Origin of the sequence: Actinoalloteichus caeruleus DSM 43889, assembly GCF_000429185.2 — a bacterium.
GTDB lineage: Bacteria > Actinomycetota > Actinomycetes > Mycobacteriales > Pseudonocardiaceae > Actinoalloteichus_B > Actinoalloteichus_B caeruleus.
This window is the reverse complement of record NZ_AUBJ02000001.1, coordinates 3,337,730-3,568,415: the sequence shown is the minus strand read 5'-3', so window position 1 is coordinate 3,568,415 and position 230,686 is coordinate 3,337,730. Positions and strand designations below refer to the sequence as shown.

The following is a 230,686-nucleotide window of genomic DNA, read 5'->3' as shown; positions in this document are numbered from 1 at the left end:
CTATCCCCTGAGCTACGAGGCCCTACCCGTCATTCCGAACATCACGTCAGATGCTCGGAATGACGGGCACAGCCTATCGTGCCGGGACTCCGGGAGAACGGCCGACCCCCGACGCGTCGGGCGGGCCCACCCGCCCGACGGCCCTTCCCGCCCGCCCGCACGTCGGCTCGGAGGCCGCCCACTGCCCGGCGATCACAGCTGGGGGCACGCTCAGCTGCCACTCAGGCTCTGCCGTGGCGTGAAGCCCTTGTCCTCCGGGGGAGGCTGCACCTCGACCCGGTTGCGGCCCTGCTGTTTGGCCCGGTACAGGGCGACGTCCGCCGCCGTGAACAGCTGGTCGAGCTGTGAGGGGCCGGCGGCGACCCCGATGCTCACCGTCGGGGGCCGGGTCGTCTTGCCCAACACCGTGCGCCAGTCGTGGGTGTCGACCGCCGCCCGGATCCGTTCCGCCACCACCGGGCCCGCGTCGAGCCTGTTCTCCGTGGCGTCCACGAGGAGGATGACGAACTCGTCGCCAGCCCACCGGGCGACCAGGTCGTCCGCCCGGCACTCCCGCCGCAGCAGCTGCGCGATCTCCCGCAGCGCCGCGTCCCCCGCGGCGTGACCGGCATCGTCGTTGACGTCCTTGAACCAGTCGACATCCACCAGCACCAGCCACGGAACGCGTCCCTTGGACGCCGTGCGCTTGATGAGTCGGGGCGCGCTGCGCTCCAGGCCGAGGCGGTTCACCAACCCGGTCAGCGGATCGCGGGCCGCGGCCTCCCGGGCGGCCACCGCCGCCCGGTGCGCCTGCACCGCCAGCCGGCGCTGTTCCAGCGCCTGCCCCATCGCTTCCTTGAGCGTCTCCGTCACCTTCCGGCTCGCCGCCAGGCCCCGTCGGAGCGCGTTGGCCTCCCCCCGGTGGTCGCCCAGCCCGGCGCAGATGTCGGCGAGGTCCTCGGCGAACCGGTGGATCAGGGTGGTGTCCCCGGTGCGTTCCACGCCGTCAAGCGCCTCGGCGGCGAGCGCCCGCGCCGGGACAAGGTCGTCGCGGTCCCGCGCCGAGCAGGCCAGTACCCACCGCGCCGTGGCCGCCGCCCACCCGTCGTCCGCCGCCTCGGCGAGCAGCAGCGCCCGGGAGCACTCCTCCTCGGCCTCGGCGAGACGGCCAACGCCCACCAGGGACCGCGCATGCGCCACCAGCAGGCTCCGGTGCACCCGACCGCCCTCGACCAGGGACAGCCCCTCGGCGAGGAGGCTCCGGGACTCGGCGAACACCGCCCCCGCGTTCTCGCTGGCCTCCTGCGACGCCAACATGTTCAACGTCCCGCCCAGCCGCTGGAGGCAGGCGGCCAACGTCGCGTCGTCCTCGGTCCCCCGGGCGACCTCGACCGAGAGCCGCAGCATGTCCAACGCGGCCCTGCGATGCCCCATCGAGTCGATGAGGTGGCCGAGCAGGCCGAGGGTGTGCGCGGCGGTGCGCCCCTCCGGGCGTTCCGCGTCCAGCTCCGTCCAGCCCTCGGCGGCTAGCTCCAGGGCCAGCGTGAGCCGGTCCAACCGCCAGGCCGCGATGGCCCGGTTGACCAACATCGCCACCCGGTGCCAGCCCGTGCGCGGGTCAGGCCGTTCGAGCACCGCGTCGAGCAGGGTGTTGGCTTCGTCGGTCTGCCCAGACTCGACGAGAAACCGCACCCTCTGGTCCTGCGACGGAATATGCTCCGTCAACGGCGAATAGTCGTGCTCACTCACCGACAGACATCTCCTGACCGACTTTCCACCTCGGCTTCGCTCGTACCCACAGGTGTTGTCGACAGGCTACTCGCGTAGCCCAAGAACAGGTGCCAGCATGTTGTGGTCCGGCGCCCACAAGTTCACCCATACCAGTGTCCGCGCAGCATACGGCCTCGCTGCTCCGTCACTGAAGGGTGGTGTTGCCTCCAGTGGGCAACTGAATGGCGCGCCTTATTGCCTGAGCGACGCTGCGTAGTGGTGGCCCTTGGTCGGAACGCTGCGTAACTGTTTGTCCCGCTCCGGAACTGCCGCCGTCGACCGCTGTTTCCGGCCCGCCGATTATCGACGCACCGCCCACGACCCCACTTTTCCCGAGCGCCATTTCCCGCTCGGGCGTGCCCGGCGGCGGCCGGACCCCGCCTGGGTACCCGAATCGTGCTGTTACGGTCCGTGCGCCCCGCCGGGACCGGGAGTAGGGGCCTGCCGTACCCCCGGCTCGACGTCGTCGTCGCCGCGGGATGGCGCGGCCGGGCGGTGGTCCGGTCGCCACGACCGACGATTCTCAGCTCGCTCTCAGGGCGAAAGGTAACACTGCCTTCATGCGCATCCTCGTAGTCGACGACGACCGGGCCGTACGAGAGTCGTTGCGGAGGTCGTTGCGGTTCAACGGCTACCAGGTGGAACTGGCCGCCGACGGGCAGCAGGCGCTGGCCGCGGTCATGGGGCTGGCCCCGGACGCGCGCCCGGATGCGATGGTCCTCGACGTGATGATGCCGAGGTTGGACGGGCTGGAGGTGTGCCGGCGCCTCCGCGGGGTGGGTGACGACCTGCCCATCCTGGTGCTGACGGCGCGGGACGCCGTCTCCGACCGGGTCGCGGGGTTGGACGCCGGCGCGGACGACTACCTCCCCAAGCCCTTCGCCCTGGAGGAGCTCCTCGCGCGGCTGCGCGCCCTCCTGCGGAGAAGAGGTCCGGCGAACCCGGCCGAGGACGAGGTCGACGTGCTGAGCTTCGCGGACCTCGAACTCGACACCGGTACGCGGGAGGTCCGGCGAGGCGAACGGCGCATCAGCCTGACCCGCACCGAGTTCGCGTTGCTGGAACTGTTCATCGCCCACCCCCGGCGCGTGCTGACCAGGACGCGCATCCTCGAGGAGGTGTGGGGCTATGACTTCCCGACCTCCGGGAACGCGTTGGAGGTGTACGTGGGCTACCTGCGGCGCAAGACCGAGGCGGGTGGTGAACCCCGCCTCATCCACACCGTTCGGGGGGTCGGCTACGTGCTGCGGGAGACACCTCCGTGACCGACGCCCACCGACCACCCCAGCGCACCGTGGGGATCGAACGCTGGAACGACTGGCACCAGCGGATGGCCCTCCGGACGCGGGTCAGCATGCTCGCGGCCATCTGCGTCGGGGCGGCCGTCGCGCTGGTCTCCCTCGGCGCCTACCTGGCCGTGCACAAGAGCCTCTACGACGAACTCGACCGGAGCCTGACCCAGCGGGCGACGCAGGCCGTGGGCGAGTCGATGGCGGCGTCCCAGCTGCGGTCCGCCCCGGCCGTCGTGCTGGTGGCCTCCGACGTGCAACTGGGGCTGGTGTACGCCAGCGGCGAGGTGCTCTCCGCCGGTACGCGGGCCCCGGCGACGGGTCGGGCCGAGCTGGCGGTGGCCCGGGGAGAGCTCCCCCGTTCGCTGCGCACCGACACCGCCACCGACACCAGGGTCATCGCCCTGCCCATCGGCACCGGGGCGGCCCTGGTCGTCGCCCAGCCGCTCGACTCGATCCGAGGAACCCTGGGGCTGCTCTCGGTGGTGCTGGCCGTCGTCGGCGGCGCGGGCATCGTCGTCGCGGCGATCGCGGGAACGGCGGTGGCCAGGGCGGCGCTGAAACCGGTGGAACGGCTGACCGCCGCCACGGAACGGGTCGCGACGACAGGTGACCTCAGACCCATCGTGGTGTCCGGCGACGACGAGTTGGCCCGGATGACGATGAGCTTCAACACGATGCTCGGGGCGGTCGCGGAGTCCCAGGAGCGGCAACGCCGCCTGGTGGCCGACGCCGGGCACGAGCTGCGCACGCCGCTGACCTCGCTGCGCACCAACCTCGAACTGCTGGTCGCCTCCAGCAAGCCCGACGCCCCCCAGCTGTCCCCGCAGGACAGGATGGAGATCTACGAGGACGTCCGGGCGCAGATCAACGAACTGTCCAACCTGGTGGGGGACCTCGTGGAACTCGCGAGGGAGGACGCGCCGCAGGTGGTGCACGAGCCGGTTGAGCTGGTCGACGTCGTCGAACGCGCCCTCGACCGGGCGCGACGGCGGGCACCCGGCATCGCCTTCGAGGTACGCCCGCACCCGTGGACCCTGCTGGGTGATGCCAACGCCCTGGAACGCGCGGTGCTCAACCTGCTGGACAACGCCGCGAAGTGGAGTCCCCCGGAGGGCACCGTGCTGCTGACCATGACCCCGGAGAACGACACCACCATCAGGGTGGAGGTCGCCGACTCCGGACCGGGCATCGCTCCCGCCGACCTGCCCCACGTCTTCGAACGGTTCTACCGGTCCCCGGAGGCCAGGACCCTTCCCGGGTCCGGGCTCGGACTGGCGATCGTGAGCCAGGCCGCCGAGCGCCACGGGGGGACGGTCCGCGCCGGGCGCGCCGACACGGGCGGCGCCCTGCTGACGCTGCGGCTGCCCGGCCGGGCGGGTGTGTGACGTCGACCCGGGTGCCGCCCCGACCCGCGCTGCTCCAGCCGGGTGCCGCCCGCACCGGGTGCCGTCCGCGTCGCTCCGGTCGCCCGCGCTGCTCCAGCCGGGTGCCGCCCGCGCCGCTCACAGGCTCGGGTTATCAACAGCGCGACCGTGACCAGTGGAAACAGCGCGGAACAGCTGAGTAGGCTGGCACAGGGGCCGCTCCCCCGGAGAGGGTGGGGGCTGCGTGGGGGACGTCCTGGTCGTCTCCCCCTCCTCCTCGGGAGCGGCTCGGAAGCGCTCCGCGACGTCTCGGTGGGGCGGCGGTGGGGGCAGTGGGACCGGCGGGACTGGCCACTATCGGACCCGAGTTCCGGCTGGTTCGGCATGGGCCGGCCATAGGATCGGGGCCGCTCATGGTCGTGTGCGAACGGGGGAGGAACCGGAGTGCGGCGAACAGTCGCCCAGCTGGCCGACGGCCGGGAGATCATCTACTTCGACGCCGATCCGGCGGCGCCAACGCGTGGCGCGTCCGACACCCGTGACCTGCCCCCCTACCAGCCGGCCTCCGAGATGCGCCGCGATCCGCTCAGCGGCGAGTGGGTGGCGATCGCCGCCCACCGCCAGTCGCGCACCTACAAGCCGCCGGCGGATCTCTGCCCGCTGTGCCCCTCCACCGCCGACCGCCCCACGGAGATCCCGGAGGCGGACTACGACGTCGTCGTCTTCCAGAACCGGTTCCCGTCCTTCGGGACTCCCCCCGGCGTTCCCGTGCCCGTGGGAGACGAGCGGGCCGCGACCGTGCTCGCCGGCGTCGACGGCGGCAGCCTGGTGCCGAGCCGCCCAGCCGTTGGCCGCTGCGAGGTCGTCTGCTTCACCTCCGACCACGACACGTCCTTCGCCCAGCTGACCCCGGCCCGTGCCCGCACCGTCGTGGACGCCTGGGCCGATCGGACGGCGGCGCTGGCCGCGACGCCCGGGGTCGAGGAGGTGTTCTGCTTCGAGAACCGGGGCGAGCAGATCGGGGTGACCCTCCACCACCCGCACGGTCAGATCTACGGGTACCCCTTCGTCACCCCCAGGACCGCCCGCCTCCAGGCCCAGGCGGAACGGCACCACGCGTCCCACGGTCGTCCGCTGCTGGGCGACGTGCTCGACGCGGAACGGGCCGCCGGAACGCGGGTCGTCGCCGAGAACGAGCACTGGACGGCGTTCGTCCCCGCGGCGGCACGGTGGCCGGTCGAGGTCCAGCTGGTGCCCCGCCGGCAGGTGGCCGACCTGCCGGCGCTCACCTCGGACGAGCGGGACGCCTTCGTTCCGCTCTACCTCGACCTGCTCGGACGCCTCGACCGGTTGCACGACCAGCCGTTGCCGTACGTGGCGGGCTGGCACCAGGCCCCCGTGCGGGCCGACCGGGAACGGTCCTGGTTGAGGTTGGAGGTCTTCTCCGTGCTGCGCGGCCCGGACCGGCTCAAGTACCTGGCGGGGTCGGAGTCCGGGATGGCGGTGTGGATCGGTGACGTGCTGCCGGAGCGGGTGGCCCAGCGGCTGCGTGAGCTCGGCTGAGGTTCTCCGACGCGGGCGCCCGGCCCTCCCCGGCCCGGGCTGGGACCGCCGGTCACGCCTCGACGCGGGTGGGTGCCGCCACGGTCCCGACACGCTCTGTGCGGAAACCAAGGAGGATCTCAGGCCCCTCTCAGCCGGACGGTGCACAGTTGTCCCATGAGCGATGAGACCTCGAAGCCGGAGAACGATCCCGACCGTTCCCCGGACCCCGCGTCGGGTGCGGGATCTGGGGGAGAGGCAGATCGCACGTCGCGGCCCAGCCCGAGCGAGGACGCCGCGGGGCACCAGCCCTCGGGTCGAGGCCCGGACGACCGTCCGGACGAGCAGGCGTCAGCGCCAGGAACCGCTGGCCTGGGCGGTCCGCCGGCCGCCGAGAGCGGGACGAACGGGGGATCTCGACAGCACGGTTGGGAGCCCGCCCCACCGCGTCACGGGGAGGACACCTCCGGACACGGCCACCAACGGCCGGGCGGCCAGCAGGAGTCACCGACCCCCCAGCGCTACACGCCCTACGGGCTGCCCTACTCGTCCTCGGCCCAGCACCACGGCGGCCAGTACCAGTACCCGGGCAGCCAGTACGGGGCGAGCTCCGGTGCGCACGGCGGCAGCGGCCAGCCCGGTCCGTTCCAGCCCGTGCCGGAGCACGGCTTCGGGAACAACCCGGAACACCACCGCCCGGCGGCCGCCGGGCGCGGGAAGGGAACCGGGCGGCTGGTGGCGGGGGTCGCCGCGCTGGCCCTGCTGGCCGGCGCCGTCGGTGGCGGCGTGACCGGGTGGATCGTCAGCGAACGGGCCGGCGGGGGCTCCTCGGTGAGCGCGCTCGACCAGCAGCCGCCCGCCCGCAACGCCAGCAACGCCCCGGAGGGGTCCGTGCAGCAGGTGGCGGAGAAGGTGCTGCCCAGCGTCACCCAACTCCAGGTGCGGGGACAGAGCGGAGCGGGTGAGGGATCCGGCGTGGTCCTGAGTTCCGACGGCCTGATCCTCACCAACAACCACGTGGTCGAACCGGCGGTCCAGGGCGGGCAGATCGTCGTGGCGTTCGCGGACGGCACCACGGCGCCAGCCGAGATCATCGGCCGCGACCCCTCGTCCGACCTGGCCGTCGTCAAGGCCAGCGGCGTCTCCGACCTGACCCCCGCCGAACTCGGCCGTTCCGACGACCTCTCCGTCGGGCAGGACGCCGTCGCGATCGGTTCCCCGTTCGGGCTCACCGGCACGGTGACCAGCGGCATCATCAGTTCCCTCGACCGCCCGGTGCGGGCGGGCGGCGAGCAGGGCACGGAGGCCACCGTCCTCGACGCCATCCAGACCGACGCGGCCATCAACCCGGGGAACTCGGGTGGGCCCCTGGTCGACATGGAGGGACGGGTCATCGGCATCAACTCCGCCATCTACAGCCCCGGCGCGGGCACCGGTCAGGCGGGATCGGTGGGACTGGGCTTCGCGATCCCGATCGACCAGGCCCGGCGGATCGCCGACGAGCTCCGGGAGAACGGCGTGGCGACCCGGGCAGTCCTCGGGGTGCAACTGGCGGTCGATTCCCGGCAGAACGGGGCCGACGTGGCGCAGGTCATCCCCGGCGGCGCCGCCGCCGAGGCCGGCGTCGAGGAGGGTGACGTGGTCACCAAGCTGAACGACCGGGTGATCCAGAGCAGCGACGCGTTGATCGCGGCCGTCCGCTCGGAGGAGCCGGGTGCGACGGTGACCCTGACCGTTCGGAACCAGGGCGGCGGCGACGAGCGGGAGATCCAGGTCACCCTGGGCAGTGAGACCGTGGGGTGAGAGCGGTGCCCGTGGCCGGGCCACGGGGAAGATCTGTTCACTCTCGGGGGAGGGTTGACGGAGATTCGGGCGACTTGCCCACGTTGGGTTACGGAGAGTGGTAGTTGATGGTGAACGACCAGATCTGGGCGACCGACATCGTGGACACCAGGGTCTTCGATCCGGTCACGCCCACTACGGTGACTCGCATGGAACGTAGCCCGCAGCGCTTGGGACGAGCCCTCGTCGTGATCGTCGACGACCGGGTGGCACAGGGGGAGCACGGGGACTCCATCGGCCCGTTGGTCACCGAACTCCTGGAGGAGGCCGGTTTCATCGTGGACGGCACGGTGGCCGTGGCCGGTGAGGTCGTGGACATCCGCAACGCGCTGAACACGGCGGTGATCGGTGGGGTGGACGTCGTCGTGACGGTGGGAGGGACCGGGGTGTCCCCCCGTGACGTCACCCCGGACGCCACCCTCGGGGTCCTCGACCGGCCGATCCCGGGCATCGCGGAGGCCCTGCGCGCCTCCGGGCTGGCCGCCGGCGCGGTGGACGCCGGCATCTCCCGGGGCCTGGTCGGTGTCTCGGGGAGCACGCTGGTGGTGAACCTGGCCGGTTCGCGGGCCGCCGTGCGGGACGGGATGGCCACGTTGACGCCACTGGTCACCCACGTGATCGAGGAGCTGTCCAGCCTCGACACCCCATGATCACGACGGGGACGTCCCAGCCCTGACGCGGTTCGACGGGAACGAGGACGAGGGACCGAGGGGACCGGAACGAGGAGGGAGGGGCCGGCCGCTGACGGGGCCGGCCCCTCCCCGCTTCCCGCGCCCGTCCGCACCTGACCGGGCGGTGGGCGCGGTGTCGAATCGGTCAGACGTCGGGACCTTCCCGCTCCCGGCCTCGCGCGCCGATCAGCGGTGGAACGATCACCGTCCCCGCCCGGCCGGGCACGGGTCACCATCACCGCGGAGGCCCGTTGCGGGCCCGCGCGCGTCGTGGCGCTGAGGTCGGGTCAGGCTCGCCCGTCCTTGTTCTGGCCCTCGTCGCCCGCGTTGGGGTCGAGCGCGTTCTCGACCTTGTTGCTCACGTTCTCGATGTGCTCCGTGTACTTCCCCCCGGTCATCTCGTCGACCTTGGACGCGGCGGCGTCCACTCCCTGGGCGGCCTTCTCCCTGGCCTGCTGAGCCAGTTCCTTGGCCTTGTCCAGGAAACCGTTCATCGATGACTCCCTCTCACACTCAGATGACGGGACGCGCGCGGCGGCGCGGCCCACCCACTCATCATCCCGCAACCGAGCGCTGATCCGCGTGAGCCGCTCGAGCGGGTGAGGGCGCCCGGACGGGAACGCCGGACGCGGTGCGAGGGCCGCCCGGCGCGGCAACCGGGGGATGGCCGAGCGTGCCGCCGGTCGGCGGCTACGGAGCGGACCGCCGTGGGCATGTGCTCCCGGGGTCGTTTCCCCACCGGGGCGGCCCCGACGGATACTGCGTGCATGGCAGAGCGGGACAGGCCCGAACGTGGTCGGCGGCGGGTGACCAGGCCGGCGGACGTCGTCGGAGAACTCCTCCCCGACACGACGTCCGACGAACGGGACGACCAGGAGCGCTACTGGCAGGAGCGGTCGGCGGAGGACTGGTACCGGGAGAACCGGCCACCCCACCACGACGGCGGGTGACACGCGACCCCCGCACCGGCGGGGACACCCGCCGTGCCGCTCCGAGCCGGCGTGCCGTCCACGGACTCCCGCCGTGCGCACCGGCCCCGGTCGCGTCGGTGTCAGCCCCGGTCCCGTTCGAGGACCGCGCCCTCCTCGGCGGTGCGCCGCTGCTCGCGCAGCAGGTCCCGGATCTCGGTCAGCAGTTCCAGCTCGGTCGGGGTCGCCGCGGCCGGCTCCTCGCCGCGTTGCCGGCGTTCCTGGAGCTTGTTCATCGGCAGCACGAAGATGAAGTAGACGACGGCCGCGACCATGAGGAAGTTGATGCCGGCCGTGATCACCCCGCCGAAGTCGACGGTGATGGGCGTGCCGTCCGGCGAGGTGCCGATCCTGATCCCGAGATTCCCCACGTCCGCCGGGCCGACCGCGTCGAGGATCGGCTGGATCAGGTTCTCGGTGACGGCCGTCACGATCGCCGTGAAGGCGGAGCCGATGACCACGGCGACCGCGAGTTCCACGACGTTGCCGCGCATCAGGAAGTCCTTGAAGCCCTTGAGCACGGGCCCTCCTTCGTTCTGGTGGTGTCGTCGTGTCCGGTGGCTCACGACGGGAGGCCGATCCCGCGCCCAACTGGCGCGCGGCGGGAACATCGCCCGCGCACCGAACGGGGTCAACCCTTGACCACGCAGGGGAGCGGATGATCAGCGCAGCGTGATCGTAATCTGCGTCCTGAGCGTCGCCGCCGCGACCTGGTGGCCGAGCGTCTCGGGAAGGGCCACCACGACGAACGAGCCCTGGGTGGCCGCGCCGTCGGCGTCGACGACCGAGACGACCGTGACATCCGTGGCCAGGACATGTCCAGCCCCACCCGGATCCAGTGAGACCAGATCCACCCGGGCTCCGGGGCGGACGAGGTCCACCACCGCCGGGTCGTGCGGGCGGACGGGTACCGCGATGTGGCCGGGACGCCCGGCCACCGTGAACCGCGCCTCGGTGAGGACCTCTCCCGCCTGGACGGGGACGAGGGGAAACCGGCCGGCCGCCTGGTCCGGCGCGGTCAACGCGGCGGCCGGGACCGCCTCGGGCGGCAACTGGGCGCCGCGCACGGCGCTCACGTCGACGGGCGTGCCAGGAGCGAGGTCCGTCGCCGCCACGAGCGTGGTCACGGTGTCGGCTCGCCCCTCGCGATGCGGCACGTCGTGCCCGGGGAGGAGCACGAGGCCCACCACGGCCAGCGCGGCGGCCACGGCGAGCCGGAGCAGGGTGACGGCGCGTGGCGGGCCGGACCACGGCGGGAGCGCGGCCCGGCAGCGTCGCCAGACCGAGGAGGAGAGAGAGCTGGCCCCACGTCCCGTCCCGCCGCGCATGTCACTGTTCCTCTCGCTCGTACCCGCTGGTCGCGGCCGAGATTACGAGGAAGGCGTCGATGGGGGCGGAGACAGCGGAGCCAGCTGTGGACAACCTGCGGGGTGGGGACAACCGCCGGTGAGCGTCCCCGAGCCCGGTGCCCGTCAGGACGTGCTGGCGGCCTTGCTGGACCCGCTCGACGCCGTGCTCTTGCCGGAGTCCGACGAGGACGAGTTCGAGGAGGACGAGGAGTTCGAGGAGGAACCGGAGTCGCCCGACTTCGTCGCACCCTCACTCGACGAGGAGGAACTCTTCGCGGCGGTCCCGCCGCCGGAGCTCCTGCTGTCGGTGCGGTAGAAACCGCTCCCCTTGAACACGACCCCCACCGAGGAGAAGAGCTTGCGCAGCTTGCCCTGGCACTCCGGGCACGCCGTCAGTGCTTGGTCGGTGAAGCTCTGCACCTGCTCGAACCGGTGGTCACACGCGGTGCAGGCGTACTGGTAGGTGGGCACGGTTCGTATCCTCCGTGAGCATCAATTTGGCACTCGCCTGGGGACAGTGCCAATACAGATAATGCGCCAAGGTCGTGCCTCCGCGCAAACACCCCCCGGCCCTCGGCTGGTCACCGGGGGAGGTGGAGCAACCCGCGTCCGGGAGTGATGACGCTGGTCAGCAGGGCGTCGTGCGGGCCGTGGGGCAGCTGGTCCACGAGTTCGGCGTCCCGGACCACGGCCGCCGTCAACGCCGACGGAGCGGCCAACGGGAGTGAGCGGTCGTAACAACCGCCGCCGCGCCCCAGCCGCACCCCGGCCCGGTCCACGGCCAGTGCCGGCACCAGGATCGCCGTGGCCTCGGACAGCGCCTCCGGGGCCAGGAGCGGCCCCGAGGGTTCCAGCACGCCGAGGTTGCCCGGGCGCAGCATCGCCTCCCCACCGTACTCGGCCCACCGCATCGGACCGTCCGGTTCGACCACCACCGGCAGCAGCACCCGGCAGCCGCCCTCGCGCAGGGCGTCCACCAGGTGGAGCGACCCCGGCTCGGTGCCGAAGGGCACGTGGGCCGCGACCGTGGTCCCCGCCCTGTCGCGGGCCACCTCACTGATGACGGCCGTGATCCTCTCCGCCTCCGCCCGTCGTTGCTCCGGCGGGACCGCCCGCCGGGCGGCCAGTAGCCGTCGTCGCCAGGTCCGCTTGGCCGAACTGGTTCCTTCAGGTGGCACATCATCCGCCCGGGTCACAGTGCGTCACGTTACGTGCGCAGTCGAGGCGCGCCTCGGATGGCTAGGCTCTCCGGGTATGAGCCCGACGAGCGCGTTCCAGACTGCCATCGTCCCTGCCGCCGGACTGGGTACCCGTTTCCTGCCGACGACCAAGTCCGTGCCGAAAGAGCTGTTGCCGGTGGTGGACACCCCCGCCATCGAACTCGTCGCGGGCGAGGCCGCGGAGGCGGGCGCGGAACGACTCGTGATCGTGACCTCGCCCGAGAAGTCGTCGGTGGCGCGCCACTTCGAGCCACGCCCCGAGCTGGAGCGGACGCTGGAGGAACGGGGCAAGACCGCCCTGGTGGAGAAGGTGCGCCGGGCGCCCCAGCTGATCAGGGCGGAGGTCGCCATCCAGGAGCAGGCCCTCGGGCTCGGGCACGCCGTCGCCTGCGCCAGGCCCAACCTGAACGACTCGGACGAGGCCGTGGCGGTGCTGCTGCCCGACGACCTCGTCCTGCCGACCGGGGTCCTGTCCCGGATGGCCGAGGTGCGCGAGCGCTTCGGCGGGAGCGTGCTCTGCGCCTTCGACATCCCCCGGGAGCAGATCTCCGCCTACGGGGTGTTCGAGGTCGAGGACACCGGTGTGGAGGACGTGCTGCGGGTGCACGGGATGGTCGAGAAGCCCGCCCCCGAGGACGCGCCGTCGACCTACGCGGCAGCCGGGCGCTACCTGCTCGACCGGGCCATCTTCGACGCGCTCGACCGCATCACCCCCGGTGCCGGTGGCGAGCTGCAGCTGACCGACGCGGTAGCGTTGTTGATCTCGGAGGGCCATCCGGTCCATGTCGTCGTGCACCGTGGCGGACGCCATGACCTGGGAAATCCTGGCGGGTTCCTGCGTGCCGCGGTGGACTTCGCGCTCTCCAACCCGGAGTATGGCCCCGAGCTGCGGGAATGGCTCCGTCACGTGGTGGCCGATCCCGCGGGCACGATCGAAGGGGGAACGCGGTCCAACTGACCGCGTCACGTTTGAACGACGGTGGCGGTGAGTTCGTGGCGATGAGGTCGGTAGACGAGCAGCTTGCGAAGGTACTCGCCGCCGCGGTCCGACCCTCCCCGGTGCGGGTGGCGATCTCCGAGGCCCAGGGGCTGCTCTGCGCGGAGGACGTCGTGGCCGAGCGGGCGTTGCCCGGCTTCGACCAGGCGGCGGTGGACGGCTACGCGGTGCGCAGCGTCGACGTGCAGGCCGCCGCGGAGGAGTCCCTGTTGATGCCGGTGATCGGCGAGATCGACGCCGGGTCGCGGCAGCCGCGCCGCCTGCAACCGGGGCAGACGGTCCGCGTCGGCACCGGAGCTCCCCTGCCCACCCTGGCCGACGCGGTGGTGCCCGTGGGCTACACCGACGAGAACCCGGCGAAGGTGACCGTGCGGCAACCGGTGCCCTCGGGTGCCTTCGTCCGCCGGGCCGGGGAGGACGTCCAGGCCGGTGACGTCGCGGTCCGTCGCGGGGCGGTCATCGGGGCCGCCCAGGTGGGCCTGCTGGCGGCGGTCGGACGCGGCAAGGTGCTGGTGCACCCCCGTCCCCGGGTGTCGATCATCTCCGTCGGTGAGGAACTGGTCGACATCGACCGGAACCCCGGCGGCGGCCAGGTCTACGACGTCAACTCCTACGCCCTCGCCGCCGCGGCCAGGGACGCCGGTGCCGAGGTGACGAGGGTGGGCATCGTCAGCACCGACCCCAGACGGTTGCACGAGGTCGTCGAGGGACGGCTGCTGCTCTCCGAGCTGGTCGTCATCGCCGGGGGCGTCGGCGGGAACACCGGGCACCAGGTGCGGGCCGCCCTCGCCGACCTCGGGGAGATCGACGAGTCCAGGGTCACCATGCACCCCGGCTCCACCCAGGGGTTCGGGCGGCTCGGTCCCGACAAGGTCCCGACCTTCCTCCTGCCGGGGAACCCGGTCAGCGCGCTCGTCGTCTTCGAGATCTTCGTCCGCCCGTTGATCCGGACGGCCCTGGGCAAGAACAACCCGCACCGCCGGGTGGTGACGGCCCGGCTGCTCGCGCCGATCGCCTCCACCAAGGGCCGGCGCGGCTTCCTCCGAGGGCAGCTGCTCCGGGACGGCACCAGCCAGGAGTACCTGGTGCAACCCCTGGGGGCCGGTGGATCACACCTGTTGGCCTCGCTGGCCGAGGCCAACTGCCTCATCCTCGTCGACGAGGACGTGACCGAACTGGGCGTGGACCAGGACGTGCACGTCAGCTTCCTGGCCCAGCGCGGCTGAGGGAGGACCCGGTGGTGACTGGCGTGGTGGCACGGAGGCCAGGAGGGCTCCGCTGAGCGCGACCCAGTTCAGCAGGCACCCGGGCTGGCCGGAGAGGCTCGGCCCGGTGATCGTGCCCGCCGGGGCGGTGGAACTGCGCCCGCCCCGGCTCCGGGACGGCGGGGCGTGGAGCTCGATCCGGCTTCGTGACCGAGGCCACCTGGAACGGTGGGAACCCAGTTCCCCCGAACGCTGGGAGGAGCGCAACGGGGTCCTCGCCTGGCCCAGCCAGTACGGGGCGCTGCGGCGGATGGGGCGGCAGGGCACCGCGCTGCCCTTCGTGATCGCGGTGAACGGCGAGTTCGTCGGCCAGTTGACCATCGGCAACGTGATCCGAGGGGCGCTGTGCTCGGCGTGGGTGGGCTACTGGGTGGCGAGCACCCGGGTGGGTGGTGGAGTGGCGAGTGCCGCGGTGGCCCTGGCCGTCGACCACGCCTTCCACGCCGCCGGGCTGCACCGGCTGGAGGCGACCGTTCGCCCGGACAACGGGCCCAGCCTCCGGGTGCTGGAGAAGGTCGGCTTCCGCAGGGAGGGCCTGTACCGCCGGTACCTCAACGTCGAGGGCGGTTGGCACGACCACCTGTGCCTGGCGGTGACGGTCGAGGACCTGCCCCGGGGCGCGGTGCACGCGCTGGTCACCCAGGGACGCGCCAGGCTGGCGTGATCTTGGCTACGTTCCGGGTGCGCCGCCCGCAGACCCGAAAGACGTTCACCGTTGACGGAGACGCCACCCATCGATGATCATTACGTGGCTGAGTGGTCGCGCTCGGTAGTCGTCGAACGCGACGCGGCAGAAGTCCGGGATGCGAGCGGCGCGGTGCGAGGGGTTCGGTGACCAGCCACAACAGAGTCAGGCCCCGCCGGGAGGCGGCAGGAACCCACTCGATGGGTCACTGAGCGACAAGGCGCACCGACGATTGCTGTCGATCCTGGTGGATGATCTCCAGGGCGATCAACCCCACACTTGCGGAACGTGGAGATTCCGGCGCGCCTCCGACGTAGGTGTGACTGGTGTGGCTAGCGTGACGAACGCAGGAGCGTGCTGTTCGTGGCTAGGGGGAGGTGGCGAGGCACGTTGAGTTCTCTGATATTCGTTGGGCTGGCGGTTGCGTGGCTCGTCGTGCTCGTGCCCATGATCGCGCGACGTCGTCGGGAGGTCTCGCGTACCGCTGATTCGGAGCTGGCGGCCAGGGTGGTGCGGCGAGGCCGGAGCGCCGATGCCGTGCCCGCCGCCAGGAATGAGTTCGAGGAGGAACTCAGCGTGCCGGAGAAGGAGCGGGACGAGGACACCGATCTCGACGACGAGGGCGGCGGGGAGCCCGGGAACGACGAGGATCAGTGGCGGTCGCTCAACGGCGACGACGTCCGCGCCGGCCGGCGGTACCGACCGGGGCGGGGGGGTTTCGACCCGGAGGCGGCGGCCAGGGTCGCCAAGGCGAAGTACGCGTTCCGCCAGCGAGTGGTGCTGGCGCTGATCACCCTGGCGGTCGTGCTCGCCCTGGTGGCCGGTTTCGCGGCGATGCCCATGCTCTGGTGGGCGCACGGCGCGGTCGACCTCGGGCTGCTCGGCTACCTCGTCTACCTGCGCAGGCAGGTGCGGATCGAGGAGGCCGTGCGCCAGCGGCGGGCGGCCCGCATCGCCGAGGCCGAGCGGCGTGCCGCCGAGGGCCACAGCCACGTGCGGCCGGTCGGCGGCGTGAGCCAGGGCGCGGGCGGACAGCGGACGGGTGGCTCCGTCGCCGGCTACGTCCCCGGCGCCACGCAGCGTCCCAACCACCACGGCGCCTTCGCCGTCGAGTTGGACGACGACGACCCCGCCTTCGACGAGTTAGACGTACCGCACCACCCCTACTACCGCCGAGCGGTCGGGGAGTGAGCGCGGCGCCCGGCTGGGTGGGGGTGGGTGCACCCCCCTCGTCCGGGCGCTGCTATGCTTTCGACGCACAACGGAACATGGGGCTGTAGCGCAGTTGGTAGCGCGTCTCGTTCGCATCGAGAAGGTCAGGGGTTCGATTCCCCTCAGCTCCACCATAGAGGGCCTACTGGCGCCTCGACTCCGCTTATCGAAGCAGGCCCGTCTCCGCTGGAGGCGGGCTTAGTGGTGTTCTGGGTGTCGGGCTGGACGGCGTGGTGGTGAGCACCGCGGGCGCCGTGCGTTCGTGCTCTGCGATGCGAGGTCCTCGTCGATCAGACGATCGTGGCGGCCCGTGCTTCCGTCGCCCGAGCAGGTCGCGCAGCCGGGTGGGTAGCGACGACGCGGCATGTGGGGCCGGCTCAGGGATCGCCCTCTGCTCAGCTGGATGTTGGGCGAGGGCGGCGGCCGTACCGCTCCCTGTGCGCGTGGACGAGGGTTCGCACGAGGCTCGGTTTGGGGGCGCGGCGAATGTTCCCCTTGGTGAAACGCGCCCTCGTCGGCAGGGTGTCCTGATTCCCGGTCGTCTTTCAGGAATGAGCGCGCGAAGAATCATTCCTCCCCTTCGGGAATCTCCCGATGGATGGTGGTGATCGTGACAGTGTCGCGTCCTATCTGGAGACGATTCGCCCTCGGTCGATGCTCGTGCTGGCTGACCAGGTCGGTGTGCTGGTCAGGCTGCCGCGTCGTCGTCACCGGTGCGCGGGCGAATATGAGCCGGGTATCCGGTGTGGGAACACCAAGGCGTTTCGGCGTGGCTGCTGAGATGATGTTCGCGCTGGGGCGGTGACGACGTCGGTGGGTCAGGGCATGTCGGTCCCGGGTCCACCGCCGAATGTCGGTATGCGAGCCGCGCATGGCAGCAGTGCGAAGGTATCGCTTGTCGTCATTCCTGTTCTCCCGCAGGGTTGTGGTGACCACCAGGTAGGGGATACGGGCACCGTGAACGAAGCGAAGAGCGGGTCGGGAGTGGGGCCGCTGATCTCGTTGACCGGAGTGGTGGTCAGGAAGGTCGGGCGAGTCCGTCGCGGCGTGGACGCGGTGCGATCGCGCGCCGGATTCCACTCGACACCACAAAGCGGAGTAGAGAACAGGGAACCAGCATGACCACGTGGTTGATCACGGGGGCTTCTCGCGGTCTCGGTCGCGAGCTCGCCGAACAGGTCCTGGAGCGCGGAGACAGGGTCGCCGCGACGCTTCGGGAGCCCGAGCGGCTCGACGGCCTCGTCGAGGAACATGGTGATCGGCTGTGGCGGAGGCAGATGGACGTCACTGACACCGCACGGATCGAGAAGGTACTCGGGGAGGCGTTCGCCGACCACGAGCGTATCGACGTCATCGTGTCCAACGCTGGTTACGGCGTCTTCGGTGCTGGCGAGGATCTCACCGACGCACAGGTCGAGCGCGTGATCGCCACCAATCTCACCGGCTCGATCCAAGTCGCGCGCCGAGGCGTCCCGTTGCTGCGTGACCAGGGTGGCGGGGTGCTCGTCCAGCTTTCGAGTATGGGCGGGCACATCACCTTTCCAGGATTCGCGATCTACCATGCCAGCAAGTGGGGAGTCGAAGGCTACTTCGAGGCACTCGCCCAGGAGATCGAGCCGTTCGGGATCAGGACCGTCCTCGTCGAGCCGGGCATGGTCCGGACGGGTTTCTACGACGCGGCCGAACGGGTCCCGGTCAGTGAGCCCTATCGCGGCGGGCCCGCGGACTTTCCCACACCGAAGGTCGACGGCATGGTCGGCAGCCAGTCGGGCGTCGCACACGCGATCATCGAGGCCGTGACGTCCGGTAACCCGCCCCTGCGGCTGCTGCTGAACTCGGATGCCTACGACGCCGTCACCTCCACCGTGCGGCGACGACTCGCTTCGTTGGAGAGCCAGCGGGACTCCTCCCGTGCGGCGGACGAGGAACGCACCCGGTGATGAGCGGAATCCGCCGCCACTGGAGCGGATACTTGCTGACATGTCCGAGGTGACGCTCGTTGGCTTGCGCGTGGTGGTGGAAGTCGCTCGACGAGGATCCTTCACCTCGGCCGCCGAGGCGTTGGGTTACACGCAGTCCGCCGTGTCACGGCAGGTCAGCGCGGCGGAACGCGCGGTGGGAAGCCCTTTGTTCGAGCGGCGGGCGCGCGGTGTCCAACCCACCGCGGCCGGTGAGATCCTCCTACGGCACGCCAGGAAGGTCCTCGCGCACCTGGAGGCGGCCGAACTGGAGGTGGCCGGCCTGCGGGACCGGATCGCGGGCCGGCTGGTCGTGGGGGCCTATCCGACGGCCGCCGCCGCGCTCCTGCCCCAGGCCATCGCACGCTTACGCGCGGCTCACCCGGCGTTGACGGTGCGGCTCTGGGAATCCGGCAGCCCCACTCAGATGCGCAGGCTACGGGCGAGGCGCATCGAGGTCGCGGTGGTGGCCGTCGGGGACGGGCTGCCCGACTACGACTTCACCGGCCTGCGCACCGAGGCGGTCCGCACCGGCAGCGGACTCGGCGTCGCGGTCAGCATCGATCACCCGTTCGCCGAGCGGGACGAGGTGGACACCCACGACCTCGCTGACCAGGTGTGGATCGTCGGTACGAGCAAGGAGGACGAACCGCAGTTCGGCGCGTGGCCGACGCTTGCCCATCCCACCATCGGCTACGGGACGCCAAGCTGGCAGACACGCCTGGGTCTCGTCGCCGCCGGTCTCGGCGTATCCGTCCTGCCCGGCCTGGCGGCTGGCACCGTGCCCCGGGGAGTGACGTGGGTGCGTGTTCGCGATACCGCGTTCGTGCGACGGCGCGAAACCCTGCTGGTCACGGACGGAGACCGTTCCGCCGCCGCCAGCGCCTTCATCCGCGCGGTTCGCGACGGGCTCCCCACCCCGGCCGAGGCGACCGAGCCACCCTCGTGATCCGACGAGCAGGATCGGCACCCGGGCACACGCCACGCAGGTCGGGCGGTCTTCCCGCGCTCCGACCTCGCACCGTCGGAGCAACGCGCTTCCTCGGTCCGGGTGGTGGTGAAACCAGGCGGTGGCGGGCACGTCTCGACCTGGTCGGGGGTGCATGTGTCTCTGACGTTCCCGCCGGGCCCACCGCGACCTGATGCGCCGCCGCCGGGACGCCCGGCTCACCCAGTGGGGCGCGTTCCTCGGAGGAAGCGGTCGACGGCGGCTTCCACGAGGTCGTCGAGCAGTTCCGGTTCGACGATGTCGCCGTTGGCGAAGGTCGCGAGTCCCTGGAGGGTGGCGAGTAGGACGATGCCGATGCGTTCGGGGTCCCCCGCCTCCAGCGCGCCCTGGTCCTGCCCCTGGACGATCAGGCTGTTGAGCAGTGTGAACGGTGCGGCCGCCGCGTCGACGACCCGTCGCGCGCCCGGTCGGTGCTTGCTGGTGTACATGAGTTCGAGCAGTGCGGCGTTCTCGGTGGCGAAGCGCGTGTAGGCCGTCGCCGCGGCGCGCAGACGTGCCGGGAAGCCGTCGCCGGCTGCCGCGAGGGCGGTGCGAAGGACGGCGTCGAGGCGGGCGAACCCCGCTTCGGCGAGCGCGTCCAGCAGCGCCTGGCGGTCGGGGAAGTGCCGGCGGGGTGCGGCGTGGCTGACGCCGACCTCCCTGGCCAGGTCACGGAGGGACAGCTGGTCGGAGCCGTGCTCGGCCAGGGAGCGCTCGGCCGCGTCGAGCAGGGCGGCGCGGAGGTTCCCGTGGTGGTAGGGGCGTTCGGGGGTCGTGGCTGGCACGCCCCGAGGGTAGCGAACCGTGTTTCCGTTGACGACATTGTTTCCAGTGGCTACTTTGTAGCTCATGACAACATTCAGTGCGTCGGACGTTCCTCCCATGGCCGGCCGGACCGTGGTCGTCACGGGGGCGAACAGCGGGATCGGCCGGGCGGCGGCCCAGGTGTTCGCCGCCAGCGGCGCCCGGGTCGTGCTCGCCGTCCGCGACGAGGGCAGGGGCCGGGAGGCCGCCGCCGCGATGAGCGGCACCGTCGAGGTCCGCCGGCTCGACCTCGCCGATCTCGCCTCGGTCCGCGCGTTCGCGGACGGGGTCACCGAGCCCGTCGACATCCTCGTCAACAACGCCGGCATCATGATGCCGCCAATGACCCGCACGGCCGACGGCTTCGAGTCCCAGATCGGGGTCAACCACCTCGGGCACTTCGCCCTCACGAACCTGCTGTTGCCGCTCGTCAGAGGACGCGTCGTCACGATCTCCTCCAACGCGCACCGGGTGGGGTCGATCGACTTCGGCGACCTGAACTGGGAGCGGAGGCCCTACCGGGCGATGGCCGCGTACGCGCGGTCGAAACTCGCCAACCTGCTGTTCACCTCGGAGCTCCAGCGGCGACTCACCGAGGTCGGATCGCCGGTGCTCGCCACCGCCGCGCACCCCGGTCTCGCCGCGACCAGCCTGCTCCGGAACAACGGCCAGCGGCGGGTCCTCGACCGAGCGCTGCGCGCGGTGACGGACCTGGTCACGCAGAGCGTCGAGGACGGCGCGCTGCCCACGTTGTACGCGGCCGTGGCGGACGTCCCTGGCGGCGCCTACGCCGGCCCGAGCGGTTTCCTGGAGGGACGCGGTGCTCCCAAGCTGGTCGGTCGTTCGGCGCGGGCGCGGGACACCGAGCTGGCCCGCCGCCTGTGGGCGGTGTCCGAGGAGCTGACCGGGGTCACCTTTCCCCGGCGGCGGCTCGAAGGCGTGCCCCGGACGGAGGCGGAGGCCTGAGCCGGGGTCGAGCGTGGCCTCCCGGCAGGTCTCGGGCTCGCTGGCAGGCCCGTGCTCAGGGCCCGGCGGTGGAGCTGGGATGGAGTTCCCGCCGGGTGCGCGCCGGTCGCGCCTCGCCCCGGCGGGGGAGAGGCCGGTCGCGGGTGCTCCGTTCCCGCCGGGAACGGGGACCGGCGAGCGAGCGCCTCCGATCATCGCCCGCGCTGTCGACGGAACACGGGGACCGGCGGCACCCGGTGCGCGAATGGTGACCCGCACGGGCGCACTCCCGTGGTGGATCGCCCGGGACCAGGCCGACGACTCCGCGCGGGTCCCGGTCCCGTCGCCGGACGTCCCGGCTTCCAAGATGCGGGGGGCGGTCCGGACCACCAGCCGAGGCCGCCCGGCGAGCCAGTAACCCCAGTCAGGAGTCCCCACCTGAGTGGCGAGGAACGAGCCAGGGCGCGCCCTGGCCCTCCGTGGCCTGGTGGCCGCCCGGTCAGGGAGGAGGCGACAGGTAGCCGCGGGAGAAGGCCACGGCCACCGCCGCGGCCCGGTCGTGCACACCGAGCTTCGCGTACACCTGGACGAGGTACGTCTTCACCGTCGACTCGCTGATGAACAGGTGCTTCGCCGCCTCCCGGTTGCTCGAGCCCCGGGCGATCAGCTCCAGCACCTCCAGCTCGCGCGGGGACAACGGTTCGGGGACGGGTTGGCGTACCTCCCGCAGGAGCCGGGTCGCGACGCTGGGCGCCAGCACCGCCTCGCCCCGCGCCGCCGCCTCCACGGCGCGGAACAACTCCTCCCTCGGCGCGTCCTTGAGCAGGTAGCCCGAGGCGCCGGCGTGGATCGCGGGCAGCACGTCGCTGTCCCTGTCGTAGGTGGTGAGCACGAGAACTCGGGAGGGAACCTCCCGCCGGGCGAGTTCGGTGATGGCCGTGACGCCGTCCGTCCTCGGCATCCGCAGGTCCATGAGGATGACGTCGGGGCGCAGCCGTTCGCCCAGGACGATCGCCTCCGCTCCGTCGCCGGCCTCCCCGAGGACCTCGAAGCGGGGGTCGGGGGTGAACATGCCGCGCAGGCCGTCCCGCACCACGGGATGATCATCGACGATCAGCAGGGAGATCACCGGGTTCCCCCGGTCGCCGGGATCGCGGGAACGGATGCGGAGATGGCGGTGCCACCCCCGGGCTCCGCCTCGATGTCGAGGCGTCCCGCCAACCTCCGCACCCGCTGCCGCATGCCGGCGAGGCCGAACCCGCCACCTGGGGAACCGTTGGCGCGCGGGGAGGTCACGTCGAATCCCACCCCGTCGTCCCGCACGTCCAACAGCACCCGGTCCGGGAGGTACGACAGGGTCAGTCCGACCCGACTCGCCCCCGCGTGCTTGGCCACGTTCGCCAACGCCTCCTGCGCGGTCCGCACCAGCGCGACCTCGACGTCGGTGTGCATGGGGCGGGCGTCGCCGGTGGTGGTCAGCACCGCGTCGACGTCGTGCGTCTCGCACCACCGGTGCACCACGGCCGCGATCGCCTCCGGTAACCGGGCGTCGGCGAGCAGTTCCGGTTCCATCGCGTGCACCGTCCGGCGGGCCTCGGTGAGGCTCTCGCGGGCCAGGCTCATCGCCTTCGTCAGGTGCCGTCCGGCCGTCGAGGGCTGGTCGAGGGTCTGCTCCGCGGCCTGGAGCTGGGTGACGATACCGGCCAGACCCTGCGCCAGGGTGTCGTGGATCTCCCGGGCCATCCGCTGCCGCTCGTCCAGCACGCCCGCCTCGCGGGCCCGCGCCAGCAGTTGGGCGTGCAGGTCCGCGTTCTCCTCCAGGGCCGCCTCCAGGCGCGCGTTGGCCTCGTGCGATTCGACCAGCGCCCGTGTCCGCTCGCGTCCGCGTCTTTCGGCCGTGTCCAACAGGGAGTAGCAGGACCCGGCCAGGACCACCGAGACCAGGGAGGTGACCGCCCACTCCCACCAGTCGCCGGTCAGGACGTTGTGCGCACCTCCCTGGTACGAGACGGACATGATCATCGACGTGGTGGCGGCGCCGAGGTACCGCCAGTGGCGGTCCAACCGTTCGAACGCGTGGACGTAGCCGATGAAGGCGAAGATGCCGTACCAGGGCGCGAGCACCACCAGGACCGCCGCCAACACGGTCAGCCCCGCGTAGTGCACCCTGGCCGGGGTGGGGTTCTCCCACCAGCGCGGGTTGGCGTCGAAGCAGGCCAGCCAGAGCGCGGTGGCGAGCGTGACACCGAGCACGCCCGGGATCTGGACGGGGGTGTCCCGTTGCGCCAGCGCGGCCGAGGTGCTCACGGCCAGCAGGACGTAGGGGAGGACGGCGAATGCGGTGCCGACCCGGTGGTCCCAGTCCCCGTGCGGCTCGGTCCCGATGCTCACGACTCACTCCCAGCGGAAGTACCGCGCGGCCAGGCCACCGGCCACGAGCGTCCACCCCAGCAGCACCGCCACGTGCGTGGCCTGGGGCCAGTGGCCGGCGGTGGCGTCCTGCAATGATTGCACGGCCGCCCCCAGCGGGGTGAGGTCGCTGATGGTCCGCAGGACGTCGTTCATCGAGTCGCGGGGAATCCACAGGCCGGCGAAGAACATGTTCGGGAACAGCAGCACCGTGCCGATCGCCCCCGCACTCCTGCCGCTCGGCGCCAGCGACGCGACGAGCAGCCCGACGGCGAACATCGCGGAGATGGTCAGCAGGTACGCGGCGAGGTGGGCGGCGAGGTGGCGGGGCAGCCCGACGTCGAACACGAGGCGGGCGGTGGCCAGCACGACGAGGACGGTGGCGACGGACAGGGCGGCGGACATCAGCAGTTGCGCGCCGAGCATGGTGAGGGGGCGCACGGGCGTGGTCCGCATCCGTCGGAGGACGCCCTTCTCCCGGTAGGAGGCGAACTGTTGGGGCAGGCCGGTCAACGCGAAGAGGGCGACGCCCAGCGCGACGATGATGGGCACGTACAGGTCGATGACCCGCAGCCCTCCGAGGTCCGGGATGGGTTCGCGGAACGAGGGGACCGCGCCGAGGATGACCAGCAGGGCCGGGGGAACCGCGAGGGCGAACAACACGCTCATCGGTTCCCGGAAGAACAGCCGGGTCTCGGTGGCGGTGAGCCGGTACAGGGCGGACAAGGGATCTCCTCAGGAGCTGGTGGGGCGGCCGGTGAGCGCGACGTAGGCGTCGTCGAGCGAGGTCTGCTCCACTCGGAGGTCCTCCGCGACGATCCGCTGTCGGGCGAGCGTGCTGGTCAGGGCGAGCAGCAGGTTTCCCGTTCCGGTCACGACGAGCTGGCCGCCGGCCCGCTCCACGGCCGTGACGCCGGGGATGGCGGCGAGGACGGCCCGGTCCACCGGCGCGGACGGCCGGAACCGGACCCGTTTGCGGTCGTCCACCCTGGCGACGAGTCCGGCCGGGGTGTCGATCGCGACGACCCGGCCACCGTCGATGATGGCCAGCCGGTCGCAGAGCCGTTCGGCCTCCTCCATGAAGTGGGTGACCATCAGGATGGTCACGCCCTGGTCGCGGATGGTCTCGACGAGGTCCCAGGTGTCGCGGCGGGCCACGGGGTCCAGGCCGGTGGTGAGCTCGTCGAGGACCGCGACCCTGGGGTTGCCGACCAGCGCCAGCGCGACGGACAGCCGCTGCTTCTGCCCGCCGGACAACCGCCGGAACTGGGTGTCGATCTTGTCCGTGAGGTTCAGGGTGTCGATCAACGTCCGCCAGTCGGCGGGATGGCGGTAGAAGGAGGCGTACAGCTCCATCGCCTCGCCGACCCTGAGCTTGTCGGGCAGTTCACTGGTCTGGAGCTGCGCGCCCAGCAGGTGCGGCAGTTCGCCGGTGCCCCCGTGCGGATCGATGCCGTGGACGCGCACGGACCCGCCGTCCGGGGTGCGCAGGCCCTCGACGCACTCGACGGTCGTGGTCTTGCCGGCGCCGTTGGGGCCGAGGATGCCGAAGATCTCGCCCTGGTCGACGGTGAAGCTCACTCCGTTCACCGCCACGTGGTCGCCGTAGCGTTTGACGAGGTTGTCCACCTCGATGATGGTCATGGTCGAAGCCTGACGCGTGCCCTGGTGCGACGGGACCGGTCACGCGGGCAGGGCTCGGTGTCCGTCCGGTGGGGGTGGCCCTCCACCAGTCGGTGGAGGGCGGGTGGTCCGGGGTGGGCGGTGCTCAGCCCGCGGTGGTGGCGGCCTCGGGTGCCGGCGTGTCCTGGTGAGCGGGCACCGAGGGCGGTGCACCCGGGCGACGAAGCCGACCGGGACGACCACAGGGCGCACAGTGCCGGACCGCCCCAGCCTCGGGAGCCGTCCTTCGCCAGCCCCAGCGTGACCCAGCCGGTGACGACGCCAGCCCGTCCGGATCGCCGGCGGCAGGCGGGCCGGTTCGATCGTCATGCGGTCGCCCCTCCACGCACCGGCTCCGTGCGGCGCGACCGGCGCCGGTTGGCACCCGTCCCCTCGTCCCGAGCGTGCGGCGCATCCGCCGTCGTCCGCTGAGGACGACGCGTGGGACACCAGTCCCGGTGGGACGGGGCGGCGGAGGAGCGTTGTCCCGGCACCTCCGGCCCCGTGCCACCGACCGGTCCGCGTTACACCGTCCTCTCCGGTCTCCTGGCGAGGACCTCCAGGTAGTGCGGGTTCGTCATGATCCCGAGGATGTTGCCGAACGGGTCGACCACCGAGGCGGTGACGAACCCCGCCTCACGCGGGGTCGGTGCCTCGTGGGAGGTGGCGCCCATGGCGAGCAGGGTGTCGTGCACGGCGGGCAGGTCGTCGACCGCCCAGTGGACGACCGCCCCCGCCGGCCGTTCGGTCGCGGCGTGTGGAGCCCAGTGGCGGGCTAGCAGGCCGAATTCGTGCTGGTAGTCGCCGATGCGGAACTCGATGTACGCGGGCGGCCCCTCTTCCGGCCGCACGAAGTAGGGATCGATGCCGAACAGCTTGGCGTACCAGGCCGCGGCGGCGCCGACGTCGTCGGCGAAGAAGGTGGTGGTGGTCAGTCCTCGCAGCATGGGTTCGCCTTCCGTTTCCGATGATCGCGGGGACGACCGTAGGAGGAGAAGTGCTCACCTCCTGGCCACTTTTCCCGGCAGACTCGGCGGATGCGTGCCGACCGCCTCGTCGCGATCCTCATGCTGATGCGGACCAGGGCCCGGGTGACCGCGGCCGAACTCGCCGCCGAACTCGAGGTCTCGGTGTCCACCGCCCGCCGTGACCTGGAGGCGTTGTCCTCGGCGGGTGTTCCCGTGTACCCGCAGCCGGGCAGACACGGCGGGTGGTCGCTGGTGGGCGGGGCGCGCACCGATCTGAGCGGGCTGACGGCGGGAGAGGCGACCGCGTTGTTCCTCCTCGCCGGGCCGGGGGTTCCGATGACCAGCGAGCTCCGCTCCGCCATGCGGAAGCTGTTGGCCGCGCTGCCCCGGACGTTCCGGGGCGACGCGGAGGCCGCCTCGGGTGCCCTGCTGGTCGATCCCGTGGCGTGGGGCGGGGCCGGACGGGTGCGGCCCCCGCTGCTCGGGACGCTGCGGGACGCGGTGGTGCGCGGGCGACGGGTTCGGCTGACCTACTCGGGCCGGTCGGAGTCGACGAGGCTGGTCGATCCGTGGGGGCTCGTCGACAAGGACGGCACCTGGTACCTGGTTGGCGGGACGGAGCGGGGGCGGCGCTCCTTCCGGGTGGACCGGGTGGTCGACGTGCTCCTCACCGACGAGGCGGCGCACCGGCCGCCGGGGTTCGACCTGTCGGAGGTGTGGGGGGAGGTGGTTCGTGACGTGGAAGGGCGGCGGTCCGGTGTCGTGGCGACGGTGCTCGTCGTGGCGCGGTACCTGTCCGCGTTCCGAGCGCAGTGGGGCCGGCACTGCGAGGTGGCGGGCGAGGGTGGGGACGGCCGGGTGCGGGTGCGGGTCTCGGCGCACCGGGCGGTGTCGGTGGCCGAACAGCTCGCGGGGTGGGGTGCTGTCGTGGAGGTGGTCGAGCCGGCGTCGGTCCGGGACGAGTTGGCCAGGATCGGCGCGGAACTCGTCGGGCGTTACGGACCGGCAGCGGAGCCGCCCGGGGGAGGAGGCCCGGGAGCGTGAACGTCCTTGGGCGGTGCCATGACTGGCCCGTTCGCAGCGGTGGTGGCTGCCGGGTGGCTCCTCGGTATCAAGGAGCCCACCGGCGATTTGCTAGTGCCTCGTCCGGGCCGGTGTCACATGCGGTCCGGGGCACTGATGCCGAGCAGGTTGAGCCCGTGTCGCAGGGTGCGTGCCGTGAGCTGGCAGAGGGCGAGTCGGTTGCCGCGAACAGGTTCTTCCGCGTTGAGGACGTGGCAGGCTTCGTAGAAGCTGGTGAAGGCGCGGGCGAGGTCGTAGAGGTATCCGCAGAGCTTGTGCGGCTCCAAGGTCTCGCCGACCTCGGTGAGGGCCGTGTCGTAGGCGTCGAGCTGGAGAGCCAGCGCCCGTTCAGCGGGCTGGAGCTCGATGGTCGGGTCGATCACGACGTGAGGGTCTCCAGCTTTGCGCAGGATCGAACGGATACGGGTGTGCGCGTACTGGAGGTAGACGCCGGTGTTGCCGTTGAACGAGACCATGCGGTCAACGTCGAAGGTGTAGTCCTTGATCCGCGAATTGGACAGATCGGCGTACTTGACCGCTCCGATGCCCGCCTGTTCGGCGATCTGGTCCAGTTCCTCAGCGGGGAGGTCGGGGTCCTTCTCGTGGACCACGGCGCGGGCACGCGCCACGGAGTCGTCGAGCAGATCCATCAGGCGGACCGTGCCGCCGGCGCGGGTCTTGAAGGGGCGGCCATCGGGGCCGAGGACGGTGCCGTAGGGCACGTGTGCCGCCTCGACGTTGTCGGTGAGCCACCCCGCGCGGCGAGCCGCCTCGAAGATCAGCTGGAAGTGCAGGGCCTGCCGGGAGTCCGTGACGTAGAGCAGGCGGTTGGATTTCAGGTCGTGGATGCGGTAGCGGATCGTGGCGAGGTCCGTGGTGTCGTAGCCGTAGCCACCATCGCGTTTGCGCACCATCAGGGGGATGGGGTTGCCGTCCGGGCCAGTGACCTCCTCGGAGAAGATCACGAGAGCGCCTTCGCTCCCCACGGCGATTCCCGCCTCAGTCAGTTCGGTCACGACATCGGCGAGCAGGTGGTTGTAGAACGATTCCCCAACCGAGTCGTCGGGCGTGAGCAACACGCCGAGCCGGTCGTAGATGTCGCGGAAGGCCCTCTCGGACTCGGCGACGATCTCCCTCCAGCGTGTGACGGTGTCGTGGTCGCCGGACTGTAGCGCGACCACACGGCGGCGAGACCGGTCGGCGAATTCCGGGTCGGCGTCGAACAGAGCGCGGGCGGTGCGGTACAGATCGTCGAGCGCGGAGGCGGCGGAGGTGCCCGGCTCCAGCTCGTCGTGGTGCCAGGTGGCTTCCGGGTGCTCGTCGAGGTACTGGATGAGCATCCCGAACTGGGTGCCCCAGTCGCCGAGATGGTTTTGACGGATGACTTCCGCTCCGAGGAAGCCGAGGACACGCGCGAGGCTGTCGCCGATGATCGTGGTGCGCAGGTGCCCGACGTGCATTTCCTTGGCGATGTTGGGTGCCGAGTAGTCGATCACGGTCCGCTGGCCCTCATTGGGGGTGCCGACGCCGAGACGAAGGCTGGCCAGGCGAGCGGCGAGCTGGTTCCAGATGAGCTGGTCGGGCACCGTGATGTTGAGGAACCCCGGGCCGGACATGTCGACACGTGTGATCGGCCCTCGGTCGCCAGCCACGGCCGCGATGAGCGCGTCGGCGAGTTCGGTGGGCCTGGTGCGGGCGCGCTTGGCCAGGGCGAGGGCTGCGTTCGACTGGAAGTCGGCGTGCTCGGATCGCCGGACGAGTGGATCGGCTCCGGCCAGCTCTGGGCGGGCATGGGCGATCGCCTGGGACACGCTGTCGGCGACCTGGCCGAGCAGCGGCAGCACCTCGTGGTTCGTCACTGAGTAACCCTCCTTCTCAGCGTTCATCGTCCCAAGGCAAGACGCCTAGCCTGTATGCGGTCCGGAGTTGACCCAGCGCGGAATGTAGCGATCGGTGATCGGCCTCGAAACCGACCGCCTCGACCTGGTGGCGGAGGCCGCCACCCGCGAGAACTGGACCAGCAGCAACGGAAAGGTGCCGCACATGCGTGATCTGCCCACGGCCGCCTGGCGCAAGTCGAGCTTCAGCGACGTAGGAGGCAACTGCGTCGAGGTCGCTCCACTGCGCGATGGCCGGATCGCCGTACGGAACAGCAAGCAACCGGAAGCGGGGGCGGTGTTGTTCACCCCAGCCGAGATGGATGCCTGGATCAAGGGCTGCAAGGCGGGCGAGTTCGACGACCTGGCAGGCACGGGCCGCTGACTCCGCGCGGTCTGCTGGAGGCTCGGGGACGGCCGGCTTGAGGGGGACTCCCACCGCGCGGTGATCTCGGTGGGAGTCCCGACACCGCTCCGCACTCGGCCCATCGGCGCGGTGGGTGATGTCGTGTTCGGGCACGCGTGCCCGGCGGCGGGCCACGGTGAGGCACGAACCTGCCGTGGCCCTGCCCCGCCCCCGGGGCTCGACCTGCTGGCTGGGCGGCTCCCCGTGACTCGGGGCGACCTCCGGTGCGCTACCGCCGGATGGCGTGGTCGACGAAGTCGAGCAGCGCGGGGATCTGGTCCACCAGGCGGGTGGAGTCGTCGACCGCCCACGAACCGAGCACGCCGTCGGCGCACCGCAGGATGATGGTCGCGACGCCGCGCGCGTCGAAGTCGCGGAACTCGCCGTCCCGTTGTCCTCGTTGGAGGATCTCGGTGAGCGCGTCGACCTCCTCGGTGAGCTCGCCGGCGAAGGCGGGCGAACCCTCGGGGGTGCGGTGGTTGGCCATGATCTGGCTCATGGCCAGGAACTCGGCGCGGTGTTCGGCGTAGAACTCCAGCTGTGAGCCGATCCAGGCCCTGACCTGGCCCGACGCGGTGCTCTCCGCCTCGACGTGGCCGCTCATGCGCTCCCAGCCCCGTTCGAAGAACTGGGACACCACCAGCCGGAGGATCTCGTCCTTGTTCTCGAAGTGGTAGGTGATGACGCTCTTGCTGATCTCGGCCTTCTCCGCGATCCGGGCGAGGGAGGTGCCGGCGTAGCCGAGTTCGGCGACGACCTGGGTGGCCGCCTCGACGATCTGGGCGCGGCGAGCTCGTTCGATGAAGGAACGGCGTGGCGGGTGGTCGTTCGGATCGGGGCGTTCTGCCATGCGCGGATCGTAGGCCGCGCCGGGAGCCCGTTTCCGGCTCCGCGCGTCCCCGGCGCTCATGTCGCGGCGTGGACGAACAGCAGGGCCAGCCAGGACCAGCCCAGGGTGATCACCAGCTTCTGGATGAGTCCCAGGCGGGCGGAGTCGTTCTCCCAGGCCTGGCCGAAGGCGTGGAAACCACCGAACAACGCGACCGTGACGGCCCCCGAGAACCAGGTCCAGAGTGGACCGGGCAGTGCGAAGGTGGCGACGAGGGAGGCGACGGGCAGCGCGGTGAACACGGCGGCGCCGGCGTGGTCGTGCAGCTGGTGGCGGCGGCTGACCTCGGTGGGCGTTCCCTCCGGGGTGCCAGGGGGATAACCGCGCATCGGATCCATCGGGAACACGCCGGAGGCCACCAGGGCGAGACCGAAGAAGCCGACCACGACGGCGAGGGGGACGCTGCCCACCTGCGCGGGCAGGGCGGGCGCGGCGGCGGTGATCAGCAGGCCGCAGACGATGAAGTTGGTGGTCTGGAGCCAGCCCCGGTCGCCGAGCGCGAGGGCGCTGACGGGGTGTCGGACAGGGCGGTAGCCCGGTCTGGTCAGGCCGTCCAGCAGGAACACCACGACGAAGGCCACCGCCGCTCCCGCGCCGGCCCAGAGCAGGGCTGTCACGAGCCGCTCCTGGCCTCGTGCGGTCCGGGTGTGGTCCGTGGCGTCGGCGGGGCGGGTGGGACGGGCCTGGCGGGCGGGGCGGGACGTTTTTCCGTACGCATGGACCGAATGTAGTCCAGTCGGACTGTTTCCGGGTCGCGTGGTCGGAAGCTGGCGTTGCGGGGTCGTGGGGTGGCTGGTCCGAGGGGGCGCGGGGTCGGACCGCCCGGAGTGGACAGCGGCCGGGGTGGACAGCGGCCGGGGTGGACAGCGGCCGAAGTAATTGTACGATGGTTCTAGTTGTCTTTATGTCCAAATACTTGGGGGACGCATGACTGGGATCTCGGACCGACTCGCCCCGCCCCGGGCCGGCGCTCGGGAGTGGTGGGGCCTCGCCCTGTTGGCGTTGCCCACCCTGCTGCTGGGGCTCGACGTGACCGTCCTGTACCTGGTGCTGCCGGGGCTGGCCGTGGAACTCGAGCCGAGCGCCACCCAGACGCTGTGGATCATGGACGCCTACGGTTTCCTCATCGCCGGCTTCCTGATCACGATGGGGACGCTGGGCGACCGGATCGGGCGGCGCCGACTGCTGATGATCGGCATCGCGGCGTTCGGGGTGGTCTCGGTGTTCGCCGCGTTCGCGCCGACCGCCGAGGCGCTGATCGTGGCGCGTGCCCTGCTCGGGGTGGCGGGCGCGACCCTCATGCCCTCGACCCTGTCCCTGATCAGCAACCTCTTCGTCGACCCGAGGCAGCGCGCGGTGGCGATCGGGGTGTGGGCCACCATGTTCGCCCTCGGGATGGCCGCCGGGCCGGTGCTCGGCGGAGCCCTGGTGGCCACCTTCTGGTGGGGGGCCGCCTTCCTGGTCGCCGTTCCGATCGCCGTGGTCGTCCTGGTCGCGGCTCCGCCGCTGCTGCCCGAGTACCGGGCCCCCCGCGAAGGCGCGTTCGACCTGCCCAGCGTCGCGCTGTCCCTGCTCGCGATGCTGCCGATCGTCTACGCGATCAAGCACGGGGCCGCCTACGGGGTCGACGCCGCGACCCTCGTCGCGGTGCTGGTCGGTGGCGTCTCCGCCGTCGTGTTCGTCCGCCGGCAGCTGCGGCTGCCCTCCCCGCTGCTCGACGTGTCGCTGTTCTCCAACCGGGCCTTCTCCGCCGCGCTGACCGTCCTGCTGGTGGGGCTCGTCGGCGTCGGCGGCGTCATGTTCCTCGTCACCCAGTACCTCCAGCTCGTCGAGGGCCTCTCCCCCGCCGCCGCCGGGCTCTGGATGGGGCCGCCGGCCCTGGCGATGCTCGTCGCGGCGATCGGTGCCCCGCTGCTGGCCAGGCGCTTCCGGCCGGGCCTGATCATGGCCGCCACGCTGGCGATGTCCCTGGTCGGCTACCTGTGCCTCGCCCTGGCCGGGACCGGGGAGCGGCTGGTCGTCGTGGTCGGGTTCGCCCTCGTCTACCTCGGACTGGGTGCCATGGCGGCCCTGGGGACCGACATCGTCGTCGGCGCGGTGCCCCCCACCAGGTCTGGGTCGGCGGCGGCCATGTCCGAGACCGTCCAGGAACTCGGGGTCGGACTGGGTGTCGCCGTCCTCGGGAGTCTCGCCACCGCCGTCTACCGGGCTCGGATCAACCCGCCCGCCGAGCTGGACCGGCCGGTCGCGGACGCGGTGGGTGACAGCCTGGCCGGAGCGCTGGCCGTGGCGGACGGGACGACGACGCGGGTGGTCGAGCAGGCGAGGATCGCCTTCACCGACGGGCTCAACCTGGCGGCTATCGTTGCGGGTGTGGCCATCGCGGCGGTCACCGTCCTGTGCGTCACCGCCCTCCGGCACATCGGCCCCTCGGGCGGTTCGGAGCACTGACGACCCGCCCACGGGAATGTCGGGAGTAGGGCGTGGGTGACGAGGGCACGACCACGGACGGGCGGCGGGTCCGAGGGCAGCGCCGGCGAGCCCAGATCATCGAGGCGACCCTGACCGTCGTCCGCCGGGACGGCGCGGCCGGTGTGACCCACCGCGCCGTGGCGAAGGAGGCCGGCATCACGACGAGCCTCACCACCTACTACTTCGCCACTCTCGACGACCTGCTGGTGGCGGCGCTCACGGAGGTCGCCGACACCTACACCGATCACATCCGCCGGATCATGGACACCAGCGACGACCCGGTGCGGGACTTCGCCGCGCTGGTCGCCGCATCGGCCGGGGAGGGGCGTGAGCGGGCCCTCGCGGAACGCGAACTGTCCACGCTGGCGGCGCGCCGACCCGCTCTCCGGCCGGTGGCGCGCCGCTGGCGCGAGCGTGTCGCCGACCTGGCGCGGCTCCGGACCTCCGACCCCCGCGCGGTGGAGGTGTTCGTGGCGATCGCCGAAGGTCTGTGCGCCGCGATCCTCCTCGACGAGGGCCGGGCGGACCCGGAGCACGTGCGCGCGGTCCTCGAACGCGCCCTGGTCGAGCGCTGACATCGAGCGCCGACCGGTCGACGGCTGACGCGGACGTCACTTCCGAGCCCCTTGTTCCCTTAGGTAAGCCTTGTCTAAGCTGCGCGGGTGATGATGGCGCAGCGGGATGCGATGACCGGTCGGTCCCTCGTGATCGGCTACGGCGGCTCGCCGGTGGTGTCGGGCGCGTCGATCGAGCTCGCCGCCGGACGGGTCACCGCGCTCGTCGGTCCCAACGGGTCCGGCAAGTCGACCGTCCTGCGTGGTCTCGCCCGGCTCCAGGCCCTGAGCGCGGGGGACGTGCGGCTCGGGGACGGCAGTGACGCCGCCGCCCTGTCCGCGCGGGACTTCGCCCGCCGGGTCACCCTGCTGGCGCAGAGCCGGCCGACCCCGGCGGCGGTGACGGTGCGGGAGGCCGTCGAGTACGGGCGGCACCCGCACCGCCGGGGCTGGCGGGGCAACGATGTCGGGGGGCCGGCCGCTGTCGCGCGGGCCCTGGAACTCACCGGCATCGCCGACCTCGCCGACACCGACGTCGACATGCTCTCGGGCGGCCAGGTCCAGCGGGTGTGGTTCGCCAGCGCCCTCGCCCAGGACACCGGGGTGCTGTTGTTGGACGAACCCACCAACCACCTCGACCTGCGGTACCAGATCGAGGTCCTCGAACTGGTGCGCGAACTCGCCGACGAGCACGGGGTGGCCGTCGGGGTGGTCCTGCACGACCTGAACCAGGCCGCGGCCGTCGCCGACCGCGTCGTCGTCATGTCCCGGGGCTCCGTCGTCGCGGACGGACCACCCCACGAGGCGCTGACCGGCGACCAGCTCAGCGAGGTCTACGAGATCGAGATCACCACGTCGGTCAACCCCGTGACCGACGAGCTGGACATCCGCTCCCCTCGGCAACGGGTCCGCCGGACCGTCGCGTCCTGACCCGATCCCACACCACCTCCGTACCGTGCTGACGGGGCGAGACCCCGCCGCGCGCGAAGGGAACCATGAGAACCTCACGAGCAGTACCCAGCCTGTTCGCCCTGACCGCGGTCGCCGTGCTGACCGCGGCGTGCGGCACCACCCACGAGGCGGCCACGACGACGACCGACCCGTCCGAGGGAGCGTCCGACCAGGCCGTCAGCATCGTCGACGCCCTCGGTGAGACCGTGGAGCTCCCGGCGCCGGCGACCCGGGTCGTCACCCTGGAGTGGATGCACACCGAGGTCGTCACCAGCCTCGGCGTCGACCCGGTCGGGGTCAGCGACGTCGCCGGGTACGAGAGCTGGGTGGGTGCCAGCGTCCCCCTGACCGGTGACCCCGTCGATGTGGGCGTCCGACGGGAACCGAGCGTCGAGGCCATCGCCGAGCTGGAGCCGGACCTGATCCTCGCGCCGGAGGGCGGGATCCCCGACGGGGCGATGGAGCAGATGGAACGCATCGCTCCCATCGCCTTCCTCGGCGGGTCGAACGCCTCCGATCCCATCGGCTCCATCCTCGAGGACTTCCAGAGCGTGGCCACCCTCCTCGGGAAGGAGGACGTCGCCGAGCAGGTCATCGCGGAGATGGACGAGACGATCGAGGCGAACGCGGCCGCGATCGAGGAGGCCGGTCTCGCCGGTACCCCGGTCGTCCTGGCCTCCCCGTACGCGGAGGGCGCGAACCTCACGATCCGCATGCACGGCCCGCGCACCGCCGTCCAGGCGGTGGCCGAGCGCATGGGGCTGGCCTCGGCCTGGGAGGACGAGGGTGACGACGCCTTCGGCCTGTCGAACATCGACATGGAGGGCCTGACGGCGCTCCCGGACGACACCAGGCTGCTGTACTGGGGCAACGACGACGAGGACGACGTGGTCGAGACGGCGATGGCGGGCAACCCGGTGTGGGAGAACCTGCCCTTCGTCCAGGACGGGAACGTCCACCGCGCGGCCGTGGGGGTCTGGGCGTACGGCGGCCCCGAGTCGCTGTCCGCCTGGAGCGACGACCTCGTCGCCCAGCTCGTCACCCAGTAGGAGTTCACGTCGTGACGACCGCTCCACCGGAGACGGCCCGGCGAGCCGATCCGACCAGCGCCGAACCCGCGGAGGGCACTCGCCGTCGCCCCTGGCTCCCGCTGCTGGTCACCCTCGTGCTCCTGGCCTGGCTGTCCGTGGCGGCCGCCGTGCACCTCACCCAGGGCACGGCGGCGCTGAGCGTGGCGGACCTGTGGGCCGTGCTCACCGGAGGCGAGTCGCTGGACACGGCCGCGGCGGTCGTCACGGCTTCCCGCGTCCCGCGCCTGCTGGCCGCCGTGCTGGTCGGCTGCGCGCTGGGCATCGCCGGCGCGAGCATGCAGGCGGTGGCGCGCAACCCGCTGGCCGCGCCCGACACCACGGGCGTCAACGCCGGCGCCCACCTGGCCGTCACCCTCGCCGCGGTGCTCGGCGCCCAGCTGGGGGCCGTCCCCAGCATCGCCGTCGCCTTCTGCGGGGGGCTCGCGGCCGCCGCCGTGGTGATGGGGCTGTCCGGTGGTGGGGCGGCGTCCCCGGTGCGGCTGGTGCTCGCGGGCTCGGCGATCACGTTGGGCCTGTCCTCGATCACCTCCGCCGTGCTGCTGTTGTTCCCCTGGGAGACCCAGGGGCTGTTCGCCTGGGGGGCTGGTTCCCTCGGGCAGAACGGGGTGGGCGCGGTTCGGGGTGTCCTGCTGTTCGCGCTCCCGGTGGCCCTCGCGCTCATCCTCATGGCCCGGCGCCTCGACCTGCTCCAGCTGGGGGACGACGCGGCCAGGTCCCTGGGCGTGCACGTGGGCCGCACCCGTGCCGCGATCGTGGTCCTCGCCGTGTTGCTGGCGACGAGCGTGGTCACGGTGACCGGTCCGATCGGTTTCGTCGGTCTCTGCGCGCCGCTGCTGGTGCGCCTCGTCGCGTCCCGGGTTCCGGGCCTGCGCCGGCACCGCACGTTGTTGCCGCTGGCGGCCCTCGCCGGCACCGCGCTGGTCCTCACCGCGGACATCGCGCTGCGCGCCACCTTCGGTTCGGTCAGCGGCGTGACGGTGCCCACCGGGGTGGTCACCAGCGTGATCGGCGCCGTCGCGCTCATCCTCCTCGCGACGAGGACCAGGTCCACCCTGGAACCCGACACGCTGATCACCATGCGTGGCGGCACCGGGTTCGGGCGCCGGCACCCCGGAGCGGTGCTGGCCGTCGCGGGTGCGGTGCTGGTCGGGTCCGTCGTGGCTGGCGTCCTGCTGGGCGACAGCACCGTCCTGCTCGGCGACCTGTGGAACTGGGCCACCGGGCGCGCCGCGCTGATCCTGGAGATCGTCCTGGACAGCCGGGTGCCGCGAGTGCTGGCCGCGCTCCTCGCCGGTGCCTGCCTGGGGCTCGCCGGTGCCCTCGTGCAGACGGTCACCCGCAACCCGCTCGCCGACCCGGGGATCCTGGGTGTGTCCAGCGCCGGCAGCCTGGGCGCCGTCATCGTGATCGTCGCGGCGGGCGCGCCCGCCTTCGTCCTCGTCCTCGGCGGCTCCCTCGCCGGGTGCGCGCTCGCCGGTCTGCTGATCTTCGCGTTGTCCTCCCGGGGAGGGATCAACCAGGGGCGGATGGTGCTGGTCGGCATCGCCATCTGGGCGGGCACGTCGGCGGTGACGACCCTGCTGCTCGTCCGCACCGACCCGTGGAACCAGAACAAGGCCCTGACCTGGCTGGGTGGCTCGACGTTCGGCGCGAGACCGGTCGAGCTGCTGCCGATGGTCGTGGCGCTGCTGGTGGCGGCCGTGGTGGTCGCGCGTTCGCACCGGGATCTCGACATCGTCCAGATCGACGACACCACCCCGAGGGTGCTGGGCGTCCGGCTCGACGCGAGCCGCGTCACGCACGTGGGTCTCGCCGTGCTCCTGACCGGGGCGGCCACCTCGACGATCGGCCCGATCGCCTTCGTGGGCCTGGTGGCCCCGCACGCGGCCCGGATCCTCGTGGGCAAGCGCCACCTGCACCAGCTCCCCCTCACCGTCCTGCTCGGCGCGGCCCTGGTGGTGATCGCGGACGTCGTCGGCCGGACCGCGCTCGCACCCGCGCAGTTGCCGGCCGGCCTGACGACCGCGGTCGTCGGCACCCCGTACTTCCTGTGGTTGCTGTGGCGGATGCGGGCCGGCCGGGGGCGGGGCTGACGGCGGGCGCGGGGGCCGGGGAGCCGGGGCACGGGCGACGAGGGAGAACGGCCGGTGAGGAGCGGATGGGTCTCCGGTGAGGAGGTCGACGACGTGCCGCCACGACCCCCGGTCGACGGCGGTCCCCTCGACTGGGGTGCCCTCGCGGCGAGCCTCACCGACGAGCTGGACGACTTCGCCAGGGCCACGCTGGACGGGGCGGGCGGCGAGCGGGTGTACGCCGTCGCGGTGCACCGCTTCCACGCCGAGCCGGGCGGGGCGATCTCCCTGCCCGTCTTCGCCGCGGCCGGCGAGGAATGGCTGGACCGGCAGGCCCCCGAGGCCCGGGAGGAGCTGCGCTGGAGCGCGGCCGACTGGCCGTGGCAACGCTTCGACGACTGGCGGGAGCCGGGGTCCTGGCTGCGGTGGGGCGAGCGGGTGACGGCGGAGGCGGTCCAGGGCGGCCTGGACCGGTGGCACGCGGCGCACCGGAGGTTCCTCGACACGGTCGTCCGCGCGTGCGAGCGGGTGGCCGCCGGCCTCGCCCGGGACTTCCCGCGCGCCCCGGTGGTCGTCCCGCTCGACCCGGAGGTCGAACCGCGGGGCCGGGCGATGCCCGCCTGGTCGTGGTCGGGACGAGCGGGTGGCACCTCAGACGTCGCTGAGCGGGGAGGCGGCCGCTGCTGACCGGGCGGCCGCCGAGGGCACCCCTCCTAGTCGAGGACGGTCCGCGTGCCCGTGATCTCCCGCAGGGCCGCCCGCAGCCGGACGTCGTCGGCGAGGCCGCCGCCTGGCCCGGGCACCCGCGCGTCGGACTCGAGGACCGGTGCGAGGGCGGCTGCGACCCGGGCCCGCAACGCGGGCCGGGGGGCGGACGCCTCCCGCACCGGCTCGGAGATCTCCTCCGCCACCCGCACGCCGTGGCCGGAGGAGATCGAGGCGGTCAGGGCCGAGAGGCCCCAGTCCACGGTGTCCTCCGGGGAGATCGCTCCCAGCGCCCACAGCGCCCGCACCGCGACGGCGGTGGCGTGGTGGTCAGGGCCGGACCACGAGGGGCGGCCGTTCCCGGCGACGTCCCGGAGCAGGTCCACCCAGCCGGTCCGCGACCGGGTGTGCCCTCCCACCAGCTCGTTGCCGAGCGCGACGGCCTCCGCGAACGGGCGCCCCGCCGCGTCCGCCACCGCCAGCAGGGTGGGCCACATCCGCTCCACGTCCTCGTGTTCCGCCACCGCGCGAGCCGCGACGAGCTGGCATTCCCGGGCCTGGTGGGAGGTGCGCGCGGAACCGTCGAGCAGCCGGAGGCAGGCCGCCCGGACGGCCGGCGAGTACCGCGTGACCCAGACGGCGAGCAGTTCGGCGTCGGCCCTGCCGTCACCCCCGACGAGTTCCCACGCCTCCTCGAAGGTCAACTCGTGTTCGTGCGGGTCGAGTACCGCCCAGGTGGTGAGGAGCCACGCCTCGGCCGCGTCGGAGTCCGGCCGGACCGACCGCAGCGCCCTGGCCGTGCGGCGGCGGAGGCCGATCGTGAACAGCGCGGAGTGGTGCGCGGCCGCCTTGGCCAGCACGCGGCAGGCCCCCGAGGGCGCCAGCGCCACCGACGCGAGCGCGATGCGCACCGTGTCGTCGGACTGGGGAAGACCGGCCACCAGGTCCAGCCAGCGGGGCGCGGCCCCCGGCCAGGCGGTGATGGCGCGGCCGGCGAGCGACACGAGTTCCCGGTGGGCCCAGGCCGGGTCGCGGCGGCCGGAGGCGCCACCGAACACGAGGGAGAAGGGGACCCGGGTCGTGCCGTCCTCGACGTGGGGTTCGTCGGGAGCTCGGAGCACGGCCTCGGCGAAGGTGGTCCACCTCGGGTCCCGTGCCCCGAACAGGACGGCGGCCCCGGTGGCCAACACCCTCGCCCGGTCCGGGTCGGGCACCGCGCCCGGGGCGGGGACCGCGCCGACGAGCCTGGCGACGCCGTCGCAGACCTCCGGCGTTCGTCCCCGCGCCCCGTGGCGGAGCTCGCCCAGGGCACCGGCGAGGACGATCGCCGCTCCGGTGGGCGGGGCCTCGTCGACGAGCCCCAGCAGCGCGTCCAGCGCCGTTCCGGCGGTCGACCGGGAGGACTCGGCCACCCCGACCCAGGCCGTCGCGAGGTCGGCGACCGGGACCGAACCCGTGTCCCGGAGCGACCGCAGCGCGGGTACGGCCGACGGGCCGGCGGCCCGCACCAGGGCGTCGAGCGACCGTCCCGCACCGCCTCCCGGGTACCGGTCGGCCTCACCCGGCCACAGCCGCACCAGGTGCTCGACGGCGCCGGGGAGATCGGTGCCGGTGGCCACCGCGCACCACGCGGCGGCGAAGATGACGCCGTCCGCGCCGGCCGCCACCACCACCCGGAAGTCCTCGGCGTCGAACGCGCCCAGCCGGATCAGGGGCTCCACCAGCGCGCTGGCCGCGCCGACGTCCCGTTCGTGGCCGAGCCGGCTCCGCAGCGGCCCGACGATCTCGGCGACCAGTTCGCGGTCGTCGACGTGGACCACGCACCCGTAGGCCGCCTCCCGGATCCGGGCGTCGGGGTCGTCCAGGATCGGGACCAGCGCGCGGACCGCGTCCCGCGCCGCGGACCGGGCGCGCTGGTCGAACAGCTCGAGGTCCGTGCCCGCCGGGAGATGGGTCGAGTCACGGCCGGCCCCGGTGGCGACGGCCTCGGTGTAGGCGCGCAGCAGCCGCAGCGAGCCGACCCTGCCGGGGCGTCGGGGGAGAGGGCCACGTGGACGAGCAGGGGGAGCGCGGCGATCGTGGCCGGGTAGACGCCGCCCTGGTGCAGGATCGAGCCGAACAGCTCGGTCGCGGCCTCCTCCCAGTCGTCGTCCCGGAGCCGTTCGATCAGTCCGGGGGTGTCCTCAGCCGGCCCGTAGGCGTGGACCAGGGTGGACCAGTCGATCGGCTGGGGTGGGGCGACGTCACGTGCGTGCACTCTCGAAGGCTAGCGACCGGGGGCCACGACGGACCTGGTCACGCGGTGGTCGGAGTACAACGGTGACCTGATCCCCGCGCACCCCGGGGTTCAGCCCGGAATGCGGACGGCGTGACCGCTGACCCGGATCCGAGGGTCGTCCGGTCCGACGCCGACGAGGAGTTCCCCTCGGCGTCCCATGTCCTCCCCCTGGATGATCCGGATCCCGCGCGGTCGCGGCACTCGTCCGACGGCGCGCAGATAACCGCCGAAGGCGGCCGCCGCGGCGCCGGTGGCCGGGTCCTCGACCACCCCGCCAAGGGGGAAGGGGTTGCGGGAGTGGACGGTGCCCTCGTCCTGGGACCAGAACAACTGGGTCGTCTGCCACCCGCGTTCGCGGCTCACCTCGGCCAGCGCGTCGAAGTCGTAGTCGAGCCGGGCCAGCCGTTCCCGGGTGCGCGCCCCGAGTATGAGGTGGTCGTTGCCGGCGAAGGACACGTGCGGCGGCCAGGCCGGGTCGAGGTCCTCGCGGGACCACCGGAGGGCGGCCAGCGCGTCGGTGACCTCCTCCTCGGAGGCGGGACGCGAGCGGCTGGGCACGCTCGTCAGGGTGGCGGCGGCGGGACGGCCGCCGTCGGTGGTGACGGGAACCGCGCCGGCGGGGGTGTCGAAGACCAGGCGCCCGGAGCGGCCGTGGTGCTCGGCGAGCGCCACCGCCGCGGCGACCGTGGCGTGACCGCAGAACGCCACCTCGGCCAGCGGGCTGAAGAACCGCAGGCCGTAGCGCTGGCCGTCGGTGTCGGTCGGGTTGAGGAAGGCGGTCTCGGAGTAGCCGACGTCGGCGGCGATACCGAGCAGGGTGTCGTCGTCGAGGCCCCGGGCGTCCAACACGACCCCGGCCGGGTTGCCGCCGGCGGGGTCGCTGGTGAAGGACGCGTAGCGCAGCACGGTGGTCATGTCCCCACGGTGCCCGCTGGCGGTCATCGAGTCCAACGATGAAGTCCGATGGCGTTCATCGAGGAAGCCGATACCGTGGCCAGGTGGACACGAACCTCCTCCGGACGTTCCTGGCCGTGGCCAGGACGGGGAACTTCACCAGGGCCGGTCTCGAACTGCACGTGGTGCAGTCGACCGTGACCAGCCACGTCAGGGCGCTGGAGTCCGAGCTGGGGGTCCGGCTCCTCGACCGGCTCCCCTCCGGAGCGCGCCTGACCCAGGTGGGTCGGCGGGTGGCGGAGCTGGCGAGGGGGGTGCTCGACGCCGAACACCAGCTGCTGCTCGGGGCGCGGGGCGGGGACGTGGTGGAGGGGGAGGTGGTCATCGGTGCCACCGAGTCGGTGTGTGCCTACCGGCTGCCGCCTGTCGTCGCGGGCCTGATGACGAGCTTCCCGGACCTGCGGGTCCGGCTGCACCCGCTCGGCACGGCCGCCGCGCTGCGGGAACTGTCCAGGGCCGACGGCGGGGTCGACATCGCGTTGGTGCTGGAGGAGGAGGTCGCCGGGGACCACGCCGTCACGAGGATAGGGAGGGAGCCGGTGGCCCTGGTGGCCGGTGCGGAACACCCGGCGGCCAGCGGGCCCCAGTCCTGGCACGACCTGGCCGGGTACACCTACTTCCTCATGGAGGAGGGCTGCCACTACACCGACCGGTTCCTGCGTGATCTGCGGGCTGCCACGGGCGGGCGGCCCCGGGTGACCCACTTCGGCAGCGTCGAGGCGGCCAGGTCCTGCGTGGAGGCGGGGCTGGGCCTGTCGGTGTTGCCGGTGGTGGCGGTGGGTGGGCCGCTGGCCGAGCGGACGCTCCTGCGGGTGGATGGCCCGGTGTTGGCGGAGGTGCCGCTCCTGCTGGTGACGAGTGCCCGCCGGTGGGCGTCCCCCGCGGTCACCGCGGTGGCCGAGGCGATCGCTCGGTCGGTCGGCCCGCCACCGCGCGGTCGGCTCTGAGGAGGCGAGTGCCCCGGCCCGGTCCGCGCCGTCGGGGAGGTCCCACCTGGCGGGGTTCGTGGTCGTGGGCGAGGACCGGGGTCCGCGCCCACCCACGGCGTTCCGCCCCCGGGCGCCCGGGGGCGGTGTCCGGCGCGAGCGGCCACACCCCCAGAGCGGGTCCGCTTCCGCCGGGCCCGGCCGGGTTGGGCCGGGTGTCGGAGGCGTCCTGCCGTCAGTGGCCGCTCGCGCCGAACTCGCGCGGCGAGTCACACAACACTGTTACTCGCGGGTCGAGAAGTCATCTGTGACGAACGACGCGGCGCGGGCTCGCCCGCCGCCGTCCTGTCCGGCCTGGTGGTCGGTCAGCCGACCGCTCGTCGCCGGTAGAGCACGGCCGCCAGCGGTACGGCCACCGCGGTGATCGCGGTCCACCAGATGACGGCGGCCACGCCGGCCCCGTCGGCGGGCACTCCCAACAGCAGTCCCCGGACGGCGTCGATGACGAGGCTGATCGGCTGGTTCTCCACGAAGACCCGCAGGGCGGTCGGCATGGTCTCCGGGGGGACGAAGGCGCTGCTGGCCTGGGGCAGGAAGAGCAGGATCGTCCCGTAGCCGCTGGCCGCGTCCACGCTGCTGGCCAGCAGCCCCAGCAGGGCCGCCAACCAGGCGAAGCCGAGCGCGAAGAGGACCAGCAGGCCGATCGCGAGCAGCCATTCCAGCACGCCGGCGGACGGGCGGAACCCGACCAGGAGCCCGACCAGGATGAGGGTGGTCAACGAGATCAGCGCACGGGCCACCGTGGCCACGACGTGGCCGACGAGGACCGCCGAGGCGGGCATCGGCAGCGACCGGAACCGGTCCACGATCCCGTTCGTCATGTCCTGGCTGACCGAGCTGGTGGTGGACATCGCGCTGATGCCGACGCCGATGGCGATGACCCCGGAGATCAGGTAGTCGACGTAGGCGCCTCCGGTGTCGATCGCACCGCCGAAGAGGTACCGGAAGATCAGCAGGATGCTGGTGGGCACGGCGACCGCGAGGACCACCTGTTCCGGACTGCGCCTCAGGTGCCGCAACCCCCGCCCGACGAGGACGGCGCTCGCCGAGGTGGCTCGGCGGACCGGGGAGGGCAGCGGCGGGGCCGGGGTGAGCCAGGGCATCGTCTGAACGCTCATCGCCGTGCCTCCACGGGGGCCGGGCCGGTGGACGCGCGGTCCTCGGTCAGGGAGAGGAACACGTCGTCGAGGGTGGGTTTGCTGACCTCGAAGTCGGCCACTCGCACGCCGGCGTGTCCCAGCCGGCCGATCAGGTGGCCGAGTTCGTCGACCCCGTCGACCGGGACGCTCAGCCTGGTTTCCCCGGTGTCCCGTGCTGCCTCGGATGGGAGCAGGAGCCGCGCCGCGTGGTGCCGTTCGGCCTCGGTGGCGAAGGACAGGTCGAGACGCGCGGTGCCGATCCGCCTCTTGAGCTGGTCGGACGTGCCCTCGGCTGCGATCCGCCCGCCGTTGATGAGGGCGACCCGGTCCGCCAGTTGGTCGGCCTCCTCCAGGTACTGGGTGGTGAGCAGGATCGTGACCCCGGAAGCCAGCAGTTCGCGGACGGTGTCCCAGAGGCTCACCCTGCTCCTCGGGTCGAGCCCGGTCGTCGGTTCGTCGAGGAAGAGCACCGGCGGACCGCCCAGCAGGCTGGCGGCCAGGTCGAGGCGTCGCCGCATCCCACCGGAGTAGGTGCGGACGGGTCGGTCGGCGGCCTCGGTCAGGTCGAAGCGTTCGAGCAGGTTCTGGGCGTCCCGGCGGGCGGCGCGACGGTCGAGGTGCCGCAGGCGACCCATCATCACCAGGTTCTCCCGCCCGGTCAGCAGGTCGTCGAGGGTCGCGTACTGACCGGTCAGGCCGATGGATCTGCGGACGGCGGCCCCCTCCGTCACGACGTCGTGGCCGTTGACGGTGGCGGTGCCCGAGTCGGGCTGGAGCAGGGTGCTGAGGATGCGGACGGTGGTGGTCTTCCCGGCGCCGTTGGGGCCGAGCAGGGCCAGCAGCGTTCCGCGTGGCACGCGGAGGTCGACGCCGTCGAGCACCTGGGTCGACCCGAGGGAGCGGCGCAGGCCGCTCGCCTGGATCGGAAAGGCGGTGGTGGTCATGTGGTGTCCCCGTGAGGTGTAGGGAGGCGGGTGACCCGCCGGAGAGAAACTGTGTACGTCGCACACTGTTGTGTGTATTTCATACACAGTTTTAGGATCGTCGTCAACCGACGTGATGGGTGGGCGATGACAGCGGACGGCGAGGACGCGCGGCCAAGCAGCCTGGAACTGCTCTGGCGGGACCAGATGGCACGACCGTCCCGGGGGCCGAAACCGAGGCTGAGCCTGACGAAGATCGTCGCCGCCGCCATCGCGGTGGCGGACGCCGAAGGGCTCGACGAGCTGTCGATGCAGCGGGTCGCGGCCGAACTCGGCTACAGCACGATGTCGCTGTACCGGTACCTCTCCGGCAAGGAGCAGCTGATCGACCTCATGGTCGACGCCGCGACTGCCGGCCCTCCCAGTGGGGCGGGCGCGCCCGGCGGCTGGCGGGAGGAGGTGGAGATCGTCTCCCGGGGCCTGGTCGACCTCTACGGCCGGCACCCGTGGCTGGTCCGGGCCCAGCTGAACACGCCGCCGATGGGTCCCAACCAGCTCGCGTGGATGGAGGAGCTGTTGCGCGCACTGGGCGGCAGCGGCCTGAGCGAGGAGGAGACCCTGCTCACCGCGCTGTTCCTGACTGGCGCGTTGCGCGACCTCTCCCGGATCAGCCTCGACCTGGGCAGTGCCCGTGCGGGCGACCCCTCCGGTGAGTCCGCCGCCCACATCCAGAACTACGCCGCCACGCTGGGCGCTGTCGTCGACCCCCAGCGGTACCCCAACCTGGTGCGCCTCATGTCGGCCGGGGTCTTCGAGGGCGGTGATGAGGGGCGCCCCGAGGACACCGGGAGCGCCATCGACTACGGGTTGGCCCGGATCCTCGATGGTGTCGAGGCGCGCGTCCGCGCGACACGCCGCGGCTCCGACCAGGAGGTCTGACCCGCCTCGTCGACCTCGGTGACCCGGTCGCGCCCGCCGGGGGGTCCCGCGTGTCCGCGTGACCGGGGTCGGGCTCCGGCGCGGCTCCGCCCGGCACGTGGTGCGTTCCTCCGGCTGGGCTGGCGGGGGGCGCCCGTTCCCGACGGGGCCCTCGATCGCGGGTTCCCGGGACGGCGTCGGCCCGCCCCCTGTCCCCGTGGGGCGGTTCTTGCCTGGGTCCCCCGTGGCGGTGGGGGGTTCGTCGGTCGTGGCGGGAACCTCTCGCCCACCCGGAGGGTCCGGGCTCCTGTCGGCATGGTGGCCCCGGGGGTTCTCGCGGTCAGTGCGCGCGCTTCCGTCGCAGGTCAGCGGCCTTCTCCTGGTGGTGGAGCCCCTTTCGTCGGTCGCACGCCGGGAATCGTCCTTGTCGTGTCTACTCCTCATGTGGTTCACTACATGAGTAACGAACCCAAGGACGCCGGAGGACGTACGTGTTCGATGACCGGAGTCCGATCTACCAACAGATCGCGGACAAGATCAAAAACGACGTGCTCTCCGGAGAGCTCTCGGCGGACACGCAGGTCATGTCGACCAACCAGTACGCGGCCTTCTACCGGATCAACCCGGCGACGGCGGCCAAGGCCTTCCGCCAGCTGATCGACGAGGGCGTGCTCTACAAGAGGCGGGGAATAGGGATGTTCGTCAGCGGGGAGGCCAGGCCGGTGCTGTTGGCCCAGCGCCGGGAGCGCTTCTTCCGGGAGGTCGTCGACGTGATGCTGGCCGAGGCGCGGGTCCTCGGCATCTCGCTCGACGACGTGGTGCGGCACATCGAGACCGGAAGGGGGACCCAGAAGTGACCTACTCGATCGAAGCCCGGGACCTGCGGCTGGACTACCGGGGATCCCCCGCGCTGCGCGGGATCGACTTCCGCCTCGCCGGAGGTGGGATCTACGGCCTCATCGGACGCAACGGCTCCGGGAAGACCTCGCTCTTATCGCTGGTCGCCTCCCTCGCGAAGCCCACGGCCGGCACCCTGCTCGTGGACGGGGAGGACCCGTTCGAGAACCCGAGGATCATGCCGGACGTCTGCCTGGTCCAGGACCGGATCAAGGACTCCGGTGACGAGATATGGAAGGTCGGGAGCTTCCTCCGGACCGCCGCCGCGCTGCGCCCCCGCTGGGACCAGGAGTACGCGGACCGCCTCGTCGACCTCTTCGAACTCCCGCGGCGGAAGCGGATCTCCTCGCTCTCGCTGGGGAAGAGGTCGGCGCTCAACATCATCGTCGGGCTGGCGTCCCGGGCGCCGGTCACGATCTTCGACGAGGCCTACGTCGGGCTGGACGCGCCCTCCCGCTACGCCTTCTACGACGAGGTGCTCGCCGACTACATGGCCCATCCCCGCACGGTGATCATGTCCTCCCACCTCGTGGAGGAGGTGGACTCGTTGTTCGAGGAGGTCCTCATCCTCGACGAGGGGCGACTGCTCGTGCACGAGGACACCGACGACCTCCGGAGCCGGGGAGTCAGCCTGACCGGGCCGGCCCAGGCCGTCGACGACCTGCGCCACGGCCTCACCGTCCTCAACGAGCAGGTCCTCGGCGGTACCAAGTCGATCACCGTCTACGGGGACCTCGACGAGGACGCCCTCTCCCGTGCCAGGGCGGCCGGCGTCGAGGCCGGACCGGTGCGCCTCCAGGACCTGTTCGTCCACCTCACCCGGAAGGACCGGCGATGACCACCACGACCCGACGTAGCCCCGCGCTCACGGTCACCCGCCTGGTCGCTCCCACGATGCTGTGGATCAGCGCCCTCTACCTCGCGATCGCCATCGCCGTCTTCACGGTCATCGCCTACGTGGAGCTGGGCCTCGGCGAGCGGACCGACGAATCCACCAGCCACGCGGAGCTCCTGGCCAACAGCTCCCCCCGCTTCTTCCTCGGCTCGCTCGCGCTCATCGTCACCAGCACCCTGCTCGCGCACTACCTGCCGATGGGAGTGACCCGCCGCCAGCTCTTCTGGGCGGGAACCACCCTGGCCCTCGGTGGCGCTGCCGTCGCCGCGGCGGTGATCGCCGGCCTGTTCCTCGTCGAGTGGTTCGTCCTCGACGGGACGGGCATCCCGATCACCTACCGCACCCCGCACCTGTTCGACGGCTCGACCCAGGTGGGCACGGTCTTCCTGGAGCACTTCATCGCCCTGGCCGCCTTCATGGTCCTGGGTTGGTTGATCGGCTCCGTCTTCGGCAGGTACGGCGGTTGGGGCGGGCTGGGACTCCTGCTGCCCTGCCTGCTGCTCGGGCTGCTGCCCGAGGCGTTGCTCGGCGTCGGCTGGGTCGGCCAGGCCTACGACGCGCTGGGCATCGAACCACTCCCCACGGCGGCCAGCGTCCCGCTGGGGATCGCCGCGGTCGCCGTGATGCTCCTGCTCAACCACCGGCTGATGCGGGACATGCCGCTGCGCCGGCCGACCTCCTGACACCAACCGGAACCACAGAGACGAGAGGGTGAACCATGACGGTGATCGACATCAGGGGTCTCCGCAAGAGCTACGGCGGGCGGGCGGTCGTCCACGACGTCGAGTTCAGCGTGGAGGAGGGGGAGATCTTCGGCATCCTCGGCCCGAACGGGGCGGGGAAGAGCACGAGCGTGGAGTGCCTGACCGGGCTGCGCGAGCGGGACGGTGGCGCGGTGAAGGTCCTCGGTCTCGACCCGGCTCGGGACCGGCAGGCCGTGCGGGAGCGGGTTGGCGTGCAGCTCCAGGAGAGCCGGTTGCCGGACAAGATCACCGTCGCCGAGGCGATGCGCCTCTACAGCTCCTTCTACCCGAATCCCGTCGACTGGCGGGACCTGGTGGACCGGCTCGGCCTCGGGGACAAGGTGAACTCCCGCTTCGGGAAGCTCTCCGGTGGCCAGAAGCAGCGCCTCTCGGTGGCGCTGGCCCTCGTCGGTCGGCCCAAGGTCGCGGTTCTCGACGAGTTGACCACCGGACTCGACCCGCAGGCCCGCCGGGACACGTGGGGGCTGATCGAGAGCATCCGGGACTCCGGGGTGACCCTGCTGATCGTCACGCACTTCATGGACGAGGCCGAGCGGCTCTGCGACCGGCTCGCCGTGATCGACGCCGGCCAGACGGTGGCCATCGACACCGCCGCGGGGTTGGTCCGCCGGTCCGGGCTCCCGCACCGCATCCGGTTCCGGGCGGTGGGGGAGCAGGTGGAGGACCTCGTCGCCCAGCTGCCGACGGTCAGCGGGGTGGAGCGGCGCGGTGAGCACCTGGTCGTCGTCGGCGGCGAGGACAGCCTGACCGAGATCTACGAGGCCCTGCACCTCAGGGGAGTCCGGGTGACCGACCTGCGGGTCAACCAACCCGGTCTCGACGACGCCTTCGTGGAACTGACCGGCGCCGACCGCGCCGCCGCCTGACGAACCACCCGTTCCGCACCTCCCGCCACCAACGCTCCGGCCCGCTCCCGGCCCGTGGTCGTCAGCACCGACCCCCGGGAACTCCTCCCGCCCCGCTGTCGGAAACCCGACCGGTAGGCGCACCGGCCCCCGGCCCCGGAGAACGGCGGGTCGCCCGCTCCCGCCTCGACATCCTGGTCGTCCGCCGAACGGCCGCTCAGCCGCCCGCCGCCCGCGGTCGGGCCGCCGGCTCGTCCCAACGTCCGTCCGGCGCGATCACCGCGCCACCACCGCTCACGTTCTCCTGGGGGACCACCATGTCCGCTGTCCGGACCACCGTCACCACCGAAGTCCGCCTCTTCCTCCGCGATCCCGTCGCGGCCGGGTTCGCCCCGATCTTCCCCGCGCTGCTGATGGTCCTGATCGGTCTGATCCCGTTGGGGGACGAGGACTTCGGGGGACGCGCGCTCATCGACATCTACGCGCCGATCGCGATCAGCATGGGCGTCGCGATGACCGCGCTGGTCAGCCTGCCCACCTTCATGGCCACCTACCGGGAGCAGGGGGTGCTCCGCCGGCTGTCGGCGACGCCGGCCCGGCCGTCGGTCGTGCTGGCGGCGCAGGCCGCCGTCAACTGCGGGGCGGCGGCCGTGTCGATCATCCTCGTCCACCTCGTCGGCGGCCTCGCGTTCGGGCTGAGCGCCCCAGGGACCCTCGTCGGTTACCTCCTCGTCCTCGTCCTGGGAATCGGCTGCCTGATGTCGCTGGGCCTGGTGTCGGCCGCGCTGTGCTCGAACGGCCGCGTCGCCTCGGGCGTGGGCAACGCCCTGTTCTTCCCGATGGCGTTCTTCGCCGGGACCTGGACCCCCGGGCCGGCGATGCCCGACCTGGTGCGGGCCATCAGCGACTTCGTCCCGCTCGGCGCCCTGGTCCAGGCCCTCGACGCCACGGTGGTGGGCGAGTGGCCGAGCCCGCTGCACGTGGGGGTGCTCATCGGGTGGACGGTCCTCGGGAGCGTGGTGGCCGCCCGGTTCTTCCGCTGGGCCTGATCCGGTGGGCGGGCGGCTGGTTCCGGGGTGGTCGGGGGCCGGAACCAGCCGTGGCGTCGCCGTGGGCGCGCCGGGTCCGGCCCGCCTCCCCCGGCCCCGATCCCGATCCCGCGCCCGACCGCGGGGTCAGCGTGGCCGGGGGAGGAGCAGGCGTGCCAGGGCGTTCCTCGGCGTCGCCAGCCGGTCCGCCTGGGCGACCCGGGACAGCAGGTGCGCGCCGGCGGCCACCCGTTGCGCGGGCCGGCGGCGCGCCCGGTCGTAGGCGCGGAGCCCGGCCGGGACATCCGATCCGTCGCCCACGCTGTCGGCCAGCGTGACGGCGTCCACCAGGGCCTGGCAGGCGCCCTGCCCCAGGTTGGGGGGCATCGCGTGCGCGGCGTCCCCCACCAGCGCCACCCGGCCGGCGACGAAGGACCGCAGCGGTGGGCGCAGCTCGTAGAGCCGGTTGCGCAGGATGGTCTCGCCGTCCATCGCCGCCAGCAGTTGGGGGACCGGGTCCGGCCAGTCCCCGAAGAACTGGCGGACGTGGGCCAGGTCGTCGGGCGGGGGCGGCGCGTCCTCGGGGCCGCGAATGGTGGCGTACCAGTTCGTCCTGCCCGGGGAGATGCCCGTCAGGCCGAACAGCGACCGCCGCCCCCAGATCTCACCGTGCCCCTCGACCTCGATGGGTGCCACGCCCCGCCACGCGACCCCCCCGGCGTACCGCACCTCGGTGCGGTCGCCGAAGAAGGCCGGCCGGACGACGCCGCGGATGCCGTCCGCGCCGACGAGCAGGTCGCAGTCGGCGAGCAGCGCGCTCGGGTCGTCGATCTCGGCCCCGAACCGGACGATGCCCTCGGGGACCGCCGCGTTGAGGGTGGCCAGCAACGTCGGCCTGGCGACCAGCACGGTCGGCAGGCCCGCGCGTCGTTCCATGCGTTCGGCGTCGGTGCCTCCCAGGACCCTGCCGGTCGAGGAACGGAGGACGAACGAACCCTGCCGGACCGCGACCCGCCGCAGCTCGTCCACCACCCCCAGCCGTTCCAGGGCCCGCTGCGCGGCGGGCCACATGCCCAGTGCGGTGCCCTCGGGGCGGTGGGCGTGGTCGCGTTCCCACACCGACACGTCCCACCCGCGATGTCCCAGCGCGGCGGCGCAGGCCAAGCCCGCGATGCCGCCGCCCACGACGACAGCTCGTCTTCCCATGCCCGTAAACTACACCTGTAGTGAGCAGTGGTGCGCGGGGATCCGGGAAGCGGCGGTCACCGTCCGGTGGCCACCGACACCGCAGCGGCTCGCGGGCGTGGACGTCCCGCTTCCCGAGCGGGGTGGCGGCCACCCGGAGCGGTGGCGGCCCGCTCCGCCTGCGACGCTGGCTCGTCACGAGAGGCCACGGGAGGAGTGAGGAGCGAGGTGGCGGAGGCCAGGGCGGTCCGACCAGGGAACCCCGACGGCGGGGCACGGGGGGCGCCTCCCCCGCCGCACCGACGGGCGGATCCCTCGTCCACCCGGCGGGACCAGGTGTTGGCAGGGGCGGTCCGGCTGCTGGCCGGGGGCGGTCCCCGGGCGCTGACCCACCGCGCGGTGGACGAGGCGGCCGGTCTGCCCGCCGGTTCGACCTCGAACCTGTTCCGCACCCGCGACGCTCTCGTCGCCGGGGTGCTCGACCACATCCTCGCCGAGGAGGAGGCACTCGTGGCGGGGGCCGCCGGAGCCCAGGCCCCGGCCACCCCCGACCAGCTCGTCGCCTACCTGGTCGGGTTCCTCGACCAGATGCTCGGCGTCGGACGTGACCTCACCCTCGCCCGTCGGGCGCTGTTCGCCGAGGCCGGGGTCCGCCCCGAGGTGAGACGGGAGATCACCGAACGCACCCGGTTCTTCTGGGAGCTGGGCGGCCGGTGGCTGCGCGGGCTCGGCGCGCCGGACCCGGAGCGCCGCGCCCGGTTGTTGCTGGCCATGATCGACGGGATCATCACCGAGCGGCTGGTCCGCCCCGAACCCCCGCTGGACGTCGAGGAAGCGGTGGAGCTGGTGCTGCGCGGGATCCTGTCCACCCCGTGACCGGGCACGGCCACCCGGGGAGCCGGGCGGCCCGGCCGAACCCGACCCCGGGCCGTCCCGCGCACCCACCGCCACCAGCACCCCCTGGCCCGGCGGGCCGGCTACCGCCACGAGGGCAGCCACAGCTCCGCGTTCCACCGCCACGGCGTGATCGGCTCACCCACCAGCACCGGCCACAACCACACGAAGTTGGCCACCACCAGTCCGACGTAGAGCGCCACCACCAGCAGGCCCGTGCCACGCCGTTCCGTTCCCCGGCGCGCCGGGCCGAGGATCTGGCCGAGCACCAGGGTCAGACCGAGCACCAGGAACGGCGCGACCGGGGTGATGTAGAAGAAGTACATCTGGCGGTCCAGGTTCGAGAACCACGGGAGCCAGCCCGCCAGGTAACCGACCAACACCGCCGTGTACCGCCAGTCGTAGCGGGTGACCGCCCGCCACAACGCCCAGGCCAGCATCGGGAACACCAGCCAGTACATCGCCGGCGTGCCGATCAGCATCAGCGCGCCCACGCACTCGTCCTGCCCGCAGCCGGTCACCGAACCGTCGTAGTAGTAGAGCATCGCCCGCAGCCCCATCGGCCACGTCCACGGCTTCGACTCCCAGGCGTGCGGGTCGTCCGGGTCGGTGACCAGGCCGTTGTGGAAGTCCAGCACGCTGCCGCTGTTGAACCACAACGCCCGCAACGCGTCGGGGACGAACCAGAAGGCGGACGAGGTGCCGACCCCGTCGCCGACCGCGTGCCGGTCGAAGGCCGTCTCCGACCCGAACCAGGCCCACCAGGTGGCCAGGTAGGTGGCGATCGGCACCGCCACGAACGCCCACAGCCCGGGTCCGAGATCCCGACGCGCCGCCCCGAGGAAGGGCCGGTCCACCCCGGCGGCCCGTCGGGCCGTGTAGTCCCAGAACACGCAGAGCACCGCGAACGCGGCCAGGAAGTACCCGCCGGACCACTTGACCCCGCAGGCCAGGCCGAGCAGCACACCCGCGCCGAGCCGCCACCACCGCACACCGAGCCGGGGGCCCCAGACGCTGTCCCCGGTCCGCCCCTCCCGCACGACGACCGCCAGGCGATCACGGACCTGGTCGCGGTCCACGAGCAGGCAACCGAACGCGGCGAGGACGAGGACCGCGAGGAAGATGTCCAGCATCCCCACCCGCGACTGCACGTGGCTCACCCCGTCGGCGATCAGCAGCACCCCCGCGATCCCACCGAGGAACGTCGAGCGGGTGAGCCGGCGACCGATCCGGACGATCAGCAGGATCGACACGGTCCCGGCGACGGCGGCGCTGAACCGCCAACCCCAGGCCGTGTACCCGAACAGCCACTCCCCGACCGCGATGAGGTGCTTGCCCAACGGGGGGTGCACGATGAGCCGGTAGCCGGGGTTGTCCTCCACCCCGCCGTTGCGCAGCACCTGCCAGGCGTGCGGCACGTAGTGCTTCTCGTCGAAGATCGGCGTGCCCTGGTCCGTCGGGTGGCCGAGGTTCCAGAAGCGGATCACCCCGCCGACCAGGGTGAGGGTGAGCGCCACGACCCAACCGCGCAGGCGGTCGGCGGGCATCGGCCGGTTGAGCCTGGCGAGCGCCGTCTCACGACCACCGTCGGGCGGTTCCACCGGCGGGATCTCACCCACGCCCACCACCCCCTCACCGGCGGGCGACGGGGTGGCCGTGGTGTGCGGTGCGGGGACGCTCACGGCGCCGATCGTAGGCTTGACCAAGTGGGCAACATATCCGGAACCGGTCGACTCGTTCTCGCCGCTACCCCGCTGGGCGACGCCGGCGACGCCTCCCCGCGACTCGTCGCCGCGCTGCGAACCTCGGACGTGGTGGCGGCCGAGGACACGCGGCGGCTGCGCGCCCTCGCCAGCACCCTCGACGTCGTCCCGACGGGGCGGATCGTCAGCTACTACGACTCCGTCGAGGCCGCCCGCACGCCGGGCCTGGTCGAGACCGTCCGGGACGGCGGCACCGTTCTCGTGGTCACCGACGCCGGCATGCCCAGCGTCTCCGATCCGGGGTTCCGCCTGGCCAGTGCCTGCGCCGAGGCCGGGTTGCCGGTGACCTGCCTGCCGGGGCCCTCCGCGGTGACCACCGCCCTCGCGGTGTCCGCCCTGCCCTGCGACCGGTTCTGCTTCGAGGGGTTCCCACCGAGGAAGACCGGGGAACGCGGCCGGTGGCTGTCCGCCCTGCGCGAGGAACCCCGCACCACCGTGTTCTTCGAGTCCCCGCACCGCCTGGCCGACACCCTGGCGCAGGCGGCGGAGCTCCTCGGGGCGCAACGTCCGGCCGTCGTCTGCCGCGAGCTGACGAAGACGCACGAGGAGGTGCGGCGGGGCGGTCTCGGGGAACTCGCGGCGTGGGCGGAGGCGGGAGTGCGGGGCGAGATCACCGTCGTCCTCGGCGGCGCCGAGGCCACCGGCGTTCCCGATCCGGCCAGCCTCGTGGGCGCGGTCGAGGAACGGGTGGCGGACGGCGAGCGGCTGAAGGACGCGGCCGCCACCGTCGCGTCCGCCACCGGGGTGGGGAAGAAGGAACTCTACGACGCCGTGCTGCGCTCCCGACGCGGCTGATCCCGCCGGCGCCGGGCGATATCGCGGCCCCACCCGAGCCCCCGGCCCCGAGGGTGGACGCGATGACGAGGGCCGGTGTCGGTCCACCGCACCCCTCGTGGATCCGTCGTCCTCGACGCCGGCGACTCCCGGCCCGCTCGCCCGGCCCGGGCCCTAGCCGGTCGGCCCACTCGGCCCGGTCGGCCCACTCGGCTCGTCCGGCCTGGTCGGCGGTGTGGACACGACGACCGAGCCCGCATGCCGTGGGCGGCCGGCCGATCTCCGCACGGACCGCGCCGGCTCCGGGTGGTCCTCCCCGACCCTCCCGAACCGCGGTCGACCCGACGTCCGGCCCGCGCCGGCCGCGGCGCGAGCCGGTCGGGAGACCGGAGCCGGAGCGGGGCCGGGCCAGGGCCAGCCGGCGCGAGGACGACCGACCCGGTGCCGGCACCTCGGCGGGGAACGCCGTGGTGCGCCCGCGAGGCCAGGCCGAGGGCAGCGGGGCGGGTACCCGTCCGGCGGCCCGACGGCGGCCAGGCGCGCGGCCACCCCGAGGCGGGGCGGCGATCAGGAACCGCCGTTCCGACCGGCCGGGTCGGAGCGGGGCCAGGAGGGGAGCACCGCCCGGAGCCCTGGGGCCGAGGCGATCTCGGCCGGGAGCGCGCCCGGAGGGCCGAGCGGGAGGACGCGGGGCCGGCCCTTCCTCAGGAGAGGTCGCGGAGGACAGCCCGGCCGTCCTCGGTGAAGGCCATGCCCGGGTTGTGCACGACGTCCCACCGGAAACCCTCCGGGTCGGCGACGTAGGCCTGGTAGCCACCCCAGAAGGCGTGCTCGGCGGGGCGGACCAGCGAGCCGCCGGCGGCGACGAACCGCTCGACGACCGCGTCCACCTCCGCCTCGCTCCCCACGTTGCACCCGAGGGTGAACCGACCGGGGCCCTCCTGCTCCAGGGGCGCGCCGCCCAGGTCCTCGGCGAGTTCGGCGACGCCCCACAGGCTGAGCAGCAGGCCGTGCCCGACCTGGACGAACACCGTGTCCTGGATGTCGGCGACCACCTCCCAACCCAGGCCGTCCCGGTAGAAGCGGCGCGCCCTGTCCAGGTCGCTGACGCCGAGCGTGACCACGGTGAGGTGCTGCTGTGCCATGACGTTCCGTTCCTTCCGCGCTGTCGCCCTCCGTGCGGGGCGACAGCGAGGCTAGGCGTGCCCGGGTGGCGTGTCGTGAACGAAACGGACATCCCGGCCGGATTCCCGTGAGCGGGTGACGGCGACCCCGGCGCACGCGGCCGGATCCGCCGACCCTCGGGAGGGCGGGCGGGCCGGCGGCGGGCGAACCACCGCCGGGGGCGGCGAGGGGCGGGTCGCGCTCCGGCCTGACCTCACCCCCGGACCTCGGACCGCTCCTGGTCCGCCAACAGCGCCAGCAGCGGTGCGGCCTTGGTGCGGCACTCCGCCCACTCCACCGCCGGGACGGAGTCGGCGGTGATCCCGCCGCCCACCCCCAGCGCCAGCTCGGCGCCACCCGGGGTGGGCGCGTACTCCAGGGTGCGGATCGCGACGTTCAGTTCCATCCCGGCCACCGGCGACACCAGGCCGACCGCCCCGCAGTAGACCTCACGCGGCGTCGCCTCCAGTTCGGCGATCAGCTCCAGCGCCCGGACCTTGGGCGCTCCGGTGACCGAGGCCGGCGGGAAGGTGGCGGCCAACAGCTCGGCGTCGGACACGCCCCGGCGGAGCTCGCCCACCACGGTGGACACCAGGTGCCACACCCCCGGGTGGGGTTCGACGCCCAACAGGGAGGGAACGGTGACACTGCCCGGCTGGCACACCCGGCCCAGGTCGTTGCGGGCCATGTCGACGATCATCACGTTCTCCGCGACGTCCTTGACCGAGGCCCGCAGCCGGCCCGCGTTCCCGTCGTCGGCGGGGCCCCGGCGGGGCAGCGTGCCCTTGATCGGACTGGTGCGCACCGTGCGGCCCCGGCGGGCCAGGAACAGCTCGGGGGACAACGACACCACCGCGCCCCAACCACCGGACAGGTAGGCGGCCCGCGCCGGCGCCAGGGTCGACACCCCCCGGACGAACAGCTCCAACGGGTCGCCCTGGAAACCAGCCCTGATCTCGGTGCACACGTTGGCCTGGAAGACCTCACCCGCGCCGATGGCGGCCAAGGCGCCGAGGACCGCCCCCTCGTGCCGTTCCGCTCCCGGTAACCGGACCGGGCTCCTCGCCGGTGGACCGGCCATCCCCGGATCGTCGCCGTCGCCGTCGCCCCGCACCGGGCACCCGTCGGCCCGGACCACCTCGGCCAGCTCGGCGGCCAGCGCCACCGGCTCCTCCCCGCCCGCCGGGACCAGTGCCTCGAACCACCAGTTCCCGTCCTGGTCGAGGCGCAGCACGTGGTCCGCGTACCCCCACACCGCCGCCGGCATCCGGCGGGCCCGGTCCCAGACCCCCGGGTCGGTGAGGCCGTAGCCCAGGTAGCCGAACCAGCCACCGCCCACCACCCCGGCGGGCAGCCCCGGGTCCTCGGTCACCGGCCAGGTGACCGGCCGGTGGAACGCCTCGGCCGGCGGCACCGGCTCCAGCCGCACCGACGGGGCGATCACCGCCGCCGACCCGAACCAGTCGCCGCTCAGGGCGGCGGGCCCCGGCGTCCCGCTCCTCGTGGCCCGCGCGCCGAGCGCGTCGAGCACCTCACCGGGCGTCGTTCCGCCCGGCACGTCCCAGCGCCACGCCACCGTTCGCACGACGGCCCATCCAACCCGGCGCGCCCACCGAAACCAAGCGGGGGTGACCGGCGCGACGGCCCGGGGAGGGGTGAGCCCCGGCCGTTCCGGTTCCGCCGGGCCGATCCGCCGACCCTGGCGGCGCGTCCGGCCCGCGCCGCCGGCGGGGCGGTGTCGTCACGACGTCCGCCCCGGCACCCGTGGGGGCCGGGGCGTCACGCGTCCGTAGGCTGAACGCATGAGTGCCCCCGTTCTGACCGCGGTGGCCTGGCCCTACGCCAACGGCCCCCGCCACATCGGTCACGTCTCCGGCTTCGGTGTCCCCTCCGACGTCTTCTCCCGCTACCAGCGAATGGCCGGGAACCGGGTGCTCATGGTCTCCGGCACGGACGAACACGGCACGCCGATCCTGGTCCAGGCGGACAAGGAGGGTCTGACGCCCAGGCAGACCGCTGACAAGTACAGCCGGATGATCGCCGAGGACCTGCGCGGTCTGGGCATGTCCTACGACCTGTTCACCCGCACGACCACCGGCAACCACTACCAGGTGGTGCAGGAGATCTTCCTGGCGCTGCACCGCAACGGTTACGTGACCGCGCGCACCACCACCGGCGCGGTCAGCCCCTCCACGGGACGGACGCTGCCCGACCGCTACATCGAGGGCACCTGCCCGATCTGCGGGTACGACGGTGCGCGCGGCGACCAGTGCGACAACTGCGGCAACCAGCTGGACGCGGCCGAACTGATCAACCCCCGGTCCAGGATCAACGGGGAGAAGCCCGAGTTCGTCGAGACCGAACACCTCTTCCTCGACCTGCCCGCCTTCACCGAGACCCTCGGGAAGTGGTTGACCACCAGGACCGACTGGCGGCCCAACGTCCTGAACTTCACCAGGAACCTGGTCGACGACATGCGACCCCGGCCGATCACCCGCGACCTCGACTGGGGAGTGCCGGTGCCGCTGGACGGCTGGCGGGACCAGCCCCTGAAGCGGTTCTACGTGTGGTTCGACGCGGTCATCGGCTACTTCTCGGCGAGCGTCGAGTGGGCCCGTCGATCCGGGGACCCGGACGCGTGGAAGGCCTGGTGGACCGACCCGAAGGCCCAGGGCCACTACTTCATGGGCAAGGACAACATCACCTTCCACGCCCAGATCTGGCCGGCCCTGCTGCTGGGGCACAACGGGACGGGGGACAAGGGGGGCAACCCCGGTGCCTTCGGTGAGCTGAACCTGCCGGACGACATCGTCTCCAGCGAGTTCCTCACCATGAGCGGCTCGAAGTTCTCCACCTCGCGCGGCACCGTCATCTACGTCAACGACTTCCTGCGGGAGTTCGGCCCGGACACCCTCCGCTACTTCATCTCCGTCGCCGGCCCTGAGACCCAGGACACCGACTTCACCTGGGAGGAGTTCGTCCGGCGGACCAACTTCGAGCTGGCCAACGAGTGGGGGAACCTGGTCAACCGTTCCGTGGCGATGGCGGCGAAGAACGTGGGCGCCGTCCCCGCACCGGTGGCCCCCACCGCCGAGGACGAACAGCTCAAGTCCCTGGCCAGGGGGGCGTTCGACGTCGTCGGCGGCCACCTCGCCCGGTCCCGCTTCCGGGCGGCGGCCACCGAGGCGATGCGGGTGGTCAGCGCGGCCAACAAGTACCTCTCCGACCAGGAGCCGTGGAAGCGCAAGGACGACCCGGAGCGCAGGGACACCATCCTGCACACCGCGCTCCAGGTGGTCTCGGACGCCAACACCATGCTGACGCCGTTCCTGCCGCACTCCGCGCAGCGGGTGCACGAGCTCCTCGGCGGGAGCGGTGTGTGGGCGGCGCAGCCCGAACTGCGGGATGTCGAGGACCTCGACGTGCCCGGCAGGGAGTACCCGATCCTGACCGGCGACTACGCGGCGGAGCAGGCCAGTTGGGAGTCCCGGGAGATCCAGCCGGGAACCCCGTTGAGCAAGCCGAGCCCGCTGTTCTCCAAGCTCGACCCGGAGCTGGGCGAGACCGGCCCGGAGTGGGCTCCGATCTCCTAGGGCGACCAGGCGCGACGCACGACGAGGCGGGACGGCGGCCACGGCACCGTCCCGCTTCCGCCGTGCCCACCGTCGGCCCGCCGCCGCATCCGTCCCGTGGAAAGGACCACGCCGTGAGTGACCGTCGCCAGCCACCGCCTGTCCCGGAACGCCTCGCGGCGGACACCGTCGACGCGCACACGCACCTGGACGCCTGTGGGGCGCGGACCGCCTCCGAGGTGGCCGCGATGGTCGACCGGGCCGCCTCCGCCGGCGTCACCCGGGTGATCACGGTCGCCGACGACCTCGGCTCGGCCCGGTGGGCGGTGCGGGCCGCGCACTGGGACCCCCGGGTGTTCGCGGCCGTGGCCCTGCACCCCACCCGCACCGCCGAGTTCCCGGAGCCGGTCCGCGAGGAACTGGCCGCGCTGGCGGCCGACCCGAGGGTCGTCGCGGTGGGGGAGACCGGGTTGGACTACTACTGGGACTACTCGCCACCCGCCGCGCAGCTGGCGGCGTTCCGCTGGCACGTGGCGCTGGCCAAGAGCGTCGGCAAGCCGCTGATGATCCACGACCGGGAGGCCCACGAGGACATCCTGCGGGTCCTGGAGGAGGAGGGGCCGCCGGAGCACGTCGTCTTCCACTGCTTCTCGGGGGACGAGGACTTCGCGCGGCGGTGCGTCGACGCCGGCTACGTGTTGTCCTTCGCCGGCACCGTCTCCTTCCGCAACGCGCGCGACCTGCACGCCGCCGCGGCGCTGGTGCCCGAGGACCAGCTGTTGGTGGAGACCGACGCGCCGTTCCTCACGCCTCACCCGTTCCGGGGACGGCCGAACGAGCCCTACTGTGCCGCCTACACCGTGCGGGAGCTGGCACGACTACGTGGTGTGACCGAACTGGCGGTCGCGGCGGCCGCGAACCGGACGGCGGACCGGATCTTCGGGTTGAAATCGGTCACGGAACCGACGTCCACTAGTGCGAACGAGTGAATTTTTGGGTGATCGCGAGCACAGCCCAGGTTGATCTCTTGGCCCCCACGCCGAATGCCGTTACGGTCCCGAGATCGTAAGCCGGGATGGGGACACCGAGGTGGCTCCGCCGACGTGCGCGGTGCACGCCTACCAGGCGTCACCGACCGCCCCGCCTCGCGCGACACCCGTGGCGGGCGGGCGGACGGCGCTCCGCCGCGTCGCGGGACAACCGGTCCAGTCGTGGTTCTGGCGTGGCCGACGGCCACGCGTCGGGGTTGAGGGACGAACCGCAACGACCCCAGAAACACCTTGAGCCGCCCCTGCCCGGAGGCACGAAGGCTGGACGACAGGTGAACAAACGCACGTTTCTGCGCGCGGTGATCGTCGCTGTCCTGACCGTCCTGATCGGTGGTTCCGGTACCGCGATCGCGATGGACAAGTCCATCACGCTCACGGTGGACGACGAACAGCGGATCGTCCGCACCTTCGCATCGACCGTGGCCGGCGTCCTGGCCACCGCGGGCTTCGAGGCCGGCGAACAGGACGCACTCGCCCCCGCGGCGCAGGCGACCGTCGTCGACGGAAGCCAGGTGGTCCTCAAGCGCGGCCGACTGCTCACCCTCCGAGTGGACGGCGAGGAGCGCGAGGTCTGGACCCACGCGCTGACCCTGGACGACGCCCTCAACGAACTCGGCATGCCCACCAACGACGCCGAACTCTCCGTCGACCGGCACCAGCGCATCCCCCTCGACGGGATGACGGTCGACCTGAAGACCTCCAAGCTCGTCACGCTCCTCGACGGCGCGGAGGACCCCCGCCAGGTGGCCACCACCTCGGCCACCGTCGGGGAACTGCTGGCGGACCAGGGGGTCGCGCTGGAGGGCGACGACGAGGTCACGCCCCCCGCCGACACGAAACTCGTCAACGACCTAACCATCGAGGTCACCCGGATCCGCTCCGAGGAACGCACCGAGGAGGTCGAGATCACTCCCGACGAGGAGCGGATCGACGACCCGGAGATGGAGAAGGGTGAGGAGGAGGTCGAGGAGGAGGGCCGCCCCGGGCTGCGCGAACTGACCTACCTGGTGACCCTCGTCAACGGCGAGGAGACGGAACGGGAGCAGATCCGCGACGAGGTGATCCGCGAGGCCGAGAACAGGGTCGTGCGGGTCGGCACCAAGCAGCCGCCGGCAGCGGATGCGCCCCCGGTGCAGGACGGAGGGGTCTGGGACCGCCTCGCCCACTGCGAGTCCACCGGCAACTGGCAGATCGTCAGCGCCAACGGGCTCTACTACGGCGGCCTCCAGTTCAGCAAGCCCACCTGGGACGCCTACGGCGGCCAGCAGTACGCCAACTACCCCAACGAGGCGTCCCGAGAACAGCAGATCGCCGTCGCCACCCGGCTCCGCGACGCGAACGGCGGCAGCTACGGCTCGTGGCCGGGCTGCGCCGCCAAGCTGGGGCTGCCCACGTGATGACGTAGTGTCTCGCGGAGTGAACGACGATCCGCGCGGCGGAACCCCGGCCGGGTCGAGCGCGCTGCTCGGCCCGGCCGACGTCCGTCGGATGGCAGAGCAGCTGGGCGTCCGGCCCACCAAGAAGCTGGGCCAGAACTTCGTGCACGACGCCAACACGGTGCGCCGCATCGTCGGCGCCGCCGACCTGCGTCCCGACGACGTCGTGGTCGAGGTCGGCCCGGGGCTCGGCTCGCTCACGCTCGCCCTGCTGCCCGCCTGCCAGCGGGTGCTGGCCGTCGAGATCGACCCGGTGCTCGCCGACCGGCTGCCGCGCACCGTGGCCGACCGCGCCCCCGAGCTGCGGGACCGGCTCACCGTGCTCCACGAGGACGCCCTGCGCGTCACCGGCGACCAGCTCGCCGGGGCCACCGCGTTGGTCGCCAACCTCCCCTACAACGTGGCCGTCCCGGTGGTGCTGCACCTGCTCGCGGAGGTCCCCACCCTGCGCACCGCCCTGGTCATGGTGCAGGCCGAGGTCGCCGAACGCCTCGCCGCCGGCCCCGGCAGCCGCGTCTACGGGGTGCCCAGCGTCAAGGCCGCCTGGTACGCCGACGTCCGGCGGGCCGGCACGATCCCCCGGGGTGTCTTCTGGCCGGTGCCCAACGTGGACTCCGGGTTGGTCGCCCTCCACCGCCGGGACTCCCCGACCGGCGTCGACCGCGACGCGGTGTTCCGCGTGGTCGACGCCGCCTTCGCGCAACGCCGCAAGACCCTCCGCGCCGCCCTGGCGGGCTGGGCCGGCTCCGCCGCCCGCGCCGAACGCATCCTGCTCGCCGCCGACGTGCCGCCGGCCACCCGGGGCGAGCAGCTGCCGGTGGACGGCTTCGTCCGCATCGCCCGCGCCGAACGCATCCTGCTCGCCGCCGAGGTCGGCTGAGCGCCACGCCCACCGGACCGGGCGGCCGCTGCTCGGCCGGTCCACTCGCCCGTGGTCCCGGGTGGCGGGCCCGGGTGGCACGTGCCACCCCGGCCCCGGTTCGACCGGCGGTCCCGGTGCCCGCCGTGGCCGCCGGGAGCGGCTCGGCGCTCGAGGCTCCCCGAACCCCGGTCAGTCGCGGCGCAGGCTCGCCTGGATGCCGTCCAGCAGGCAGCGCAACGTCCACTCGACGTGGTCGTCCAGGTCGTTGTCGGTGGTCGCGCCGACCCACCGGGAGAAGGCCGGGTAGCGGCCACCGGCCGTGACGGACGACAGGTAGGGCCGCACCGAGTCCCGGAGTTCGGCCTCGTCGGCCAGCCCGCTGGACCGGCGCATCCGGGTCTCCTCGGCGAGCTGGAGCGCCGAGCCGATCAGGTGGCCGTCGAGGGCCGCGGTGATGCGGGTGAGTTCCCGTGCCGGGAGGCCGAGGGGTTCCAGCGCCGCCAGCCGGAAGTCCAGGTAGCGCAGGGCGTTCGGGCCGAAGGGTGGCCGCAGGTGCACGAGTTCGCCGAACCAGAGGTGCCGCCGGATCACCGACCAGGCCCGGTGGCAGAGCGGTTCCAGCTCCGACCGCCAGTCGCCGACCGGTTCGTCCGGCACGGGGATCTCCCCGTAGACGGCGTCGATCATCAGGTCGACGAGGCCGTCCTTGCTGCCCACGTACCGGTAGAGCGACATGGGGGTGGACGAGCCCAGCTCGGAGCTGACCCGGCGCATGGTGACGGCGGCGGCGCCCTCGGCGTCCGCGACCGCGACCGCGGCCCGCACGATCGCGGCCCTGCTCAGCGTGGTCGTCGTCCGGCCCGGCGGCTCCGGCAGGGTCCATACGAGCGCTCCGGGCTGTCCGGGTACCGCGTTGCTCAAGGGACACCTCCTTCGCGCGCATCTAACCATTGGTGTACTAAGTACATGTGATGTACGACGTACACGAAACTGAGGTCCTGATCGTGGGCGGCGGTCTGGTCGGGCTGTCCGCCGCCCTCTTCCTCGAGTGGCACGGTGTCCCCGCCGTGCTGGTGGAGAAGCGGGACACCACGTCGCCGCAACCCAAGGCCCGCCGGATCAACCTCCGGACGATGGAACTGTTCCGCCAGGTCAACGCCGAGGCCGACGTGATGGCCGCCGCGGCGGCACTCGCGGACTTCGAGGGGATGGCGGCCGGCCGGACGCTCGTGGAGGCGGAACCGCTCTCCTGGGGGCACGGCGAGGACGACCCGGCACCGGAGATCTCACCGTCCGACTCCTGCCTCTGCGCCCAGGACACCCTGGAACCCGTGCTGCGCGCCCTGGCGACCGAACGCGGGGCCGACCTGCGGTTCGGACACCGCGTGCTGGAGGTGGTGGACGACGGCACCTCCGTCACCTCCACCGTCCGCGACCCCGACGGCCGCGTCGGTGCCATCCGGGCGCGGTACCTCATCGCGGCGGACGGCGCGCACAGCCCGATCAGGGAACGGTTGGGCATCGCCAGGAGCGGGCGAGGGACCCTGGGGAGGTCCACCAACGTCTACTTCGAGGCCGACCTCTCCGCGCAGGTGCGCGGCCGGGAGTTCAACCTGTGCCAGATCGAGCACCCCGAGGTGCCGAGCATGCTGCTCACCGTCGACGGGGTCCGGCGCTGGCTGCTCATGGCCGACCCGGCCCCCGGCCGGGACCACGCGGGTTGGGCGCGGGCGGTGCGCACCGCGACCGGAGTGCCCGACCTGGACGTGCGCATCCTCAGCGCCCTCGACTGGGAACCCGGGATGTTCGTCGCGGACCGCTTCTCGGCCGGGCGGATCTTCCTCGCCGGCGACGCCGCCCACGTCATGCCCCCCTACCTCGCCGCCGGTGCCAACACCGGCATCCAGGACGTCCACAACCTCGCCTGGAAGCTCGCCCGGGTGGTCTCCGGTACGGCTCCCCGATCCCTGTTGGACAGCTACCAGGTCGAGCGCCACTGGTTGGGGTGGCTCACCGCCGACCAGGCCAGCGCGCAGACGGCGAACCTGCGCCAACTGGGCGTGGAGTCAGGGGACGGCACCCCGTCGCACGACCCCGTGGCCCTCCTCATGGGCTACCAGTACCCGGCCGGCGCCTTCGTCCCCGACGGCTCCCTCGCGCCGCTCGACCGGTTGGGGCTCACCGGGCAGCCGGGATCGCGACTCCCGCACCACAGGCTCGGCCCGGACCGGTCGGCCCTGGACCTCGTCGGCAGGGGACTGACCCTGCTCGGCGCCAGCGACACGTGGGAGCGGGCCGCGTCCGCCACGCCCGGGGTCGAGCACCGCCGGGTGGACGACCCGGCCTGGGCCGCGAGCGTGGGCATCACCGGCACCGGAGCGCTGCTGGTGCGCCCCGACCACGTGATCGCCTGGCGCTGCCCGACGGCACCCCGGGACCCCGCCGACACCCTCCCCGACGTGGTGGCCGCGGTTCTCAGCGGTCGGGGCTGACCCCAGCCGGTCGCGACCCGGGTGACCGGCGCGCGGTCGGTCCGCGAGGACCGGCCGCCCGGCGCCCGGCTCGGACCACCGGCCGCCTTCCGCCGAACCCCCGAACCGACCGGCCTCGGCGGGTGGGGGCGGTCGCCCGGTCCCGGCGGGGCGGGACGACTCCGGCCGGCGGAGCACCGGCCGACCAGGAGGCCCACCGCCCCGTCCGTCCCCCTTCGCGGGTGGGGGCACCCCGCCGGAGGGCGGTGATCACCCTCGGTGCTCGTTAGGCCGGTCGGGCAGTGTGGCACAGATCTACCCCCAACTACTTGCGGGCGGACGTTTCCGTTCGGTTTACTCATCGCGACAGCCCATCCGGAGCGGCCGAGAGACCTGGCTCGTTGACGCCGCAGCAACCACCCGTTCGCGGGCAGGTGCTAACGCCAGGATCGATGGAGCGAGCATGTTGATCGCCACCGCCCTGACCCGACGACGCGTGGTCGACCACGGCCGCCGGACCACGTCCGGCTGTCCACTCATGGGCAGCTGAAGGACGTCACCGGTCCCGCGGAACACCCCTGGTCCTCGTCTTCTTCCTGACCATCCCACCCGTACCGCCGCGCCCTCGCGCGCGGTCGCGTGTGGCTGGCTGCCGTCGTGTGGAGCGAACAATGATCACTGTCGAGAACCTCACCAAGAGCTTCCCCGGTAAGGGCGAGCACGTGCTCGCCCTGGACGGTGTCTCCCTCAGCGTCCCGGCCGGAACGGTCTGCGGCGTCGTCGGCCCGAGCGGCGCCGGCAAGTCCACCCTCGCCCGTTGCGTCGCCCTGCTGGAACGCCCCGACCGGGGATCGATCCGCGTCGAGGGCGTCGACCTGGTGGCCCTGCGCGGCCGTGAGCTGCGGGACGCGCGTCGCCGGATCGGCGTCGTCCCCCAGGGCGACTCCCTGCTGCGGCAGCGCACCGCCGCCGGCAACGTCGCCCTCCCCCTGGAGAGCGCCGGGGTGGCCGCGCCGGCCCGGCGCGCCAGGGTCGCCGAACTGCTCGACCTGGTCGGCCTCACCAACAAGGCCGGCAGCTACCCCGACCAGCTCTCCGGTGGCCAGCGGCAGCGCGTCGCGGTCGCCAGGGCGCTGGCGGCCAGCCCCTCGGTGCTGCTCGCCGACGAACCCACCTCGGCCCTCGACCCGGAGACGACCGGCTCGGTGCTCGCGGTGCTCGACCGGGTGCGCTCCGAGCTCGGGGTGACGGTGCTCGTGGTGACCCACGACATGGCCGTCGTCCGCCGCATCTGCGACGATGTCGCGGTCCTGGAGGGAGGGCGGGTCGTCGAGCACGGCAAGGTGCTGGACCTGCTCACCCAGCCAGGCAGCCGGATCACGGCCTCCCTGCTCCCCGAGGTCGACCAGGCCGGCACCACGCCTCGCGAGATCGGCCAGTACGACGTGGTCGCCGAGGTGGTCCTCGTCGGGTTCGCCGCCGTGGGAGCCCTGCTCCCCGAGGCGGCGCACCGCCACGACGTGGAGCTGGCCATCCTGGGCGGTGGGCTCACCAGGCTCGGTGAGACACCCGTCGCCCGCTTCAAGATCGGAATCAACGGCGAGCGCTCGGAACGGGCGCTGAGCTGGCTCGCGGAACGGGACGCCGTCATCCGCCGCGCGCCACGCGATATCGGAGGACTTGCCGCGTGAGGGAACCCACCCCGTGGGACCGGGTCTTCGACCTGGTGATCAGTGCCACCGGGGACACCGTCTACATGGTCGGCATCGCCACCCTGCTCGCCGCCCTCGGCGGGATCCCCCTCGGCATCGTGCTGCACATGACCTCGCCGACAGGGCTGTCCCCTCGGCGGATCACGCACCGCGTGCTGGGAGCGGTGGTCGACGTCGGCCGCTCGCTCCCGTTCGTGGTGCTCCTGGTGGTGCTCAGCGCGTTCACCAGGGCGCTCGTGCAGACGACCATCGGCCCCACCGCGGTCATCGTGCCGCTCACGGTGGGGGCGGTGCCCTTCGTGGCCCGGCTCGTGGAGTCGGCGTTGCGGGAGGTCAACGTGGCCGTCGTGGAGGCGGCCATCACCACCGGGGCCAGCAGGCTCCGCCTCGTCCGGAGCGTGCTGCTCCGCGAGGCGGGGCCCGCCCTGGTCGCGGCGATCGGAGTCACGGCGGTCACCCTGATCGGCTACTCGGCGATGGCCGGGGTGATCGGCGGTGGCGGGCTCGGTGACCTCGCGATCCGGCACGGCTACCAGCGCAACGACGAGCGGATCCTGCTGGCGTCCGTGCTGGTGCTCGGCGGGCTCGCCTGGCTCACCCAGCTGACCTCGGACTTCATCGCACGCACCATCGACCGTCGACGGTCGGCGTTGCGGGTGTGACACCCGCGCCGCCCCCGCCACCGGGGAGCGGCACACCAGCAAGTACACCCGTGCCGGGGACGACCATGCCCGGGCGCGGCAGACGCGCCTGCCCACGGGCCGGCGCCAGGAGAGAGGAAACCGGGAGTGCGACACCGTTCCCTGACCGCCGTCGCCATCGCGGCCGCCGCCGTCACCACGCTCGCCGCCTGCGGGAACAGCGAGACCGCGTCCGACGGGGGCGGTGACACCGACACCCAGGCCCCGGTCACCGCCGACGGTCCGCTGCGCGTCGGCGCGTCCGTCACCCCGCACGCGGAGATCCTGAACTTCGTCCAGGAGGAGTTGGCCGCCGACGCCGGCCTGGAGATCGAGGTCGTCGAGTTCACCGACTACGTGCAGCCGAACACGGCGCTGCGGGACGGGTCGCTGGAGGCCAACTACTTCCAGACGATCCCCTACCTGGAGCAGTTCACGCTGGACCACGGTGGCGACTACGAGTGGGTCGAGGGCGTGCACATCGAGCCGCTCGGGCTCTACTCGGAGTCGGTCGACGACGTCGACGACCTGCCGGACGAGGCGGTCATCGGGCTGGCCAACGACCCGGCCAACCTGACCCGCGGCCTGCGGCTGCTCGCCGACAGCGGTCTGATCACGCTCGCCGAGGGCACCGAGGACAACGCCACCGAGCTGGACGTCGAGGACAACCCGAAGAACCTGCGCTTCCAGCCGCTGGAGGCGGCCCAGCTGCCGAGGAGCCTCGCGGACACCGACGCGTCGGTGATCAACGGCAACTACGCCATCGACGCCGGCCTCAACCCGACCGAGGACGCCATCCTCCTGGAGGACGGCGAGGAAAGCCCGTACGCGAACGGCCTGGTCACGCTGCCCGAGCTGGTGGACGACGAGCGCATCCAGCAGCTCACCGAGCTGCTGCGTTCCGAGGAGGTCCGCGAGTTCATCGAGGGGACCTACCAGGACGGCAGCGTCGTCCCGGCCTTCTGAGGCCAGCCCTCCCGTCGGGAGCGGTCATGACGTCCGTGCGGCCGTGACCGGAGCCCCCTCGGGAGCCGAGGCGCGATGCCGGCCCGCGTCCGCCGGATACCCTTTCCTGGTCGTGGCCCTGCTGGTTCACGTCCAGGGCTGGTGACGAGTCGTCCATCCCTCTCGGGGGAGGGGATGGACGACGAGCCCCCGAAGGGCGGGGGAGCCAGCCGCCGGACGCGGTCGAGGCAGCTCGTCGGGCCGCGCGTGCCTGGGAATGTCCCACCGTCGCTGTGATTCGACTCACCGCCCCCGGGTCGGCCGGGCGGCTCCTGCCCCGGTTCCGCGTCGGCCGCTGTTCGGGTGGATCTCGACGCCGTCGGTTCGGTGGACACCTCGTCAGGGCGGCCGGCCGCCGCCCGGACGGCCCAGCGCAGGGGACGAGCACGAGGAACACCGTTCGGAGGACGCCTGGACGCCCGGCGCGATCGTTGGCCGATCGTGGCCACCTGCCCGTTCGGGCTACCCGAACCGAGCGGTCGGCGCGGCGAGGCAGCGCGGTTCCGCTCTACGGAGAGTGATCCTCACCGGTTCGGGGGCGGAAGATCGGCCAAACGCCCGTAGGCTGCAAGGGTGCTGGCAGTAGTACCGCCCCCGGTGACCGTTCGAGCCCCGGCCAAGGTGAACCTCCACCTCGCCGTCGGTGACGCGCGGGACGACGGCTACCACGAGTTGGCGACGATCTTCCAGGCCCTGTCGCTGACCGACGAGGTCACCGTCTCCGTCGCCGACGAACCCGGGCTCGACGTGACGGGCGAGGGAGCGGACACCGTCCCCCTCGACTCCTCGAACCTGGCGTGGCGGGCCGCCCGGGCGCTCGCCGAGCACGTCGGCCGCGACCCGGACCACCTGAAGGTCAGGATCGACATCCGCAAGTCCATCCCGGTGGCGGGCGGCATGGCCGGCGGCAGTGCCGACGCGGCGGCCACCCTCGTCGGGTTGGTCAACCTGTGGCGGTTGGAGATGGGGCGGGACGAGCTGTCCGGTGTCGCCGCGACCCTGGGCAGCGACATCCCCTTCTCCCTGCACGGCGGCTACGCACTGGGCACGGGGCGGGGTGAACGGCTGGTGCCGGTGTTGTCCCGGCACACCTTCCACTGGGTCATCGCCCTCGCCAGTCGGGGTCTGTCCACCCCCGACGTCTTCGCAGAGCTGGACAGGCTGCGCCGGGAGGGCTCGCCGCCCCGGGTTGGTGGCGTGGAACCGGTGCTGGAGGCCCTGTCCTCCGGTGATCCGCTCCAACTCGCGCTGCTCCTGGGCAACGATCTCCAGGCGGCGGCGGTCTCCCTCCGTCCCGCCCTGCGCCGCACGTTGCGGGCCGGGGTCAACGCGGGAGCCGTGGCCGGCATGATCTCCGGCTCCGGCCCCAGTTGCGCCTTCCTGTGCACCGACGGCGACTCCGCCGTCCGGGTCGCCGCCGAGCTCTCCGGGGTCGGGGTCTGCCGCACCGTGCGGGTCGCGCACGGTCCTGTCCCGGGCGCCAGGGTGGTCAGCAGCGAGGACAGCCCGCGCCCTACCCCACCCCAGGTGCACGCCTGATCCGACCGGTCAGCGGTGGCGAGATCCCGCTCCCGGGCTCGGGCACGCCAGGGCGGCGTGCCGGAGTGGTCCTCCGCCCATCCCCCGGAGGGGGCGCGGGAGCGTCGACCACCGTCACCTCACGTCGATATCACCTGAACGTCGCAATTGATCGAAGTTCACTGCGCGGCGGGCACCCGATCTGTTTGGCTGCTGTGAACAGGGGGCGGGTCGCCGACGCCGGCGGGCACCGGACCCGGAGGGGGAGGAGCCCCGCCGGGTGGTGTTCGGCGTGGACAAGGGGATTCGTGCGAAGGGGACCGGCCACGCGCTGCCCGCTCCCGGCCCGGTGGGCCCTCCTCCAGGTCTCGGCCCGCCCACCGAGCCACCGCGACCAGACCAACCGAAACGGCTGACCATGTCCTTCTCGTTCCGACTCACCGCGCAGCAGTACGACATCCTCTGGGAGGACGGTGGCCTCGGCCGCCACCCCTACCCCTTACGGGTCAGGTCCCACGGCGAGACCATGGACGAGCGCGCGGAGATCCGCCGCCGTGTCTACAACCAGCTCGCCGCCTCCGGCCTCGGGGACGGGATTCGCGCCAACACGGAGGTCGAGGACGCCCTGCTGATGATGGCCCGGCCACCGTTGGCCGTCGACATGATCTGGATGACCGACCTGAAGGAACAGGGCGGGCACCAGGCCCTGCTGGTCGCCGGGAACGGTGAGGTCGGGTATCGGGTCCGGGGGGAACTCGGGGGTGGCATCCGCGTCGAGGAGATCAGGGCCAGCAGCCTCGTCTACTCGGCGTTGGCCCTGTTGCCCGAGGCGCCGGCGGCGTCGATCCCCTCGGTCACCCTGCCGATGCCCGCCGCCGAGCCGCGCCCGGCGCCGACGGGCCGGCACCGCCGGGACGACGAGATCGACGAGGACCACAGCTTCCTGGAGCAGGACCGCCCCCGGGCGGCGGGAGCGCAGAGCTCGGCTGTGCGGACCCTGGAACGGGTCTTCGAGAAGCCCCGGCTCCGTACCGGCCAGATCGGGATCACCGTCCGGGACCGGCTGGGGCGCACGACCAAGGCACCCCTGATCCAGTGGTCGGACACCGAGGACGGGCGGATCGTCAACCAGGTCTCGGAGTCCCCGAACGGGCGGGTGGCGAACTTCTTCGGCGCCGACCACCGGAGGTTCGCCCAGAAGCTCGGGGAGGCGATCACGGCGCTCCGCGAGGGGCGGTGACCGGCCGGCGCCCGAGCGGACCGGGGGAGGGGCGGTGGGCCCCTCCCCGCCCGGGGTCGCCGACCGCCCCGGCCGAGGGGCCCGGCCGCCAGCCCTCGAAGGTCCGGGGCCGGACGCGACCCTCCCTTGCGTAGGCTCGGAGGGAGTGACGGCACGGAACGTGGCCGCCGTCGGCGTCCTCCCCCGCACGGGGAGGTGGGCCGGGCGGCCGGAAGCACGGAGCGGCTCAACGCATGGTGAACCTCGTCAACCTGGAGGACGTGTCCAAGTCGCACGGGGTGCGGACCCTGCTGGACCACGTCTCGCTCGGTGTCTCCCGCGGCGAACGCGTCGGCGTGGTCGGCCTCAACGGTGGTGGCAAGACCACGTTGCTCGAGGTGTTGGCCGGCAGTGAGCCCCCCGACTCGGGCCGGGTGAGCCACGTGTCCGACCTGCGGATGGCCGTGGTGACGCAGCGCACCGAACTGGCCGAGGCGTCGACCATCCGGCAGGCCGTGCTGGAACCCCTGGGATTCGCCGCCGAGCACGAGTGGGCGGCCGACCCCAGGGTGCGCTCCGTGCTCGGCGGACTGGGCATCACCGACCGGGGGTTGGACACGCGCATCGGCACGCTCTCCGGTGGTGAACGACGCCGAGTGGCGCTGGCCGCCGCGCTCGTCCAGGAGCTCGACCTGGTGGTGCTGGACGAGCCCACCAACCACCTCGACGTCGAGGGTGTCCGTTGGCTGGCCGAACACCTCACCGCGCGCCGGTGCGCGCTCATCGTCGTCACCCACGACCGCTGGTTCCTCGACACCGTCTGCACCCGGACCTGGGAGGTCGTCGACGGCCGCGTCGAACAGTACGAGGGCGGCTACGCGGACTGGATCTTCGCCAGGGCGGAGCGCGGGCGGCAGGCCCAGGCCGCCGAGGACCGGCGGCGCAACCTCGCCCGCAAGGAACTCGCCTGGCTGCGGCGTGGCGCGCCCGCCCGGACCTCGAAGCCCCGGTTCCGCATCGAGGCCGCCGAGGCGCTGATCTCCGACGTGCCGGAACCCAGGAACTCGGTGCAACTGCTGAGCTTCGCGAAGCGGCGGCTCGGGCGGACCGTCCTGGAGATCGAGGACGCCGACCTGCGCGTCGGGGAGCGGTCCCTGCTGTCGCGGGTCACCTGGCGGATCGGTCCTGGGGACCGCATCGGCCTGGTCGGGGTGAACGGGTCCGGCAAGACGACCCTGCTGCGGCTGCTGGCGGGGGAGCGGGAACCCGACGGTGGCCGCCGCCTGCGGGGGCAGACGGTCCGGCTGGCCCACCTGCGGCAGGAACTGGACGACCTGCCCGGTGACCTGCGGGTCCTCGAAGCCATCGAGGAGATCGCCCAGCGGATCGTGCTGGGCAAGCTGGAGCTCGCGGCGTCCCAGCTCGCCGAACGGCTCGGGTTCCCCAAGGGGCGGCAGTGGACCCCGGTCTCGGACCTCTCCGGCGGTGAACGCCGTCGGCTGCAACTGGCCCGGCTGCTGATGGCGGAACCGAACGTCCTGCTGCTCGACGAGCCGACCAACGACCTCGACATCGACACGCTCCAGCAGCTGGAGGACCTGCTCGACTCGTGGCCGGGAACCCTCGTGGTCGTCTCCCACGACCGCTACCTCGTGGAACGGGTCTGCGACCAGGTGGTGGCCCTCTTCGGCGACGGAGTGATCACCGACCTGCCCGGGGGCATCGAGGAGTACCTGCGTCGACGCCAGGAGGACCTGGACTCGGGCCGGGGCGGTGGCGGGACGACCTCCTCGGTCTCCCCGGCCGGCGGCGGGAAGAGCGCCGCCGCGAAGGCGACGGCCGCCGAACAGCGCGCCGTCCGCAAGCAGCTCGCCAAGCTGGAGCGTCGGCTCGACACGCTGACGGCGAAGGAGGAGCGGATCAACGACTCCATCGCCGAGGCCGGCAGCGACCCGCACCGCCTGACCGAGCTCGACACCGAACTCCGCAAGGTCGTCGCGGAGAAGGAGGAGGTCGAGCTGGAGTGGTTGGCCGCCGCCGAACTGGCGGAGGGCTGAGCCGGGCGCCGGGAGCATGAGGGGCGCGTGGTGCGCGCCCGCCCACGTGGTCCGGAGTCCCCTCCTCGGGGCTCCGTGCTCGGTCGCGTCCCTGGCCAGGGGCGGAGCCGTGCCGCCGGTCCGGTCTCCGACGGAGTGCCGGCGCGATCCAGCTGGCATGGCATGCCGTGGTGGGGCGCCCATTCCGCGGCAGCGGTCCCCGGGGCGAGGGCGGCCGGTCCGCTCGACGTCCCCACGGCGTCGACCGTTGGCCGGCCGGCCCGCGTCCGCCCCCGCCATCCCCGGGCACCTCTCGGCGCCCGGGTGAGCAGCCGCCGGTGGCGTCCGGCGCGGCCAGGCCCGTCGATCGAGATGACTCCCAGCGAGTGCGCCGTCGAAGACCGCCCAGCACGTCGGGGACGCTGACCCCTCACGGCGAACTCGCCCCCGCGCTGGCTCCGTTCAGTCGTGCCGAGACGCCGGGGACGCCCCGGTGGAGTACTGGTCGATCGTGTTCTCCACGCTGTCGAGCAGGCGACCGAGGACGCGGTCGAAGTCGACGCCGTCGTCGAACGCGCCAGCCTGGTAGACCCGCGTCATCGTCGGATAGCGCTCGACGTCGAAGTAGGTCACCCAGAAACCGCTCCACTCCTGCCAGTACTCGCCGTACCCCTGGCCGGTCTCACTGCTCTCCGCGGCCTCGCGCGCGGCGGTGGAGGCGAGGCCCCAGACGAGCCCGTTGACGAGTTCGACCACCTCGACCACCCGATGTTCCGGCAGTCCGGTGTCGATCAACGTGCGGAGCCCGGCCTCGTCGGCGTCGAGCACGTGCGGTGCGAGCGGAAGCCGGGTCCGGTTGAGCGTGAGCATCCACGGATGTCGTCCGAGCAGCGCGTGCAGCTGCCTCGCGTACTGCTCCAGGGCGGGACGCCAGTCGGCCTCCGGGTCGGGGAGCTCGAAAGCCTCGTACGCGCGGTCGATCATGAGGTCGACGAGTTCGGTGCGGCCGGGCACGTAGGTGTACAGGGACATGGCGCCCACGCCGAGCCGCGCGGCCACCCCGCGCATCGAGAGCGCCTCGAGTCCGGACTCCTGGACGAGGCCGATGGCCGCGTCCACGACCGCGGTGAGGCTCAGCCGCGCCCGGCGCCCGAGCGGGGACGGCGTGGGGCGGTCCCACAGCAGGGCGAGTCGGCGGGCGACCTCCGCCGTGGACCTCGGCACCGCCTCGGGCGGCGGGCAGGCGCTCGCGGGCTCCGATGTTCCCTGCCCCGTCGGAGCGGACGTCGGTCTCCTGTCAGTCACGCGACCAGCCTCCCAGACGTCGTGCCCGGATCGCACAATCCTCGTGGCAATTCCCGTACATCGTATGTTAATGTCGCTCGTCATTTTCGGTACACCGTACGCGAATGAAGGTTCCCATGATCCACACTGAGGGTCTGACCAAGACCTTCCAGCGGGGGAAGCAGCTCGTCCACGCGGTGAAGGGGGTCGACCTCGACGTCGCGCCGGGCGAGCTCGTCGCCTTCCTGGGGCCGAACGGAGCGGGCAAGTCGACCACCCTGCGGATGCTCACCACCCTGCTCAGCCCGAGTTCCGGTAGTGCGAGGGTGGCCGGGGCGGACGTGCGCACCCAACCAGCCCTCGTCCGCCGCCGCATCGGCTACATCGGCCAGGGCAACGGCGCCGGGCACAACTACCGGGTCATCGACGAGCTGCGCGCCCAGGGCTCGTTCCACCGGCTCGCGCCGGCCGTGTCCCGCGAGCGCGCGGCGGAGCTCCTGCGCGCGCTACAGCTGAACGGGCTCGAGAAGCGCCCCGTCATGAGCCTCTCCGGCGGGCAACGTCGTCGCCTCGACGTCGCGATGGGTCTGATGAACCACCCGCCGCTGCTGTTCCTCGACGAGCCCTCCACCGGCATGGACCCGCAGGGGAGGGCGAACCTGTGGGAACACATCATCCGGATGCGCGATGACCTCGGCATGACGCTCGTGCTCACCACGCACTACCTGGAGGAGGCCGACGACATGGCCGAGCGCGTCATCGTGATCGACCACGGCACGGTCATCGCCGACGACTCGCCGGGCAGGCTCAAGCTCGACCACGCCGACGACGTGATCACCCTGACCTTCGGCGCCGTGGACGAGGCCGACGTGGCGAAGCGGGCGTTGCGGGCGGACCAGCGCTACGCCGACCGCTTCGAGGAGCGGGCCGGGGAGGCGGTCGTCCTCGCGACCGACCACGGCGCACGGCAGCTGCCGGGCATCCTCCACCTGCTGGAGGCGGCGGGAGCCCGCCCGGAGGCGGCGGCGATCCGAGAGGCCACGCTCGACGACGTCTTCCTCAACCTCACCGGCCGCAGCCTGCGCGAGGACGACACCCCCGACGCGGCGGAGGACGGCTCGGCGGCGGCCAGGACCGCGAACACCACGGACGGAGCGGATGCCGCATGAACGCCCAGACGATCGAACACGTGCACGCCGCCGACGAGGACGGCACGGGCGGCCGCATCGGTCGCTTCCTGAGCGACACGCGAGCTGTCTTCACCCGCGAGATCGTGGTCGTGCTGCGTGACCCGTTCTCGTTGGTCTTCTCCCTGCTCCAGCCGTTGGTGTTCCTGGCCCTGTTCGCGCCACTGCTGGGAGGCATGGTCGGCGGTGACGGGATCGGCGACGCGAGCGCCCTGGAGTGGTTCCTGCCCGGAGTGATCGTGATGATCTGCGTCTTCGGCACGGGCATGACCGGGTCGAACCTCCAGTACGAGATGCAGACCGGGTCCTACGAGCGCATCCTCGCCTCTCCGCTGTCCCGCGCGTCCATCCTCACCGGGCGCGCGCTCAAGGAGTTCGCGCCCCTGGTCGTCCAGGCACTGGTGATCACGCTGGTAGCCGTACCGCTCGGCGTCACGCCGCATCTCGCGCACGTGCTCGTCGGGATCCTCCTCCTGGGAGTGTTCGGCATCGGCCTCGGCGCGCTGTCCTACGCCCTCGCGATCGCCACGCGCGGGAAGGAATGGATGTTCTGGACGGTGCAGCAGTCACTGACCTTCCCCCTGCTCCTGCTGTCCGGGATGATGCTCCCGTTGGAGACCGGCCCGGACTGGATGCGGACCGTGGCACGGTTCAACCCGCTCACCTACATCGTCGACGCCGAACGAGAGCTGTTCATGGGCACCTTCGCCTCGTCCACCGTCCTGTGGGGCGCGGTGGCGGCGGCACTGACCTGCGCGGGTGGGCTGGCGGTCGGGATCCGGACGATCCGCCGCTCCGCCCGGTAGCCCGCGAAGCGCGGTCCCGGCCCCGGGGGGGTTGCCCCGTTCCGCACCCGTCACCGGTAGTCCGGCGGAAGCTGACCGGGACCGGACCCCGGCTCGGGGTGTCACCGCGTGTCGACCCCCGGGCTCGGGTGCGGCGCGGGCCGGCGGGCGCCGGGACGACGGCTGAGGCGTGGAACGCTTCCGGCGACGTCGGGACCTAGAGCGCGTGGAAGGTGTTCTGCGCGGCCTCCAGGCCGGTGGTGACCACCGCCTCCGCCGCGTCGGCCGCCCGGTCGACGAAGAACTCCAACTCCTTGCGTTCGGCCCCGGAGAAGTCCTTGAGGACGTAGGCGGCCGGGTCCATCCGACCGGGCGGTCGACCCACCCCGAACCGGACCCGGAGGTAGTCGCGGGTACCGGTCGAGGACGTGATGGACCGCAGCCCGTTGTGGCCGCCCTCGCCGCCGCCCGACTTCAACCGGATCGCCCCGTAGGGCAGGTCCAGTTCGTCGTGCACCACGACCGTCCTGGCCGGCGGGATCTTGTAGAAGCGGGCGGCGCCGACGACGGGGCCACCCGAGACGTTCATGTAGGAACGGGGTTTCGCCAGGACCACCCGAACGCCGCCCAGCCGTCCCTCGGCGACGTCGCAACCGCTGCGGTGGCCCTTGTAGCGGGCGCCGAGCCGGCCGGCCAGCAGGTCCAGCACCATGAAGCCGACGTTGTGCCGGTTCCCGGCGTAGCGGGGCCCGGGATTGCCCAGTCCCACCAGCAGAAACGGGGTGTCCTCGGTTGTCACGGCCAACCCTTTCCAGTCGAGGCCCGCGAGCGGACCGACCCTACCGGTGCCGTGCCCCGGGACGGCGGGGTCGCACCCCTGGCCCGTCGATCCCGGAACCGGACAGCACGGCCGGCCGGTGGCCTGACCCGGTCGGGGGCAGGGAACCGGTCAGCGGCCGCGTTCCCGCAGGGCCATCTCCACCAGGTCGAGCAGGCCGTCGACGTCGTCCCGGTGGTAGCCCCGCCGGCCGGTCGGCGGGCCGCGGAACGCGACCCGACGCACGTCCCGCGCCGTCAACCGGGAGTGCCCGTCCAGCGCCTCCACCACGAGGCGGAGGAACGAGTCGACCTCGTCCACGTCGTAGCCCCGGGAACGGAGCAACCTGGGCGACTTCCGGATGACCACGTTGCTCACGTCGGCGGCGGTCAAACCCATGGTGCGGGTGTCACATCCTGTCTGACGGCGAGCGGCGCACCCCGAATCCGGGGTGCGCCGCGCGTGCTCGGTGTCTCGTCGCTGGTCCGAACGCGGCCCGACCAGGAGGTCGGGCGCTCGGATCAGCTCTCCTCGGACTCGCCCTCGGCCGGAGCGGTCTCCTCGCCGGTGTCCATCTGGGCGGCCGTCGGAGAGGCCTCCACCTTGACCAGCAGGGTGGTGGGCTCACTGACCAGGGTGACGCCGGAGGGCAGCGGCACGTCGGCGGCCGTCACCTGGAAGCCCTCACGGGCGCCGGCGACGGAGACCTCGAAGGACTCCGGGATGTTCAGCGCGTCGGCCTCGACCTGGATCTCGGTGAGCTCCTGGTCCACCAGGGTGCCGGGGCCGGGCTCACCGGCGACGGTGACGGGCACGTCGACGGTGACCTTCTCGCCGCGCTTGACCAGCAGCAGGTCCACGTGCTCGATGTAGTTCTTCAGCGGGTGGGTGGTGACCGTCTTGGTCAGGGCCAGCTCCGACCCACCGTTGGCGATGTCGAGGGACAGGACGGCGTTGAAGCCCTGCTCCCGGACGACCCTGGCGAACTCCAGCGCCGGCAGCGACAGGTGCTTCGGGTCGGAGTCGTGGCCGTAGAGGACGGCGGGGATCTTCCCGGCGCGGCGGGTGCGGCGGGCGGCACCCTTGCCGAACTCGGTGCGCGGCTCAGCGGCAAGACGTACCTGGGACACGGCGATGCACTCCTTGCTGGGGATGGCGGCGGACGGTCGATCAGCGTCGTGGTCGCGGCGGCGCGGCGCGCTCGTCGTGACAGAGCGCGGCCAGAGCAGCCGCCGCGTCGATCACACCAGAGCGTGTACTGGCCTCGCCGAGGCAACCCGACAAGTGTAGGCCGGGGCGCGGAGCAGCGGGAACCGGGGGTAACTCCTGGTCCGCACGGCCCACGCCCACGGCCCGGTGGGCGGCCGGGGGTCGCCGCCCGGTCACGGCCCGTCGCCGCCCACCTGTTGGGGGAGGCCCAGCCGAACGGGACGGGCCGGCACCAGCCGGGCGTGCCGGCATCGAGCGGGTTCCAGGTAGTCCGCCGGCCTCGCCGGCCCAGCACGCGGTGCGCTAGCCCCGCACCGACCAGCGGGATCCGAGGTAGGCGGCGAGGGTGGCCACGCACCAGCAGCTGAGCGCGGCCCCGAGCAGCCCCCACCACGGGAGCACTGACCAGCCGCCCTCCAGGGCGAGCACGACGGCCGGAGCGAGCGCGACGACCACGAGGAGACCGAGCCCGACGCTGGTGGCGGTCACCGCCGAGGCGTGCGCGGCGACGGCCGCCCCCCGGAACCGGCGGCTCGCCCCGACCGCCGCCAGGGTCGCCAGCTCCCGCCGGGTCTCGCTGACCGACAGCGCGGTGGCGACCAGCGCCAACGTGCCGCCGAGCACCGCGAGGGCCAGCGCCGCGACCACCGTGCTCGTGGCGAGGACCCGCTGCGCTTCCGGGCCCCGCTCCACGCCGAGGCCGTAGTGCTGCCCGACGTCGGCGGTGAGCAGTGCCCGCACCCGGTCCTCCGTGTCGCGGGTGATGTCCTCTGCCGGCACGTAGACCAGGTAGGGGTCGGCATCCCAGATGAGGCCACGATCGGCGGCGGCGGAGGCGGAGAGCAGGGCCATCGGTGTCTGCGCGTACGCGACGTCGACGGGGGCGTGGACCGCCTCGAAGTCGAGGGTGTCCGGGGCGGATCCGTCCGACTCGGAACCTTCCACCCGAGCCGTGGCGGTGCCCGAGTCGTGGAGCCGGTCGTCGAGCACCAGGACGGCGCCCCGGCGGAACGCCGACAGCTCCGCCTCCGTGGCGGGGCGGTCGAGCAGTGCGGGCAGGTGCCGCTCCGGCGTGACGACGACCTCGGTGCGCCACTGTGGGTATCCGGTGTGGGCCAGGCAGTCATCCACGTGGACCAGGTCGCCGGCCCCCCGGTCCACGCAGTCCTCCACCGGGGTCGACAGGAGCAGCGCGCCGGCGCCTTCCGGGTGGTCCCGCCGCGTGTCTGGGGGTGTTCGCGCGGGGCGGAGGGGGATCACCTCGTCCGTGCCCGCCGCCTCGGCCAGCGCGGCCAGCGTCGCGTCGCCGACCGGAGCGCTGAACGTCACCCACATCGACCCGTGCGGCACCTGGGGGACGTAGGCGTCCTCGGCCTTCCTGGTCAGGGCGCCCATACCGACCAGCACGACACCCGCGAGCACGGTGGTGCTGACCAGGACCACCGCGACCGCCGTGGTCCTCGACGGCGTGCGCGCCGCCGATCGCGCGCCCAACCGCGCCACTAGCGGGAGCCGGTCCGCGAAACGCGCCACGCGGGAGGTCAGGGCGCCCATTCCGGTGCCGGCGGCGACGACGAGGAGCAGGGCGGCACCGGCCACCAGCGGCGGCGCCGCGAGCAGGGCGCCCCCGACGCCAGGGCCAACGCCGAGCCCACCAGGCCGGCGGTGAGCGCCGGGCGGAAGCCCTTGCCCCCCGAGCTGCCCGGCAGGTCACCCCCGTGCAGGGCGGCGGCCACGTCCAGCCGCGCGGCGGGCTCGGCCGCTGTGCGCGCCGCCACCACCGGAGCCGACAATCCGAGCAGGAGGAGGAGGCCGATCTGGACCGGGTCCAGCCGGATCGGCCCCCAGATCTGGCCCTGACTGGCCGCGAAGGGATCGGACAGCAGCCGGGCGGCGAGCACACCGACGAGAACGGCGGCGACGGTGGCGGCGAGTCCCAGGAGGACCCCCTGGTAGGTGACCACCCGCCGTCGTGCGGCGGGATCGGCGCCGGCGGCCGCCAGCAGGGCCGATTCCCGGGCCGTGCTGCGGACGACCACGGTGAACACCGCGAAGATGACGAGGGTGGTCTCCGCCACGACTGCGGCCGCGATGACCAGGAGGAGGCTTCCCGCCCCCTCGGAGCCGGGGTGGCCGTGGTCCAGCAGGGCGTCACCCCGGGACCGGACCTGCCACCCGGCAGCCGCCAGTTCTGGGGTCTGGACGATTTCCTCCCGCGCGTACCAGGCGACGGTTCCGGCGTACGTCGAGCCCGTGGCGTTCTCCTCGCCCCGCGTGGCCTCGGGGGAGTGGTTGGCGGCGGTGGCGACGTCGACGACGACGAAGCTCCGGGTCGTGGACCCCGCGTCCGACACGATCCCGGTGACGATGGCCTCCTCTCGGCGGTCGCCGAGCTGGACCGTGGACCCGACGGCCAGATCGAGCCGGTCCGCCACTTCGACGGAGACGGCGACCTCCCCGCCGCGTCGCGCGTGGCGCCCCTCGACGAGGAGGTAGCGCCCCTGGTGGATCTCCTCGTCGAGGTCCAGGCCGTGCCCATAGGAGGCGACCTCCCGGTCCCCGAGGCGTGCCGGCAGCGGGGTGGTGACCTCGGGCACGAGCGGCACCTCGCGTCCGAGGCTCTCGGCCAGCGCCGACTCCGCCGAGCGTAGCGCCGCGTCCACCCCGTCCGAGCCGACCAGTTCCTGGTTCACCAGCAGGGCGCCGGCCTGCCCGAGCCGCTGCTCGGTCGCGGCCTCGGCCGTCGGCTGCGACGTCGTCGCCAGCACCGAGGCCGTCACCGCCATCGTCAATGGAAGGAAGATCGCCGCCACGAGGAGGGCGGTACGCGCCTTCCGTCGCGCCAGGGACCGCAGCGCGAGGCGGAACAGGAGACGTGTCGCGGTCACGAGGAGGAACCCTCCCGCCCGTCGTCGATCACCAGGCCGTCCCTCATGCGCACGACGCGGTCGGCTCGGGCCGCGACCGCCTCGTCGTGCGTGACGACCAGGCACGCCGCTCCGTCGCGCACCAGGCCGACGAGGGTGTCGAGGACCTGCCCGGCGGCGGCGGAGTCCAGGGCGCCCGTGGGTTCGTCCGCGAGGATCAGCCCGCGTTCACCGCAGATCGCGCGCGCGAGCGCGACCCGTTGCCGTTGGCCTCCGGAGAGGGCGTCGGGGTGGCGTGCCGCGAGGTCGTCGATCCCCACGGCGGCCAGCGCCCGTTCCGCCTCCGTCCGCGCGTGTGAGCGCTTCCGGCCGTCGAGCTCGAGGGGCAGCATGACGTTCTCGATGGTGTTCAGGGTGGGGACGATGTTGTAGTCCTGGAACACGAAGCCGATGTGGCGCCGGCGGTGGCGGTGTGATGCGGAGTCCGAGAGGGACGCGAGGTCCACTCCCGCGACGACCACCGTCCCGGAGTCGGCGGCCCGCAACCCGCCGGCGACGGTGAGGAGGGTGGATTTCCCGCAGCCGCTCGGTCCCATGACGGCCGTGAGGGAGCCGGCCGCCACGTCCAGGCTGACTCCCCGCAGCGCGGGCACCGGTACGGTCCCGGATCGGTACGACTTCCGAATGTCCACTGCTCGCAGCAAGAAGGTTCTCCCAATGGGCCTCGGAGGACATCCCGCTGCTGGATACCGGATGATCGCTCCGCTGGGTCGGACCGACAAGGCTACTCATGGCGCCGACCCGGTGGGAAATTCCTGATCGTGGAAGGGCGGGTAGTGGGATTTCGGAAATCTCGCTCCGCCGCGGGCTACTCGAACCGGAGTGCGTCCCGCGATGGCCGGCCCTGTTCCCGGGTGCATCGCGGTGCGCCGGAATCCACGCTGGCGTGTCAGGCTCCGGATGGCGGCGCGGGCCAGGGCATCACAGGTCAGGAGGGTCGGCGACCACCGTACGGTCGTGGTGGGAGGACTCCCCCTGCTCTCCGGTGGGCGGAGGTCGCCGCGTTCCCCTGCTGCGCTCGTCGAGCCCGTGGGATTTCCGGAGCGGATGCTGGTCCCGTGCGCGCGGAGGCGCGTGCGAAGAGCTCTCCGGTAGGCGCACAACGTTCTCCGCGTGCCGACGATCGGGGTAGTGGAATGCTCCGCGAAGGCGAGTTGGTGAGTTTCCGACTCGATATTCCCTGAATTCCGCCCGCTGGGCCGGGGTGGCCGGGATCGCGTCCCGGCTGGATCACGGTGAGCCCCGCGAACACGTCGTGCCCCGGTGTCCCGGCGTCGGGATTCTTCCGTTCGGGCAGACGGGGTACTACGTTCGGTGCCATGTCTGACACGGTCGGTGCGGGATCGGGGCGGGTGGCGGACGACGGGCCACCCGTGCGGGCCAGGCTGCGCCAACTCGGCCCCGGGATCATGGCTGCGGCCACCGGGGTGGGCGCGGGGGATCTCGTCGCCACCCTGGTGGCCGGTTCGCGGTACGGGTACACGCTGCTGTGGGCGGTGCTGCTCGGCACCGTGCTCAAGATCGCGTTGGCGGAGGCGGTCGGCCGCTGGCACCTCACGTCCGGGCAGACCATGCTCAGCGGGTGGCGCCAGTTGGGTAGCTGGACGCTGATCTACTTCGGCGCCTACGCCGTCGTCTGGGGTTTCGTCTACGGGGCGACGGCGATGTCGGCGTCCGCGTTGCCGCTCAACGCGCTCTTCCCCGTGCTCTCCGTGCGGGAGTGGGGGATTCTGTGCGGCCTCGCCGGGCTCGGCATCGTCTGGTTCGGCCGTTACGCGCTCATCGAGAAGCTCATGACGGCGCTGGTCGGCGTCATGTTCGTGACCGTGGTGGGCACCGCGGTCCTGGTCGTCCCGAACCTCACCGCGATGGCCGGTGGTCTGGTGCCCGACCTGCCGCCCGGGTCGCTCGTGTTCGTCCTCGGCCTGGCCGGCGGCGTCGGGGGCACGATCACGATGGCGGCCTACGGCTACTGGACCCACGCCAAGGGCTGGCGTTCCCCCCGCTGGCTGGCGATGATGCGGCTGGACAACACGGTCGGGTACGTCACCACCGGGGTGTTCGTCGTCGCCATGCTCATCGTCGGCTCGGAGATGCTGCTGGGGCAGGACGTGCTCTCCGGCGACCGTGGGCTGCTGACCCTGGCCGACACCCTGGACGCCAACTACGGCGAGTGGGCCCGGATCCCGTTCCTGGTGGGCTTCTTCGCCGTGTCCTTCAGCTCCCTCATCGGGGTGTGGAACGGGGTCAGCCTGCTGTTCGCCGACTGGTGGCGGGTGTTCCGCCACCGCGAGGCGCCGCCGGCGGCACCGGCGGACGCCGGTGCCGAGGCCGCTCCCGCCGACCGGCCGGAGCCGACGCGGCGGGTGGAGGAGGCGGCCGCCGCCGGGGAGGTGGCCTTGCCGGCCCCGCCCAGCGGCCAGGCGGACCAGCACGACTACGACCGGAGGGCCGGGGAGCGCAGCACCGCCTACCGGGGTTACCTGCTGTGGTTGACCTTCCCCCCGATGGCGCTGCTCTTCCTCGACCGGCCGTTCCAACTGATCGTCGCCTACGGCGTGCTCGGCGCCCTGTTCATGCCGTTCCTGGCGCTGACCCTGGTGCTGTTGCTCAACTCGCGGCGCACCCCGCGCCCGTACCGGTCGCGTTGGGTGTCCAACGGTCTGCTGGGGGTGTGCGTGGCGCTGTTCGCCGTCCTCGCCGCGATCGAGGTCGTCAACCTGTTCTGAGGAGGGGCTGGCTGGTGGCGGGGTCCGGCCGGTCGTCGGGAGGAGCGCCCACCGGCCACGCGGCCCTCGGCTGGCGGGACGCGCGGGCGCGGTGGCACGCGTGCCGCCAGCTCGCCAGCGGAGGGTGTCGACGGACGACGGGCCCGACCGGAGGACCGGTCGGGCCCGTCACCTCGTGCCGGTCAGGCGTCGCCGTCGAAGAGGCTGGTGACCGAGCCGTCCTCGAAGACCTGCTGGATCGCCCTGGCCAGCAGCGGTGCGATCGAGAGCACCGTCAGACCGGGGAAGTGCTTCTCCTCGGGGATCGGCAGCGTGTTCGTGAAGATGACCTCGCTGGCCCCGCAGTTGGCCAACCGTTCGGTGGCCGGGTCGGAGAGGACGCCGTGGGTGGCGGCGATGACCACCTCGGCCGCACCCGCCTCCTTCAACGCCTCGGCGGCCTTCACGATGGTGCCGCCGGTGTCGATGATGTCGTCGATCAGCACGCACACCCGGTCGCGGACGTCACCCACGACGCGGTTCACCATGGCCTCGTTCGGCTTGAACGGGTCCCTGGTCTTGTGGATGAACGCCAGTGGACGTTGCCCGAGGGTGTCGGCCCACTTCTCGGCGAGGCGCACCCGGCCGGAGTCCGGGGAGACGACGGTGATCTCGCGGTTCTGGTAGGTCTTCGCCACGTGGCCGGCCAGCAGCGTCTGGGCGAGCAGGTGGTCGACCGGGCCGTCGAAGAAGCCCTGCACCTGGGCGGTGTGCAGGTCAACGGACATGATCCGGTCGGCGCCGGCCGTCTTGAACATGTCGGCGACGAGCCGTGCCGAGATGGGCTCGCGGCCCCGGTGCTTCTTGTCCTGTCGGGCGTAGGGGTAGAAGGGCATGATCACGGTGATGCGCTTCGCGCTGGCTCTCTTCAGCGCGTCCACCATGATCAGCTGCTCCATCAGCCAGGTGTTGATGGGAGCGCAGTGGCTCTGGAGTACGAAGGCGTCGCAGCCCCGGACCGATTCCTCGAACCGGACGAACAGCTCGCCGTTGGCGAACTCGTAGGCGGACTGCGCGGTGATGCCGACGTTGAGGTACTTGGCGACCTCTTCGGCCAGGTCCGGGTGGGCCCGGCCGGAGAACAACATCAGGTTCTTCTTGGGAGTGCCAGCCATCGGGCTCACGCGCCGGTCCCTCCGAAGCAGTCGTACCTGAGCAAGATCAACACCGCTGTTTACCTCTCAAGACGTTACGGCTCGGTGCCGCGACCTTCACGGCCCCACGAACGGTACCTGTCCGGGCGTTGGCGCTGCGACCACATGACGGGCCGACCACGTCACACATCGGCCAACGGGCTGCTCCCATCGGCCGCGCCGGTGAACCCCCGGATGGCGGTGCCGTCCCGGCCCGGCCCGGCGCCGGTCGACGGCGGGGACACCGGTCGCGCGCCCTGGTCAGCCGGGCCCGCCGGACGGACGGCGTCTCGGAGGTGGGCGGCTCCGTCCCATCCGGAGCGGGGACCGCGCCCGGCCACCGGCGAGCGGACGACCCGCCACCGCCCGGCGCGGGACCGGGACGACACCACCGGCCCAGCCGAGCGCCAGTCGGCCGCGAACCGGGCGCCGCCCGCCGACCGAGCCCGGCGGGTTCCGGGGCGGACGACCTCGGCGGGCCGTGCCCGGAACGGCGTGTCTCAGGCCTCCGGGTGCTCCCCCTCGGCGGCGCGGCGGGCGCGGGCCGCGGCCTCGGCGGCCGCGGTGCCCGGACGACGGCGTTCCACCCAGCCCTCCAGGTTCCGCTGCGGGCCGCCGGAGACGGCCAGCGCGCCCGGGGGGACGTCGCGGCGCAGGACCGTCCCGGCCCCGCTGTAGGCGCCGTCCCCGACCGTGACCGGAGCGACGAACATGTTGTCCGAGCCGGTGCGGACGTGGGACCCGACGACCGTGCGGTGCTTCTCGACCCCGTCGTAGTTGACGAACACGCTCGCCGCGCCGATGTTGCTGCACTCGCCGATCGTGGCGTCACCGACGTAGCTGAGGTGGGGGACCTTGCTGCCCGCGCCGATCTGGGAGTTCTTCACCTCGACGAAGGTGCCGATCTTGCCCTTCTCCCCGAGCTCCGCGCCGGGGCGCAGGTACGCGAAGGGGCCGACGGTCGCACCCGCTCCGACCACCGCCCCCGTGCCGTGGGTGCGGACCACCACCGCGTCCGGACCGATCTCGCAGTCCACCAGGGTGCTGTCCGGGCCGACCGTGGCCCCCGCGCCCACCGTGGTCGTCCCGCGCAGCTGCACGCCGGGTTCGACCAGCACGTCCCGCTCCAGCTGGACGTCGACGTCCACCCACACCGAGTCGGGGTCGACCACGGTGACCCCGGCGCGCATCCACCGCTCCACCAGCCGCCGGTTGAGCTCCGCGCCGAGCCGGGCCAGCTGGACCCGGTCGTTGACACCCTCGACCAGCCACGGATCGCCGCACACCAGCGCTCCGGCGCGGCGGCCGTCGCCCACGGCGATCCCGAGGACGTCGGTCAGGTAGCGCTCGCCCTGCGCGTTCGCCGTCCCGAGCCGCCCCAGCGCGTCGGAGAGGACCGCCGCGTCGAAGGCGTAGACACCGGAGTTGATCTCGGTGATCGCGAGCTGCTCGGGGGTGGCGTCCTTGTGCTCCACGATGGCGGTCACCGCGCCGTCGTCGTCGCGGGTCACCCGCCCGTACCCGGTGGGGTCGGCCACGACCGAGGTCAGGACGGTGACCGCGTTGCCGGCGGACCGGTGCTCGGCGAGCAGGGCGGACAGGGTGGCCCCGTCCAGCAGCGGGACGTCGCCGTAGCTGACGAGGACGGTGCCCGCGTCGGCCGCGCCGTCCAGGGCGGCGAGCCCGCAGGCCACCGCGTGCCCGGTGCCCAGCTGCTCCTCCTGCACGGCGAGCCGGATCTCGCGGCCCATCCGGTCGCCCACGGCGTCGAGGTGCGCGCCGACCCGGTCGCGGCCGTGGCCGATGACCACGGCCAGCTCGTCCGGCCCCAGCTCGGCGGCGGCCCGCACGGCGTGCTCCACCAGGGACCGCCCGGCGATCGCGTGCAGCACCTTGGGGGTGGACGACCGCATCCTGGTGCCTTCGCCGGCCGCGAGGATGATCGTGCTGACGGGGCCCGTTCCGGCCTCGTCGGCAACGGGACCGGCGCTAGCACCGTGACGCATCGAGGATCTCCCTCCGCGGTTCTCCGTGAGGTCGGGCGGCGGCTCCGGGGTGGCCGGGACGCGGCGGACCCACGGTCGTTCGCCCTTCAGGGTGCCTGATCCTAAGGGGTGGTCGCCGGCCGGGCCGCGCGACGGCCCACGGAGTTGATCTCCGCTGTTGGTGGGTCCGGACGCGGGGCGACCAGCCGCCGCGCGCGGGGACGACCTCGTCTCATCCGCTCGGGGGTTCCCACAGTTCGGTGGTCAGCTCGCTCACCGACTCACCGGTGGGCCCGGCGGTGAACACCTGGCTGCCACCACCGCGCTTGGCCTGGTACATGGCCGAGTCGGCCCTGGCCAGGACCTGCCCGCCGCTCTCCTGGTCCCCGGTGGCGACGACGCCGATGGACAGCGTCACCCCCCGCGAGAGGTCGTGGGGCAGCGCGGCGACGGCGCGCACGGCGCGGTTGAGCGCGATCTCCGCCTCCTCCAGGGTGGAACCGGGCAGCAGGACCACGAACTCGTCGCCGCCGTAGCGGGCGACGGTGTCGTCGGCCCGCAACGCGTCGCGCAGCGTGCTGGCCACCACGCGCAGCACGTCGTCCCCCTCGGCGTGCGAACACCGGTCGTTGACCCCCTTGAAGCCGTCGAGGTCGCACAGCGCCACCGCCAGCGGGTAGGCCTGGGGAGTGCGGATGAGGGAGTCCAGTTCCTCGTCCAGCGCCCTCCTGTTCGCCAGCCCGGTCAGGGGGTCCTGGAGCGCCTGCCGCGCCATCGCGCCGTGCTTGCGGGTCAGCCTCTCGTGTTCCCGGCGGGTCTGGAGGGTGCCGAGCCGGGTCTCCCGCAGCGTCCACAGCTCGTCCTCCAACGCCGCGTTGTACTGCTCGAGCGCGAGGGTGGCCGCCTCCCCGTCCTCCGGGCCGCAGAGGCGCGCGAACTCGCGGGCCAGCGAGAGCCACAGTGGTGGTTCGTTCGGGTCGCTGCTGACCTCCTCCCGGGCCTGGGCCAGCACCTCCAACGCCTCCGCCTCCCGGCCGTCGGCCTCAAGGCAGCGGCAGAGGGCGAGGGAGACGATGATCAGTTCGCGGGGGTAGCGGCAGCGTTCGTGCAGGAGGCGGAGGGGTTCGACGTGGTCGGGGGAGGGGCGGGCGAGGGCGTGCGCGGCACCGACCACCGGTACCTGTTCCGCGGCCGGTCGCTCCCGGGCGCGCGGGTGCAACGAGTCCCGCCACGGCCCCTCGACGGACACCGCGATCGCCGAGGCCAGGGCGTAGCGGTCGGTGGCCTCCTCGTACCGGTTGGCCCGTTCCAGCCGCAGGCCCCAGCCCAGCAGCATCCTGGTCCGGTTGATCAGGTGCACGGAGATGTGGTGCGGTCCGCCGCTGCTGCGGATGTGCTCGTGGGCCCTGGCCATCACCTCGTCGGCGAGCTCGTACACGCCGAGTTGGGTGAGCACGAGGGCGACGTCGGACAGCGCGGTCGACAGCAGCCGCTGCCACGTGCGGCGGTCCATCAGCGGATCGGGGCTCAGCTTCTCGTCGAGCATCGCCATGGCGACGGCCGCCTCGGTCAACGCGGCGTCCTCCTCACCGAAGGCGAGTGAGGCGCGGCCCCGCAGCGCGTGGGCGTCGGCCTCCAGGGCGAGCAGCCCGTGGCGGCGGGTGTGGGCGACGAGTTCGTCCAGCAGGGGGACGGCGCGGTCCTCGTGGCCCTTCGTCACGAGCCGCACGACGGAGGCCGCGCGCAGCATCTGCGCGATCAGGCTGGGCTCGCCCCGGCGCTGTGCCTCGGCGAGGAGGTCCTCGACCTCGTCGGCGACGTCCAGCCGGACGTTGCGTTCGCTGATCTGGGAGGTGGCGATCAGTTCGTGCGCCCTGGCGACCAGCCACGCGTCAGAGAGCTCCCCGAGTACGGGTGCCTCCTGCTGACCGGCGGTCTCCTCGTGCAGCTGTGCACACCCCCCACGGCCCCTGCGGCCGCTCGTCCGAACGTCGACCCCGAACCCGCTCGGCAGGGCACTGGCCTCACCGCTCCGCCGCCAGGATTCGAACCTGGACCATCGGAACCAAAATCCGAGGTGCTGCCTTTACACCACGGCGGATCGCCCGACAGCCGTGACCGTCGTGCCAGGACATGGTGACACGTCCCGACATCACGGGTGATGGTGGCCACCACCACCATCGTTGTCGAGGGTGCGACCCTACCCGTGCGGGCGGGGTCGCGTGGGGGTCACCGGCCCGTTCCCCCGCCGTGCGCGGGATTTCCCCCGCGTCCACCCCGCCGGGAGGATGTCGTCCCACCGCCCGGGTGTCACCGCCCGGTCGTCCTGGTCAGGAACTCCCGCACGACCTCCTCGTACCTGTCCCGGTCCTGGTTCCACGACGCGACGTGCTCGGCGCCGGGGAACTCGTGGTACTCCACGGGCCAGTCGAGGGAGTCGGCCGCGGCCGCGAGCGCACGCGAGTCGCCCACTGGCACGGTCAGGTCCTCGTCGCCGTGCAGCAGCAGCGTGGCCGGCCGCCGCTCCGGCGGGTTGGTGAGGAGGTCCAGGTCCGCGAACGACAGGCCCGTCCGCCACCCGGCCACGAGTTCGGCGACGCGGCCGAAGACCTTCGGCATGCCCCGGTTGTCCGCCTCCAGGTCCAGGGTGGTGGACCAGTTCAGGACCGGGGCGTCCAGCACGACCGCGTCCACCCGCTCGGCCAGCTCCGAGTTCCCCAGGGTCTGACCCACCAGGGCCCCGCCCATGGAGAAACCGACCAGCACGATCCGTTCCGCACCCTCGTCCACGGCGAACTCCATCGCCGAGACGACGTCCCGCCACTCGGAATGGCCCAGGTGGTAGAGCCCGTCCTCCGAGGCCGGGGCGATCTCGTCGTTGCGGTAGCTGATGAGCAGCCCGGGGATGCCCAGCTCCTGGAGCGTGGGCAGCACGCGGAGCCCCTCCGCCCGGTCCGCTCCCCGGCCGTGCACCAGGACGGCCCAGGTGCTGGCCGCGTCCTCGGCGGGCACCAGCCAGGCCGGGGCCTCCCCGACCTCGGTGGTCACGGCGACCTCCCGGTAGTCCAGGCCGAGTCCGCCCGGGTCCCGCCAGCCCTCCCGGTCGAGACGTGCCGGGGTCCCGGCCGCCGGTGGCGTGCCGGCGACGAGTTCCCGTGCGACCAGGCCGTCACCGGCGGGGGTGGGGTCGCCGAGCAGGGCGGTGCCCTCCGACCAGAACAGTCCCGTGGTTCCCGGCGACCTGGCCGCCGGCGAGTCCGCCAACAGCACGCTGCCCTCGTCCGCACCGCGCACCACCTCGGGGTAGGTCTCGGAGTAGCGGACGGGGGTGAGTAACTCCTCCGTGTAGTACCACCCCACCCCGAGCAGGCCGGTCACGCCGAGCACCACCACGGCGCCCAGCGACACGAACAGCACCCGGCGCCGCCGCCCGCTCCGCGCGCGGCGCGCACCCCGGCTCCGGGTCCCGGTGGGATGCGCGTTCTCCCCGTCGGGAGGACGTGGGGAGGTGGTCGCCGGGGCGGCGGGAGCTTCGGACGTTCCGGCGCCGAGTCGTTCGGCGGGGGGCCGGGCGGGGATGTCGTTCCCGTCCGAAGCGCGCTGTGCGCGCGACGCATCCTCTGGCATCGCAGCATCATGCACCCCCTGGCCCCGATCGCCTACCGGTTCCGGGCAGCCACACCCCCACTGGCCTCACGTCCCCGCTTAACTTACGCTGGCGTAGGTTACGGTTCCGTAGCCGTAGGTCCGTCCGCCCGAGCTCCGCTCGCGACCACAGGGGTGTGCCGCCGATGACAGCGACCCTCGAACCCGCCTCTCCGCCCGGTGAGAACCGTGGACCGAAGCCCCTGCTCCAGGGGGAGCGCTCCGCCGCGGCCCAGTTCTCGGTGTACCTGTTCGTCCTCGTCCCGTTCGCCGCGCTGATCGCGGCGGTCCCCCTCGCGTGGGGGTGGGGGCTGAGCTGGGTCGACATCGGCCTGGCCGCCGTCTTCTACGTGATCACCGGACTCGGCATCACGGTCGGGTACCACCGGCACTTCACCCACGGCTCCTTCAAGGCGAACGGCCCACTGCGGGTCGGTCTCGCCATCGCCGGCAGCATGGCCGTCCAGGGCCCGGTCATCACCTGGGTCGCGGACCACCGCCGGCACCACGCGTACTCCGACAAGGAGGGCGACCCGCACTCGCCCTGGCTGTTCGGCTCCTCCCCGGCCGCCCTCGCCAAGGGCTTCTGGCACGCCCACATGGGGTGGCTGTTCGAGTCGGGGGTCACCAACGCCGACCGCTTCGCCCCGGACCTGGTCGCCGAACGGCGCATCGTGCGGGTGCAGAAGCTCTTCTGGCTCTGGACCATCATCAGCTTCCTGCTGCCCGCAGTGCTGGGCGCGCTGATCACCTGGTCCTGGTGGGGCGGGGTGACCGCCTTCTTCTGGGCCGGTCTGGTCCGGGTGGCCTTCCTGCACCACGTCACGTGGTCGGTGAACTCGATCTGCCACATGATCGGCGAGCGCCCGTTCAAGGCCCGCGACAAGTCCGCGAACTTCTGGCCGCTGGCGATCCTGTCCTTCGGGGAGTCGTGGCACAACCTGCACCACGCCGATCCCACGTGCGCCCGCCACGGCGTCAAGCGGGGTCAGATCGACATCTCCGCCCGGGTCATCTGGTTCTTCGAGAAGGTGGGCTGGGCGACGAAGGTGCGCTGGCCCACGCCGGGGCGGCTCGCCAGGATCAGCGCGAACGAGGAGTGACATCCGGGTCCTCGGCGGACACGAGGCAGGGGAACACGGCGAATCGGTCAAAGGCTCCGCGTCGAAGCTCGGCGCGGAGCCCCCGCTTCTCGGGGCGGGTGATCGGCCCTAGGCTCCGGGGGTGGCGGTGCGACGGCGAGAGCGGGGGCAGGCCGTGACGGACGCCAGAACTCGGAAGGTCTCCAAACGGGTTCGGATGACGGGCAAGGAACGGCGGCGGCAACTGCTCGACATCGGCCGCGCGTTGTTCGCCGAACGCGGCTTCGACGCGGCCTCGATCGAGGAGATCGCGCACCGCGCCGGGGTGAGCAAGCCGGTGGTGTACGAGCACTTCGGCGGCAAGGAGGGCATCTACGCGGTCGTCGTCGACCGCGAGATGGAGGTCCTGCTCGACCGGATCATCTCCGCGTTGTCCGCCGGTCATCCCCGGGAACTCCTCGAACAGGCCGCGCGGGCGCTCCTGGACTACATCGAGGACTCGACGGACGGGTTCCGCATCCTGGTCCGGGACTCCCCGGTCGCGAGCGCCACCGGCACCTTCTCCAGCCTGCTCAACGACATCGCCAGCCAGGTCGAGAACATCTTCGGCCAGCAGTTCGCCGCGCGCGGGTACGACCCGGCGCTGGCCGCCCTGTACAGCCAGGCCCTGGTCGGCATGGTCGCGTTGACCGGTCAGTGGTGGTTGGAGGTGCAGCGGCCTCCCAAGGAGGAGGTGGCCGCGCACCTGGTCAACCTGGCGTGGAACGGGCTGTCCCACCTGGAACTGCACCCCTCGATGCGCACCGCCGACGACCGGGCCCCGGCCGAGCGCTGAGCCCGACGGGTTCGGCGGGCGGGTCCCCGTCTCGGCCGACCGGACGCGTCGTCCAGGAGCTCCCGCGGTGCCGGGCGGCTCGCGGTGCCGAGAGGCTCGCGCTGGCCGGGCGGACCGGGAACCCGGCGTGGGGCGGCCGTGCCAGCGCCCCGCGTCGGCCTCGGGGTCGGCCGGGCGGGTGGGACGCCGGTCTCCTGGCACCCGCCCGACCCCCCCCCTCACCCCCCCTCCCCCGCCCCTCACCCCCGCTCCCGCTCCGCGTGGCCGCCGTCGTGCCGCTCCCGTCTGCCCCCTTCTCCGCCGCTCCTGGGGGTGGCGCCGGGCGGGGACGTCGCCGACGCGCCGATGACGGACACCTGCCCGTGTCCGGCGGCTCCGCCCCCGGGCTCAGGCCGGGCTGACCCGCAACACGTGGTCGTCCTCCCGTTGGAGGTGGTCAGGTAGAGCGCTCCGTCCGGGCCGAGGTCGGCCGCGCGCAGCCGGCCGTGGGTGCCGTCCAGCTCCGGGGGAACGGTCATCCCGGTCACGGCCCCGGCCTCGTCCAGCTCGAACAGCAGCAGCTTGCTGCCCCGCAGGGCGGTCACCGCGACCATGCCGTCGAAGGGACCCCACTGCTCCCCGTGGAGGAACACCGCGTCGCACAGCGCCTCCGTCGTCGGCCCGCTGCTCCACGCGGCGGGTACCGCGTCCGGGAAGCGTTCCCGGTCGGTCATGGGGACGCTCTCGTCGTAGTCCTCCCTCGCTCCGCCCCGCGAGGGGTCCCACCCGTAGTTCGCACCCGGTTCGAGGAGGTTCACCTCGTCGTCGACGTCCGGACCGTGCTCGGCGACGAGGACCTGGTCCCCGCCCGGCCTCGGAGCCACCCCCTGCACGTTGCGGTGCCCGTAGGTGAGGACGAGGCGTCGCGCGGCGTCGTCGGCGTCGGCGAAGGGGTTGCCCTCGGCGGGCCCCCCGGTCGCCAGGTCGAGGCGGAGCACCTTGCCCCCGAGGCTGGTCAGGTCCTGGGAGGTGTCGGGACGTGCGGCGTCGCCCGTCCCGACCAGCAGCGCGCCGGTGCCGTCCAGCGCGAGCCGGCACCCCGAGTGCCGGCCGCTGTCGCTGATCGGCAGGCCGTGGAGCAGCGGGTCGGCCACCCGGTCGGCGCTGCCACCGTCGTCGTCGAGCCGCCAGGTCACCAGGCGCACGTCCACCGGCGTGCCGTCGGCGTCCTGGTGGGTCTGGCAGGTGGTGAAGCGCCGCGTCTCGGCGAAGTCCTCGTGCACCACCAGGTCCATCAGCCCGCCCTCGCCCTCGACGAACACGTCGGAGAGGTCGGCGTCCACCTCGGTGGTCGTCGCGCCCGGTTCGGTACCGGACACCAGGGTCAACCGGCCGGGGCGTTCGGTGACGAGCAGGCCGCCCTCGGGGAGGAAACCCACTCCCCACCCGTGTTCCAGCCCGCCCGCGACCTCCCGCACCTCCAGGCCGGCCGGCGGCGGCCCGCTCGGCGGCGGTGAACCGTCGGGCCGGTGGCCCGTGGCGTCCTCACCGCCGCAGGCGGTGACCACCAGGAGCGTCCCGGCTCCCAACACCCCGACGCCGACCCGGACGTTCCTCGCGAAGATCCCCATCGCCCCAGACTGCGCACACCGCGCCCCCCGGTAAACCCCGACCGGGCGGTTCTTCACCCGGAAGATCGAACGAACGCGACCGCCACCGGCGCGGGTCCGTGGGGTGAGGAGGACCGCACGGTGACGGACGCCCCGCCCGTCGCCGGCTACGCGCACCGGTCGTACGCTGTCCAGGAGACCCCTCCCGGGCGTGACTCGTCCCGGGCAGGGGTGTGTCCTGCGTTGCCGAGGGGATGTGCGCCGTGCCCGGTCCACTCGCTGGTCTGCTCACCACCATCCTGGCCGACGCCGGGTTCCGGGACGTCGTCCAGTCCGCCGGCACACCGGCGTTGCGCCTCCAGGGGCCGGCTGCCCTGCGACCGCTGGTCGCGGGAGCGCTGGCCGCCGACGACGGCGCCAAGCGGCCGGTCCTGCTGGTCACCACCACGGGCCGGGAGGCCGAGGAGAGCACCGCGGTGCTCTCCGACCTGCTCGGGGCCGAGTCCGTGGCGCACCTGCCGTCCTGGGAGACCCTGCCGCACGAACGGCTGTCCCCCCGGGCCGACACCGTCGGGGCCCGGTTGGCGATCCTCCGCAGGCTCGCCCACCCCGAGGAGTCCACGGCCGGCGCGCCGAGGGTGGTGGTGGCGACCATCCGCAGCCTCATCCAGCCGTTGGCGCCCAACCTCGGTGAACTGCGCCCAGTCCGCCTCCGGGTCGGGGAGGACCACGACTTCGAGGAACAGCTGGTCTCCCTGGCGGGCCTCGCCTACAGCCGGGTCGACATGGTCGAGAAGCGCGGCGAGTTCGCCGTGCGGGGCGGCATCCTCGACGTGTTCCCACCCACCGAGGAACACCCGCTGCGCGTCGAGTTCTGGGGCGACGAGGTCAGCGAGATCCGCCCGTTCTCCGTCGCGGACCAGCGCTCGCTGCCAGAACAGCGCCCCGAGCTCACCGCCCCGCCCTGCCGGGAGCTGCTGATCACCGAGTCGGTGCGCCAGCGGGCCGCCGCGCTGGCCGAGGAACACCGGGGTGACGCCGACCTCGCCGAGATGTTGGAGAAGATCTCCGGCGGGGTGCCCTGCGAGGGCATGGAAGCCCTCATCCCCGCGCTGTGCGAGGGCGAGCTCCAGCTGCTGCCGGACCTGTTCCCCCCGGACACCCACGTCGTGCTGGCCGACCCGGAGAAGATCCGGTCCCGTGCCGCCGACCTGGTGCGCACCGGGCAGGAGTTCCTGGAGGCCTCCTGGAACGCGGCCGGCGCGGGCGGTAGCGCCCCCATCGACCTCGGCGCCTCCGCCTACCGGGACCTCAACGAGATCGCCGAGCACACCCGCGAGTCCGGCCGCCCCTGGTGGACGCTGTCCCAGCTCCGGGTCGACGAGGAACTGGAGAGCGACTACCGGGGCGCCGACCCGGTCGAGGAGGGCCGTCCCCTCCGCCTCGACGTCCGCCCCGTCGACTCCTACCGGGGTGAGCTGGACCGCGCGTTCGCCGACCTGCGGGCGCACGCCAGCGCGGGCGGCGCCGCCGTCCTGACCTTCCCCGGCACCGGCACCGCGCAGCGGGCGGCCGCCCAGCTGCGGGAGGCGGAGGTCCCCGTGCGGTTGGCCGTGGACGGGCTGCCCGAACCGCCCGCCCCCGGCGTCGTGACCGTGACCAGGGCGTCGTTCGAGGACGGGTTCGTCACCGGCGAGAACGGCCTGGTGCTGCTCACCGAAGCCGACCTCACCGGGGGCCGAGGCGGTACCTCCACCCGCGACATGCGCCGGATGCCCTCCCGGCGCCGCAACGCCGTCGACCCGCTGGCGCTCAAACCCGGCGACCACGTGGTCCACGAGAAGCACGGCATCGGTCGCTACGTCCAGATGTCCCAGCGCACCGTGGCCGGCGCGACCCGCGAGTACCTGGTGCTGGAGTACGCGTCCAGCAAACGCGGTCAACCCGGCGACCGGCTCTTCGTGCCCACCGACCAGCTCGACGAGGTCTCCCGGTACGTGGGTGGCGAGTTGCCGACCCTGAACAAGCTGGGCGGCTCCGACTGGGCCAAGACCAAGAGCCGGGCCCGCAAGGCCGTCCGGGAGATCGCCGCCGAACTCGTCCAGCTCTACGCCGCCAGGCAGTCCGCCCCCGGGCACGCCTTCAACGAGGACACCCCGTGGCAACGGGAGCTGGAGGACGCCTTCCCCTACACCGAGACGCCCGACCAGCTCGCCGCCATCGACGAGGTGAAGCAGGACATGCGTCGCGCGGTGCCGATGGACCGGGTGATCTGCGGGGACGTCGGCTACGGCAAGACCGAGATCGCCGTGCGCGCCGCCTTCAAGGCCGTGCAGGACGGCAAACAGGTCGTGGTGCTGGTGCCCACGACACTGCTCGCCCAGCAGCACCTGAACACCTTCGTGGAACGGATGCGGTCCTTCCCGGTGACCATCAAGGGGCTGTCCCGGTTCACGGACGCGCTGGACTCCGAGCAGGTCATCGCCGGTCTCGCCGACGGTTCGGTGGACATCGTCATCGGTACCCACCGGCTCCTCCAGACCGGTATCCGCTACCGGGACCTCGGTCTGGTCATCGTCGACGAGGAGCAGCGGTTCGGCGTCGAGCACAAGGAGCACATCAAGGCGCTGCGGACCCACGTCGACGTCCTCACCATGTCCGCCACGCCCATCCCGAGGACCCTGGAGATGAGCCTGGCCGGTATCCGGGAGATGTCGACCATCCTGACCCCGCCGGAGGAGCGGCACCCGGTGCTCACCTACGTGGGCCACTACGACGACAAGCAGGTCGGGGCGGCGATCCGCCGGGAGCTGCTGCGGGAGGGGCAGGTCTTCTACGTCCACAACCGGGTGTCCACCATCGAGAAGGCCGCCCGGCGCATCAGGGAACTGGTGCCCGAGGCACGGGTGGTGACCGCGCACGGGCAGATGGGCGAGGACCGCCTCGAGAAGATCATCAACGGTTTCTGGGAACGCGAGTACGACGTCCTGGTCTGCACCACGATCGTCGAGACCGGGCTCGACATCTCGAACGCCAACACCCTGCTGGTGGAGCGGGGGGACCTGCTCGGCCTGTCCCAACTGCACCAGTTGCGCGGCCGGGTCGGTCGGGGCCGGGAACGCGGCTACGCCTACTTCCTCTACCCGCCGGAGCAGGCGCTCACCGAGACCGCCCACGACCGGCTCGCGACCATCGCCCAGAACTCGGAGCTGGGGTCCGGGATGGCGGTGGCGACCAAGGACCTGGAGATCCGGGGCGCGGGGAACATCCTGGGCGCGGAGCAGTCCGGGCACATCGCCGGCGTCGGCTTCGACCTGTACGTACGGCTGGTGGGTGAGGCGGTGGCCGCGTTCCGGCGCGGCTCGGGCATCGACGGCGCCGGGGAGGAGGAGCCGGAACTGCCCGAGGTGCGGATCGACCTGCCGGTGACCGCGCACCTGCCGCACGACTACGTGCCCGGTGAACGGTTGCGCCTGGAGGCCTACCGCAAGATCGCCGAGGCGGCCGACGCCGAGGCCCTGGACGCGGTGCGCGCCGAACTGGTCGACCGGTACGGGCGACCACCGGTCGAGGTGGAGCACCTGATGGCGGTGGCGGCGTTCCGCCAGCTGTGCCGCGACCGAGGGGTCTCCGAGGTGACGCTCCAGGGCAGCTCCGTCCGGTTCGCGCCAATGGAGCTGCGGGACTCGCAGCTCGTCCGGCTGCGGCGGCTGCACCCGAAGGCGACCCACAAGGCGGCGGTGCGCACCGTGTCGGTGCCCCGACCCACCGAGGGGCCGGCCGGGGGCAGGCTGGGCGCGCCGCCGCTGCGGGACCTCCCGCTGCTGGCCTGGTGCGAGCAGTTCCTGATCTCGATGACGGAACCGCGCCCCGCCGCCTCCACCGCCGGCACGTCCTGACCCCGTCTCCGGGGTGCGGGGCCGGTCGGTGGTGGTCGGTCCTCTCACCCCGGGAAGCGGCGTGGTGACGGAACGAGACGAGGAACTACGATCAGCTGGCTAACCGGATGCCGACCGTTCGTGAGAAGGTGTCGCCCGTGAGGACTACGCGCCGTTCCCTTCGTCCGACCGTCGCCGTGCTGGCCTCCGCCGGGGTGCTCCTCGCGGGCTGCGGTTCGGATCCCAGCCAGGTCCGGGCCGCCGCGATCGTCGGTGACACGGTCATCTCACTCGAGCACGTGCAGGACCGGTTGGACTCGATCTTCGAGCGGGACCCCGAGGTCCGCCGCCAGTTGGCCTCCACCGGCCAGATCGGCGAGGTCGGCAGGAACATCGTCACCCTCTCCGTGCAGCACGAGCTGATCAACGAGGTCGCCAGGCGGGAGGGGCTGACCGTCGACCAGGCCGAGGTCGACGAGCTCATCGACCAGCGGGGCGGCGCCGAGGCGGCCTCCGAGGGCACCGTCTACGACGCGTCGAACTTCCGGGAGCGGGTCGCCGACCAGCTGCTCATGCTGGAGCTCGGGCGCAAGTACTTCGACGGCATCGAGGTGGTCTTCGACTACACGCAGGCCGTCACCCGGGAGGACGCCCTGGAGAAGGCGGAGCGGTTGGCCGCCGACCCCGCCAGCATCGAGGAGATGGTCGCCGAGGACGCGGCGAGCGGGCTCCCAGGACAGCTCGACCAGCGCACGACCGCGGCCGAGCAGCCGCAGCTGGCCGGTCAACCGCTGTTCGGGGCGGCCCCGGGCACCGTGGTGGCGTTCCCCTTCGACAACCAGGGCGGGCAGTGGATGGTCGCCGTGGTCAAGGAACGCAACCTCGACGCCGCGACCGGTGAGCCCGGCCTGGCCGACTCGGTCGACCCGCAGACGTTGCAGTACTTCGGCTCCCGGCTGATGGCCCCGGTCGCCGACGAACTCGACATCAGGGTGAACCCGCGGTACGGCGTGTGGGACCCGGTGAGCCTGGGGGTGGCCCCGAACGCCGACGAGGTCGCCGGCATCCAGATCCCCCCACGTCAGGGGACCGCGACCGCCAACCAGTGAGTCAGCGGCGGCCGGGGGCAGCGGGGGTCCCCCGCGCCACCGGGCCGGTCGACGGCGTGACCGCACGGCCGGGAGGCCGGAAGACCACCACCCGGAGGGGGCGACGAGGTGTCCGAGGAGAACAGGGACAGGCGGGCTGCTCCGACGCTGGTCGAGGGCAGTGCCGTGCTGGTGGTGGAGGACCGGCCCGAACCGGGTGTCCCGGTCGCGGCCCTGCCCCTGGTGCGGGCCGCCCGGCACGTCCTCCTCGACCCGGACGTCCCGGCCTGGTTGGCCAGGGCGCTGGGCGGCGAGCCCACCCCCAAGCCGGCGGAGCTGTTGGCCCTGGCCACCCGAGAACCCGTCCTGCTCGTGGTGGTCGACGCGACCAGCCCGGGCGCCTCGGCGTTGCTGGAGGCCGGTGCCGCCGAGGTGCGGGGACCGGGGGAGGACGTCTCGCCGGATGCCTCCCCGGCCTGGAGCGGCGGCGCCGCCGGGCCGGGAGCGGCCCTGCTGGAGGCGGTCGCGGTGATGGACCGGCTGCGCTCGCCCGGGGGTGCCCGTGGGACGCGGAGCAGACCCACGAGACGCTGCGCCAGTACCTCGTCGAGGAGACCTACGAGCTGCTGGAGGCCATCGAGGACCGTGACCGGGGCGCGCTGCGCGAGGAGCTCGGCGACGTCCTGTTGCAGGTGCTGTTCCACGCCAGGATCGCCGCCGAGCACCCGGAGGCCCCCTTCGACATCGACGCGGTGGCCGCCGCCCTGGTCACCAAGCTCGTCGGGCGCCATCCGCACGTCTTCGGCGCCGAGTCCGCTGACCCTTCCGCGTCCCCGTCGGACGCCCTCGCGCAGCAGGCGCGGTGGGAGGAGCTGAAACAGGTCGAGAAGCAGCGGGAGTCCGCCGTCGACGGGGTGGCCTTCGGGCAGCCCGCCGTGGCGCTGGCGGCGAAGATCGCCGCGCGCGCGACCAAGGCCGGGGTGCCGGCGGAGTTCTTCCCCTCGGGTCCCGGCGCGGGGGAGCGGCTGTTCGCCGTGGCCGCCGAGGAACGGCGCGCGGGGGGTGAGCCCGAGGGCGAACTCCGGGCCGTGGCCCGAGCCTTCGCCGGGCGGATCCGCGCCGCCGAGCGGGCCGCGCGCTCCGTCGGACTCGACCCGCACCGGCTGGGGCCCGCCGACTGGGCGAGGTTCTGGCCGTCGGAGTGAGGGAGCGCACCGCCCCCGCACGCGGCTGACGCCGCCTCCCCTTCCGTGCCCGGGCCGGCTCGTGGTCCCCGTGAACGGACGCCCGCCTGGCCGACCACCGGACAGGCCGTCGTGCCCGGTCGGATTCGGCTTCGCCCACCCGGGAACGTTCGTCCCCGGCCGGCCGCCCGTGCCGCCCCGACTCTCCCGAGCGGGTGGCCGTCGCGGTGGCGGACGACGACCGGTCGCGCCCCCTGGGGCCGTCGGGCCGGGCCGCCAGTGGGGCGCCCGCCGGAGCCGACCTGGACCGCCAAGGGCCGGGAGGACCGGCGCCACGTGAGCCGCCTCGACCTCCGGCCAGCCGGCGCCAACACCGGACACCGCTCCTGACCAGCGGTCCACACCGCCGTGATCGTCATGGCGGCGGGACGCCCGAACGGGAAACCGGCCTCGCTCTACTCTGCTCTCGGTCGCGCTCAACGGCGAGGCGGCGGAACACCACTCGTTGCGTTACCAGAGCGGAGTACCCGAATGTCGCACGTTCCCGTGGCTGGCTGGCGCAAGTCGCGCCGCAGCACCTCGCAGACGAACTGCGTCGAGATCGGCTCCGGCCCCGCCGTGGTGGGCATCCGGGACACCAAGAACCGGGGGGCCGGGACCCTCTACGTGGAACCCGCCGTGTTCGGCGCGTTCCTCACCGCCCTCAAGGAGGGCCGCATCGGCACCGGACGCTGAGGCGGGCGTCCCGCCCCCACCGCACCTCCCCACCACGAGCGCCGAGCGCCCCTCCGGTGACCCCTTGGCGACGGTCGGCCAGGTGCCGAGCGCACCGCGCCGGGGTGGCCACGGACCGCCACCGAGTCGCCCGACGGCGTTTCCCGGGTGGGGAACGGCAATCATCCTGTTGGTGGGGGTGCCTCGTCGTTAGGGTGGCGGAGGTGAACATCGCCGGATACCTCCGCTTCCCTCATCTCCACGCGGATCTCCTCACCTTCGTCGCCGAAGACGATGTCTGGCTCGCACCGCTCGACGGCGGGCGCGCATGGCGGCTCACCGCCGACCGTGTGCCGGTGACCAACCCCCGGTTCTCCCCCGATGGCGGCCAGGTCGCCTGGACCAGCACGCTCGACGGTGGCCGAGCCGAGGTCCAGGTCATCGGCCTGGAAGGCGGGACCTCCCGTCGGCTCACCCACTGGGGAGCCGGGCGCAGCCGGGTGCTCGGCTGGCGGTCGGACGACTCCGGCGCGCTCTCCGTCGTCGCGGCCTCCACCGTGGAGTCCCACGGCGCCCGTTCGTGGGCCTACTCGGTTCCCCTCGACGGCGGGCCGGCCACCAAGCTGCCGTACGGGCCGCTCAACGACGTGTCCTTCGGACCCGACGGCCAGGTGGTGCTCGGCAGTTACACCATGCGGGACCCGGGGCACTGGAAGCGCTACCGAGGAGGCACCACCGGCAAGATCTGGCGGGACCTCGACGGGGCCGGGGAGTTCGAGCGCGTCCACTCGGAACTCGACGGCAACCTCGCCAGCCCGCTGTGGGTGAACGGTCGGATCGTCTTCCTCTCCGACCACGAGGGCGTCGCCAACCTGTACTCCTCGGAACCCGACGGTTCCGACCTGCGCCGGCACAGCGACCACGACCGGTTCTACGCGCGGTTCGCCAGCACCGACGGTCAGCGGGTCGTTTACCAGCACGCCGGTGAGGTGTGGTTGCTGGAGGACCTCGACGGCACTCCTCGGCGGATCGACGTCGCCCTGACCGGGGCTGGCGCGAACCGGCGCCCGACCACCGCCACCGCCAGCGACCACCTCGCCGCGGCGGTGCCGGACCACACCGGCCGGGCGAGCGCGGTCCTCGCGAGGGGCACCGTGCACTGGGTGAGCCACCGGGACGGCCCGGTGCGCGCGCTGTCGGCCACCCCCGGGGTGCGGGCCAGGATGCCCCGGTTCGTGTCCGAGCGGCAGGCCGCCGAGAACGCCCCGGCCTCGGTCGTCTTCGTCACCGACGCCGAGGGTGAGGACGCGCTGGAGATCGTGCCGGTCACCGGCGTGGAGCCGGGTGCCGAGCCCCGCAGGATCGGCGCCGGCCAGCTGGGTCGGGTGCTCGCGCTGGAGGTCTCCCCCGACGGCCTGACGGCGGCGGTCACCAACCACGACAACAAGCTCCTCGCCGTCGACCTGGTCAGCGGCCGCATCCGGGTCGTCACCCGCGCCGAGTCGAGCGACCCGGGGGACCTGGCCTTCTCCCCGGACTCCAAGTGGCTCGCCTGGTCCCACCCCGGCCCGGACCCGTTGCGGCACATCCGCGCGGTCAACCTGGCCGCGGCGGTCGGTGACGCCGACGAGCTGCCCGCCTCCTCCATCGTCGACGTCACCGAGCTGAGGTTCGTCGACACCGAGCCGGTCTTCACCCAGGACGGCAAGTACCTCGCCTTCCTGTCCGAACGGACCTTCGACCCCGTGTACGACGCGCACGTGTTCGACATGTCCTTCCCGAACGCCTGCCGCCCGCACCTCGTGCCGCTGGCGGCCCTCACCCCCTCGCCCTTCGGGCCGACCACGCAGGGCCGCCCCGCGCCTGGGGAGACGGGGGAGGACGGCGAGTCCACCGACAGCGGCGAGAGCAGGCAGGAGGCCACCGTCCTCAGCGTGGAGGGCATCGCCCAACGCGCCGTGCCCTTCCCCGTCGCGGCCGGGAACTACCACTCGCTGCTCCCCGTCAAGGGCGGTGTCGTGTGGCTGCGTGAGCAGGCCAGCGGTGTCCTCGGCGACGCCAGGCCCAGCCAGGACGCCAAGGCCGAGCAGGCCACGCTGGAGCGCTACGACCTGAAGGAGAACCGGCTGGAGGTCCTCGTCGAGGACGTCGACCGGGTCGCGGTCAGCGGCGACGGCACGAGGCTGCTGTTGACCGACGGGGGCGCGCTGCGCCTCGTCCCCGCCGACCGCAAGGCCGAGTCGAACGGGCCAGGCGGTCCGGTGGAGATCGACCTGTCCAGGGTCCGGTTCACCCTCGACCGGGGTCGGGAGTGGCGGCAGGCCTTCGACGAGGCGGGCCGCCTGATGCGGGACCGGTTCTGGCGGTCCGACATGGACGGCGTGGACTGGGCCGGTGTCCTCGACCGGTACCGGCCGCTGACCGACCGCCTCGGCAGCCACGACGACCTGATCGACCTGCTGTGGGAGACCCAGGCCGAGCTCGGCACCTCCCACGCCTACGCGGTCGCGCCCGGCGGCGGCGACCAGCAGCGGCGGCAGGGCAAGCTCGGCGCCGACCTGGTCAGGGACGAGGAGGGGAACTGGCGGATCGGCCGTGTGCTCCCCGGCGAGACCTCGGACCCGGCGGCCAGGTCCCCGCTGCTGGCCCCCGGCGTCGCGGTGCAGCCCGGCGACGTGCTCGTCGCGGTCGACGGCCAGCCGGTCGACCCGGTGACCGGCCCGGCGCCCCAGCTCGTCGGGAGCGCCGGGAAGGAGGTCGAGCTCACCATCCGCCCCGGTGCGGGCGGCGCGGTCCGCCGGGCCGTGGTCGTCCCGTTGGCGGGGGAGGAGGCCCTGCGCTACCAGGAGTGGGTGGCCGACCGCCGCTCCTACGTCCGGGAGCGGTCCGATGGCCGCCTCGGCTACCTGCACGTGCCCGACATGATGGCCGTGGGCTGGGCCCAGCTGCACCGGGACCTGCGGTTGGAGACCCAGTACGACGCCCTCGTCGTCGATCTCCGGGAGAACGGCGGCGGACACCTCTCGCAGCTCGTCGTGGAGAAGCTCGCCCGCCAGATCATCGGTTACCAGTTCGACCGGGACGGCCGCGGCCACGCCAGCTATCCCAGTGACGCACCGCGCGGACCGGTGGTGGCGTTGGCCGACGAGCTGTCCGGCTCCGACGGCGACATCGTCACCGGGGCCATCAAGGCGCTGGGCGTGGGCACGGTGATCGGGGTCCGCACCTGGGGCGGGACCATCGGCATCGACTCCCGGTTCCGGCTGGTCGACGGCACCCTGGTCACCCAGCCCGGCTACGCGACCTGGATGCGGGGTCGGGAGTGGGGCATGGAGAACCACGGTGTCGAACCCGACATCGAGGTGGTGTGCCGGCCCCAGGACTGGGCGGCCGGCCGCGATCCGCAGTTGGACACCGCGATCCGGGTCGCCCTGGAGCGGCTCGCCGAACGGCCGGCGACCGCGCCGCCGCCGTGGCCCAGCCCCCGTCAGGGCGGCTGACGCGAGGAGCCCCGGGGTGGACGCGGCGCGCCCGTGCTCGTGCCACCGGTGTCGTCGTGGCGCGGTGTCCTCCGCCCGCGACGACACCGGACGGCGCGGTGGCCCGGCGGACACCCGTCCGGCGGCTGCTCGGGGCCGGGAATCCCCTTCGGACGGTGGTGTCCGGGACCCCGGTTCCCCGGCTCCGCCCCGGATCCGGCGCGCACGGGGCGAGGGGTGCCGGTCGCGGTCCTCCATGCGCTACCGTCCCGGAGGCCATCACTGCGTGGCTCATCCGGACGCGACCGCGCGGGCTCCACGGGGCCCGGGTCGGCGCGAGTGAGGAGGACGGAGCGGTGTCGAACATGTCACCCGCCCCCGGGCGACGACGATGGGCCCGGTTGGTCATCGGGGGCGCCACCCTGGCGCTGGCGTCCTCGGCCCTGGTGGCCTTCGTGGCCAGGGACGACCCCGCCGACGGCAACTACCTCCAGGCCCTCGCGGAGGAGATGCCGGCCGTGGCGCCACCTGACCGGGGAGCCAGCCTCCCCCCGGTGTCCGTGGTCAGCGTCGACGGACCGACCCGGCTGGGTTCGCGTCCCCAGGACCAGCTCACCGGGTGGTCGGAGGCCCTCGCCGACCCCTTGAACATCCCCAGGGCCGCTCTCCAAGCCTACGGGTACGCCGCCGCGACCGTGCAGGCGGAGAACCCGTCCTGCGGGCTGACGTGGACGACGTTGGCGGCGATCGGGTCCTCCGAGTCCAACCACGGCCGGCACGGTGGCGCGACCCTGGATCGGACGGGACGTCCCAGCGAGCCCATCATCGGCATCCCGCTCGACGGGCGACCGGGGGTCAAGGAGATCCGCGACACCGACGGCGGTGAACTCGACGGGGACGACGTCTATGACCGCGCCGTCGGTCCCATGCAGTTCCTCCCCCAGACCTGGGCGGAGTGGGGGGTCGACGCCGACGGCGACGGGGTGGCCGACCCGCAGGACATCGACGACGCGGCGTTGGCGGCGGGCAACTACCTCTGCGACTCCGGTGGCGACCTGACCGAGTCGGAGGGGTGGTGGCGGGCGGTGCTCACCTACAACGAGAGCCGCGCCTACGCCACCGACATCCTCGAACGAGCCGAACGGTACGGACAACTCAGCCGCGACGTCCTGAGGTGAGGCCGCGCTCCCCGGGGCGCCCCGCTCCACACCACCCTCGGGCGCGGCTTCGACCGCCCCGGTCCAAGCCCCGGCTGGCGCTCCGGTCCCCGAGGAACGGGATGTTTCGGGCTACTCGTTCGTTATCGACCAGTAATCTGACGGCGTGGCCACCACTTTGCCGCTGCCCTCGCCCTCGACGCGTCCCCGGCGCCGTCGGCGGGGGCCAGCGTCCTTCCTCCGTTGGCTCCTCGTCCTGGCGTTGCTCGCCGGTTCGGCGTGGGTCGCGTTCCGGGTCCTCGACTTCGTGGACTCCTTCACACCGTCCCGGGGCGCGCCGGTGTCCACCCGCATCCCCATCGACCCGGCCGACGTGGAACCCCGCAGCGCCGTCCCCGCCGGCCCGGTCGCCGTTCCACCGGGCCCCGGGGAGGAGGCCGCGCCGCCGGCCGCGCCACCCGAGGTCGCGGAGCGGTCCGATCCGTCGGAGAGCGCCGCGCCACCACCACCTCCGGTGACGGTCGAGGAGTGGGCGGACCGGATGTCGACCGTGCTGGACGTCCCGGCCAGGGCGCTGCGCGCCTACGCGGCCGCGGAGGTCCGCATGCGCGCCGACATGCCGGCGTGCGGAGTGCGGTGGAGCACCGTCGCGGCGATCGGGCGCATCGAGTCCGACCACGGGCAGATCGGCGGGCGGACGCTGGAGGAGGACGGCCTGTCCTCGGAACCGATCTACGGGGTCCCGCTGGACGGCCGGCCCGGCATCCGGGAGATGATCGACGAGGACGCCAGCGCCGAGGCCGGGGAAACGGTCTACGTGCGTGCCGAGGGCCCGATGCAGTTCCTACCGTCCACCTGGGACATCTGGGGTGCGGACGGGAACGGCGACGGGGTCGCCGACCCACAGCACATCGACGACGCGGCCCTGGGCACCGCCCGCTACCTCTGCTCGGCCGGGGCCAACCTGGACGACGCCACTGACTGGTGGGACGCGGTGTTCGCCTACAACAACTCGGTGGACTACGGCCAACGCATCTTCGGCCTCGCCGAGCGGTACGCCACCATCGAGGTGCCCGCCCCTGACGGCGGTCCCGCACCACCTCGCGCCACCGCCGGGCCGGACACCGCGTCGAACGGCCGGAACCGGCCGGACGTCACCTCTCGAACAACGAGATCCGCGCCCGCACCTCGCCGAGCGCTTCCTGGTACTCGGGAGTGGGGTTCATCGACGCCGCCAGCCGGAGCTGGGTCCGTGCCTCCTCCAGCCGCCCCTGGCGTTGCAGGGTCCTGCCCAGGGCCAACCGCGCGTAGTGGTCGGTCGGGTCCATCTCCACCGCTGCGGCGAAGGCCGCCTCCGCGCGGCGGAGCTGCGCCGTGTAGTAGTAGGCCCGGCCGGCCAGCACCTGCACGCTGGGTTTGTCCGGGTTCTCGGCGAGCACGCGGTCCAGCACCCGCAACGCCTCGGCGGGCCGCCGCTGCTCCAGCAGCGCCTCCGCTCGGCGGAATGCCTCGTAGCTGTTCTCAGCCGTCATACTGTTCCCACGCTACGCCCGGAACCAGGCGTGTTCGACCGCCGTCCGGCTGGCTCCACCCGAGGCGGTGAGGTCACCGAGGGTGCCCGGCGACCGGCGGGGCGCGCGACCCAGGGGCCCGTGACGCGGGGTACCGCCGATCGGACGCTCCCCGTTGGAGTGATCGGTGGGGGGGGCGAGCGGGCCATCCGGCGGTTCCTCCCCCGCTCGGTAGTGGACGACCCGGTACCCCGTCACCTGGATGTGCGTGCCTCCACAGAGCGAAACTGGCGGCGGACTAGGCTCGACCGGAGTCCGTACCGAGGATGGTGAGGAGCACAGGTGGCAGTCATCGAGCAGGTCGGCGCCCGCGAGATCTTGGATTCCCGGGGCAACCCCACCGTCGAGGTGGAGGTGGCGCTGGACGACGGGACCCTGGCGCGCGCGGCGGTGCCCTCCGGCGCGTCGACCGGCGAACACGAAGCCGTCGAGCTGCGCGACGGCGACGCCGCCCGCTACGGCGGCAAGGGCGTCGAGCGCGCGGTGACGGGCGTGCTGGACGAGATCGGCCCCGAGCTGGTCGGGGTGGAGGCCATCGAGCAGCGGGTGGTCGACCAGAAGCTGCTGGACCTGGACGGGACGCCGGACAAGTCCCGGCTGGGCGCCAACGCGATCCTCGGCACCTCGCTGGCCGTGGCGAAGGCCGCGGCCGACTCCAGCGGTCTGGAGCTGTTCCGCTACGTCGGTGGCCCCAACGCCCACGTGTTGCCCGTCCCGCTGTTCAACATCCTCAACGGCGGCGCCCACGCGGACAACGACGTGGACGTGCAGGAGTTCATGATCGCCCCGATCGGCGCCGGCTCCTTCCGGGAGGCCCTGCGCTGGGGCGCGGAGGTCTACCACACGCTCAAGTCGGTGCTCAAGGGCCGTGGCCTGAGCACCGGCCTCGGCGACGAGGGCGGCTTCGCGCCGAACCTGGCCAGCAACCGGGAGGCCCTCGACCTCATCGCGCTCGCCGTGGAGAAGGCCGGCTACCGCCTGGGTCGGGACATCGTCCTGGGCCTGGACGTCGCCGCCACCGAGCTGTACGAGAACGGCACCTACACCTTCGAGGGCTCCCCGAAGACGGCCGAGCAGCTGGCGGAGTACTACGCGGAGCTGGTGGCCGCCTACCCGCTGGTCTCGATCGAGGACCCGCTGGCGGAGAACGACTGGGACGGCTGGGTGCACCTCACCGAGAAGTTGGGTGCCAACGTGCAGCTCCTCGGTGACGACCTGTTCGTCACGAACCCGGAGCGGTTGGAGGAGGGCATCAGCCGGCGGGCGGCGAACGCCCTGCTGGTCAAGGTCAACCAGATCGGCACGCTGTCCGAGACCCTCGACGCGGTGTCCCTGGCCCACTCGCACGGCTTCAAGACGATGATGAGCCACCGCTCAGGTGAGACGGAGGACACCACCATCGCCGACCTGGTCGTGGCGACCGCCAGCGGTCAGATCAAGGCGGGCGCGCCGGCGCGGAGCGAGCGCGTCGCGAAGTACAACCAGCTGCTGCGCATCGAGGAGACCCTCGGCGACGCGGCGCGCTACGCCGGCGAGCTGGCCTTCCCCCGGTACACCCCGGAGGCGTAGGCGGTGGCCCGACGTGAGCGGGAGCGGCCGGGTCGGCGGGGCACGTCCTCGCCGGCCCGGCCCAGCGAGCGCTCGCGGCGGACCCAGCGGAGCAGCGGGAAGATCACCCTGGTCAGCTCGCTGCGCCGGGTCGGGGTCCGCGCGCGCCGCACCCGGGGCGGACCGCGGACGGGCGGGGCGTTCGGGCTGTCCTCCACCCGGCGGGCGGCGGTGTTGGCGATGGTGGTGTGCGCCCTGGCGTTGAGCGTCGCGGTGCCGCTGCGCACCTACCTGTCCCAGCGCTCCGACGTCGCCGAGGCGGAGCGGCGCCTGGAGGAGCTGCGGACCGAGCGGGACGAGCTGGCTGCCAGACTGGACGAGTTGGCGGACGACCAGCAGGTGGAGGCCGAGGCCCGCCGCCGGTTGGGTTACGTCCGCCCCGGCGAGACGCCGTACATCGTCCAGCTGCCGCCCGGCCAGGAGCCGAGTGAGCAGGAGGACGAGGAGGACGACCAGGACCAGGCCTGGTACAGCAGGCTCTGGAACTCGATCACGGGAGATGGCTGAGATGAGCAGGGCCGAGCAGCCCAGGGTGACCGAGCCGGTGCCGGCCACCGACGAGGACCGGGCGGCGGTGGCCGAACAGCTCGGTCGGACACCACGAGGGCTGCGGGCGGTGGTCGCGCGGTGCCCGAGCGGCCACCCCGCCGTGGTGCGGACGAGCCCCCGGCTGGAGGACGGCACTCCCTTCCCCACGTTGTACTACCTGACCTGCCCCCGGTTGTCCTCCTCGATCGGCCGGCTGGAGGCGTCCGGCCTGATGCGGGAGATGACGGAACGGCTCTCCCACGACGAGGAGCTGGCCGCGCACTACCTGCGGGCGCACGAGTCCTACCTGGCGGAACGGGACGCGATCGAGTCCCTCGGCATCCAGGTCACGGCCGGCGGGATGCCGGGGCGGGTGAAGTGCCTGCACGTGCACGTCGCCCACGCGTTGGCGAAGGGCCCCGGGGTGAACCCCTTCGGGGACGAGGCCCTGGGCCTGCTCGCGGCCGAGTGGCCGACCGGCGAGTGCGCCGCCTGACCGGCGCCACCCGCGACGCGTCCTGAGTTCCCCGGGCCGCTCCCGGCCGGCCGGGTGCCGCGAAGCCGTCCGCGGGACCGCCATCCGCGTCGTCGGCTGACGACGTGACGGGCCACCTCCGCCGGGGCCGGCCGCACCCAGGTCCGGCTGGCGCGGCACTCCGGTCCCTCGGCCGTCCGCTGGTCGCCGCCGTCCCCGGGCCACCGCCCGCCCCCGGTGCTCGTCCGCGCCGCCCACCTGCCCGTCCAACGGGGCGGCTGACCTCCAGGTGGCTTCCCGCGACCGGCGGTGTGGCCGGTGGCCCTCCTGGGCCGGGTGCCCGTGCGTCCGCAGGGCACGGTCCTGGCGACGGTCCGGTTGCGGACAGGTGAAGGCTGGCTGACTGGTTCGCGCCGGCCCCGGCTCCGGGATGGCCGGGTCCACCGCCGCCCGGGCGGCGATCACCGGTTCGGGGGACCACGCGGAGCCCGTGCCCGCCGCTGGTCAGGGGCGGTGCCGGGCCTCGGGCCACCGGGGTGGCCGACGTGCGGGGACCACCCTTGTGGGGCCGGCCCACACGAGTGGTCCTGGCTCCCGTCTCACACGAGGACCACGAGGAAGCCGGTTCACTACTGCTGTGAGCTGAGGCAGACTGGCTCCGGCAGGTGGAGTTGGCGGAGGAGGGGCACCGGTGACCGACCTGAGTGGACGGGCTCCTGAGGGGGCGACTGGTTCGCGGCCGAGGTGGCTGTTCGGTCCGAACGGACGCCCGAAGCTCCCCGTCGTCGTCACCGCCTTCGCGGCGCTGTTGATGCCCTCCGCGGCGCTGGGCACGGCGACGCTCAACGTCGCGCCAGCCCTGGCGCAGGAGTCGGCGGACATCGCCCTGCCGGGCCCGGGCGGCGTGCTGGACCTGCTGCGCGACCCCCAGGACGGCGAGTTGTACGGGGCCGGCGGCCGACTGCCCGCCGGTGACCAGGTCAGCCCGGAGCTGCTCGAGGAGCTGCGGAACCGGGGCGGCGTCCCCGGTTCGCCGGGAGACCCCTTCAACGACCTGCCCGACGGCCCGCTCGGCATCCCGGCGATCGTGCTCGACGCGTACCGGAGGGCGGAGCGCGGCCTCGGCGAGACCCAACCCGGCTGCGGACTGCACTGGTCGCTGCTGGCGGGCGTCGGGCGGATCGAGTCAGGCCACGCCCGGGGCGGCAACGTCGACTCGGGGGGCACCACCCTCAGCCCGATCCTCGGCCCGCAGCTCAACGGCGGACCGGGGATCGCCGCGATCCCGGACACCGATGGTGGCCTGCTCGACGGGGACACCGTCTGGGACCGCGCCGTCGGGCCGATGCAGTTCATCCCGACCACCTGGGCCGCCTACGCGGCCGACGGCAACGGGGACGGGGTGGCCAGCCCGCACAACGTCTACGACGCGGCCCTCGCCGCCGGCCGGTACCTCTGCTCGGGCGGCCTGGACCTCCGGGTGCCGGACCAGCTCGCGGCGGCGGTGTTCCGCTACAACCGCTCCGACGCCTACGTCCGGGATGTCCTCCACTGGGCCAACGCCTACCGGAACGGGGTCACCCCGCTGCCGGGCGAGGACGTGCCGGCGGACCCGGACCGCAACCGCGACCCGGTGGCACCGCCGGCCAGTCCCCCCGGCGGTCCGGGCACGCCCGGCGAACCGGGAGGCGGCCAGCGGCCGGGCACCCCGCCCGGTGACGGAGGCGGACGGCCCACGAACCCGCCTCCGACCGATCCCGCGCCGCCGTCCAGCGAGCCGAGCAGGCCGCCGACGACGGCTCCGCCGACCACCACTCCGCCTCCGACGACGACACCCCCGACCACTCCGCCTCCGACCACTTCGCCTCCGACGACGCCGCCGGAGTCCTCGGAACCACCGGAGTCCTCCGTACCACCCGAGTCCTCGGAACCGCCGGAGTCCTCGGAACCGCCGGAGCAGTGCCCGCCGGGCAGCACGCGCCCGCCGGAGGACGACGCGGACGAGAGCACCAGCCCCACCCCGGCCCCCAGCACCACGGCGACCCCTGCGCCGACCGGCACCCCCTCCGTACCGGGCGGGAGCCAACCGCCCGAGGGCAGCGAGCCCCCCGGGGACGACGACGGTTGCGTCCCGATCGAGGATCCGGAGGACGGGGACCGCGACGAGGACGCCGTCGAGGGCGCGACCGCCGAGGACGAGCGTCGGCCCGGGGCCGACGGGGAGGACGGCGGGACCCCGGCGCAGGGGGGACTCGCCGCCCCGGCCGCCGTGCTCAGCCGCCCCGCCGTCGTGTCCCTCCCGCGCCGTCGGACCGGGAACGGCGAGTGGCCGAGTCCGTGACCACGCCGGTGCCGCGACCCCTGACACCGATGGACCACCGCCGTTGCAGACTGGACCTCCGTCCCCGCTGCTGAGGAGCCAGGTATGCCCAGAACGGCCGCGATCGACTGCGGTACCAACTCCATCCGCCTGCTGATCGCCGACGTGAGCGCGCGGGAGAGCGGGGGAACGACCCTGACCGACGTGCGCCGGGAGATGCGGATCGTCCGCCTGGGGCAGGGGGTGGACGCCACCGGCCAACTCGCGCCGGAGGCGGTCGAGCGGACCCGGGTCGCGCTCGCCGAGTACGTCGACATCATCGAGAGGTCCTCCGTCGACCGCGTGCGGATGGTCGCCACCTCGGCGACCAGGGACGCGCGCAACCGGGAGGACTTCTTCTCGATGGTTCGCGGCACGCTGGGAACCGAGGCCGAGGTCATCAGCGGTGACGAGGAGGCCCGGTTGTCCTTCGCCGGAGCGGTCGCCGACCTCGACCCCTCGGACGGCCCCTTCCTCGTGGTGGACGTGGGCGGGGGGTCCACGGAGTTCGTGCTGGGCGACTGGGATGGCGTCCGGGCGCGGGTCCGAGCCGCCCGCTCGGTCGACGTCGGGTGCGTCCGGCTCACCGAGCGCTGCCTGCGGGACGACCCGCCCACCGCCGAGCAGGTCGCAGCCGCGCGCGCCGTGGTCCGCGACATCACCGCCACGGCCTTCTCCGAGGTGCCGGTGGCCGAGGCCACCACCTGGGTGGGGGTCGCCGGAACGGTGACCACACTGTCCGGGCTGGCCCAGGGGCTGGCGGCGTACGACCCGGCCGCCATCCACCTGTCCCGGCTGAGCCACGAGCGCATCGCCTCGGTCACCGACTGGCTGGTCACCTCGCCCCACGCGCGACGGGCGGAGGAGAAGGTGATCCACCCCGGCAGGGTGGACGTCATCACCGGGGGAGCGGTCGTCGTCGCCGAACTCGCCGACCGGGTCCGGGCCACCGCCGGTATCGACGAGCTGGTGGTCAGCGAGCACGACATTCTCGACGGCATCGCCCTGTCCGTGGCCGGCTGACGGGTACCCACCGTCAGGTTGCCCCTATCGGGGGCTTAACCTGTCCGCTGTCCGGCGGATATGCGCTCAGCCTTCTGTAACGCTTCGTGCCTACGGTTGCTCTGGGTGTTTCAATGCGATCTGATTTTCGGGTGATCCTGTGGCGACTTCGTAATCCGTGACCTCTTGCTTGGCTGCGGATAGTGACTACGGTCGCTACATCGAAACCCGTCAAACGGGTCGGCCGCACCTGGCCGACCCCACCTGCCACGGCGACCGCCGTGGCACGAGCTGGAGGACGTTCCATGCGAGCAGGGCGAAGGACCGCCTTCGTCGCACTCCCAACGGCGGCCGCGCTGCTGTTGACGGCGTGTGGTGGAGGCGACAACGGTGGTGACAGTGCCGCCGACCCGAACTCCGAGGTGACCGTGTTCACCACGGAGCCGGAGAACCCGCTGATCCCGGGCGGCACCAACGAGACTGGCGGCGGCCGTGTGGTCGACACCATCTTCAGCATGCTCGTGCGGTACGACAACGAGGACGCCTCGTCGGTCAACGAGGTCGCCGAGTCCATCGAGGCGGACGAGGACGGTCGGGTCTTCACGATCACGATCAAGGACGACTGGAAGTTCCACGACGGCACCGACGTCACCGCCCAGAGCTTCGTCGACGCCTGGAACTGGGTGGCCTACGCCCCCAACGGCGCGCTGAACGCCAGCTTCTTCGAGAAGATCGAGGGCTACGAGGACGTCCACCCCGAGGACGAGGGCGCGGAGCCCGCCTCCGAGACCATGTCCGGGCTCGAGGTCATCGACGAGACCACCTTCCAGGTGACGCTCTCGGCCCCTTTCGCGATCTTCCCCGAGACCCTCGGCTACAGCGCCTACGCGCCGCTGCCCGAGGCGTTCTTCGAGGACCAGGAGGCCTGGGAGGCCGAGCCGATCGGCAACGGCCCGTTCCAGTTCGTCTCCCGCATCCCCGACCAGGAGATCAAGCTGGCCCGGTTCGAGGACTACGCGGGTGAGCAGCAGCCGCAGATCGAGAACCTGACCTACAAGGTCTACCAGAGCCTCGACGCCGCCTACACCGCCGTCGTCTCCAACGACCTCGACGTGCTCGACCAGATCCCGGTGTCGGCGCTGGCCGGCGACGCCTGGCAGACCGACCTCGAAGGCCGCACGCTGGAGGTCGACCTGCTCCTGAGCTACACCCTGAGCTTCCCGCTCTACGACGAGGTCTACGAGGACGTCAACCTCCGCCGCGCGCTCTCCCTGGCGATCAACCGCGAGGAGATGGCGGAGCAGATCTTCTTCGGCAACCGCCTGCCCGCGCAGAGCCGCGTGCCCGCCGTCCTGCTCGACGACCCCGAGGGCCAGTGCGAGTACTGCGACTACGACCCCGAGCGGGCCAAGCAGCTGCTCGCCGAGTCCGGCTACACCGGCGACGTGGGCATCACCTACAACTCCGACGGTGACCACCAGCAGTGGGTCGAGGCCGCCTGCAACAGCATCGCGAACACGCTGGAGATCGGCTGCAACCCGGAGCCGGTGCAGACCTTCAACGTGCAGCGCGAGATCGCCAACGCGCGCGAGTTCACCACCATGTACCGGACCGGCTGGAAGGCCGACTACCCGTCGATCGAGAACTTCCTGACCCCGCTGCTGCGCACGGGTGCCTCCTCGAACGACGGTGACTACAGCAACCCGGAGGTCGACGCCAAGCTCGACGAGGCCGACCAGGCCTCGTCGGTCGAGGAGGCCACCGAGCTGTACATGGAGGCCGAGCGGATGATCAACGAGGACATGCCCTCCATCCCGGTCTTCGACGACAAGGGCCAGGCCGGCCACTCGACCCGTGTCGAGAACGTGCACCTGAACCCGCTCCGTACGCTGGACGTGCTCTCGCTGTCCCTCGCCTGAGCCGACTGACCGGCACCGACGGGTCGGATCGCACGTGCGGTTCGGCCCGTCGGCGTGAGGGATCGAACACACCCCCCGCACCGACCTCGCCCGCCACCGTCACCGGACGGACGGGCTCGGACAGGTGAACAGGCCGGGTACCGTGGCCCAGATGGCACGGTCCCGGCCCTTCCGCCGTCCGGGCCCCACCCACCACGAACGGAACGGGGTTCAGGAGGACCCATGGGCCGCTATGTGGCCAGACGACTGCTACAGCTGATACCGGTCTTCATCGGCACGACGTTCCTGATCTACCTGCTGGTCTGGGCGCTGCCCGGAGACCCCTTCGCCGGCAAGTGCGGCGAACGCCCCTGCCCCGAGTCGTTCGTGGCAGTCATGCGTGAGAAGTTCAACATGGATGACCCGCTGTTCATCCAGTACGGCAAGTACCTGCTCAACCTGCTCCAGGGGGACTTCGGGGAGACCTTCTCCGGCACCTCGGTGGGCACGCTGATCAGCAACGCCTACCCGGTCACCATCCGGCTCGCGCTGATCGCCCTCCTCTTCGAGGCGCTGATCGGTGTCATCGCCGGCATCCTCACCGGCCTGCGCGGTCGGGGCTTCATGGACAACCTCGTCCTCGTCTCCACCCTGTTCCTGATCGCCATCCCCACCTTCGTCACCGGTTACCTGGTGCAGACCGTGTTCGGGCTCCAGCTCGGCTGGATCGCGCCGACGGTGTCGGGGAACGCGAGTTGGGGGGAGCTCCTGGCACCTGGATTCGTGCTGGCCAGCGTGTCGATGGCCTACGTGGCGCGGCTCACCAGGACCAGCATCGCCGAGAACAAGCGCGCCGACTTCGTGCGCACCGCCGTCGCCAAGGGGCAGCCGCAGCACCGGGTGGTGGGAGTGCACCTGCTCCGCAACTCGGCCATCCCGGTGGTCACCTTCCTCGGCACCGACCTCGGCGCCCTCATGGGCGGCGCCATCGTCACCGAGGGCATCTTCAACATCAACGGCATCGGAGGCCTGGTCTTCCGCTCGATCGCCCGGCAGGAGGGCACCACGGTCACCGGGGTCGTCGTGCTGCTGGTGATCGTCTACCTGGTGATGAACCTGCTCGTGGACCTGCTCTACGCGGTACTTGACCCGAGGATTCGCTATGACTGACCCGACGGCCGCGGCCAGCGCGGGCAAGATGGAGACCCGCGCACAGGAGGAGATCACCGCCGAGGGGCACGGCGCCCGGCCAGGCGGCGGAGCCGACGACGGCAAGCAGCGGAGCCTGTGGGGCGACGCGTGGGTGAGCCTGCGCCGCAGGCCGATCTTCATCATCTCGGCGGTCATCATCCTGTTCCTCACGGTGATGGCGCTCTTCCCCGGTCTGTTCACCTCGGTGGACCCGACCAAGGCCGATCTCTCCCTCGCCAGGCAGACGCCCTCCGCCGACGCGTGGTTCGGTTACGACCAGCAGGGCAGGGACATCTACGCCCGGGTGATCCACGGGGTTCGGGCCTCGCTGGTGGTCGGGGTGCTCGCCACCCTGGGCACCGTGCTGCTCGGCAGCCTCGTCGGCCTGTTCGCCGGCTTCTACGGCGGCTGGCTTGACGCGATCCTGTCCCGGTTCGCGGACGTCTTCTTCGGGCTGCCCTTCGTGCTCGGCGCGATCGTCATCCTGTCGACGTTCAACCCTCCCGGCACGCCCTACGGGCCGGTCCGGATCATCTTCCAGGTCATCTTCTCGATCGTCGTGCTGTCCTGGCCGGTGACGATGCGGATCATGCGGTCCGCCGCGCTCACCGCGAAGCAGCAGGACTACGTGAAGGCGGCTCGGGCACTGGGGGCGAGCCCGACCAGGATCATCTTCCGGCACCTGCTGCCGAACACCCTGGCCCCGGTGCTGGTCTACGGCAGCATCGCCCTGGGCACCTACATCGCCCTGGAGGCGACGCTGTCCTTCCTGGGCGTCGGCCTGCGGACGCCGGTGGTGTCCTGGGGCGTGATGATCAGTGACGCGAAGGAACTGCTCAGGATCGCCCCCCACATGCTGCTGTTCCCGGCGGGCGCGCTGGCCGTCACCGTGCTGGCCTTCGTCATGCTCGGCGACGCGGTGCGCGACGCCCTCGACCCGAAGATGCGATAAGGAGGTGCCGAACGTGTCAACGGAGGGACATCCGGCGGAACCGCCGAACGAGTCTCCGCTTCAGGACCCGGCGGCGCCGGCCGTCGTCCAGCAGGGTGCGGAACCGCTGCTGGCGGTCTCCGGCCTGCACGTGGAGTTCCGCACGCGGGAAGGCGTGGCCAGGGTCCTCAACGGGGTCCGCTACCACGTCGACGCCGGTGAGACGCTGGCGGTGCTGGGCGAGTCCGGCTCCGGCAAGAGCGTCACCGCCAACACCGTGATGGGCATCCTGGAGATGCCGCCAGCCGCGATCACGGCCGGAGAGATCCGGTTCCGGGGCGAGGACCTGCTCACCGCCACCGCCAGCCGGCGGCGGGAGGTCCGAGGCGAGGGCATCGCCATGATCTTCCAGGACGCGCTCTCCGCGCTGAACCCGGTGTTCACCGTCGGGTTCCAGATCGAGGAGCAGCTCCGGCAGCGCCGCGGCATGAGCAGGAGGGACGCCAGGAAGCGGGCGATCGAACTGCTCGACCTGGTGCGCATCCCCAACGCCAAGGGCCGGGTGCGGCAGTTCCCGCACGAGTTCTCCGGCGGGATGCGGCAACGGGCGATGATCGCGATGTCGCTCGCCCTGGATCCCGAGGTGCTGATCGCGGACGAGCCGACCACCGCGCTGGACGTCACCGTGCAGGCGCAGATCATGGACCTGCTCGCGGAGATCCAGCGCGAGCGGAACATGGGGATGGTCCTCATCACCCACGACCTCGGCGTGGTCGCCGAGGTCGCGGACCGGATCGCCGTCATGTACGCGGGGCGGATCGTCGAGGAGGCGGACGTCCACTCGATCTACCGCCAACCCGGCCACCCGTACACCCGCGCGCTGATGGACTCCATGCCGAGGCTGGACCAGCGCGGTCAGGAACTGAACACGATCAAGGGCCTCCCGCCGAGCCTGACCGCCATCCCGAAGGGCTGCCCGTTCCACCCCCGGTGCCCGATGGCGATCGACCTCTGCCGGGAGAAGGACCCCGAGCTGCTGCCGATCGCCGAGGGGCGCGTCAGCGCCTGCCACCGTAGTGATGAGTTGATGCGCGATGAGTGAGCCGATCCTCCAGGTGCGCGACCTGGTCAAGCACTTCCCCGTCAAGCGCGGGGTGCTGTTCCGGCGCACCATCGGACAGGTCAAGGCCGTCGACGGCGTCTCGTTCGACCTCAACAAGGGCGAGACGTTGGGCGTGGTCGGTGAGTCGGGGTGCGGCAAGTCCACCCTGGCCCAGGTGCTGATGCGCCTGGAACCGGCGACCTCGGGTACGGCGCTGTTCGAGGGCCAGGACATCTTCTCGCTGAACGGGTCGGCGCTGCGACGGCTGCGCCGGGACATCCAGATCGTCCTCCAGGACCCGTACACCTCGCTCAACCCGAGGATGACGGTCGGGGACATCATCGGCGAGCCCTTCGAGATCCACCCCGAGGTGGCCCCGAAGGGTGACCGCAAGGCGAAGGTGCGGGAACTGCTCGACGTGGTCGGGCTCAGCCCCGAGCACGTCAACCGCTACCCGCACCAGTTCTCGGGCGGTCAGCGGCAGCGGATCGGCATCGCCAGGGCGCTGGCGCTGCGGCCGAAGGTGATCATCTGCGACGAACCGGTGTCGGCGCTGGACGTGTCGATCCAGGCGCAGGTGATGAACCTGCTCGCGGAGCTGCGCCGCGAGTTCTCCCTGTCGTACGTGTTCATCGCGCACGACCTGTCCGTGGTGCGGCACCTCTCCGACCGGGTGGGCGTCATGTACCTGGGCCGCATGGTGGAGATGGGGACCGAGGAGCAGATTTACGAGCACCCCACCCACCCGTACACCCAGGCGTTGCTGTCCTCGGTGCCGGTGCCGGACCCGTCGCTGCGCGGCCAGCGGGAGATCATCCGGTTGACCGGGGACGTGCCCAGCCCGGTGTCCCCGCCCTCCGGGTGCCGGTTCCGCACCCGGTGTTGGAAGGCGCGGGACCTGTGCGCCACCGAGACGCCGCCGCTGGTGGACCCGGGGACGTCCCCGGTGGAGGGCGCCACCTGGCCGGGTGGTGACGAGGGCGCGTCGCACCCGAGTGCGTGCCACTTCCCGGAGGAGAAGCCGAAGGTCGTGGCCTGAAGACGGGTGGGGGTTGGTGGGCCGGGTGGTCCGCCAACCCGGCGGCCGGATGAGCCGGTGACGGGGCGGCGTTCCGCGCGGGACGCCGCCCCGCGTCATGCCGGTGGTCGGGGGCGCTGGCCCTACCGTCGGTTTCGGGGTGGTGCGAGGTGGTCGCGGGTGGTCAGGGGAGCTCGGCGATCGGTCGCTCCGGGCGGTCCAGCCACAGCACGTGCTGCCAGTCCCACGGTTCACGGACCGGTGAGCCCCTGCTGCCGCCGGGACACGCGTACCGCCCAGCCCTCGGCTGTGGGGTGGGCGTGGGCGGTAAGGGCCTCGAAACCGGGTTGGCCGGCGTCGTTCCAGGCCCGCACCGATCGCCTGAGCTGGTGGAGCAGGCGATCTGACCCGGCGTGGTGGATCGTGCCGTCCGGCCGTACCACTGCCGCGCTGTCGTGGCCGGCGAGGCCGATCCCCCACCCTTCGGGGTCGCCAGCGGTGGCGGCCTGGTCGGGGTGGGTGGCCAACACCCATGCCTTGAAGCCGTCGCGGTTCTCCGGGGCCGACGGCAGCGGGGTCATCGTGGGGGTGAGGTCGCGCAGGAGTTCGGCGGCAGCGGAGGGATGGGCGTGCAGCGCGGCCCCGCTGATCCAGCACGGTCCCTGGGGTGTGTGTCGTGCCGCGTCCACGTAGCGGATCGGGAGCCGGAACTCGGTGAGGACCCTCGCGTGCATCTCGATCATGCTGCCTGGGTGCGGGCTGAGCAGCCACGGTTGTCCTCCCGTGACGTGGCAGCGCAGTACGGCGTTGGCCAGGGCGACCTCGGCGACCTTGACGGAGGTGACGACGACCGCACCCGGTGTCACCTGCTCCATCCACGGTCGCGGCAGGACGTGCGGGGTGGCCCAGGCGATGATCCGGTCGTAGGGGCCACCGGCGGCCCACCCCTGGTACCCGTCGCCGACGCGCGGGTCGACGTTGGTGGTGCCCGCGCGCCGGTGCAGGTCGTGCGCCCGGGCGATGAGCGCGTCGTCGATGTCGAGAGTGACGACATGACCCGACGGGCCAACCGCGTGGGACAGCAGCGCCGAGGAGTACCCGGAGCCGGTGCCGATCTCCAGCACGCGATGTCCAGGGTGGGCGTCGAGGCGTTCGAGCATGAGCGCCATCAGCGACGGGGACGTGGAGGAACTGGTGGGTGTGCCACCGGCATCGTGGCGGGTGATCAACGAGGCGTTCGTGTAGATGGCCTCCAGAGCGGCGCCGTCCGTGGCCAGGTCGTGTTCAGCCCGCTCGCCGGACGGGTCGTGCAGGACGAACCGGCTGACGAAGGCCTCGCGTGGCACGGCCAGGAATGCTTCTTCCCACCGGGAGCCGCGCAGGAATCCGTCGGCGCTGAGCTTGTCGGTCAGCTGTCGACGCAGCGGGGCGCTGTGGTGCGTGGTCGGGGTCATGGGTTCACTCCGAGGAGTTCGTCGGCGAGCGCCCGCGACAGGGGGAACGCGGCTTTCCTCTCCTCGGAGGTGGTGAGCTGCCGGGTCGGAGCGCCGGTTGACCTGGTCACGCGCGGCTCGCGGAAGCACCGGACGGAGGCTCGCTCGACCGCGCGGCACGAGGGGCTGTCCACTGGGCCGGGGTTCGCCGGGCGTCGGGTGCGCGCCCGCGGGGAACGACCGGGCGGCCAGGGGGTCGCCACGAGGGTGGGCATCACGTCCATCTCGGATTCTTACCACGCGTGATCACGACATTTCGGACGGTGTTCGCCGTGGTCCGGGTGGCCGTCCACGGCTCAAGCACCAGCCCCGCCTGCTGGGGAAGCGGCCACCCTCGGTGTGCGGCCAGGGCGGATGGTCGCCGGCGCCGCCACGAGGAGGGCTCCCGCCGCTCAACCGGGGAGGGCCTCGATCGACGGGAGGTCAGGGGGCGCACCCGGTCCCGAACCGCGCCCACCTCGCTCTCGCTCGGGTGCTGGCGTCTCGCGCGCCTCCCACCCGGGTGCCCGACGAGGACGCGCCCGCCCCTCCCGGGAGGGCGAGCGGGGCGGGCGCGCGGTGTGCTGTCCGTCGGGGACGTCCTAGCCGTTCAGGGTGTTCTCGATGAACTCGGCGAGGTCGGCGGACTGCTGGACCCGGGACTCCTCGTGGACGTACATCATGTGCCCCGCCTCGTAGTAGCGGAACTCGACGTTGTCCTGGAGCGCGGCGGGGATCGGCAGGTGCGCGAACACGTGCTCGGCGGCGAAGTGCGGCGTCGCGCCGTCGTGGTAGCCGCAGGCGACGTGCACCCGCAGGTGCGGGTTGGCGCGCATCGCCGTCGCCAGGTCGTCCGTGGACTGGACGTGCGAGCCCTCGAACTCGGCGTAGGACCACGGCTGCACCCGACGGGACAGGACCTCGTAGGGCAGGTCGTTGTGGTAACCCAGCTCGGAGCGCAGGTAGTGGTTGAGCGCGGCGCTGTAGGGGCCGGTGATCGCGTTCATGCTCGGGTCGGCGGTGAAGCGCTCGAACGCGCCGTCGGCCTCCCAGCCCCGGAACCGCCCGTCCAGCCGCCCCACGACCTCGCCGCGCTCGCGCAGCAGCTCGGTGAAGAAGCGGATGTGCTCGATCCGCAGGTCCACCTGGTCGACGTACTTCTCCGACAGCCCGGTGAGCCGCGCGAGGGTGGCCACCGCGTCGGCGCGTTCCTCGCTGGTGAGCCGGGCTCCCCTGGCCAGCGCCCACGGGTAGTCCCTGGCCGCGTAGGCCTCGGCCTCGTCCAGCACCTCGCGCAGCGGCCGGTCGCCGTGCAGGCCGTGGTAGTGCGCGATCGCCGCGTAGGTGGGCAGGAACAGCGAGTAGGGCAGGTCGTTGCCCTTGGTGAAGCGGATGGTTCCCATGTCCAGCACGCTGGAGATCAGCAGCAGGCCGTTCAGGTACATCCCGTAGCGGGACTGGAGGTGGTTGGCCAGACCGGCGGCCCGGAGGGTTCCGTAGGACTCGCCAGCGAGGAACTTCGGTGACATCCACCGACCGTTGCGGCTGGTCCACAGCCGGATGACCTCGCCGATGGAGTCCAGGTCGCCCCGGAAACCGTGGAACTGATCGGGTTTCTCGCCTTCGGCCGCCCGTGAGTAGCCCGTGGAGACCGGGTCGATGAACACCAGGTCGCTGTGCGCGAGGAGGGTCTCGTGGTTGTCGGCCAGTCCGTAGGGAGGGGGGAGCAGGTCGCCGGCGTCGCCCATCACCACGCGGCGGGGGCCGAGCACCCCGAGGTGCAACCAGACGCTGGACGAGCCGGGGCCACCGTTGAAGGCGAAGGTCACCGGCCTCGTGCCCGGGTCGGCGCCGTCCAGCGTGTAGCTGGTCACGAAGATCTCCGCCTTCGGGCGGTGCCCGTCGAACACCCCGTCGGTGTGCACCTCCTCCCGTAAGACGACGCGACCGGTCGTCGCTGTGTAGGGGAGGGTCCGTTCACCCACGGTCAGGCTGTGCTGGGTGGTGACCAGGTCGTCGGTCGGGGTCTCCGCCGTGCGGGTGGCCGTCGCGTCGGCGGCGTGGTCCTCCCGCTCGCTCGGCGCGCTCGCGCCCTCGGTGTTCGCCATGCGCCGCAGCCTACGGAGCGGACGCTCACGAGCGCGAGAACCTTCCGGTCACGTGCTGCCGCCGGGACGCGGTGCCCGGACATCGGGGGTGCTCACCCTGGTGGCTCCGGACATGACGAACGGCTCCGGTGGGCAGGGTGGAGGTATGGAGGAGACACCCTGGCCCGCCGCCGTCGCGCCCACGCTGACGGGGATCGACGAGCTGGACGAGGTCCTGCCCACCTGTCGGGCCTGCCCCCGGCTGGTGGCGTGGCGGGAGGAGGTCGCGCGGGTGAAGCGGGCAGCTTTCCGCGACGAGGAGTACTGGGGGCGGCCGGTGCCCGGGTTCGGGCCGAGGGACGCGGCGCTGGCCGTCGTCGGCCTGGCGCCGGCCGCGCACGGCGGGAACCGCACGGGCCGCATGTTCACGGGGGACCGGTCCGGCGAGGTGCTGTACGCGGCGATGTACCGCGCTGGGTTGGCGTCCCGGCCGGACTCGGTCCGGCCCGGGGACGGCCTGACATTGAGGTCCACGCGAGTGACCTCACCCGTGCACTGCGCGCCCCCGGACAACAGGCCGACACCCGGTGAGCGGGACACCTGCCGCCCCTGGCTGGCCCGGGAGTTCGAACTGCTGGCACCCACCCTGCGGGCGGTGCTGGTGCTGGGCGGGTTCGGCTGGCAGGCGGTGCTGCCGGTGCTCGCCGCCGCGGGCTGGCGCGTCCCCCGGCCCCGCCCCGCCTTCGCGCACGACGCCCACGTGGTGCTGCCCTCCGCGTCGGAGGGCGGTCCACTGCACCTGCTGGGCTGCTACCACGTGAGCCAACGCAACACCTCGACCGGCCGCCTCAGCCCCGGGATGGTGGAGGACCGGCTCCGCGCGGCGGCGCGGGTGGCCGACATCGCGGAATGAACTGCCTCACGCTGAGCCAGGGGGACGAGGGCCGGTTAGCCCGTTCGTGGTAGCCCTTCCAGGGCGGCGATTTGTCCGGTTCCCCGATACGGATGGTGTTTGCGCAGGGAGTGGAGAGCGAGCCGGGTCACAATGAGCCACCACTGAACGGTTCGGGTGACGTCGCCGGTGCAACCATGGAGGCATGGCTGGTGTGAAGTCCGGACCGACGCGCATTGTGATCGTCGGCGGTGGATACGTCGGAATGTATACGGCCCTGCGCCTACAGTCAAAGTTGCGCGGGCGGGAGGCCTCTGTCACGGTCATCGACCCGCAGCCCCACATGACCTACCAGCCGTTTCTCCCCGAAGCGGCGGCCGGGTCGATCGAGCCCCGGCATGTGGTGGTCCCGCTCCGGCGCACGCTGCGCCGGTGCCACGTGGTGACCGGGCGGGTCACGCGGATCGAGCACGCCCGCAACGCGGTGACCGTCGAGAACCAGGACGGTGTGGTCGAGGAGATCGAGTACGACCAGCTGGTCGTCTCGCCCGGTTCGGTGGCCAGGACGCTCCCGATCCCCGGGCTCCCGGAACAGGGGATCGCCTTCCGGACGGTCGGTGAGGCCATCTACCTCCGCAACCACGTGCTGTCCCGGCTGGACCAGGCCGCCTCGACGCAGGACCCGGAGGTGCGCAGGAAGCTGCTGACCTTCGTGGTGATCGGCGGCGGCTTCGCGGGGATCGAGGCGCTCGCCGAGCTGGAGGACATGGCGCGCTACGCCGTCCGCTACTACCCCTCGATCAAGCAGTCCGAGGTCCAGTGGGTCCTCGTCGAGGCCGCGAACAGGGTCATGCCCGAGGTCAGCCCGAAGATGGGTGTGTACACGGTGCGCCGGCTGGAGGAGCGCGGGATCCGCTGCTACCTCGAGACCCGGGTGGAGAGCATGGTCGACGGTCGCGTCGTCCTCTCCGACGGCACCGAGTTCGACGCGGACACCATCGTCTGGACGGCGGGGGTGAAGGCCAACCCGATGCTCCGGGACACCGACCTGCCCCTCGACGAGCGGGGCCGGGTGCGCTGCACCGCCGCCCTCCAGGTCGAGGGGACCTCCGACGTGTGGTCGGCGGGGGACTGCTCGGCCGTTCCCGACCTGTCCAAGGCCGAGACGGACCCCAACGCGACGTGCAGCCCGTCCGCCCAGCACGCGGTCCGGCAGGCCCGTCAGCTCGCGGACAACCTGATCGCCTCGCTGCGGGGCAGGCCGACCCGCCAGTACAAGCACGCCCACGTGGGTTCGGTCGCCGGCCTGGGTCTCTACAAGGGTGTCGCCGACGTGTACGGGATCAAGCTGAAGGGCTTCCCCGCGTGGTTCATGCACCGCACGTACCACATGAGCCGGATGCCCACCTTCAACCGCAAGGTCCGCATCGTCATCGACTGGACGCTCGCCCTGCTGCTGCGCCGCGAGGTCATCTCGATGGGGCAGATCCAGGACCCCAAGGCCGAGTTCGCCAGGGCCACCGCCAAGTGAGTTGTGCCACCGAGGCGGAAACAGCGTGGTTCCCGCCCGGGTGCGCCGTTCGGTTGAGCGCGCTGCTCCGTTCGCCCGGACCCCTTCGCCACTTCATGTAGTAGTTTTTCATTCAACTCTCGCTCAGATGGTCCAGTCGAGCGATAATGTTTCCGGCTCAACTTGACAGTGAGTAAGCCGAACCCGAAACTACTGCCCGGTGATCCACTCCAAGGTGTGGTTTCGCGCGTCGGAAAGAGGTGATCCTCCATGTCGCTGAAAGAGCTGGCAGCGCTGCTCCGTTCGGGTCAAGCGGAGGACGGGGCGCTCGCCGAGTACGCGGCGGAGTACGCCAGGGAGCAGAAGATCTTCCGGAAGAAGGACGACTGACGTGATCTCCGCCGGCGGGGACGCGGTAGCGCCTCCGCCCGGTCAGGCCGATCCCGTTCCCCCACCCCCCTCGAGCGCCCTGGGCGAGGTGCTGACGGCTCCGCTGTTGCTCCAGGGCCAGGACTACTTCTTCCGCGCCCCGAGCACCTGCCTCGACTTCCAGGAGCGCATGTACGCGGCCGAGCTCGTCGACGAGGGCTCCGGCGACTCCACCGTCGACCCGCAACCCTGCGTCCTCGTGCTCGCCCGCGCCGCCGACATGGAGATGAACGAGCTCTCCCTGGCCCTGGCGGAGCGGGACATCCGGCTCGTCCGCATCGACGCCGACCGCTGCCTCGACCTACCGCTCACCGTCTACCCGGACGCGCCGCTCGTCGAACTCGGCAACCGGCTCCTGCGCCCCCTGCTGGTCTGGCGCCGCCACTTCGACATCGCCGCCGTCCCCGCCGACGGGCGCTCGCTGCGCGGTGCCTACGCCATCGAACAGTGGACCGCCGTGAGCGACTGGCTGTCCGTCCGGCGCGACTGGTGCCACGTCAACAGCCCCCGGCACACCCGCAACCTCGACCGGCTCAGCCAGCTGGACGACGCCGCCTCCTTCGGGCTCCGGGTCCCGCGCACCGCCGTGACCACCCGCCCAGCCCGCAACCGCCCCGGCGGCGGCCGCTGCCTGGTCAAGACCGCCGGTCGCCACCTGCTCGAACCCAGGCCCGGGGCGCTCCACGGGTTGTTCCCGCGTCCGCTCGACCCCAGCCGGTCCCGTGACGTCGTGGAACCGGCTCCTGTCATCGTGCAACAGCACCTCGACGCGGAGGAGGAACTCCGGGTCTTCGTCGTCGGAGGCGAGCTGATCGCCTACCGCGTGCGCAAGTTGGACCCCGCCCAGCTGTGGCAGGACCCGGACGCCGTCACCGTCGAGGCCGTCGAGACCCCCCGGCCGCTCGCCGCGACCCTGCTCGCGCTGGTCCGGCACTGGCGGCTCGACATCGCGGCGTTCGACCTGCTCGTGGTGGAAGGCGAACCGGTGTTCCTGGAGGTCAACGTCAACTGCGACTGGCGGTGGTTCGAGTACCGGGCCGAGGACACCAGGGTGTCGAGGGCCACCCACGAGTGGGTCGCGTCGAGGTTCCAGGAGCTGCGCGGTGCGTCTGAAGGTCGCTGAGCACACGAGCGCGCACCTCGCGGAGGGCCGGGTCGTGCTCGACGACTACCTGCGCCACCGGCAGTTCGAGCTGACCGCCCCCCTCGCTCGGCTCTGCTGGGAGTTCCGGTCCTTCGCCGACACCGACGAGGTGCTCGCCGAACTGGACACCGAGGAACGGGCTGCCGTGTGGCCGGTGCTCACAGCCCTCCTCGACGCGGGGCTCCTGGTCGCCGAGGGCACTCCGGAGCACCGCGCGGAGCAGCGGTTGCTCGCCGCCTGGCGCGACGGAGGACCCTCGGCGCGCCAGTTCCACTACGCGACCCGCACCCTCCGGGACACGCCCTACGCCGACGCCGACGAACAGGACCGCGCACTCGCGGAGAGGGCGGTCACCGACCCCCCGCCGTCCCCGCTCCTCCGCCGGCGGGACGGGAGGGCGGCCGGGGTCCCCCTCCCGCCGATCAGCGCCCAGTGGACCGGCGATCGGCCCGCCGCCACGCTGGCGGACGCGTCCGGCGCGCGCTGGGGTGAGCGGCCCCTGCGGGACGTGCTGCTGGCACGGCGCACGACCCGGCGGTTCCGCCCCCGGCCGGTCGACGCCGCGCGGTTGGGCGACCTGCTCGCCGTGCTCGCCGGTCCGGCCCCGGGCCGGCCGGGTCCGGACCAGGACGGCAACCTCTTCAAGTCCTCGCCCTCCGCCGGGGCTCGTCATCCGATCGAGGTGTACCCGCACGTCCGGAGCGTGGCCGGGCTCGAACCGGGGTGGTACCACTACGACGCCGCGGATCACGTGCTCGAACCCCTCGGGCCACCGTGGTCGGCGGGGGAGGTGGCCGAGGCCAGTGGCGGCCAGGAATGGGTGGGGGAGGCGGCGGTCCAGCTCTGCCATGTCGCGACGCTCGAGCGGACCTGGTGGAAGTACGACACCGCGCGGGCATATCGGATGGTGCAGATGGACATGGGCCATCTCTCGCAGACCGCCTACCTGGTGGCGACGGCGATGAGCCTGGGCGTCGCGTTCACCGCCGCGCTGCGCGACGAGTCCTTCGAGTCCGTGCTCGGCCTCGACCGGGACCGGGAGATCGTGCTGGGGCTCACCGCCCTGGGCTGGCCGGGCGACGACGCCGCCGCCGATTTGAGATCATGAGCACAGGTGAGAATGAGAGGTGTTGTCCCACTCCCCGTGGAGCGGCCCGGATGGCAAGATCCGGTGGAGTTCCGTACGACGCGCAGAACCAGACCGGGTGGTTGGTCCGGGCGGGCGACTTCCGTCGAAGTGGCCCCCACGCGAGCCGTCCAGGTTCTAGGCTGCGCGCTGCCCCCGTAGCCCAATAGGCAGAGGCAGGCCCCTTAAAAGGGTCCCAGTGTCGGTTCGAGTCCGACCGGGGGCACAACCCTGATCCAGACCGCGAGTCGGCGGCCCCGGTGGTCCGCGTCGCGATGTCGGTCGTGACGTCGGTGGCGGCGTTATCGAGCGTCGGTGTCCGTCCCTCCCCGGCGCGGTTCCTCCTGTCAGTCTTTCGGCAGGAAGTGACCCGTGGTTGATCCCAGTCCGCGAATTTCTCACCCGTAAGGGTGTTATCCGGCGAGGAGTGGCGCGGCGGCGACGGGCCTCTCCCACCCCGGCGTCGGCGTGGGGGACGCGCGCTCGGTCCTCCCACGGGCGTTGCCCGCTCCCGTCCGGTACCTGGCCGGGCCGGGGCGGGCAGTCGCCGAGCCGGCCCCCGCGAGCCCGACCGGTCCAGCGTGGCGGCATCCCCGGTTCGCCCCCTCCCAGGGGCCGGCGGCCGGCGAGCACGAGGACCGTCCGAGCGCGCGCTCGGCGGGAGGCGCACTCGCCGTTCCGCCCCGGGCGGCGGGTCGGAGAGCGGCAGGCGCCTCGTCGGCGCCTCGGCGTGGCCGGGGAGCGGGTCGTCCCGCCTCCGGAATCCCCAGGCCCCACGACCGGCGTGCCCCGACCACCACCCGCGGTCGCGGCGCCCTCGGTCCCCTGCGCCACCACGGGACCGGTGCCCGAGCGCGTCCGCGCGCCCGCCCGCCGCCGTTCGCCCCCGGTACGGCCCGACGCCGTCACAGGTCGATGCGGTCACCGTCCGAGGGCACCTCCACCCCGCTCGCCACCACCGCCGCGAACTCCGCCGACGCCGGGTCCACCAGCGGGTTGGTGTTGTTCAGGTGGGTGTACATCCGCCGTGTCCCCGGGTGGCAGCGCAACCGGTCGAGGGTCCCGTCCTCCCCACCCACCGGGAGATGGCCCATGCCGGACTGCCCACCGCCCCCGGGCAGTCCGGTGGCATGCCCCAACTCGTCCCCGGAGTAGAAGGTGCCGTCCAGCACCGCGCAGTCGGCCGCCGCCACCGCCTCGTCCAGCCGGTCCGGCCAACGCGACAGGCACGGCGCGTACAGCAGTTCCCGCCCCGCCGACCGGTCCCGCAGCCGGTAGGCGACCACCGACGGCCCGGCATCCCGTACCCCGGTCCGGTACCGGGGGCGCTTCTCGCTGATCGCCACCGGCGTCGCCGTCAGGCCCTGGCCCAGCTCCGACGCCACGCCCTCGGCCGCCTCGTTCCACCGCCAGTCCCCGTAGGCGTCGAGCACCGGTCGCAGGCCGAGGGCTCCGGCGGACGGCGTGGGTCGGTCCAGCGACGCCAGCACCGCGGCCGGAGCGTGCACCGGCAGCCCCCCGCACTCGCGCAACGAGAACAGCCCGAGCGTGTGGTCCAGTTCGGCGTCCGTCAGCAGGACACCGCGCAGCGGGATCTGCCGCCGCCCCGGCCCCGGCCACAGCTCCGGCGTCGCCACGAGCTGGGTGGGGAGGTCGGGGCTCGCGTTGAGCAGCCACCAGTTCTCGCCGTCCACCGACACCGCCGCGCCGTCCTGGCCACGGCGCATCGCCTCGGTCCCCGCCCTGGAACGGGAGCACCGGCCGCAGGCGCAGTTCCACTGCGGGAAACCGCCGCCAGCCGCCGTGCCCAGCAGGATCAGCCGCACGGGTCCACCACCGCCGGTCCACCGCCCGCACTCGGAACCCGGGGGACCCGGCCGGTCGGGATCCCACGCCACAGCGGTCGCCCGGCCGCCGGGTCGGCCACGCCGGAGTCCTCCGGGGCGTCGGCGAGCAGGGCGGCGGCCACCAGGTGCCGATCCGGGGAGAACCGGCAGACGGGGTCGGTGGCCCGCGCGTCGCCGGTGAGCTGGAAGGCCTGGCAGCGGCAGCCGCCGAAGTCGATCTCCCGTCGGTCGCAACTCCGGCACGGGTCCCGCATCCAGTCGGTGCCCCGGAAGGCGTTGAACACCGCCGACTCGTACCAGATCTCGGCCAGCGGACGGTCCTGGACGAACTCCGCCGGGAGCCCGGTGATCACGTCCGCCGTCGGGCAGGGCAGGACCCGCCCGGCCGGGGACACGGTGAACTGCCTGCTGCCCCAACCGTGCATGCAGGGTTTGGGGTACTCGCCGTAGTAGTCGGAGAGGACGTAGACGACTTCCATGCCGCCCGCCAACCGACGGGTCTCCGCCGCCACGACTCGGCGGGCGTTGGCGAGCTGGCGCCGGGTGGGCATCAGCAGCCGGCGGTTGCGCAGACCCCAGCCGTAGTACTGCGTGTTCGCCAACTCCAGCCGGTCCGCCCCCAGATCCTCGGCGAGCAGGATGATCTCGGCGATCCGGTCCAGGTTGCCCCGGTGCAGCACCACGTTGACCGTGAGCGGGAGGTCCAGCCGGCGGACCACGGCCGCCGCCGCGATCTTGTGGTGGTGCGCCCGCGTGCCGGCCACCCGGTCCCCGGTGGTGGCGTCGGAGTCCTGCAAGCTCAGCTGCACGTGGTCGAGGCCGCGCGCTGCCAGCTCCTCGGCGCGGGCCGGGGTCAGCCCGAGCCCGCTGGTGACCAGGCTGACGTAGCACCCGAGCCCGGAGGCGTGGCCCACCAGCTCCGCGAGGTCCCGGCGAGCCAACGGTTCGCCACCGGAGAGGTGCGTCTGGAGCACGCCGAGCCGTCGCGCCTGGTCGAGCACGGCGATCCACTGGTCGGTGGTCAGCTCGGACTCGCGGCGCACCAGCTCCAGCGGGTTGGAGCAGTAGGGGCAGTGCAGGGGGCACCGGTGGGTCAGCTCGGCCAGCATCCCCCACGGGGCGGCGACCCCGGCTCCGGTCCCGTCGGGGGCGGCAGCCCCATCAGGCGCCGTCATGGTCGATCCTGATCAGCCCCATGCCGCGCAGGGTGTCGAGCAGTTCGAGGATCTGCTCCGGCAGCACGCCGTCGAACTGCCCCTCCAGCGCACGCACGATCTCCCCGACCGGGCTGTGCCCGTCGCACCGCAGCAGCACCGCCTCGCCCGTCTCGTTGGGCAGCAGCACCCCCTCCGGGTAGAGCAGGACGTGGCTGTCCCGGCTCTCGTCCCGCATGAGCTTGACGCCCCGCCCCAGCCGGGGACGGGCCGCCGGGTCGATGCCCGCCGTCACGAGGTCACCGCCGGCCGCCGCGCGGCGTGGTCGATCGCGTCCAGCATCGCGTTCAGCACCTCGCACTTGAAGGCCAACGCGGCCACCGCCGCGTCCTGGGACCCCCGGTCGCGGCAGTGGGTCAACACGAGGTCCAGCGTCGCGGCTCCCTCCGGCCCGGTGACCTCGATCCTGGTCAGGAAGTAGTCGAGCGCCCCGCCGTCCAGCCAGGGGTAGTGCTCCCGCATGGCGAGCACCCGCCGCCGCATCAGGCCGGGGGCGAACATCTCCGTCAGCCCGGAGGCCACCGCCTCCTGCCAGGGACGGCAGCGGGCGAACTCGACGTAGGCGTCCACCGCGAAGCGGACCCCCGGCAACAGCAGGCGCTCCGAGCGCACGGTCTCCTCGTCGAGCCCGGTCGCCTCGGCCAGGCGCAGCCACCGGTCCATGCCGCCCTCCTGGCCCGGCTGGCCGTCGTGGTGGGTCACCCGGCTGATCCACTGCCGTCGGACCTCGCGGTCCGGGCAGTTCGACAGGATCGCGGCGTCCTTCCGCGGCAACATCCGCTGGTAGTACCAACGGTTCGCCGCCCACAGCTGGAGGTCCTCCTTCCGCAGGGCTCCCTCGTGCAGGGCGCGGTGGAAGGGGTGGTCGTCCCAGTACCGGGCCGAGAGGGATTCCAACCGCGATCGGAACTCCTCCCGGCCCAGCACCTCCGTCGGCGCGCCCGTCATCCGCGGGCCACGTAGCTGGTGACCTCCATCGGCGTGGCGACCGCCCGGAAGTCCGGACGGACCCAGGAACGTCGCGGGGCCGGAGGTCGGCCGGCGGACACCGGTCGGAGGTCGGTCGCGCGGTCGTGTCGTGTCACAACGGTCGGAAGGCGCATGATCCACGCTCCTCGTCTGGAGGTGACTGCCCGCCGGTCGGCGGCTGCTTCATGGTGCGTGACGACGGGTGCCCCCGCTATTCACGGCGGCCGCGCCGTCGGTTCGGTGCGAAAGGTCCGGTTCCTCCTTTCCTCGGCGACCGTGCGGGGACCTCGTTCGGGCACAGGGGGAAACGGGAGTTCGGGAAGTGACGACTCGCATGGCGGGAAGTCCGGCGCCGTCCTAGCTTCCGATTCGGGTGGCGGGGCACGTCCGGTCCACGTCGAACAGGGCGGGTGAGGACGAGTGGCCGCCACCCGTGAACCTCTGACAAGGAGGCGTGAATGCGGTTTCGACGAGGAACTCTGGGCGGTGTCGCCACCACGCTGCTGATGGTCGTCGCGGCCACCGGAACGGTGTCAGCACAGCAGGACCCGCCGGATTCCGGCGAGCGGCAAGCACAACCGGAGCAGGTGACGACGGGACTGACCGTGCCGTGGGACATCGCCTTCCTCCCGGACGGCTCACCACTGGTCACCGAACGCAACAACGCGCGTGTCATGCGCGTGGTCGACGGTTCCGTGGTCGAGGAACAACGCATCCTCGACGCGGCGACCGACGGCATCCAGGACGGGGTCCAGGGCATCGCCGTCTCACCCGACTACGAGACGGACGGATTCGTCTACGTCTACTACGCCACGGCCCAGGACAGCAGGATCGCGCGGTTCCGGCTCGGGGAGCAGCCGGAGCCGATCCTCACGGGCCTGCCCCGGGCCGTCTACGTCAACGGAGGGGCGCTCGCCTTCGGCCCGGACGGATACCTCTACGCGGGTGTCCCGGCCCGGTACCCGCACGACCCGAACGGCGGGTACGACGAGGCGCAGGACCTGAACTCGCTGCGGGGCAAGATCGTCCGGCTTCGTCCCGACGGGCGGCCCGCGCCGGGGAACCCGTTCGGGACCCACGTCTACTCCTACGGTCACCGCAACGTGCTGGGGCTGGCCTGGGACGACGGGGGCCGGATGTTCGCCGTGGAGACCGGTGACCACGGCGCCGACGAGCTCAACAGGGTTCGGGCCGGCGCGAACTACGGGTGGCCGGTCTGCGAGGGCCCCTGCTCCGACGGCCGGTACACCGATCCCGTGGTGCACTGGACTCCCGAGGAGGGCACGCCCGCCGGGCTCGCCCACGTCCGGGGAACCCTCTACGTGACGACGCTGCGGGGCCAACGGTTGTGGGAACTGCCGCTGTCCGACGGCGGTGAGGTCACCGACCGGCGTGCCCTGCACGCCCACGAGTTCGGACGACTGCGGGCGGCGGCCGCCGCCCCGGACGGATCGTTGTGGTTCGGCACGAGCAACACCGACCAGCTCGGTGGCGCCGCGCCAGGCTCCGACCGCATCCTGCGGCTGGGCTGACGGCGCGGACTCCTGGCCCCCTTCCCCGCGGCAGACCACCTGCTGCGGGGAAGGGTGTCCTCAGCCCTGGCGCTGCCCCCAGCCCGGACCTGGCCGAGGGTTCCGCCCCATCCGGGGGCCGGCGCCCGAACGGTCAGGCGGGCAGCGCGACGACGATGCGGTTGTCCTCGTAACCCAGGTCCCCGCCGTGCCACCGCCCACCGCAGGTGACGAGCACCACCCGGTGCGCGCCCTCCTGGCCGAAGAGCGCCTCCGCGTTGGCGGGCAGCTCGTTCTTGTGCAACGTGTGGATCGCGCTCACCCGGTAACGCCACTCCTCCCCCCGCTGGTCGACCACCGTGAACACGTCACCGAGCGTGGTGTCCCAGAGCTCGGCGAACGGGCCCCGCTGACCCCGGAAGTTCACGTGGCCCGCGAAGACGGAGGCCCCGGACGGCGCGCCGAGACCCATGCCCCACCAGGTCGCCTCCTCCAGGTTCTCCGGAACGGGCAGCACCCGGTCCGGTCCGACCTCGCGTCGGACCAGGGCGGCCGTGCCGCCCTCGGGGAGCCGGATGGTCCCCGGTCGCTGGGCGGCGACCGGTCGGTCCCCCGACGGGGGGCGGGGACCTGGCCCGGACTCCCGCGCCGGGGGAGGGACGGCGGGTCCGGTGGACGTGCCCGGGTCGCGGTCCTCGGCCTCCTCCCGCCCGGTCCCGGCCGGCCCCTCGTCCTGCTCCGGTGCCCCCGTCGGGGAGCCGTCGGGCACGCCGAGCGGTTTGGGCTGGTCACCGACGGCGGCCATGCTGTTGCCGAGCACGTCGTCCCCGGCCCGCACGACGGCGTCGACCGGGACGGCGCTGCCGGTGACCTGCACCGTGGGTGGCCAGTACAGGCCCCCGAGGATGCCGAGGCTCAGCACTCCGATCCCGACGACGGCCGAGGTCCGCTGGCGGGCCGACCTCGACCGTTCGGGGTCCGCGACCTCCCACTCACCCACGTCGAGGGCATAGGTGCGGCGGTCGTTCTCGGCGGGCGGGTCGACGTCGCCGTCGGCCCGCTCCGCCCCTCGCGTCTCATCCACCTGGTTGGCCCTCTCTGCCGACCTCCCGGCCGAGGGGGCGGCGATGTGGTCCGACGACCGGCTAGCGCTGGTCCCCGGAGGTCATCCGACGTCGCCACACCAGTCCGGTCGCTCCGGCCGCGAGCAGCACCAGGAGACCCAGGCTGGTCAGGGTGACCGGGCTGATCCGGTTGACCGTCTCCGAGGAGGCGGTGACCAGGTCGGCCTCACCCGCCGGGATCGTGCTCGGCACGGTCGGCGGGTTGGGCTTGTTGGCGATGGTGAGGGTCAGGGTGTCCCCCGCCTCCACCAGCCCGCAGGCCGTCGGTGGGTTGGCCGGGTCGAACTCCTCCTCGTACCCGGCGGGAACCCCGACTTCGACCACGCAGATCTCCTGCGGGGTTCTGAGGTCCTCCAGCCGCGCGTAGCCCTCCTCGTCCGTGGTCACCACGAGCGGTTCGCCGTCGGGACCCACGAGTTCGGAGTCGTCCTGCCGCAGGGCGGGGCTGCTCTTGTCGGCGGAGGTGATCCGCAGCTGGACGTCGGCCACCGGGAGACCGGTCGAGGCGTCCACCTTGGCGATCTCGACGGCACCGGGGGCGGTGCGGGCGGTCACCGCGGCCTCGGCCGTCACCGTGTCCTCGCCACCGGTGGTGACGATGCGCTGCACGTCGGAACCGTCCTGCGGGACCTTGATCCTCGGCTGGTCGGCCGGGGTCTGCACGCTGACGTGGACCGAGGGGTTCTCACCGGTCGGCACGACGTCGAACAGCAGCGGGCCGCCGTCCTCCGGGGTCCGCAGGTAGCGCACCTGGGGCTCGGGCTCGCCGCTGTCGTCCTCCTCAGCTCCGTCCTCGCCCTCGGGGGTCTCGACGGGAGCGGTGGGCTGGGGGGTCGTGGTGCTCAGGGGCTGGGTCTGCTGGTCGGCGGCACCGTCGGCCGGAACGCCCTCCGCCGCCTCCTCGGTGGCTTCCTCCGCGGCCAGGTCGGCGGCCAGTTCGTCGTTGACGCTCAGGTCCTGCATGAGGATCTGCCGCGCCGGTTCGGCCACCTCGGGGTCGGCCAGTTCCGCGTCGGTCAGGGTGACCTCGACGGGGATGTCGGGCACGCCGTTGCCCGCGGTGTTGAGCAGGTCCACCCGCCAGGAGTCCGGCTGACCGATGACCTGCTCCCCTTCGGGAGCCGTCAACGACACCTCCCAGGGGCCCCGGTTGACCTCGGCGTCGGCCTTCATCGCCTCCACCGCCTCCTGGGTCTCCGGCGGCAGCTCGTCGAAGTGGAACTCGACGTCGTAGGCGATCTCCCGGAACCCGTTGGACGGGTCCAGGTCGGCGGGCGTGCGGGGGGCGGCGGTCCAGCTGTGCAGCAGGTGCGCCAGCGCGGACGCCTCGTGGTCGGACTCCGTCCCGCTGTAGCGGAGCAGCAGGTAGGAGATGTTGGAGGAGATCTCCGGGGACAGCGGGTCGCCCCACTTCGTCAGCAGCTGGTCGCCGTCGACGTACTCCTCCTCGGTGTCCGGCGCGCGGTAGGAGTACTGCACGCACCAGACCTGCTCGCCCTGCCAGACGTAGGAGCCGACCCAGTCGTAGTCGTTGGGTTTCCCCTGGTAGGGCTGCGGCGCGGTCCGGTGCCCCAGTCCCTCCTGCACGGCCGCGGCCGCCGTGCCCGGCAACGCGACCAGCGCCGCGCCGGCCAGCAGGGACGCACTGGCCAGTCCCGCGGCCACTCTTCTGAGCATGAATGCTCCTCGGTGTCCAGAGTTGGTGTCCAAGGGCGCGGTCCGACATCACGGAGCGAGTGCCCCCGACGGAGCGCCGGCCAGGAGCCGTGACCTGCCGCCGGGTCGCGCGTAACGTGTGGCCACGCGTCGAGGTTTCGCTCCCGTGATGCTGGTCTGGTCGCGCGTCATGCCACAAGCCGCCACTCGGAGGATGTGACGACAGGGAGAAGTTAGCTGCCTGTCAGAGATCCTGTCCAGTGCGTCACGATCATGGGCGTCACCGACACCGTTGATCGACTACCCCGGGCAGCGGCGGTCACGCTGCGCCAGATCGGGGTCACGTACAACAACTGAATCACGACCTTGGTCACAACCCGGTGAAGTCCGCGCGGTCGGAGGGAGGATCGGGGCCAGGGGCATCGGAAGAACGCTCGGGTGTCGGTAAAGTCGCCTTTACTCGAGTTGGGGAACCCTACGACACGCGTCACCGTTGACTCGGTAACGGCGTGAGCACGTTCCAGGAGGGCACAGGTGCGCACAAGCAGTAATCCCGCGTTCCGCAACCTGCCGGCAAGCGGCGGTTACGCGAACTTCGACAGCGCCGGCTTCGGCCAGCCGGGCTATGCGGGTCAGCAGACCACGCAGAGCGCCGACGACCGTCCGATCACCGTCGACGACGTGGTGATCAAGACCGGTATCACCCTGGGCGTGCTCGTGGTGGCCGCCGTGTTCTCCGCGATGAGCGGCATCCCCGCGCTGACCTTCGTCGGTCTCATCGGTGGTCTGATCCTCGGCCTCGTGAACGCCTTCAAGCGGGAGCCCAGCAAGGTGCTGGTCCTCGCCTACGCCGGTTTCGAGGGCCTGTTCCTCGGTGGCCTCAGCGCCATGGTGGCGAGCTTCTTCCCGGACACGGCCGGTTACGGCATCGTCGCGCAGGCCGTCATGGGCACCATCGGTGTGTTCGCCGGCATGCTGGTCGTCTACAAGACCGGTGCGATCCGCGTCACCCCGAAGCTCACCCGCTGGGTGACGGGCGCGCTGATCGGCGTCGGCGTCCTGATGCTGGCCAACCTCGTCGGCAACCTCTTCGGCGCCGACATGGGGCTCCGCTCCGGTGGCACGCTGGCGATCATCTTCAGCCTGGTCTGCATCGGCATCGCCGCCTTCGTCTTCCTGCTGGACTTCAAGGCCGCCGACGACCTGATCCAGGCCGGTGCGCCCGCCAAGTACGGCTGGCAGATCGCCTTCGGCCTGACCATGACGCTGGTCTGGCTGTACATCGAGATCCTGCGCCTGCTCACCTACCTCCAGGGCGAGTGACGCGCGCCGCGTCCAGCGGACCCGAGCACACGGGAGAGGCCCCGGCGACATCGCCGGGGCCTCTCCTCGTTCCTGGGGTTCCCTCACCGGTGGCGGGAAGGCGTGCGCCAGCCCCGAGGTGCGGGATCAGGAGAGGCGTTCGACGATCATCGCCATGCCCTGGCCCCCGCCGACGCACATCGTCTCCAGGCCGATCCGCCGGTCGTGGGTGCGCAAGGAGTTCAGCAGGGTGCAGGTGATCCGGGCCCCGGTCATGCCGAACGGGTGGCCGAGGGCGATCGCGCCCCCGTTGACGTTCAGCTTCTCCAGGGGGATGCCGAGTTCCTGGTACGACGGGATCACCTGCGCCGCGAAGGCCTCGTTGATCTCGAAGAGGTCGACGTCGTCGACGGTCATCCCAGCCCGGGCCAGCGCCTGCCGGGACGCCTCGACCGGGCCGAGTCCCATGATCTCGGGGGACAGCGCGGACACCCCGGTGGACACGATCCTGGCGAGCGGGGTGATCCCCAGCTCCGCCGCCCGCCGGTCGCTCATCACCACCAGCGCCGCCGCGCCGTCGTTCAGCGGGCAGCAGTTGCCCGCGGTGACCCTGCCGTTCGGCCGGAACACCGGCTTCAGCTGGGCGACCCCCTCGTAGGTGGTGCCCGCGCGCGGACCGTCGTCCGCCTCGACGACCCGCCCGTCGGGCAGGGTGACCGGGCTGATCTCCCGGGCGAAGAAGCCACTGGCGATGGCGGCCTCGGCGAGGTTCTGCGACCGCACGCCGAACTCGTCCATCTCCTGGCGGCTCACCGCGTTGGCCAGTGCCAGGTTCTCGGCGGTCTGCCCCATCGCCAGGTAGACGTCGGGCAGCTCCCCGTCGAGACGGGGGTCCCGCCACTCCTCGGCACCGTTCTCGGCTGCGACCTGGCCGCGTTCCGCCGCCGCGTCGAACAGCGGGTTCCTGGTGTCGGGCAGGCTGTCCGAGTTGCCCTTCGCGTAGCGGGACACGGTCTCCACCCCGGCGCTGAGGAAGACGTCGCCCTCCCCGGCCCGGATCGCGTGCATCGCCATCCTCGTGGTCTGGAGACTGGAGGCGCAGTACCGGTTGACGGTCGTGCCGGGCAGGTCGTCGCGGCCGAGGAGCACCGAGACCACCCTGGCCATGTTGAACCCCTGCTCCCCGCCGGGGAGCCCGCAACCGAGCATGAGGTCGTCGATGGTGGCGGGATCGAGCTCCGGCACCTGGTCGAGGGCGGCGCGGACCACCTGCGCGGTCAGGTCGTCCGGGCGCAGCCCGACCAACGAGCCCTTGTTCGCTCGCCCGATCGGGGACCGGGCGGCGGCGACTATGACGGCTTCCGGCATCGAAGCCCTCCTTGGCTTGGTTCGGGAAACAGTCTCCTCACCGTGAAGTTACTGGAGAGTAGGTGGTGGCGGAAGGTGGACCCGGCGGAGCTGGCGCCCGCTCTGGCGGAGCCTCACCGTTCCAGCCGGACACCAGCGCGGCACCAGCACCCCGCGACCCCCGGTGCCCGGTCGCTCCGGGCGGACCGCGCCGGGGCGAGCCGCTCCGGTGGTCGAACCGGCTCCGTCACCCCGCGTTCCCGCCTCCTCGGGGTCCACCCGGAGGCCCGGGGCGGCGGCCGTCTGGCGGGAGGCCGCCGGTCCACCCCGCGTCACCGGGCCCGCCGCAGCCGTTGGTTGAGCTTCGCGATGATCCGGTGCGTCGGCCGGCGGGCCTCCGCCAGCCGGGACCTCGTCGGGTGCTGGGGTAGCGGACCGCCCTCCCACACCCCGGCCACGCTGCACAGCGGGGGGAGCAGGATCGAGACGGCCGTCGCGTAGCCGGCCGCGCTCGGGTGGAACCGGTCCGCGCTGAACAGCTCACCGGGCCGGACCAGGAACTCCGGTGAGAGCAGGTCCGCCAGCGGGACCGGGTAGGCGCCCTCCCGCTCCGCCACCCGCCGCTGCGCCCGCCCCAGCGCCAGGCTCCAGCTGCGCGCGATCGACCGGAGGGGCTGCGGGATGGGGCGGATCGCCCCGAGGTCGGGGCAGGTCCCCACCACCACGCCCACCTCGGCCTCCCGGAGCCGCCGGACCCCGGCGCCCAACAGCGCGGCCGAGGTGCGCAGCGGCAGCTTGGTCGTGACGTCGTTCGCACCGATGATCACCAGCGCGACGTCCGGACGCAGGGCCACCGCCCGGTCGACCTGTTCGGCCAGGTCCTCCGTCGTCGAACCGCTCACCGCCAGGGTCGTCAGCCACACCGGACGTTCCGCCTCCTCGGCGAGCCCACCGGCGAGCAGCACGGCGGGCAGCTGGCTGGCGTCATCCACCCCCAGGCCAGCCGCGGAGGAGTCACCCAGGACCGCGAAGGTCAGCGGTGCCGGCGAGTCCGGCAGCTCCTCGGCCCGATGCGGCCCCGTCCCGTCCGGCAGGTAGACGCCGTCGGCCCGGACCGGTTCCCGATCCGGGATGCCGATCACCTTCCTGGCCGCCCGGGACTGTCCTGACAGGAGCCCGTAGGCCGCCCCGGTGAGCCCGGTGACCGCTCCCGCCGCGAACGCGGCCACCCGGATCGCGCGCGAACCCAGCACTGCAGATCCTCCTTCCGCCGGACCGGACCCTGGACACCACCCGGTCCCGACGCTCGTTCTCCCTGAATCATCTACCCAATTCCGGGGCGAGGCGTGCCGCTCCGGCGGAAGGGGGCGGCAGTATGCGGCTGGGGCGGTGGGAAACCTCCCGTCAGCTCCGGGGATAAGCTCCGAATCCGACACCAACCGAGCCGGCAGACGAGTGGGAGTGGCACGCGGTGGACTACGCCGAGCATGTGATGGACCTGGTGGGCAACACACCGCTGGTGCGCCTGAACGCGGTCGCCGAGGGGCTCAGCCCGCTCGTGCTGGCCAAGGTCGAGTACTTCAACCCGGGCGGCAGCGTCAAGGACCGCATCGCGCTGCGCATGGTGGAGGCGGCCGAGAGGTCGGGGGAGCTGCGCCCTGGCGGGACCATCGTCGAGCCGACCTCGGGGAACACCGGGATCGGGCTGGCGATGGTGGCCCAGCGCAAGGGGTACCAGTGCGTGTTCGTCTGCCCGGACAAGGTCAGTGAGGACAAGCGCAACGTCCTCAAGGCCTACGGGGCGGAGGTCGTCGTCTGCCCGACGGCGGTGGCCCCCGAACACCCGGACTCCTACTACAACGTCTCCGACCGCCTCGTCTCGGAGATCCCGGGCGCCTGGAAGCCCAACCAGTACGCCAACGAGAACAACCCCGCATCGCACTACGCGGCCACCGGACCCGAGGTGTGGCGGCAGACCGACGGCCGCATCACCCACTTCGTCGCCGGTATCGGCACCGGCGGGACGATCTCGGGAACCGGCAGGTACCTCAGGGAGGTGTCCGGGGGCGCCGTGAAGATCGTGGGCGCCGACCCGCACGGCTCCGTGTACTCGGGCGGCACCGGACGGCCCTACCTGGTAGAGGGGGTCGGCGAGGACTTCTGGCCCACCACCTACGACCAGGACATCTGCGACGAGATCATCGAGGTGTCCGACGGCGACTCCTTCGCCATCACCCGCCGGCTGGCCCGGGAGGAGGGCCTGCTCGTCGGCGGATCCTGCGGGATGGCCGTCGCCGCCGCCCTCCGGCTCGCCGAGCGCTGCGGCCCCGAGGACGTCATCGTCGTCCTGCTCCCCGACGGCGGCCGCGGCTACCTCGGCAAGGTCTTCGACGACGACTGGATGGCCTCCTACGGGTTCCTGTCCCCCGACCACAGTGGAGCCAGCGTCGGCGAGGTGCTCCGCCGCAAGGACGGCACCCTGCCCGACCTGGTGCACGCCCACCCGAACGAGACGGTGGCCGAGGCGGTGGCTGTGCTCCGCGAGTTCGGCGTGTCCCAGATGCCCGTGGTCAACGCGGAACCACCGATCATGGCGGCCGAGGTGGCGGGCGCCGTCAACGAGCGGCGGCTGCTCGACGACCTGTTCGCCGGCCGCGCCAAGCTCTCCGACCGGGTGGAGGAGCACATGTCGGAGCCGTTGCCCACCATCGGGGCCGGGGAGTCGGTCAGCGCCGCGATGCGGGCGCTGGCGAACGCGGACGGCGCGTTGGTGCTGATGGACGGCCGCCCGGCCGGCGTGGTCACCCGACAGGATGTCCTCGGCTTCCTCGCCGGGCGCTGAGCGCCGGGCGTGGGGTGCTCGCCGGGTGGACGACGGGCGTCGTCGTCGGTCGAACCTGTCCCGTACTGGCATAACGCGGGCACGGCATCCGATACGGTGACCCGAACGTAATGCGGAACTGATCCACCTCTAGGGGGTTACCACCCGATGAGCGCCCCACAGCCGCCGCAGGGCGAGCAACCAGCACAGTCCGAGAACGCGGAGGGCGGCACCGCCAAGCTCCCGGAGCCGTCGGCGGTGACTCCGCCCGCCGTGCCCGAGGGAACGACGCCGCCGGCTGGCGGGGGCGAGTCGGCCGACCAACAGCCCCCCTCGGCGGAAGCGGCGGCGCCCGCCGCCGAGCCGGCCCTGGCCTCGCCGCCGCCGGCCGCTGGCGGTGCGCCGAGCGGGACCGACTCCACGCAGGTCGTGTCCGGGGCCGGTGCCGACCGGCCCTTGGAGCAGCGGACCAGCGTGGTGAGCGCCCCGTCCGCCCAGGACGCCAACCCGGACGCGACCCAGGTGGTGCGCCCCGGACAGCAGGCACCGGCCGCGGCCGCCGCGCCGTCCAACCCGGACGCCACCCAGGTCGTCGCCCCGGGCCAGGCACCGGCGCAGCCCGCGTACGGCCAGCCGCAGCCGGGGCAGCAGCCCGGGTACGGGCAGCCGGGGCAGCCGCCGCAGTTCGGCCAGCCGCCGGGTGGGTTCCCCCAGCAGCCTGGGTACGGGCAGCCGCCGCAGTTCGGCCAGCAGCCCGGCTACCCCCAGCAGCCCGGTGGGTATCCGCAGCAGCCCGGGTACGGCGCTCCCGGCGGCTACCCGCAGCAGCCGGGGTACGGCCAGCCGCAGCCGGGGCAGCAGCCCGGGTACGGGCAGCCGGGGCAGCCGCCGCAGTTCGGCCAGCAGCCGGGTGGGTTCCCCCAGCAGCCGGGTTACCCGCAGCAGCCTGGGTACGGGCAGCCGCCGCAGTTCGGCCAGCAGCCCGGCTACCCCCAGCAGCAGGGGTACGGGGCGCCGGCCGGTGGCGCCGACGAGAAGTTCCTCAAGCTCGCCATGTTCCTCACCATGGGGCTGATGGGCCTGAGCGCTGTCATGCAGGTCATCAACATGGTCACCTTCGGGCAGTTCGCGATGACCAGCTCCCTCGTCGGGATCGTCCTGGCGGCCGGTGTGGGCGCCTGCGCGTTCTTCGCCGGGCAGCAGGGCCAGGAGTGGGGCCGGATCGTCATCACGGTCCTCGCGGCGCTGGGTGTCCTCGGCGGGATCATGGCCCTGACGACCGCTTCCATGCTCGGCGGGATCTTCCTCATCATCGCGGTCGTCACCCTCCTCATCTGGGGTGGCATCCTCGCGGTCTGGTGGCTGCCGGGCACCACGCGCGCGATGAAGGCCAAGCGCGGTGCGGGATTCGCCCAGCAGCCGCAGCAGATGCCACCCCCGCCCGGGTACTGATCAGCGAACGGCGAACGGGGGAGCCCGGCGGCCACGGACCCGCTCAGCGCGGGACCTCGTCGCCGGGCCTCCGCCCGTTCGGGCCGGCCGTCGGCCGCCCTCGGGCTGCTCCAAGCGGAGTGGCCCCTGCTCTACCCTGGGCCGCATGAGTCAGACCTCCTCCGGCGAGCGGTTCGGATTCGCGACCAACGCCATCCACGCCGGGCAGGAACCCGACCCCACCACGGGTTCGGTGATCGTGCCCATCCACGCCACCTCGACCTACGCGCAGGACGGCGTGGGCGGCCTCCGCGGCGGCTACGAGTACTCCAGGACCGGGAACCCCACGCGGACGGCGCTGGAGGAGTGCCTGGCCGCCCTGGAATCCGGTCGCTTCGCCCGCGCCTTCGGGTCCGGGATGGCCGCGACCGACGCCGTGCTCCGCGCGGTGTGCCGGCCGGGAAACCACATCCTCATCCCCAACGACGCCTACGGCGGCACCTTCCGGCTCGTCGACAAGATCCTCACGCAGTGGGGCATCGAGTACACGCCCGTCCCGCTGTCCGACCTGGACGCGGTGCGCGCCGCCGTCCGGCCCACCACCCGCCTGCTCTGGTGCGAGACGCCCACCAACCCGCTGCTCACCGTCGCGGACATCGCCGGCCTGGCTGGGATCGCGGCCGACGCTGACGCGCGGCTGGTCGTGGACAACACCTTCGCCTCGCCCTACCTCCAGACCCCGCTCGCGCTGGGCGCCGACGTGGTCGTGCACTCCACCACCAAGTACCTCGGCGGCCACTCCGACGTCGTGGGCGGCGCCGCGGTCACCTCGGACCCCGAACTCGACGAGAAGCTGGCCTTCCTCCAGAACGGCGCCGGCGCCGTCCCCGGCCCCTTCGACGCCTGGCTGACCCTGCGCGGGCTGAAGACCCTCGCCGTGCGGATGGATCGGCACTGCGACAACGCCGAGCGCATCGCGGTGGCGCTCGGCGAGCACCCCCGCGTCCGCGCCGTCTACTACCCCGGTCTGCCCACCCATCCCGGGCACGAGGTCGCGGTGAAGCAGATGCGTCGCGGCGGCGGCATGATCTCCTTCCTCGTCGACAGCGAGGAGGCGGCGCTGGAGGTGTGCTCCCGGACGAGGCTGTTCACCCTGGCCGAGTCGCTGGGCGGCGTGGAGTCGCTGATCGAGCACCCCGGTCGGATGACGCACGCGAGCACCGCCGGTTCGCAGCTCCAGGTCCCGGCGGAGCTGGTGCGGCTCTCGGTGGGGATCGAGGACGTCGACGACCTGCTGGACGACCTGCTCACCGCGCTCGGCTGATCCGCGCCGAGCCGTGGCGCCCACGCGTCACACGACGGACGGCCCGCCCCGGGCCGAGCCCCCTCGGGAGCTCGACGGGACGGGCCGTCATCGGGACCGTCGTCAGACCAGGCTCGGCGTCGCGGGCCTGGTCATGGCTGCCAACGCAGGACCGCGTCGGAGCCGGGATGGTTGGTGTCGGGCAGCTGGCCGGCGTCGAGACAACTGTGGACGAGTTCCACGGCGCCGTCGCGCTGCTCGTAGTACGGAGTCTCCGCGCAGTCGGCCCGTGTGACGGTGATCACCGCCACGGCGGCCAACGCAGTGGCCGCGGCAACGCTCGACACCAGCGACAGCAACCCCGGATTTCGGGTCACCTGCACGGCCTTACCTCCCTGCGCAATTCGGGGCTGGTCGGACAGACTCGCTGTCTGCCAAGGGTACTAGCCTTTTTCGTTACCAGTTCGAGAAATATCCACCCCTGAGCTGTTCGGTCGACCGTCGCCGGCCGTTCGCCGAACCGGTGGCGCTCCCCCGCCGCCGGCGCCGACCACCGTCCCCCACTCGGCGCAACCGCTGGCAGGATATGCCTCATGCGACTGGTCAGCGTTGATCGGATCATGGCCGCCCGTGAACTGTTGGCCGGAGTGATCCGTCAGACGCCAATCATGCACTCCCGGGTTCTCAGCGAGCGCTGCGGGGGGCAGGTTCACCTCAAGTGCGAGAACCTCCAGCGCACCGGTTCCTTCAAGATCCGGGGCGCCTACACGAGGCTGCACGGCCTGACCCCCGAGCAGCGGGCCAGGGGGGTGGTGGCCGCGTCGGCGGGCAACCACGCCCAGGGAGTGGCCTACGCCGCCTCCCTGCTCGACACCCGCGCGACCGTCTTCATGCCGGAGGGCGCGCCGCTGCCCAAGCTCGCCGCCACCCGCTCCTACGGCGCGGAGGTGCACCTGCGGGGCGCCGGGCTCCAGGAGAGCCTGGTCGCCGCCCGCGAGTACGCGGCCGAGACGGGAGCCGAGTTCATCCACCCCTTCGACCACCCGGACATCCTGGCCGGTCAGGGCACCATCGGGTTGGAGCTGCTCGACCAGCTCCCCGAGTTGGCCACCGTGGTGGTGGCCACCGGGGGTGGTGGGCTGCTGGGGGGCGTCGCGGCGGCGGTGAAGGCGCGCCGCCCGGACGTCAGGGTGATCGGAGCCCAGGCCGAGAGCGCCGCCGCCTGGCCGGCATCCCTGGCCGCCGGCGCGCCGGTGCCGGCACCTGAGTTGCGCACGATGGCTGACGGCATCGCGGTGAAGGAGCCGGGGCCGGTCACCTTCCACCACGTCTCCACCCTCGTCGACGAGATCTTCACCGTCAGCGAGGAGGCCCTGTCCCGAGCGTTGCTGCTCTGCCTCGAACGGGCGAAGCTGCTGGTGGAGCCGGCCGCGGCCGCGGCGGTCGCCGCCGTGCTCGACCACCCCGGCCGCTTCCCCGGCCCCATCGCAGTCATCCTCTCCGGCGGCAACATCGACCCGCTCCTGCTGTCGCACGTCATCCAGCACGGCATGACCGCCGGGGGCCGCTACCTCGCCGTGCGGGTGCGGATCTCCGACCGGCCGGGTTCCCTCGCCGCCCTGCTCGCCGAGGTCGGCGAGCTGGGAGCGAACGTGATCGACGTCGAGCACTCCCGGATCTCCGGGGCGCTCGCGCTCGGCGACGTCGACGTCGCCCTGAGCCTGGAGACCAGGGGGCCGAGCCACCGCCACGAGGTGGTGGCCGGGCTCACCCAGGCGGGGCACGTCGTCACCCCCCAGTTCTGAGGTGACCGACCCCGCGACACAGGGCGGGGCCGACCCCGTGGCCGGCCCCGCCAGGCGTTCGCGCGCCGCGCTCAGAGGTTGCCGCGCCGCTCCTGCTCCCGTTCGATCGCCTCGAACAGCGCCTTGAAGTTCCCCTTCCCGAAGCCCAGCGACCCGTGGCGTTCGATCAGCTCGTAGAAGACGGTCGGCCGGTCCCCGACGGGTTTGGTGAAGATCTGGAGCAGGTAGCCGTCCTCGTCGCGGTCGACCAGGATGCCGCGTCGCTGCAACTCGTCGATGGGCACCCGGACCTTCCCGATGCGGGCGCGCAGTTCCGGGTCCTCGTAGTACGAGTCCGGGGTGACGAGGAACTCCACGCCCCTCGCCGTCATCTCGTCCACGCTCGCGAGGATGTCGTTGGTCGCGAGGGCGATGTGCTGGCACCCGGCCCCCGTGTAGTACTCCAGGTACTCGTCGATCTGCGATTTCTTCTTGCCGAGCGCGGGCTCGTTCAGCGGGAACTTCACCCGGTGGTTGCCGTTGGCGACCACCTTGCTCATCAGCGCCGAGTACTCGGTGGCGATGTCGTCCCCGACGAACTCCGCCATGTTCACGAAGCCGAGCACCCGGTTGTAGAAGGACACCCACTCGTCCATCCGCCCCAGCTCCACGTTGCCGACGCAGTGGTCCACGGCCTGGAACAACCGCTTCGGCGATCCCTCGGGCCGCTGGATCGTGCCGGCCCTGGCGACGTACCCGGGCAGGTAGGGGCCCTGGTAACGGGAGCGGTCCACCAGCGTGTGCCGCGTCTCCCCGTAGGTCGCGATCGCCGCTCTGCGGACCGTGCCGTGCTCGTCGGACACGTCGTGCGGTTCCTCCAGGACCTGGGCGCCCTGTTCCCTGGCGTGGGCCACGCACCGGTCGACGTCCGTCGTCTCCAGGGCGAGGTCCACCACCCCGTCGCCGTGGCGGCGGTGGTGGTCCAGCAGCGGGCTCTCCGGCCGCACCCCGCCGGTGAGCACGAACCGCGCGGAACCGGCCTTCAGGACGAAGGCCCGGTGGTCGGCGTTGCCGGTCTCCGGCCCCGAGTAGGCGACGAGTTCCATGCCGAAGGCGTGCTGGTAGTAGAGCGCGCTCTGGGTCGCGTTCCCGCAGACGAACACGACGGCGTCCATCCCCTTCACGGGGAACGGGTCGCGCGACTCGTCGTAGTCGACCAGCCCGACGAGCTGCCTCATCTGGTCGAAGCTGACATCGTCGATACCTGGTGCCGGCACGGTCTCGGTCATGGGTTCCTCCACTGCCCTCGAACGCTGGGATGGCGCTGGTTCGGTGGCGCCAGCATGAGCAGCCGCCGGCACGCTGCGCAACGCGATCACTTCGTGTTGCGCAGATTGCGTAGTCACGGGTCCTGACACCGGGGCAGGATGGGCAGGGTGCACAGGGAGATGACGTGACGTCGCGGGAACGGCCCATGCTCGACCGGCTCGACGCGCGCCTGCTGTTGTTGTTGACCGACCACCCGAGGCTCGGGGTCCTGGAGTGCTCGCGGAGGCTGAAGGTGGCCCGGGGCACGGTGCAGGCCCGGTTGGACCGCCTGGTGCGGCTCGGGGCGCTGACCGGCTTCCCACCGCAGATCAGCCTGCCGGCGCTCGGCTACGGGCTGACGGCGTTCGTGGTCCTGGAGATCGCCCAGGGCCGTCGGGACGAGGTGGTGTGCCACCTGCGGCGCATCGAGGAGGTCTGCGAGGTGCACGCGACCACCGGTGAGGGCGACCTCCTGGTGCGACTGGTGGCCCGCTCGAACGACGACCTGCAACGCGTCATCGACGAGGTGGTCTGCGCGGAGGGAGTGCAACGCACCTCGACCTCGATCGCGCTGTCCACCCCGGTGGCGCCCCGGGTCCGCCCGCTACTGGAACTGGTGGCCGAGCCAACCGCCTCCCACGACGACCCACCACCAGGACGCGAACCGGGGCCCGACCCAGCGTGGGTCGGGCCCCGGTCGGGCAGTGGGGGTCAGGCGGAGTAGGGCACCGCCTTGACCAGGGTGACCTTCATCCGGCCGCCGCTGGGCAGCTCGTACTCGCGGTCCTCGCCCTCCTTGGCGTCCAGCAGTGCCTCGCCGAGCGGGGAGTTGGGGGAGTACACCTCCAGGTCACCCTGGAAGCCCTCCTCCCGGGTGGCGAGCAGGAAGGTCTCGGTCTCGTCGTCACCGTCGTAGCGGACCGTGAGCACCATGCCGGGCTGCGCGATGCCGGACTCGGTCGGGGCCTCGCCGACCTTCGCCACCCGCAGCAGCTCCTGGAGCTGCCGGATCCTGGCTTCCAGCTGACCCTGCTCCTCGCGCGCCGCGTGGTACCCGCCGTTCTCCTTGAGGTCGCCCTCCTCGCGGGCGGCGTTGATCTTCTCGGAAATGACGGGGCGGCTCGCGATCAACTCGTCCAACTCGTGCTTGAGCCGGTCGAAGGAATCCTGGGTCAGCCAGGTCACCTGGGTCTCGCTCACGGTCACCACTCCTCGTCTGTCCCGGGCACGGGTACGCGCCCGCAGCTATCCGGGCTTCCCGCCGGATACGGAAAAACACGGCCCACTGGGGACCGTGCCGTGAGGGCAGGTTAGCACGACGACACCCGGCCCGTCGCCGATTTCGGAGCGCCGGACCGGTGCGTGAGCTGCGGTTCACCCGCTTGGCGGCACCTCCGAATCCGGCTCGACGGACGAGCCTCTGGTGAGGTATTCGGGCACGTCGTGGGAGCACCCGAAGACCTCACCCATGATGGGAGGTTTCGAGGTCAACACGGTGCTGGTGTGCCTCGCCGGGGACTCGCCCGGCGGGATCAGCACCTCCCGCCGGCCCGACTCGTCGCCGTCCGCCGACCGCGCCCGCAGGACGCACACCGCGCTGCGGCTCGGGTCGTCCCGCATCACGTCGAAGGAGATGCGCAACGAGTGGTCGTCCGGTGCGTCGAACGAGGTGTGGTCCGCCGAGACCGGCGGGCTGCCCCAGTTCTGGTAGGCCGTGACGGAGGCCCACAGGCCCACCATCAGCACCGCGACCCCGGTCAGGGCGCCCACCCAGCGGGGGAACCGGCGCGCGGGGGCGCGACGGTAACGTCCGGCGGGCCGGCCTGGTGCTCCGTTGCTGGTCACGGTCTACCTCGACCTCCGCGCGAGGTTGTCATGGCTGCCGGGAACAATGGTCCTCGGGACGACGTTAGCTGTAGTCGTCTGAGCAGTATCCCCGGACGGTCCTCCGCGACGTCCCGGCGGGTGCGGTTACGTGTAGCAGGAGGGACGTCGGTTCCGAGATGGCCGAAAAGCTGCGTCTGATGACGGTGCACGCTCACCCAGACGACGAGTCGAGCAAGGGAGCGGCGACGCTCGCCAAGTATGTTGCGGACGGTCACGAGGTGATGGTGGTCACCTGTACCGGTGGTGAGGCGGGCAGCATCCTGAACCCGGCCATGGACCGACCGGACGTGCTGGAGAACATCACCGAGATCCGCCGGGAGGAGATGGCGAAGGCCGCGGCGATCCTCGGCGTCCACCACCGCTGGCTGGGCTTCGTCGACTCGGGTCTCCCCGAGGGTGACCCGCTCCCGCCGCTGCCGGAGGGCTGCTTCGCCCTCACCGACCTGGAGGTGTCCACCGAGGCGCTGGTCCGGGTCATCCGGGAGTTCCGCCCGCACGTCGTCATCACCTACGACGAGAACGGCGGGTACCCCCACCCCGACCACATCCGCTGCCACGAGGTGTCCGTCGCGGCGTTCGACGCGGCGCCGGACCCCGACCGGTTCCCGGGCGCGGGGGACCCCTGGCAGCCGTTGAAGCTGTACTACTGCCACGGTTTCTCCAGGGCGAGGATGCAGACCTTCCACGACACGCTCACGAGCCGTGGTGTGGAATCACCCTATGCCGAATGGCTGGAGAGCTGGGATCCGACCCGCCCGGACGTCATGGAACGGGTGACGACGCGGGTCGAGTGCGCGGACCACTTCGAGACGAGGGACGCGGCGCTGTTGGCCCACGCCACCCAGATCGACCCGAACAGCCGCTGGTTCGCCGTGCCGGTCGACATCCAGCGGGAGGTCTGGCCGACCGAGGAATACGAGCTGGTCCGTTCGCTGGTGGACACCACGTTGCCGGAGGACGATCTGTTCGCGGGAGTGCGTGAGAGGGTGTCCGTGTGATGTGGTCCGCTGGAGCGATCGCCGGGACGATGGTGGCTTTCGGAGTCGACAACCCGGGAGGGCAGGGTGAGGACTTCGGCAAGTCCTCACCGGTCGCTCTGGTGGTACTGATCCTGTTCTTCGTCGCCGTGGGTTTCCTCGTCCGGTCGATGACCAAGCACCTGCGGCGGCTGCCCACCAGCTTCGACGAGCCGGGCTCGGCCCAGGGGGAGGAGCGGGGCGGGCCCGCCGGCGACGTGCGCGGCGCCGACTCCTCCGACCCGGACGCCCCGTCGGCGACCGCAGGCGAACCTTCGGCGACCAGCGGCCACACCGGGCGCTGAGCCCCGGCGGCACCGGGGCGGGAGGCCGCCGCGCACCGTCCCCGCCCCGCCCCTCGGGGTGCTCAGAAGAACCCCGAGGGTGGCGCCGGGGACGGTTTGGCCGAACCATCCCGGACGGGTGCGGAGGTGCCGGCGAAGGCATCCAGGTCGCTCCCCTCGACCAGCCGGGCCGGTGCCGGATCGCCTGAGACCAGGCGGGTGAGCGCCGCCACCGGCAGCGGCGCGTGCGACGCCACGAGCACCAGGTTGCCGAAACGACGACCCCGCAGCACCCCGGGCTCGGCGATCAGCAGCACCTCGGGGAACACCGCGCGGAGGGTCGCCACCTGCCCCCTGGCGAAGGCCAGCGGTGGTCCGTCGCCGACGTTCGCCCCGTAGACGCCGCCGGAGCGCAGCACCCGGCTCGCCTGCTCCGCGAACTCCACCGTGGTGAGGTGCGCGGGCGTCCTCGCACCCGAGAAGACGTCGACCAGCAGCAGGTCGGTGCTGTCCTGGCGGTGCCCGGTGAGCCACTCCCTGGCATCGGCGGCGCTGACCCGGACCCGCGTGCGGGCATCCAGCGGGAGGCGTTCCCGGACGAACTCGGTCAGCCTGCCGTCCGGTTCCACGGCCCGCTGCCGGGACCGGGGACGGCGGGCCCCCACGTAGCGGGCCAAGGACAACGCGCCGCCTCCCAGGTGGACGACGTCCACCGGAGCGCCCGGCGGGGCCGCCAGGTCGACCACGTGGGCCAACCGCCGCATGTACTCGAACTCCAGGTACTCCGGGTCGGCCAGGTCGACGTGCGACTGGGGGGTGCCGTTCACCAGCAGCGTCCATCCCGAGGAGCGGTCGCGGTCCGGTCGCAGCTCGGCCACTCCCTGGTCGACCTCCCGGCTCTCCGAGGCCCCGCCCCAGCGTTGCCTGCCCCGTTCCGTCGCCGACCCACGTGCTCTCACCGCCCCAGTGTGCCGGGACGCCCCGGCCGACGCCGAGGCCGCCCAAGACCACTCGCGGCCACGAGCGGAGCTGGTCCCGGCTCCCGGTCCCGCCTCCCGGTCCCGCTTCCCGGCCCGGCTCCCGGCCCCGGCCCGCCGGGCGACGGCGAGGCGGTCGACGCAGTAGCGTCGGCGGGGAGTGGGCCCGGGCGGGGCATTCGGAGGGGACGGGCCGCGAGGTCCCGGTCCGCCGCCTCCAGCCACCGGGTGATCGCGGACACCACGGAACCTGAGAGGGTGGCGGTATGGCTGACCGGCTGGCGAACGCGACGAGCCCCTACCTGCGGCAGCACGCCGACAACCCGGTCGACTGGTGGCAGTGGGGGCCCGAGGCGTTCGAGGAGGCACGACGCCGGGACGTCCCGGTGCTGCTGTCGGTCGGCTACGCCGCCTGCCACTGGTGCCACGTGATGGCCCACGAGTCCTTCGCCGACCCCGAGGTCGCGGAGCTGATGAACCGGCTCTTCGTCAACATCAAGGTGGACCGCGAGGAACGCCCCGACGTGGACGCGGTGTACATGGAGGCCACCCAGGCGATGACGGGTCACGGTGGTTGGCCGATGACCTGTTTCCTCACCCCCGAGGGTGAGCCCTTCCACTGCGGTACCTACTACCCGCCGACACCCCGGCCGGGACTGCCCTCCTTCCCGCAGCTGCTCCGCGCCGTGGGGGAGGCGTGGGCGGAGGACTCGGCGCGAGTCAGGACGGCCGCTGCCGACATCGTGGCCAAGCTCGCCGAGTACGGCGGGCCGCTGCCCGAGGCCCCGGTGAACGAGGAGGTGTTGGCCCGGGCCCGCACCGCCGTGATCGCCGACGTCGACACCCGCCACGGCGGGTTCGGCGGCGCCCCGAAGTTCCCGCCGTCCATGGTCCTGGAGTTCCTGCTGCGCCACGCCGAACGGACCGGCGACGAGGGAGCCCTGGCCGTCGCGCTCTCCACCGCCGAGGCGATGGCAAGGGGCGGTATCTACGACCAGCTCGCCGGCGGCTTCGCCCGGTACAGCGTCGACGCGCGGTGGGAGGTGCCCCACTTCGAGAAGATGCTCTACGACAACGCGCTGCTGCTCCGGGCCTACGCCCACCTGCACCGGTTGACCGACTCCCCGCTCGCGAGGCGCGTGACCGAGGAGACAGCGTCCTTCCTGCTCCGCGAGCTGCGCACCCCCGAGGGAGGGTTCGCCTCCTCGCTGGACGCCGACACCGACGGCGTCGAGGGGCTGACCTACGTCTGGACCCCCGAACAGCTGCGGGCCGAGCTGGGGGAGGACGCGGAATACGCGGCCTCCGTCCTCGCGGTCACCGAGGAGGGCAACGTCGAGGGTGGCGCGTCCACGCTCCGGCTACCCCGTGACCCGGAGGACCGCGACCGCTTCGAGCGGGTGCGAGCCCGGCTGTGGGCGGCCCGGAACGGCCGCCCGCAACCGGACCGGGACGACAAGGTGATCACCGGGTGGAACGGGATGGCGATCGCCGCGCTGGCCGAGGCGGGCGCGGCGCTGGACGAACCGTCCTGGGTGGCAGCCGCCGAGGAGGCCGCAGGGCTCCTGCTGGACCTGCACCTCGCCGACGGGCGGCTGCTGCGCGGCTCCCGGGACGGTGTCGCCGGGGCGGCCCTGGGTGTGCTGGAGGACCACGGCTGCCTGGCCGACGGACTGCTCGCCCTCCACCAGGCCACCGGTACCCGGCGATGGCTGACCGAGGCGCTGGGACTGCTGGACGCCGCGCTCGCGCTGTTCCAGGACGAGGAGGCGCCCGGCCGGTTCCACGACACCGGCGACGACGCCGAGGCCCTCGTGCGCCGTCCCTCCGACCCCGGTGACAACGCCACCCCGTCAGGCGCGTCCTCGCTGACCGGCGCCCTGCTCACCGCCTCAGCCCTGGCCGGCCCCGAGGCCGCCGGGCGTTACCGGGAGGTGGTCGACCAGGCCCTGACCCGCCACGGGATGCTGGCCGAACGCGCCCCCCGGTTCGCCGGGCACTGGCTGTCGGTGGCCGAGGCGGTCGCGGCCGGACCGGTGCAGATCGGCCTGGTACTCGCGCCGGATGACCCGCGCGGCCGCGAGCTCCTCGCGGTGGCCCGCCGCCACGCACCGGGTGGGGCGCCCGTGGTGGCGGCGGTGGCCGGTCACGACGGGACCAGCCCGCTGCTCGCGGGCCGTGGGCTCGTCGGCGGCCAGTCCGCCGCCTACGTCTGCCGGGGCTACGTCTGCGACCGGCCGGTGACGGGGGCCAGCGAACTGCGGGACCTGCTGCTCTCCGCCCGGGAACACTGAGACGGGTCGTGCGCCGGAGTGGCAGCGCCAATCGGTTGGCGTGACGTCGGAACAGCCGGGAGCGGCCACTGGATGGCGTGCGCCGCCTCGGGCCCAGGACCGTGTCCCCGCCGGTAGCGGACCATGCCTCGCTGGGTGGCGGGCACGTTCACGGCCGCGTCGCGCGTACCCGCCGGGACAGACCACCGAGCACGGTGACCACGGAGGGCCGGGTCCCGTCCAGCGTGGGGATGGCGGCGGACGGTCGGAGCTGTTCATTGATCTTCACAGGAGGGGGCTTCCCTTGCTAGCGTGAGGCGGTCGCGTGTGGTGTCCGCGACGCGCTGGGTGTCGAGTGGAGGAACCTCCCGTTGCCGGGAGGAGCCACGACGTACGACCCGCGCGCAGCCGCTTTCCGGGGGCGGTGACTCGTGCCCCTGGAGGTCGTGGTTGAGGCGAAAGCGACTGGTTTCCCGTCCCGCGATGGAGGATGCCCACCCCCGCAAGAACGATGTCGTCCCGGACCGCCGTTCCGATGACCCCGCACTCGATGCGGCGACCTCGGGGTGGGGTACCACCCTGAGGTACGCGCTCCTGCTCCTCGTGCGACGGGGGAGCGTCGGTCTCGGCGCGCTGTTGTTGCTCGACTTCGCGCACCGCAGCGGTGTGTTGTGACCGCTCGGGGCGGTGGGGGTGCGGTGGGGCCGCGGGGGCTCGTCGCGCCCCCGCGCGGCCCCTCAGGCGTAGAGGACGAGCCAGATCGCGACGTAGTGGGAGAGCGCCGCGAGGGCCGTGGCGGCGTGGAAGAACTCGTGGTACCCGAAGGTCTCCGGCCAGGGGTTGGGCCACCGCGTGCCGTAGAACACCGCGCCGAACGTGTAGAGCAGGCCGCCGACCAGTAGCAGGGCCACGGCGGCGACGCCCCCGACCTCGGCGAGGTCGGGGATGACGAAGACGGCCACCCAACCGAGTGCGACGTAGATCGGCACCCCGAGCCACCGAGGCGCGCGCGGCCAGGCGAGTTTGAGCACGACGCCCCCGACCGCCCCGCCCCACACCACGGCGAGCACCAGGCGCCCGGTGTCCGGAGGCAGGGCGAGGAGGGTGAACGGGGTGTAGGTGCCGGCGATGAACAGGAAGATCATCGAGTGGTCCAGCCGCTTCATCCACAGCCGGGCGCTCGCGCTGACCCAGTTCCGGCGGTGGTACAGGGCGCTGACGCCGAACAGGCCGAGCACGGTGATCGTGTAGACGGTGGTGGAGAGGGCCGCCCGGGCGCTGACCGTGGTCGCCGCCAGCACGATCAGCGTCACGCCGGCGCCGATCGAGACCAGGAACGACCAGAAGTGGATCCAGCCGCGAGCACGCGGCTTCGGCGGTACCGGTGGCGGGGCGATGCCGTTCGTAGCGGTCACGCTCCCGAGGTTACGGCACCGTAGGTTACGCGTCAGTAGCGAGTTCCCCGTGGCGGGGACGTCGGGGCCACCGGGTCCTCGGCTGGCGAGCGGTGCAGCACGTCCGGCACGTTCACCGGCCGGGGCCGGTCGGTAGGCTCGTCCCGTGGGTGTGCTGACTCGGACACGGGACGTGGTCTACGGGGTCTACGAGTGGCGGCTGAGGAAACACCTCGCCGGTCTGCCCGCTCCCCGCCACGTCGGGGTGATCCTGGACGGCAACCGGCGGTGGGCGCTGGAGGCGGGCTTCGCCGATATCAGCGACGGCTACCGGGCCGGGGGCCGGAAGATCGCCGAGCTCCTCGACTGGTGCGCGGAGGCGCGGGTCGAGCTGGTCACGCTCTTCATGCTCTCCAGTGACAACGCGAACCGCCCCAGGGAGCAGCTCCAGCCGTTGCTCGACGTGATCGCCGACGTCGTGGACCAACTCGCCGAGCCGACGAACCCGTGGCGGATCAGGATCGTCGGCGCGCTGGACCTGCTGCCCGCCGACACCGCGGCGCGCTTCTCGGCGGCGGAGACCAGGACGAGGGACCGCGACGGGGTCGCGGTCAACATCGCCGTCGGCTACGGGGGGCGGCAGGAGATCGCCGACGCGGTGCGCAAACTGCTGCACGACCGCGCGGACCAGGGGGGCTCACTGGAGGAACTGGCGGACGAGCTCAGCGCCGACCACATCACCCGGCACCTCTACACCTCGGGGCAACCCGACCCGGACCTGGTGATCCGGACGTCGGGCGAGCAACGGCTCTCCGGGTTCCTGCTCTGGCAGTCGGTCTACTCGGAGTTCTGGTTCAGTGAGGTGCACTGGCCGGAGTTCCGGAGGGTGGACTTCCTGCGCGCGCTGCGCGACTACGCCAACCGCCACCGCCGCTTCGGTTCCTGAACCCGCGCGGGGCGCGGCCGGTGCGGCTGGGGGGAGCCGGCCCGCCCGGGGTGCCGGTGACCCGTTCGCCCGAGTTCGGCGCGGGATCGGTGACGCCCAACCCCCGGACAGGCGAAGGGCGCCCGGATCGCTCCGGACGCCCTCCGGGGGCAACGCCGAGGCGTTACCTCACTTGCCCGCTTCGATCTCGACCTTGTTGTGGTCCAGGATCGGGGCGTTGGTGCAGTCGTTGATCTGCGGCGAGGCAACCGGAATGATCACGCCGAGGACCGCGACGTTGTTGCCGCAGAGCTGGATCGGCAGCACGCTCAGGTTGTTGTCGTTCAGAATGTTGATGCCGTCGTTGTCGTAGCTGTCGGCGCTCGCGACGGGGGCCAGCATCATCAGACCGGCTGCGGCGCCAGCCACAGCACCTGCCTTCTTCATCACGATGTTCTCCTCAGGGTCGTGTGTTTCGGGAGTCCCGGTGCGCTGTTGCTCGCGGCCCACAGCTGAGCGCTGCGCGAGCAGTCATCCCTTGCGGGACGACGGTCCCCGTGCTGGACGCGCCCGGCGTCGTGCCTGGGGTTCCCGCCTCGTCGGAACTGACCTGCAGGTTGTTCCGACAGCTCCTCCGCGGGCGTTTACGGTCTCCGAGCCACTCCCGGCGACCAGCTTCGACAAGGACATCCCGACTCCTTCTCCTCCGCCTTCCGGAACACGCCGTGGTGCACTGTGGCCCGAACCGGAATTCGGGTCTGGTGGGGCGTCGGACGCCTTTCGGAGGGAAAACTAACAGGGGGTCCCGCGAATCGAAAACCGGATCACACCATTGAGTGAGAAACAGTTTCATGTTATTCGGGTTCACCTCGTCGATGGTCATCCTGAAGGGTGAAAATAGGGGGAATATCGAGGTTCACTCGGATAAGCAAAATTCCAGCTCACGGCCTCGTGCGGTGATCACTCCGTGTGGTCGCCACAGGTAGGACGTGGGGGGACGGGTCCTGATGGGAGGGTCTCCATCTGCTAAGAGACCCGCCGACGGCACCCTCGGTCGTGACCCGCGCCCGCTCGGCGGCGGCGCACCGCCTCCGGCGCATGTGACGAGTCGCTACCGTGGTTCGGCCTCGGGGCAGGGCGTGCCGCTGAGGACTCGCGCTCCACTCCGGAGCGGTCCTCGGGCGGTCCGCCCGAGACCCCGGATCGCCTCACCGAGTGGTTCCGGCGGCGGTGGTTGATCCGCCCGAGGCGAGTCGACCGCCGACAAGCGCACCCGCTGCCGCGGGTGTTTCACCTGTTCGGCCCTGGACAACGGGCGAGGGGCGCGTGGTGGGACCGCACGTAGCGTGCGGGTTTCCGTTCACTGAATCACCTGCCTGGCTGCCTGTCACAAAGCTGTGCGCTTAGGTAGCGTCCGGAAGCGGTGGGTCGTGTCGGAGGCGGCCTGCCCCGGGAGGCCCTAGTCGTGGCAGTGATCGGTACGGCGGTGGAACCGTTCGTCACGAGCGCGGGGCCGGCAGCCGGCCCGGTCGGCTCGCGGCGGCGTTCGCCCGACGGCGTCACCGACGGCCACCTCTGGGCGGGCCCGGCCCAGCGACGTGCGGCCGCGTCCGCGTGGCCGTGAGGGAGTTGCCGTGACCGCACCCCGTACTTCGAGGCGATCCTCCAGCCGTTCCACCACCCCCGGCGCCGACGCGCCGGAGGCGGGTCCAGCCAGCACCCGGTCCACCCGGTCCCAGCCGAGCCGCGCCACCGGCCGCCGAAGGACCAGCACGACCAGGACCGGGACGGGAACGGCCTTCGTGCTCGACACCTCCGTCCTGTTGTCCGACCCGTGGGCCGCCACCCGCTTCGCCGAGCACGCGGTGGTGCTGCCCCTCGTGGTCATCAGCGAGCTGGAGGCGAAACGGCACCACCCCGACCTCGGGTGGTTCGCGAGAGAGGCCCTGCGGCTCCTGGACGACCTCCGGTCACGGCACGGTCGTCTCGACCAGCCCGTCCCCGTGGGGGACGACGGCGGGACGCTGCACGTGGAGCTGAACCACTCCGACCCCCAGGTGCTCCCGCCGGGTTTCCGCACCGACTCGAACGACACCAGGATCCTGGCCTGCGCCCTGAACCTCGCGGCGGAGGGACGCCGCGTCACCCTCGTCACCAAGGACATGCCGCTCCGGGTGAAGGCCGCCGCCGTCGGACTGCCCGCCGACGAGTACCGGGCGCAGAACGTCACCCCGTCAGGGTGGACCGGCACGGTCGACCTCGAGGTGAGCGCCGAGGAGGTCGACGAACTGTTCCGGGCCGGGAGCGCCGACCTGGAACAGGCACGCGAGCTGCCCTGCAACACCGGGCTCCGGCTGCTCGCCGGCACGGCGAGCGCGCTGGGCCGGGTCACCCCGGACAAGCAGGTGAGACTGGTCAGAGGTGACCGGGAGGCGTTCGGACTGCACGGGCGTTCCTCCGAGCAGCGCATCGCCCTCGACCTGCTGCTCGACCCCGACATCGGGATCGTCTCCCTCGGGGGCCGGGCCGGAACCGGCAAGTCCGCGCTCGCGCTCTGCGCGGGGCTGGAGTCGGTGATGGAGCGCCGACGGCACCGCAAGGTCGTGGTGTTCCGGCCGGTGTACGCCGTGGGCGGTCAGGACCTCGGCTACCTGCCCGGCACCGAGAACGAGAAGATGTCCCCCTGGGGGCAGGCGGTGTACGACACCCTCGGCGCCCTGGTGAGCCGCGACGTGATCGACGAGGTCACCGACCGGGGGATGCTGGAGGTCCTGCCGCTCACCCACATCCGAGGGCGCTCACTCCACGACTGCTTCGTGATCGTGGACGAGGCGCAGTCGCTGGAGCGGAACGTCCTGCTCACGGTCCTGTCCCGGTTGGGCAGCGGTTCCCGTGTCGTGCTGACCCACGACGTCGCCCAACGGGACAACCTCCGGGTGGGCCGCCACGACGGGGTCGCCGCCGTCATCGAGAAGCTGAAGGGGCACCCGCTCTTCGCGCACATCACCCTCACCCGTTCCGAGCGGTCGCCCATCGCGGCGCTGGTGACCGAGATGCTGGAGGTCGACGTCGCCTGACGGGACGGCGGCGGGCGCTCAGTCCAGCGCCCGCCGCCGGAACCCGGCGACGCCCAACGCCCCGAAGAGCAGGCAGGACAGCACGAGCACCGGAAGGCAGACGGCGAGCGGCATGTGCGGGACCTCCGGGGCCAGCTCCGCCCGCATCCCCTCGCTCGCGTAGGTCAGGGGGTTCAGCACGCAGATCCACTGGAACCACGGCAGCCGCTCCAGGGAGGGCCACGGGAACTGCGTCGCACCGGTGAAGATCAGCGGGGTCAACACCACCGCGAACAGCACGTTGATCCGCCTCGGCGGCACCGCGGTGCCCATGACGAGACCGAGGGAGGCACCGGCGAGCGCGCCGAGCACCAGCACGACGACCGCCACCGGCAGCCCGCTCGTCCGCCACGAGATCCCGCCCAGCACCAGCGCCCCGACCGGGATCATCAGCAGGGCCGCCACCAGACCGCGCAGCGCCCCGAACACGATCTTCTCCACGGCGACGAGCGCGACGGGCATCGGCGCGAGCAACCTGTCCTCGATCTCCTTGGAGAAGCTGAAGTCGAGCACCAGTGGCAGCGCCGTGTTCTGGAACGCGCCGAGGAAACCGTTGAGCGCGACGATGCCGGGCAACAGGACCTGGACGTAGTCACCCTGCACGTAACCGAGGTCGGCGAGCACCTTGCCGAAGATGAACAGCAGGAAGAAGGGCTGGATGAGCACCTGGGCGAGGAAGGAGGGCAGCTCACGTCCCGTGACGAAGACGTCCCGCCAGAGCACTGCCAGGAAGGTCCGCGCCGCGACCCGGTGCCGACCCGCTGGCCCAGGCGCCGCCACCGCCCCGCCCGCCGAGCCGCTCACCGCAGCTCCCGACCGGTGAGCTGGATGAACACGTCCTCCAACGTGCCCCGACCGATCGACACGTCCGACACCGTGCCCCCGGTCGCGGCCACCGCGCCCAGCACGGTGGGGAGCACGCCCGTCGGGTTGGCGTCGAGGTAGACGCGCAGCGCGCACGTCCGGTCCCCCGCCCGACCGGGGGCCGCCGGCGCGATGCCCTCGCCCGGCCCAGCCTCGGGCGCCTCCCGCCCGGGCGACTCGGGGGCGTCCCCCAGCCCCGCCGCATCCCCCGCCTCGTCCCGCGCCCGGTCGACGTGCTCGACCCGCAGCACCGACGGCACCCTGGACACCGCGTCCACCAGGCCACGGGGGTCGGCTCGCCCCGGTTCCACCACCAAGGTCAGGGTGTTGCTGCCGGGCAGCGAGGAGGTCAGGCCGGCCGGTGTGTCCAGGGCCAGCAGGCGGCCGTGGTCCACGATCCCCACCCGGTCGCACAGCTTGGCGGCCTCGGCCATGTCGTGGGTGGTGAGCACGACCGTCACGCCCTGCCCCCGCAGGCTCAGCACCCTGTCGTGCACGAACAGGCGCGCCTGGGGGTCCAGCCCGGTGGACGGTTCGTCGAGGAACATCACCCGTGGCTCGTGCATCAGGGCGCGGGCGATCATCAGCCGCTGGGACTGCCCGCCGGAGAGCTTGTCGACCAGACCTCGGCGGTGGTCGGCCAGGCCCATCCGTTCCAGCAGCTCGTCGGCCAGTCGGTTCCTCCTGGCGCGGGGGACCCCGTGGTAGGTGGCGTGGAACAGCAGGTTCTGCCGGACGTTGAGGGAACGGTCGAGGTTGATCCGCTGGGGGACCACCGCGAACAGTTGTCTCGCTCGTTCGGGGGAGCGGACCACGTCCACCCCCTCGACCTCGGCGCGGCCGGAGGTCGGTAGCACCCGGGTGGTCAGGACGCCGACGGTGGTGGTCTTGCCCGCTCCGTTGGGGCCGAGCAGGCCGAACACCTCACCGTGTTCGACGGTGAACCCCAGTCCGTCGACGGCCCTAGTGGGCCGTCGACGGTACTGTTTGACCAGGTCAACGACCTCGACAGCGTTGCCCATCCCGCCAGGGTAGGACGGTGCCCGGTGCTCGGCGACCGCTGCGGCCGGCCCTGTTCACCAGCCGGCGGGCAGCGGGCGACCCTCCGCGAAACCGGCTGGGGGAGTTCGAGGACGGGACGGACGTTGACCTACGGAGATCCGTTACGAACGCGGTTGCGGTGGCCCGCCACGCGCCCGGTTGGCGGCCCCGCCGGGTGCTTCGGCAGGGGAGGCGGGTCACGCGGACTTCAACACCTGGGTAAGGCGCGAGCGCGACTCGGCGGCACCGGTGACGTCCGCGCGCCTGCCCAACGCCCTGCGGATTTCGGCCAGGTCGTCCTTCGCCCGCCGCGATTTCAGGGGTGCCTCCGCGCTCAGCGCTCGCTCACCGTGGATGAGTCCTTGACTCGCGTCGCCAACGTTGAGTTCGAGGATGGCGAGCTTCCCCAGGGAGAACGCGCGTGCGCGGGCCTGGGTTGGCGAACAGCGGGCGATGGACCGGCGCACGCGGTCACGCGCGTCGTCGATGTGGGCAGGAGCAACGAGAACCAGGGCAACCGATAGCAGGAGGAGGGAGCTACGTGAGCTGGCATCACCTACCGGAGCACGTGCGGGACGTGGTGCGAACGCACCTCGGGCCCGTGGTGGCCGCACACCCGGTTCGTGCGGGGCAGTCCGCCGACGTCGCCAGCGTACTTGGCACGGCGGCCGGGCCCGACGTGTTCCTCAAGGCCGTGCGCGGGGTGTCGAAGCGGATGCGGTGGCTTCGCAACGAGATCACGGCCGCGCCTCTGACGGGCGGTCTGGCCCCCGCCGTGCTGGTGGCCGAGGACGTTGGGGAGTGGTTGGTGGTGGTGTTCGAGCATGTGCCCGGACGCGCCGCGAATCTCTCCCCGGGGTCCCCGGACCTGCCTTTGGTGGCTGAGGTGGTCAACCGCATCGGCCAGCGGCCGGGTTCGGGGCTGAAGCCGCTGCGCGTTCGGTGGGGTGTCACGGACTGGTGGTACCGGCTGGCAGCGGAAGCACCCGATGCGGTGGTCGGGTGGGACACGGACGAGGCTGTGCGATGGGCCTCCCGGTTCCCCGGGGGAGCGGAGGGGGATCGCCTCGCGCACACCGACCTACACGGTGAACAGTTCCTGATCGAGGCGAGTGTCGTGCGAGTGGTGGACTGGGGTTATCCGGGGTGCGGCGCGGCCTGGGTGGATCCCGCGTTCCTGGTGCTCCGGCTCGTCGAGGCCGGGCACACCCCGCACGAGGCCGAGACGTGGGCACGCACCCATCTGTCGCATTTCGTCGACGACGAGCGCCTGACCGCGTTCGCCACGCACATCGCCGGGCTGTGGGGCTACTGGGCGGTGACCGGGGACATCTCGGGAGCACACGGTCGAGCGCGCCTCGCACGCGACTATGCCAGCTGGCGGCTCGCTCTCACGCGCGGTGAGTAACACGCCTCCGCCAGCTGAGGCCGACGGCGAAGTCGTTCCGCCGCGCCCGGGACTGGGTTGTCGCCGAGTCTCGAGTACCGCATTCCCCGGTCAAGCGCCTTCGACCCCGCTGCCCATCCCGCCAGGGCACGGCGCCCTCCCCTCCTCGGTGATCGCCGTATCGAGGAGGGGAGGAGCGCACCGGGCGGCCGCGTCCGCTCACCAGCCGGCGGGCAGCGGGCGTCCCTCCGCGAAACCGGCGGCCGACTGCACCCCCAGCAGGGCTCGTTCGTGGAACTCGGGCAGCGTGCGCGCGCCCGCGTAGGTGCAGGCGGAGCGGACCCCGGAACTGATGGCGTCGAGCAGGTCCTCGACGCTCTCCCGGCGGGGTTGCAGCAGCATCCGAGAGCTGGAGATGCCCTCCTCGAACAGACCCTTCCTGGCACGTTCGAAGGCGTCGTCGCTCCGGGTGCGAGCGGTGACGGCCCGCTTGGAGGCCATGCCGAACGACTCCTTGTAGGCACGTCCTGTCTCGTCGTAGCGCAGGTCACCCGGCGACTCGTAGGTCCCGGCGAACCAGGAGCCCACCATCACCGAGGACGCCCCGGCGGCCAAGGCGAGGGCGACGTCCCGGGGGTGGCGCACGCCCCCGTCGGCCCAGACGTGCCGGCCGAGTTCGGTCGCCGCCGCCACGCACTCCGCCACGGCGGAGAACTGCGGCCGGCCGACGCCGGTCATCATCCGGGTCGTGCACATCGCCCCAGGGCCGACCCCGACCTTGATGATGTCCGCGCCAGCCTCGGCGAGATCACGGACGCCAGCGGCCGTCACCACGTTCCCGCCGACCACGGGCACCGGCGGGTCCAGCGAGCGAACCGCGCGCAGGGCGTTGATCATCTTCTCCTGGTGACCGTGGGCGGTGTCCACGACGAGCGCGTCCACCCCCGACTCCACCAGCGCGGAGGCCTTCGCGGCGACGTCCCCGTTCACACCCACGGCCGCCGCGACCCGCAACCGGCCCTGGCCGTCCAGCGCCGGCCGGTAGATCTCCGAGCGCAGCGCGGCCTTCGCCGTCAGGACCCCGGCGAGCCTCCCGTCGGCGTCCACGGCCAACGCGGCCTCGGCGGTCCTGCCGTGCAGTCGGTGGAAGACCTCCCGAGGAGGGGTGTCGATCGGGACGACCACGATCTCGTCGTCGGCCACCTGGCCCACCCGGGTGAACCGGTCGACCTCGGCGCAGGCCGCCTCGTCCACCGTCCCGATGGGGCGGTTCTCCTCGTCCACGACGACCACCAGGCCGTGGGCCCGCTTGGGGAGCAGGTTGATCGCGTCCGCGACGGCGTCCCCGGCCCGGAGCACCAGCGGGGTGTCCCACACCGGGTCCCGCCGCTTGACCCAGCTGACGATCTCGCTGACCGCCTCCGGGGCCACGTCCTGGGGCAGGACCACGAGGCCGCCGCGGCGGGCGACGGTCTCCGCCATCCGCCGACCGGCCACGGCCGTCATGTTGGCCACGACGAGGGGCAGTGTGGTGCCGGTGCCGTCGCCGGTGGACAGGTCCACGTCGAACCGGGACTCCACGTCGGACCGGTTGGGCACCAGGAAGACGTCGTCGTAGGTCAGGTCGTGACTGGGGTGTTGTCCGTCGAGAAACCGCACTGTCGAAGCGTACGGGGACGACGCGGGAAAAAGCAGGTGCGCGCGGGCCGAACCCGTTCGCCCGGGACGAGGTCGGGCGGGCGGCCACCACGCCGCCCCGGGGTCGGGCCTGCCCCGAGCGCGCCGGGGTCGCGGTCAGGGAGGAGACCCGGGAGGGCCCGGATGCGGTGGGGCGAGTGGGGCGGGAGGGTCTCCGCGTGACACGACATCCGCACCACGAACGGCGTGACGGCGCACCGTCCCGAGGCCTGCGCCGACACGCGACTCCGCCGGCACTGGCCCTCGCCGGACTCTTCACGGCGCTCCTGCCCGCCGCGGCGGCCGCCGACCCGACCACCGGTCCCGAGCCCGAACCCGTCGCGTGGTCCTCCTGCGCGACCGAGCACACCCCGCCGGACCTGGAGTGCGCGACCCTCGCCGTCCCCCTCGACTGGGCGGCCCCGGACGCCGGGACCATCGACCTCGCGCTCAACCGACTGCCCGCGAGGGAGGAGGACGAGCGGGTCGGGGCGCTCCTGGTGAACCCCGGCGGTCCCGGTGGCTCCGGCGTGCAGACCGTCCAGTACGGCGGCATGGGGCTGGGAATGCCGGAGTTCCTGCCGCTGCGCGAGCACTTCGACCTCGTCGGGTTCGACCCGAGGGGGGTCGGCGAGAGCACACCCGCCACCTGCGCCCGCTCGCCGCACGACCACACCGTCAGCCACCAGCCCGCCAGTCTCCCCGAGTACGTCCAGCTGCTCCGGCACAACAGGGAGGTCGGCCTGGGCTGCCGGGCCGAGTCCGGGCGGCTGGTTGACCACATGGACACCGGCAGCGTCGCCAGGGACGTCGATGCGATCCGGGCGGCGCTGGGTGAGGAGCAGATCTCCTGGCTCGGTCTCTCCTACGGAACGGAGATCGGGCTGCTGTACGCGGAGCTGTACCCCGAGCGGGTGCGCGCGATGGTGCTGGACGGGGCCGTCGACCACAGCCTCGACCCGTTCACCGCCGCCAGGGACGAGGCGGTGGCCACCGAGGCCGCGCTGGGCCGCTTCGCGGACTGGTGCGCGGGCTCCTCGGACTGCGTGCTCCGGCACCGCGAGGTCGTGGAGGAGGTCCGGCGACTCCTCGACACCGCGGAGGAGTCCGGGGTGTGGAACTCCGACGCCGGCCGGTCCGCCACCGCGACGGAGGTGACAGCGGGTATCTACGGCTACCTGAACCTGCGCGACATGTGGCCGGCGCTCGCCGAGGCGGTGGCCGAGGCCCTGGACCCCGAAGGACCCGACGCCGCGTCCCTGGTCTCGGCCACCATGTTCGTCAGCCCCGGATACCCCGCCTACCGCATCGTCGGCTGTCACGACTTCACCGCCGGCACCCCCACCTACGCCGCGATGCGGGAACAGCGGCGGGCGCTCCGCGAGCTCGCCCCCGTCATGTGGCGGTACACCGAGTTCTCGGACTTCGCCAGTGGGTGCGCGGGCTGGCCGGTGGAGCCGGCGAACCCGCCGAGGGAGCACCAGGTGAGCGGAACGCCCACCGTGCTGGTCGCGACCAGTGCCCACGACCCGGCCACGCCGGCCCACTGGGCCGAGGCCCTCGCGGCCCAGTTCGAGGACGCCCGGCTGCTCACCTTCGACGGCGATGGCCACACCGCCGCGCTGAACTCCGGTTGCGCCAGGGAGCACGAGGCCCGCTACCTGATCGACCTGGAGCCGCCGCCCGAGGGGCTGGTCTGCCGGGACTGACCCCGAACACCCGTCAGGCGGGGGTGGGCGGCGGTCCGGCCCTCCCGGTCACCGCCCGCCCCCGCCCACTCCTCAGCGTTCGCCGCCGCGCGCCATCCGCAGCACGTCCAGCGCGTCGTCCAGCTGCTCGGCGGTCAGCTTGCCCGAGGCCACGTGCCCGCGTTCCAGCACCACGTCCTTGATCGTCTTGCGCTCCTTCAGCGACTGCTTCGCGATCGAGGCGGCCTCCTCGTAGCCGATGTAGCGGTTCAACGGGGTCACCACCGAGGGCGAGGACTCCGCGTACTCCCGCGCCCGCTCGCCGTCGGCCACCGCGCCGGCGACGACCTTGTCGGCGAGCAGCCGGGCGACGGCCGCCAGCAGCCGCGAGGACTCCAGCACGTTGCGCGCGATCACCGGCAGCATCACGTTGAGCTGGAAGTTGCCCTGCGAGCCGGCGAAGGCCACCGCCGCGTCGTTGCCGATCACCTGGGCCACCACCATCATCGTGGCCTCGGAGATCACCGGGTTGACCTTGCCCGGCATGATCGAGGAGCCCGGCTGGAGGTCGGGCAACTGGAGTTCGGCCAACCCGGTACGGGGTCCGGAACCGAGCCACCGCAGGTCGTTGGCGATCTTGAACAGCGACACCGCGACGGTCCGCAGCTGCCCGGAGGTCTCCACCACGCCGTCCTGCGTCGCCTGCGCCTCGAAGTGGTCCCGCGCCTCCACCAGCGGCAGGCCGGTCACCTTCGCCAGCTCCGAGGAGACCGCCGCGCCGAACCCGGTGGGAGCGTTCAGCCCGCTGCCCACGGCGGTGCCGCCGATGGGGAGCTCGCCCAGCCGGGGCAGGCTGGCGCGCAGCCGCTCCACGCCGTAGTTGACCTGGCTGGCCCAGGCCGCGGCCTCCTGCCCCAGGGTCACCGGTACGGCGTCCATCAGGTGCGTGCGGCCGGACTTGACGACCTCGGCCCACTCCTCGGCGCGCTTGCCGAGCACGGCGGCGAGGTGTTCCAGCGCCGGGATGACGTCGGTCACCACGGCCTCGGTGGCGGCCACCCGGATGGTGGTCGGGAAGGTGTCGTTGGAGGACTGGGAGGCGTTGACGTGGTCGTTGGGGTGCACGTCCCGCCCGAGGGAACGGGTGGCCAGGGTCGCGATCACCTCGTTGGCGTTCATGTTCGACGAGGTGCCGGAGCCGGTCTGGAAGACGTCGATGGGGAAGTGGTCGTCGTGACGTCCCTCCGCGACCTCGTCGGCGGCCGAGGCGATCGCCGCGGCGAGGTCGGCGTCCAGCACACCGAGCCGGGCGTTCACCCGGGCGGTGGCGGCCTTGAGCAGCCCGAGAGCCCGGATCTGCGACCGCTCCAGCCCACGCCCGGAGATGGGGAAGTTCTCCACGGCGCGCTGGGTCTGCGCGCGCCACAGCGCGTTCGCCGGCACCCGGACCTCGCCCATGGTGTCGTGTTCGATGCGGTATTCGCCGTCCGCTGCCGGAGCGCCACTCTGCTGCTCTGTCATGGCTCCTGTTTGTACCGGTTCGCCAGGGGCGGGGGCACCGCGACCTCGAACACATCACCGGTGCCCTTCGCCACATGCCCTCGCCGCCGGGGGCGACGCCGCCGCGCGCGATCACGGACGGCGAGGATCACCTGACGGGGGGTAAGATCGGGTGGAGAACCCCGTGCCCGGACCCAACCCGTGACGGAGGCGAACCGCGTGGACTCACGAGCCGGCGCCCGACATGGCGCCTGACACCACTGAGGACGTCGATCTGGTGGTGGTGGGCGCGGGGCCGGTCGGCCTGTACGCCGCCTACTACGCCGGTTTCCGGGAGCTGACGGTCGCGGTGGTCGACTCCCTCCCGGAGCCAGGCGGGCAGGTCACCGCCATGTACCCCGAGAAGCTCATCTACGACGTGGCCGGCTTCCCCGAGGTCCGGGGGCGCGACCTGGTGGAGGCACTGGTCGCGCAGGCCAACCGGTGGAACCCGACCTACCTGCTGGGTCGGCAGGCCAGGACGGTGACCGACCGGGAGGACGGCCGGGTCGACGTCGGCCTCGGCGACGGCGCCGTGGTCCGGGCGTCGGCGGTGCTCGTCACGGCCGGGATGGGGGAGTTCCGTCCCCGCCCGTTGCCGGTGGGTGAGGGCTGGCTCGGACGCGGGGTGGTGCACTTCGTCCCGCGCCTCGCGGCGCACACCGGTGAACGGGTGCTGGTGGTGGGCGGCGGCGACTCGGCCTTCGACTGGGCCGCCGCCCTGCACCCCTTCGCCGCCGCGGTCACCCTGGCCCACCGGCGATCGCGGTTCCGGGCGCACCCGGCGAGCGTGACCCGGGTGCGTGACCTGGGAATCCCGGTGCTCACCGAGGTGGAGGTGGCCGGGCTCGTCGAGGGTGACGGCGGGGAGCTCCGCGCCGCCGAGCTCCGCTCCTCCGACGGCTCCACGCGGGAGCTGCCCGTCGACACGGTGGTCGCCGCGTTGGGTTTCCTCGCCGACCTCGGGCCCGTCGCCGAGTGGGGGCTGCGGCTGGACAAGCGGATGATCGGGGTGGACAGCACCATGCGGACCAGTCGGGACCGGGTGTACGCGGCCGGGGACATCGCCGGCTACCGGGGGAAGGTCAAGTTGATCGCCACCGGCTTCGGTGAGGCGGCCACGGCGGTGAACAACATCGCGGTGCTGCTGGACCCCGAGGCGCACCTCTTCCCCGGGCACTCCAGCGACGGTGGCTGACGTCGCCAGCCGCCGCCGGAGGGGGACGCCGGCGCGCGGAGCGCCGGTCGTCGTCGGTCAGCCGACGTGGCCGTCGATCCACCCGGCGAGGGCGGTCACGTTCCCGTAGATGGACGGCCCGGTCGCGCACACCGGGCTGTCGTTACCGGAGCGGCTGGTGGCGCCGACCAGCTCCCAGCCGGAGCCGGTGGACCTGAGCTGCGGCCCGCCCGAGTCGCCGTAGCAGGCGCCGGCGTTCCCACCTGGGTTGTCGGTGCACAGTTCGGTGGCCGCGTTGATGCCCCAGCAGGAGGTCGCCGGCACGATCCGGGTGTCCAGCTGTTGCAGGGTGACCGGTGGCCCGCACTGCCCGGCCGGGCACGCGTCGCCCCAGCCGAGCAGCCTGGTCGGGGTCCCGGGGCCGCCGTCGCTCGTCGCGATCGGGATCGGTTCCTGGGCCACCGGGCTGGCGAGCCGTACGAGCGCGATGTCGTAGCCGAGCCGCTGGCCGTAACTCGGGTGGATGACGATCTGGCTCGTGCCGACCAGGGTGCCCCCGGAGGTCCGGTCGACGCTGCCGACCCGGGCGCGCACACCCGAGGGCGCGCTGCCCGTCACGCAGTGGGCGGCGGTCACCACCCAGTCCTCGCGGATCAGCGAGCCACCGCAGAAGTGGCTTCCGTTCGCGCGCTGGAGGGAGACCATGAACGGGTAGGTCTCGGTGGCGTCCTCACCGCCGACGATCAGCGGGCGCGCGGTCGAGTCCTCGGGCTCGGTGCTCGCCGTGGCGACGGCGGTCGACCCGAGGAAGGCCGCGGCGGCGGTGATCACCGCGGCGAGCGCTCCGCGCAGCGTCATGCGTTGTCCTTATCTTCTAAGTCCTTTCCGGCAGGGAAGGAGGGAACAACCTGACGCTAGGCAGGGCGCCGGCACGCGGTAAGGGGCCGAACCCCGCAACCGGACTGCGCCGTTCCGACGTCGGTACGGCCGGCGCCGTCCGGCTGCGTCACCGGGGTGACGGGGATGCTCAGGGCAACGGGGGCGGGGGGAGCAGTTCGGCGACGCCGCTGTCGAAGTCGACCGAGGAGAACGCGCGCAGCTTCGCGAGCCGGTGGTAACCCTCGATCATCCGCACCGTGCCCGACTTGGAACGCATCACGATCGACTGGGTGGTGCACCCGCCCGCCCGGTACCGGACGCCGCGCAGCAGATCGCCGTCGGTGACGCCGGTGGCGCAGAAGAAGGCGTTGTCGCCCGCCACCAGGTCCTCGGTCTCCAGGACACGGGAGAGGTCGTGCCCGGCGCCGGTGGCCCGTTCCCGTTCGGCGTCGTCCCTGGGCCACAACCTGCCCTGGATCGCCCCGCCCAGGCACTTGAGCGCGCAGGCGGCGATGATGCCCTCCGGGGTTCCCCCGATGCCGAGCAGCATGTCGATGCCGGTGTCGGGACGGGCGGCGGCGATGGCGCCGGCCACGTCACCGTCGGAGATGAAGTAGACCCGGGCGCCCGCCGCGCGGACCTCCTCCACGATCTTCTGGTGCCGTGGGCGGTCGAGCACGCAGACCGTCACATCCGAGACATGGATCTGCTTCGCGCGGGCCACCCGGCGGATGTTCTCCGCCACGGGGGCGGTGATGTCCACCACGGCCGCGGCCTCGGGGCCGACCGCGAGCTTCTCCATGTAGAAGACGGCGGACGGGTCGAACATCGCGCCGCGCTCGGCGACCGCGAGAACGGCCAGGGCGTTGGGCATTCCCTTGCTCATCAGGGTGGTGCCGTCGATCGGGTCGACGGCCACGTCGCAGTGCGGGCCGTCCCCGTTCCCGACGTGCTCCCCGTTGTAGAGCATCGGGGCCTCGTCCTTCTCACCCTCCCCGATCACGACGACGCCCCGCATCGAGACGGTGCCGATCAGGGTGCGCATGGCGTCCACGGCCGCCTGGTCGCCGCCGTTCTTGTCGCCTCGGCCGACCCAGCGGCCGCTGGCCATCGCCGCCGCCTCCGTCACACGAACGAGTTCCATCGCGAGGTTGCGATCGGGTGTTTCTCCGGACCGGTTCTGGTCCTTGGCACTCTCCGTGCCCGGTGTGGCGGCTGGCGGTGTGCTCATGGCGTCTCCTGACGATCGGCGCCGGTAGGCGCGCATACCCAGCGTGGTCGATGGTGGCAGAACCAGCCGGGCCCGGCATCGACGAGTCGGCGGTTGATCGAACAAGGTGGCGGCGACCACAACCAGGATGGTCCGGTGGTCGCCGCCGGGCACGCCGACCGCCGGATCAGCCCCGCGCGGGCTCGGGTTCCTGGCGTTTCCTGATCGGCTGCCGAGGACGGGCGACCAGCAGCTTGCTCAGCGGGCTCCGCAGCAGGACCTCGACCACCACGAGGGTGATGGCGAAGGTGGCCAGCACCAGCAGGGAACTCCGGACCAGCGTGGAGTTCGGGAACGTCTCGAACAGCCAGCTGCCGAACCCGACGCGGTGCAGCACGTCGATGAGGATCGGGTGCGCGGCGTACACGCCGAACGCCCGGATCGCCCCCAGGTCGACGGCCCGTCCGACCAGCCCGCGCCCGTCTCCCCTGCGCTCGTTCCAGGCGGAGGCCACCAGGTAGAGCGCGATGATGGAGACGACCGCCCAGGCCAGCATGGAGGGGTGCTGCGCGGACGCGGCGAGGTGCGGGGCGACGCCCTGCCCGCTCCGGTAGAGGTACACGCCGGTGCTGATCCCGAACCCGAGCAGGATCACCGGCAGCATCAGCACCCAGTTCCGCGTCACCCAGGAGTGCGCCCGGTCGAAGTGCACGGCGGCCAGCGCCCCCATCGCCGCGAACAGCACGTACATCGGGAACAGCTTCCACACGTGCTGGTGCAGCAGCACCAGCGCCGGGTGCTGCGGGCCGGGGAGCACCGTGACCCACAACATCGCGGCGAGCTGGATGGCGATCGCCCCGCACAGCAGCTTGCCGTGGTGGCCGGTGGTCTTCCTCACCAGCCAGCGGAGCGCGGGGAACAGCAGGTAGATCTGCATGGAGATCAACAGGAAGTACAGGTGGTACTTCGCGTCGCCCTTGACGATCTGCAGGACCGTGTCGTAGGCGACCGCCTGCCAGCCCGGCCAGGGGTCCGCGCTGCGGACGAGGGGTTCCCAGACGGAGTAGATGATCGACCACAGCAGGTAGGGCAGCACCACGAGTCCGAAGCGGCGCCGCCAGAAGGTGGTGGCCTTCGTGTCCCGGTGGTAGTAGCCGAGGAACAGGACGAAGACGGTGATGAACACGAACCCGTAGCGGGTGTAGTGCATCAGCATCGAGAGCCCGGCCATCTGCCGGTCGATGTCTGGGCCGTAGTTGATGGTGCCCACCGCGTGCACCATGACGACGCAGGAGAACAGAACGACCCGCATGAAGTCGATGCTGTAGTTCCGCCGACGCCCGTCCTTGCCGGTCGGAGCCGCCGGCTTGGCTAAGGGGGCTGCCTCCGAGGGCGTGGTTGCACTCAACGAAGAGTCCTTCCCGATCTCAGGCTGATGACGGCGAAGAGCGCGTTCGGTACGTCCCACGCGCCTGCCACGAATAGTGAGGAACCCTGTCTCGCTATTCGACTCTATTGAGTGAAAGTAGCTGCTTGACGAGTGGACCGCGAAAGCGGGCTTCCACGCAGAGGCCCGAAACCTCACTCTGATGATGGAACTCCACAGGGTGTGGGTGGTCGCGCGGTGGACGGCCCTCCGCCAGGTCGTGCCGTGGTGGGGCCGTGTCCGGTCCCGGTCACCTGCGGTGACCAGGGCCCACCGCCGCCGCTCGGCCCCCGGGCTGTCCGCCACTTCGGCACGGCTTGCGAGGATGGCCGGGTGGCCGAGAACTCCACCGACCCCAGAACGGGCCCGCCGGCCCCCAAGAGCAGGGCACAGCAGTCCACCCGTGACCTGCTGCTCTCGATGCTGCCCCTGCTGCTGGTCCTGTTGGCCCTGACGGGCCTGGTCGGCATGTGCAGCTTCAGCCCCGGTGGGCCGAGCGTCGACCCCGACGTCGGTGCCCGGTCGGACCCGGACGGCGACCTCCGGCGGGCGGTCGGCTCAGTCGACCTCGCCGTGCGCGAACCCGACCTGAGCGAGGACTGGCGGGTGAACAACGTGCGGGTCAGCCAGCTGGGCGACCGGGGAACGGTGGCCACCGCCCTCCGCGTCGGCTACCTGACCCCGGACGGCCGCTACCTCCGGCTGTCACAGTCCGACGCCGAGGAGGCGGAGCTCGTCGCCTTCGAGACCGGGGTGGACCCGGCGGGGCTCGGCACCGTGGAGGCCGCGGGACTCACCTGGGTCCGCTACGCCGCCCAGCGCGACGAGGAGGCCTGGACCACCGAACTCGACGGCCAGCGCGTGCTGCTCACCGGCAGTGCCGACGAACCGGAGTTCCGGGAACTCGCCGAGGCGACCGTGGCGGGTGACCTGGTGGAACCGGGCGCCGGAACCGCCACCGACGGCGGCTGAGCGGCACCACCACCGGCGGCCGACCGTTCCCGCCACGGCCGTACCTCGCCGCGCGCCGGAACCACCGCGACTCCCCGCCGATCGGGGCCAGGACGGCCCGCCGGATCGCGGGAACCGCCCGTGGGCACACGGGGAGGGAGACCGGCGGGTCAGGCCTCCCACCGGGGGGCCGGGCACGCGGCCACCAGAACGCGACCCGTGCCCCAGGTGGACCTCCGGCCAGCCGACGGGTGGTCGCGGAGCGGGCGCCCCTCGGGCAGCGGGGACGAGCGGTGCCACCATCGACCGGCACCGGCCGGCTTCCTCCTCGGCCCCACCCCCGGAAGGAGCACCGGCCTGGGTCACCAGCCGGAGAACCGCACCGACGACCCAGGTGCGAGGCGCGCGGACATCCCAGGCCCGCTCCCGCCGCGACACCCCCACCTCGGGAGATCGTCACGTCAGCGGCTCGGGGCCCGAGCCACGGTTCCACCGGTCGCCCCAGCCGTCCCCAGCCCGGCGACCCGGGGTCCTGGTCGGGAGCCACGGCGAGCCACGGGGCCACGGCTGGCGGACCCCCGCGCGGCGGGGGACTCGCAACGACCAGCCGAACCAGGCCGGGACGCGCCTGCCCCGGCCGCCGCGCCGGTCAGCGTGGCGGGTCGGTGTCCTCGACCGAGGCGAGCGCCCGGTCGACCCGCTCCCGCGCGCCCTCCAGATGACGTTCGCAGACCCTGGCCAGCGCCTCCCCGCGCTCCCACAACTCCAGCGACCGCTCTAGCGACAGCCCACCGGCCTCCAGGGCGCGGACCACCGTCGTGAGCTCGTCCCGCGCCTCCTCGTAGCCGAGAACGGCCAGGTCCTCGCCCGGTTCCAGGCTCGGGTCGCCCTCCGGGGGGCTCCCCGGCTCTCCGGACGGTCGGTGCAGCGGTTCGCGTGCCGCGCTCAGTTCGTCACTCACCCGGTCGGACTTCCCAGTCGTGTCTGGACGGCGACGACGACCGTCGCCACCGCCTGGTCGTAGCCGACGAACGCCTCGGCGAACTCCGCTCCGTCTCCCTCGCGGACGGCGTCGACGATGCGGAGCTCGGCGTCGGTCACCCGCCGGCGGTGGACCGAGCCCGTGGACATCCACCACTGGCGACCCGCGTAGGTCGAGGTGGCCTCGGACAACGCCAGCAACCTCGGCGCCAGGCCGCGCCGAGCCGGCGAGTGGCATCCCGCGAGCAGGCTCGCCCAGCAGTCCGCCGCGGCCAGGTTCGCCTCCTCGGCCCGCCGCCACACCACCCTGGCGCTCGACCTGGTCGGAGGTTCGTTCAGACTGTCCGCAGCCGTTCTCGCCGCGGCTACGGTGAGCGGGAGAAAGGTGGGTTCGCGCGCCGGGAAGGGCACCACTACCTCCGGTCACCACGAGGGGTCTGGTCGGATACGACAGCGCGCACCGCACCGTCGGCCACCCGGACGCGGAGTCGCGTGCCCGGCTGGGCGTCGGTGACGGAGGTGAGCACCCGTGGGGTCCCGTCCTCGTCGACGTGCTGCACAACCGCGTACCCACGGGCCAGCGTCGCGGCGGGTCCGAGAGTCGTCAACCGGGACCGTACCGATCGCAGACCGGTTTCCTCCGTGTTCAACTCCGTGACAACCGCACGCAGGCCACGCTCGCGTAATGTTGCCACTTCCTGGCCTCGATATGCCAGCCACTGGTGCGGGTCAGCCAGCGCCGGACGGGTCCGGACCGAGTCCAACAGGCGCCGTTCCCGGTCGACCCAGCCGTGCAGGGCACGCCGCGCCCGGTCCCGCAATACGAGGACCTTCCGCGTCTCCTCCGTGACATCCGGCACCAGGTGCCGCCCGGCGGCCGTGGGCGTGGAGCACCGGACGTCCGCCACGTGGTCGACCAGCGGTGTGTCGGGCTCGTGACCGATCGCGCTCACCACCGGCGTGCCGCAGGCGGCCACCGCCCGGCACAGCGCCTCGTCGGAGAACGGCAGCAGGTCCTCGACGCTGCCGCCACCCCGCGCCAGCACGATCACGTCCACCTCCGGGTCGGCGTCCAGGGCGCGCAGGGCGCCGAGGATGCCGGGCACCGCCTGCGCTCCCTGCACCGCGACGTTCTCCACCCGGAAGCGCACCGCCGGCCAGCGGGCCGAGGCGTTGGTCAGCACGTCGTGCTCGGCGGCCGAACCGCGGCCGGTGATCAGCCCGACCCGGTTCGGCAGGAACGGCGGCCTCCGCTTGCGCGCGGAGGAGAACAACCCCTCCGCGGCCAGCAGGCGGCGCAGCCGCTCGATCCTCGCCAGCAGCTCCCCGATCCCCACCGCCCGGATCTCGTCCACCCGCAGGCTCAACGACCCACGAGCCAGGTAGACGGACGGTTTGCCGTGCACCACCACCCGGGCACCGTCGGTCAGCGGCGGGTCGACGGACCGGAGGACACCCATCGGGCAGGTCAGGCTCAGCGACACCTCGGCCGAGGGATCCCGGAGGGTGATGAACGCGGTCCCGGTGCCGGGCCGGGCCGACAGCTGGGTCACCTGGCCCTCCACCCACACCGAACCGAGGCGGTTGATCCACTCGGCGATCTTCCGGGCGACGGTGCGCACCGGCCACGGCTCCTCCGGAGTGGTGGCGCCGCTCACGTCGCGCCCCCAGTCCGGGAACCGCCCCGATCGTCGACGGGGCACGAGGTGGGGGCGAGTGGTCGGCGGCCAGTGCGGTGGCTGGGGCCGGGCCGGGAGGTCGCCCGTCGGCCGACCGGGCGGGCTGTGGAACTCACTCGCCGGTCACCGTCCTGAGGCGGTTGGCCAGCATCCGGACGTACTCCGGTCGGGCGGACTGGCCCTGCTCGTACTCCAGCAGCGCGCTCAGATCGGCGGCGGAGAGGCCGCGCAGGTGGCCGCGCAGCTGCGGCAGGCTGAGGTCCGGGTACTCGGGCAACGCCTTCGGGGCCTCGGCGCGGGTGCCGGACCCGCCGCCAGCGGAGCCGGCCGATCCCCGACCGCCTGTCGCGGAACGGCCGGTGCCGGCCTCCTGGCGTCGCGAACGTGGCGGGCGGTGCGCCGTCGGACCGTCGTCGGCCGGGCGGGACGAGCGGGTGTGACGCTCCTCGTCCCCCGCACCACCGGACCGCGACGGCCGCCGCCGTCCGGTCCCGGTTCGCGCCCCCTCGCCCCCGGTCCGCACCTCACTCGTCCGGTCGGCCACCATTTTTTCGGTGGGGGCGTCCCCGGTGGCCCCGGCTCCGCCGGTCGAGGGTTCCGCCGCGCCGCCCCGTCCGCCGGTCCCGCGTTCGTCACCCGCGCCGTCCGCGCTACCGACCTCGTCCTCGTCGAACGTGGCCCACTCGGCCTGCGCCGGACTGTCGCGCAGCCCGGCCAGGGCCTGGTCGCCCCTGACCGCCAGCTCGGTGATGCCCTGCTGGACCCGCATCGAGAGCTGGAGCGCCTGGCTCGCGACGGTGATGGGCAGACCGACGAGGTGCTCGGGGAGTTTGCGGGCCTGTTCGGCGGCGGTGACGGCCACTCCGGCGGCGATCCGCAGGGGCAACGGCAGCGGTTTCATACCCCTAGCCTGCCGGAGGGCACCGCCGGCCCGCACTTCTCCTCGCGGGGACCAGCCGTTTCGGGACCGGTCGCGCCCCGGATCCGGGGAGCGCCCACCCCTCTCCGCCAGTGCCGGTCCCCGCCCAGGAACACGGCGGCGGGCCCCCGGCGTCGGTCGGCCGAACGCGGGTGGTTCCACGGCAGGTGCCGGGTCGGTGGGGAGCCGAGCGCGGCGGCACGACCCCTGCGGCGGCCGGCCGGGAGTGGGGTGGTGCCCCCAGGGCGGAACACCCGCCGCCCGACGGCCGTAGGGTGGGAGGCATGAGTGCCCAGCTCCCGGCCGACGAGAACGCCGCCCCCCAGGACGAGGCGACCCCGGCCAGCGACGCCCCCCGCAAGCGTGTGCTGCTCGCCAATCCGCGCGGATACTGCGCGGGAGTGGACCGGGCGGTGGTGACGGTGGAGAAGGCGCTGGAAACCTATGGCGCCCCCGTCTACGTCCGCAAGGAGATCGTGCACAACAAGTACGTGGTGCGGACGCTGGAGAAGCGGGGAGCCATCTTCGTCGACGAGACCGACGAGGTGCCCGAGGGTGCCCTCGTGGTGTTCTCCGCGCACGGTGTGTCGCCCGCCGTGCACGAGAGCGCCCGGGAACGCCAGCTCCGCACCATCGACGCCACCTGCCCACTGGTGACCAAGGTCCACCAGGAGGCCCGCCGGTTCGCCCGGGACGACTACGACATCCTGCTGATCGGGCACGAGGGGCACGAGGAGGTCGAGGGCACGGCGGGTGAGGCGCCCGAGCACGTGCAGCTGGTCGACCGGGCCGAGGACGTCGACAAGGTCGAGGTACGGGACCCGAACAAGGTGATCTGGCTCTCGCAGACGACGCTCAGCGTCGACGAGACGATGGAACGCGTCGAGCAGCTCAAGGACCGGTTCCCGCAGCTCCAGGACCCGCCTTCCGACGACATCTGCTACGCCACCCAGAACCGGCAGGTCGCGGTCAAGGCGATGGCTCCCGAGTGCGACCTGGTGCTCGTCGTCGGATCCCAGAACTCCTCGAACTCCAAGCGGTTGGTCGAGGTCGCCCTCGGAGCCGGGGCGAAGGACTCCCACCTGATCGACTTCGCCGACGAGATCGACCCGTCCTGGTTGGAGGGAGTCGAGACCGTCGGCGTCACCAGTGGCGCCTCCGTGCCGGACATCCTCGTCATGGAGGTCCTGCGGTACCTGGCGGACCGGGGCTGGGAGCAGGTCGACGAGGTCACCACCGCGAACGAGAAGGTCGCGTTCGCGCTGCCCCGGGAGCTGCGCAAGGCGATGTCCGACGTCCGCTGACCACACCCTCAGCACCGTGGTGAACTCCGTTCCAGCTCGACTGGGGCGGCGGACAGGGGGTCGCGGCTCGCGGGGAGCTGAGCGGCTGCCGGTGCCGCCTCGCCGGGAGGGCGCGGACCGCGCCGCCTGGGGCTCGCCGCGCGCCAGAAGCAGGCCGCGCGCCAGGGGCAGGCCGCGCGCCAGGGGCAGGCCGGAGGACGGTGGGCCGAGGTGGTCCGGGACCGTCACCCGGGGGCGCGGCTCGAGCCGGTGCCGGCCCGGCCGGATGCGGCCGCGCGCGTGCCGCTCACCTCGCGGGCGGCAGCACGGGCGTGCCGCCGGCGCCGGACGTGGACGCCCCGACCCGGTCCGCGAGCCTCCCCCGCGCGACTCCTGAGCGCCGGCACCGGACCCGTTCGCCGCGTGGGGACGCCCGCTCCACGCCCGCCAGCCGGAACCGGGCGGGCCACACCCCAGACCTCGTCGTACACGCGCGACGCTCGTCGCCACCACTTGGCCGGCACGGACGCCTCACCCCCGAGGACGGCCTCACACCCGAGAGGACGCCTCGACCTCGGACGCGTCGCGACGGGTGCGTGGTACCGGACTCGCCCGATACCCACGACGAACACCCGGATCACACCGGAAGCGGACCCACCCCGCCGCCCGGCCCCGTCGCCCGGCCCCGCCGCCCGGCCCCGTCGAACCGGCAGTCCCGGGGGCCGGCCCAGGCCCAGGAGGGCAGCGACGCCGGGAAGGGAGCACCAGCTCGGGACGCCACCTCCTGGAACGCGGAGGCGCACCCTCCGGATCCTGCCAGGAGGAGCGATGGGGACGGTCCTGAACCGGACTGGGTGGCGGTGACGATCCGACGAAGCGGCGTCCTCGGTCACGTCCGGACTCCCCAGCCCGTGGCGTTGGCGCGGCCGCTCTCCCCGAACGGAGTCCCCGCCGCCGTTGCCGAATCCACTGCCATCGGAGCGCCCTCCGCGGGCCGCGGTTGTCCGGGGCCGTGCCCGTCGTCCGAGCCCGTCGTGGTCCGCCCTGGACAGGGTTCTCCTCCGCGTTGGGTCACCGGCCGCATCGCCGCCGCTGGCGCCGCCTCGTGGGGTGGCGGCGGCTCCACGGCTCCCACGCACGCGGCGCGGAGCCGGGTCACCGACCCCGACGGGGGAAGGCGTGGAGCCGCGCAGCCCTGCTCGCGGGAGGGGCACTTCCGGCCCCACCGACCGTTCGCGACGGTGGGGCGCTCGTGCTCAGCCTCGGCGGCCGCGCACGCTCAGTCCAGGTCCTCGTCCCGAGGCCGGGGCGGCCGGCGTCGTCCCTCCGAGCTCCGCCCCTCCGCCCCCTTCCTCGGCCGGGGGCGGGGTCGATCGGCCGAGTCGGCGTCGCGTCCGGACCGGCGGGACGAGCCGGCGGTCTTCCCCGCCGCCCCGGACCGTCCTCCTCCGCTCCTGGGCGTTCCGCCCTTCTCGCGGCCCCGGCCGGCGGACGTGCCCTCCCGGCCCGCGGGCCTGCCCGCCTTGCCCCGAGCGGCGCGTGCGGATCGTTCGGAGCTCGTGGCCTCGTCCTTCGTGGACTTGCGGGCCGTGGAATCGGGCCGTGCCTTCTTCGTGGTCCCCGGCGCCTCCGCGTCCGGGTCCGTCTTCGGCGGCCGCCGCTGGAGCAGGAAGTACCGGGCGAATCCCGCTCCCACCGTCAGGGCCGAGGTCACCGCCATCAGTGGGAAGCCGTTGATGAGGGGCCACCCCAGCGAGAAGGCCATCGCGGCGAGGCCGGCGCCACCCGTCCCACCCGTGAGCCAAATCACCAGGGGCATGACCACCGCCAGGATGAGCGGCGGCTGCACGGTGGGACCAAACAGGTTTCTGCGACGCACCAGAGCGACCGCCAGTAGGCAGCCGAGGATGTATCCGGCCCACAGCAGGACACCGGGACCTCCCGACATCACTTCGATGTCGAGGAAGAGTCCGATACCGGTCAGGCCCGCTGCGAGCAGCAGGGCCGCCCACCACGGAAGCCCGCGAGTGGTTCCGAAGGCGGCGCGTTCATCCCATGGCACGGCAGCGACTTCGGGCTCTGAGTCGCGCGCGCGTTCGCGGTCACGGGCGGCTGTCACCCGTCCACCGTAATCGGTCACCGGCTGCTTGTTAGTGAGCCATCGTGAACTCACATCCCGCTCACCTGGCCTCGCTGCCCGCAATGGTCGATGAGTCCGGGTTGACCACCGTCGAATAGCGGTCCGTCCGCGCGTCGTGCGCCTCGGCCAGGGCAGGTTGGTCCGTCGAACCCGGCATCGCGACGCCGTTCTCGTCCCTCCTGACCTCCGCGATCGAACTCGGGCTGGCCGCCGTCTCCCGCAGTGGTTCCACGGCGTTCCGGAATCCCTCCAACGCGTCGAGTTCACGCCGCCGCGCCGACAGGAAGCGCTGGAGGTGCGTGCTGGAGAGGTTGACGGCGTCGACGGCACCGCTGGCCGCCCGGTACGCGGCGGCCGACTGGCGGCGGACCTGTTCCATGTCGGCCGCCAGCGTGCGTTGGGTGGAGGCGAACAGGGCCGCCGAGGCCACCACCCCGAACCCGGTCGGCCCGCACAGGAAGACCCGCCGTTCCAGCAACCACCTGAGCAGGTGGGGGTCGGTGTCCAGTGCCGCGACCACCGCCGCGTCGGAGGGGACGAACATCACCACGCCGTAGATGGCGTCCGCCCACCGCTGGTACTCCTTCCCCGCGAGCTCCAGTGCCCTCGCTCGGATGTTGCGCGCGTGCACCCGCAGGGCGTCCGCCCGCCGGGTGGGGTCGTCCGCCTCGACGGCCTCGATCCAGCTCGCGAGGCTGGCCTTGGAGTCGACCGGGACGCGGCGGTCGTCACCCACCGCCAGCACCATGTCGGGGCGTGCCGCCCCACCCCCCGCGAGGTCGGTCTGCAGTGAGAAGTGCGGACCCTCCCGGAGGCCGAGCGATCTCGCCGTCTCGATGAGGACGCTCTCGCCCAGTTCGCCTCGCCCGCTGGTGGAGGCGAAGGTCACCTCATAGCGGCGCAGCGCGGCCTGGTGTTCGGCTGCCCGGTCGCGCTCGGCCTCCACCATGGCCAGCGCGGCGTCCGTCCTGCGCACGGCGTCCGCGTAGAGCCGCCAGCCGAGGATGAGCGCGCCGACCAGGAGGGCGGCGACCACGACCGCGGCGGTGGTGATGACGACCGATGTCACGGGTGCTCCCGTCCTGAGTGCGTGTACCGGGGGTCGCGGGTGTTCGTGCTCGGTGGGGCCGTGCGTCCATCTCGGACGGGTGGGCGTCCGCTCGCCGTGTCCCCCGTGGACGGCCGTGCCCCGACTCCGATCATGGCGCAACTCCTGCCCGGAGTCCTCCCATTCCGCACTCGAACACACGTTCGAGTGCTTTCGGGTGGTCGCGTGACACCGATGGCCCCCGAGGTCCTAGCGTGGTGCCATGCGCCTCCTGCACACCTCGGACTGGCACATCGGCCGTACCTTCCACGGCCGGGACAGGCTGCCCGAGCAGGAGCGCGTGCTCACGGGTCTCGCCGAGCTGGTGGCCGACGAGGGCGTCGACGTGGTGGTCGTCGCCGGCGACCTCTACGACCGCGCCGTTCCCTCCGGGGAGGCAGTCGAGGTGTGCCACCGGGTCCTCGCCGCCCTGCGGGCCGCCGGCGCGACCCTCGTGGTGATCCCCGGCAACCACGACTCCGCGTCACGGCTCGGCGCATTCGCCGACTTCGCGGCGGTCGGCGGGCTGCACGTCCTCGCGAGGATCTCGCGGCTCCACGAGCCCGTGGTGCTCACCGACGCCCACGGTCCCGTCGCCTGCTTCGGCATCCCCTACCTCGACCCGGACCCGGCCCGGCACCACCTCGGCCTGGCCGGCACCGGCCACCGAGGACACACCGCCGTGCTGAGCGAGGCGATGGACCGCGTCCGGGGCGCTGTCGCGCGGCTGCCACCGAGCACCCGGACGGTGGTCCTCGCCCACGCCTTCGTCACGGGCGGGCAGGCCAGCGAGTCCGAGCGGCCGATCAGCGTCGGCGGCGTCGAACAGGTCCCCGGCTCCGTCTTCGACGGCGTCGACTACGTCGCACTGGGCCACCTCCACGGGCCTCAGGTCCTCGCCGACCACCTGCGCTACTCGGGCAGCCCGCTCGCCTACTCCTTCTCCGAGACCGCGCACCGCAAGTCCGTCTGGATCGTCGACCTCGACGCCGACGGGCTGGCCGGGGTGCGGTCGTACGCGCTGCCGGTGCCCCGAGCCTTGGCCACGATCTCCGGGGGGATCGAGGACCTGCTCGCCGACCCGGGGCTCCACGACCTGGAGGAGCACTACCTCTCCGTCACGCTCACCGACCGGGTCCGGCCGCTCGACGCGATGCGCCGCCTCCAGCGCCGCTTCCCCCACGCCGTGCACCTCGAGTGGCGGCCGGAGGGCGGCCTGGCACGGAGCCGGCTGAACTACTCCTCGGCCGTCCGGGGCCGTGACGACCGCGAGATCACCGCGTCGTTCGTCGAGCACTGCCGGGGCTCCGCGCCATCCGCCTCCGAGGCGGCGCTGATCGATGAGGCCCTGACCGAGACGGCGGGAGCACGGGAGTCCGCATGAGGCTGCACCGACTGGCCGTCACCGCCTTCGGCCCCTATCCGGGTCGGGTCGACGTCGACTTCGACGCCGTCGGGGCCGATGGTCTGTTCCTGCTCTACGGCGACACCGGCGCGGGCAAGACCACGTTGCTCGACGCGGTGGCCTTCGCGCTCTTCGGCACGGTGCCCGGGGCGCGGGGCGAGGCGAAACGCCTCCGCTGCGACACCAGCCCGGCCACCACCACGACCGAGGTCCGCCTGGAACTCACGGTGCAGGGCCACCGCCTCCGGCTCGTGCGCACCCCGGAGTACACCCGCCGCAAACGACGCGGCGCGGGCACGACGCTCCAGCGGGGATCGGTGTCCCTGACCTGGCTCGACCACCCCGGAGGCCAGGGGGTTCCCGAGGGGTTGACCCGGGCGGACGAGGTCGGGCGGACCGTCCAGCGGCTGCTCGGCATGACCCACCAGCAGTTCTTCCAGGTCGTCCTCCTGCCGCAGGGCGAGTTCGCCCGGTTCCTCAGAGCCGACACCGCCGACCGGGAGAAGCTGCTGGAAAGGCTGTTCGGCACCGAGCGGTTCGCGGACGTCGAGCGCTGGTTCCGGGAACGCCGCAGGGTCGCCCGCCAGCACCTGGACGAGGCCGCCGGCCAGGTGCACGAGGTGGTCACCCGGATCCGCCAGACCGCGGCCGCCGACCCACCCGGGGAGCAGCCGGTGTCCGAGTGGCTCGCCGCGCTCCGGAGGGATGCGCGCGCCCGCGAGAGCGAGGCGCGGGAGGCCGAGCGGCGGGCGGTCGTCCTGCGGGACGAGGCGACCGAGGCCCTCGCGCGGGCACGTGCCCTCGCGGAGGCCTGCCAGCGGCGGGACGAGCTCCAGGCGAGCTGGCGGTCCCTGGAGGAGGGTCGGGGCGACCGCGACGACTGGCACCGCCGCCGTGCCGCCGCCCGCGCGGCGGCCCCCGTGTCCTCCGCCGAACAACACCGGGTTCGGCTCGAAGCGGCCCTGGACCTGGCGAGGCGGGACGAGGCGGCCGCACTGGCCGAGGCGGTGCCCCACGGGTGGTCGCCCGAGGGTGGCGACGATCCGCGCACCGCCGCCGACCGGGCCAGGGAGGAGGCCGGCACGCTCGCCCCCCTCGTGTCCGAGGAGGCGAGGCAGCTCTCCGACACCCGGCGCCTGGCCGAGCTCGCGGGAAAGGTCAGGGTCGAGGAGGACCAGCTGGCCGAGCTCGCCGACCGGTCCGCGCTCCTCCCGGCGGAACTCGCCGAGGCCCGCGTCGGCGTCGAGGAAGCACGATCGGCCTCGGCCCGGCTCGACGGCCTCCGCCTGCGCCGACGGGAACTCGCCGGGCTCCTCGCCGACGCCCGGGGGCTCCCCGGGGCGGACGACGCGCTCCGTGCCGCCGAGGACCTCCTCCGGCAGCGGGTCGACGCCCACCAGGCGGCCCGTCAGGACCTGCTGGACGTCCGCCAACGCCGGCTCGCGGGGATGGCGGCGGAACTCGCCACCGGCCTCGTCGGAGGTGAGCCGTGCGCCGTCTGCGGCAGCACCGACCACCCCGCCCCCGCCGAGGCGCGGGCCGATCCGGTCACCGAGGACGAGGAGCTACGGGCCACCAGCCAGGAGGAGCGCACCGGCGCCGCGCGGCAGGTCGCCATCGCCGCCGTCCGGGACGCCGACGCCGAGGTGCGGCGGTTGCGGGAGCGCCTCGGGGAGTGGACGGAGCCCGCCCTCGCCGAGGAGCTGGCGGGGGTGGAGTCCGAGGAGAACAAGGCGGAGTCCGTCGTCTCGGAACAGGCGGACCGGGAACGCCTGGCGGACCGGTTGGAGGCGGAACAGGCCGCGCTGCACGGCCGCCGCACCCTCCTGGAGGCGGCGCTGGCCGCCACGAGAGCCGAGCACGACGCCCTGCGCGAGGTGGTGCGTGACCGCGACGAGCGCCTGCTCGCCGCCCGGGCCGGGTTCGCCGGCGTTGACGAACGCCGGGCTCACCTGCTCGGGCTCGCGGGCTCCCTCTCCACGCTCGCCGACGCCGCCGCCGAACGGGCCAGCGCGACGGACCGGGCATCCGAGGCCACCTCCGCGGTGGAGCTGGCCGCCGCCGGGGCTGGTTTCCCCTCGGTGCCGGCCGCGCTGGGCGCGGCCCTCGACGACGCGGAGTTCGCCGCCCTCGAGTCGGCGATCGAGGACTTCGACCGGCGGGAGGCGGGTGTCCGGGCTGGGTTGGCGGACGTCCAGGCCGCCGAGCTCCCCGACGAGGCTCCCGACCTCACCGCCGCCCGCGAGGAGGCGGAACACCACCAGCGCGCCGCCGACGACGCGGTCGCCGGCACCAGGGACGCCGCCCGTATCGGTCGGGAACTGGCCGAGCTGGGCGCGGAGTGGGCGAGGGCGGACGCCGCTCTCGCCCCCGTCCGGGCGGCCTTCGACGAACTCGACGCCCTGACCGACGTGGTGAACGGGCAGGGGCAGAACAGCCGCCGCATGTCCCTGCGGTCCTACGTGCTCGCCGCTCGCCTGGAGGAGGTGGCGATCGCGGCCACCGGACGGCTCTCCCGGATGAGCCAGGGCCGGTTCTCCTTCGTCCACTCCGACGCGGGTGGCAGCAGGGGGACCCGAGGCGGGCTGTGGCTCGACGTGCTGGACGACTACTCGGGGCAGGTGCGCTCGGCGAAGACGCTGTCCGGCGGCGAGTCCTTCCTGGCCTCGCTGGCCCTGGCGCTCGGGCTCGCTGACGTGGTGGCCGCCGAGACGGGCGGAGCGCTGCTCGACACGCTGTTCATCGACGAGGGCTTCGGCACCCTCGACGCCGAGACGCTGGACCTCGTGATGAACACCCTCGACGACCTCCGCGCCGACGGCCGGGTCGTCGGCCTCGTCTCCCACGTCGAGGAACTCCGGCAGCGCATCCCCAGCCGGATCCGGGTGCGCCGGGGCAGGGAGGGTTCGTCGCTCGAACCGGAGGGCTGCTGACCCGCGACCCGACGTCCGGTCGCGGTGCGGCCCGCGTCGAACGCGCCGCTCGCCCCGGTGCCCACGACATCGCCGGTCCAACCGGGGTCAGGAGGCCAGCCGGGACCAGGCCGGCGTGGGCGCTCACCGGGGGGAACGGCCCCTCCCGCCGCCCCGCGCGGCCACGCCACCCGTGGTCCGTACACTGGCCCGTCGTGAGTCTCACCCTTGGCATCGTCGGCCTGCCGAACGTCGGTAAATCCACCCTGTTCAACGCGCTGACCCGCAACGAGGTGCTCGCGGCGAACTACCCGTTCGCCACCATCGAGCCGAACGTGGGTGTGGTGCCGTTGCCCGACACCAGGTTGGACAAGCTCGCGGAGATCTTCTCCTCGCAGCGCACCGTGCCGGCCACGGTGTCGTTCGTCGACATCGCCGGCATCGTCAAGGGCGCCTCCGAAGGGGCGGGCCTGGGAAACCAGTTCCTCGCCAACATCCGGGAGGCCAACGCGATCTGCCAGGTCATCCGCGTGTTCGACGACCCGGACGTGGTGCACGTCGACGACCGCGTCGACCCGGGCAGCGACATCGAGACGATCAACACGGAACTGATCCTCGCGGACCTCCAGACGATGGAGCGCGCGCTGCCCCGGCTGGAGAAGGAGGCGCGGACCCACAAGGACCGTCGCCCGGCCCTGGCCGCCGCCGAGGCGGCCAAGGAGATCCTCGACTCCGGGCGGACGTTGTTCTCCGCGCGGGCCGAGCTGGACACCGACGAGCTGCGTGAGCTGAACCTGCTCACGTTGAAGCCGTTCCTCTACGTCTTCAACGCCGACGAGGGCGTGCTGACCAGCGAGGACCGGATGGCCGAGCTGCGGGAGCTGGTCGCGCCCGCCGACGCGGTGTTCCTCGACGCCAAGGTCGAGTCCGAACTGATCGAGCTGGACGAGGAGTCGGCGCGGGAGCTGCTGGAGACCATCGGCCAGCACGAGCCGGGCCTGCACGCCCTGGCCCGTGCCGGGTTCCACACGCTCGGACTCCAGACCTACCTGACCGCCGGCCCGAAGGAGGCCAGGGCCTGGACCATCCGACGGGGAGCGACCGCTCCCCAGGCGGCCGGCGTCATCCACACCGACTTCGAGCGCAGCTTCATCAAGGCCGAGGTCGTCTCCTTCGACGACCTCGTCGAGGCCGGCTCGATGGCCACCGCCCGTTCCGCCGGCAAGGTCCGGATGGAGGGCAAGGACTACGTGATGGCCGACGGCGACGTCGTCGAGTTCCGTCACGGGAACACCTCCGGCGGCGGCAAGAAGTGAGGGTCCAGCCGAACGTCGTACGCAAGGGGCAGGGACTCCCCCTCGTTGCCGTTCACGGCAACGGCGTCGACCACCGGCTGCTGCTCCCGCTCGACGACGACCTGGCCGCCTCGGGCTCCTGGGAGCGCATCTACCTCGATCTTCCGGGGTTCGGCCTGACACCGCCGCTGGATGCGGCGGGCGGTCTCCCAGAACTCGCGGACTGGCTGGTGGAGACGGTCCACGAACTCGTCGGCGACGAGCCGTTCGCCCTGCTGGGCAGTTCGCTGGGCGGCCTTCTCGCTCGTCATGTCGTCACCCGGTTCCCCGACCAGGTCCTGGGTCTCGCGCTCATCGCTCCAGTGGTCGACCCAGCCCCATCGCGGCGCGTTCGACCGGAGCGGTCCCTCGTCGTCCGCGATCAGGACCTTCTGCGGTCGTTGCCGCCCGCCGACGCCGAGGAGTTCACGAGCGTCGCGGCCCGGCAGACGCAGGAGTCCTGGGACGCGTTCCGCGTCCACGCACTCCCCGGCATCCGCGCCGCTGACCCTGATGCGATGGGCAGGCTCTCGCAGCGCTACTTCCTCAGGGCGTCGCCGGACACCGCGGGCACGTTCCAGGGACCGACCTTGATCCTCACAGGTCGCCAGGACCACGTAGTCGGGTATGAGGACCAGTTCGCGCTTCTCACCCACTACCCGCGTGCGACGTACCTCGCGCTCGATGGCGCCGGCCACAACGTTCATCTCGAACAGCCACGGATGGTGGGGACCGCGCTGCGTGACTGGGGGAGATGTGTCCAGGCAGCCTCGGGCGGCGTCGTCGAGGTGTGACACCTGGGGCGGCGATCCCAGGGAGGACGCGAGCCGGGGCGGGCTCTCCTGGCCCGTGATCCGGGCACCGCGCCGCACGCCATGGTCCTCTGGCGCGGTTCCCCCTGAGGAACTGGTACACCGCCGCGTCGGTCAGCTCGTCCGGGCGATCGGTGTCCGGCAGCCCGGTGGCGACCGGGGGTGGCGCGCCCGTTGACGTGGCGTGGGGGGTGATCCCGTTCTCCACTCCGGGGGTTTGTCCGGAGCACGCGCCTGTTCTGGCCCTCGTGAATCAGATCAACCAAGGGGTTCGAAGGCTTTCCCAGCCGAGTGCGTGACGTTGGGTTCTCCGGCTGGTGCTTCCTCGTATTCGTCAGGTCCAGGAGCGTGGGGTTCTCCGTCGCGAGCTTCGCGAACTCCGACTCGCGTGCCTCACCGGTCGCTGCCGCGCACGGCCCCCGCCGCCCGTGGGTTCCGGCGGTGCCCGGAACGCTGCTCGCCGGGGAAGATCAGTACAGGTCGAGTGCCTGGCGGATCATCCGGTGCCCCTGCCGTTCGAACTGCTCGTCCCCCACCTGGTAGGCCCAGACGGCCGTACCGACCGCCTCCCGCAACAGGGTCGCCCGCCACGGCGCGGGCTCGCGCGGGTCCTCGCCGTACCCGGCCAGGAAGGCGCGTTCGAGGTGCTCGGCGCCCTGCCACTCCTGGCGGGCCAGCCGGGCGAGGTCGGTCCACGCGGGTCGCGGCGCGGCGCGACCGAGGTCGATGACGCTGACCACTCCTTCGTGCAGCAGCCAGTTGCGGGGGTGCCAGTCGCCGTGCGTCGGGACCAGTTCGACCGGCTGGTGCTCGTGGGTGGCGATGGCGGCGCGGAGTGCCACGACGGTCGCCGGGTCGACGCGGTGTTCGCGGTCCAGCCAGGCCAGCGCCTTGGCGTCCGCTTCCGCCTCGTGGGTCTCGGAGACGACGCGGTGTTGGTGGTGGAACGCGGCGAGCAGCGCGCCGGCCTGCCGGTAGGTGTCGGGGTCGGCGACGGCATGGGGGTCGTCGAGGACGAGCCCACCCGGCAGGTGGCTCAGGGCCAGCACGTTCAGCTCCGCGTCCGCGTGCAGGAGGCGGTTGACGCTGGCGGTGGCCAGCCACGGGCCGGTCCAGCGCCGGTGCGCGACGATCTCCCTGGTGATGTGGTGGTTGGCCGGGCCGGCGGCCTTGACCACGATGTCGCCGGAGTCGGCGCGCAGGTGGAGGACGGTGGTGTCGACGAGTCCCCAGCTGTGGTCGGTGACCACCTCGAAGCCGGGGAACCAGGTGGACACCAGGGTGAGTTGCTCGTCGCTCAGTCCGATCCGCACCCGTGGATCGTAGGAGGGGCCGACGCCTGGGGCGGGTTCTCGTGGGGCCACCACGGACGGCGTCCTGGCGGGTGTCTCGCGCGGCGCTGGACCGGATGGTCCTCGCGGTGACCGGGTGGGGGCCGGAGCCGGGCCGGCGCGCTCCGTCTCGGACGTCCTCGTGCGGGCGGGGCGACGTGGTGGGGCGCCCCGGGTTGCTTCCCTGTGCAGTGGCTGACAACGGGTGCCCGTGGTGGCAACGGGCCTTGCTCCCGGCTCTTACACTGTGTCGCGCGGCGACGACAGGTTGAGCCGGTGACGTGACCGCGCGCAGCGGTCGTGGTGGAGAGGGAACGGTGGATCTTCGCGCGGTTGAGTCCAGGTTGCTGCGGTACGCGCCCCTGTTCCTCCTGGTCTCCCTGGTCCTGCACGTCGCCGCCAGCCTGCTGCTCGACCAGACCCAGTTGCCGAGCCTGCAGAGCCTGCGGGGCAACGCTCCGCAGTTGATCAGTGGGGATCTCTACGAGTTCACCTCGTGGAACCCGGACATCGCCGCGTTCACCACCCCGTTCACGGCGCCCCCGTTCGCCGCCGTGCTCCTGTTGCCGCTCGCGGTCGTCCCGTGGGGGGTGCTCCGGCTCGTCTGGCAGGGCGTGTCCCTCGTCTGCCTGTGGTGGATCGTGTCGCGGGCCATGCGTGTCTTCGCGATGTCCCGCGCTCCCGGTGGCGTGATCGGGGCGTCGGCGTGGCTGACGTGGCGTCGACGGGCCCTGGTCGCCACCGCGCTCGTGCTGTGGTTGGAACCGGTGCGGACGAGCCTGGTGGAGGGACACCTCAGCCTGCCGTTGGCCGCGGTGCTCGTCACGGCGGTCACCACGGGGCGCCGGGTGCTCGGGGGGGTCGGCGTCGGGTTGGCCGCCGGTATCAAGCTCGGGGCCGCCGTCGCGGGGATGTACTTCCTCGCGACGCGGCGGTTCACGGCGGCGGCGTGGGCGTTCGGCGCCTTCCTCGCCACCATCGGTATCGGGTTCTTCGTGTCGGCGCAGCAGTCCAGCCAGTTCTGGACGACGATCGCCGGCAGGGGGGAGCGGATCGACCCGGTCGCTTCGGTCGACAACCAGTCGCTGCGGGGTGCCTTGTCGCGGACGCTCGGCTACGACGTCGGGACTTCCTGGCCCTGGCTGCTCGCGGCCGTGGTGACCGCGGTCCTGGCCGGTCGGGCGTTGTACGCGACGATCCGCAAGGGTGACGTGCTGGGCGCGGTGGTGACGGTCCAGCTCCTCGGGCTGTTGATCGCCCCGGCCGCGTGGAGCCACGAATGGGTGTGGGTGGTGCCGGCGTTGGTGTGGCTGGTGTGCCACCCGATGCGCGCCCGCCCGCTCCTGGCCTCGACGACGGTGTTGTGGACCTTGCTGATGACGTCCTACCTCGTCCACCAGTTGCAGGCCCTGGAACCCGGGAAGGTCGACTTCTCGCGGCCGTGGCCGCTGGCCGCTCTCGGCTGGGCGTACCCGGTGGCGGCGCTGCTCACCCTGCTGGCGGTGGCGGCCGGGGCCCGGGCGGCCCCCAAGGTGCCACCCGTCCCGCCCCTCCCGCCCGGGTCCGGGCAGGCCAACGACATCTGGTTGCGGACCCGGGTGCTGCGGGGCCGGGTGAGTTCGGTGCTGAAGCCGCAGAACCGGCTGGGCCGGCGGAGTGGGCGGGCCGAGTCCGCGAGCGTGGAGAACGCGGAGGGCTGACGGGCCGCGCCCGGCGCCCGGGGTCGTGCTCGGGCGGTCAGCCGGCCATCACCCTCAGCACCTCGTCGATCTCCTCGGCGAGGGTGACGTCCGAGGCGGTGATCCCGCCGGCCACGTGGGTGGACAACCGGAAGGTGAGCGTGGCGTACCGGATGTCGATGTCCGGGTGGTGGTTGTCGTTCTCCGCGATCTCCGCGACCCGGTTCACGACGGCGATCGCCGAGGGGAAGCCGGCCAGTTCGACGGTGCGGACCAGTGCGCTGCCCTCCCGGCGCCAGTCGGGGAGCGTGCCAAGGGCGGTGGCGATCTGGTCCGAGGTCAGCAGATCGGTCATGCGTCCATGGTGGGGGTTCTCGGCGTCGGGCGCACCCGGCCGTTCCCCCCGCGCTGCCCGCTCGGAGGCGGGAGGCGTCCGAGCGGGGAGGCCGTCCCGGGGCGCGGGGTCGGGTCGTGCCCGGTCGCCGTGCGCCGGGCCGTGCGGGCGCCGCTGCTCAGCACGCCCCGTCGCTCGGCCGGGGGTTGGCCAGGCCGAACAGGGGCCGCAGTCGCAGCCCCACCCAGGTGCCCACGAGCGCGGCGACCGCCCACAGCCAGCCGGAGACGCTCCCGGTGGAGATCCCACCGAGGTAGGCGCCGATGTTGCAGCCACTCGCGAGGCGGGCCCCGACACCCATGATCACACCGCCCAGCACCGCCGCCAGCGCCGTGCGCCACGGGATGTGGCGGTGGAGGCGCCACGCCCCGGCGGCGCCGGCGGCGATGGCCGCGCCGACCATGATGCCGATGTTGGTCAGGCTGTTCTTGTGGGCCAGGACGGGGGAGGCCAGCATCTCCGCGTTGCCGGGCTCCTGCCAGAACGCCCACTGCTCGGGCTGCGCGCCCAGCACCTGGAGCAGCTTCGCGCCCCACAACCCGAAGGCGTTGGTCACGCCCCAGGTGCCGCCGGAGACGAGCAGGACCGCCGCCGCGAGGACAGCGAGGACGACGGCTCCGACGAGCATCGGCCAGGAGCCGCGCAGGACGCGGGCGGCGCCGCGCGCGGTGGGAACGGCACCGACCGGGGGCGGGTCGCGGCGGCGTTGCACCGCGACGCTGACGAGGACGACCAGCCCGAGCGCGGTCAGGGTGACCAGCCAGGAACCGAACCAGCCGACGTGGTCGGACAGCAGCGCGCCGGGCACGGTGGGCAGCGAGTCGAACCAGCCGTACTGCCAGGTGTAGAGGACCGAGCCGGCCACGAACCCGCCCAGGGTGAGGACGATGGTCGACTGCCCGGAGCCGACGGCGAAGAGGGTGCCGGAGGCGCAGGCGCCACCCAGCTGCATGCCCAGCCCGAACAGGAACGCCCCGAGGAACAGGGGCAGACCGATGTCCCCGGCGGCGGCGGAGGGGGTGGTGCCGAACAGGCCGGTCCCGGTGCCGATGAGCAGGGTCACCAGGGTCGCGGTGGTGCCGATGAGCAGGGCGTGCGCCCGGAGGCCGGAACCGTTGCCGACCGAGACGAGCTGCCGCCACGCGGAGGTGAAACCGAACCGGGAGTGGAACAGGGTGACGCCGAGCCCCAGGCCGATGACGAGGAGCGTGGCCTGCTGGGCGCCGTGCGCGAGCCAGACGTGCCAGCTCAGGGCGAGCGCGAGGAGGCCGGCGACCACCACGGGAGCGGTGCGGACCGGGGGAGCTTCGGGGGGCGCCGGTCGGATGTGCGAGGTCGGGGCGACGAGCGGACCCCCGAGGCGGTGGGCTGACGGGTGCCCGGCGCCGGTCTCGGGTTCCCCGGTGTCGGCTGGTGTCGCGCTCATGTCGGTGTCTCCATCGCGGAGGTGCGGGTTCGTCGGGCCACGGCGACGGGGTCGGTGTGGGCGTCGTGCCGGGACGCCCGCCTCGTCGTCGGCCGGGGCGGGCCGGTGCCCACCCCGGCGGGGCGCGGGGTCTCGGGCCGGACGACGACGTCCTCCCGGTTCGGGGCCCGATCCGGCGGTCAGGCTAGTTCGTCGGTGGCGTCGCGGGCAGGGGCGCGGGTGCCCGTCCAACATGGTGGGACCGGGCGGGATGCGCCGGCGGACTCGGTGCGGCCGGACCCGGATCGGGCATCGCCCTCGGCGTGGCACGCGTCGGTGTGCGGCGGCGTGTGCTGACCCGGGGACCAGGTCGGGGCGACCGGCATCGGCGGTCGATCGGAACGGGGCCCGGAGGGCTGGCTCGGCCGGGTGCACCGCCGTGCGACTGGGAGCCGGACACCGGGGACCGGGAACGAGGTGGGGCATCTCCTGGTGGGACGGCGCGGCCACGCCCCCGGCCGCGCCGAACGGACGCGGCGGCCGGCCGCCCACCGGACGAAGGGCCGTTACCCGGACCGGGTGCCCGGGTCCCCTCCGGCGTCGGCGTAGGGTGAATGCCGCCACGGGAGTCCGGTGCGCCGGGCTGAGAGGAGGGCGTGGTCCGCCAGCGGACCACGACGAAGCCCTCGACCGTCCAGCGGGAGGACCCGGTTCCCCCGCCACCTGATCCGGATCATGCCGGCGCAGGGAGGCCCCGCGTGACGGGTGGACGGCGGCCCACGCCCGGCCCACGTCACGGGAGGGTCGAATGTCCGGAGTCACCAGTCCAGCGGGTGCGTTCTCCACGCGCGCCGATCGGTTCCGCCAGCGCGGCCTGGCGGTCGGTCTGGTGACCGCCGTGGGCCTCACCGCCGGGTGCAGCGTCGTGGGGGGCGGCTCCGACGACGGGTCCGACGACTCCCGGTCGGTCGTGCTGGTGACCCACGACTCCTTCTCCTACGACGAGGAGGTCGTCGCCGCCTTCGAACGCGAGTCCGGCATCGACCTCGACATCCGGCAGAGCGGCGACGCCGGTGAACTGACGAACTCGCTGGTGCTGAGCAGGGACAACCCGATCGGCGACGTCGCCTTCGGCGTGGACTCCACCTTCGCCGGGCGGGCACTGGCGGAGGGCGTGTTCGAGGACTACCGGAGCCCGCGCGCCGAGCGGGGCGCCGACGACTACCGGGTGGCCGACTCGGACGCGTTGACCGCGATCGACGTCGGCGACGTGTGCCTGAACATCGACCGGGAGTGGTTCGCCGAGTCCGACGTACCGGCTCCCACCGGTCTCGACGACCTGCTGGACCCCGCCTACCGCGACCTCCTGGTCGTGCAGGACCCGGCGACGTCCTCGCCGGGGCTGGCGTTCCTGCTGGCCACCATCGCCCACGCCGGGGAGGACGGCTGGCGGGACTACTGGACCGGCCTCCGGGACAACGGGGTGCGGGTCACCGGGGGGTGGACCGAGGCCTACACCCAGGACTTCTCCGGATCGTCCGGGAACGGCCCCAGGCCGATCGTGGTGTCCTACGCGTCCTCGCCGGCCGCCGAGATCGGTGCGGACGGGACGCCGAGGACGGAGGCGCTGCTGGACACCTGCTACCAGCAGGTCGAGTACGCGGGCGTGCTCGCGGGGACCGACAGGCCGGAGGACGCCCGCGCGGTCGTGGACTTCCTGCTGTCCGAGCCGTTCCAGGCGCAGCTGGCCGAGTACATGTACGTCTACCCCGTGCGCGCGGACGTCGAGCTGCCCGAGGCCTGGCGGGAGGCCGCGCCGCTGCCCGAGGAGTCGGTGACCCTCCCAGCGGACGAGGTCGAGGGCAACCGGGACGAGTGGGTCTCGGAGTGGCGGGACCTGGTCCTGGGATGAGCCGCGTCTCCCGGGAGCGCCGCCCGACGGGCACGAGCGTGTCGGCGTCGACCCGGCGGCGGGTCGGGTTGGTGGTGCTGGCGGTCGTGCCGCTGGCGTTCCTGGTCCTCTTCTTCGCGTGGCCGGTGCTCGCGATCATCGCCCGGGGGTTCGGCGAGGGCGGTGTGTCCGACATGCTCGCCAGGGCGCAGACCTGGCAGCTCGTCGGGTTCACCCTGGGGCAGGCCGCCGCGGCCACCGCGTTGGCGGTCCTCGCCGGCCTGCCCCTGGCCTACGTCACGGCTCGACTGGCGGTGCCGGGCAGGGGCCTGCTGCGTGTCCTGGTGACGGTGCCCTTCGTCCTCCCCACCGTGGTGGTGGGGTTGGCGTTCCGCGCGTTGTTCGGGGACGGCAGCCTGGCCGCGATCGTGTTGGCGAACGCGTTCTTCAACGTGGCCGTGGTGGTCCGCACGGTGGGTGGGCTGTGGTCACACCTGGACCGCCGGGCCGAGGACGCGGCCAGGGCGTTGGGCGCCTCCCGGTGGCGCGCGTTCACCTCGGTGACCCTGCCGGCGTTGCGCCCGGCCCTGGGTTCGGCCGCCGCCGTCGTGTTCCTGTTCTGCGCCACCAGCTTCGGAGTGGTCCTCGTCATCGGTGGGGCCAGGTACCGCACCCTGGAAACCGAGATCTACCTGCGCACCGTGAACCTGCTGGACCTCCCCGGGGCCGCCGCGCTGTCCCTGCTCCAGCTGGCGGCCGTCGTCGCGGCCCTCGCGGTGGGGGCGGCGGCGCGTCGCCGTCGGGAGGGCGCGTTGGCGTTGCGGTCGAGCGCGGAGACGACCCGGCCCCCCACCGGCGGGGACTGGGTGGTGTTGGCCGCCGCCGGTGCCGTGCTGGTGGGGCTGCTCGTCCCGCTGGTCGCCGTGGTCCTGCGGTCGCTGACCACCTCGTCCGGCTTCGGGTTGGACGGCTACCGCGCGCTCACGGGAGGCGGCGAGGGCGGGGTGCTCCGGATCTCCGTCGTCGAGGCCGCCCTGAACTCGGTGCGCGCGGCGGCCGACGCGACGGTGCTGGCGATGGTCCTGGGCGGCTTGGCGGCGGTGGTGCTGGCCAGGACGAGGCGGGCCGGGGCCACCCAGTTGCTGGACACGCTGATGATGCTGCCCCTGGGCGTGTCGGCCGTCACCGTCGGCTTCGGGTACCTGGTGACCCTGTCGGCCCTGCCCAGCGGGTTGCGGGACTCGCCGGTCCTGGTCCCGTTCGTCCAGGCGCTGGTGATCACCCCGTTGGTGATCAGGATCGTGCTGCCGGTGTTGCGGTCGGTGGACGACCGGCTCCGGCAGGCGGCGGCGACGCTCGGGGCCGGTCCGGTGCGGGTCTGGTTGGCGGTGGACCTGCCCATGTCGGCTCGTTCGCTGGTCACGGCGGCGGGCTTCGGTTTCGTCATCGCCCTTGGCGAGTTCGGGGCGACGAGTTTCCTGGTGCGGCCGGAGACCATGACGCTTCCGGTGGCGATCAGCCGCCTGATCTCGCGGCCCGGCGAGCTGAACGCGGTCGCCGCCTACGCGGCCTGCACGATGCTGCTGGTGGTGACCGCGCTGGTGGTGGCGGTGGTGGAACGCATCAGGGTCCGCTCCGACACGGTCGGGGAGTTCTGATGGGACCCCTGGTGGTGGGCGGGGCCGGTGGGGCCGCGTCGTCGCCGCTGGCGGGGGCTGGGTCCCGTGGACGGGAGGAAGGTGGGGTGTCGTGACGCTCACGGTTCGCGGTCTCACGGTCCGCTACGGCGAGGTGCTGGCGGTCCGGTCGGTCGACCTGTCGGTGCCGGACGGCGGGGTCCTGGCGTTGCTGGGGCCGTCCGGCTGCGGCAAGTCGACCCTGCTCCGCGCGGTGGCCGGGTTGGAGGCGGTGGCGCGGGGGCGGGTGTGCTGGGACGGCGTGGACCTGGCCGGGACGCCGGTGCACCGCCGTGCCTTCGGGTTGGTGTTCCAGGACGGCCAGCTCTTCCCCCACCGGACCGTCGCCGGCAACGTCGCGTTCGGTCTCCGAATGGCCGGCGCCGACCGGGCGGTCCGGGACGCGCGGGTCGCCGAGCTGCTGGAGCTGGTGGGCCTGGCCGGCTACGAGCGGCGGCGGGTGACCCAGTTGTCCGGGGGTGAGCAGCAGCGGGTGGCCCTGGCCAGGGCGCTCGCGCCCCGCCCCCGCTTGTTGCTGCTGGACGAACCGCTGTCCGCGCTGGACCGCGAGCTGCGGGACCAGCTGGCGGTCGACCTGGCCAGGGTGCTCACCGAGACCGGGACCACCGCGCTGGTCGTGACGCACGACCACGACGAGGCGTTCACCCTCGCCGACCAGGTGGCGGTGATGTCCGAGGGCCAGATCCGCCAGGTCGACGGTCCGGAGCGGGTGTGGCGGCGCCCGGCGGACGAGCGGGTGGCCCGGTTCCTCGGCTGTTCCCGACTGGTGTCGGCCACGGTGCGCGACGGCTGGGCCGAGTCGGTCCTCGGTCGGGTCAGGGTGCCCGGTGACGTGCCCGACGGCGCGGTCCGGCTGGGACTGCGGGCCTCGGCGGTGCGGGTCACCCGAGCCGACCGGGGCGGCGGGACCGACGTGGAGGCCAGCGGCGAGGTCCTGCGGCGGGTGCACCAGCGTGACCACGTCCGCCTCCTGGTGCGGGTCGCCGACGTGGGAGAGGTGCAGGCCAGCACGCCCTTCGCCGGGGTGCCGGAGGTGGGGGAGCGGGTCCGGCTCACCCTCGACCCGGACGCGGTGGCCGTGCTGGCCGGTTGAGGCGCCGTGGCGCGCGGAACCGGTGCCGAGGGGCGGGCCGGGGCGCCCTCCCCGCCCGCGCGGCTGGACCGATCGCGTCCTCCCCCCGCCCCGGCGTGCCAGGGCGGCCCCTGGTCCGGTCCGGTGGTCACGAGTCCTTCGTGACCACCCGCAGCGTGGTCAGCGAGAGGCCGATCAGCAGGTAGCACAGGGCCCGCGCCGACGACTCGGCCATCACGTCCAGTGCCATCGGGTCCCGCAGCGGTTCGATGAGCGCCTCCTGCCACCCGGTGGTGAGCAGGTAGGGGGTGAGGAAGTCCAGCGCGGGGATCAGGCCGACGATCTGGAAGGTGATCAGCGCCCCCATCGCGCCCACCAGGGACAGCAACGGGTGTTCCGTGCACGCCGACAGCGCCAGCGCCAGGGAGGCGAACGCGGCCAGCTGGAGCACCACGTACCCGGCGATGAGCGCCACCCTGCCCAGGCCGACGCCGAACGGCAGCGTCGTACCGGACACCGTCAGGAAACCGCTCCCGCCGAGCAGCAGCAGCCCGGCGACGATCGCCACCAGCGTCGTCACCACGATCGTGGCGGTGATCGCGGACAGGACGCCGAGGGACTTCACCAGGATCAGCCGGGGCCGGCTGATCGGGGCGAGCAGCAGCGCCCGCAGGGTGCCGTGCGCGGACTCCCCGGCGAAGGCGTCCGCGGCGGTGAAGGAGGCGGCGACGGGTAGCGCCATCATCAGCAGCATCCCCATCGACGCCACCGGGAGGAGGAGGCCGTTGCCGGACAGCAGGGCGGTGATGCCGCCGCTCATGCCGTCGCCCGACAACGCGATGCCCACCCCGACCAGCACCGGGATGAGGGCGATCAACCCGATCATGACCAGGGTGCGGGGGCGGCGCAGCACCCAGGTGATCTCCGACAACAGCACCCGGAGCAGGGGGGCGGCGGTCCGCCCGGACGATGCGCCTCCCAGAGCCGGGTCGGGGGCGAAGCCGGTGGTGGTGCGTTCCGGGTCGGTGTCCAGCGCGGTCACGGGCCCTCTCCCTCGGTTGTCGCGCTCACGCCCTCGGTGAGCTGGGTGAAGAAGTCCTCCAGGCCGGCACGTTCGCGGCGGACCTCGTGCACCTCGACGTCGGACCTGACGAGCGCGGCGACCACGCGCGGCGCGGAGGTGCCGGTGAGTTCGACGCGGACCCCTTCGGACGAGCGCCGTGCCGACACGCCCTCGGCGAGCAGGGCCGTCACGGCGGCGTCGCGGTCCGGGGTGGTGACGAGCAGGGCCGGCCCGCCCGCCTCCAGCAAGGTGGCCAGGTCACCCTGGGCCAGCAGGCTCCCCCGGCTGAGCACCGCCACGTGGGTGCACACCGCCTCGATCTCGGCGAGCAGGTGGGAGGAGACGATGACCGTGGTCCCCGACCCCCGCAGCTCACCGATCATCCGGCGGATCTCCCGGGTCCCGGCCGGGTCCAGGCCGTTGGTGGGCTCGTCCAGCACCACCAGCCTGCGGGGCACGAGGAGCGCGGCGGCCAGCCCCAACCGTTGCTTCATGCCCAGCGAGTAGCCGCGGTACCGCCGCCGGGCGGCGTCGGCCAGCCCCACCCGCTCCAGGGCGTCGGCGACGGCGACCCGCACGGAGCCGCTCGGGAGCAGCGGTTCCATCGCGGCGAAGCGCAGCAGGTTGTCCCGACCGGACAGGAACGGGTAGAAGCCCGGGCCCTCGACCATCGCCCCCACGGCGGGCAACACGTCACCGGCCCGTTCGGGCAGCGGCCGGCCGAGGAGCTCGACGGAACCCGAGGTGGGTGTCGTCAACCCGAGCAGCATGCGGATGGTGGTGGTCTTGCCCGAACCGTTCGGGCCCAACATGCCGAGCACCGATCCGGCGGGCACGTCGAGGTCGACGCCGTCCACCGCCACCGTTCCGCCGTAGACCTTGCGCAGGCCCCGGGTGCGGGCCGCGTACTCGACCGGCGCACCGGGCGCGTCCTGGGAGGGGGTGGTGGCGGATCCCTCCGCCACCACCGCGTCACGCGTCCTCACCGCTGGGCCGCCAACGCCTCGGTCAGGACCTGGGCGGGCACCGCGCCGGCGGCGACCCGTCCGTCCTCGACGAGCAGCACGGTCAGCAGTCTGGTCTCGACGAGGTAGCCCTCGCCCCACTCGCCGGTCACCCGCTCACCGACCTGGTCCAGCAGGTCGGCGGGGTTCATCCCCGCCAGCTCGTCCTCGTCCCACTCGTCGGTGTCGATCCCGTCGAGGGTGTCCCGGAGGTCATCGGGGGACAGCCCGACCGGGGACTGGGCGATGACGACGCTCTCCCAGCCGGCGCCGTGCAGGGTGGGCGTCACCTCCGCCGGGTCCACACCCTCCGGCAGCGCGTGCGGGGCGTCCTCCGCCGGCGCCTCCGCGTCCCGCTCCTCGACGAGCGAGCCGGCCGGCGGGTCGAACTCGAACAGGGACTCGTCCTGCTCACCCAGGTCGAGTTCGGTGAACCCCACCTGGAACGCGGGGGTCTCCGTGCCGTTGGCCAGCACCGACACCCGCAGTGGCATGCGGGTGTCGCCGTCGACGGCGATCCGCACCTCCCGCACCAGGCTGCGCTGTTCCGGGGACGGGGCGAGGACCAGTTCGTACGCGGCGCGACCGGCGACCTCGGCGGTACCGTCCACCGCGACGCCGCTGTCCTCCCGTAGCAGGGCGGTGAGTTCGGCCGCCACCGACGCCGGGTCGCTCTCCGCCAGCTCCGGGTGGCCCTCGGTGGCGCGGTCGGCGCCGCCGACGTCGTCTCGGGTGGCGGTGCGTTCCTCCGAGTTCCAGGACCAGATGTTCCGCCCGTCGCCGACGAGGACGTCCTCACCTCCCCTGTGGCGCACCGCCAGCCGGAAGCGTTCCCCGCCGTCCGACCACACCTGCGCGCTGCTCGTCCCCGCGCCGACCCCGGCCGGGAGTTCGAGCCCGGGGATGGACGGGAGCCCCAGGTCGTTCTCGACCTGGACCGTTCCCCCGAGCGCCTGCGGCTGGACCGTCAGGACGGACTCGATCAGGTCCTCCGCGCTCACCTCCGGCAGCGCCGGCGACTGGCTCGCGCCCGCCGGGACGCCCAGCCACACCAGCCCGCCGGCGCCCAGGACGGTGCCGGCGACCGCGCCGGCCACCGTCAGCTTCCGCTTCTCCATGTCGTTCAGTCTCCTCCCAGGGAACCAGCCTCGGGTTCCGCTGCTCCCACGATGGGCGACGCTGGCTGAGACACCGCTGAGAACCGCGGCCGGTAGCGGCGGGCACCGGCGCCTGAGCCCGCCGTCGGCGCTGGTCACCGGCCTTGCTGAGAGCCCGCTGAGAGCAGGGGCGGTGCCGCTGGGGGGAACCGGCATGCTGGACGCGTGAAACCCAGGGTGTTGGTGGCCGATGACGAGGCCGGAGTGCGGCGGGCCCTGAACCGGGGCCTCAGCGCGGAGGGCATGGACGTGGTGCTCGCCCAGGCGGGACCGGACGCGTTGCGCCTGGCGCTGACGGGGGCGTTCGACGCGATCCTGCTCGACATCATGATGCCCGGCCTCTCCGGTTACCGGGTGCTCGCCGAGCTGCGGCGCAGGGGGATCACCACCCCGGTGCTGCTGGTGTCCGCGAAGGACGGGGAGGTGGACCAGGCGGACGGGCTCGACCTGGGGGCCGACGGATACCTGGTCAAGCCGTTCTCGTTCGTGGTGTTGCTGGCCCAGCTGCGTGCCGTGCTGCGGCGGGCCGAGTCGCTGGGCGCGCGGGAGGGCGTGGTGTACCGGCTCGACGAACTGGTGTTGGACACCGCCGTGCGCGGCGTCACGTGGCGGGGCGCCGAGGTGGGGCTCAGCCCACGGGAGTACGCGGTGCTGCGGGTCCTGATGGGCCGGGCCGGGGCGGTCGTCGGGAAGGACGAGCTGCTGGCCGAGGTGTGGGGCGACGAGGCCGCCGCCACCCGCAACGTCGTCGAGGTGTACCTGGGCTACGTGCGCCGGAAGTTGCGGGCGGTCGGCGCCGGGCACCTGCTGCGCACGGTGCGCGGGCACGGTTACCTGATCAGCGGCCCCGAGCTGGCCGACACCTCGCTGGCCCCGGCGGCGCCGGGCGGGGAGCCGGGCCGCCGGTGAGGGGGCCGGTCGGTGGCTGGTGGTCGCGCCGGTCCCTGTGGGCGAGGATCTCCCTGGTCACCGCGGCCGCCACCCTGGTGTTGATGGCGGCGTTGTCCACCGTGGTCATCGCCCTGGCCGACCGGATGGTGACGGGTTCCGCCGACGACGAGTTGCGCCGCTCCCTGGTGAGCGCGGTCAGCGCCGTCTCCGAGGGGCAACCGCCCCCTTCGGTGCCGCCGGCCCTGAACCGACCCGCCGTGCGCGTGCTCGACACGGCGGGCGCCCCCCGGGACGGTCAACCCGTGCTGGGGTTGTCCGAGCCGGAACTGGAGGCGCTGCGCACCGGGCGGTTCGTCACCCGGGGCGGGTACGGCACGGTGTCCCGGGCCGTCGGCATGGTCACCAGCCAGCCGGACGGGTCCCAACGGCTGGTGGTGGCGGAGGTCGAACTCGCCGGCTACGGCGAGATGCGCCGGGTCGGCCTGCTCGTGCTGCTGCTGTGCTCCGGGGTCGGGGTGCTGGTGGTGGGGCTGGTGACCTGGGGCGCCGTGCGCGGCTCCCTCCGCTCGGTCGACCGGGTCCGCCGTGCCGCGCTCGGGTTGGCACCGGGCGGTCGCCTCCCGGTGCCCGAGGCCAGGGACGAACTGCGGACCCTCGCCGAGGAGTTCAACGGGCTGCTGGCCCGCCGCGACGAGGCGGTGGCGCGGTTGCGCCGGTTCACCGGCGACGCCGCCCACGAGCTGCGGTCCCCGGTGACCTCGATCCGCGCGCAGGCGGAGGTCGCGCTCGCCTACCCCGACCCCGACGACGCTCAGGAGGTGTTGGCCGAGGTCGTCACGGAGTCCAACCGGCTCACCGCCCTGTTGGAGGACATGCTGTCGTTGGCGAGGTCCGACGCTGGCGAGTACCGGGAGCCGGTGCCCGTCGACGTCGCCGAACTCGCCCGGCAGGTGGCGCGGCGGCACCGGCTCGACCAGCAGGGGCCGGCGGCCAGGCCCGAGCCCGGTGCGGGCGGGCCCGCCGACGCCTCCGCGTCCCGGCCCGGCGGCGAACCGCATGTCCCCGCCCCCGGATCGCCGGCTCCCCCTCGGACCGACTCGGGCGCCGCGTCCCACCACGCCGGCGACGGCCCGGCGGCCGGTGCCGTCGAGCTCGCGGGGGGACCTCCACCCGCTCCGGACGAGGCCGAGGAGTCGTTCCGGCTCCTCGCCGAACTCGACGAGTGGCCCGCTGCTGGAGTGGACGAGCGATCCACCGCCGGCGGGGTCGACGACGGTACCGGCGAGGCGGTCGTCGCGGGACAGCCGGACCGGGGCGGGCACCGGGGGGCGGCACGTCCCCGCCCACCCCGGGTGGTGCTCTGCTACGCGCCGGTGCCAGCGCTGGCGGCCGCCGACCCGGTCGAGGTGGACCGGGTGCTCACGAACCTGGTGTCGAACGCCGTGCGGCACACCCGTGTCCTGGTCCGGGTCACGGTGCTGCCAGCCGGGCGGCACGTCAGGTTGGTCGTCGACGACGACGGCCCCGGCATCCCCGAGGAGCACCGGGCCCGGGTGTTCGACCGCTTCTACCGGGTCGACACCGGCCGGGCCAGGCAGGAGGGCGGCACCGGGCTCGGTCTCGCCCTGGTCGCGGAGCTGGTGGCCAGACGGGGCGGCTGGGTGCGGGCCGGGGTGTCCCCGGAGGGCGGTGCGCGGTTCGAGGTGGTGTGGCCGGCGCACCCGACCGAGAAGTGACCGACCTGGGGTGCCGGTGGGGGAGCGCCGGTGGGAGGAGGACCGCCGCATCCGCGTCGTCCGCACCTGCGGAGGCGCGGGGCCCACGAGCATGAAGGCCGTTCCGGCTCCTACCGCTTCGACTCGGAACCGGTAGCCCGGCCGGCCAGGCCGGAGCGGGCGCCGTGAGGCCGCGTCCCAGCGTCCGCGACCACCCGGAGAGCCCGACCCGCCGTCCGCGTCCTCCCAGGCACCGGCACCATCGACGGATGCCCGTGTTGAGAACCACCGCGTTGGTGGACGCCGAACCCGAGACCGTGGCCGCCGCCCTCCGCGACCGCCGGCAGTTCGTGGACGACCCGGCCGCCGGGGTGCGGATGCGGGCCGTCGACGGCCCCGGGCTGCTGGGAGCGGACGAGTCGATCTCCTTCCACGTCCGGGTGCTGCCCGGGGTGTGGATCCCGCTGCGCACGGTCCTCACCGAGGTGGGTGCGAGCGGCTTCCGCTCCCGCTCGCGGCCCGGGCCGTTCTTCGAGCGGCTCGAGCACCAGGTCACCCTCGCTCCCACCGGGGCCGGGGTCCTCGTCACCGACGAGGTGTCGTGGACGACGCGGTTCGGGCCGCTGGGCCGGCTCGTCGACGTCCTGATCGGCCGGCGGGTGGCGCTGCGGGTGTTGGGGGCTCGGGAACGGGCGCTCCGGGACCGGGCGCGGGAACTCGGGGCGGCCCGGCGGGTGGTGGGTGCCGCGATCGTGCGGGACGGTCGGTTGCTCACCCAGCGGCGTTCGTTCCCCGTCGAGGTCGCGGGACGTTGGGAGCTCCCGGGCGGGCGGGTGGAGAGCGGCGAGACCGACTGGGACGCCCTGCGCCGGGAGTGCGCGGAGGAGCTGGGCGCGGAGGTGACCGTGCTCGACCGGGTCGGACCGGATCTCCCGCTGCCCGGCGGGTCCGTCCTCCGGCTGTACGAGGCGGTGCTGGCCGAGGGCTCGGCGGAGCCCACCGCCGTGGAGCACCAGGGGCTGCGCTGGGTGTCCGGGGAGGAACTGGACGGACTGGACTGGCTGGACGCGGACCGGATCGTGCTGCCCGAGCTGCACGCCCTCCTCCGTCCCCTGGACAGCGAGGTGGGCTGACCCCTCATCGCCCGTGAGCGGCCCGCCGCCCCCGCCGCCTGGGAGGGTGGCGGCAGCTGGTCGCCGAAGGCGAAGGACGTCGCCGGGGCCGGTGACGTACTGCTGTTCGTCCCGTTGGGCGCCCTGCTGCCCCTTCGGTTCGCGAACCTGCGCGCCATCGCCCGCGATCACCCTGGTGGTGGGAACGTCTCCGTCCTCCTCGGATGTGTGCCCGGTGGCATTCCCGACGGTCCGGGTGGTGTCGCTGTACGACGTCCTCGTCAACGTCGCGGTCCGGGCGTTGGTGGTCCCTTCGGGTCGCCTCCTCCCGCGTTCGAGACCGATGGGACGTGGGGTTGAAGGCGGTCCGACTGGCCGTCCGTTTCCTGTCTCCACGACGCGACGGGAATGTGGTGCGGGTACCGCTGGCGTAGTGGGACGCGGTGAGTCCCAGTGCTGCCTCGGGGAGGTCCCGCTAGGGGTGCGTCGTCACATCGTCACATCGTCACATCGTCACGTCGTCTCGTGGTCGCCGTGGGATGCGGATACCTGGGGTGGGTGGATGGTTCGCCAGTCCAGGCCGTCCAGGGTTGAGCAACCTTCGAGCAGGCCGTGAGCCAGCTCGTTCGCGTCGATCCGCGCGAGGAGGAGCGCGACCGGGTGCTCGGTGTCGAGGGTGTCCAGCGCGACGAGGTCACCGTCCCCTCCTGCCCCCGGCCGGACCAGCTTGCCCCCCGGCACGCGGTTCAGGTGGGTGACCAGACACTTTTCCGCTGTCAGTCCGACGACCGTGCCCGACCGGGCGTCGGTGATGAGCTCCGCGAGTGTCCGGGCCTGGGACGGCGCGAGGGCGATGGTGGTCGTGTGCAGGGTGAGGGCCAGCAGCCGGAGCGGGTCGATCTCCAACCGGCACGTGATGGCCGTCATGGAGCCGGCTTGGACGAGGTCGGCGGCCACGGTGATCCGCCAGTCCGTGTCATGGGACCTGGGCGGTGGGGGAGTGGTGTGGTGCATCGGAATCTCCAGAGCTGTCGGGAGGGAGGGGCGGGGCGGCGGAGAAGCCCACTTCGGGGCGGTCCGAGAGAAGGCGAGGAGGTGAGATCGCAGGGTTCGTGGCGACCGTGGCCCTGTGATGCCGCGACCCTCAGGGGCGCGGCCGGTCGAGATCGGGTGGTGCGGTACTCACGGCCGAATGGGCGTGGGGGGTGCTGAGGCGCAACAGAGCGACTCCCTCCGTGAGGAGGGTCGCGATCCGCTGAGCAGCGTCGATGTCGAACCGGGTCGTCCAGTCCGCGACTCCGGCGGAGGCGGGGAGCAGGCGACACATCGTCCCCGAAATGCCCTCCTCCGGTGTCACGACGAGGGAGCAGCGGGGGCTCATCTCGTGTGCGACGGGGAGGCGCGTCGCGGTACCCGTGCGCAGCGCCGTCGCCAGTCGACGGGCCTCGTCACGTGCGAGCCCGATGCTTCCCGCCCTGGTGGAGCCCAGGCGCAGGACGACCCTGGTGCGGCTGTGATCCAGCTCGACCTGGCAGGTGGAGGTCGACCGCCGTTCCACGTCTGGCTCGAGCGAGGCCACGACAGGCCCAAGCAACTCGACACGCTCGTCGAGTTCGAGCGAGAGGCAGCTCGTCAGAGCGGTCGCATCACTGACGTGTCCATGATGCTCGTGCCTGGGCTGCTCCAGAACCCGGCCTACACCCGCGAGATCATGCGGCTCGGTGGGGTGGCGCCTACCGAGGTCGAGAAGTGGGTGCGCATCAGGCAGGCGAGGCAACTGGTGCTCGGTTAACTGGACTTCATCGCCGTCCTGGACGAGGGTGTCCTGGCGCGCCCTGTTGGCGGCAGCGACGTCATGGCAAACCAGCTGCGGGCGATCCTCGAAGTAGCGGGCCGGGAGAGAACTACCGTGCGAGTGCTGCCGACGGGAAACCCGAGCATCGCACTGAACGGTTCCTGGGTGCCGATGTCCACCGGCCCACGCCCGGTGGTCCACCTTGAGCACCTGCGGTCCGGGCTGTTCGTCTTCGCCGAAGCGGATGTCTCGGCTTACGAGATCGCCACGGCTACTGTCATGTCCGCGAGCCTCGGCCCGGCGGAATCGTCGAACCTCATCCGGGACTACCTGACCACATTCGCGGCGGCAGCGAAGGAGTGACCATGTTCGAGACGTGGCGGAGGAGCACGCACAGTGGCGTGCAATCCAACTGTGTCGAGGTGGGGTCGTCGGTGGAGTTGGGGGTGGTGGGGATTCGGGACACGAAGAACCGTGGTGGGGGCGCGATCGTGGTGGGACGGGGTGCTTTCGACGCCTTCGTCGACGTGGTGCGCTCCGGCCAGCTGGGCTGAGCGCGTTCGGAACCCCGCCCGAGGGGCCCTTCGGGGCAGGGCGGAGCCGAGGGTGGCCGGGTGGTGGTGACCAGCGTCTCCGGTAGGCGGCGGCCCTTGCCGCGCGGAGTTCACGACTGATCGGTCGGGCGCCGGGCAGCCGCCGGCGGGGCTCCCGGGCGCCTGTCCTCGACCGGGCACGCCGGTCGTCCCGCGACTGGAGCCGCGTCACACTCCACCGGAACGACGACGACGGTGAGTAGCGCCCCGATAGCCTCCCGGAATGGCTTTCCTGCGTGGCGCGCTCCTCGTGCTGGCCGGCGTGGCGGGACTCGCGTCGCTGATCATGGTTTTCGTGCGGATGGAGGAGTCCTTCCGCCTGTCCCCTCTCCAGTGCCGTGGCAGTCAGATGAGCCGGGTGGGTCAACCGAACGCCGTCGATCTGAGCTTCTCGTGCGATTCCGACCAGTCCTTGCTGCTCGGGGCCCTGGGAATCGGGCTGTTCGGCCTGCTCATGGCGGTCATCGCCATCGCCCTCCGGCCCGCGTCGGCGGGCGTGCCCCGGCCACCCGCCCAGTCCTCGTACTACGCTGGTGGGGTTCCACCCACCGCCCAGCCCGGCGGCGCCGCCGGGCCCCGAGCGGGGGTGCGCCCGCCGCGCCCGCCGGCTACCAGTACCACCAGCCGGGCCAGCAGCCGCCCCCGCAGTGACCGAGCGGACAGCGTTCGGCCACTTCACGTGCACTAGACTGGATCAGGCCGCGCGTGCGGGTCCGCCGGCGGTCCTCTTCCTCCACCAACATCGTCAGGAGTCTTCGCGTGCCTGCTCCCAGTGCCGTCGCCGGTGAGCTCACCAGGACAGACCTGCGCAACATCGCGATCGTCGCGCACGTCGACCACGGCAAGACCACCCTGGTGGACGCCATGCTGCGCCAGTCGGGGGCCTTCTCCGCCCGCTCCGAACCGGTCGACCGGGTCATGGACTCCGGTGAGCTGGAACGGGAGAAGGGCATCACCATCCTGGCCAAGAACACGGCCATCCGCCGGGAGACCCCGGACGGCGCGGTCACCATCAACGTCGTCGACACCCCGGGCCACGCCGACTTCGGTGGCGAGGTGGAGCGCGGCCTGTCGATGGTCGACGGGGTCGTGCTGCTGGTCGACGCCAGTGAGGGGCCGTTGCCGCAGACCCGGTTCGTGCTCCGCAAGACCCTCGCCGCCGGCCTGCCGGTCGTGCTCGTCGTCAACAAGGTCGACCGGCCGGACAGCCGGATCGCCGAGGTCGTCGAGGAGACCCACGACCTGCTGCTGGACCTGGCCGCCGAGGTCGGTGCCGACGACTCGGTCCTCGACCTGCCGGTCATCTACGCCTCCGCCCGGGCCGGCCGTGCCAGCCTGGAGCAGCCGGCCGATGGCGCGCTGCCCGACAGCGAGAACCTCGACCCGCTGTTCGAGATCCTGCTCAACCACGTGCCCGCGCCCACCGGTGACCCGGAGGCCCCGCTGCGGGCCCTCGTGACGAACCTCGACGCCTCGGCCTTCCTCGGGCGGCTGGCGCTGTGCCGGGTGCACGCCGGCCGCATCTCCAAGGGGGAGACGGTGGCGTGGTGCCGGGAGGACGGCTCGACCCAGAAGGTGCGGGTCGCCGAGCTCTTCCTCGCGGAGGCGCTGGACCGGGTCCCCGCCGAGCAGGCCGCCGCTGGCGACCTCGTCGCCATCGCCGGCATCCCCGACATCACCATCGGCGACACCCTCGCCGACGCCGAGAACCCCGAGCCGCTGCCGAGGATCACCGTCGACGAGCCGGCGATCTCCATGACGATCGGGGTGAACAGTTCCCCGATGGCCGGGCGCAACGGCGGCGGCAAGCTCACCGCGAGGCTGGTCAAGGGCCGGCTGGACGCGGAGCTGATCGGCAACGTCAGCGTGCGGGTGCTGCCCACCGAGCGTCCCGACGTGTGGGAGGTGCAGGGCCGTGGCGAGCTGGCCCTGGCCATCCTCGTCGAGCAGATGCGGCGGGAGGGCTTCGAGCTGACCGTCGGCAAGCCGCAGGTGGTCACCAAGACCGTCGACGGCAAGCTGTGCGAGCCGTTCGAGCGGCTCACCGTCGACATCCCCGAGGAGCACCTCGGGGCGTTGACGCAGCTCATGGCCAACCGCAAGGGCACCATGGAGCAGATGGGCGACCACGACGGTTCCGGCCGCATCAAGATCGACTACATCGTCCCGGCCCGAGGGCTCATCGGCTTCCGCACCGAGTTCCTCACCGAGACCCGGGGCACCGGCATCGCCAACCACGTCTTCGTCGGTTACGAGCCCTGGGCCGGCGAGCTCCGCACCCGGCACAGCGGTTCGCTGGTCGCCGACCGCACGGGAGCGGTCACCAGCTACGCGATGATCCAGCTGGCCGACCGGGGCACCTTCTTCGTCGAGCCAGGCGCGGCCGTGTACGAGGGCATGGTCGTGGGGGAGAACCCGCGCGCCGAGGACCTCGACGTCAACGTGTGCCGGGAGAAGAAGCTGACCAACATGCGGTCCTCCACGGGTGACGAGCTGGAGCGGCTGGCCCGACCCCGCAAGCTCGGTCTGGAGGAGGCCCTGGAGTTCTGCTCCGCCGACGAGTGCGTCGAGGTCGCCCCGGACGTGGTCCGGGTCCGCAAGACCGTGCTGGACTCCACGCAGCGGGCCAGGGAGCGGGCCCGCGCCAAGACCCGAGGCTGAGCGCACCACCCGGCGGTCGGCGGTCCCCCAGCGGGGCCGCCGACCCCGTGCGTCCGGCCCCGGAAGGGCGGACCGGCGCGGCGTGGCCGTGGACGCAACCGGGAGAACACACCACGCCGGATACGGTCACCGCTACGCTCGGGCTGCCGTCGTGCGCCCGACCCCTGACCCGCGTCCACCGCTGGCGGTCAGCGGACAGGTACCGGTCACCCGTCGGTGCCACTGTCGACCAGCGCAGAACCAGAGGAGAGCTCGATGGCCGGGTCAGCGCCGCACCGGTCGCGGTGCCGGGTCAGCGCGCTCCTCTCGGCGCTGGTGACAGTCGTCCTCGTCGCGGCGTGCACCAACACCCCACCGCCCCCGCTCGTCGATCCCACGCACACCGACCAGGTGCCCAGCGACCCGGTGCCCAACGAGGTCGTGGTGGGCGTCGACGAGCTGTCCGGTGGTTTCAACCCGCACCTGCTCTCCGATCTCTCCGCCACCACCACCGTGCTCGCCAGCCTGCTGCTGCCCTCGGTGTTCCGGCCGGGACCCGGCGGGGATCCCCGGCTCGACCGGTCGGTGGCCACCTCGGCGCGGGTGGTGGACGCCGAACCGTTCACCGTCCGCTACGTCCTCCGGCAGGACGCGTCCTGGTCGGACGGGGCTCCGATCGCCGCCGAGGACTTCGACTACCTGTGGCAGCGGATGCGCGCCGAACCGGGAGTGGTGGACTCGGCCGGTTACCGGTTGATCGACGAAATCACTTCGCGGAATGGTGGAAAGGTCGTCGAGGTCACCTTCTCCGAACCGTACCCGGCGTGGCGTTCGCTTTTCTCCGATCTGTTGCCGGCACACCTGCTCAAGGATGCTCCCGGCGGGTGGACCGGGGCGTTCTCGAACACGTTTCCGGTTTCGGGAAACGCGTTCACGGTCAACGTGATGGACCTGGAACGCGGTGAACTCATTCTGGAGCGCAACGACAAGTACTGGTACAACCCGGCGTCGCTGGACCGCATCGTGTTCCGGGAGGCCTCGCACAGCGGTCTGGCGTCCGCGCTGGACAGTGACGACAACCAGGCGGCCATGCTGCGGGCCGACGCCATCGCCACCGGCCTGCTCGCCGGCATCGGGACACCGCTGGACCGGTGGACGGTGCCCCGGTCCCACCGGGTGGAGGTGCTGTTCCGGCCGGCGAGCCCACAGCTGAGCGACCAACGGGTGCGGCGGGCGGTGGCCGCCTCGCTCGACCGCGACTTCCTCATCGCCGCCGGAGCCCGCAGCGGTCCCTCCGCCGACCTGCGCGCCGACGCGCAGCTGCGGTCCCCGGTCGACCCGGCGTTCGCGTCGACCCTCCCCGAGGACTCGGTGCTGGGCAGCGGCGATCCCGACCTGCTCGTCGAGCAACTGTCCGAGGCCGGGTACGCCCTGGTCGACGGGCAGTGGCTGCGCAACGGCGTTCCCTTCGAGCTGGTGGTCGCGGCGCCGAGGGAGCAGGAGCCGTACACCTCCTTGGCCGGGCACGTGGCACGCCAGCTGCGGGACCTCGGGGTGGAGACCAGCCTGGTCACCCCGCCCGCCGACGAGCTGTACCAGATGTTGATGAGCGGGCAGCAGGGCGGCGGCGCGAGCGCCGGCACGGCCGGTGGCGAGGGCGAGAACCGGCCGATCGTGGACGTCGCGGTGGTGCCCCGCCCGACCGGCGGCGACGTCGCCACGGAACTGGCCTCCTGGTTCGGCTGCGTGCCGGCCGCGGTGGACGGCGCCCCGGTGCTCCCCGGCAACCCGGCGGGCTTCTGCGATCCCCAGCTCCAACCCGTCATCGACTCGGTCCTGACCGGGGGTACCCCGCTGTCCGAGGTCGAGGCCGAGCTCGAGGGCGCGCTCTGGCAGCGGGCGGTGACGCTCCCGCTCTTCCAACTGGCCGAGACGGTGGTCGCCACCGAGGAGCTCGACGGGGTGGCGCACACCAGACCGTTCCTCGGGCCCTTCTCCAGCGCCCTCCACTGGAGACGGGTCGGGGCCTGACGGAGTTCGCCTCCGCCTCGGGAACCCGTTCGCCGCGCGCCCCGGGAGGGTCGGGGGGAACCGGGCGCGGAATTGGGATCGGGCGGTGAGAAGAACACGCCCGTAACACCAGGGCAATAGTGTTCAAAAAACGGACGTGTCCGTTCGGTTAGTGGACGATAACCCTCCGCGTGCGAGGAGTCACCTTTTGGTCACGATCCAGTGTTCCCAGGTGACCGCCACCTGTCGCAGTTCTTACCGTTCCGCCAATGGCGAACCGGCTTCCGGGTTGGGCCGCTGATGGGTGGTTCGGGTCATGACCGTTGGTTGCGGTCCGCTGACCCAGTGCTAGGAGGGCACACCAATGAGGAGAACGAGGTCTGTCGCCGCGGTCGCGGTGACGATGAGCGCCGCGCTCGTGCTGAGCGCCTGCGGCGGCGGAGGCGGCGACAGCGACAACAACGGCGGTGGCGGGGGCGGCCTCAACGACTCCAGCGCGACCGGTGGGAAGGGCAACAACGGCGACGGCACCTACAACGTGCCGGAGGTCGAGCAGGGCGGCGACGTCACCGTCACCCACGACGCGGCCTACACGTCGTACAACAACGGCGCGCGCAGTGCCAACAACTTCAACAACACCCTCGTGTTGAACACGATGATCTCCGAGCCGTTCGTCGTCACCGACACGATGGAGATCCTGCTCAACGCCGACGTGATGGAATCGGCGGAGGTCACCAGCGAGGACCCGCAGGTCGTCGAGTGGAAGATCCGCGAGGGCGTCACCTGGTCCGACGGTGAGCCCTGGGACTGCAGCGACTTCTACCTGTCCTGGTTCTCCAAGAGCAGGCTGGCCACCACCGAGGACGGCGGTGAGCTGTTCGCCCCGGCCTCCACCACCGGTTACGACATCATGACCGGCAGCTGCGAGGACGACCGTACCTTCGTCGGCGAGTTCTCCGAGACCTACGCCGACTGGACCGGGCTGTTCGGCAGCAAGGCGATCCTGCCGTCGCACATCCTCGAGCAGGAGACCGGCATCGAGGACGTCCTGGAGCTCAGCGCCGACAGCCCCCAGGAGGAGCTGGACGCGGCCGCCGAGTTCTGGAACGAGGGCTGGAACGGGTTCAACCCGGACCTGATGCCCTCCTCCGGCCCGTACATGTTCGACAGCTGGCAGCAGGGCACCTCGGTCACCGTGGTGCGCAACCCGGAGTGGATCGGCAACCCCGGCGGGCCCGACAGCATCACCCTGCAGAACATCGCCGACGCCAACGCCCAGGTGACCGCGCTCCAGGACCAGCAGGTGCACGTCATCGCGCCGCAGGCCAACAGCGAGACCGCCGAGCAGCTCCAGGCGCTGACCTCGCAGGGCGTCACCTACGAGGCGAAGGCCGGTCTGACCTTCGAGCACCTCGACATCAACCTCGCCAGGGAGAAGTTCCAGGACCTCGCCCTGCGCCAGGCCTTCGCGGCCTGCGTCGACCGCGAGGAACTGGTCGACAAGCTGCTGAAGAGCGTCGACCCGGAGGCCGCCCCGCTGGGCAGCCTGCTGTTCCTGCCCGAGGAGCCCGGCTACGAGGACCTCTACAGCGACATCACCGGCCAGGGCGCCGACGCCGCCAAGGAGATCCTCGAGGAGGGCGGCTGGACCCAGGGTTCGGACGGCGTCTACGAGAAGGACGGCGAGCGCGCCTCGCTGACCATCAGCCACACCGCGCTGGACCGCCGCACCGACTCGGTCGCCCTCATCCAGGGCACCTGCGCCGAGGCCGGCATCGAGGTCATCAACGACACCGACGACAACTTCCTGGACACCCGCGTCAGCGAGGGTGACTACGACGTGGCCCTGTTCGCCTGGGTCGGCACCCCGTACAAGGCCTCCAAGGCCTCGCTGTACAGCATCGGCGGCGGCCAGAACTGGAGCGGCTGGGAGAACCAGGAGGCCACCGACCAGTTCGAGACCGTGAAGAACAGCCTGGACGAGGACGAGCGGAACGCCGCGCTGTCCGCGGCCGACAAGGCCTACGCGGAGGACGTCCTGTCCATCCCGCTCTTCCAGGTGCCCGACGCCTGGGCCTACGCCGAGAACGTGGACCACGTCACCTACCAGGGCTCCGACGGTGTGACCTGGAACGCTGCGGAGTGGGAGGTCACTTCCTGACATCGGTCGCGTGACACGGGGCCGGGCCGACAGGGTCCGGCCCCGTGTGCCACCCGAGGGTGGCACCGACCGGTGGCCCCTGCCGGTGCAGCCCGCGGCCGGTCCGCCTGGGACTGACGTTGGCTTCGTATCGAGGACGACATCGTGCTCCGCTACATCATCCGCAGAATCCTCATATCGATCCCCATCCTCGGGATCGGTTCCTTCCTGGCCTACCTGCTGGTGTCCGCGGCCGGTAACCCCATCGGCGAGTACCGGGCCACCCCCGGTGTCACCGAGGAGGACGTCCAGAACCTGATGATCGAGCTGGGGCTCGACCGTCCGATCTGGGCCCGGTACTGGGACTGGCTCACTGGTTTCCTCACCGGGGACTGGGGCGAGAGCCTCGCCCTCGGCTCGGCCAAGGCCGACGTCTACGAGGAGGTCATGCGCGCGTTCAGCGTGACCTTCCGACTCGTCATCGGCGCCGAGATCCTCGCGATCGTCCTGGGTGTCGCCATCGGCGTGCTCGCCGCGGTGCGCCAGTACACGATCTTCGACTACGTGGCGACCACCACCGCCTTCGTCATGTTCTCCATGCCGCTGTTCTGCGTGGCGATCGTGCTGAAGATGTACGGCATCCGCTTCAACGACCTGTTGGTGTCGATGGGCGGTGAGCGGTGGATCCGCACGATCCCACCGGCCCAGGGGTTCCAGGGGTCCTTCTTCGAGCAGTTCAGCCAGTACGTGGGCGTCTACCTCCTCCCCACCCTGAGCCTGATGCTCATCAGCTTCGCCGCCTACAGCCGTTTCCAGCGCGCCTCCATGCTGGAGACGCTGAGCTCCGACTACGTCCGCACCGCGCGGGCGAAGGGGCTCCGCCCGTCCCGGGTCATCTTCCGGCACGCCTTCCGCAACGCGCTCATCCCGGTGACCACGATGGTCTCCCTGAACTTCAGCGCGGTGCTCGGCGGCGCGATCATGACCGAGATGGTCTTCGGCTGGCGGGGCATGGGCAGTCTGCTGGTCGACGCGGTCGGCCAGAAGGACCCGCCGATGCTCATGGGCTGGCTGATGGTCACCGCCGTGCTGACAGTCGCATTCAACCTGGTCGCCGACATCGTGTACGGCTTCCTGGACCCGAGGATTCGCCTTGGCTGACACAGTGACGAAGACGACGCCGGACGACCCGGACACGACGCCACGGGCGGGTCACGAGTTCGACACCGAGGCGCGCAAGCAGTGGAAGATCGTGCTGCGGCGCTTCCTCCGGCACCGGATGGCGATGATCAGCCTCAGCGTGCTGGTGCTGATCGTGCTCGCGGCCATCGTGCTGCCCTGGTTCCTCCAGTACGACCACACCTACACCGGCGGCGGGCGCTACGAGGACCCCGGGCCCGATCACCCGCTCGGCACCGACAACCTCGGCCGGGACATGCTGGCGATGCTCGTGCGGGGAACCCAGTTCTCGCTGCTCATCGCCGTGGTCGTCGCCGCGATGGCCACCGTGATCGGGGTGACCCTCGGCGCGGTCGCCGGACTGCTCGGCGGTTGGGTGGACACGCTGTTCATGCGGCTGGTCGACCTCTGGCTGATCATCCCGCAGCTGGCCCTGGTGGCCCTGGCCGCGAGCGCCTTCGGCAGCAGTTGGTACCTGGTGGCGATCGCGCTGGGCCTGTTCAGCTGGATGTCGGTGGCCAGGATCAACCGGGGGCTCACCCTGTCGTTGGCGAACCAGGAGTTCGTCGAGGCGGCCAGGGCGATGGGCGCGAGCAACACCCGGATCGTGGTCAAGCACATCCTCCCCAACCTGACCGGGGTCATCACGGTCAACGCGACCCTCGCGGTGGCGACGGCCGTGCTCGCCGAGGCGGCGCTGTCGTTCATCGGCCTCGGGGTCAACATCCCCGACACCTCGCTGGGCCTGATCATCAACAACAACTACGCCCAGCTGGAGCTGCGGCCGTGGCTGTTCTGGGCGCCGTTCCTGGTGATCGTGCTGATCTCGCTGACCGTGAACTTCATCGGCGACGGCATCCGGGATGCCTTCGACCCGAAGCAGACGAAGGTGCGTGCCTGATGACGACGACAGCAGGTGACCTGCTCACCGTCGACAACCTGACGGTCGAGTTCCCGACCGACGACGGGGTGGTCCGCGCGGTCCGAGGTGTGTCCTTCACCCTGCGCCAGGGCGAGGTGCTGGGTGTCGTCGGCGAGTCCGGCTCGGGCAAGTCGGTGTCCTCGATGGCCGTGATGGGCCTGCTGCCCCGGAGCGCCCGCATCGGCGGGTCCATCCGGTTCCGCGACACCGAGATCGTCGGTCTCGGCCAGCGGCAGCTGGAGAAGCTGCGCGGCAACGACATCGCGATGATCTTCCAGGACCCGATGACCTCGCTGAACCCGGTGTACACCGTGGGCTGGCAGTTGTCGGAGGCCTACCGGGCCCACCACAAGGTGTCCAAGAAGGTCGCCTGGGCCAAGGCGGTGGAGGCCCTCGAACTGGTCGGCATCCCGCAGCCGGACCGGCGGGCGGCCCAGTTCCCCCACGAGTTCTCCGGCGGGATGCGGCAGCGGGTGGTGATCGCGATGGCGATCATCAACGATCCGACGCTGATCATCGCGGACGAGCCGACCACGGCGCTGGACGTGACCGTGCAGGCCCAGGTGCTGGAGACGCTGCTGCGCATCCGGGACGAGACCTCGGCCGCCATCATGATCATCACGCACGACCTCGGCGTGGTGGCCGGGATGGCCGACCGGGTCCAGGTGATGTACGGCGGGACCGTGGTCGAGTCGGGCCAGGTGGACGCCGTGTTCGAGCGGCCGAGGATGCCCTACACGGTGGGCCTGCTGGGCTCCATCCCGCACCCCGACCTGCTCGGCAAGCGGCTGACCCCGATCAAGGGCGCGCCGCCGTCGCTGATGAACCTGCCGCCGGGGTGCGCCTTCGCGCCCCGCTGCCCGCTGGCCGGCCCGGAGTGCGACGAGGCCGAGCCGGAGCTGGTGACGGTCGGCGTGTCCGGGCACACCAGCCGGTGCCTGAAGTGGGACGAGCTCGGGGGCGGGGACGACAGCCGGGACCTGTTCGAGCACGAGGAGATCGGGTCCGTGGAGAACCCGGCCTCGCTCACCCAGGCGGATCCGGAACTCGCCGTCGTCGAGGACGCGGCCGAGGTCGAGCAGCGCATGGCCCGCGAGGAGGGCAGCACCCCATGACCACCGCGAAGACGTCCCCCTCGGACACCGCACCAGCCGGGGCCGACACCGGCCAGCCACTGCTCGAGGTCAACGACCTGGTGAAGAGCTTCCCCGTGCGGGGGAAGGGGATCATCCCGCGCACCGTCGGCCAGGTGCAGGCGGTCGCCGGCATCTCCTTCGACCTGCGCGCCGGGGAGACCCTCGGACTGGTCGGGGAGTCCGGCTGCGGCAAGTCCACCACCGGCCGGGCCATCCTCCAGCTGCACCGGCCGACCTCCGGGTCGGTGCGGTTCGAGGGCAGGGAGCTGGTCGGTCAGACGGCCCGGCAGCTGCGGGCGGTCCGCCGGGACATGCAGATCGTGTTCCAGGACCCCTACGCCTCGCTGAACCCGCGCTGGACCGTGAACTCCGTGGTCCGGGAACCGCTGGAGATCCACCACTCCTCCTGGGGCGACAAGAGGATCCAGAGCAAGGTGAACAACCTGCTGGAGCTGGTGGGGCTCAACCCGGAGCACCGCAACCGGTTCCCGCACGAGTTCTCCGGGGGGCAGCGGCAGCGCATCGGCATCGCGCGGGCACTGGCCCTGGAACCCAAACTGCTGGTGCTCGACGAACCGGTCTCCGCGCTGGACGTGTCCGTGCAGGCCGGCGTGGTCAACCTGTTGGAGGAACTCCAGCAGCGGCTGAACCTCGCCTACCTGTTCGTCGCGCACGACCTGTCCATCGTGCGGCACATCTCACACCGCATCGCCGTGATGTACCTGGGCAAGATCGTGGAGATCGGCACCCGGGACGAGGTGTACGGGCGCGCCACCCACCCGTACACGCAGGCGTTGCTCTCCGCCGCGCCGCTGCCCGACCCGAAGGCGGAACGGGAACGCCAGCGGATCGTCCTGACCGGTGACGTCCCCAGCCCGGTCAACCCGCCCTCGGGCTGCCGGTTCCGCACCCGCTGCTGGAAGGCCCAGGACATCTGCGCCAGCGAGGAGCCGAAGCTGGAGGCACGGGGCGAGGACGGGCACCTGTCCGCCTGCCACTTCCCCGAGGTCCGGCCCCGGGAGAGCTGAACCGGGCCCCGGCCCGACGTCCCCGCTGGCTCCGGGCACGTCGGGCGGGGGTGCGGCGGCGGTGTCGGGCCGGCCCACCACGGGTCCCGAGGTGCCCCGTCGCCGCACGGCGGTCGACACGTTCCTTAGGCTGGCTCGGTGACGACTGCCCCAGCGCCCCGCCCGACCGCCACACCGCGGTTACTCCTGGTACACGCCCACCCCGATGACGAGAGCATCTGGACCGGGGGAACGATCGCCCGGTACGCGGCGCAGGGGGTCGCGGTCACCGTCGTGACGTGCACCCTCGGCGAGCAGGGCGAGGTCATCCCGGAGGCGCTGCGCGGCCTCGGCCCCGACCACGCCGACCAGCTCGGCGGGTACCGGGTCGGTGAGCTCCGGGCGGCCTGCGCGGTGCTCGGCGTGGACGACCACCGGTTCCTCGGCGGCATCGGCCGGTGGCGGGACTCGGGGATGCTCTGGGACGCACCCGGCTTCGCCACCGCCGCGCCCGACGCGCACCCCCGCGCCTTCGCGCTCGGCGACCTCGCCGAACAGACCGCCGCCCTCGTGGAGGTACTGCGCGAGGTACGCCCCCAGGTGGTCGTCACCTACGGCCCCGACGGGGGGTACGGCCACCCCGACCACGTCCGGGCGCACGACGTCACCATGTCGGCCACGGCACAGGTGCCCGAGGTCCTCCGCGTCTTCCACGTCGTCAACGCGGCGAGCGCCGTCAAGGAGGGGCTCGCCGAGATCGCCGCCCTCGGCGACGCCCACCCCTACCAGGTGCCCGCCGTCGGCGAGGTGCCCTCGACCCCCGACGACGAGGTGGACTCGGTGGTCGACGTGGCCGAGCACGTCCCGGCGAAGCTCGACGCGATGCGCGCGCACGCCACCCAGGTCCAGGTGTGGCACGGCGGCGGGGGCGAGGCCGTCTACGCCCTGTCCAACGACATCGCCCAACCGGTGCCGCGGGCCGAGTCCTATGTGCTGGCCAGCGGTAACCCGGCCGGCGCCGCGACGGACCTCTTCGGGGGCCTGCCGGGCGGTCGGGGGGAGGTCAGCCGATGAAGACGGTGCCTGACTGGCTCCTGCTCGCCATGCTGGTGCTCGACGCCGTGGTCCTCGCGCTGCTCGCCCTGTTCTTCCTGCCGTTCCGGATCGGTGTCGTCCCGGTGCCCTTCACCGCGGTCCTGGCTGGCGTCACCAACGTGCTGCTGGTGCTCGGCGCGGGGCGGATCTCGGGGCGGATGCGGGTGGCCGGAGCCCCGCTGTTCGCCTGGGTGCTGGTGGTCATCGTGTTCGGGGTCAGTGGGCCAGGCGGCGACGTCGTGCTCATGGGCGACTGGCGGGGTCTCCTCCTGCTGGCGCTGGGCGCGCTGCCGCCCGCGATGGTGCTGGGCACGCTCAGCGGGCGGTACCGGGCGTCGACCAGGGCGTCGCGCGGCGGGGCCGCCGGCGCGCCCGCCCGCCGCTGATCCGACCGGGCGGAGGAGCCTCAGCCCGGGGACCAGTACCGGTAGCGGTGGTGTTCGGCGCAGCCCAACCCCTCGTACAGGCGGCGGGCCGCGCGGTTGCCCTCGGTGACCTGGAGCACGCAGTGCTCCGCGCCTCGGTCGGCCGCCCAGCCGGCGAGCGCCCCGACCAGCGCTCGGGCCAGACCCGTCCGGCGGTGCTCCGGCCGGACCGCGAGGCGGGCGACGTGCAGCCAGCGGTTTCCCCGGGCCCCGACCACCTGGCCCCGCACCGCGGCGACGGGCACGCCGTCCACCGTGGACGCGCCGAACCCGACGACGTGGTCCCCCCGACGGGCGGGCGCGAGCACCGCTCGTTCCGCCGCCCCCGGGGCGCCGGTGCCCGCGGTCAGCTCCCACCAGGCCGGGCCGGGTGGGGCGAGGTGCACGCGGTGGGCCGGACCGGCCGCCGGCGGACCGGACACCCCGACGGCGTGGCTCCGGCCGCCACCGACCGAGACCAACCGAGACGGGACGCCCTCGGGCCGGGGTGGCGCGCCGCTCGTCCGCGCTCCACCCGCCAGCGCGGCGAGTGGTCCGCTGAGCACCAGCGTCTCCGAGTCGTGGTCGGGACGCCATCCGAACGCCCGCAGTCCGGCCTCGACGGGATCGCCCAGCACCACCTGGGCGCGGGGCACGATCCCGTGGGTCCCGGCGAATGCCAGCAGCAGGGGGGCCACCCGGGACACCTCCGCCGCCTCCGCGCCGGGCATCCCCGAGTTCGCCCGCAGGGTGAACCCGGCGGCGGCGCGGAACCGCCACCCCAGGACGCGCTCCTCGGTCACCGCCGGCCAGGCGTCGGCGCAGAGCTCCTCGACGACACGTTCACGCACCGACGCATCCTGTCGCGGCGCCTCCACGCGCGGAAGGCGATATGGGACGGCTCACGCCGAACAGCGGCCGCGGGCACCCCCGGTGGGGCCGAGCCGGAAACGGGAGGAGTGGACTCCGAGGGGGGTAGGGCACCAGGGTGGACGGCGAGAGATACTGGAGCGGCCGTGCGTCGAAGGTCCGCACGGGCGACTGGACGATGAGCAGGAGAGCCGCCGTGACCTACGTCATCGCTGAGCCGTGCGTGGATGTCCTCGACAAGGCATGCATCGAGGAGTGCCCAGTGGACTGCATCTACGAGGGCGACCGGATGCTGTACATCCACCCGGACGAGTGCGTGGACTGCGGGGCGTGCGAGCCGGTCTGCCCCGTCGAGGCGATCTACTACGAGGACGACGTCCCCGACCAGTGGTCGGCCTACACCAAGGCGAACGTCGACTTCTTCGACAAGCTCGGCTCGCCTGGCGGCGCGGCCAAGGTCGGCAAGGTCAGCGACGACCCCGCATGGATCGCGCAGCTGCCCCCGCAGGGGGAATGAGCAGGTGAGCACCAGTCGGACCGGTGGTCGTCGGCTGCCCGACTTCCCGTGGGACTCGCTGCGCGCGTCGCGGGAGCGCGCCGCCGCGCACCAGGACGGCCTCGTGGACCTGTCGGTGGGCACCCCGGTCGACCCGGTCGCGCCGGAACTGCGGGCCGCGTTGGCCTCGGTGTCCGACCAGGGCGGGTACCCGACCACCCACGGCACCCGCGAACTCCGGGAGGCCGTCGTGGCGGGCCTGGCCCGTCGACACGGCGTGGTGGCCGTGCCCACCGACGCGGTGCTGCCGACGATCGGTTCCAAGGAGCTCGTCGCCTGGTTGCCGACGCTGCTGGGCCTCGGGCCCGGCGATGTCGTCGCGATCCCCGAACTCGCCTACCCCACCTACGAGGTGGGCGCGCGACTGGCGGGAGCGGACGTCGTCCGCCTCGCCGACGGGGAAAGCCCACCACCCGGGACGCGTCTGGTCTGGCTGAACTCCCCGTCCAACCCGACGGGGCGCGTCCTGGGGGCGGCGGCGCTGGCCGATGCGGTCGCCACCGCGAGGGAGCTCGGGGCCGTCGTCGCCTCCGACGAGTGCTACCTGGCGTTGGGTTGGGACACCGAGCCCGTCTCCGTGCTGCACCCGGACGTGCTCGCCGCCTCCGGGGTGGGCGACTCCCTGTCCGGCCTGCTCGCGGTGCACTCCCTGTCGAAGTCCTCCAACTTCGCCGGCTACCGGGCCGGTTTCCTCGCCGGGGACCCGACGCTGGTCGCCGAGGTCCTGGAGGTGCGCAAGCACGCGGGGATGATCGTGCCCCGGCCGGTGCAGGCGGCGATCACGGCGGCGATGTCGGACGACCGGCACCTCGACGAGCAGCGGGCCAGGTACGCGGCACGGCGGGACGTCCTGCTACCGGCGCTGCGCGCGGCGGGGTTCGCCGTCGAGCACTCCGAGGCCGGCCTGTACCTGTGGGCCTCGCGGGGTGAGGACGCGTGGAGGACCGTGGCCTGGTTCGCCGACCGGGGGATCCTGGTCGCTCCGGGCGACTTCTACGGGCCGGCGGGCCGGAACCACGTCAGGGTCGCGCTGACCGCCTCCGACGAACGGATCCGTGCCGGCGCGGCCCGCCTCTGACGAGGGCGGCCCGCGCGCACCCGGCGGCCGGAGGCGCGCCTCGGCGACGACCGGTGGGCGCCGGTCGGCTCCGCCGCGCGGGACCGGACCCGGCCTCGCCGTGCTCCCGCGGCCGACGAGGCATGTCGGCGAACCGGTTCGCCGAGCGGCTGGACACGGGGCACCCGGGCCGACGGGCGGTGGGAGCGGCCGGCGCGGCCCCCGAGGGTGAGCGCCGGGACCGGGGTGAGCGGCGGCTTGGGTGAGCGGCCGGGTCGCGCTCGGACGCCGGGGCGCGGCCGTCCGGCCACCGCCCCGGCGTCGACGGCGGGGAGCCGTCAGTCGTTCGCGTGCAGGATGCTGTTCAGCTCCACCGCGGCACCCTCCCGGGGGCGGACCTCGACGGCACCGGTGGTCGAGTTCCGGCGGAACAGCAGCCCGGACCGACCGGAGAGGTCACTGGCCCGCACGAGCACCCCGTCGGGCAGGGTGACCTTGGTGCCGGCGGTGACGTACAGCCCGGCCTCGACCACGCAGTCGTCGCCGAGCGAGATCCCGATGCCGGCGTTCGCCCCCACCAGGCAGCGCTCCCCGATGCTGATGACCTCCCGGCCCCCGCCGGAGAGCGTCCCCATCACCGAGGCGCCGCCGCCCAGGTCGGAACCGTCACCCACCACGACACCCGCGGACACCCTGCCCTCGATCATGGAGGAGCCCAGCGTGCCGGCGTTGAAGTTGACGAAGCCCTCGTGCATGACGGTCGTGCCCGGAGACAGGTGCGCGCCGAGGCGCACCCGGTCCGCGTCCCCGATCCGCACGCCCGACGGGACGACGTAGTCGACCATGCGCGGGAACTTGTCCTGGCTGTACACCGTGACCGGCCCCCGGGACCGCAGCCGCAGCCGGGTCGCCTCGAAGCCCTCGACCCGGGCCGGCCCGTGGTTGGTCCACACCACGTTGGCCAGCAGGCCGAACACGCCGTCGAGGTTCAGGCCGTGGGGACGCACGAGGGTCGTCGACAGCAGGTGCAGCCGCAGGTACACGTCGTGCGTGTCGACGGGCGCCTCGCCGAGGGAACCGATGGTGGTCCGGACCGCCTCGACCCGGACGCCGCGCGCCTCGTCGGGGCCGAGCAGGTCGACGGCGGCGGAGCCCAGTTCCTCCCCGCATTCCTGGGCGGTGAGGACCCGCGAACCGACCTCGTCGGTCTCGGCGAGTCTGACGAAGGGGAACCAGGTGTCCAGCACGGTCCCGTCGTCGGCGATGGTGGCCAGTCCGACGCCGTGGGCGCCGCTCTCCTGGGAAGTGACGTCACTGCTCACGCCGGCAACGGTAACCCACCGTTGGCACCCCACCCCGGGCGCCGAGGAGGCCGGGCGCGGGTTCGGCGATCCCGGTGCCGGCCTCCCCGTGCCCGTCCCGCGTGCGCCCGGGTGGGTACTGTCCGGTGGCGTGACCGCAGACCTGGACCTCACCGCCGATCCCGTCGAGCTCACCGCGGCCCTCGTCGACGTACCGAGCGTGTCGGGGGAGGAGGCGGCCATCGCGGACGCGGTGGAGACCGCCCTGCGCCGCCAGGCGCCCCACCTGGAGGTCGTGCGCGACGGCGACGCCGTGCTGGCGAGGACGAACCTCGGCCGTCCAGGCCGGGTCGTGCTCGCCGGGCACCTCGACACCGTTCCCGTCAACGACAACCTCCCGCTGCGCCGCACGGGCAGCGGTTCCGACCAGGTGCTCCACGGCTGCGGGACGGTTGACATGAAGGGCGGTGACGCGGTCCTGCTCGGGCTGGCCGCCGGGTGCGTGTCGCCCCGGCTGGACCTCACCTTCGTCTTCTACGACTGCGAGGAGGTCGACGCCAGCCGGAACGGGTTGACCAGGATCGAACGGGAGCTCCCCGACTGGCTGGACGGTGACCTCGCCATCGTCGCCGAGCCCTCGAACGCGGTGATCGAGGCGGGCTGCCAGGGCACCATCCGGGTCGAGGTCAGCACCACGGGTCGACGCGCCCACACGGCCCGCGCGTGGATGGGGGAGAACGCCATCCACGGTGCGGGCGAGATCCTCCGCAGGCTGGCCGAGTACGAGCCCAGGAGGGTGGACATCGACGGCTGCGAGTACCGCGAGGGTCTCCAGGCGGTGTCGGTGAGCGGCGGTGTCGCCGGCAACGTCGTGCCGGACAGCTGCGTCGTCGCCGTCAACCACCGGTTCGCCCCCGACCGTTCGGTCGCCGAGGCCGAGGAGCACCTGCGGACGGTCTTCGACGGCTTCGGTGTCCGGGTGGTGGACCGCGCCGGCGGCGCGCTGCCCGGCCTGGGGGCACCGGCGGCCCGGGAACTGGTCGAGGCGGCCGGAGGTACCCCGGTGGCGAAGCTGGGGTGGACCGACGTCGCCAGGTTCGCCGCCAGGGGAATGCCCGCCGTCAACTTCGGTCCCGGCGACCCGACGCTGGCGCACACCAGGGAGGAACACGTGCGGGCCGCCGACATCACCCGGTGCGCGGACGTGCTCGGGCGTTTCCTGGCCTGACTCGCGTCCCACCGCGCACCGGGGTCCGTCGGGGATGTCGACGTGCTGGTCGTCCGCGTTCGTCCGGCCCGGCCCCACCATCGGCGTTCCGCCGATGGTGGGGCATCCGCTCCCCGACAGGTCGAACCGCCCGGTTCCCGACCGGGTTTCCGTAGGGTGACCAGCATGAGCACGGAGAACGCGTCCGCCCCTGGCAACGGCACACAACCGGCTGAGCTCGCCCAGACGCAGCAGGGTCCCGTCGTCGTGCGACGGACGCGCGGCAGGGAGACGACGACGACCGACCAGCGGTTGTTGGACTCCCGGGGTCCGTCGGACTGGGTGCACACCGACCCGTGGCGGGTGCTGCGCATCCAGGCGGAGTTCGTGGAGGGTTTCGGGGCACTCGCGGAGCTGCCCAAGGCGGTCACCGTGTTCGGTTCGGCGCGGACCGCGCGGGACGACCCGGAGTACGCGGTGGGCCGGTCCGTGGGAGCGGCGCTGGCGGACGCGGGGTTCGCCGTCATCACCGGTGGCGGTCCCGGCGCGATGGAGGCGGTGAACCGGGGTTGTTCCGAGGCGGGCGGCTACTCGGTCGGGTTGGGGATCGAACTCCCCTTCGAACAGGGCCTGAACCCGTGGGTGGACCTCGGGGTCAACTTCCGTTACTTCTTCGCCCGCAAGACGATGTTCGTCAAGTACTCGCAGGCCTTCATCGGGCTTCCCGGGGGTTTCGGCACCCTCGACGAGCTGTTCGAGGCGCTGACGTTGGTCCAGACGAAGAAGGTCACCAAGTTCCCGGTGGTCCTGTTCGGACGCCGCTACTGGCAGGGCCTCTACGACTGGCTCCGCGACTCGGTGCAGGGCGGCGGCAAGATCGGGGTCCCCGATCTCGCGCTGCTCCACCTGACCGACGACATCGACGACGCCGTCCGGGTGGTCGAGGAGGCGTACCAGGCATGGGAGGAGACCCACTGACCGGCGCGGTCACTCCCGACGACGACGACGACGGGGACGGGCGGCGGGGCGGCGTCCCGCCCCCGTGGCACGATCATGCCGTGCGGTTACGGCTCGGCTCTCGGGAGATGCACGGCGACCGGCCCCTGGTCATGGCGATCGTCAACCGGACCAGGGACTCCTTCTACGACCGAGGGGCGACGTTCGCGGAGCCGGCGGCGATGGCCGCCGTCGACCGCGCGGTCGACGAGGGCGCCGACATCGTCGACATCGGAGGTGTCCGCGCCGGTGCCCAGGGGGAGCGGGTCGACGTGGCGGAGGAGACCGCCAGGGTCGTGCCGTTCGTGCGAGCGGTGCGGGAGCGGTACCCGGACCTGGCGATCAGCGTGGACACCTGGCGCCACGAGGTGGCCGAGGAGGTGTGCCGGGCCGGGGCCGACCTGCTCAACGACACGTGGGCGGGTGCGGACCCCCGGCTGGCCGAGGTCGCGGCGGAGTTCGGCGTCGGGGTGGTCTGCTCGCACACCGGCGGTCTGGCTCCGAGGACGGATCCCCACCGGGTGCGCTACGCGGACGTGGTGGGGGAGGTCGCGGCGGAACTGGCCGCTCGGGCCGAGTCGTTGGCCCGGGCCGGGGTCCCGAGGGAGGGGATCCTCATCGACCCCACCCACGACTTCGGGAAGAACACCTGGCACGGCCTCGCGCTGCTGCGTGGGCTGGACCGGCTGGTGGGAACCGGCTGGCCGGTGTTGATGGCGCTGTCGAACAAGGACTTCATCGGCGAGACCCTGGACGCGGCGACCGAGGACAGGGTGGACGGCACCCTGGCCGCCACGGCGGTGGCCGCCTGGCAGGGCGCCGCCGTCTTCCGCGCGCACGAGGTGGCCCGCACCAGGAAAGTACTGGAGATGACGGCGTCGATCAGGGGGACCCGTCCTCCCGCGAGCGTGCTGCGGGCCCTGCGCTGAGCGGGGCCGGCACCGGCGAGGGGCCGAGGAGGCCCATGCCCTCCGGTGCTCGCGCCAGTCAGGCGCGGTGCCGGTGACGCTGCGTTCCCGTGTCTCGCGGACCCCCTGGCGTGCTTCACTCGAAGTAGTTACAGAACGTCCGAGAAATTCCTTCTTTCGGGGGAAAGTCCGGGGTGGGTGGCGGTGGCGGTGGACCGCGGCCACCTGGTCGGTGGGCGTCGCGGGCCGGGGGAGTCACGCCCCCGCTGGCCCGGTCGTGGCCACCGTCGCCCGGACGGACCCGCGGGTACCGCTGTATGGGTAGCGTAGCTACCGGCCACGCAGCGCTACGCATTAGACTTCTCACTGTGAAGTCGGACGCACTCCGTGGACATCTGGACGCGTTGCTGCTCGCCACCCTCGATGGTCGGCAGCTCCACGGTTACGCGATCATCGAGGCGTTGCAGCTGCGCAGCGGGGGTGCCCTCGACCTGCCCACCGGCACCGTGTACCCGGCGCTGCGACGGTTGGAGAGGGCCGGGTGCGTACGCAGCGCCTGGAGCACGGTGGCGGGGCGCAAGCGCCGCACCTACCGGCTGACCTCGACGGGAGAGCGCGCGTTGACCGCCGAGCGGGCCGCCTGGCGCGAGTTCACCGCCGCGATCGAGGGGGTCCTCAGTTCCGAGTCGAAGGCCGCCCGCGCCTGACCCGGCAGCCCGTCACCCGAGGGCCGAGCGCGCCGCCACCCGGCGAGACCGCCCCGGCTCGTGCCACGATGTGGTGCCGTGACCACTCTGTTTGTCTACTTCCTGATCGTGGCGATGGTGGCCGCCGTGGTCTTCCTGCTGGCTTCCCTGGTCTTCGGCCGAGGTGAGGAACTCGCCCCGCTGCCGCCCGGTGTCACGCCGACCACGCTGCCGGAGCGGGCTCCGACCGGCTCCGACGTCCGGGCGCTGCGGTTCCAACAGGCGGTCCGCGGGTACCGCATGACCGAGGTGGACTGGGCGCTGGCGGAGGTGGCGGACGAGCTGGACCGCCTGCGCGCGCGGGTCGCCGGACTGGAGGCGCGCCTCGCGCGGTGCGAGGACCTCCGGCGGGAACCGGAACCCGTGGAGGGGCAGCGCGCCGATCGGGGCGGCCAGCAGCGGGAACCGGGAACGGAACAGGGAGGCGACGCCAGATGAACACGGCCACGGTACGGGAGAGCGTGGACATCGAGGCCGCCGCCGAGGTCGTGTGGTCGGTGGTCACCGACTGGCCCCGGCAGCGGGAGTGGATGCTCGGCACCGAGGTGCACCTGGTATCGGGTGACGGGCGCGGGGTCGGCTCCCGCATGGTCGCCTTCACCGGGGTCGCGGGCCTGGGCGCGCTGGACTCGATGGAGATCACCGAGTGGTCCCCGCCCCACCGCTGCGTCGTCCGGCACACCGGGCGGCTCGTGCGCGGCGACGGCATCTTCGAGGTCGTGGCGCGGGGACCGGCGGCGTCGACCTTCCTCTGGAGCGAACGGCTGGTCCTGCCCTTCGGTCAGGTCGGCCGGTTCGGGTGGCCGGTCGTGCGACCCGGGTTCGCCTGGGGCCTGCGTCGTTCGGGCCAGCGGTTGGCCGAGTTGTGCCGGCGGGAGGCTGGCTGAACGGCGGCATGGCCGGTGGGCTCCGGTCCGAGCCGGTCCGCCCGGCCGGAGCCCCGCCGACGGTCAGTTCCCGGTGAACCGGGGCGGGCGCTTGCCCACGAACGCCTCCACGGCTTCCCGGTGGTCGGCGCTGCCCCCCGCCTCGTGCTGGAGGCGGGCCTCGTTCGCCAGCGCGTCCGGGAGGGAGCTGGCCGCCCCCAGCCGCAGCGCCTCCTTGAGCGCCGCGAAGGACGCGGTCGGGCCGGTCGCCATCCTGGCCGCCAGCTCCTGGGCGGCCCCCAGGGCCGTGCCGTCCGGCACCAGCCGGTTGACCAGCCCGACAGCCAGGGCCTCCTCGGCGCCGACCGGCTGGGCCAGCAGCATCATCTCCATCGCCCTGCCGTACCCGATGAGCCTTGGCAACGTCCACGACGCCCCGGAGTCGGCGGAGAGCCCCACGTTCGCGAAGGCCATCAGGAACCTGGCCGACCGGTCGGCGATGCGGAGGTCCGCGGCGCAGGCCAGCGATGCCCCCGCGCCCGCCGCGGCCCCGTTCACCGCCGCGATCACGGGTTTCGGCATACCGGTGATCGTCTCGATCAGCGGGTTGTAGTGGCGCTCCACCGTGGTTGAGGACGAGCCGTCCCCCCGCTGGAGGGCCTCGACGTGTTCCTTGAGGTCCTGACCGGCGCAGAACGCGTCCCCCGAGCCGCTGATGACGACCGCGCGGATGGAGCTGTCCTGGGACGCCGCCCGTAACGAACCGAGCAGGGACTCCTTCAACTCCAGGGTCAGCGAGTTGAACGCCGCCGGCCGGTTGAGCAGCAGGGTGCGCACTCCGGCGGCGTCGTCGACCAGCAGGACCGGTTCTGAGCTCTCAGCGGACATGCGGTGCCTTCCTGTTCGTGTCCCTGTTCGTGTCGCTGTCGCGGGAGGGGGAGCGAGGACGCCGTCACGGGGTGGGGAGCGCCGGCGGCGGAGCGGCCAGGCACCTCTCGACGTAGCGGTCGGCCGCCGGGGCGAACCGGGCCGTCTCGCCGTCGAACAACTCGGCCGCCCGGTGGCCGGTCCAGTCGGCCGGGAGCAGGGCCGGCGGCAGCCCCGGGTCCCGGAAGAGGAACTTGCGCCAGTCGTGCAACAGCCGCTGGGAGGCGGCGAAGGCCGCCGGTTCCCGTGACTCGTCGACCGCCGCCGCCAGGGGCCGCCACCGCGCCACGAACGCCGCGTAGTCGCGGGAGAGCCCCACCAGGTCCCAGGCCCTGCCGGCCAGGTCACGGTCGGAGCCCTGGTGGGCGGCGAGGAACGCGTGGGCTGTGAGGTCCTCACTGGTGAGCAGGTCCGGGAGTTCCGGTGACGGGCGGGGCGCGACCCACACCAGTGGTTCCACCTCGCCGTAGCCGAGCAACCCGAGCGAGGCGGCGATCCGCTCCCGCCGGTGGCGGTCCGACACGCCGGTGAGCACCAGGAGATGCCAGTTCCCGTCCCACGACCAGTCGCGGGTGCGGTAGATCCTCCCGGCGGCCTCGTCCAGCCGCCGTTCCGCCTTCGGCGTCAGCGCGTAACCCGGACCGGACGGCAAGCGTGTTGGCCGCAGCCACCCCTGCCTGACGGTGCGGGACACCGCCGTTCGCACGGCGGGACCGGCGAAACCGAGGGGTTCCATCAACCTGACCAGCGCGGCGATCGTGACAGCTCCGCCCCGGCGGCGGAGGTGTCCGCCGAAGAGGTCGAAGATCGCCGAGCGTGCCCGCACGACGCCTGAGTCTGGCACCTTCGGGCCCGCCCTACCAGCACCTGTGGATCAGCGCACGCGACACGAAGAGACCGGTTCGGTTTCACCGGTCGCCGCCGATAGGGGAGAATGACCCGGTCACCGGCGGACGGTGCGGTACGTCAGGTGGAAGATGTTGATGGAGGGAGCACGCTATGGCGGCCATGAAGCCCCGGACCGGCGACGGTCCCCTCGAGGTGACGAAGGAGGGACGCGGGATCGTCATGCGCGTTCCGCTCGAGGGTGGTGGGCGCCTCGTCGTCGAGATGTCGGCGGAGGAGGCCAGTGACCTGGGCGACGCGCTGAAGGCCGCTACGGGCTGACGTCGCGGCTGAGGCTCGGTGGGTCCACCCACCCGCCGCGACGCCCGAGTACGCGAGTCGGGCCCCGGTAAAGCTCCACGACCGGGGCCCTCGGCATCTCCCGGCCCGGGAGGCTGGCACCAGCCAGGTCCACCCGCGCCCCACCGCCGACCAGCTCGCCACCGCAGGAGTAGACGACACCCGTGTCACGAGGAGATCTCCCGTTGTCCGTTTCCCCTCCGTCCACCCCGGACCTCACCGGCCGGTTCCCCACTCCCTCGCCCACCGTCGTCCTCGAGGGCGATGACCGCGACCGGTCGACCGCGATCGCCGCGTTCGTCGTCGGCGCCGACGACGCGGAGTCGGTACGCCTGCCGGACCTGCCCGGAACGTACCAGGGCGTCCGGCACTGGCTCACCACCGCCGGTTTCACCGGGAAGGCGGGCTCCATCCAGCTGGTTCCCGCCGACCCCGAACCGGCGTGGGTCGTGGGCGTGGGTGCGGGAACGGCCTCGGACTGGCGGCGGGCCGGCGCCGTCCTCGCCCGTGCGGTCCGCGACCGCCGGGCGGCGGAACCCGAGCAACCGGTCGCCGACCAGGTGACCGCCCTGCTCCCGGAGGAGACCGACGGCGACGCGGTCGTCGCCCTGGCCACCGGGCTGCTGCTCGGCGGCTACCGGTTCAGGGTGAGCGCGGACGAGCCCCGCCTGACCCCGCCGACCTTCCTCGTTCGCCCCCCGGCCGCCCTCGACCCGGTGGCCACCGGGGAGGCACTCGCCGAGGCGAGCGTCCTGGCGGAGGCCACCTCGGTGGCCAGGGATCTCGCGAACACACCCTCCAACGTGAAGGACCCGGCCTGGTTGGCCGAC

At 72.6% G+C, this 230,686-nt stretch carries 193 protein-coding genes, 4 tRNA genes, 4 pseudogenes and 1 riboswitch (2 of these 202 cut by a window edge); of the genes and pseudogenes, 120 read left to right on the top strand and 81 right to left on the bottom strand.

All coding sequences use genetic code 11. The features are described 5' to 3' along the window. Both G443_RS13810 and G443_RS13805 read right to left on the bottom strand, forming a co-directional pair. Positions 1–22 (bottom strand) — tRNA-Arg (locus G443_RS13810); it reaches 51 nt to the left of the window's first position. Between the two features lie 188 nt (positions 23–210). Continuing rightward, complete coding sequence (locus G443_RS13805) at positions 211–1,671, bottom strand: GGDEF domain-containing protein (RefSeq protein ID WP_081715212.1); 1,461 nt, start codon at positions 1,669–1,671, stop codon at positions 211–213. A 638-nt stretch (positions 1,672–2,309) separates the two neighbouring features. Between G443_RS13805 and G443_RS13800 the strand changes: the two genes are divergently transcribed. From G443_RS13800 to G443_RS13780, 5 genes are all read left to right on the top strand, one after another. Then, the gene (locus G443_RS13800; RefSeq protein ID WP_026417464.1) at positions 2,310–3,014 is read left to right on the top strand and encodes a response regulator transcription factor; all 705 of its coding nucleotides are present in this window, start codon (positions 2,310–2,312) and stop codon (positions 3,012–3,014) included. 65 nt (positions 3,015–3,079) lie between these two features. Next, positions 3,080–4,426 (top strand): sensor histidine kinase, encoded by a 1,347-nt coding sequence (locus G443_RS13795; RefSeq protein WP_051313466.1) that lies wholly within the window; start codon positions 3,080–3,082, stop codon positions 4,424–4,426. A gap of 423 nt (positions 4,427–4,849) precedes the next feature. Beyond that, the gene (gene galT / locus G443_RS13790) at positions 4,850–5,968 is read left to right on the top strand and encodes a galactose-1-phosphate uridylyltransferase (protein WP_026417462.1); all 1,119 of its coding nucleotides are present in this window, start codon (positions 4,850–4,852) and stop codon (positions 5,966–5,968) included. A gap of 156 nt (positions 5,969–6,124) precedes the next feature. Continuing rightward, positions 6,125–7,750 carry a S1C family serine protease gene (locus G443_RS25060; protein ID WP_269808355.1) on the top strand — a complete coding sequence of 542 codons (1,626 nt, stop codon included), beginning with the start codon at positions 6,125–6,127 and terminating at the stop codon, positions 7,748–7,750. A gap of 188 nt (positions 7,751–7,938) precedes the next feature. Further along, entirely contained in the window at positions 7,939–8,439 is a 501-nt protein-coding gene (locus tag G443_RS13780) for a MogA/MoaB family molybdenum cofactor biosynthesis protein (protein ID WP_103057001.1), read from the top strand. Positions 8,440–8,747: 308 nt separating this feature from the next. Here the strand turns inward: G443_RS13780 and G443_RS13775 are convergent, their stop codons facing one another. After that, complete coding sequence (locus G443_RS13775; protein WP_035273279.1) at positions 8,748–8,954, bottom strand: antitoxin; 207 nt, start codon at positions 8,952–8,954, stop codon at positions 8,748–8,750. A gap of 273 nt (positions 8,955–9,227) precedes the next feature. On the opposite strand from G443_RS13775, the gene G443_RS13770 reads away from it, so the two are divergent. Beyond that, on the top strand, positions 9,228–9,410 hold the full coding sequence (locus G443_RS13770; RefSeq protein WP_026417459.1) for a hypothetical protein: 183 nt from the start codon (positions 9,228–9,230) through the stop codon (positions 9,408–9,410). 101 nt (positions 9,411–9,511) lie between these two features. On the opposite strand, the gene mscL is transcribed toward G443_RS13770, so the two are convergent. Further along, positions 9,512–9,949, bottom strand: a complete 438-nt coding sequence (mscL, locus tag G443_RS13765) for a large-conductance mechanosensitive channel protein MscL (protein ID WP_026417458.1) — start codon at positions 9,947–9,949, stop codon at positions 9,512–9,514. Positions 9,950–10,090: 141 nt separating this feature from the next. Next, complete coding sequence (locus G443_RS13760; protein WP_051313352.1) at positions 10,091–10,756, bottom strand: SAF domain-containing protein; 666 nt, start codon at positions 10,754–10,756, stop codon at positions 10,091–10,093. Positions 10,757–10,874: 118 nt separating this feature from the next. Between G443_RS13760 and G443_RS25490 the strand changes: the two genes are divergently transcribed. Continuing rightward, positions 10,875–11,093, top strand: a complete 219-nt coding sequence (locus G443_RS25490) for a hypothetical protein (RefSeq protein ID WP_026417456.1) — start codon at positions 10,875–10,877, stop codon at positions 11,091–11,093. A gap of 265 nt (positions 11,094–11,358) precedes the next feature. On the opposite strand, the gene G443_RS13750 is transcribed toward G443_RS25490, so the two are convergent. Further along, positions 11,359–11,955, bottom strand: coding sequence for a 5-formyltetrahydrofolate cyclo-ligase (locus G443_RS13750; protein WP_035291306.1), 597 nt, complete (start codon positions 11,953–11,955; stop codon positions 11,359–11,361). A 76-nt stretch (positions 11,956–12,031) separates the two neighbouring features. On the opposite strand from G443_RS13750, the gene G443_RS13745 reads away from it, so the two are divergent. The 7 genes from G443_RS13745 to G443_RS13715 all read left to right on the top strand — a co-directional run bounded on the left by G443_RS13745 (position 12,032) and on the right by G443_RS13715 (position 19,063). Beyond that, positions 12,032–12,955 (top strand): UTP--glucose-1-phosphate uridylyltransferase, encoded by a 924-nt coding sequence (locus G443_RS13745; protein ID WP_026417454.1) that lies wholly within the window; start codon positions 12,032–12,034, stop codon positions 12,953–12,955. Between the two features lie 41 nt (positions 12,956–12,996). Next, positions 12,997–14,220: a molybdotransferase-like divisome protein Glp gene (glp, locus tag G443_RS13740; RefSeq protein WP_026417453.1), complete on the top strand. Its 1,224-nt coding sequence runs from the start codon at positions 12,997–12,999 to the stop codon at positions 14,218–14,220. A 106-nt stretch (positions 14,221–14,326) separates the two neighbouring features. Continuing rightward, positions 14,327–14,923: a GNAT family N-acetyltransferase gene (locus G443_RS13735; protein WP_245588677.1), complete on the top strand. Its 597-nt coding sequence runs from the start codon at positions 14,327–14,329 to the stop codon at positions 14,921–14,923. A gap of 411 nt (positions 14,924–15,334) precedes the next feature. Beyond that, the gene (gene sepX, locus G443_RS13730) at positions 15,335–16,135 is read left to right on the top strand and encodes a divisome protein SepX/GlpR (protein WP_030104282.1); all 801 of its coding nucleotides are present in this window, start codon (positions 15,335–15,337) and stop codon (positions 16,133–16,135) included. 79 nt (positions 16,136–16,214) lie between these two features. Next, a tRNA-Ala gene (locus G443_RS13725) sits at positions 16,215–16,290 on the top strand. Positions 16,291–17,274: 984 nt separating this feature from the next. Then, positions 17,275–18,096: an SDR family oxidoreductase gene (locus tag G443_RS13720; protein ID WP_016696954.1), complete on the top strand. Its 822-nt coding sequence runs from the start codon at positions 17,275–17,277 to the stop codon at positions 18,094–18,096. A gap of 40 nt (positions 18,097–18,136) precedes the next feature. Beyond that, the gene (locus G443_RS13715) at positions 18,137–19,063 is read left to right on the top strand and encodes a LysR family transcriptional regulator (RefSeq protein ID WP_026417450.1); all 927 of its coding nucleotides are present in this window, start codon (positions 18,137–18,139) and stop codon (positions 19,061–19,063) included. A gap of 218 nt (positions 19,064–19,281) precedes the next feature. Here the strand turns inward: G443_RS13715 and G443_RS13710 are convergent, their stop codons facing one another. Continuing rightward, positions 19,282–19,887: a TetR/AcrR family transcriptional regulator gene (locus G443_RS13710; RefSeq protein ID WP_016696952.1), complete on the bottom strand. Its 606-nt coding sequence runs from the start codon at positions 19,885–19,887 to the stop codon at positions 19,282–19,284. 64 nt (positions 19,888–19,951) lie between these two features. On the opposite strand from G443_RS13710, the gene G443_RS13705 reads away from it, so the two are divergent. Continuing rightward, complete coding sequence (locus tag G443_RS13705) at positions 19,952–20,872, top strand: oxidoreductase (protein WP_026417449.1); 921 nt, start codon at positions 19,952–19,954, stop codon at positions 20,870–20,872. 478 nt (positions 20,873–21,350) lie between these two features. On the opposite strand, the gene G443_RS13700 is transcribed toward G443_RS13705, so the two are convergent. The 5 genes from G443_RS13700 to G443_RS13680 all read right to left on the bottom strand — a co-directional run bounded on the left by G443_RS13700 (position 21,351) and on the right by G443_RS13680 (position 25,869). Continuing rightward, entirely contained in the window at positions 21,351–21,980 is a 630-nt protein-coding gene (locus G443_RS13700) for a response regulator (protein ID WP_016700525.1), read from the bottom strand. After that, positions 21,977–23,242 carry a sensor histidine kinase gene (locus tag G443_RS13695; protein ID WP_026417448.1) on the bottom strand — a complete coding sequence of 422 codons (1,266 nt, stop codon included), beginning with the start codon at positions 23,240–23,242 and terminating at the stop codon, positions 21,977–21,979. Before G443_RS13695 ends, G443_RS13700 begins: the two co-directional genes overlap by 4 nt. 3 nt (positions 23,243–23,245) lie before the next feature. Beyond that, entirely contained in the window at positions 23,246–23,986 is a 741-nt protein-coding gene (locus G443_RS13690; RefSeq protein WP_026417447.1) for an ABC transporter permease, read from the bottom strand. A gap of 9 nt (positions 23,987–23,995) precedes the next feature. Continuing rightward, complete coding sequence (locus G443_RS13685) at positions 23,996–24,904, bottom strand: ABC transporter ATP-binding protein (protein ID WP_026417446.1); 909 nt, start codon at positions 24,902–24,904, stop codon at positions 23,996–23,998. 542 nt (positions 24,905–25,446) lie between these two features. Further along, on the bottom strand, positions 25,447–25,869 hold the full coding sequence (locus tag G443_RS13680; protein WP_026417445.1) for a VOC family protein: 423 nt from the start codon (positions 25,867–25,869) through the stop codon (positions 25,447–25,449). Positions 25,870–25,959: 90 nt separating this feature from the next. Here G443_RS13680 and G443_RS13675 point away from each other — a divergent pair, with 90 nt between their 5' ends. Next, positions 25,960–26,934: a helix-turn-helix transcriptional regulator gene (locus G443_RS13675; protein WP_026417444.1), complete on the top strand. Its 975-nt coding sequence runs from the start codon at positions 25,960–25,962 to the stop codon at positions 26,932–26,934. 113 nt (positions 26,935–27,047) lie between these two features. Here the strand turns inward: G443_RS13675 and argS are convergent, their stop codons facing one another. Next, positions 27,048–28,838 (bottom strand): arginine--tRNA ligase, encoded by a 1,791-nt coding sequence (gene argS, locus G443_RS13670; RefSeq protein WP_051313346.1) that lies wholly within the window; start codon positions 28,836–28,838, stop codon positions 27,048–27,050. A gap of 157 nt (positions 28,839–28,995) precedes the next feature. Between argS and G443_RS13665 the strand changes: the two genes are divergently transcribed. After that, on the top strand, positions 28,996–29,214 hold the full coding sequence (locus G443_RS13665) for a DUF397 domain-containing protein (protein ID WP_026417442.1): 219 nt from the start codon (positions 28,996–28,998) through the stop codon (positions 29,212–29,214). A 250-nt stretch (positions 29,215–29,464) separates the two neighbouring features. Here the strand turns inward: G443_RS13665 and G443_RS13660 are convergent, their stop codons facing one another. After that, positions 29,465–30,085 (bottom strand): TetR/AcrR family transcriptional regulator, encoded by a 621-nt coding sequence (locus tag G443_RS13660; protein ID WP_035291303.1) that lies wholly within the window; start codon positions 30,083–30,085, stop codon positions 29,465–29,467. A gap of 56 nt (positions 30,086–30,141) precedes the next feature. Further along, positions 30,142–30,741, bottom strand: a complete 600-nt coding sequence (locus tag G443_RS13655) for a DUF998 domain-containing protein (RefSeq protein ID WP_026417440.1) — start codon at positions 30,739–30,741, stop codon at positions 30,142–30,144. A 310-nt stretch (positions 30,742–31,051) separates the two neighbouring features. On the opposite strand from G443_RS13655, the gene G443_RS13650 reads away from it, so the two are divergent. The 6 genes from G443_RS13650 to G443_RS13625 all read left to right on the top strand — a co-directional run bounded on the left by G443_RS13650 (position 31,052) and on the right by G443_RS13625 (position 37,951). Next, positions 31,052–32,575, top strand: a complete 1,524-nt coding sequence (locus tag G443_RS13650; RefSeq protein WP_026417439.1) for an MFS transporter — start codon at positions 31,052–31,054, stop codon at positions 32,573–32,575. A gap of 32 nt (positions 32,576–32,607) precedes the next feature. Next, entirely contained in the window at positions 32,608–33,171 is a 564-nt protein-coding gene (locus tag G443_RS13645) for a TetR/AcrR family transcriptional regulator (protein WP_026417438.1), read from the top strand. Between the two features lie 90 nt (positions 33,172–33,261). Beyond that, complete coding sequence (locus G443_RS13640) at positions 33,262–34,080, top strand: ABC transporter ATP-binding protein (protein ID WP_372493015.1); 819 nt, start codon at positions 33,262–33,264, stop codon at positions 34,078–34,080. A gap of 65 nt (positions 34,081–34,145) precedes the next feature. Beyond that, on the top strand, positions 34,146–35,150 hold the full coding sequence (locus G443_RS13635) for an ABC transporter substrate-binding protein (RefSeq protein WP_026417436.1): 1,005 nt from the start codon (positions 34,146–34,148) through the stop codon (positions 35,148–35,150). A gap of 11 nt (positions 35,151–35,161) precedes the next feature. Then, entirely contained in the window at positions 35,162–37,285 is a 2,124-nt protein-coding gene (locus G443_RS13630) for an iron ABC transporter permease (RefSeq protein ID WP_026417435.1), read from the top strand. Between the two features lie 54 nt (positions 37,286–37,339). Then, positions 37,340–37,951: a DUF4303 domain-containing protein gene (locus tag G443_RS13625; protein ID WP_051313344.1), complete on the top strand. Its 612-nt coding sequence runs from the start codon at positions 37,340–37,342 to the stop codon at positions 37,949–37,951. 26 nt (positions 37,952–37,977) lie between these two features. Here the strand turns inward: G443_RS13625 and G443_RS13620 are convergent, their stop codons facing one another. Both G443_RS13620 and G443_RS13615 read right to left on the bottom strand, forming a co-directional pair. After that, complete coding sequence (locus tag G443_RS13620; RefSeq protein ID WP_253860211.1) at positions 37,978–39,789, bottom strand: hypothetical protein; 1,812 nt, start codon at positions 39,787–39,789, stop codon at positions 37,978–37,980. Between the two features lie 527 nt (positions 39,790–40,316). Continuing rightward, positions 40,317–41,162 (bottom strand): PhzF family phenazine biosynthesis isomerase, encoded by an 846-nt coding sequence (locus G443_RS13615; protein ID WP_026417433.1) that lies wholly within the window; start codon positions 41,160–41,162, stop codon positions 40,317–40,319. An 83-nt stretch (positions 41,163–41,245) separates the two neighbouring features. Here G443_RS13615 and G443_RS13610 point away from each other — a divergent pair, with 83 nt between their 5' ends. After that, on the top strand, positions 41,246–42,148 hold the full coding sequence (locus G443_RS13610) for a LysR family transcriptional regulator (protein WP_026417432.1): 903 nt from the start codon (positions 41,246–41,248) through the stop codon (positions 42,146–42,148). Between the two features lie 344 nt (positions 42,149–42,492). Here G443_RS13610 and G443_RS13605 read toward each other — a convergent pair whose 3' ends face one another. Further along, on the bottom strand, positions 42,493–43,305 hold the full coding sequence (locus G443_RS13605; RefSeq protein WP_030104261.1) for an ABC transporter permease: 813 nt from the start codon (positions 43,303–43,305) through the stop codon (positions 42,493–42,495). Continuing rightward, a complete protein-coding gene (locus G443_RS13600) occupies positions 43,302–44,270 on the bottom strand; it encodes a daunorubicin resistance protein DrrA family ABC transporter ATP-binding protein (RefSeq protein WP_035273264.1) in 969 nt (322 codons plus the stop codon). The genes G443_RS13605 and G443_RS13600 overlap by 4 nt, the downstream gene beginning before the upstream one ends. A gap of 126 nt (positions 44,271–44,396) precedes the next feature. Between G443_RS13600 and G443_RS13595 the strand changes: the two genes are divergently transcribed. The 6 genes from G443_RS13595 to G443_RS13570 all read left to right on the top strand — a co-directional run bounded on the left by G443_RS13595 (position 44,397) and on the right by G443_RS13570 (position 49,617). After that, the gene (locus tag G443_RS13595; protein ID WP_026417430.1) at positions 44,397–45,188 is read left to right on the top strand and encodes a TetR/AcrR family transcriptional regulator; all 792 of its coding nucleotides are present in this window, start codon (positions 44,397–44,399) and stop codon (positions 45,186–45,188) included. A 470-nt stretch (positions 45,189–45,658) separates the two neighbouring features. After that, on the top strand, positions 45,659–46,024 hold the full coding sequence (locus G443_RS13590; protein ID WP_026417429.1) for a GntR family transcriptional regulator: 366 nt from the start codon (positions 45,659–45,661) through the stop codon (positions 46,022–46,024). Then, positions 46,021–46,902, top strand: coding sequence for an ATP-binding cassette domain-containing protein (locus G443_RS13585; RefSeq protein WP_026417428.1), 882 nt, complete (start codon positions 46,021–46,023; stop codon positions 46,900–46,902). The genes G443_RS13590 and G443_RS13585 overlap by 4 nt, the downstream gene beginning before the upstream one ends. Further along, complete coding sequence (locus tag G443_RS13580) at positions 46,899–47,642, top strand: hypothetical protein (protein WP_026417427.1); 744 nt, start codon at positions 46,899–46,901, stop codon at positions 47,640–47,642. The genes G443_RS13585 and G443_RS13580 overlap by 4 nt, the downstream gene beginning before the upstream one ends. Before the next feature lie 35 nt (positions 47,643–47,677). Further along, a complete protein-coding gene (locus G443_RS13575; RefSeq protein ID WP_026417426.1) occupies positions 47,678–48,589 on the top strand; it encodes an ABC transporter ATP-binding protein in 912 nt (303 codons plus the stop codon). A gap of 296 nt (positions 48,590–48,885) precedes the next feature. Then, positions 48,886–49,617: an ABC transporter permease gene (locus tag G443_RS13570; protein WP_026417425.1), complete on the top strand. Its 732-nt coding sequence runs from the start codon at positions 48,886–48,888 to the stop codon at positions 49,615–49,617. A 126-nt stretch (positions 49,618–49,743) separates the two neighbouring features. Here G443_RS13570 and G443_RS13565 read toward each other — a convergent pair whose 3' ends face one another. Continuing rightward, on the bottom strand, positions 49,744–50,802 hold the full coding sequence (locus G443_RS13565; RefSeq protein ID WP_026417424.1) for an FAD-dependent monooxygenase: 1,059 nt from the start codon (positions 50,800–50,802) through the stop codon (positions 49,744–49,746). 195 nt (positions 50,803–50,997) lie between these two features. Here G443_RS13565 and G443_RS13560 point away from each other — a divergent pair, with 195 nt between their 5' ends. Next, a complete protein-coding gene (locus G443_RS13560) occupies positions 50,998–51,657 on the top strand; it encodes a TetR/AcrR family transcriptional regulator (protein WP_245588676.1) in 660 nt (219 codons plus the stop codon). Positions 51,658–51,758: 101 nt separating this feature from the next. Here G443_RS13560 and G443_RS13555 read toward each other — a convergent pair whose 3' ends face one another. Further along, the gene (locus G443_RS13555) at positions 51,759–53,381 is read right to left on the bottom strand and encodes a dolichyl-phosphate-mannose--protein mannosyltransferase (RefSeq protein WP_103055766.1); all 1,623 of its coding nucleotides are present in this window, start codon (positions 53,379–53,381) and stop codon (positions 51,759–51,761) included. Here G443_RS13555 and rsmI point away from each other — a divergent pair, their 5' ends adjacent. After that, positions 53,382–54,233 (top strand): 16S rRNA (cytidine(1402)-2'-O)-methyltransferase, encoded by an 852-nt coding sequence (rsmI, locus tag G443_RS13550; protein ID WP_026417421.1) that lies wholly within the window; start codon positions 53,382–53,384, stop codon positions 54,231–54,233. It abuts the gene before it with no gap. Between the two features lie 683 nt (positions 54,234–54,916). Here the strand turns inward: rsmI and G443_RS13545 are convergent. Next, the gene (locus G443_RS13545) at positions 54,917–55,357 is read right to left on the bottom strand and encodes a VOC family protein (protein WP_026417420.1); all 441 of its coding nucleotides are present in this window, start codon (positions 55,355–55,357) and stop codon (positions 54,917–54,919) included. A gap of 233 nt (positions 55,358–55,590) precedes the next feature. Continuing rightward, positions 55,591–56,952 (bottom strand): aminodeoxychorismate synthase component I, encoded by a 1,362-nt coding sequence (locus tag G443_RS13540; protein WP_051313459.1) that lies wholly within the window; start codon positions 56,950–56,952, stop codon positions 55,591–55,593. Positions 56,953–57,178: 226 nt separating this feature from the next. Between G443_RS13540 and metG the strand changes: the two genes are divergently transcribed. From metG to rsmA, 4 genes are all read left to right on the top strand, one after another. Then, entirely contained in the window at positions 57,179–58,969 is a 1,791-nt protein-coding gene (gene metG, locus G443_RS13535) for a methionine--tRNA ligase (protein WP_026417418.1), read from the top strand. A gap of 113 nt (positions 58,970–59,082) precedes the next feature. Further along, the gene (locus tag G443_RS13530; RefSeq protein ID WP_026417417.1) at positions 59,083–59,937 is read left to right on the top strand and encodes a TatD family hydrolase; all 855 of its coding nucleotides are present in this window, start codon (positions 59,083–59,085) and stop codon (positions 59,935–59,937) included. Between the two features lie 332 nt (positions 59,938–60,269). Next, positions 60,270–61,394 carry a resuscitation-promoting factor gene (locus tag G443_RS25055; protein WP_162147266.1) on the top strand — a complete coding sequence of 375 codons (1,125 nt, stop codon included), beginning with the start codon at positions 60,270–60,272 and terminating at the stop codon, positions 61,392–61,394. 91 nt (positions 61,395–61,485) lie between these two features. Next, entirely contained in the window at positions 61,486–62,313 is an 828-nt protein-coding gene (gene rsmA, locus G443_RS13515; RefSeq protein ID WP_051313457.1) for a 16S rRNA (adenine(1518)-N(6)/adenine(1519)-N(6))-dimethyltransferase RsmA, read from the top strand. 171 nt (positions 62,314–62,484) lie between these two features. On the opposite strand, the gene G443_RS13510 is transcribed toward rsmA, so the two are convergent. Further along, positions 62,485–63,216 (bottom strand): TetR/AcrR family transcriptional regulator C-terminal domain-containing protein, encoded by a 732-nt coding sequence (locus G443_RS13510; RefSeq protein WP_035273259.1) that lies wholly within the window; start codon positions 63,214–63,216, stop codon positions 62,485–62,487. A gap of 50 nt (positions 63,217–63,266) precedes the next feature. Here G443_RS13510 and G443_RS13505 point away from each other — a divergent pair, with 50 nt between their 5' ends. The 7 genes from G443_RS13505 to G443_RS13475 all read left to right on the top strand — a co-directional run bounded on the left by G443_RS13505 (position 63,267) and on the right by G443_RS13475 (position 72,957). Continuing rightward, positions 63,267–64,787 (top strand): FAD-dependent monooxygenase, encoded by a 1,521-nt coding sequence (locus G443_RS13505; RefSeq protein ID WP_026417415.1) that lies wholly within the window; start codon positions 63,267–63,269, stop codon positions 64,785–64,787. A 347-nt stretch (positions 64,788–65,134) separates the two neighbouring features. Next, positions 65,135–65,225, top strand: a riboswitch (SAM riboswitch). A 212-nt stretch (positions 65,226–65,437) separates the two neighbouring features. Beyond that, positions 65,438–66,457, top strand: coding sequence for a methionine ABC transporter ATP-binding protein (locus tag G443_RS13500; protein ID WP_026417414.1), 1,020 nt, complete (start codon positions 65,438–65,440; stop codon positions 66,455–66,457). Beyond that, positions 66,454–67,140, top strand: coding sequence for a methionine ABC transporter permease (locus G443_RS13495; protein ID WP_016697053.1), 687 nt, complete (start codon positions 66,454–66,456; stop codon positions 67,138–67,140). The genes G443_RS13500 and G443_RS13495 overlap by 4 nt, the downstream gene beginning before the upstream one ends. Before the next feature lie 126 nt (positions 67,141–67,266). After that, the gene (locus tag G443_RS13490; protein WP_026417413.1) at positions 67,267–68,124 is read left to right on the top strand and encodes a MetQ/NlpA family ABC transporter substrate-binding protein; all 858 of its coding nucleotides are present in this window, start codon (positions 67,267–67,269) and stop codon (positions 68,122–68,124) included. A gap of 612 nt (positions 68,125–68,736) precedes the next feature. Further along, a complete protein-coding gene (locus tag G443_RS13485) occupies positions 68,737–69,702 on the top strand; it encodes a 4-(cytidine 5'-diphospho)-2-C-methyl-D-erythritol kinase (RefSeq protein WP_026417412.1) in 966 nt (321 codons plus the stop codon). A gap of 397 nt (positions 69,703–70,099) precedes the next feature. After that, positions 70,100–70,921 carry an ESX secretion-associated protein EspG gene (locus tag G443_RS13480; protein ID WP_155886023.1) on the top strand — a complete coding sequence of 274 codons (822 nt, stop codon included), beginning with the start codon at positions 70,100–70,102 and terminating at the stop codon, positions 70,919–70,921. A gap of 233 nt (positions 70,922–71,154) precedes the next feature. Then, positions 71,155–72,957, top strand: coding sequence for an ABC-F family ATP-binding cassette domain-containing protein (locus G443_RS13475; protein ID WP_026417411.1), 1,803 nt, complete (start codon positions 71,155–71,157; stop codon positions 72,955–72,957). Positions 72,958–73,398: 441 nt separating this feature from the next. Here G443_RS13475 and G443_RS13470 read toward each other — a convergent pair whose 3' ends face one another. Further along, entirely contained in the window at positions 73,399–74,241 is an 843-nt protein-coding gene (locus G443_RS13470) for a TetR/AcrR family transcriptional regulator (RefSeq protein ID WP_162147265.1), read from the bottom strand. Between the two features lie 116 nt (positions 74,242–74,357). Here G443_RS13470 and G443_RS13465 point away from each other — a divergent pair, with 116 nt between their 5' ends. After that, positions 74,358–75,389, top strand: a complete 1,032-nt coding sequence (locus G443_RS13465) for an ABC transporter ATP-binding protein (RefSeq protein ID WP_051313334.1) — start codon at positions 74,358–74,360, stop codon at positions 75,387–75,389. Beyond that, positions 75,386–76,213: an ABC transporter permease gene (locus G443_RS13460; protein ID WP_081715205.1), complete on the top strand. Its 828-nt coding sequence runs from the start codon at positions 75,386–75,388 to the stop codon at positions 76,211–76,213. The genes G443_RS13465 and G443_RS13460 overlap by 4 nt, the downstream gene beginning before the upstream one ends. 196 nt (positions 76,214–76,409) lie before the next feature. On the opposite strand, the gene pth is transcribed toward G443_RS13460, so the two are convergent. The 6 genes from pth to G443_RS13425 form a co-directional block, all read right to left on the bottom strand. Further along, positions 76,410–76,991, bottom strand: a complete 582-nt coding sequence (gene pth, locus G443_RS13455) for an aminoacyl-tRNA hydrolase (RefSeq protein WP_026417409.1) — start codon at positions 76,989–76,991, stop codon at positions 76,410–76,412. Between the two features lie 150 nt (positions 76,992–77,141). Further along, positions 77,142–77,408 (bottom strand): DivIVA domain-containing protein, encoded by a 267-nt coding sequence (locus G443_RS25050; RefSeq protein ID WP_026417408.1) that lies wholly within the window; start codon positions 77,406–77,408, stop codon positions 77,142–77,144. Between the two features lie 122 nt (positions 77,409–77,530). After that, positions 77,531–78,139 (bottom strand): 50S ribosomal protein L25/general stress protein Ctc, encoded by a 609-nt coding sequence (locus G443_RS13440; RefSeq protein ID WP_026417407.1) that lies wholly within the window; start codon positions 78,137–78,139, stop codon positions 77,531–77,533. Between the two features lie 382 nt (positions 78,140–78,521). Continuing rightward, complete coding sequence (locus G443_RS13435) at positions 78,522–79,817, bottom strand: FtsX-like permease family protein (protein ID WP_253860210.1); 1,296 nt, start codon at positions 79,815–79,817, stop codon at positions 78,522–78,524. Then, positions 79,760–81,106 carry an FtsX-like permease family protein gene (locus G443_RS13430; RefSeq protein WP_253860209.1) on the bottom strand — a complete coding sequence of 449 codons (1,347 nt, stop codon included), beginning with the start codon at positions 81,104–81,106 and terminating at the stop codon, positions 79,760–79,762. Before G443_RS13430 ends, G443_RS13435 begins: the two co-directional genes overlap by 58 nt. After that, positions 81,103–81,738: an ABC transporter ATP-binding protein gene (locus G443_RS13425; RefSeq protein ID WP_051313332.1), complete on the bottom strand. Its 636-nt coding sequence runs from the start codon at positions 81,736–81,738 to the stop codon at positions 81,103–81,105. Before G443_RS13425 ends, G443_RS13430 begins: the two co-directional genes overlap by 4 nt. A gap of 726 nt (positions 81,739–82,464) precedes the next feature. Between G443_RS13425 and G443_RS13420 the strand changes: the two genes are divergently transcribed. After that, on the top strand, positions 82,465–83,874 hold the full coding sequence (locus tag G443_RS13420) for an Nramp family divalent metal transporter (RefSeq protein WP_026417404.1): 1,410 nt from the start codon (positions 82,465–82,467) through the stop codon (positions 83,872–83,874). A 182-nt stretch (positions 83,875–84,056) separates the two neighbouring features. Here G443_RS13420 and G443_RS13415 read toward each other — a convergent pair whose 3' ends face one another. The 5 genes from G443_RS13415 to G443_RS13395 all read right to left on the bottom strand — a co-directional run bounded on the left by G443_RS13415 (position 84,057) and on the right by G443_RS13395 (position 90,658). Then, complete coding sequence (locus tag G443_RS13415) at positions 84,057–85,037, bottom strand: ribose-phosphate diphosphokinase (protein ID WP_026417403.1); 981 nt, start codon at positions 85,035–85,037, stop codon at positions 84,057–84,059. A gap of 509 nt (positions 85,038–85,546) precedes the next feature. Beyond that, positions 85,547–87,052, bottom strand: a complete 1,506-nt coding sequence (glmU, locus tag G443_RS13410) for a bifunctional UDP-N-acetylglucosamine diphosphorylase/glucosamine-1-phosphate N-acetyltransferase GlmU (protein ID WP_051313330.1) — start codon at positions 87,050–87,052, stop codon at positions 85,547–85,549. 211 nt (positions 87,053–87,263) lie between these two features. Beyond that, entirely contained in the window at positions 87,264–88,781 is a 1,518-nt protein-coding gene (locus tag G443_RS13405; RefSeq protein WP_245588675.1) for a GGDEF domain-containing protein, read from the bottom strand. A gap of 280 nt (positions 88,782–89,061) precedes the next feature. Next, a tRNA-Gln gene (locus G443_RS13400) sits at positions 89,062–89,132 on the bottom strand. 209 nt (positions 89,133–89,341) lie between these two features. Further along, entirely contained in the window at positions 89,342–90,658 is a 1,317-nt protein-coding gene (locus G443_RS13395) for an alpha/beta hydrolase family protein (protein WP_081715204.1), read from the bottom strand. Between the two features lie 164 nt (positions 90,659–90,822). Here G443_RS13395 and G443_RS13390 point away from each other — a divergent pair, with 164 nt between their 5' ends. Both G443_RS13390 and G443_RS13385 read left to right on the top strand, forming a co-directional pair. Continuing rightward, entirely contained in the window at positions 90,823–91,779 is a 957-nt protein-coding gene (locus G443_RS13390) for an acyl-CoA desaturase (RefSeq protein ID WP_026417400.1), read from the top strand. 196 nt (positions 91,780–91,975) lie between these two features. After that, a complete protein-coding gene (locus G443_RS13385) occupies positions 91,976–92,593 on the top strand; it encodes a TetR/AcrR family transcriptional regulator (RefSeq protein WP_026417399.1) in 618 nt (205 codons plus the stop codon). A gap of 387 nt (positions 92,594–92,980) precedes the next feature. On the opposite strand, the pseudogene G443_RS13380 reads toward G443_RS13385, so the two are convergent. Continuing rightward, positions 92,981–94,203, bottom strand: a pseudogene (locus G443_RS13380) (PQQ-dependent sugar dehydrogenase). 233 nt (positions 94,204–94,436) lie between these two features. Between G443_RS13380 and mfd the strand changes: the two are divergent. From mfd to G443_RS13350, 6 genes and pseudogenes are all read left to right on the top strand, one after another. Beyond that, positions 94,437–98,081, top strand: coding sequence for a transcription-repair coupling factor (gene mfd, locus G443_RS13375; protein WP_026417397.1), 3,645 nt, complete (start codon positions 94,437–94,439; stop codon positions 98,079–98,081). Between the two features lie 137 nt (positions 98,082–98,218). After that, positions 98,219–99,169: a SurA N-terminal domain-containing protein gene (locus tag G443_RS13370; RefSeq protein WP_026417396.1), complete on the top strand. Its 951-nt coding sequence runs from the start codon at positions 98,219–98,221 to the stop codon at positions 99,167–99,169. Positions 99,170–99,316: 147 nt separating this feature from the next. Further along, a pseudogene (locus G443_RS13365) lies at positions 99,317–100,353 on the top strand (nucleoside triphosphate pyrophosphohydrolase). Positions 100,354–100,863: 510 nt separating this feature from the next. Continuing rightward, positions 100,864–101,067, top strand: coding sequence for a DUF397 domain-containing protein (locus G443_RS13360; protein ID WP_026417394.1), 204 nt, complete (start codon positions 100,864–100,866; stop codon positions 101,065–101,067). A 203-nt stretch (positions 101,068–101,270) separates the two neighbouring features. Next, a complete protein-coding gene (locus tag G443_RS25480; protein ID WP_035291381.1) occupies positions 101,271–104,546 on the top strand; it encodes a S41 family peptidase in 3,276 nt (1,091 codons plus the stop codon). A 344-nt stretch (positions 104,547–104,890) separates the two neighbouring features. After that, complete coding sequence (locus tag G443_RS13350) at positions 104,891–105,703, top strand: lytic transglycosylase domain-containing protein (protein WP_026417392.1); 813 nt, start codon at positions 104,891–104,893, stop codon at positions 105,701–105,703. Between the two features lie 1,133 nt (positions 105,704–106,836). On the opposite strand, the gene G443_RS13345 is transcribed toward G443_RS13350, so the two are convergent. Next, positions 106,837–107,214, bottom strand: a complete 378-nt coding sequence (locus tag G443_RS13345) for a tetratricopeptide repeat protein (RefSeq protein WP_026417390.1) — start codon at positions 107,212–107,214, stop codon at positions 106,837–106,839. A gap of 321 nt (positions 107,215–107,535) precedes the next feature. Between G443_RS13345 and eno the strand changes: the two genes are divergently transcribed. From eno to G443_RS13295, 10 genes are all read left to right on the top strand, one after another. Continuing rightward, positions 107,536–108,822: a phosphopyruvate hydratase gene (eno, locus tag G443_RS13340; RefSeq protein WP_026417388.1), complete on the top strand. Its 1,287-nt coding sequence runs from the start codon at positions 107,536–107,538 to the stop codon at positions 108,820–108,822. 3 nt (positions 108,823–108,825) lie between these two features. Next, positions 108,826–109,368: an FtsB family cell division protein gene (locus G443_RS13335; protein WP_026417387.1), complete on the top strand. Its 543-nt coding sequence runs from the start codon at positions 108,826–108,828 to the stop codon at positions 109,366–109,368. After that, a complete protein-coding gene (locus tag G443_RS13330; RefSeq protein WP_211237454.1) occupies positions 109,361–109,885 on the top strand; it encodes a DUF501 domain-containing protein in 525 nt (174 codons plus the stop codon). Before G443_RS13335 ends, G443_RS13330 begins: the two co-directional genes overlap by 8 nt. Before the next feature lie 670 nt (positions 109,886–110,555). Further along, complete coding sequence (locus tag G443_RS13325; RefSeq protein WP_051313323.1) at positions 110,556–112,205, top strand: lytic murein transglycosylase; 1,650 nt, start codon at positions 110,556–110,558, stop codon at positions 112,203–112,205. A gap of 84 nt (positions 112,206–112,289) precedes the next feature. Continuing rightward, entirely contained in the window at positions 112,290–113,246 is a 957-nt protein-coding gene (locus tag G443_RS13320; protein WP_026417385.1) for a Ppx/GppA phosphatase family protein, read from the top strand. A 284-nt stretch (positions 113,247–113,530) separates the two neighbouring features. Beyond that, entirely contained in the window at positions 113,531–115,144 is a 1,614-nt protein-coding gene (locus G443_RS13315; protein ID WP_026417384.1) for a peptide ABC transporter substrate-binding protein, read from the top strand. 222 nt (positions 115,145–115,366) lie between these two features. Continuing rightward, positions 115,367–116,293 carry an ABC transporter permease gene (locus G443_RS13310; RefSeq protein WP_016700513.1) on the top strand — a complete coding sequence of 309 codons (927 nt, stop codon included), beginning with the start codon at positions 115,367–115,369 and terminating at the stop codon, positions 116,291–116,293. Further along, positions 116,286–117,266, top strand: coding sequence for an ABC transporter permease (locus G443_RS13305; RefSeq protein ID WP_026417383.1), 981 nt, complete (start codon positions 116,286–116,288; stop codon positions 117,264–117,266). Before G443_RS13310 ends, G443_RS13305 begins: the two co-directional genes overlap by 8 nt. A 106-nt stretch (positions 117,267–117,372) precedes the next feature. After that, positions 117,373–118,347: an ABC transporter ATP-binding protein gene (locus G443_RS13300; RefSeq protein ID WP_035273441.1), complete on the top strand. Its 975-nt coding sequence runs from the start codon at positions 117,373–117,375 to the stop codon at positions 118,345–118,347. Next, positions 118,340–119,386: an ABC transporter ATP-binding protein gene (locus G443_RS13295; protein WP_026417381.1), complete on the top strand. Its 1,047-nt coding sequence runs from the start codon at positions 118,340–118,342 to the stop codon at positions 119,384–119,386. The genes G443_RS13300 and G443_RS13295 overlap by 8 nt, the downstream gene beginning before the upstream one ends. A gap of 230 nt (positions 119,387–119,616) precedes the next feature. Here G443_RS13295 and G443_RS13290 read toward each other — a convergent pair whose 3' ends face one another. Continuing rightward, positions 119,617–120,819 (bottom strand): methyltransferase domain-containing protein, encoded by a 1,203-nt coding sequence (locus G443_RS13290; RefSeq protein WP_051313321.1) that lies wholly within the window; start codon positions 120,817–120,819, stop codon positions 119,617–119,619. Positions 120,820–121,439: 620 nt separating this feature from the next. After that, positions 121,440–122,945, bottom strand: coding sequence for a S10 family peptidase (locus tag G443_RS13285; protein ID WP_026417379.1), 1,506 nt, complete (start codon positions 122,943–122,945; stop codon positions 121,440–121,442). A 145-nt stretch (positions 122,946–123,090) separates the two neighbouring features. On the opposite strand from G443_RS13285, the gene G443_RS13280 reads away from it, so the two are divergent. The 5 genes from G443_RS13280 to G443_RS13260 all read left to right on the top strand — a co-directional run bounded on the left by G443_RS13280 (position 123,091) and on the right by G443_RS13260 (position 128,251). Then, entirely contained in the window at positions 123,091–123,837 is a 747-nt protein-coding gene (locus G443_RS13280; protein WP_026417378.1) for a uracil-DNA glycosylase, read from the top strand. Between the two features lie 184 nt (positions 123,838–124,021). After that, positions 124,022–125,347 (top strand): NAD(P)/FAD-dependent oxidoreductase, encoded by a 1,326-nt coding sequence (locus tag G443_RS13275; RefSeq protein WP_026417377.1) that lies wholly within the window; start codon positions 124,022–124,024, stop codon positions 125,345–125,347. A gap of 370 nt (positions 125,348–125,717) precedes the next feature. After that, positions 125,718–126,878 carry an ATP-grasp domain-containing protein gene (locus G443_RS13270; RefSeq protein ID WP_245588673.1) on the top strand — a complete coding sequence of 387 codons (1,161 nt, stop codon included), beginning with the start codon at positions 125,718–125,720 and terminating at the stop codon, positions 126,876–126,878. Beyond that, complete coding sequence (locus G443_RS13265) at positions 126,859–128,007, top strand: SagB/ThcOx family dehydrogenase (RefSeq protein WP_035291297.1); 1,149 nt, start codon at positions 126,859–126,861, stop codon at positions 128,005–128,007. The genes G443_RS13270 and G443_RS13265 overlap by 20 nt, the downstream gene beginning before the upstream one ends. 170 nt (positions 128,008–128,177) lie before the next feature. Next, positions 128,178–128,251 (top strand) — tRNA-Leu (locus tag G443_RS13260). Positions 128,252–128,930: 679 nt separating this feature from the next. Here the strand turns inward: G443_RS13260 and pqqB are convergent. From pqqB to pqqA, 5 genes are read right to left on the bottom strand one after another with little or no spacing between them, the layout of a single operon-like run. Next, entirely contained in the window at positions 128,931–129,851 is a 921-nt protein-coding gene (gene pqqB / locus G443_RS13255) for a pyrroloquinoline quinone biosynthesis protein PqqB (RefSeq protein ID WP_026417375.1), read from the bottom strand. Beyond that, positions 129,842–131,047, bottom strand: a complete 1,206-nt coding sequence (gene pqqE / locus G443_RS13250; protein ID WP_051313319.1) for a pyrroloquinoline quinone biosynthesis protein PqqE — start codon at positions 131,045–131,047, stop codon at positions 129,842–129,844. The genes pqqB and pqqE overlap by 10 nt, the downstream gene beginning before the upstream one ends. Beyond that, positions 131,034–131,321 (bottom strand): pyrroloquinoline quinone biosynthesis peptide chaperone PqqD, encoded by a 288-nt coding sequence (pqqD, locus tag G443_RS13245; protein WP_035273247.1) that lies wholly within the window; start codon positions 131,319–131,321, stop codon positions 131,034–131,036. The genes pqqE and pqqD overlap by 14 nt, the downstream gene beginning before the upstream one ends. Then, a complete protein-coding gene (gene pqqC / locus G443_RS13240) occupies positions 131,318–132,034 on the bottom strand; it encodes a pyrroloquinoline-quinone synthase PqqC (protein WP_026417374.1) in 717 nt (238 codons plus the stop codon). Before pqqC ends, pqqD begins: the two co-directional genes overlap by 4 nt. After that, positions 132,031–132,189 (bottom strand): pyrroloquinoline quinone precursor peptide PqqA, encoded by a 159-nt coding sequence (pqqA, locus tag G443_RS25860; protein ID WP_372492974.1) that lies wholly within the window; start codon positions 132,187–132,189, stop codon positions 132,031–132,033. Before pqqA ends, pqqC begins: the two co-directional genes overlap by 4 nt. 324 nt (positions 132,190–132,513) lie before the next feature. On the opposite strand from pqqA, the gene G443_RS13235 reads away from it, so the two are divergent. Then, complete coding sequence (locus G443_RS13235) at positions 132,514–133,587, top strand: PQQ-dependent sugar dehydrogenase (protein WP_026417373.1); 1,074 nt, start codon at positions 132,514–132,516, stop codon at positions 133,585–133,587. A 133-nt stretch (positions 133,588–133,720) separates the two neighbouring features. Here G443_RS13235 and G443_RS13230 read toward each other — a convergent pair whose 3' ends face one another. Both G443_RS13230 and G443_RS13225 read right to left on the bottom strand, forming a co-directional pair. Beyond that, positions 133,721–134,566 (bottom strand): class F sortase, encoded by an 846-nt coding sequence (locus tag G443_RS13230; protein ID WP_051313448.1) that lies wholly within the window; start codon positions 134,564–134,566, stop codon positions 133,721–133,723. A gap of 145 nt (positions 134,567–134,711) precedes the next feature. After that, positions 134,712–136,367: an MSCRAMM family protein gene (locus tag G443_RS13225; protein ID WP_026417371.1), complete on the bottom strand. Its 1,656-nt coding sequence runs from the start codon at positions 136,365–136,367 to the stop codon at positions 134,712–134,714. Between the two features lie 513 nt (positions 136,368–136,880). Here G443_RS13225 and G443_RS13220 point away from each other — a divergent pair. Beyond that, the gene (locus G443_RS13220; protein WP_026417370.1) at positions 136,881–137,669 is read left to right on the top strand and encodes a Bax inhibitor-1/YccA family protein; all 789 of its coding nucleotides are present in this window, start codon (positions 136,881–136,883) and stop codon (positions 137,667–137,669) included. A gap of 126 nt (positions 137,670–137,795) precedes the next feature. Here G443_RS13220 and G443_RS13215 read toward each other — a convergent pair whose 3' ends face one another. Beyond that, entirely contained in the window at positions 137,796–139,016 is a 1,221-nt protein-coding gene (locus G443_RS13215; protein ID WP_026417369.1) for an acetyl-CoA C-acetyltransferase, read from the bottom strand. Positions 139,017–139,327: 311 nt separating this feature from the next. After that, entirely contained in the window at positions 139,328–140,248 is a 921-nt protein-coding gene (locus tag G443_RS13210; protein ID WP_026417368.1) for an SGNH/GDSL hydrolase family protein, read from the bottom strand. A gap of 218 nt (positions 140,249–140,466) precedes the next feature. Here G443_RS13210 and G443_RS13205 point away from each other — a divergent pair, with 218 nt between their 5' ends. The 3 genes from G443_RS13205 (at position 140,467) to G443_RS13195 (ending at position 144,571) form a co-directional block, all read left to right on the top strand. Continuing rightward, positions 140,467–141,837 carry a cystathionine beta-synthase gene (locus G443_RS13205; protein WP_026417367.1) on the top strand — a complete coding sequence of 457 codons (1,371 nt, stop codon included), beginning with the start codon at positions 140,467–140,469 and terminating at the stop codon, positions 141,835–141,837. A 147-nt stretch (positions 141,838–141,984) separates the two neighbouring features. Beyond that, complete coding sequence (locus tag G443_RS13200) at positions 141,985–143,268, top strand: MFS transporter (protein WP_051313315.1); 1,284 nt, start codon at positions 141,985–141,987, stop codon at positions 143,266–143,268. 145 nt (positions 143,269–143,413) lie between these two features. Next, positions 143,414–144,571: a cystathionine gamma-synthase gene (locus tag G443_RS13195; protein ID WP_026417366.1), complete on the top strand. Its 1,158-nt coding sequence runs from the start codon at positions 143,414–143,416 to the stop codon at positions 144,569–144,571. 131 nt (positions 144,572–144,702) lie between these two features. Here G443_RS13195 and G443_RS13190 read toward each other — a convergent pair whose 3' ends face one another. Continuing rightward, positions 144,703–144,933 (bottom strand): hypothetical protein, encoded by a 231-nt coding sequence (locus G443_RS13190; protein WP_035273242.1) that lies wholly within the window; start codon positions 144,931–144,933, stop codon positions 144,703–144,705. Between the two features lie 210 nt (positions 144,934–145,143). Here G443_RS13190 and ilvA point away from each other — a divergent pair, with 210 nt between their 5' ends. After that, entirely contained in the window at positions 145,144–146,355 is a 1,212-nt protein-coding gene (gene ilvA, locus G443_RS13185) for a threonine ammonia-lyase (protein ID WP_026417365.1), read from the top strand. A gap of 71 nt (positions 146,356–146,426) precedes the next feature. On the opposite strand, the gene hppD is transcribed toward ilvA, so the two are convergent. After that, entirely contained in the window at positions 146,427–147,623 is a 1,197-nt protein-coding gene (gene hppD, locus G443_RS13180) for a 4-hydroxyphenylpyruvate dioxygenase (protein WP_026417364.1), read from the bottom strand. A gap of 185 nt (positions 147,624–147,808) precedes the next feature. On the opposite strand from hppD, the pseudogene G443_RS13175 reads away from it, so the two are divergent. Beyond that, a pseudogene (locus G443_RS13175) lies at positions 147,809–148,264 on the top strand (Lrp/AsnC family transcriptional regulator); the annotation flags it as partial. 89 nt (positions 148,265–148,353) lie between these two features. On the opposite strand, the gene greA reads toward G443_RS13175, so the two are convergent. Both greA and G443_RS13165 read right to left on the bottom strand, forming a co-directional pair. Next, a complete protein-coding gene (gene greA, locus G443_RS13170; protein WP_081715240.1) occupies positions 148,354–148,842 on the bottom strand; it encodes a transcription elongation factor GreA in 489 nt (162 codons plus the stop codon). A 174-nt stretch (positions 148,843–149,016) separates the two neighbouring features. After that, entirely contained in the window at positions 149,017–149,487 is a 471-nt protein-coding gene (locus G443_RS13165; protein ID WP_051313313.1) for a DUF4307 domain-containing protein, read from the bottom strand. A gap of 158 nt (positions 149,488–149,645) precedes the next feature. Here G443_RS13165 and mca point away from each other — a divergent pair, with 158 nt between their 5' ends. After that, complete coding sequence (mca, locus tag G443_RS13160) at positions 149,646–150,527, top strand: mycothiol conjugate amidase Mca (protein WP_026417361.1); 882 nt, start codon at positions 149,646–149,648, stop codon at positions 150,525–150,527. Continuing rightward, positions 150,527–150,850: a hypothetical protein gene (locus G443_RS13155; protein WP_035291376.1), complete on the top strand. Its 324-nt coding sequence runs from the start codon at positions 150,527–150,529 to the stop codon at positions 150,848–150,850. The genes mca and G443_RS13155 overlap by 1 nt, the downstream gene beginning before the upstream one ends. A gap of 62 nt (positions 150,851–150,912) precedes the next feature. Here G443_RS13155 and G443_RS13150 read toward each other — a convergent pair whose 3' ends face one another. Continuing rightward, positions 150,913–151,788 carry a spermidine synthase gene (locus G443_RS13150; protein WP_026417359.1) on the bottom strand — a complete coding sequence of 292 codons (876 nt, stop codon included), beginning with the start codon at positions 151,786–151,788 and terminating at the stop codon, positions 150,913–150,915. A gap of 284 nt (positions 151,789–152,072) precedes the next feature. On the opposite strand from G443_RS13150, the gene G443_RS13145 reads away from it, so the two are divergent. Further along, positions 152,073–154,100, top strand: a complete 2,028-nt coding sequence (locus tag G443_RS13145) for a thioredoxin domain-containing protein (RefSeq protein WP_026417358.1) — start codon at positions 152,073–152,075, stop codon at positions 154,098–154,100. 462 nt (positions 154,101–154,562) lie between these two features. Beyond that, a complete protein-coding gene (locus G443_RS13140) occupies positions 154,563–154,754 on the top strand; it encodes a hypothetical protein (protein ID WP_026417357.1) in 192 nt (63 codons plus the stop codon). 62 nt (positions 154,755–154,816) lie between these two features. Here the strand turns inward: G443_RS13140 and trhA are convergent, their stop codons facing one another. Further along, positions 154,817–155,494: a PAQR family membrane homeostasis protein TrhA gene (gene trhA, locus G443_RS13135; protein WP_103055748.1), complete on the bottom strand. Its 678-nt coding sequence runs from the start codon at positions 155,492–155,494 to the stop codon at positions 154,817–154,819. Between the two features lie 145 nt (positions 155,495–155,639). Here trhA and G443_RS13130 point away from each other — a divergent pair, with 145 nt between their 5' ends. After that, positions 155,640–156,419 carry an isoprenyl transferase gene (locus tag G443_RS13130; RefSeq protein ID WP_026417355.1) on the top strand — a complete coding sequence of 260 codons (780 nt, stop codon included), beginning with the start codon at positions 155,640–155,642 and terminating at the stop codon, positions 156,417–156,419. Between the two features lie 168 nt (positions 156,420–156,587). On the opposite strand, the gene G443_RS13125 is transcribed toward G443_RS13130, so the two are convergent. Continuing rightward, on the bottom strand, positions 156,588–156,845 hold the full coding sequence (locus G443_RS13125) for a hypothetical protein (protein WP_030147009.1): 258 nt from the start codon (positions 156,843–156,845) through the stop codon (positions 156,588–156,590). A 1,187-nt stretch (positions 156,846–158,032) separates the two neighbouring features. Between G443_RS13125 and phoH2 the strand changes: the two genes are divergently transcribed. Further along, positions 158,033–159,475 (top strand): RNA 5'-3' helicase PhoH2, encoded by a 1,443-nt coding sequence (gene phoH2, locus G443_RS13120; RefSeq protein WP_081715203.1) that lies wholly within the window; start codon positions 158,033–158,035, stop codon positions 159,473–159,475. Between the two features lie 18 nt (positions 159,476–159,493). Here phoH2 and G443_RS13115 read toward each other — a convergent pair whose 3' ends face one another. Together G443_RS13115 and G443_RS13110 are read right to left on the bottom strand one after the other, a co-directional pair. After that, positions 159,494–160,318, bottom strand: a complete 825-nt coding sequence (locus G443_RS13115; RefSeq protein WP_081715202.1) for an ABC transporter permease — start codon at positions 160,316–160,318, stop codon at positions 159,494–159,496. Beyond that, entirely contained in the window at positions 160,315–161,400 is a 1,086-nt protein-coding gene (locus G443_RS13110; protein WP_026417351.1) for an ABC transporter ATP-binding protein, read from the bottom strand. Before G443_RS13110 ends, G443_RS13115 begins: the two co-directional genes overlap by 4 nt. A 560-nt stretch (positions 161,401–161,960) precedes the next feature. On the opposite strand from G443_RS13110, the gene G443_RS13105 reads away from it, so the two are divergent. Then, the gene (locus tag G443_RS13105; protein WP_026417349.1) at positions 161,961–162,827 is read left to right on the top strand and encodes a phosphotransferase family protein; all 867 of its coding nucleotides are present in this window, start codon (positions 161,961–161,963) and stop codon (positions 162,825–162,827) included. Between the two features lie 198 nt (positions 162,828–163,025). On the opposite strand, the gene G443_RS13100 is transcribed toward G443_RS13105, so the two are convergent. Next, a complete protein-coding gene (locus G443_RS13100) occupies positions 163,026–164,465 on the bottom strand; it encodes a GuaB1 family IMP dehydrogenase-related protein (RefSeq protein ID WP_026417348.1) in 1,440 nt (479 codons plus the stop codon). Positions 164,466–164,662: 197 nt separating this feature from the next. Between G443_RS13100 and G443_RS13095 the strand changes: the two genes are divergently transcribed. Then, on the top strand, positions 164,663–166,192 hold the full coding sequence (locus G443_RS13095) for an alpha/beta hydrolase (RefSeq protein ID WP_245588672.1): 1,530 nt from the start codon (positions 164,663–164,665) through the stop codon (positions 166,190–166,192). Positions 166,193–166,264: 72 nt separating this feature from the next. Here G443_RS13095 and G443_RS13090 read toward each other — a convergent pair whose 3' ends face one another. Further along, positions 166,265–167,692: a class II fumarate hydratase gene (locus tag G443_RS13090; protein WP_026417347.1), complete on the bottom strand. Its 1,428-nt coding sequence runs from the start codon at positions 167,690–167,692 to the stop codon at positions 166,265–166,267. 223 nt (positions 167,693–167,915) lie between these two features. On the opposite strand from G443_RS13090, the gene G443_RS13085 reads away from it, so the two are divergent. Further along, entirely contained in the window at positions 167,916–168,908 is a 993-nt protein-coding gene (locus G443_RS13085) for an NAD(P)/FAD-dependent oxidoreductase (protein ID WP_026417346.1), read from the top strand. Between the two features lie 57 nt (positions 168,909–168,965). Here G443_RS13085 and G443_RS13080 read toward each other — a convergent pair whose 3' ends face one another. The 3 genes from G443_RS13080 to G443_RS13070 form a co-directional block, all read right to left on the bottom strand. Further along, a complete protein-coding gene (locus G443_RS13080) occupies positions 168,966–169,745 on the bottom strand; it encodes a S1 family peptidase (protein WP_026417345.1) in 780 nt (259 codons plus the stop codon). 169 nt (positions 169,746–169,914) lie between these two features. Continuing rightward, entirely contained in the window at positions 169,915–170,997 is a 1,083-nt protein-coding gene (gene glpX, locus G443_RS13075) for a class II fructose-bisphosphatase (protein WP_026417344.1), read from the bottom strand. Positions 170,998–171,163: 166 nt separating this feature from the next. Further along, complete coding sequence (locus G443_RS13070) at positions 171,164–172,384, bottom strand: acyltransferase (RefSeq protein WP_155886022.1); 1,221 nt, start codon at positions 172,382–172,384, stop codon at positions 171,164–171,166. A 351-nt stretch (positions 172,385–172,735) separates the two neighbouring features. Between G443_RS13070 and G443_RS13065 the strand changes: the two genes are divergently transcribed. Beyond that, complete coding sequence (locus G443_RS13065) at positions 172,736–173,374, top strand: DUF4245 family protein (protein WP_051313308.1); 639 nt, start codon at positions 172,736–172,738, stop codon at positions 173,372–173,374. A 628-nt stretch (positions 173,375–174,002) separates the two neighbouring features. Here G443_RS13065 and G443_RS13060 read toward each other — a convergent pair. The 4 genes from G443_RS13060 to G443_RS13045 all read right to left on the bottom strand — a co-directional run bounded on the left by G443_RS13060 (position 174,003) and on the right by G443_RS13045 (position 176,914). Continuing rightward, a complete protein-coding gene (locus tag G443_RS13060) occupies positions 174,003–174,314 on the bottom strand; it encodes an exodeoxyribonuclease VII small subunit (RefSeq protein ID WP_211237453.1) in 312 nt (103 codons plus the stop codon). Next, entirely contained in the window at positions 174,311–174,640 is a 330-nt protein-coding gene (locus G443_RS25040) for a sugar ABC transporter substrate-binding protein (RefSeq protein WP_081715201.1), read from the bottom strand. Before G443_RS25040 ends, G443_RS13060 begins: the two co-directional genes overlap by 4 nt. A gap of 107 nt (positions 174,641–174,747) precedes the next feature. Then, positions 174,748–175,992, bottom strand: coding sequence for an exodeoxyribonuclease VII large subunit (gene xseA / locus G443_RS13050; RefSeq protein WP_026417341.1), 1,245 nt, complete (start codon positions 175,990–175,992; stop codon positions 174,748–174,750). A gap of 133 nt (positions 175,993–176,125) precedes the next feature. Further along, positions 176,126–176,914, bottom strand: a complete 789-nt coding sequence (locus G443_RS13045) for a lipid droplet-associated protein (protein WP_026417340.1) — start codon at positions 176,912–176,914, stop codon at positions 176,126–176,128. A gap of 302 nt (positions 176,915–177,216) precedes the next feature. Here G443_RS13045 and G443_RS13040 point away from each other — a divergent pair, with 302 nt between their 5' ends. Further along, positions 177,217–178,236 (top strand): 4-hydroxy-3-methylbut-2-enyl diphosphate reductase, encoded by a 1,020-nt coding sequence (locus tag G443_RS13040; protein WP_026417339.1) that lies wholly within the window; start codon positions 177,217–177,219, stop codon positions 178,234–178,236. Positions 178,237–179,494: 1,258 nt separating this feature from the next. On the opposite strand, the gene G443_RS13035 is transcribed toward G443_RS13040, so the two are convergent. Next, positions 179,495–180,277, bottom strand: coding sequence for a DUF6542 domain-containing protein (locus tag G443_RS13035; protein ID WP_051313306.1), 783 nt, complete (start codon positions 180,275–180,277; stop codon positions 179,495–179,497). Positions 180,278–180,395: 118 nt separating this feature from the next. After that, positions 180,396–181,424 carry a DNA recombination protein RmuC gene (locus tag G443_RS13030; RefSeq protein ID WP_035273238.1) on the bottom strand — a complete coding sequence of 343 codons (1,029 nt, stop codon included), beginning with the start codon at positions 181,422–181,424 and terminating at the stop codon, positions 180,396–180,398. Positions 181,425–181,665: 241 nt separating this feature from the next. Here G443_RS13030 and G443_RS13025 point away from each other — a divergent pair, with 241 nt between their 5' ends. The 4 genes from G443_RS13025 (at position 181,666) to G443_RS13010 (ending at position 187,887) form a co-directional block, all read left to right on the top strand. Further along, positions 181,666–182,826: an exonuclease SbcCD subunit D gene (locus G443_RS13025; protein WP_026417338.1), complete on the top strand. Its 1,161-nt coding sequence runs from the start codon at positions 181,666–181,668 to the stop codon at positions 182,824–182,826. Further along, positions 182,823–185,780 carry an AAA family ATPase gene (locus G443_RS13020; protein WP_026417337.1) on the top strand — a complete coding sequence of 986 codons (2,958 nt, stop codon included), beginning with the start codon at positions 182,823–182,825 and terminating at the stop codon, positions 185,778–185,780. Before G443_RS13025 ends, G443_RS13020 begins: the two co-directional genes overlap by 4 nt. A gap of 194 nt (positions 185,781–185,974) precedes the next feature. Then, on the top strand, positions 185,975–187,075 hold the full coding sequence (gene ychF / locus G443_RS13015; protein ID WP_026417336.1) for a redox-regulated ATPase YchF: 1,101 nt from the start codon (positions 185,975–185,977) through the stop codon (positions 187,073–187,075). Continuing rightward, complete coding sequence (locus G443_RS13010; protein ID WP_026417335.1) at positions 187,072–187,887, top strand: alpha/beta fold hydrolase; 816 nt, start codon at positions 187,072–187,074, stop codon at positions 187,885–187,887. Before ychF ends, G443_RS13010 begins: the two co-directional genes overlap by 4 nt. 488 nt (positions 187,888–188,375) lie before the next feature. Here the strand turns inward: G443_RS13010 and G443_RS13005 are convergent, their stop codons facing one another. Continuing rightward, positions 188,376–189,218 carry a phosphotransferase family protein gene (locus G443_RS13005; RefSeq protein WP_030147006.1) on the bottom strand — a complete coding sequence of 281 codons (843 nt, stop codon included), beginning with the start codon at positions 189,216–189,218 and terminating at the stop codon, positions 188,376–188,378. A gap of 335 nt (positions 189,219–189,553) precedes the next feature. Between G443_RS13005 and G443_RS13000 the strand changes: the two genes are divergently transcribed. Next, a complete protein-coding gene (locus G443_RS13000; RefSeq protein WP_051313304.1) occupies positions 189,554–190,936 on the top strand; it encodes a glycosyltransferase 87 family protein in 1,383 nt (460 codons plus the stop codon). 37 nt (positions 190,937–190,973) lie between these two features. Here G443_RS13000 and G443_RS12995 read toward each other — a convergent pair whose 3' ends face one another. Both G443_RS12995 and G443_RS12990 read right to left on the bottom strand, forming a co-directional pair. Further along, positions 190,974–191,270 carry a 4a-hydroxytetrahydrobiopterin dehydratase gene (locus tag G443_RS12995; RefSeq protein ID WP_026417333.1) on the bottom strand — a complete coding sequence of 99 codons (297 nt, stop codon included), beginning with the start codon at positions 191,268–191,270 and terminating at the stop codon, positions 190,974–190,976. A 157-nt stretch (positions 191,271–191,427) separates the two neighbouring features. Further along, positions 191,428–192,735, bottom strand: a complete 1,308-nt coding sequence (locus G443_RS12990; protein WP_026417332.1) for a YeeE/YedE family protein — start codon at positions 192,733–192,735, stop codon at positions 191,428–191,430. Positions 192,736–193,522: 787 nt separating this feature from the next. Here G443_RS12990 and G443_RS12985 point away from each other — a divergent pair. From G443_RS12985 to G443_RS12975, 3 genes are all read left to right on the top strand, one after another. Further along, on the top strand, positions 193,523–194,626 hold the full coding sequence (locus tag G443_RS12985; RefSeq protein ID WP_245588671.1) for a thiamine ABC transporter substrate-binding protein: 1,104 nt from the start codon (positions 193,523–193,525) through the stop codon (positions 194,624–194,626). Then, positions 194,623–196,263, top strand: coding sequence for an ABC transporter permease (locus G443_RS12980; protein ID WP_026417330.1), 1,641 nt, complete (start codon positions 194,623–194,625; stop codon positions 196,261–196,263). The genes G443_RS12985 and G443_RS12980 overlap by 4 nt, the downstream gene beginning before the upstream one ends. Positions 196,264–196,354: 91 nt before the next feature. Further along, positions 196,355–197,395, top strand: coding sequence for an ABC transporter ATP-binding protein (locus G443_RS12975; RefSeq protein ID WP_026417329.1), 1,041 nt, complete (start codon positions 196,355–196,357; stop codon positions 197,393–197,395). A 127-nt stretch (positions 197,396–197,522) separates the two neighbouring features. Here G443_RS12975 and G443_RS12970 read toward each other — a convergent pair whose 3' ends face one another. From G443_RS12970 to G443_RS12960, 3 genes are read right to left on the bottom strand one after another with little or no spacing between them, the layout of a single operon-like run. Further along, on the bottom strand, positions 197,523–198,416 hold the full coding sequence (locus G443_RS12970; protein WP_081715199.1) for an ABC transporter permease: 894 nt from the start codon (positions 198,414–198,416) through the stop codon (positions 197,523–197,525). Continuing rightward, positions 198,413–199,423 carry an ABC transporter ATP-binding protein gene (locus tag G443_RS12965; RefSeq protein ID WP_372492973.1) on the bottom strand — a complete coding sequence of 337 codons (1,011 nt, stop codon included), beginning with the start codon at positions 199,421–199,423 and terminating at the stop codon, positions 198,413–198,415. Before G443_RS12965 ends, G443_RS12970 begins: the two co-directional genes overlap by 4 nt. After that, a complete protein-coding gene (locus tag G443_RS12960) occupies positions 199,420–200,559 on the bottom strand; it encodes a LolA family protein (protein WP_026417326.1) in 1,140 nt (379 codons plus the stop codon). The genes G443_RS12965 and G443_RS12960 overlap by 4 nt, the downstream gene beginning before the upstream one ends. A 204-nt stretch (positions 200,560–200,763) precedes the next feature. On the opposite strand from G443_RS12960, the gene G443_RS12955 reads away from it, so the two are divergent. From G443_RS12955 to G443_RS25475, 3 genes are all read left to right on the top strand, one after another. Then, a complete protein-coding gene (locus G443_RS12955) occupies positions 200,764–201,507 on the top strand; it encodes a response regulator transcription factor (RefSeq protein WP_026417325.1) in 744 nt (247 codons plus the stop codon). After that, positions 201,504–203,225, top strand: coding sequence for a sensor histidine kinase (locus G443_RS12950; protein WP_026417324.1), 1,722 nt, complete (start codon positions 201,504–201,506; stop codon positions 203,223–203,225). Before G443_RS12955 ends, G443_RS12950 begins: the two co-directional genes overlap by 4 nt. 248 nt (positions 203,226–203,473) lie before the next feature. Continuing rightward, entirely contained in the window at positions 203,474–204,337 is an 864-nt protein-coding gene (locus G443_RS25475) for an NUDIX domain-containing protein (protein ID WP_103055740.1), read from the top strand. Positions 204,338–204,829: 492 nt separating this feature from the next. Here G443_RS25475 and G443_RS12940 read toward each other — a convergent pair whose 3' ends face one another. Both G443_RS12940 and G443_RS25470 read right to left on the bottom strand, forming a co-directional pair. Further along, positions 204,830–205,330, bottom strand: a complete 501-nt coding sequence (locus tag G443_RS12940) for a hypothetical protein (protein ID WP_026417322.1) — start codon at positions 205,328–205,330, stop codon at positions 204,830–204,832. A gap of 130 nt (positions 205,331–205,460) precedes the next feature. Further along, the gene (locus G443_RS25470; RefSeq protein WP_026417321.1) at positions 205,461–205,895 is read right to left on the bottom strand and encodes a hypothetical protein; all 435 of its coding nucleotides are present in this window, start codon (positions 205,893–205,895) and stop codon (positions 205,461–205,463) included. On the opposite strand from G443_RS25470, the pseudogene G443_RS25035 reads away from it, so the two are divergent. The 12 genes and pseudogenes from G443_RS25035 to G443_RS12875 all read left to right on the top strand — a co-directional run bounded on the left by G443_RS25035 (position 205,830) and on the right by G443_RS12875 (position 219,219). Next, a pseudogene (locus tag G443_RS25035) lies at positions 205,830–206,474 on the top strand (DUF5753 domain-containing protein). The gene G443_RS25470 and the pseudogene G443_RS25035 overlap by 66 nt on opposite strands. Positions 206,475–206,476: 2 nt before the next feature. Next, entirely contained in the window at positions 206,477–206,665 is a 189-nt protein-coding gene (locus G443_RS12925) for a DUF397 domain-containing protein (protein ID WP_026417319.1), read from the top strand. A 262-nt stretch (positions 206,666–206,927) separates the two neighbouring features. Then, the gene (locus tag G443_RS12920; RefSeq protein WP_253860208.1) at positions 206,928–207,392 is read left to right on the top strand and encodes a hypothetical protein; all 465 of its coding nucleotides are present in this window, start codon (positions 206,928–206,930) and stop codon (positions 207,390–207,392) included. Between the two features lie 71 nt (positions 207,393–207,463). Then, the gene (gene typA, locus G443_RS12915) at positions 207,464–209,365 is read left to right on the top strand and encodes a translational GTPase TypA (RefSeq protein ID WP_026417317.1); all 1,902 of its coding nucleotides are present in this window, start codon (positions 207,464–207,466) and stop codon (positions 209,363–209,365) included. 255 nt (positions 209,366–209,620) lie between these two features. Beyond that, positions 209,621–211,375 carry an ABC transporter family substrate-binding protein gene (locus G443_RS12910; protein WP_051313302.1) on the top strand — a complete coding sequence of 585 codons (1,755 nt, stop codon included), beginning with the start codon at positions 209,621–209,623 and terminating at the stop codon, positions 211,373–211,375. Between the two features lie 343 nt (positions 211,376–211,718). Next, positions 211,719–213,515 (top strand): ABC transporter family substrate-binding protein, encoded by a 1,797-nt coding sequence (locus G443_RS12905; RefSeq protein WP_026417315.1) that lies wholly within the window; start codon positions 211,719–211,721, stop codon positions 213,513–213,515. A gap of 144 nt (positions 213,516–213,659) precedes the next feature. Next, positions 213,660–214,655 carry an ABC transporter permease gene (locus G443_RS12900; RefSeq protein WP_026417314.1) on the top strand — a complete coding sequence of 332 codons (996 nt, stop codon included), beginning with the start codon at positions 213,660–213,662 and terminating at the stop codon, positions 214,653–214,655. Beyond that, entirely contained in the window at positions 214,648–215,574 is a 927-nt protein-coding gene (locus G443_RS12895) for an ABC transporter permease (RefSeq protein WP_245588670.1), read from the top strand. Before G443_RS12900 ends, G443_RS12895 begins: the two co-directional genes overlap by 8 nt. Beyond that, the gene (locus G443_RS12890) at positions 215,574–216,710 is read left to right on the top strand and encodes an ABC transporter ATP-binding protein (RefSeq protein WP_026417312.1); all 1,137 of its coding nucleotides are present in this window, start codon (positions 215,574–215,576) and stop codon (positions 216,708–216,710) included. The genes G443_RS12895 and G443_RS12890 overlap by 1 nt, the downstream gene beginning before the upstream one ends. Next, the gene (locus G443_RS12885; RefSeq protein ID WP_026417311.1) at positions 216,707–217,759 is read left to right on the top strand and encodes an ABC transporter ATP-binding protein; all 1,053 of its coding nucleotides are present in this window, start codon (positions 216,707–216,709) and stop codon (positions 217,757–217,759) included. The genes G443_RS12890 and G443_RS12885 overlap by 4 nt, the downstream gene beginning before the upstream one ends. A 138-nt stretch (positions 217,760–217,897) precedes the next feature. Next, a complete protein-coding gene (gene mshB / locus G443_RS12880) occupies positions 217,898–218,812 on the top strand; it encodes an N-acetyl-1-D-myo-inositol-2-amino-2-deoxy-alpha-D-glucopyranoside deacetylase (RefSeq protein WP_035291292.1) in 915 nt (304 codons plus the stop codon). Then, positions 218,809–219,219 (top strand): hypothetical protein, encoded by a 411-nt coding sequence (locus tag G443_RS12875; RefSeq protein ID WP_026417309.1) that lies wholly within the window; start codon positions 218,809–218,811, stop codon positions 219,217–219,219. The genes mshB and G443_RS12875 overlap by 4 nt, the downstream gene beginning before the upstream one ends. A 20-nt stretch (positions 219,220–219,239) precedes the next feature. Here the strand turns inward: G443_RS12875 and G443_RS12870 are convergent, their stop codons facing one another. After that, positions 219,240–220,088, bottom strand: a complete 849-nt coding sequence (locus G443_RS12870) for a GNAT family N-acetyltransferase (RefSeq protein WP_026417308.1) — start codon at positions 220,086–220,088, stop codon at positions 219,240–219,242. 215 nt (positions 220,089–220,303) lie between these two features. Here G443_RS12870 and fdxA point away from each other — a divergent pair, with 215 nt between their 5' ends. Together fdxA and dapC are read left to right on the top strand one after the other, a co-directional pair. Next, positions 220,304–220,624, top strand: coding sequence for a ferredoxin (gene fdxA, locus G443_RS12865; protein ID WP_026417307.1), 321 nt, complete (start codon positions 220,304–220,306; stop codon positions 220,622–220,624). A gap of 4 nt (positions 220,625–220,628) precedes the next feature. Further along, positions 220,629–221,741 carry a succinyldiaminopimelate transaminase gene (gene dapC, locus G443_RS12860; RefSeq protein ID WP_026417306.1) on the top strand — a complete coding sequence of 371 codons (1,113 nt, stop codon included), beginning with the start codon at positions 220,629–220,631 and terminating at the stop codon, positions 221,739–221,741. 317 nt (positions 221,742–222,058) lie between these two features. On the opposite strand, the gene dapD is transcribed toward dapC, so the two are convergent. Next, entirely contained in the window at positions 222,059–223,042 is a 984-nt protein-coding gene (gene dapD, locus G443_RS12855; protein WP_026417305.1) for a 2,3,4,5-tetrahydropyridine-2,6-dicarboxylate N-succinyltransferase, read from the bottom strand. A 130-nt stretch (positions 223,043–223,172) separates the two neighbouring features. On the opposite strand from dapD, the gene dapE reads away from it, so the two are divergent. The 6 genes from dapE (at position 223,173) to G443_RS12825 (ending at position 227,765) form a co-directional block, all read left to right on the top strand. After that, positions 223,173–224,249: a succinyl-diaminopimelate desuccinylase gene (dapE, locus tag G443_RS12850; RefSeq protein ID WP_026417304.1), complete on the top strand. Its 1,077-nt coding sequence runs from the start codon at positions 223,173–223,175 to the stop codon at positions 224,247–224,249. A gap of 165 nt (positions 224,250–224,414) precedes the next feature. Further along, complete coding sequence (locus G443_RS12845; RefSeq protein ID WP_026417303.1) at positions 224,415–225,206, top strand: LOG family protein; 792 nt, start codon at positions 224,415–224,417, stop codon at positions 225,204–225,206. Positions 225,207–225,313: 107 nt separating this feature from the next. Next, positions 225,314–226,153, top strand: coding sequence for a dihydropteroate synthase (gene folP, locus G443_RS12840; RefSeq protein WP_026417302.1), 840 nt, complete (start codon positions 225,314–225,316; stop codon positions 226,151–226,153). A 347-nt stretch (positions 226,154–226,500) separates the two neighbouring features. Further along, positions 226,501–226,839, top strand: a complete 339-nt coding sequence (locus tag G443_RS12835) for a PadR family transcriptional regulator (protein ID WP_026066040.1) — start codon at positions 226,501–226,503, stop codon at positions 226,837–226,839. A 78-nt stretch (positions 226,840–226,917) separates the two neighbouring features. Continuing rightward, on the top strand, positions 226,918–227,316 hold the full coding sequence (locus G443_RS12830; protein WP_026417301.1) for a DivIVA domain-containing protein: 399 nt from the start codon (positions 226,918–226,920) through the stop codon (positions 227,314–227,316). Further along, positions 227,313–227,765 carry an SRPBCC family protein gene (locus G443_RS12825; RefSeq protein WP_026417300.1) on the top strand — a complete coding sequence of 151 codons (453 nt, stop codon included), beginning with the start codon at positions 227,313–227,315 and terminating at the stop codon, positions 227,763–227,765. The genes G443_RS12830 and G443_RS12825 overlap by 4 nt, the downstream gene beginning before the upstream one ends. 63 nt (positions 227,766–227,828) lie before the next feature. Here the strand turns inward: G443_RS12825 and G443_RS12820 are convergent, their stop codons facing one another. After that, on the bottom strand, positions 227,829–228,632 hold the full coding sequence (locus tag G443_RS12820) for an enoyl-CoA hydratase-related protein (protein WP_026417299.1): 804 nt from the start codon (positions 228,630–228,632) through the stop codon (positions 227,829–227,831). Between the two features lie 64 nt (positions 228,633–228,696). After that, complete coding sequence (locus tag G443_RS25465; RefSeq protein ID WP_026417298.1) at positions 228,697–229,497, bottom strand: PaaX family transcriptional regulator; 801 nt, start codon at positions 229,495–229,497, stop codon at positions 228,697–228,699. A 173-nt stretch (positions 229,498–229,670) separates the two neighbouring features. Between G443_RS25465 and G443_RS12810 the strand changes: the two genes are divergently transcribed. Both G443_RS12810 and G443_RS12805 read left to right on the top strand, forming a co-directional pair. Further along, positions 229,671–229,838 (top strand): DUF3117 domain-containing protein, encoded by a 168-nt coding sequence (locus tag G443_RS12810; protein WP_016699112.1) that lies wholly within the window; start codon positions 229,671–229,673, stop codon positions 229,836–229,838. 203 nt (positions 229,839–230,041) lie between these two features. Next, a protein-coding gene (locus G443_RS12805) for a leucyl aminopeptidase family protein (RefSeq protein ID WP_026417297.1) crosses the window boundary here: on the top strand, positions 230,042–230,686 show its start. It continues 894 nt past the right edge of the window; only the first 645 of its 1,539 coding nucleotides appear in the window; it begins with the start codon at positions 230,042–230,044; its stop codon lies off the right edge, out of view.

Bases quoted from the DNA above. Each gene is read 5' to 3' on its own strand.
- G443_RS13505 (WP_026417415.1), top strand. From the start codon at position 63,267: ATGTACGACGTACACGAAACTGAGGTCCTGATCGTGGGCGGCGGTCTG.
- G443_RS12925 (WP_026417319.1), top strand. From the start codon at position 206,477: ATGTTCGAGACGTGGCGGAGGAGCACGCACAGTGGCGTGCAATCCAAC.
- G443_RS13350 (WP_026417392.1), top strand. From the start codon at position 104,891: ATGTCACCCGCCCCCGGGCGACGACGATGGGCCCGGTTGGTCATCGGG.
- G443_RS13480 (WP_155886023.1), top strand. From the start codon at position 70,100: ATGTCCTTCTCGTTCCGACTCACCGCGCAGCAGTACGACATCCTCTGG.
- G443_RS13110 (WP_026417351.1), bottom strand. From the start codon at position 161,400: ATGGGCAACGCTGTCGAGGTCGTTGACCTGGTCAAACAGTACCGTCGA.
- G443_RS13605 (WP_030104261.1), bottom strand. From the start codon at position 43,305: ATGAGCGTTCAGACGATGCCCTGGCTCACCCCGGCCCCGCCGCTGCCC.
- G443_RS13770 (WP_026417459.1), top strand. From the start codon at position 9,228: ATGGCAGAGCGGGACAGGCCCGAACGTGGTCGGCGGCGGGTGACCAGG.
- G443_RS13295 (WP_026417381.1), top strand. From the start codon at position 118,340: ATGAGTGAGCCGATCCTCCAGGTGCGCGACCTGGTCAAGCACTTCCCC.
- G443_RS13460 (WP_081715205.1), top strand. From the start codon at position 75,386: ATGAACGCCCAGACGATCGAACACGTGCACGCCGCCGACGAGGACGGC.
- ilvA (WP_026417365.1), top strand. From the start codon at position 145,144: ATGCGACTGGTCAGCGTTGATCGGATCATGGCCGCCCGTGAACTGTTG.
- G443_RS13635 (WP_026417436.1), top strand. From the start codon at position 34,146: ATGAGAACCTCACGAGCAGTACCCAGCCTGTTCGCCCTGACCGCGGTC.
- G443_RS25060 (WP_269808355.1), top strand. From the start codon at position 6,125: ATGAGCGATGAGACCTCGAAGCCGGAGAACGATCCCGACCGTTCCCCG.
- G443_RS13020 (WP_026417337.1), top strand. From the start codon at position 182,823: ATGAGGCTGCACCGACTGGCCGTCACCGCCTTCGGCCCCTATCCGGGT.
- glpX (WP_026417344.1), bottom strand. From the start codon at position 170,997: ATGAGCACACCGCCAGCCGCCACACCGGGCACGGAGAGTGCCAAGGAC.
- G443_RS13215 (WP_026417369.1), bottom strand. From the start codon at position 139,016: ATGCCGGAAGCCGTCATAGTCGCCGCCGCCCGGTCCCCGATCGGGCGA.
- G443_RS13665 (WP_026417442.1), top strand. From the start codon at position 28,996: ATGCGTGATCTGCCCACGGCCGCCTGGCGCAAGTCGAGCTTCAGCGAC.
- G443_RS12845 (WP_026417303.1), top strand. From the start codon at position 224,415: ATGAGCACGGAGAACGCGTCCGCCCCTGGCAACGGCACACAACCGGCT.
- G443_RS12960 (WP_026417326.1), bottom strand. From the start codon at position 200,559: ATGGAGAAGCGGAAGCTGACGGTGGCCGGCGCGGTCGCCGGCACCGTC.
- G443_RS13475 (WP_026417411.1), top strand. From the start codon at position 71,155: ATGGTGAACCTCGTCAACCTGGAGGACGTGTCCAAGTCGCACGGGGTG.
- G443_RS12995 (WP_026417333.1), bottom strand. From the start codon at position 191,270: ATGACCGATCTGCTGACCTCGGACCAGATCGCCACCGCCCTTGGCACG.
- glp (WP_026417453.1), top strand. From the start codon at position 12,997: ATGAGGTCGGTAGACGAGCAGCTTGCGAAGGTACTCGCCGCCGCGGTC.
- G443_RS13285 (WP_026417379.1), bottom strand. From the start codon at position 122,945: ATGGCGAACACCGAGGGCGCGAGCGCGCCGAGCGAGCGGGAGGACCAC.
- G443_RS13795 (WP_051313466.1), top strand. From the start codon at position 3,080: ATGGCCCTCCGGACGCGGGTCAGCATGCTCGCGGCCATCTGCGTCGGG.
- G443_RS13275 (WP_026417377.1), top strand. From the start codon at position 124,022: ATGGCTGGTGTGAAGTCCGGACCGACGCGCATTGTGATCGTCGGCGGT.
- G443_RS13235 (WP_026417373.1), top strand. From the start codon at position 132,514: ATGCGGTTTCGACGAGGAACTCTGGGCGGTGTCGCCACCACGCTGCTG.
- G443_RS13775 (WP_035273279.1), bottom strand. From the start codon at position 8,954: ATGAACGGTTTCCTGGACAAGGCCAAGGAACTGGCTCAGCAGGCCAGG.
- G443_RS12875 (WP_026417309.1), top strand. From the start codon at position 218,809: ATGAAGACGGTGCCTGACTGGCTCCTGCTCGCCATGCTGGTGCTCGAC.
- G443_RS13565 (WP_026417424.1), bottom strand. From the start codon at position 50,802: ATGGGAAGACGAGCTGTCGTCGTGGGCGGCGGCATCGCGGGCTTGGCC.
- G443_RS13025 (WP_026417338.1), top strand. From the start codon at position 181,666: ATGCGCCTCCTGCACACCTCGGACTGGCACATCGGCCGTACCTTCCAC.
- G443_RS13780 (WP_103057001.1), top strand. From the start codon at position 7,939: ATGGAACGTAGCCCGCAGCGCTTGGGACGAGCCCTCGTCGTGATCGTC.
- G443_RS13330 (WP_211237454.1), top strand. From the start codon at position 109,361: ATGGCTGAGATGAGCAGGGCCGAGCAGCCCAGGGTGACCGAGCCGGTG.
- G443_RS13310 (WP_016700513.1), top strand. From the start codon at position 115,367: ATGGGCCGCTATGTGGCCAGACGACTGCTACAGCTGATACCGGTCTTC.
- G443_RS13315 (WP_026417384.1), top strand. From the start codon at position 113,531: ATGCGAGCAGGGCGAAGGACCGCCTTCGTCGCACTCCCAACGGCGGCC.
- G443_RS13640 (WP_372493015.1), top strand. From the start codon at position 33,262: ATGATGGCGCAGCGGGATGCGATGACCGGTCGGTCCCTCGTGATCGGC.
- G443_RS13125 (WP_030147009.1), bottom strand. From the start codon at position 156,845: ATGAAGAAGGCAGGTGCTGTGGCTGGCGCCGCAGCCGGTCTGATGATG.
- G443_RS13395 (WP_081715204.1), bottom strand. From the start codon at position 90,658: ATGCCAGAGGATGCGTCGCGCGCACAGCGCGCTTCGGACGGGAACGAC.
- G443_RS13720 (WP_016696954.1), top strand. From the start codon at position 17,275: ATGACCACGTGGTTGATCACGGGGGCTTCTCGCGGTCTCGGTCGCGAG.
- G443_RS25475 (WP_103055740.1), top strand. From the start codon at position 203,474: ATGCCCGTGTTGAGAACCACCGCGTTGGTGGACGCCGAACCCGAGACC.
- G443_RS13680 (WP_026417445.1), bottom strand. From the start codon at position 25,869: ATGCTGCGAGGACTGACCACCACCACCTTCTTCGCCGACGACGTCGGC.
- G443_RS13090 (WP_026417347.1), bottom strand. From the start codon at position 167,692: ATGACAGAGCAGCAGAGTGGCGCTCCGGCAGCGGACGGCGAATACCGC.
- G443_RS13145 (WP_026417358.1), top strand. From the start codon at position 152,073: ATGGCTGACCGGCTGGCGAACGCGACGAGCCCCTACCTGCGGCAGCAC.
- G443_RS12980 (WP_026417330.1), top strand. From the start codon at position 194,623: ATGAGCCGCGTCTCCCGGGAGCGCCGCCCGACGGGCACGAGCGTGTCG.
- glmU (WP_051313330.1), bottom strand. From the start codon at position 87,052: ATGCGTCACGGTGCTAGCGCCGGTCCCGTTGCCGACGAGGCCGGAACG.
- G443_RS13615 (WP_026417433.1), bottom strand. From the start codon at position 41,162: ATGACCACCGTGCTGCGCTACGCGTCCTTCACCAGCGACCCCGCCGGC.
- G443_RS13280 (WP_026417378.1), top strand. From the start codon at position 123,091: ATGGAGGAGACACCCTGGCCCGCCGCCGTCGCGCCCACGCTGACGGGG.
- G443_RS13660 (WP_035291303.1), bottom strand. From the start codon at position 30,085: ATGGCAGAACGCCCCGATCCGAACGACCACCCGCCACGCCGTTCCTTC.
- G443_RS12820 (WP_026417299.1), bottom strand. From the start codon at position 228,632: ATGTCCGCTGAGAGCTCAGAACCGGTCCTGCTGGTCGACGACGCCGCC.
- G443_RS12990 (WP_026417332.1), bottom strand. From the start codon at position 192,735: ATGAGCGCGACACCAGCCGACACCGGGGAACCCGAGACCGGCGCCGGG.
- G443_RS13465 (WP_051313334.1), top strand. From the start codon at position 74,358: ATGATCCACACTGAGGGTCTGACCAAGACCTTCCAGCGGGGGAAGCAG.
- G443_RS13140 (WP_026417357.1), top strand. From the start codon at position 154,563: ATGGAGGATGCCCACCCCCGCAAGAACGATGTCGTCCCGGACCGCCGT.
- G443_RS12940 (WP_026417322.1), bottom strand. From the start codon at position 205,330: ATGCACCACACCACTCCCCCACCGCCCAGGTCCCATGACACGGACTGG.
- G443_RS12905 (WP_026417315.1), top strand. From the start codon at position 211,719: ATGAGGAGAACGAGGTCTGTCGCCGCGGTCGCGGTGACGATGAGCGCC.
- G443_RS13320 (WP_026417385.1), top strand. From the start codon at position 112,290: ATGCCCAGAACGGCCGCGATCGACTGCGGTACCAACTCCATCCGCCTG.
- G443_RS12890 (WP_026417312.1), top strand. From the start codon at position 215,574: ATGACGACGACAGCAGGTGACCTGCTCACCGTCGACAACCTGACGGTC.
- G443_RS13705 (WP_026417449.1), top strand. From the start codon at position 19,952: ATGACAACATTCAGTGCGTCGGACGTTCCTCCCATGGCCGGCCGGACC.
- G443_RS13545 (WP_026417420.1), bottom strand. From the start codon at position 55,357: ATGGCACAGCAGCACCTCACCGTGGTCACGCTCGGCGTCAGCGACCTG.
- G443_RS12810 (WP_016699112.1), top strand. From the start codon at position 229,671: ATGGCGGCCATGAAGCCCCGGACCGGCGACGGTCCCCTCGAGGTGACG.
- hppD (WP_026417364.1), bottom strand. From the start codon at position 147,623: ATGACCGAGACCGTGCCGGCACCAGGTATCGACGATGTCAGCTTCGAC.
- G443_RS13045 (WP_026417340.1), bottom strand. From the start codon at position 176,914: ATGAAACCGCTGCCGTTGCCCCTGCGGATCGCCGCCGGAGTGGCCGTC.
- G443_RS13405 (WP_245588675.1), bottom strand. From the start codon at position 88,781: ATGCTGCGCGCGGCCTCCGTCGTGCGGCTCGTGACGAAGGGCCACGAG.
- G443_RS13345 (WP_026417390.1), bottom strand. From the start codon at position 107,214: ATGACGGCTGAGAACAGCTACGAGGCATTCCGCCGAGCGGAGGCGCTG.
- G443_RS13305 (WP_026417383.1), top strand. From the start codon at position 116,286: ATGACTGACCCGACGGCCGCGGCCAGCGCGGGCAAGATGGAGACCCGC.
- G443_RS13800 (WP_026417464.1), top strand. From the start codon at position 2,310: ATGCGCATCCTCGTAGTCGACGACGACCGGGCCGTACGAGAGTCGTTG.
- G443_RS13595 (WP_026417430.1), top strand. From the start codon at position 44,397: ATGACAGCGGACGGCGAGGACGCGCGGCCAAGCAGCCTGGAACTGCTC.
- G443_RS13745 (WP_026417454.1), top strand. From the start codon at position 12,032: ATGAGCCCGACGAGCGCGTTCCAGACTGCCATCGTCCCTGCCGCCGGA.
- G443_RS13580 (WP_026417427.1), top strand. From the start codon at position 46,899: ATGACCACCACGACCCGACGTAGCCCCGCGCTCACGGTCACCCGCCTG.
- G443_RS13600 (WP_035273264.1), bottom strand. From the start codon at position 44,270: ATGACCACCACCGCCTTTCCGATCCAGGCGAGCGGCCTGCGCCGCTCC.
- G443_RS25050 (WP_026417408.1), bottom strand. From the start codon at position 77,408: ATGGGTTTGACCGCCGCCGACGTGAGCAACGTGGTCATCCGGAAGTCG.
- G443_RS13290 (WP_051313321.1), bottom strand. From the start codon at position 120,819: ATGACCCCGACCACGCACCACAGCGCCCCGCTGCGTCGACAGCTGACC.
- G443_RS13200 (WP_051313315.1), top strand. From the start codon at position 141,985: ATGAGCGCCCCACAGCCGCCGCAGGGCGAGCAACCAGCACAGTCCGAG.
- G443_RS13760 (WP_051313352.1), bottom strand. From the start codon at position 10,756: ATGCGCGGCGGGACGGGACGTGGGGCCAGCTCTCTCTCCTCCTCGGTC.
- pqqA (WP_372492974.1), bottom strand. From the start codon at position 132,189: ATGCGCCTTCCGACCGTTGTGACACGACACGACCGCGCGACCGACCTC.
- G443_RS13225 (WP_026417371.1), bottom strand. From the start codon at position 136,367: ATGCTCAGAAGAGTGGCCGCGGGACTGGCCAGTGCGTCCCTGCTGGCC.
- G443_RS13715 (WP_026417450.1), top strand. From the start codon at position 18,137: ATGTCCGAGGTGACGCTCGTTGGCTTGCGCGTGGTGGTGGAAGTCGCT.
- G443_RS12920 (WP_253860208.1), top strand. From the start codon at position 206,928: ATGGCTTTCCTGCGTGGCGCGCTCCTCGTGCTGGCCGGCGTGGCGGGA.
- G443_RS12985 (WP_245588671.1), top strand. From the start codon at position 193,523: ATGTCCGGAGTCACCAGTCCAGCGGGTGCGTTCTCCACGCGCGCCGAT.
- G443_RS13570 (WP_026417425.1), top strand. From the start codon at position 48,886: ATGTCCGCTGTCCGGACCACCGTCACCACCGAAGTCCGCCTCTTCCTC.
- G443_RS12825 (WP_026417300.1), top strand. From the start codon at position 227,313: ATGAACACGGCCACGGTACGGGAGAGCGTGGACATCGAGGCCGCCGCC.
- pqqE (WP_051313319.1), bottom strand. From the start codon at position 131,047: ATGACGGCGCCTGATGGGGCTGCCGCCCCCGACGGGACCGGAGCCGGG.
- argS (WP_051313346.1), bottom strand. From the start codon at position 28,838: ATGAACGCTGAGAAGGAGGGTTACTCAGTGACGAACCACGAGGTGCTG.
- G443_RS13390 (WP_026417400.1), top strand. From the start codon at position 90,823: ATGACAGCGACCCTCGAACCCGCCTCTCCGCCCGGTGAGAACCGTGGA.
- rsmA (WP_051313457.1), top strand. From the start codon at position 61,486: ATGGCAGAGCAGCTGGGCGTCCGGCCCACCAAGAAGCTGGGCCAGAAC.
- G443_RS13575 (WP_026417426.1), top strand. From the start codon at position 47,678: ATGACGGTGATCGACATCAGGGGTCTCCGCAAGAGCTACGGCGGGCGG.
- G443_RS13195 (WP_026417366.1), top strand. From the start codon at position 143,414: ATGAGTCAGACCTCCTCCGGCGAGCGGTTCGGATTCGCGACCAACGCC.
- pqqC (WP_026417374.1), bottom strand. From the start codon at position 132,034: ATGACGGGCGCGCCGACGGAGGTGCTGGGCCGGGAGGAGTTCCGATCG.
- G443_RS13085 (WP_026417346.1), top strand. From the start codon at position 167,916: ATGGCGCCTGACACCACTGAGGACGTCGATCTGGTGGTGGTGGGCGCG.
- metG (WP_026417418.1), top strand. From the start codon at position 57,179: ATGAGTGCCCCCGTTCTGACCGCGGTGGCCTGGCCCTACGCCAACGGC.
- G443_RS13420 (WP_026417404.1), top strand. From the start codon at position 82,465: ATGTCTGACACGGTCGGTGCGGGATCGGGGCGGGTGGCGGACGACGGG.
- G443_RS13155 (WP_035291376.1), top strand. From the start codon at position 150,527: ATGTGGTCCGCTGGAGCGATCGCCGGGACGATGGTGGCTTTCGGAGTC.
- G443_RS13675 (WP_026417444.1), top strand. From the start codon at position 25,960: ATGCGTGCCGACCGCCTCGTCGCGATCCTCATGCTGATGCGGACCAGG.
- G443_RS12910 (WP_051313302.1), top strand. From the start codon at position 209,621: ATGGCCGGGTCAGCGCCGCACCGGTCGCGGTGCCGGGTCAGCGCGCTC.
- G443_RS13500 (WP_026417414.1), top strand. From the start codon at position 65,438: ATGATCACTGTCGAGAACCTCACCAAGAGCTTCCCCGGTAAGGGCGAG.
- G443_RS13685 (WP_026417446.1), bottom strand. From the start codon at position 24,904: ATGACCATCATCGAGGTGGACAACCTCGTCAAACGCTACGGCGACCAC.
- G443_RS12885 (WP_026417311.1), top strand. From the start codon at position 216,707: ATGACCACCGCGAAGACGTCCCCCTCGGACACCGCACCAGCCGGGGCC.
- G443_RS13385 (WP_026417399.1), top strand. From the start codon at position 91,976: ATGACGGGCAAGGAACGGCGGCGGCAACTGCTCGACATCGGCCGCGCG.
- folP (WP_026417302.1), top strand. From the start codon at position 225,314: ATGCACGGCGACCGGCCCCTGGTCATGGCGATCGTCAACCGGACCAGG.
- G443_RS13080 (WP_026417345.1), bottom strand. From the start codon at position 169,745: ATGACGCTGCGCGGAGCGCTCGCCGCGGTGATCACCGCCGCCGCGGCC.
- G443_RS13040 (WP_026417339.1), top strand. From the start codon at position 177,217: ATGAGTGCCCAGCTCCCGGCCGACGAGAACGCCGCCCCCCAGGACGAG.
- mca (WP_026417361.1), top strand. From the start codon at position 149,646: ATGGCCGAAAAGCTGCGTCTGATGACGGTGCACGCTCACCCAGACGAC.
- mfd (WP_026417397.1), top strand. From the start codon at position 94,437: ATGTGCGCCGTGCCCGGTCCACTCGCTGGTCTGCTCACCACCATCCTG.
- G443_RS13650 (WP_026417439.1), top strand. From the start codon at position 31,052: ATGACTGGGATCTCGGACCGACTCGCCCCGCCCCGGGCCGGCGCTCGG.
- G443_RS13360 (WP_026417394.1), top strand. From the start codon at position 100,864: ATGTCGCACGTTCCCGTGGCTGGCTGGCGCAAGTCGCGCCGCAGCACC.